Genomic DNA, 230,686 nt, shown 5'->3' on the forward strand with positions numbered 1-230,686 from the left:
CTCAGTCCCAGTGTGGCCGGTCACCCTCTCAGGCCGGCTACCCGTCGTCGCCTTGGTAGGCCATTACCCCACCAACAAGCTGATAGGCCGCGGGTCCATCCCATACCGCCGGAACTTTCCACCCTCCATCATGCGATAGAAGGTCGTATCCGGTATTAGACCCAGTTTCCCGGGCTTATCCCAGAGTACAGGGCAGGTTACCCACGTGTTACTCACCCGTTCGCCGCTCGTGTACCCCGAAGGGCCTTACCGCTCGACTTGCATGTGTTAAGCACGCCGCCAGCGTTCGTCCTGAGCCAGGATCAAACTCTCCAATAAGGACTTAGTTTGATCACACCAGACGGAATAGGTCTGGTTCTAGCAATCATTACTCAAAGGAAACCCCTGACGAGGGGTTTCATATTACTGGCTGTGTTTCGGCACGCTGTTGAGTTCTCAAAGAACACGCGCTCACCGCAGCTCATCTCCCTTAGGAGACTTACTTCCGAGGCTTTGTGTTGCCGCACTCCGTTCCGATTTGTTTCGGCCCGTTCCGCGCTGGCAGAGAGAAACTTACACGAGGGTGTTTCCAGCTCCAAATCGGGGGGTCGGAAACACGTCTACCTGGGCTTTTCCAGTCGAAACACGGGGTGAAACGCGGCTTCGGCGGCGAACAAGTGGTCCGGATCACCATGACGAGCTTCGAAGAAGGGCCGCGTGACCGGTTCGGCGGCGACGTACGCGCGCAACACCGGCCCCGCCTCGAGAGCGGACACCTCCACGACCTGCGCGTTTCGCACATGCCGGCCGTTCCGCAGCGTCACAGCGCCAGCGGCCCGGACGTTGCGCACCCAGTCCCGGACCCCATAAGGAGCGACGAGCCACTCCTCGCCCGCGAACCGCAGCACCCGGATCGGAGTCGTCCGCGGCAGCCCGCTCCTGCGACCGGGCACGGTCAACAGCACGTAGATGGACGGCGCGATCCCCCACGACACCGCCCGGCCGATGACGGCGTTGCCCACCCGGCGAAGCAGTCCGTACCGATATGTCTTGACCACGGGAGCAAGACAATCATGGATGCCGTGACCGATGTGCTGATCGCGGGAAGTGGCCCGGCGGGTCGCGCCCTCGCGCGGGCGTGCGTGACCAGAGGGCTCACCACGGCTGTGGTCGACCCGAACCCGGACCAGGTGTGGACCGCGACGTACGCGGCGTGGGAGGACGAGCTCCCCGAAGACACACCGACGACGTCCCGCAGCACGACCGTCCGAGCCATCGCCATCGAGGAACACCGGATCGACCGCACCTACGTCGTCCTGGACAACACGTCCCTGCGGAAGCTTCCCGACACCATCACCCGATACAGGGGAAAGGTCGCCGAGCACGTGGACGGTCCACACGGCACGACCGTCCAGCTGACCGACGGCCGCCGGCTCGCCACCGCCCTTTTCGTTGACGCCCGCGGCACCCGCACCTCCCCGAGCAACGCCGAACAGACCGCGGTCGGCACCGTCATCACGTCGGACGAGACCGAAACGACACTGATGGACTGGCGCAATGGCGACACGTTCCTCTACACCGTTCCGCTGGGCAACGGCCGGGTACTGAAGGAGGAGACGTCCCTCGCGCGCCGGCCGGGGATGCCGCTGAGCGAGCTCCGCAAACGACTGCACCAGCGGGTCACGCCGGAGAGCACCCTGGAAGAGCGGGTTCGCTTTCCCCTCGACGTCCCCAGAAGCCGACGACTCTCGTTCGGCTCGCGGGCGGGGTTCGTGCACCCGGCGACGGGCTACAGCGTCGCGACGGCGCTCAGCCTCGCCCCGCGCGTTGCGGCCGCGTTCGCCGACGCCCTGCCCGCGAGCCCGCGCGCGGCGCGGATGGCCGCGCAACACCTGCTGTGGCCGCCCTCCGCCAAACTGGTGCACCAGCTCAGGCGAAAAGGTCTGGAGGCGTTGCTGAGAATGGACGCCGCCGAGACCCGGGAGTTCTTCGAGCTTTTCTTCCGTCTGCCGCCGGACCTGCAGCTGGCCTACCTGAGCGGCCGGGACGACGTCAAAGGCACCACGACGGCGATGTACGAACTGTTCCGCGCCGCCCCGTGGCGGCTGCGCGCCAAACTCATGAACACCTGGTGAACGCCCTAAACAAAACTCGTTCGGGACGGCACCATCTGAGACCGTGCCCGCATTGCTGGATGACGTTCGCTTCGCCTTCCAGCCGCTGTTCAACCTCAACACCGGGGGCGTCGTCGCGGTCGAGGCACTGGCCCGCCCGCACGACGGCAGCGTGCAGGATCTACTGCGAACCGCCCACCGGGCGGGATTTCTGGCGAACACCGACGTAGGACTCGCCTGCCGCGCACTGCGCCAGGCCGCGGACTTCGACATCCTCCTCCCGCTGCACCTCAACCTGCTGGCGCTGACGATCGCGGACAAGCCCGAACTGATGGGCCCGCTCTACGGGGCGCTGCGCGACACCCGGCGCGACCCGTCGTCGGTGGTCATCGAGGTCAACGCCCCGTACACGCGGGTCGGCAGGCGGAGGCTGTTGCAGGGCCTGCAAACGTTGCGCAACAACGGGTTCCGCATCGCGCTCGACGAGATCGGCGAGGGTGACGTGCCGTTGTCGCTGCTGGCGGAGTCTCACCCGGACTTCGTGAAGCTCGATCGGGACGTCGTCACCACGCTCGCCGACGATCCGGCGCGCTGTGCCCTGGTGCGCTCGCTGGTGCACCTCGGGGAGCACACCGGCGGCCTCGTGGTGGCCGAGGGTGTGGAGACCGAGACGCAGCTCAGCAGCCTGCGCCGGCTCGGGGTCGGGCTGGCGCAGGGCAACATGCTCGCGCCCGCGTCGCGCCGGCCCGCGATCAACGCGCGGATCGCGCCGGAGGCGGTGACGAACACCGGCGAGATCCGGCGTAACCGGGGACCACGCATCACTGACTTCCTGCACCCCGCCACGACGCTGCCCGAGCATGCGACGTCCGACGAGGTGCGCGAGGTGCTCGCGTCGCAGCCGGGGATCACCGGCGTGGTGCTGGTGGACGAGGAGGGCCGGCCGCGCTGGTCGGTGGACCGCAACCGGTTCCTGCTCGCCGTCACCGGGCCGTACGGGCACGCGTTGCACGCCAAACGGGAGGCCGCACGGCTCGCGGACAAGCCGCACCTGATCGGGCCCGACGCGAGCGCGCTGGAGCTGCTGGACGTCGTCGCGCACGCCAACCGCGAGCGCACGACGGACGACCTCATCGTGGTGGACAACGCGGACCGGTGCATGGGCATCGTGCGTGTCGCGGACGTCGTTCGCGGTGTGGCGGAGCTGAAGGTCGAGCAGGCCGCCGCGTTGAGTCCCCTCACCCGGTTGCCCGGCAGCGAGTCGCTGGCGGGTGAGGTGGAGGGGCGGATCGCCCGGCAGGAGATCTTCGCCGTGTCGTGGCTCGACGTGGACGGCTTCAAGAAGGTCAACGACACCGTCGGGTTCGCGGCGGGTGACGACCTGATCCGCGCCATCGGGCGAGACCTGTCGGACGTCGCGGCGCGGTTCCCCGGCGTGCAGGTGGGTCACGTGGGCGGCGACGACTTCCTCATCGTTGCGGGGCTTGACGAAACGGTGCCGCTGTCGGCCCGGTTGCTCGACAAGCCATACACGGCAGAGGGGATGGCGGTGACGGTTTCGCTGGCTACGCTGATCTGTGCGGCAGGCTCGGTCGGGTCGTACCACGAGCTGTCCCGTCTACTCGCTCCGGTGAAGGAGCACGCGAAGTCCCTCGCCGGCTCGAGCTGGGTGATGGGCCGTCCGGGTACGGAACGACGCGATGTCCTGCGAGGAGTGGCGCAGCGCGCGGTGAGTTAACAAGTTCAACCCAATCGCCTCCTGTCCGCTCCTGCTGCTCACTCATAGCATCGAGCTGGCTACTCAGCGCACAGGAGGCTCGCGTGAAGGTCAGCAGCCCAACCCAATCCGTCCCGGCCCAGCGGACGAGCGTCGACGGCGTGCTCTCCGTTGGCGTCGAGGAGGAGTTCGTCCTGGTCGACTCGGCGACCGGGCACCTGGTGAACCGCGCGGCGGACGTGCTGGAGGACGCCGACCAGTGCCTGCAGCCGGAGATCGCGCAGTTCCAGGTCGAGTCGGTGAGCGGCGTGTGCATGGGGATGACCGAGCTGCACGACGAGCTGACGGCCGCGCGCCGGACGCTGTCCGAGCGGGCGGCCCGGTATGGCGCCGCGCTCGTCGCGGCGGGCACACCGGTGCTCGGCATGACGACGCCGACGCCGTTGACGAGCTCCGCGCGTTATCACCGGATGTCGCAGGAGATGGGCGCCCTCACCAACGACATGGCCATCTGCGGCTGCCATGTGCACGTCGGGCTGCCGGACGACGAGTCGAAGGTCGTGGTCAGCAACCACATGCGCCCGTGGCTGCCGGCGTTGCTGGCGTTGACGGCGAACTCGCCTTACTGGACCGATGGCGACACCGGCTATGCGAGCTGGCGGTACATGGTGTGGAGCCGCTGGCCCTCGGCCGGCCCGCCGCCGCTGTTCGAGTCCGCCGCCGAGTACTTCGCGGCGCGCGACGAGATCGTCGCGAGCGGCGCGGCCATGGACCGCGGGATGTTGTACTGGGACGCCAGGTTGTCCGCGCGGCACCCGACGCTGGAGCTGCGGGTGTGCGACGTGGCGGCGACGGTCGAGGAGGCCGTGCTGATCGCCGCGCTGGTCCGGGGGATCGCTTCCACCGCGCTGACCTCACCGGTCGACGCGATACCGGTGCCGCAGCACCTGTTGCGGGTCGCGATGTGGCGGGCCGCGCGCGACGGTCTGGAGGGTTTCGGCCTGGACCCGATGACCGGTGCGCCGACTCCGGCACCCACAGTTGTGGCGTCACTGGTGCGCGCGATCCGGCCGGCGCTGGAGCTCGCCGGCGACTACGAGCTGGTCAGCGACGGCGTGGACCGGTTGCTGCTGCACGGTTCCGGTGCCGCGCGGCAACGCCGGGTGTTCGCTCGGAGGGGCCGATTGGATGACGTGGTGAAATTCTTGGCGGCCCAAACGATCGAGTGAAGTGTCACCCGATCGTGTGTACTTGCCTGTGCGCCGTCGAGGTCGCCCGGCCACTGGTGTACTTACTCCACCGTGGCCACTCCCATCTGGGCTCCCGGCGTGAACGGTCCGGAGCGACCGAACACCGCCCGAGTGCGTGATTACTGGCTCGGTGGTTCGCACAACACCGAGGCGGACCAGGCACTCGCCGACCACTTCGTCGCCGTCGCACCCAATCTGCCTTACCTGGTGCGGACACACCGGTCGTTCCTGCGCCGGGTGGTCACCAAGCTCACCCAGGCCGGTGTGCGGCAGTTCCTGGACCTCGGTTCGGGCCTGCCGACCGCGGGCTACGTGCACGAGATCGCGCCGGAGGCGAACGTCGCGTACGTGGAGATCGATCCCGCGGTGGTGATGGAGGGCCGCGAGGTCGTTGCGGACAATCCGCGGGCCGAGGTTCTGTGCGCCGACCTCTGCGACGTGGAGAACGTGCTCGCCTCCACGACGGTCCTCGACCTGTCGCAGCCGGTCGCGCTGCTGCTGATCGACGTGCTGCACTTCGTCCCGGACTCCGCGGACCCGGCCGGGGTGATCTCGAGGTACCTCGACGCGTTCGTGCCCGAGAGCTACCTCGCGATCTCGCACTCGTGCCAGGACCCGTTCCTGCTGTCCGCGCCGACGTTGTACACGGCGATGTACCCGGAATCCGTGCCGCAGTTCACCTTCCGCTTCCGCAAGCAGGTCGAGGTGTTCTTCGCCGGCCTGGACGTGCTGACGCCCGGTGTCGTGCCGATCCCGATGTGGCACCCGGACCTCTCCGAGGACCAGGACCGCAACCCGGAGAACTTCGAGGGCTTCGGCGGGGTCGGCCGCAAGTTCTAGTGGCGTGACACGCAACGTTGGCGGTGAATTCACGCTCAGCGGGACACCTCGCGGCACCGGCCCCACGCCCACAGCCAACCAGGATGAGGACGCGGGGCCGGCACCCCGATGCGTCCACCTGACCGCGAATTCCCACGGCAACGTTGCGTGCCACGCCACTAGGCCAGCATGGGAATCGACGCGACGACCACGGTCGAGCAGATGACCAGCGTCATGCCGTAGCGGCGCATCAGGCTTGTTGTCGGGAGTTCCGTCGCGAGCAGGAAAGTCGCGCTGGCGACGACGCCGGCCACCGCCCACGCGCCGCCGTATCGCAACCACAGGCCGCCGCCGAGCAGCAGCAGGCCCGCGACGGTGATGCGGGCCGTGACCATCAGCGCGTGCCGCCTGCCGTGCAGCACCACCGGTGTCAGCGCGCCGACCCGCGCGTCGGCCGTGCGGTCCGGAACGGCCCACCACACCGCGCGGGCCGACGCGAGGATGCACGCACCGGCGAACACCAGCCACACGGCGGGGTCCGGTTGTCCCCCGGCGGCGCCGTAGGCGATCACGGAGGGCAACAGCCAGTTCGTGATGCTCATCGACACGGGACCGAGGTAGCCGCGGCGTTTGAGGCGCAGGGGTTCGACGTTGTACGCCAGGTACACCAGGATGATCAGGGCGATTCCGGTCGCGGCCTTCCAGCTCACGACGGTCGCGATGGCCAGCGCGATGATCATTTCCAGCGCGACGAGCACGCCCAGCCGGTACGTGCCGATCTCCCGGACGGCGTCGGCGATGTGGCGCTTGTCGTGCGTGGCACGGTCGTTGCGGACGTCGGCCAGTGCGTTGAGCGGGTTGCCGGAGACGATCACGATGAAGTTCGCGACGATCGCCAGCACGACGATCAGGTCGAACCGGAGCCCGTAGCACGCGCCCCACGTCGCGCACACGATGTAGTGCAGGCCGAACGGGTGCTCCAGCCGGTGCACTCTGATCAGGGGCGGCATGTGGTCACCATCGAGAGTCCCGGCGGCGGGGCCATCGCTGCTCCTCTCAGTTGCGGCTCACAGCTGCGGGGCGGCGGCACGCAGACGACACGTCTTCGGGCCAGCAGCGCGGTGACGATGAGCCGGATCTCCAGCAGGGCGAGGTCCATGCCGGGGCAGTGCCGCACTCCCCCGCCGAACGGGAAGAACCGGTTGTTCGGCGGCTTCCCTTTAAGGAACCTCTTGGGATTGAACGACTTCGGATCGTCGAACTCCGGGCGGCGGTGCGCGAGGTAGATGCTCGGCGAGAGCACGACGCCGTCTGAGGTGACGCGGTTGCCCGCGAGCGTCGCGGGCGGGCAGAGCCGCAGCGACTCCATGATCGTGGCGGTGAGAAGTTCCTCCTCGCCGGCCTGGATCTGCTCGACCAGCTCGGGATTGCGGTCGAGCCAGTAGACGGTCCACGCCGTGGCGCTCGCGGTGGTCTCGTGTCCGGCGAAGAGCAGCGACACGAGCTGGTCGCGCAGACCTTCTTCGGGCAGCAGGGCGGCGAGCGCGGGTGGTTCGGCGGTTCTGGCCCGCTGCAACAACATCCGGTCGAGCTCGTCGTCGAACCGTGGCGCTCCCCCGCCGAGGAACCGGTGTGCGAGCGTGCGCATCCGGTTGCCCAGTCTGCGGTCGAGCCAGTTGGTGAACGCGGTCAGCAGCACCTCGTCGTCGGTGCCGAGCAGGATGCGCCCGACGACCCGCAGGGTCAGCTTGCGGGTCCACGCGGCGAGGCCGACGCGATCGCCGGGTCTCAGCTCGGCGACGGTGCGGTCGACGAGCTCGCGAATCGTGGCCTCGTGCAGCCGGCCGCGCAGCGCGGGCACGATGATCCTGCGGTACGCGGCGTGCGATGGTCCGTCCATCCAGAGCAGGGATCCGTTGCCCAGCAACGGACTCAGCGTGCGGCTCTTGGGATGACCGAGCTCGCGGTCGCGACGCCACAGCCACGAGATCACGTCCGGGTGCCACACGAGCCACCGGTCGTCGCGGAGCCGCAGCACGCCGTCGGTGTTCCCGTCCTGCTCGTCGAGGAACGGGATCATCCGGAGGGCGAGCCGCAGCTCCTGACGGTTCATCCCGCCACCCCGCAACAGGATTCGTGCAGCGCGGCCATGCCTTCCGCGTGCACGATCCGGGTCGGTGTGTAGAGATCCTTGTCGTGCCACAGCGGCGGATGCTCGCGGTCGCCCCACTCGGTGAGGAACCGGCAGCCGAGCGCGATGGCGGGGCTGAACCTGTTGGAGCGCACCAGGATCTGGATCGCGTACGCGGTCTCCTCGTACGTGCCCTCCCAGCGGCCCCACGAGCCGTCGGGCCGCTGCGTGCGTTCGACCCAGTCCGCGGCACGGTCGTCACCGTGCAGCGCCGTGACGCAGCAAACCGTTGCGTAGTAAGGCGAAGCGTGCCACTTGTCGACCCAGAAGCCCTCCGGGCTCTGCGTGTCCCTGATCCACTCCTCGAGCAGCGGATCGTGTTTCAACGCCTGCAGCACGTGCGCGTTGGTGCTCGTCGACGGCGTGCGTTCGTCCGGGAAGCAACCGAAGTGCCGGCCCGTGCGGTACCGGTCGAGCACCGCGGTGTCGGTCCGGTCGAGCGCGAACAGCGCGGTGGCCGTGTCGTCGGCGTCCGGCGGCAGCCCCGGTCCGGCGCAGGCCCCCTCGTCGGTGATGAGCAGATCGAGCGCGGGCGCCGGGATCCCGGCGTTCTTCAACGCGGTGAGCACCCAGGCGCGCTCGAACAACGGCACCGGCACGCCGACCGGCACGGGTCCGCCGTACTTCGCCTGCACGGCGTTCAGGTAGTCGAGGCTCGGACTTGGTCGAGGTTGTCGCAACCAGGTTGCCGTAGCGGCCGGTGAACACGCCACGGCACCGTCCACGGGCACGACCTCGGGCCGGTCACCACCGAAGATCTCCAGTGTGTGCCACAGCTTCGCGGGCAACGGCCGGCTCGCGATGTGGTCGAGCACCGTCGTGTCCGCCGGGATCCCGAGCTCGCGGCACAGCGCGGGCACGATGAGCTCGACCGCCACGGTGTCCGGCAACGGCAGGCCGAGGAGCCGGTCGAGCGCTCTTCGTCCCTTCTCGTTGTGCGGCAACGCCGCCACCGCGCTCAACGTCGGGACCAGCGCGTACTCCCCCGGCCCACCCCAGGTGCCGTCGGCGTGCTGTGCCCGTTCGAGGTACCGGATCCGCTCGGCGTGTCCCGCCAGCCAGGGTGCTTTCGCGACGACACGCGCCGTCTCGTACACAGACGGCGTGACGTCGCCCCACGGATCGGCCACCATGTCTGATAACAGCTCGTTGATCTCCATGAGCTGGCCCCCTATATCAGCTGAGTAACCGCTACACCACTGAGAGTAGCATTTCCCAGCAGACGGTCTAGAGGCTTTAGCCCTTTCAGTCCATCAGACGGCGCGGCGCTCTGACCGGGAGCATGCTGAAACGCGGCAAGCGGAAAGGAGGCCAGCTGTGACCAAAGCGCGCGAAATCATGCATCCCGGTGTTCAGTGCATCGGCGAGGACATGAGCCTGCTGGAGGCCGCGCGAATGATGCGCGACCTGGGCGTCGGCTCGCTGCCGATCTGCGGCAACGACGACCGCCTGAAGGGCATCATCACCGACCGCGACATCGTCATCCGCTGCGTGGCGGAGGGACTCGACTGCTCCCGGACGAAGGCCGGTGAGCTGGGCGGTCACGTGCACTGGGTCGACGCCGACGACGACGTGAACCACGTGCTGCAGACCATGGAGTCGCACCAGATCCGGCGCCTGCCGGTGATCGAGAACCACCGCCTGGTCGGGATGGTGTCCGAGGCCGACCTGGCCAAGCACCTCACCGAGGACCAGCTGGCGGAGTTCGTGGAACGGGTCTACGCCTGAACCGTTGAAGTGCCATGAGGGGACCTTTGCGAGCGCTGACCGCCGTGAAGGGTCCCCTCATCGCACTTGCGCGAGCTCTTAGGGTCATTCGGCCGTAGGAAGGACGGGCGGACGGACCTACGATTCCATCGGGTCGGGGCAGGCACCGGGAGATTGCCATGCGCCGCACCCGAATCCTCGTCCTGGCCGCCGCCCTTCCGCTGGCGGTCGTGTCCCCACCGGTCACCGCCACGGCCGCTCCGGTGGCCGGAGCGGCCACGCGGGCGGTGTTCTTCGCATCCGACGGGATGCGGCCGGACCTCGTCGACCAGTACGCGGCGGCGGGCGCGATGCCCACGTACGCGAAGCTGATGCGTGATGGCACCAAGGGTGTCAACGGCATGGTCCAGGCGTTCCCGCCGAACACGGGCGTCGGCTGGTACACCATGGCGACCGGCACCTACCCCGGTGAGCACGGGTCGACGAACAACACCTTCCACCGCGTCGGCGAGTCGAACTTCAACAACCGCACGTCGTTCTCCGGCGCCGGGGTGCTGCAGGCGGACACGCTGGCCGCCAGCGCCGAGCGGGCGGGCAAGAAGGTCGCGCAGGTCGACTGGGTGGGCGGCGTGGCCGCGAAGATCGCGGGCCCGACCGTGGACTTCGCCAACTTCTTCTCCACCCGTGGCGTGCTGACCGCGCCGACCGTGCCGGACGAGCAGGCGGGTGCCGCCGCGTTCGGCCTGTCGTACCAGGTGGCGGCGTTCGCCCCGGCGAGCGGCTGGACGAACGTTCCCACCGGTGACCCCGCCGCGCCACCGCAACAGACGAGCCTGACCATCAACACGACGTTCGCCGCCCAGAACCCGACCCGCACCTACGACGTGTACGTCTTCGACTCGAACGCCGACGGCACGGCGGCCTACGACCGGGTGCTGCTGACTCCGGCGAGCGCTGGCAAGGACGGCGCGCAGGCGGTGTCGTTGACGCAGGGCGACTTCAAGGAGATCAAGCTGCGCGGCGCGAACGGCCTGATCGGCGCGCGGGCGGGCCAGGCGGCGGGCTTCTACACCAAGCTGATCACCCTCGCGCCGGACCTGTCGTCGTTCAAGCTGTACTTCACCTCGGTCGAGCGCCTGATCGCCACGTGCTCGACGGCGGCGTGCAACGCGTTGCCCGCCGGTGGCGCCGGGGAGGACCGCCTGGAGAAGTACCTCGCGGAGAACGTGCCGACCGCGGTCGCCGCGGACTTCGCCCCGCTCGAGGCGCGGATCATCGACGAGGACACCTACGTCCAGCAGGGCCTTGATCTGGAGAAGGCCTACGGCGACGCGACGCTCGACTACATCCTCGGCACGCTGCAGCCGGACACGCAGCTGGCGCAGGTCGGCTACCCGGTGACCGACGAGTTCTCGCACCAGTTCCTCGGGCTGACCGTTCCGACCGACATGGACGGCGTCGCGAACCCGTACTACGACGACGTCAACGGCGACGGCGTCAAGGACAACCGCGTCGCGGCCCGCGAGGGCTACATCCGCTCGGCCTACCACGAGGCCGACGCGAAACTCGCGCGCGCCCGCGCGTTGATGGGCGGCAACCCGACCACGTTCGCCGGCAGCGACCACGGTTTCGCGCCCCAGTGGTACGCGCTCAACGCGGGCAAGGTCCTTCTTGACGCGGGCTTGCAGGGCGTCGAGCAGTCGGGCAACTGCCGCGTCGGCTCGTCCGGCGTGACGAAGGCCAAGGCCTGCTATGCCGGTGGCACAGCGCAGATCTACATCTCAGTGGCAGGCCGAGATCCCGGCGGCGTGGTGCCCGCGGCGGACTACGAGGCCGTGCGCACGCAGATCATCAACGCCTTCAACGGGTTGACACACAACGGCAAGCAGGTCGTGCTGAAGGTGATGAAGAAGGAGGAGCTGCGCAACGTCGACGGCTCCGACTCGCTGCACCCGTCGCGGTCCGGTGACGTGGTCGTCGTGACGCGGCCGCCGTACCAGTTCGACGGGGCGACACCCGGTCAGGTGGTCGCGTTCAGCCAGTTCTTCGGCCAGCACGGTTACCTGCCGGACCTCGTCGACCTGGCGCACAGCGTGAACATGCACGCGACGTTCGTCGCGGCCGGACCGGGCATCCGCAAGCAGAACCCGCTGGCCGGCGTTCGCGCGATCGACCTCGCACCGACCATGGCGCTGCTGCTCGGCGTCCCCGCCCCGCAGAACGCGCGCGGCCGCATCCTGTACTCGCTGCTGCCACAGCCCGGCGCGCTGAAAGAGCTGACGCTGTTGAACATCAGCGACTACCACGGCCAGCTCGTGCCGCTGTCCGAGGCGGCCGACACAGTGCCGGGCGGCACGGACCCGCAGTTCGGCACCGGCGGCGCGGCGTTCCTCAAGACGTGGTTCGACGTCTACCGCGCCGAGTCCACGAACGGCTCGATCACCGTCGCCGGCGGCGACTCGGTGGGTGCCACGCCGCCGATCTCCGCGTTCTTCGGTGACAAACCGACCATCGAGCTGATGAACGCCATGGGCTTCACCTTCGACGGACTGGGCAACCACAACTTCGACAAGGGTCAGACGTACCTGCGGCAGACCCTCGTCCCGTTGGCACAGTTCAAGTACCTGTCCGCCAACATCGTGGACGCGAACGGAAAGACGCCACCCGAGTGGGCGCCGTCGGCCGTCGTGGACATCTTCGGCGGTGTGAAGCTCGGCGTCATCGGGTTCTCCAACGACGACCTGCTCGAGCTCACCAGCCCCGGCGCCATCGCCCCGTTCCAGCTGACCAACTCCACGGCGGCGGTCAACGCCGAGGCCGCGCGCCTGAAGGCCCGTGGTGTCAACGCGATCGTGGCGCTCGGCCACCTCGGCGCCACGGCCGGGACGCTGACCAACCCGACCGGCCCCGTGGTGAACCTCGCCGACAACGTGTCCAATGTGGACGCCGTGCTCGGTGACCACACGGACTTCCAGGTCGTCTCCACGAGGTCGAACGGCGTACTCGTGACGGAGAACCGCAGCAAGGGCCTCCGGTTCACGCGCGTGCGGCTCGTCGTCGACACGAACGCCAAGAAGGTCGTCTACAAGACCGCCGACTTCCACAAGCCGTGGGACATCGGCGTCACGCCCGACGCGGCGATCCAGGCCCGCATCAACGACCTGAACGCCCAGCTGGCCCCGATCCTCGGCACGGTGATCGGCAACTCGACGCGCGTGATCCCGCGCGCGGACGCGTGCGGCAACGCCCAGGGCCGCACCTGCGAGTCGCTGGTGGGCAACCTCGTCACCGACGCCATGCGGGTCAAGTACGGCACGGACTTCGCCGTCACGAACTCCGGCGGCCTGCGCGCCGACCTGACGTGCCCGACGACGGACAACCCGAGCGACTTCTGCCCGGCGTTCGTCCCGCCGCCGTACCCGATCACCCGCGGCCAGGTGCTCGGCGTGCTGCCGTTCGGCAACGTCGTGGCGACGCTGACCCTGAACGGGGCCGAGCTGAAGACCATGCTGGAGAACGGGGTCTCGCAGATGCCGGCCGTCGCCGGGCGCTTCCCCGAGGTGTCCGGGCTCTGCTTCACCTACGACATCTCGGCGCCCGCCGGTTCACGCGTGGTGTCCGCGGTGCGCTCGGCCGCCGACGGTTCGTGCACCGGTGCGCCGGTCGATCTCACGGCGGGTTCCACGTACACGTTGGCGGAGAACGACTTCATGTCGACGGGTGGCGACGGCTACCCGAACTTCGCCAGCCGCGTGACCACGCGGGAGATCATGGACCAGGTGCTGGCCGACCATGTCGCCGCGACCACGCCGGTGTCCCCGGCGATCACCGGCCGCATCACGTGCACAACGAGCGGCGCGACCCCCTGCCCGGTGGTGGTGCCATGACAGGTGCCGACTAACGCCGCTTGATCCACATGCCGGGCCGGCGCTGGTGCAGGGTGAGATACCCGAGCCCGCGCGGCCCGGCGTGCAGCGAGCGGCGAGTCCCCCGAGGCAGCCACACCAAAGCACCTGGCTCCAACGAGTGTTCGACGTCGTCGGCGTGTGCAGTGCCATCCCCCTCGACGACCACGATCAGCACGTCAAGGTCCGGCTCGACGTGCGGCTCGATCCGGTGTTCCGGCGACAGGCGCACGAGGTTGGCGTCCAACTGCCTGCCGGGCTCCGTCAGCCGCCAGTCCACCATGGCTCCCATACCCCGCATTCTAACTATTTCCACGAGTGAGATTCGTGTAATACTGCTCGCATGGGCCGAAGGGACGAGGTGCTGGCTGTACTGCGCGACGGTCCGCGCACTCTGGCTGAGATCGCGTCCGCCATCGGCATCCACCCGAACACCGCAAGGTTCCACCTGGACGCGCTGATGTCCGAGGAGTTGATCTCCGCTGTGCCGGGCACGTCGTCCGGACGCGGCAGGCCTCCCACGACGTATGCGCTGCGCCCGGTGATGGCACGCGGCGGCCTGCGCGAGTACCGGCTACTGGCGGAGATGCTGCTGGGCACAGTGACTCCACGACGCGCCGAGAAAATCGGTGAGTCGTGGGGGCACCACCTGGTCGAGCGGCCGGCGCCAGGACAGCAGGTGGATGCGACCGGCCGCGTGGTCGAACTGCTGGACCGCATCGGTTTCGCGCCCGAACCCGTAGTGGACGGAATCCGCCTGCGGCACTGCCCGTTCCTGGAACTGGCGGAGCACAACCGAGAGGTGGTGTGCCCGATGCACCTCGGGCTGATCCGAGGCGCGCTGGCCGAGCTCGGCTCGCCCGTCACGGCGGAGCGGCTGGTGCCGTTCGCCGAGGGCAACGCGTGCAGGGCGTACCTGAGGTGATCGCTGCGTTGGCGTTCGTCTGGCTGGGGATGGTGCTGGCGATCTCGTTCGTCGAGGCGCCACTGAAGTTCCGCGCGTCCGGCGTGACCGTCCAAATCGGACTGGGCATCGGGCGGATCGTGTTCCGCGCGTTGAACATCATCGAGGCGGTGCTGGCGGCCGCGCTGATCATGACGGCCATCGTGACGCGCCCGCCCACGACCGGATGGGTTATCGCGGTGGTGGCACTGTTCGTCGTGCAGGTCGGCGGCGTGAAGACGTGGCTGGGCCGCCGGTCGAACGCGGTGCTCGCCGGAAACGGCGAAGGCCGGCGATCTCGAGCTCACCTGGCGTATGTCGCCATGGAAGTGCTCAAGGTCGCCGGCCTCGTCACGCTCGGCGTGCTGGCTACACCGTGAAGCCGAGGGCGCGCAGCTGGTCGCGCCCGTCATCAGTGATCTTGTCCGGACCCCACGGCGGCATCCAGACCCAGTTGATCCGGAAGTCAGACACGATCCCACCGCCGGGCCCGCCCGTCAGAGCGGCACGCGTCTGGTCCTCGATCACATCGGTCAGCGGGCACGCCGCGGACGTCAGCGTCATGTCGATCGTGGCCACGTTGTCGTTGTCGACGCGGATGTCGTAGACGAGACCGAGGTCAACGACGTTGATGCCGAGCTCGGGGTCCACGACGTCGCGCATGGCCTCTTCGACGTCGTCCAGCGCGGCGACGTCGGCCTTGGGCTCGACATCGGGCATGCCCTCGACGCCGCGCACAACCTCTTCAGAAGTACTCATGCCGCGCTCCTAGAAACCGCGTCCTTGAACGCCATCCACCCCAGCAGCGCGCACTTCACGCGAGCCGGATACTTGGCGACACCGGCGAACGCGATGCCGTCCTCCAGCACGTCCTCGTCGGGCTCGATCTGGCCGCGGCCTTGCATGAGCTCGACGAAGGCGTCCATCTTGGCGAAAGCCTCATCCACCGGCTTACCCACGACGAGGTCGGTCAACACGGACGTCGAGGCCTGGCTGATCGAGCAGCCCTGGCCCTCGTACGACACGTCCTCGACCACGCCGTCCACGACGTGCACGCGCAACGTCACCTCATCGCCACAGGTCGGGTTGACCTGAAACGACTCGGCATCGAAAGGCGCCCGCAGGCCGCGGCCGTGGGGATTCTTGTAGTGGTCCAGGATGATCTCCTGGTACATCTGCTGCAACTGCATCACGCGACTCCGAAGAACTTCTGCGCCTCACGCACACCGGCGACCAGCGCGTCCACCTCGTCCAAAGTGTTGTAGAGGTAGAACGACGCACGCACCGAAGCCGGAACGCCCAACGCCCGATGCAACGGCCAAGCGCAGTGGTGACCGACACGCACGGCGATGCCCAGGCTGTCCAGCACCTGGCCGGCGTCGTGCGGGTGCACGCCGTCGATCACGAACGACACCGCGCCGCCACGGTCCACCAGATCGGCGGGACCGATGATGCGAACACCGGAGATCCCAGCCAGACCGGACAAAGCCGCGGCGGTCAGGGCGTGCTCGTGCGCGGCGATCCGCTCCATGCCGACGACCCGCAGGTAGTCCACGGCGGCGCCGAGGCCGATGGCCTGCGACGTCATCGGGACACCGGCCTCGAACCGCTGCGGCGGCGGGGCGAACGTCGAGCCCTCCATCTTCACCAGCTCGATCATCGAGCCGCCGGTGAGGAACGGGGGCAGCGTCTCCAGCAGCTCACGCCGTCCATAAAGGACGCCGATGCCGGACGGGCCGAGCATCTTGTGGCCGCTGAACACCGCGAAGTCCACGCCCAGCGCGTGGAAGTCCACCGGGAAGTGCGGTACGGACTGGCACGCGTCCAGCACCGTCAACGCACCCACCCGCTGAGCCGCCGAAACGAGCGAGGCAACCGGGTTGATGGTGCCGAGCACGTTGGACTGGTGCGTGAACGCGACGACCTTGGTCTTCGAGTTGATCAGCGTGTCAACGTCGGACAGGTCGAGCCTGCCCTCCGGAGTCACGCCGAACCAACGAAGAGTGGCGCCGGTGCGCTGCGCGAGCTGCTGCCACGGCACGAGGTTCGCGTGGTGCTCCATCTCGGTGATGACGATCTCGTCACCGGGACCGAGCGCGAACCTGGAAGCCGACGGGCCGAACGTGGCCGCGTTGCCCATGGCGTAGGCGACCAGGTTGATGCCCTCGGTCGCGTTCTTGGTGAACACGACCTCGTCGAACGACACGCCGATGAAGTCCGCGATCCGCGCGCGGGCGGACTCGTACGCGTCCGTGGCCTCCTCGGCCAGCTGGTGCGCACCGCGGTGCACGGCCGCGTTGTGCTGCTCGAGGAACGTGCGTTCCGCGTCGAGCACCTGCGCCGGGCGTTGCGAGGTGGCGCCGGAGTCCAAGTACACCAAGTGCTTCCCGTCGCGCACGGTGCGCGACAGGATCGGGAAGTCAGCCCGCAGTGCGGCGACGTCCAGTGGAGCTGCGGTGGTCGTCACAGCGCCTCCTCTCCTCACACTCGATGCAACGTCAGGACAGCGAAGCTGCTTCCTGCTTGCCGGTGTACTTCACGTAACCCTCGGCCTCAAGCTGGTCGGCCAGCTCCTTGCCACCGGACTCGACGATGCGGCCGCCCGCGAAGACGTGCACGAAGTCCGGGGTGATGTGGCGCAGGATCCGGGTGTAGTGCGTGATCAGCATGACGCCGACGTCGCCGGACTCCTTGTAGCGGTTGACGCCCTCGGACACGACGCGCAGCGCGTCGACGTCCAGACCGGAGTCGGTCTCGTCCAGGATCGCGATCTTCGGCTTGAGCAGCGCCAGCTGCAGGATCTCGTGGCGCTTCTTCTCACCGCCGGAGAAGCCCTCGTTCACCGAACGCTCGGCGAACGCCGGGTCGATGTCGAGGTCGGCCATCGCGCCCTTGACCTCCTTGACCCAGTGGCGCAGGGCCGGGGCCTCGCCGCGCACGGCGGTCGCGGCGGTGCGCAGGAAGTTCGACATCGAGACGCCGGGCACCTCGACCGGGTACTGCATGGCGAGGAACAGGCCGGCGCGAGCGCGCTCGTCCACGCTCATCTCCAGCACGTCCTCACCGTCGAGGGTGACGGAGCCGGAGGTGATCTCGTACTTCGGGTGACCCGCGATGGCGTAGGACAGCGTGGACTTGCCGGAGCCGTTGGGGCCCATGATGGCGTGCGTCTCGCCGGCCTTGATCGTCAGGTCGACGCCCTTGAGGATCTCCTTCTGGGCATCCTCGGCGTTGACCGAGACGTGCAGGTCCTTGATCTCGAGCGTGGCCATGACTACCTGTATCTCCTGGTGCTTGCGAAAAGTCAGTTCGTGGTGACGGTGACGTCGACGAACACGTCGCCGTCACGGATGTCGACGGCGTAGACGTCGACGGGTTCGGTCGCGGGGAACGACGAAGGCTTGCCGGTCTCCAGGTCGAAGCACGACCCGTGCAGGTAGCACTCGATCCCCTTGCGGGAGACCTCGCCCTCGCTGAGCGAGATCGCCGCGTGTGAGCATTCGTCCGCCAGTGCGTGCACCCGCTCACCGACCCGGACGAGGACGACGGCGGTGTCGTCGACCTCGGCCAGGAACGGCTTGCTGTCGTCCAGGTCAGACACTGCACACACCCTCGTCAAAGGCACGGTCACGCCCCGACCGCCTCGAGCTCCGCCTCGATCGCGGCCTCCAGGCGTTCGCGCACCTCGGGCACGGAGATCTTCGCGATCAGCTCCTGGAAGAAGCCGCGGACGACCAGACGGCGTGCCTGGTCCTCCGGGATGCCGCGAGCCTGCAGGTAGAACAGCTGCTCGTCGTCGAACCGGCCGGTGGCGCTGGCGTGGCCCGCGCCCTCGATCTCGCCGGTCTCGATCTCCAGGTTCGGCACCGAGTCGGCGCGCGCGCCGTCGGTGAGCACCAGGTTGCGGTTGAGCTCGAACGTCTCGGTGCCCTCGGCCGCCGCCCGGATCAGCACGTCGCCGATCCACACGGTGTGCGCGCCCTCGCCCTGCAGCGCGCCCTTGTAGACGACGTTGCTGCGGCAGTTCGGCACGGCGTGGTCGATGAACGGCCGGTGCTCGAAGTGCTGGCCGGCGTCGGCGAAGTACAGGCCGACGAGCTCGGCGTCGCCGCCGCGGCCCGCGTAGGTCACGACCGGCGTCACGCGGACGACGTCGCCGCCCAGGGTGACCACGGTGTGCCGGAACGTCGCGTCGCGGCCGAGCTTCGCGTGGTGGTGCGTCACGTGCACCGCGTCGTCGGCCCAGTCGTGGATCGCGACGACGGTGAGGTGCGCGCCGTCCGCGACGACGAACTCGATGTTGTCCGCGTACGCGCCGGAACCGCGGTGGTCGATCACCACGACGCCCTCGGCGAACTGCTGCGCGTGCACCTGCAGGTGGCCGTACGCGACCTTGCCCTCGCCGGGCCCGGTGATCGTGACGGTCGTCGGCTCGACGCGCGCGTCCTTCGGCAGCGTCACGACGGTAGCGTCCACGAAGGACGCGTACGCCTGCGCCGCGATCCGGTCGCCCGGAACACCGGCCTTGCCGATGCGCTCGTCGCTCTTCGCGACCGTCTCGACGGTCACGCCCTCCGCGGCGGAGACCTCAACGGTGGCCGAACCCGTTGCGGCGGCACCCTTGTGCAGGTCCGCGAGGCGCTTCATCGGCGTGAAGCGCCAGATCTCCTCGCGGCCGCCGGGGACCTCGAAGGCCTCGACGTCGTACGAGGTGAAGTGAGCCGCCCGGGAGGCCACAGGCACACCGGCGCCGTGCGAGTGGGCGGTCAAACCGTGTTGCTGGGTGTCGGTCGCCATGTCAGCCGACGGCCCCTTCCATCTGCAGCTCGATCAGGCGGTTCAGTTCGAGGGCGTACTCCATGGGGAGCTCGCGCGCGATGGGCTCGACGAACCCGCGCACGATCATCGCCATGGCCTCGTCCTCGTTGAGGCCGCGCGACATCAGGTAGAACAGCTGGTCCTCGGAGACCTTCGAGACCGTGGCCTCGTGACCCATCGAGACGTCGTCCTCGCGGACGTCGACGTACGGGTAGGTGTCCGAGCGGCTGATGGTGTCGACCAGCAGCGCGTCGCACTTCACCGTGGACTTCGAGTGGTGCGCCCGCTTGTTCACCTGAACGAGACCGCGGTACGAGGTGCGACCGCCACCGCGGGCCACCGACTTGGAGATGATCGTCGACGACGTGTGCGGCGCGAGGTGCACCATCTTGGCGCCCGCGTCCTGGTGCTGGCCCTCGCCCGCGAACGCGATCGAGAGGACCTCGCCCTTGGCGTGCTCGCCCATCAGGAAGACGGCCGGGTACTTCATGGTCACCTTGGAACCGATGTTGCCGTCGATCCACTCCATGGTCGCGCCCTCTTCGGCCTTGGCGCGCTTGGTGACCAGGTTGTAGACGTTGTTCGACCAGTTCTGGATGGTCGTGTAGCGGCAGCGGCCGCCCTTCTTCACGATGATCTCGACGACCGCGGAGTGCAGCGAGTCCGACGAGTAGATCGGCGCGGTGCAGCCCTCGACGTAGTGCACGTAGGCACCCTCGTCGACGATGATCAGCGTGCGCTCGAACTGGCCCATGTTCTCGGTGTTGATCCGGAAGTAGGCCTGCAGCGGGATCTCGACGTGCACGCCCTTCGGCACGTAGATGAACGAGCCGCCGGACCACACGGCCGAGTTCAGCGCGGAGAACTTGTTGTCACCGGCGGGGATGACGGAGCCGAAGTACTCCTTGAAGAGCTCCGGGTGCTCCTTCAGACCGGTGTCGGTGTCGAGGAAGATGACGCCCTGTTCCTCGAGGTCCTCACGGATCTTGTGGTAGACGACCTCGGACTCGTACTGGGCCGCGACACCCGCGACGAGGCGCTGCTTCTCCGCCTCGGGGATGCCGAGCTTGTCGTACGTGTTCTTGATGTCCTCGGGCAGGTCTTCCCAGCTCTGGGCCTGCTTCTCCGTCGACCGCACGAAGTACTTGATCGAGTCGAAGTTGATCCCGGAGAGGTCGGCACCCCAGTTCGGCATCGGCTTCAGGTCGAAGAGCTTCAGCGCCTTCAGCCGGTAGTCGAGCATCCACTCGGGCTCGCTCTTCTTCGCCGAGATGTCGCGGACGACATCCTCGTTGAGGCCTCGGCGAGCGCTCGCGCCGGCGACGTCCGAGTCGGCCCAGCCGAACTCGTAATTGCCAAGACTGGCAATCGTCTCTTCCTGCGTGAGCGGAGACTGCACCGTGGTGGGCGTGCGCTGCTCGGCAGCGGCAGTCATGCGGGCTCCCCTCCATCATTCGGGATCCGTGGTGCTTTGTTCGGGATGTGCGTCGTGCACACGGCGTGGCCCTGTGCGATCGTCGCGAGGCGCTGGACGTGAGTACCGAACAGGTCCGCGAAGGCCTTGGTCTCGGTCTCACACAGCTGAGGGAACTCGGCCGCCACGTGAGCGACCGGGCAGTGGTGCTGGCAGAGCTGCTCGCCGGCCCCTACGTGGCGTGCCGACGCAGCGTAGCCCTCCCTGGTCAGAGCGGTCGCAAGGGCCTTCGCCCGGTCGGCGGGAGTGGCCTGCGCCACGATCGCCGCCCGGTGCCGGTCGACCAGCGAGTCGACGCGGCGCTGTGCGAACGCCGTGATCGCCTCGTCCCCGCCCTGTTCGGCGAGGAACCTGAGGGCTGCTACCGCGAGGTCGTCGTACGCGTGCCCGAAGCGGGCCCGACCGGCGTCGGTGAGCAGGAAGAGCTTCGCGGGACGGCCGCGGCCGCGCTGCATGCGCGCCGACGCCTCCCGGAACTCCGCCTCACCGTCCGCGACCAGCGCGTCGATGTGCCTGCGCACGGCCGTGGGGCTGATGCCCAGCTCCTCGGCCACCGCCGCCGCGGTCACCGGCCCCTGCTCCAGCAGCAGCCGTGCGACGGCATGCCGGGTCCTGCCGTCGTGCGTCTGCACGGCGTCATAGGGTGCCCCGGCGTTTTTCACAACACCAGTGTTGCTTATTTAGGCGTGCGTCGCAAAGATCCACGTCACAGGGGTGACCTGACTCATAGTTCCGGCCCGCCGCTACCCTCCTGGACGTGGCTGACACGGATGGCGGAGCGGTGACTTCGGAAAGCGACAGCTTGAACGGTTCCGAACGCCGCCAGCTCGACATCGTCCGCCGCTGGGGCACGATCGGCGCACTCCTGCTGGCCGTGGGCTCGCTGGGCGGCGGAGCCACCCCCATCTACAACCCGCTGAACGGCGTGCCCGTGCTCGGCCTGCTCGGGCGGATGCCCAGCGTGGCGATGGGCATCGTGTGGACCGGCATCTTCATGATCGTCTCGGCGTGGCTGGTCCTGGGCCGGTTCGTCCGTCCCGGTCGCGTGCGACTTGCCTCTCGGTCACAGCTCGACCGCACGCTGTTGATGTGGACCGTGCCGCTGGTCTTCTGCGTGCCGATGTTCAGCCGGGACGTCTACAGCTACCTCGCACAGAGCGAGATCGCCGCCCGCGGCCTCGATCCCTATGAGCTGGGACCCGCCTCCGCTTTGGGCGTCGACCACATCCTGACGCGCGGTGTGCCGAACATCTGGCGCGAGACGCCCGCGCCGTACGGTCCGCTGTTCCTGGCGTTCGGCCGGATCACGTCGATGATCACCGGCGACCACGTGCTGCCGGGCGTGTTCGTGCACCGCCTGCTGGTGCTGGTCGGTCTCGCGATGATCGTGTGGGCACTGCCGCGACTCGCCGCCCGGTTCGGGGTGCCGCCGGTCGGTGCGCTGTGGCTCGGCGCGCTGAACCCGTTGGTGCTGTTCCACATCGTCATCGGTGTGCACAACGACGGGCTCGCGCTCGGCCTGATGCTGGTGGGCCTGGAGCTGGCGCTGCGTGGCGTGGACCGGTTGCAGTGGACGCGGATCCTGTTCGGCGCCACGGTGATCGTGCTCGGCGCGATGGTGAAGATTCCCGCGATGGCCGCCCTGGGGTTCCTCGGCGTGCTGCTGGCCCGGCGGCTCGGCGGAACTATTCGTGATCTCCTGAAATCCGCTGCGTTGATGGCTTTTGTGGGTGGGGTTGTCGTCACGGCGGTGTGCCTGGGGACCGGGTTCGGGTTCGGCTGGGTCGAGACGCTGAACGTCGCGTCGACCGTGAAGTCGTGGATGTCGCCGCCGACCGCGCTCGGGTTCCTCGGTGGCGGGACCGGAATTCTGCTCGGGCTCGGGAACCACACCGAGGCCATGATCGGGATCACCCGTGTGCTCGGGCAGGCGGTGTCCGTGGTGATCATGGTTGTGCTGTTGTGGAAGTCGTTCCGCGGGCGGATCAAGGCGATGAACGGCCTCGGCGCGGGACTCGGGGCGGTGCTCGTCCTCGGACCCGTGTTGCAGCCCTGGTACGTGTTGTGGGCGATGCTGCCGCTGGCCACCGCCGTGGTCGGGCCGCGGTTCCGGCTGTTCGCGACCGTGGTGTCCGCGATCATCGCGATCATCCTGCCGCCGACCGGGTCGGCGTTCGACGGGCGCGCCTACACGGTTCCGCAGGCCGTCGCGGGTGCCGTGATCACGTTCGGCGTGGTCGTGCTGCTGTCGAAGAAGAGAATCGCCCCCCTGCTCAGACGCGACGAGGCCTGAGCACCACCGTTCGGCGGAACCGTGCGTAACCACGTCCGTTCGGCGGACGACTAATCGGCAAGGGGGTGCCGAGAGATGACTGACGGAATGCCGCGGGAAGAGATCCGCTTCGCCGTGGTGCTCAACGGAGGGGTCAGCCTCGCCGTCTGGATGGGCGGCGTGGTGCTGGAGCTCGACCGCCTGACCAGGCCCGGCGGCGCGTACGCCGACCTGCTGGACCTGGTGGGGTGCACAGCGCGTGCGGACGTGATCGCCGGGACGTCCGCGGGCGGGATCAACGGGGCGGCGCTGGCGTTGTCCCAGGTGAACAAGAACGCGGACCTGTCGCGGCTGCGCGACCTGTGGGCCGAGCAGGGCCGCATGGAACAGCTGTTGCGCACGCCGTTCCAGGGGCAGCCGGTGTCGCTGCTCAAGGGCGACGAGTTCTTCCTGCCACGCCTGCAGGAGGCGTTGCAGAGACTGACGACCGACTTCGACCCGACCGAGCCGCACGAGCGGCCGATCGACCTGCGCATCACGACCACGCTGCTCGGCGGCGTGCCGACCGTGACGTACGACGACCTGGGCCAGCCGCTGACGCAGTCGGTGCACCAGGGCAGCTTCTCGTTCCGCCGCGACCCCTACGAGTGGGCGCGGCCGGCGAACGAGACCGAGAGCCGCGACGACTTCGTCGCGAAGAACCTCGACCTGCGGACCCGTCAGCTGGCGCTGGCCGCGCGTTCGTCGGCGAGCTTCCCGTTCGCGTTCGAGCCGTCGTTCATCCCGGTGGGCGGGCAGTCGACGCCGGACCGGCCGGACATGCACGACGTGGCGTCGTGGGCGAACGGCGACGACCGGTCGCGGTTCGCGGTGGACGGCGGCGTGCTGGTGAACACGCCGACGCGCGAGGCGCTGGAGGCGATCGACCGGATGCCCGCCGAGGCGCCGGTGCGACGGGTGATGCTGCTGGTGTTCCCGCACGCCGAGCCGCCCGGCAGTGAACCGCTCGCGGCCACGCAGGACAAGGGCCCCAAGACGTTGAGCACCGGCGCGCGGCTGCTCGCGGCGATGTCGAGCCAGGCGAACCGGACGTACGTCGAAAAGATCGAGGAGCACAACCGGCAGGCCGCGTCCTCGCGCGGTGGCCGGACGGCGTTGCTGGACCGGCTGGCCGAGGAGCAGCCGTATCCGATCTCGGTGGCCGAGGAGCTGTACGCGTTGGCGGACAAGCTTTACGGCCACTACGAGGAGATGCGGATCCGGCAGGTCGCGCGGGACGTCGCGACGCGCAAGTTCACCGTGGCCGCGGGGTTGTCGTTCGAACGGGTGCGGCGCGCGGCGGAGGCGGCGCAGCGGGCGTGGAAGCGCGAGCACAAGTCGTTGCCCTATGTGCCGTCCTTCCGGCCACCCGCGCTGCTCGCGGACGTGGCCCGCCCGGACGCCGGCTGGGGCTGGGGCATCGCGATGGCCGAACGGCTGGGCGCGGCCGCGCTGGACCTGTTGAAGCGGCTCGTCTGGGTCGCGGGTGACGGGGCGGCGGAGCGGATCGGCGGCATGCGCAAGCAGCTGCACGAGGTGCGCGCGGACCTGCGGCGGTTGCGCGAGGAGCTCGACGAGGCGCCGGACGGCGAGCTCGACGAGAACTACTGGACCAAGCAGCTCACGACGTACAGCGACCAGATGCTCGGGCCGTCGGAGCGGTTCATCGGGCGTGAGGTTCGCAAGCAGGTCAACGAGATCGGCCGCATCGTGGCCGAGTCGCAGGTCGTGCTGCGTTCTTTGGACGACCGGCTGTTGCGGATGGGCGGGCTGCGGTCGTGGCGCGCGCTGCTCACCGAGGACTACACCGACCAGGAGATCGCCGCCGGGCTCGCCGACACGCAGCTGAACTGGTACCTGTTGCGCGGCACGGAGATCTGGCAGCAGGTGTGGCTGTCGCGGTTGCTGGCGCTGGAGATCGCGGGCACGTGCCTGTCGGAGGACCCGTCAACCGGGTTCGACCAGCCGGTCGAGCTGGTGCAGGTGTCGCTGCAGACGCGCAACGCGTTCGCCGAGCAGTCGATCACCGCGGACGACAAGGCCGGTGGAGCCTCGCTGAGTCGTTTCTCCGGGTTCCTGAAGCGGTCGTGGCGGGTCAACGACTGGATCTGGGGCCGGCTGGACGGCGCGACCATGTTGTGCCGCCTGGTGTTCGACCCGCGCCGGCTGCAGCGGATGGACCTGCTGTGCCGCCCGGACGACGACCCGCGCTCCCCCGCCGAACGCGCCAAGGACACCGTCGACGACCTGGTTTCCCGCCTGTTCGGCTCTTCGGTGCCCGCGGAGGTGTCTCGTTGTCGCGAGGACGCCGTCGCGGAGCTGACCGCCATCTACTCCTCTGACGGAGAACTCGAGCCGTCCTCGCTGAAGCTGGCCGAGCTGGCGGCGTGGGGCCTGCACGCGCGGATCATCTGCGACGAGCTGCCCCGGTTGCGGCAGGCGATCATCGCCGACCGCGGCGACGGCTCCGACGCCCGGTCGCGCGGCGAGCTGTTCCTCGACGAGCACGCACACCTGTTGCGGGAGCTGGAGTTCCCGGAGAAGCACACGGTCGCGCTCGGGATGGCCGCGCTGCGCGCGTTCGACCGGGCGGGCATCGGGCGTGAGCCGCTGTCGCAGGAGTCCAGCAGCGACCAGATGATCCGCACGGCCGCGACCGCCGCCGCGGTGGCCGTGACCGTCGCGGACAGCGACCAGTCCGGGCTGGCGGCGATGAAACCCGTGACGCGTGCGGTGCGCGGGGCCGCGTTGTTGCCGTACTGGATGATCACCGGGCTGACGCGGGGCGGGAAGCTCGCGCAGTTCCTGGGGTTGCTGGGGTTCGCGATCGGCGGCGCGCTGATCGTGATGTCGCTGTTCGGGCTGCTGCCGTCGTTCGCGACCGGGCCTGCAGCGGCTCTCGGTGGCGCCACCCTGCTGGCGGCTTTCGGTTATGCCGCACTGCGTTCGGGCACAATCCTGCACGGGCTCGTGCTGCTGTCGCCGGTGATTCCGTTGAGTGTCGTCGCGGCGGAACGGATAGCGCACACCGGGCAGGCCCGGACCGGTGCGGTGACGATCGGGGCGATCGCCCTGGTGGTGGTCGGGCTGATCGTCATCGGCAGCCTGCCCGCGCCGATCCGCACGCCGCTGGCGGTGGTCGCGGACTTCCGGCCGGGCCGGCTGATCCGGCGGGTGTGGCGACCTTTCCTCGTGCTGGCTTCGGTGGGTGCGCTGGTGTGGGCGTCGTTGGCGTTCCGGCTGCACGAGAACCGGTGGCTGGTGCTCGGCATGACGGCGGGCGCGATCGCGTTCGGCGCGTGGGCGGCGTTGCGGGGCGGGAAGTCGTTGCAGCGCTGGCGGCGTGAGGACGGGGACTGGGCGACCGAGCGGGCCGAGCCGCCCGCCGCCGCGACCGCCGGGTGGGCCGTGATCTACGGCATCGGGTTCCTGGTGGCTGCGGCCGCGATGCTGATGTTCCGGCCGGTTGGCTGGGGCTGGTTCGCCGCGATCGGGACGGCGGTGTCGTTCGGGCTGGTGCTGTTGCTGGTGACGAGCTGGCTGGTGCCGCGGCGGGAGCGGCGGCGGATCATGCGGCAGCTGGTGACCGAGGCGATCCCGGCCGTGTACTGCTCCGCTGAGACTTGTGAGGACGTGTTCAAGGCGCGGCTGGAAGGGCACGCGTTGCTGTACCGGTTCCTCGTGACCGGTGAGGGTGAGCACCCCTCAGAGCTCACCCTCACCAAGCATGGCCGCGACGTGGTCCGCCGCATCTCGGTCAAGCTCTTCTAGTGCCGTTAAGGCCACCTTTGCTGCGTTGAACGCAGTGATGGTGGCCTTAACGGCACCCCCTAGGCGGCGAGGGCTGGGGTTAGTGGTTCGTGGCCCATTGCCATCGAGTACAGCTCCTCGAAGGTGTCGAGGGTCTTCGCGATGGCGTGGCGGGCGATGAGGTCCTCGCTCGCCGCGCCCATCCGGGCCCTCGTCGGCTCGTCGTGCACCAGGGCGTGCAGGCGCTCGGCGAGGGCAGTGACATCACCGGGCGGGTAGAGCCAGCCGTTGCGTCCGGGCTGCACGAGGTGCGGCAACGCCATGGCGTCGGCCGCGATCACCGGCTTGCCCGCGGCCATGGCCTCCATGGTGGCGAGCGACTGCAGCTCCGCGATCCCCGGCATCACGAAGAGATCGCACCGCACGTAGGCGTCGAGCAGCGTCTCCTCGTCGACGAACCCGTGGAACCGCACGCGGTTGGTGATCCCGAGGTCACGCGCCATCAGCTCCCACTCGTCGCGGCACGTGCCGTCCCCGACGATCTCCGCGGCCGCACCGGGCACCCGCGCCAGGGCGCGCAGCAGTTCGTCGACGCGCTTCTCCTCGTCGAGCCGGCCGACGAACAGGGCGGTCGGCATGTCCGTCAACCGGCGGGCACTGCGATCCCGGTAGCGGGAGATGTCGATGCCGCACGACACGGGGATGGCGCGCTCCGGGAAACCGTTGTCGTGCAACAGCTGCACGGCGCGCGGCGTGGGCGCGGTGACGATGTCCGCGGCGCCGAACACGTTCGCCAGGTCGCGGTACGCCCAGCGGGACGCGGCCTCCTGGAGGACCCGCGGCACGTGGGCGAGGCCGAACAGGTTCTCCGGCATGAAGTGGTTGGTCGCCACCGTCGGGATGCCCAGCGCCTTGGCCTGCCGCAACGCCAGCCGTCCGACGACGAAGTGGGCCTGCGAGTGCAGGACGTCCGGCTGCAGTTCCGACAGCAGTGCCCGGATCTCCGCGCGCGTCTGCCACGGCAGGCAGACCCGGAAGTCGCGGTAGAACGGTGTGCCGTGTGATCGCAACCGGTGCACCGTGATGCCCGGCAACGGTTCCGCGCGCGGGGTGTCGGGGCACAGGACGTGCACGTCGTGGCCACGGCTCGCCAGGCCGGCCGCCAGGCGGTGCGCGAACCGCGCGGCGCCGTTGACGTCCGGCGGGAACGTGTCGGCCGCGATGACGATTCGCGTGGCGGCGGCAGGGTTCTTCACAACGAGCTCCGATCGGGTTGAAGGCTTGGCCAGGGCGAGTACTCCGCCGATGGCGACGAGTGCGCAGGTGATCTCCGCGACGGCGGTCCACCCGGAGGTCCGGGACGCCTCGCCGAGCAGCAGTGCGCCGATGCCGACCGCGACGAGCGGGTCGACGACGGTGAGGCAGGCGACCGCGACGTGCGGCGGTCCGCCCGCGTAGGCGTGCTGGACGAGCCAGCCGCCGACGATCAGTGCGATGACGATGCCCGTCACCGTGAGCACGGTGGACAGTCCGAACGGTCCTTGCTGGACCGCTCGCATGAGGACGGACACGAAGCCGTACGCCACGCCCCCGGCGGTGGCGAACGCGACGGCGCTCGTGCGGGGACGGTTCGTCAGTACCGCGACCAGTCCGGGCACGGCGATGAGGCCGAGCACGATCAGCGCCGCGGTCAGTTCCGCGTCCGGAGCGATCTGGGTGGCCGTGGCGCTGCCCGACGCGAGCAGCACGAACCCGCCGACGCCGAGCGTGGTGACGGCCACCGCGGGCAGCTCGCGGGTGCGCCCGTCGAGCAACGCGGTGATGCCGATGGCCAGCACGCCGATCGGCTGGATCACGGTGAGCGGTGCCATGCCGAGCGCGACGGCATGCACGCCCGCGCCCGTGACCAGCAGCGCGAGCCCGGCGAGCCAGCGTTTGTTCTTCAACGTGGCGAGGCGGGGTGCGCCGTCGACGGCCTGGTGCTGCAGGCGGGCCGCGAAGGCGAAACAGAACGCGCCGAGCACGGCGAGCAGGATCGCGATCATGACGTCGGCCCCGTCCCCCGAGGCGCCACATCACGCCTGGTCCCTTCCACCCCGGCGCCCGTGACCAGCAGCGCGGCGCCGCCCGGCAGGATCGCGATCATGATGTTCGCCTCATTCCGGCGAGCGCGAACAGCAGTCCGTAGAGGACGGCGAACAGCACCCGCTCCGCGAGCCCGCGCGCGCTGAACCCGTGAATCGAAACGTGGCTGAGCAGAAATGCGGCGCTCGCCGCTCCGCTCACCACGGCGAGGGCGCGCAGTTTCGGATAACTACGGGAAATGAGCAGTCCGGCGAGCGGCAGGCTGACGAACATGACCGCCCCCGCGTACCGGTGCACGAGTCCCGAAAACGACGTCGGCACGCCTTCCGGGTCGGTCGGGAAGATCGTCGCGACGGTCAGTCCCGCCGACCACAATCCCATCAACCAGGCCGCCGGCCTGCGCAGATCCTTGATCAGCAACGCCGACGCGGCGGCCAGCGTCAACGCCGTGGCCGCCAGCAGCCCGGTTCCCCCGCTGACGAACACGTAGTCGCTGATCGTGTACCTGATCGGGCTCAACCCACCGGACACGAAGTGCAGATAAACCACCGGGAACAGCGACAGCGCCAGTCCCCCGACCACGAATATCCGTCTTTTCGCCCCCGTTGCGATCACGCGCTCAGTCTCTTGCGGACTTCTTTCCGCAGGAATGGGGAACTCCCCCGACACAACCCTGAAGCCACCCCGAGGTGAGGGGTGGGGCTGCCCCCACCACCGCTGGCACTAGGCTTGCCGTCCGTGAGCCCGAATTCCCAGCCCCTTGCGGTCGAAGTGTCGGGGCTGGTCAAGCGATACGGCTCGAAGACCGCCGTGGACGGCCTCGATCTGGTGCAGGAACGCGGCACCGTCCTCGCCCTGCTCGGCCCGAACGGCGCAGGCAAGACGTCGACCGTCGAGATCTGCGAGGGATTCCGCGGATACGACGCGGGATCCGTGCGCGTGCTCGGCCTGCCCGCCGGTTCCCCGGCGCTGCGGCCGCGCATCGGCGTGATGCCGCAGGGCGGTGGCGGCTACCCCGGTGTCCGCGCCGACGAGATGCTGAACCTGGTCGCGTCGTGCGCCGCCAACCCCCTCGATGTCGGCTGGCTGCTGGACGTTCTCGGCCTGGGCGGCGTGCTGCGCACGCCCTACAAGCGGTTGTCCGGCGGCCAGCAGCAACGGCTGTCCCTGGCGTGTGCGCTGGTCGGACGCCCGGAGCTGGTCTTCCTCGACGAGCCGACCGCGGGCATGGACCCGCAGGCGCGCCGCCTGGTGTGGGACCTCGTCGAGGCGTTGAAGTCCGACGGCGTGACCGTGTTGCTGACGACGCATCTCATGGACGAGGCCGAGGCGCTCGCCGACCACGTGGTGATCATCGACCAGGGCCAGGTCGTCGCGTCCGGCTCGCCGGTCGAACTGACCACGCACGGGCCGGACGACCAGCAGCTGCGCTTCCGCGCCCGCGCCGGGCTCGATACCTCTCTGCTGACCGCCGCGTTGCCCGAGGGCCTGCGCGTGCGTGAGGCGTCGCGCGGCACGTACCTCGTCGAGGGCCTGATCGACCCGCAGGTCGTGTCGACCGTGACGGCGTGGTGCGCGCAGCAGGGCGTGCTGGCCGAGGAGCTGCACGTGGCGAAGCGCAGCCTGGAGGACGTCTTCCTCGAACTCACCGGCAGGGAGCTGCGGTCATGACTTTCGCGCCGGGAACGTTCACGCCCGCGCCGGGCCGCGGCCGGTTGGGTCGCATGCTGTTCGTGCACGCCCGCACCGAGGCGATGCTGACATTGCGTAACGGCGAACAGATTCTGCTGACAGTACTGATCCCGCTGGCGCTGCTCGTGGCGTTGTCGTTGATGACGGTCATTCCGCTGCCGGCCCCGCGGGTCGGCTCGGCCGCCGCGCGGATCTTCGCGCTGGCGATCATCTCGTCGGCGTTCACCGGTCAGGCGATCGCGTTGGGCTTCGACCGGCGCTACGGGGTGTTGAAACGGCTGGCGGCGTCCGCGATGCCGCGGTGGCTGCTGGTGGCCGGGCGGGTTTCCGGCGCGCTCGCGGTCGTGGTGGTGCAGCTGGTGATCCTCGGCGTGACCGCGCTGGTGCTGGGGTGGCGGTTGCCGCTGTCCGGGCTGCCGTGGCTCCTGGTGCTGTCGGTGCTGGGCACGCTGTCGTTCGGCGCACTCGGGGTGCTGCTCGGCGGATCGCTGCGCGCGGAGATCGTGCTGGCGCTGGCGAACATCGTGTGGTTCCTGCTGCTGATGGTCGGCGGTGTCGCGTTGACGATGCCGGTCGGGTTCGTCGACCTGCTGCCGTCCGCGGCGCTGGCCAAGGCGATGGAGGCCGCGGTCGTGCATGGCACCGCCCCCGGTCTCGGGCCGGTGCTGGTGCTGATCGGGTGGGGTGTGGCGGCCGGTGTGCTGGCCACGCGCACGACGAAGCTGACCTGACAGGCTGTTAATAAGTTATCGTTCCAGGTCGCCGTTTTACCGGCGACCATTCCTCCACCCTGCTTATTTGGAGGAAGAACCATGTTCCCTGCATGGAAACGCCGGACGGTTTTCGCCGTCGGGACCCTCGTGGTCGGTGCCTTCGCCCTGCCGGGCGCCGCTCCAGTCTCGATCGCCACGACCTCGGCGGACTGCTCGTCGGCACGCGTGGCGCCGGGCGCCCACGTCAAGGAGCGCAACGAGATCTCGCAGGCCGAGGCCAACCTGCGGGAGGCCGACCTGCGCACGAAGCTGGCCAAGGCCCCCATCTCGGCCCAGGCCGGTGGCACGGTCCAGGTCGTCTTCCACGTCGTCACCGGCAACAACGGCCTCGGTGCGATCTCGGACGCCACGATCGCCAAGCAGATCCAGGTGCTCAACGACGGCTTCGCCGGCGCCGAGGCGCCCGGCACGGCGGCGAACACGGGCTTCAAGTTCGTGCTGCAGGCGACCAAGCGCTGGTCGAACAACACCTGGTTCAACAACGTCGACGACCCCACCACCGAGCGGCAGATGAAGTCCGCGACGCGGGTCGGCGGCGCGGCCACGTTGAACGTGTGGTCGACCAACACGAGCTACCTCGGGTTCGCGACGTTCCCGAGCAGCTCCAGCGCGACCTCGAAGACCGACGGTGTCGTCATCAGCTTCACCAGCGTGCCGGGCGGCAGCGCGACGAACTTCAACCTCGGCAAGACCCTCACGCACGAGACCGGCCACTGGATGGGCCTGTACCACACGTTCCAGGGCGGCTGCACGACGACGAACGACCGGGTGTCGGACACGCCCGCGCAGTCCAGCTCCACCTCGGGCTGCCCGGCGGGCCGCGACTCGTGCAACCTGCCGGGTCTCGACCCGATCCACAACTACATGGACTACAGCTACGACAGTTGCTACAACCAGTTCACTCCGGGGCAGAACGCGCGCATCCAGAGTGCGTGGACGGCTTACCGCGCCGGTAAGTGAGTTCTTCCGGCCGCGGGCGGGGTTTCCCGCCCGCGGCTACCTTCGTTCCATGGAGTTCAGGGGTGAGCGGTTCGAGAACGTCGACCTGACCGGCGCGTTCTTTTCCAACGTCGACCTCACCGGCGTGCGCTTCCGCGGTGCCCTGGTCGCCGACGTGACGATCGACGGCTGGATCAAGAGCCTTCGCGTCAACGACGTGGACGTCGGCCCGTTGATCGAGGCCGAGCTCGACCGCCGTTACCCCGACCGGGCCAAGATGCGGCCCGTCGACGCCGACGGATTCCGCACCGCATGGGCCATTCTCGAACGACTGTGGGCCGAGACCGTGGCCAAGGCGTCTTCGCTGGATCCCGCGCTGTTGCACATGCGGGTCGACGGCGAGTGGTCGTTCATCGAAACGTTGCGGCACCTGGTGTTCGCGACCGACGCGTGGATCCGGCGGGTGGTGCTGGGCGATCCGTCGCCGTGGGACCCGCTGGACCTGCCGCACGACGAGATGCCCGATATCCCTGGGGTTCCACGCGACCTCACCGCGCGGCCTTCGCTCGACGAGGTGCTCGCGTTGCGGGCCGACCGGATGGCCACCGTGCGTTCGCTGATCGACGACCTGACCGACGAGCAGCTCTCGGCGCCCACCACGCCGGTGCTCACGCCGGGGTATCCGGAGTCCGTCAGCTTCACCGTTGGGCGGTGCCTGTCGACGATCCTGAACGAGGAATGGGAGCACCGGCTGTTCGCCGAGCGCGATCTGCTTGACCTCCAGTAATGTCGAGGTTGCACGCTGGTCTCATGTTCACGGACACCGAGATCGCCTACCTCGCCACCCAGCGGCTGGGCCGGCTCGCGACCCAGCAGCCGAACGGAACGCTGCAGGCCAACCCCGTCGGGTTCCGCTACAACCCCGACACGAAGACGATCGACATCGCCGGGCACAACATGGCGGCGAGCCGGAAGTTCCGCAACGTGGCCGCCAACGGCCGGGTCGCGTTCGTGGTCGACGACATCGCCTCCGTGCAGCCCTGGCGCGTGCGGTGTGTCGAGATCCGGGGGACGGCCGAGGCGCTCACCGACCCGGCGGACTCGAACGCGCCGTTCCCCGGACCGATCATCCGGATCCACCCGGACCGCGTGATCAGCTTCGGCCTGTCCAGCAGCTGATCTCCATACCGTCCCCCGTCGGGAACGAGGCGTTGACATAGCCGTTGGCCGGTTCGCGCACGTAGTCCAGGTAGCCGGCCACCGTGGCGAACGAGGTGTTGTCGGCCACGACCAGCGCGCCCGGCGCGAGCCGGGGTTCCAGCCCCCGCAACACCGGCACGTACAGATCCTTCCACCCGTCCAGCAGCACGAACCCGATCGGGCCCGGCAGCTCGGCCAGGGTCTGTGTCGCGTCACCCTCCAGGATCGTCACCACCTCACCGACGCCGGCCTCGTCTACATTGGACCGCGCGGCGGCGATCTTCGCGGCACTCATCTCGGTGCCGTACACGTGGCCCGTGCCGTTGTCCGTGACCGCCGCGGCCAGGAACAGCGTGGAGACGCCGAACGATGTCCCGAACTCCACCACGGTCTCGGGCTTTCCGTTGCGCACCAACGCGTAGAGCAGATCGCCGCCTTGCGGGGAGATCGGCAGGTAGACCTCCGCCATGGCGTCGGCGCGCTGTTGCGCCGTGGCGTTCTCGGGCACCGACGGGCGCCTGCTGTCGTCGAGCTCGGCGTCGGCGTACAACCGGTCGAGGACCTTCATCACCTGTGGGCTGCGCATGGTCGCAACAATAGACATCGAGGAAGCCCACCTGCCCAGATATGACGATTCTCTGACGTGACCGGCCGATCGGCAGCCACGGCCGGTGATCGTCTCTAGCGTCTGAGGGGTGCGAACACTCGTAACCGGCGGGGCCGGCTTCGTCGGCTCCCATGTCGCCGATCTGCTGTCCGACGAGGGGCACGAAGTCGTGGTCCTCGACAACCTCCTGCCCACCGCGCACGGCTCGCCACACCCGCCCGCTTACACCGCCCGCCACCGGTTCCTACGTGGCGACGTCACCGACCTGGTCGCCGAACTGCTGGACGGCGTCGACGCGGTCTGCCACCAGGCGGCCGTCGTCGGGCACGGCATCGACCCGTCCGACGCGCCGGCGTACGCGCTGAACAACGACTATGGCACCGCCGTGCTGCTGGCCGCGATGCACCGGGCCGGCGTCCGGAAACTGGTGCTCGCGTCGTCGATGGTGGTCTACGGCGAAGGGCGTTACGAGTGCCCAGAACACGGGATCGTCCCTCCGGAGCCGCGGAAGCGGTCCGATGTGGATGCCGGACGCTTCGAGCCCACCTGCGCCTGCGGCTCCGAGCTCGGCTGGCGGCTGGTGCCCGAGGACGCGCCGCTGCAACCGCGAAGCACTTATGCCGCAACGAAACTCGCTCAGGAACATCTGGCGGCGGCGTGGGCCCGTCAGACCGGCGGGACGGTCTGGGCGTTGCGCTACCACAACGTCTACGGTCCCCGGATGCCGCAGAACACCCCGTACGCCGGGGTGGCGTCGCTGTTCCGCTCGGCCTTGCTGCGGGGCGAGGAGCCCACGGTGCTGGAGGACGGCGGACAGCAGCGCGACTTCGTCCACGTGCACGACGTCGCGCGGGCGAACGTCCTGGCGCTGCGCACCGACGGGCCCGAAGGCGACCTCGTCCCGTTGAACATCTGTTCCGGTCAGCCGCACACCGTCGGCGAACTGGCCGAAGAGCTCGCGAAGGCCTGCGGAGGGCCGGCCCCACGGATCGTCGGCGGCGCCAGGCCCGCCGACGTCCGGCATGTCGTCGCCGATCCCGGCAAAGCCGAACGGGTGCTCGGCTTCGTCGCGCAGACCGGCTTCGCCGACGGCATTGCGGGATTCGCCACCGCCGAACTGCGGGAACCGGTGTGAGATCAGGGCATGGCGAGGGGCAGGCGGACCTCGAAGCGGCAGCCGGGGCCGTGGTTGCGCACGCCAATCCGGCCCCGGTGTGCTTCGACGAGTCCCTTCGCGATCGCCAGCCCGAGCCCACCACCGCTCGCGACGCCGCCGCGTTCGGGGGTGCGCGCCTGCGTTCCCCGGAAGGCGACGTCGAAGACCCGCCCGATCTCGTCGTCCGGGATGCCGCCGCAGCCGTCGTCCACGGCCAGCAGCGCCTCGCCGCCTTCGATGCCCAGCTGGACCGCGACCGTCCCGTCCGGCGGCGTGTGCCGGATGGCGTTGGAGACCAGGTTGCGCACGATCCGCGCCAGCTCGGGGTCGCTGCCGGAGACCACCGGCCACGCCTGGGCGTTCGCGACCATCCGCACGCGTTTCTGCCCGGCGAGCGGGGCCTGTGCGGCGACGGCGTCGCTCACGACGTCGCGCAGCGGCACGGACGCCATGGTCAGGTCCAGTGCGCCGGCGGTGATCCTGGACAGCTCGAACAGATCGCCCACCATGCCGGACAGTCGGGTGGTCTCGGCGCTGATCCGCCCGGCGTAGTCCGTGACCTCGGCGGGATCGACCACGATGCCGTCCGCGAGGGCCTCGGCCATCGCCTGGATCGCGGCCAGCGGGCTGCGCAGGTCGTGGCTGATCCAGGCGACCAGTTCCCGCCGGGACGCCTCGGCCGCGCGCTCGCGGTCCCGCGCCTCCCGTTCCCACACGCTGCGGCGCGCGATCGCGCGGCCGAGAACGAGCGCGGCCGGCACGGTCACCAGCGCGACCAGCAGGCAGACCAGCGTCATCGTGGTCAGTGCGGGGGTGAACATGAAGCCGCTGATCCCGAGCACCGCGGTCAGCGTCGCGAGCACCGGGATCAGCACCAGGATCGTCATGGTGCTGGCCAGCGAACCGCGTCTGAGCAGGTACAACACCAAGCTGCCGAGCAGCACCACGGGCAGGGCGAACAGCAGCGCGAACGGCAGGATGTGCCAGGCGTGCGCCAGCATCTCGCCGAACGACTCCCCGGAGCCGATCATGACCGCACCGGGTCGTACCGGTAGCCGACGCCCCACACGGTGGCGATGCGGACGGGTTTGGCGGGGTTCTGCTCGATCTTCTCCCGCAACCGTCGCACGTGGACGGTCACGGTGGACTGGTCGCCGAAGTCCCAGCCCCAGACCTTCTCCAGCAGGTCGGCCCGGGAGAACGCCACCCCCGGATGGGCGAGGAAGAACGCGAGGAGCTCGAACTCACGGCTCGTCAGGGGAAGTTCGACCTCGTCGAGGCTCGCCTGCCGCGCGACCATCTGCAGCCGGAGGTTCCCGTCGACGAGCTCGCGCGCGGCCGGTTCCGGCCGGGGCATCCTGGCCCGCCGCAGCACCGACGCCACGCGCAGCGTGAGTTCCTTGGGACTGAAGGGTTTCGTGACGTAGTCGTCCGCGCCCAGCTGGAGCCCGGCGATCCGGTTCTCCTCCTCGCCGAGCGCGGTCAGCATCACGACCGGGACCTGGCTCACCTGCCGCAGTCGGCGGCACACCTCGAGCCCGTTGAGCCTGGGCATCATGACGTCGAGCACGACGAGGTCCGGCCCGGTCGCGGAGAACAGCCGCAGCCCTTCGGCGCCGTCCCCCGCGACGTCGACGTCGAAGCCCGCGACCTCCAGATACCGCCGGACCACGTCCCGGACGGTCTCGTCGTCGTCGACCACGAGCACCCGGCCCTGCTCACCCATCACGTCCACCTCACCAACCTGTCAGCACCAGATGGTTCACCATCAGTGCCGTGACCGCCTGCGCGGCGAGCCACCACCGGCGTCCGGGGGACGGCAGCAGCGACACGGCGGGCAGCAGCCACACCTCGAACGGTAGCCAGATGCGTTCGACCTCGGCCTTCGACAGGCCCGACAGATCGGCGAAGACGATCGCGAGGGTCGCCGCGAGCACGATCATCGTGACCGGATCGCCGAACGACCGCGCCGAGCCGGTCCGCCGCATCCCGGCGATCACGGCCGGGCCGAGCGCGACCATTACCGCCGCGAGGTTGGCCCACACCCAGTAGGAGTACGGACGCTGCGCGGCTATTCCCTGGTAGTAGCGCTCGACCACCAGGTGGTAGCCGTCGAGCCACCAGAAACCGCTGAGGGCGAACGCCACGACAACAGCGGCCACACCGAGCGCGGCGAGGAGCAGGATCCGCCACTGGCGCGTCAACACCACGACGGCCAGCGCGATCAGGCCCAGCAGCACGAGACCGTAGGAGAGGAAGAGCCCGAACCCGAGCAGCAGACCGGCCGGCAGCGCCAGGATCCGGCGCCGCGTGGCGAGCGCCAGGAGCATGACCCCGGTCGCCGTGACACCGGCGAACAGCCCGTCCGCCGAGACCCCGAGCCAGATCGCACCCGGTGTCAGGACGGCGAACGGCAGCACCGTGCGGGCGGCATCTTCTTTGCCCAACGTGGAAAGCGTCACGGGGACGGCGACGACGACCAGGCAGCCGGTCAGGACGACCAGGGTCGAGGCCCAGGCGCCGCCGTGGAGTCCGAGGCGGTCCAGCCAGACGAAGACCAGCGTGGCGCCCGGTGGATGACCGGAGACGTGCGTCGTCCACGAGTCCGGCTGAAAATCGAGGATGCGCGACGAGAACCCGCGCACCATGCTCGGGATGTCGGTGATCCCGGGAACCTCGTGCAGGTACTCGTCGTCGCTGGTGAGCCTGCCGGCGAACCCGCGCGCCCAGCCGTCGATCATGGCCAGCGAGAACGTCCACGCCACCGCGGTCGCGTAACCGAGCGCGAGCAGTGGCCGCCAGCGCAGCCGGGCGGCGAGATCCGCTCCCCTGGTGACGACCAGGATCGCGATCACCACGGCGGCGATCGACCCTGGGCCGACGTGCGGCAGCCACCGTCCGAACAGCGGTGGCGCGCCGGCGTAGATCGAGACGCCCGACCCCGGACGGTTGAGGTGGAGTCCGACGGCGATCGCCGAACCGGCCACGGTCGCCGCGATCGCGACGGCGATCAGGTCGGCGCGACGGCCCTTCGATGCGGTAACGGGCTCGGCGAGCCGGACAGTGGACATCACCGGCACGATAACCGCGTCCCCGCCGCCCGGCGGCACGGGAAGGCAGTTCGTCAGAACTCGGTAAGAACTTCCCCGACGTCATGATTCGGTAAGCACGCCAAGGGTTCTGGTCAGTCCAACCCGGACCTAGCGTGTTTTGGTGTGAACGATGTTGACGTCGTACTTCCCTGTCTCGACGAGGCGGCTGCCCTCCCCCAGGTCCTCGCGGCGCTGCCCGCACGTTATCGGGCGATCGTGGTCGACAACGGCTCCACCGACGGTTCGGCCGAGGTGGCGGCGGCGCTCGGGGCGAAGGTCGTCCACGAACCACGGCGCGGCTACGGCGCCGCGGTGCACACCGGGCTGGAGGCGGCCACGGCGGACGTCGTCTGTTTCGCCGACGCCGACGGCTCCCTCGACCTCGCCGAACTACCGATGCTGGTCGACGGGCTCGGCGGAGCCGATCTGACGGTTGGACGACGGGTGCCGAGCCGCCCCGGTGTCTGGCCATGGCACGCGAGAGCCGGCAACGCGCTGATCTCGTCCCTGTTGCGGCGCAAGGGTTTGCCGGTCCGCGACATCGCGCCGCTGCGAGCCGCCCAACGACAGGCGCTGCTCGACCTCGGCGTCACCGACCGCGCGTTCGGCTACCCGCTCGAACTGCTGATCAGGGCACAGCGCGCGGGCTGGCGGGTCGCGGAGTTCGACGTCTCCTACCGCGAACGCGCGAAGGGCACGAAGTCGAAGGTGTCCGGTTCGCTGAAGGGGACACTGCGGGCTGCCCGTGACTTCGGGCGGGTGCTGAGCCGATGACGTGCCTGTTGATCGTCGCCAAGGCGCCCGTGCCCGGATACGCGAAGACCCGGCTCTGCCCGCCCGCAACTGCGGACCAGGCGGCCGGAATCGCCGCCGCGGCACTGCTCGACACCCTCGAAGCCGCACTCCTGACTCCTGATGCCCACGTCGTCGTCGCCATGACCGGGGACCTCACGGCCGCGGTCTGTGGCCCGGAGTTGAGCGCCACCCTCGACCAGGTGGACGTGATCCTTCAGCGCGGCAGCGGTTTCGACGTCCGGCTCGCGAACGCCCACGCCGACACGGCCGCTCTCCACCCGGACCGGCCGGTGCTGCAGATCGGGATGGACACGCCGCAGGTCACCCCGGACTCCCTCGCCTCGGCGGCGGATCTCCTCGGCAACGGCCGGGACTGCGTGCTCGGGTTTGCGGAGGACGGCGGCTGGTGGGCGCTCGGTCTGACCGATCCGTTGCACGCCAAGGCACTCGTCGGCGTCCCGATGTCCCAGGACGACACCGGACGGGAGACCCTGCGTGCCCTGACCGAGGTCGGGCTGTGCCCCGGAATCCTGCCCACGCTGTCCGATGTGGACACCATGGCCGACGCGCGCCGCGTCGCGGCGGCGATTCCGCGCAGCCGGTTCGCCCGAGCGGTCGCGGCCGTCCGATGACCGCCTTCGACCGCGGCCTGCTGGGCCATCGTTGCTGGCTGGAGCTGGCAACCGGGGAACGGGTCGACCTGCCGGTGGAACGCTGGACCGCGATCCCGAGCGACGGCGACGACGTCCTCCTCGACGCCTGCGCCGGTCCGACGATCGACATCGGCTGCGGCCCCGGCCGGCTCACCGCCGCGCTGACCGAACGCGGGGTCGCCTCCCTCGGTGTCGACATCTCGGCAACGGCCGTGCGGCTCACGCACGCGAGAGGAGCCGTCGCCATGCGGCGGGACATCTTCGACCGCGTCCCCGGCGAAGGCCGCTGGCGGCACGCCCTGCTCGCCGACGGGAACATCGGCATCGGCGGCGATCCGCTGCGCCTCCTGACCCGCGCGGCCGAACTGGTCGCCGACCGCGGAACGGTGCTCGTCGAGCTCGATCCACCGGGCCGGGGCATCCGCCGGGACCGGGTCCGGTTGCGTCCCGGCGAAGGCGGCGCCTGGTTCACGTGGGCGTGGGTCGGTGTCGAAGCGATCGCCGAACTCGCGGCCCGCAGCGCGTTGCGGGTCGCCTGGTCCGCGTGCCGCGGTCACCGCTGGTTCGCCTGTCTGGAGAAGGCATGAAGTTCAGCTCGCCCGCGCACGCGGAACGGGTGACGTCCAGGATCGGGCTCGCCCTCGCCGTCACGTTCACCCTGTGCTTCGTCACCGGCCTGATCAGCCATCTCATCCAGCACCCGCCGCCGTGGTTCGGCTGGCCGAGCCGCCCGGTGTGGCTGTACCGGGTCACGCAGGGCACGCACGTCCTGTCCGGGATCGCGTCGATTCCCCTGCTGCTGGCCAAACTCTGGAGCGTCTACCCGAAACTGTTCGAGCGTCCCGTGATCCGTTCGGTCGCGCACGCCCTCGAACGGCTGTCGATCCTGGTGCTCTCCGCGGCCGCGTTCTTCGAGCTCGTCACCGGTCTGTTCAACATCGCGCAGAACTACCCGTGGACGTTCTACTTCCCGCAGCTGCACTACGCCGTCGCGTGGGTCGCGATCGGGTCGATCCTGGTGCACATCGCGGTGAAGCTGCCAAAGGTCAGGCTCACCAAGGAACCCGACCCCTCCCGCCGAGCCTTCCTCCGGACCACCTGGCTCGCCGCCGGAGTCGCCGTCGTCGCCACGGCGGGGGCGACGGTTCCGTTGCTGCGCAACGTCTCCGGTCTGTCGTGGCGCAGCGGCAAGGGGCCGCAGGGTCTCCCGGTGAACCGGACGGCCGCGGCCGCCGGTGTCCTGGACACCGCTCGCGACCCGAACTGGCGGCTTTCGGTGGTGACGCCGAAAGGCACGAAGACCTACTCACTGGACGAACTCCGCGCGTTGCCTCAGAGCTCGGCCGAACTGCCGATCGCCTGCGTGGAGGGGTGGAGCCAGTCCGCTCACTGGAGCGGGGTCTCGCTGCCGGAGTTGTTGCGGGACGCGGAAAGCGCTCCGGGCACGCCTGTTCGCGTGATCTCGCTCGACAAAGGGATCTACGGAAGCAGCGACCTCCCGGGCGAGCACACCGCGGACGAACTCACCCTGCTGGCGCTGGAACTCAACGGCGAGATCCTCGACATCGACCACGGCTTCCCGTGCCGGATCATCGCGCCGAACCGGCCCGGCGTCCTGCAGACCAAATGGGTGACCCGCTTGGAGACGCTGTGAAAACGTTGCGGCTGCTGCTGTTCCTGCCGGGGCTGGGCGCGATCGCCTGGGGCGCCGTACTGTTCGCCGACTACGCGTTCCCGTTGCGCCCGGACGTCTTCGGGACGCTCGGCTGGCTCGTCGGCGGCCCGCTGGTGCACGACCTGCTGGTCGCGCCAGTGGTCGGCGCCGCCGGGCTCGTGCTGAGCAGGTTCCTTCCCTCGTGCTGGCGAACTCCGGTCCGGACGGGCGCGGTACTGACCGGTGTGTTGACGCTCCTCGCGATTCCGTTGCTGTGGCGAGTGGGTGACGGCCCGCGCAACCCCGGCCTGCACGACGCCGACACCCTCACCGGCCTGCTCGTCAGCCTCGCCGTCGTCTGGCTCGGTGTGCTCGTGGCGGCAGGCCTGGATCAGGCCCGCGTCCTGCGCGAGGATCGCCGTCAGTCCGCCAGCGCGGCCACCACCGGACACTGCTCCTGAACGCCGTCGCGGGCGAGTTCCAGCAGCGCGTGACGCACCCGCCCCAGGTCGTGGATCCGCTGCTCGATCTCGGTGACCTTCTCGGCGATCACCCCGCCGAAGTCGTCGGTGGTCTCGGGCAGCTCGAGGATCTGCTCAACCTCGGCGAGGGTGAACCCGAGGCGCTGCGCGCGGCGGATGAACTTCAGCCGCCGCAGCGCCTCGTCGTCGTAGTGGCGGTAACCGCTGTGGGTGCGAGCGGTGGGCGTCACCAGGCCGCGGCGCTCGTAGAACCGCACCGTGCTGATGCCCACGCCGGCGGCGCGGGCCAGGTCGGAGATGCGCACCACCGGAAACTACCCGGCGCGCCGGCCGACGAGCAGCGCGCGCAGCTGGGCCGCACCCCAGAACAGCTCCAGGCCCAGGTACAGCGCCAGGATCTTCGGCTGGCCGTGGGTCAGCGCCCAGACGAACCAGATGCTGAACAGCGCGCGGCCGACGGTGTCGATGGCGATCAGCAACGGCTCGGGGCGGTACCAGCGGGCGATCGACCACATCACCACCACCGTGCCGAACAGGGTGGCCAGCAGCAGGGACATCCCGTCCACGGGCGAGCCGAACAGGTCCAGGATCCACGCGGCGCTCCAGGGCGTGAGGAACGCCGCGCTCGCCACCAGGTCGTACAACGCGCCGGCCCGGCCCCAGCGGGCAATGATCATCATGGTGACCACCATCGCCCCTGCACCTTGGTGCAGAGTCAAGCGACTTCCTGGTTCACCGCCACGAAGGTGCGCACGGTCCGGTACCCGAGGGCTTCGTTGACGCGCCGCATGGGCACGTTGTGCGCGCTCGTGGCGGTCTGGAAGCGATCGACGTCCGGACGATCGGCCAGCCGGTGAAAGCCCCGCAGATCATCTTCAGACGCCTTCACGGCGTCGAACGGTTCAACCCCCATGCCCCCGAGCGTAGTAGCCGTGCCACCCGGCCGGCGCGTCTTCGAGATCGTCCCACCGCGGCAGGTAGTGCTGCAGGAACACCTGCCCGACGAGCTCGCCGCGGCTGCGCACCCCGGTCTTGTCGAAGATCGACTTGAGGTGGTCCTGCACGGTGTACGCGGAGACCGACAACTGCTGAGCCATCTCCTTGGTGGACCGGCCCTCGATGCACAACCTGGTCACCGCACACTCGCGGACGGACAGGCCGTAGGCGAGCGCGACCAGCGGAGCCACCTCGCCCGCCGGGGCGGGCTGGATGACAACGACGGTGCGGCCCGGCGGTGAGCCGGACAGGACGCTGCCGTACAGCAGCAGCCAGCCGCCGGTGTGGGTCTGCGCACGGGTGCGGGCCGCGAGGCGCAGCGGGTCGCCGCCGGCACGGGCGCGGGCGGCCACCGCCTGCACGATGCGCGACTCGGCGGGGGTGGGTGGAGGTGGGTGTTCGACCAGCTGGTCGATCCAATGCGAAGCGGCCGGGGTGAGGGACTCGGCCTGGCCGTGCTCGTCGAACACGATCACGCCGGGGCCGTCGTTGGACGGGACGAGATCGGCGACCGTGGCGCTGACCAGCGCGCGGCGGGCACCGGCGGCGATGTGCCGCGACAGTGAGGCCAGCAGGCGCACCTCGTCCTCGGTGTACCACGGCCGGTCGGCCTCGCGCAGGAACCCGGCGGCCGCCCAGTAGTTGCCGTCGACCACGAAGGAACCGCGCAGCTCGTCGCCGATGCCGTACTCGGAGTGACTGCGGTTGCGGGCGCTGCGCATCAGGTCACCGTGGGTGGCGATGCTGGTGGCTCCGGCGAACCGGCCGCTCTGCGCCAGGAACGCCCACTTGTTGACGTCCTCGATGACGAACTCGTGCTCGGCCAGCCAGAAGCCGGAACAGCCGACGTTGCGGTTGACGCTGCCGGTCAGCAGCACGGTGCCGGGATCGACGGAGTGCCAGCAGCTGCCGTCGAACGGGATCACGCGGCGCAGCGCGTCGTCGACCGCGGTCGCGAAGCTCACCCAGTCCAGTCCGTCGGAGGCGAGCCCGCGTACCTGGTCGGTCAGGCGGCGAACGTCCACTCCCGAATGGTAGGTACCGCGGCCGGACCACGTGAGCCCCAGATTTCTGGGGGGACGGCCGCCGAAAACCCCACACAGATGGGATCGTGCCCGCAAGCCTCAGAACCCCACGATCCAACGTATGACAACCACCGTTTCCCCGGAACCGATCATGCGGATCGCCGCCGGGTTCATGGCCGCCAAGCACCTGTTCGCAGCGAGCGAGCTGGGCATCTTCGAGGCGCTCGGCGACGCGCCCGCCACCCTCGAGGCGCTGGCCGCCCGCACCGGGCTGACCCGGCGCTCCACCCGGATCAGCGCCGACGCGATGGTCGCGCTCGGCCTGCTGGAACGCGACGACGACCACTACCGCAACTCGCCGGCCGCCACGGCGTACCTCGCGGGCGGCGACAGCGACCTCCGGCCGCTGCTGACGTTCTGGGACCAGATCAGCTACCCGTCGTGGTGCACCCTGACGCAAGCCCTGACCACCGGCGTCGTGCGCGAGATCGTCCTGGAAGACGCCGAGCACCAGCGGATCGCGTGCGCGGGCATCGAGGCGGTCCTGGCCGGGCCTGCACATGCGCTCACCGAAATGCTCGACGGGCACCACCGGCTGTTGGACATCGGTGGCGGGACGGGCTCCTGGTCGATCGCCGCCGTCAACCGGCACCCGCAGCTCGAGGCCACCGTGGTCGACCTGCCCGTGGTGACCGAATTCGCCCGGAAGCGGATCGCCGAAGCCGGGTGTGCCGACCGGATCCAGGTCGTCGCCGCCAACGCGCTGGAGGATCCGTTGCCCGGCGACCACGACGTGCTCCTCGTCGCCAACGTGATCCACTACTACTCCCCCGAGACCAACCTCGAACTGCTGCGGCGCATCCGGAAAGCCGCCCCGCCGAACGCGCGGCTGCTGCTCGCCGACTTCTGGACCGACCCCACCCACACCCAGCCCCTGCACGCGGCGTTGATGGCGGGCGAGTTCGCGGTGCACGTGCGCGAGGGCGACGTCTACAGCGTCGACGAGGTGGCCGGCTGGCTCGGCGAGACCGGGTGGGACTTCCAGGGGCACCAGCCGCTGGTGGGGCCGCAGAGCCTGATCACCGCCACTGCGAGGGGCTGACCGGCGGCTCTCAGCGGGCGCGACCTACCATCGGTGCGTGTCCCGTTTGACCGCTCTGCTCGTGTCCATCCAGCGCGCCCTGGCCATCGCCGCCGTCATCGCCCAGGGCGGGATCGCGGTCACCGGTTCGATCGTGCGGGTCACCGGCTCCGGGCTCGGCTGCCCGACGTGGCCGGAGTGCGTGCGCGGCAGCGTGGTGCCGGTGGAACACCCGGACCTCGCCGCGGTGCACCAGTGGATCGAGTTCGGCAACCGCACGCTCACCGGTGTGGTCGGCGTCATCACCGGGCTGTGCCTCCTCGCCGCCTGGTTGAACGAGCCGCGCCGCAGGCGCGTGGTCGTGCTCGCCGCGATTCAGCTGGGTGGCGTGGCGTTGCAGGCGGTCCTCGGCGGCATCACGGTGCTGACCGGGCTGGTGTGGTGGAGCGTGTCCGTCCACTTCCTGGTGTCGATGGGCTTGGTGTGGTTCGCGGTGCTGCTGGTGAAGGCGATCGGCGAGGGCGACGGTCCCGCGCGGCCGCTCGTGCAGCCGGGCCTGGTGAAGCTGCAGGTCGCGCAGGCGGTGGCGTTGTTCGCACTGCTGCTCGCGGGCACGTTCGTCACGGCCGCCGGGCCGCACGCCGGGGACTCGACCACGCCGCGGCTCGCCGTGCCGGTCGCGACCCTGGCGCAGCTGCACGCGGACCTGCTGTTCCTGTTCCTGGGCATGCTGGTCGCGATGGGCTTCCTGCACCGGTCGCGGCCCTACTGGATCCTCGTCGCGACCGTGGTCGCGCAGGGTGCGCTGGGCATGATCCAGTACTGGACGGGCGTGCCCGAGGTGCTCGTGTCGCTGCACGTGCTCGGGGCCGGCGCGGTCGTGGTCGCGACCGCCGCGTTGTGGGTGTCGACGCGCGAACGTGCTAACACCGAGTCCACTGTGGACGAACGCGAGCTAGTGGCCGCCCAGTAGTTCTTCGGCTTCGGTCTGGTTGTTGTGCCGCGCCCAGTTCTGGGGCGTTGAGTCGAAGCTGGCGTCCTTCAACGAACGGTCGGCGCCGCCGTCAAGCAGCGCCGTGATGACCTCGAGGTGCCCCTGCTCGGCCGCCAGGTGCAACGCGGTGACGCCCTCACCGTGCATGGGGCCGCCGAACGTCGCCTGCCGGTTCGGGTCCGCGCCGAGCTTCAGCAGGGTTTCCACTGCGTGCCGCCGGTTGCACCACGAAGCCCACGCCAGGGCCGTGCCGCGGTAAACGTCCGCGTCGATCCGCGCACCACGCTTGAGCAGCGGCTCGAACACCTCGGTCCGGTCGTTGCGAGCGGCCCAGCTCAACGCCTCGTCGACCACTTCCTGCGAGTCGTCGGTGGGCCACCAGCGCGGAAACCCGCTGTGCGGCCGGTAGAACTGCCTGCCGGCACCGGGATCCACGGCCAGGTCGAGGTTGCCCAGACCGGCGGCGACGCGCAGGTTAGGCGGGTGAACCCCGTGCTGTGCCAGGAGATCAGCGGTCTCCGTGTGTCCCCAGAAAAGCGCGACAGCCAGGGGTGTGCCGCCGTCGCCGCGTGCGGACACGTCGGTGGGCGCACCGGCGTCGAGAAGTAGCTGCGACATCGCCGGCAGGCCCCGGTAGGCGGCCTGGTGCAGAGCGGTCCACCCGTGCACGTTCTGGTGCGCGACGTTCGCACCGGCCTTCAGCAGCACCTTGACGAGCCGCTCGTCGCACGTCGCCGCCGCCATCCCGAGCAGGTCGTTGCCGTTGGTACCACTGGCTTTGGCGAGCTCCGGGTAGTTGGACAGGATGGCCTGCAACTCACCGGGGTTGTACGTCTCGATCGCCTGGTACGCGCGGGCGAACGGCCGCGGCTTGCGAATGTGCTTGGCGAGCTCGCGCCAGTCCGCGCACCCGTGCTCACGCGCCACGACCTCACGCGCACCCTCCTCGGTCAGGGGCACGTCGCCGAAGATCCCCAACGCCGTCGGCGTCGCATCCCACGCGGACGCGAGCAGCCCACGGGCGCGCTCTTCGTAGTAGTCGATGTCATCCCTGAACGGGTGCCACATGCCACCACGCTACTTGGGCGCGGCAGGCCTGCGCTCCCACAACGGCGGAAGCTCGTCCGCCAGCCACGTGTACAGCTGGTCGACGGTCCGCAGCCGCATCGCCCGCTCGGGATCGCCGCTGAGCAACCGCATCCCGGACTCGGTCAGGTCCCGCACGCTGACCAGCGCGTCCAGCTTGCGTTGCACGAGATCCGCCCACCGCTTCTCGTCGATGCGGTACTGGGCCGCCTGCCGGCCGCGCCGGGTCCGCTTCGTCACCAGGCCCGCGCTCACCAGGAACTTGAGGTTCGTGCTGATCGAGCCGCTGCTCGCTTCCAGCTCCTGCGAGAGTTCGGCGGCGGTGCGTTCGCTTGGCTGGCAGATCAGGAGGTAGCCGAGGATGCGTCCGCCGATCAACGGGATGCCCTCTTCGGCGAAGTGGGCGGCGAAGCGCTCGATCCAGGCCGACAGCCGGGTTTCCCGTCCGATGCTCACGACACCTCCGGTCAGGCTTCGGTCAACACTGAAACCATAGTATGGATCTTCGACGCGCGGTGCAACGACACGCGGTTGGGCCGTTAGGGGAATCGTCTGAGATTCGCCGACGAGCGATACTGGGATGTTCCTCGGAGGGGGTGGCGTCATGGCAATTCTCCGCTGGCTCGTTCCCTCGATGACTCTGCAGATGGAGCTCCCCGGCCACAAGGCGGTTGCGCCGCACACCAACCACACCTACGCACCACAGTGCACCTTCGAACCCTGCTCGATGATCTTCCCGTCGCGGCGGACCAAGAACGACCTGCCCGTTTGCCGGGGGAGCGGAAAACTCGAAGCGAGTGTCAGGCCGAGGCCCGAACACGACCCCGCGATCACCGTCATGCGGAAGCTGCACGTCTGCAAGGTGTGCGGGCTGGAGCTTCTACTCGTTCCTAAGCACGCCAACAGCCGGAGCGTCGACGTAGGCGAGGAGAACCAACACCTGAACAGCCCGAACGTGCTCTCGCAGCGAAAACGAGGCTTCGCCAGCTACCCCAAGAGCCGCTGATGTGGATCGCAGGCCTCCTCACGTCCGGAACGGCATCACTCGGACGCCTCGTCATGGTCGGGCTACTCCCGAACACGCTGCTGGTGTCGACCGTGCTGGTGCTGTTGCGCGCGAACAGCTTCGGAGGGCGTAGCCAGTGGAGCCGCGTCCTGCCGTCGGACGTCGCGGGTGGTGTAGTCGGAGGACTGGCACTGCTGGTCGCGGTCGTGCTGCTGACCGTTCTGCTGCAACCGTTCCAGATTCGCGTCGTGCGGGTCGTCGAGGGGTATTGGGAGGGCTGGTCGATAACCGCACGCCTGGCTCCCCTGTTCACCGAACTCCAGTACCGCAAGGTCAAACGGCTACGTGACCTGGACAACCAGCTGCAAGCGCACACTGAGGAACTCGAGGATCGAGGTCGCCTCGTGGGCACTCTCGTGGAGCGCAGCCGCAACTCTCGCGACTATGCACGCAAGTTGTCCGACTCTCGACGGATACAACGCAAGCTCCAGCGTTATCCGAGTCATGACCCGGATGAATCTCGGCCGCATGAATCCCTGCTGCCGACAGCCCTCGGCAACGCTTTGCGCACAACCGAACTCACCGCGGGCGAGCGGTACGGACTGCACACCTTGGCATCGTTCCCCCGGTTGTACTCCGTACTCCCCGACCAGTTCAGACAGATGTACGACGCCGTCCGGAACTCCGTAGACGCCGCGGTCAACCTGTCACTCGGCTTCTTCCTCATCGCCGTCATCACAACGGTCGCCCTGCTCGATGAACCGGCAACGTATTGGATCCCCGCAAGCGCATTGGCGCTCTGCGTGTTCGCGTACGTGGGCGCCATCGCTTCAGCTTCGAGCCACGACCTGCACGTCCGCACCGCATACGACTTGTACCGCTTCGATCTGCTCAAGGCGGCACATCTCGAACTGCCGAAGACAACGGACGAGGAGGCCCAGACATTCGAAGAGCTCTCGGGTTTCTACGCCACGGAAATGCCCCAGGAACTGACAACAGAGTCGCGTCCCGACTGGACGTACGTGCATCACGAGAAAGACGAGGACACACCTAAACCCACGTGACCTTCACCAGGCCCGCGACTCCCAGCACCCGTAGATCAACCTTCTGGGGCGCGTTGGAGTCGTGGTATGTCGGCATCGGCTCCTCGGACAGGTGCACTAGTAGTCCACCTTCGGTGCGTACCTGACCCACCGACCAGTTGCGCGGCAGAACCAAGCGGACACAGCCCAGGAACACGGTCGCATGCACGATCAGCGCACCTGACGACTCTCCCCGGAGGTCGACGACGTCGATCACGCGCGTGAAGTCGACCTGCAACTCTCCCAAGAACACCCGAGGCCGTACGACACCAACCACCTGCGCGGGTGCTCGCACGAAACCGGTGACCGCGAACCTCGTCCACATCGGCTTTCGGCGTCCCCACAAGGACACCAGTAGCAACAGTGCGCCGACGATCACGACCACGGCAGGCAGCAGGACGTTCAATACGGTCGACGTGGCGACACCGCGTCGCAACGCCAAAGCCACCAGCGCGACCATCGCCAGCAGGCCGGGCGCGAGCACCGACTCCAAGCGGAACACCGAGCGGGCGACGTTGACACCCGCGAGCACGAGGAGCAGGACAGGCCACTCGCGGGCGAAGAATTCCCACGCCGCGGAGAGGCGGTTGAGGGTGTCGCCGGCGGCGAACGCACCGAGCGCGATCAGGACCAGGCCGAAGCCGACCCACGCGTGCGGCCTGGCGACCGGTTGGTCGTCGGTCAGCACTGGTTCGGGGGCCACAGAAGCAGGGTAAACCCGCGACCGATCTTCGGGGACTGCTCCGGTTGGCTGTCAGCAGCTGTCAACGTGTGGCACTTTGTTGACATCCGTCGATTCTTGTGAAGACTTAGCGTGCCGCCGCGATCGGAATACCACCTGTCCATCGAAGGGGCTGGGACATGGCGGCAAGTGGGAGCGCTCTCAGATCGAGCGTGTTATTGGTATCTCTTATCGCTGCGCTGGTCACGGCGCCCGCGAGCGCCCAGGCGGAAACCCGCTACGAGGCCGAAAGTGCGGCGATAAACCGAGGAGTCGTCGAATCCAATCACGCCGGGTATACCGGATCCGGATTCGTGAACTACGACAACGTAACCGGAAGCTACGTCGAGTTCACGGTCACGAGCGACACCGCGCAGCCGGTGCCGCTGACCTTCCGCTACGCCAACGGGACCAGCACCAACCGGCCGCTGGACATCACCGTCAACGGCACCCTCACCACCGACGAGCTGGCATTCACAAGCACCGGCGCGTGGACGACCTGGCGCACCCAACAAGTCACGGTCGACCTGCCACAGGGCACCAGCAAGATCAGGGCGACCGCGACGACCGCCAACGGTGGGCCGAACCTCGACTCACTGACGCTAGGCAGCACCACAACACAGGACTGGTCCGTAGCAGTCGTCGAGTCGACGATGGCCACCAAGACGCCGAGTCAACTGGGCGGCTGGGGCTACCAGACGGGCCTCTACCTCTACGGCCAGTACCTCGTCTACCAGCGCACCAAGGACCCGCGGTACCTGAACTACATCAAGGCCTGGGTCGACCGCTTCGTCGACAGCAGCGGCAACATCTCCAACAGCTTCAACAACCTCGACAGCATGCTGTCCGGCCGCCTGCTGGTGATCCTGCACCGGGAAACCGGGCAGAAGAAGTACGAGACGGCCGCCCGGAAGATCCGCAACCGCCTCAACACCTACCCGCGCACCAGCGACGGCGGCTTCTGGCACTCCACCAGCGAGTCGCGGGCCAACCAGCTGTGGGCCGACGGCGTGTTCATGGTCAACCCGTTCCTCATCGAGTTCGGTAAGGAGTTCGGCGACGCGACCTACGCCAACGACGAGGCGTCGAAGCAGATGAACGTCTACGCGAGCCATCTGCAGCAGGCCAACGGGATCCTCAAGCACGCCTGGGACGAGAGCAAAGTCCAGTCGTGGGCGGACAAGACCACGGGGCTGGCGCCGGAGTACTGGTGCCGCGCCATCGGCTGGTACGGCATGGCGACGATCGACATTCTCGAGCTCCTGCCGGCGACCCACCCGCGGCGCGCGCAGATGATCACGGACCTCCGGGAGTACGTCGCCGGACTGAGGAACTACCAGGATCCCGCTACGGGACGGTGGTTCCAGGTCGTCGACAAGGGCAGCCGCACCGACAACTGGACCGAGACCAGTTGTTCGATGATGTTCAGTTTCACGATGTCGCGTGGAGTTGAACGGGGTTACATCGACCCGAGCTACAAGGACACAGCGAAGAAGGGCTACGAAGGCGTCCTCGCCAAGACCAGCCTGAACAGCGCCGGCCGCACCGAGATCCGCGACATCTCGATCGGCACGAACGTCGGCGACTACGCGTACTACATCGCGCGCACCAGGGCCACCAACGACTTCCACGGCCTCGGCGCGTTCTTGATCATGAACGAGCAGTTCATCAGGGTAGGTGCCTAATGAGAATCGCAGTCGTAGCAGCACTTGTAGCCACCAGTATCACGATCACGGCACCGCAGGTCGAGGCGTTGGAGAACGGCCTCGCGCGCACTCCCCCGATGGGCTTCAACAACTGGAACACCACGGGCTGCCGCGCCGAGTTCAACGAGGCGATGGTCAAGGGCATCGCGGACATCTTCGTCAACAAGGGGCTCAAGGACGTCGGCTACCAGTACGTCAACCTCGACGACTGCTGGGCCAAGACGACCCGCGACAGCAACGGAAACCTCGTCCCGGACCCGGTCCGGTTCCCCAACGGCATCAAGGCCCTCGCCGACTACGTGCACTCCAAGGGTCTGAAGATCGGCATCTACACCAGTGCCGGCACCAAGACCTGCAACACCGCGGGCTTCCCCGGCGCGCTCGGGCATGAGCAGCAGGACGCGAACCTGTTCGCGTCTTGGGGAATCGACTACCTGAAGTACGACAACTGCAACAACCAGGGCGTCGACGCCGTCCAGCGGTACACCAAGATGCGCGACGCGCTCAAGAACACCGGACGCCCGATCGTCTACTCGATCTGCGAGTGGGGCCGGAGTGAGCCGAAGGTGTGGACGTGGGGCCCGGACACCGGAAACCTGTGGCGCACCACGGGTGACATCTCCGACAACTGGACGAGCATGATCGGCAAGGCCAAGGCGAACCGCGTGCTCGCGCAGTACGCCAAGCCCGGCGCGTGGAATGACCCCGACATGCTCGAGGTCGGCAACGGCGGCATGACGGCCACCGAGTACCGCACGCACTTCAGCCTGTGGGCGATCATGGCCGCTCCCCTGCTGATCGGCTCCGACCTGCGCAAGGTCAACGACGACACGTTCACGATCCTCAAGAACACCGACGTGATCGCGGTCGACCAGGACCCGCTCGGCAAGCAGGGCACGGTCATCAGCAACTCGAACGGCCTCGTCGTCTACAGCAAGGTGCTGGCCAACGGCGATCGCGCGGTCGCACTGTCCAATGAGAACACTTCGACCGCGACGATCAGCACCTCGGCGAGCGCCATCGGGATCGGTGGAAGCAGCAGCTACACGTTGAAAGACCTGTGGTCCAAGCAAACCCGCACGACCACGGGTTCCATCAGCGCCAGCGTGCCCGCCCACGGCACGGTCATGTACCGCGTCTCGCGCAGTGGCAACGTGAACCGGATCGAGGCCGAGAACGCCACGATCAGCCAGGGCGTCGTCGAGTCCAACCACGCCGGCTTCTCCGGCACCGGGTTCGTCAACGGCACCAACGCGGTCGGCCCGTACGTCGAGTGGACCATCAACGCCACGCAGGCGGGGACGGTCACGCTGACGTTCGGCTACGCCAACGGCACCACGGCGAACCGGCCGGTCGACCTCACGGTCAACGGCACGCTCGTCCGCGACGAGCTCGCGTTCAACGGGACGGGGGCGTGGACGAACTACAGCAGTGTTACCACAACGGTCACCCTCGTCGCGGGTGAAAACAAGATCCGCGTAACCGCGACCACTGCTAACGGAGCGGCGAACCTCGACTACCTCGACATCACCTGAACAGGGCTCGTGAGTGGTCAGGAGGGTTACAGGCCTCCTGGCCACTCACGAGGTCGTACACCCTCGGAGATATGTTCTACTGGCTGTACGACCTGCCGAACTGGCTCGTGTTCGTCCTCTTCACGGTCGCCGCTGTCGCGATCGGGTGGATGTTCATCTTCGCGCTGCGGCGGGTCAACGCGAGACTCTTCGGCGAGGACCGGGAGGAACGCAACGGCCTCGTCGAGCTCGTGCTCACCGGCACGGGCCTGTTCTACGGCCTGCTGCTCGGCCTGATCGCGGCCGCGACCTACACGACTTACTCCGACACCGAGAACTCGGTGAACTCCGAGGCGACCTCGGTGTCAGCGCTGTATCGCGACGTCTCCAACTACCCGGAGCCGACGCGTGCCCAGTTGCGCAAGGACATCGAGGACTACGTCCGGTACGTCATCGATGAGGCGTGGCCGGAGCAGCAGAAGGGCGAGGTTCCGCTGGGGGGCCGGGACCGGGTGACCGTACTGCAGAACCACCTCGTCGCCTTCGAGCCCGTGACCGAGGGCGACAAGATCCTGCACGCCGAGGCGTTGAGCCAGTTCAACAGCTTCCTGGTGCTGCGTCAGCAGCGCATCAACGCGGTGACCACGAGCCTGCCCGCCGCGCTGTGGTGGGTGCTCATCCTCGGCGCGCTGATCAACCTCGCGCTGATCTCCATGCTCGCGGTCCGGAAACTGGCCGCGCACCTGGTGATCTCCGGGCTGTTCGCGGTCTTCGTCGCGATGATGATCTTCCTGATCGTCTCGATGGACAACCCGTTCCGCGGCGAGTTCAGCGTCCAGCCGGACGCGTTCGTCAAGCTGCAGACACGCCTTTTCGGGACTTGATCCCGGCCAGGAACGCCGACCAGGCGGGCGCGGTGATCTGCAGATGGACGGCAGGAGACTTGCTGTCCCGGATACCGACGCCGCGCCCCACCTCGACGCAGTCGCTCGCGGTCGCGCTGTAGCTGCTCTTACGCCACTCAACCATCGGCGTGGCCCCCTCAGCTCAGGATGTCGGTGATCAGCCTCCTCGATTGTTCCTCATCCATCGCCGTCCGATCGAGTGACTCCAACACCTCTGTGTAGATCGCCAGCGTGCCCTTGTCCTCCAGGAAGAGGCCCGCGTTCTGGCTCTCCACGAAGACGACCGGCTCATACTTTTCGTACGACAGCTGGATGAACGAACCCGCGAGCCCGGCGTGCGCGCCGAAGCTGGTGGGCACGATCCGAATCGTCACGTAGGGCCGAACCCGCATCTGCAGCAGATCGTGCAGTTGGGCTGACATCACGTCGGGTCCGCCGACCGGAAGACGCAGGGCCTGCTCGTGGATGTAGAAGGTGAATTCGCGGGTCGGGTGGAAAATCACGCGCCGGGCGACGCGCGCGGCTACCAGCTGCTCGGTGTCCTTCGGGGCGACCGTGGAGCGTTGGACGACCGCTCGGGTGTACTCGGGGATCTGCAGCAGGCCTGGGACCAGGTTCAGCGCCCAGACCTTGATCCCGGTCGCGAGCCGTTCCTGCTCGATGAGGGTGCGAACCTGTTCGGCGGCGCCAGAGTCGGTGATCTGGAGCCAACCCTTGTCGCGTGACTCCGTGAAGAGCTCCATGAGGTGCTGACGCTCGGCGGCGGGCACCTGGCAGAAACCGAGCAGCACAGCCAAGTCCTCCGACGAACAGCCGCCCTTGCCGTTGACGAGGTCGGACAGCTTCGCGGGATCCCAGCCCAGCTGCTCGCTGATCTTGCGGTTGCTCAGCCCGGTCCGCTTCAGCGCGGCTTGTACGCCCGCGCCGAACTCGCGTCCGGACACCGTCGACATTCTCCGTGGCACACCAGGGAAGCTAGGGGGCGATTTCCCCCTAGCTCCACCATTTCGTGCCAAATCGACCTGAAAGGATGTCCTGTTGGAAGGGCTCCAACAGCGCTAGCAAACAGGAGCCAGCGGCGTGGTGTCGCCAGGGCCGGGCTCGCGGCGCCAGCGGTCGAGCTTCGCGTGCTCCGCCAACGCGATCAGGGTCTGCCGCACGAGGTGGCGGTAGCGCGGGTCGCAGTTGACGATCGGCACGATCGGGTCGATCCCCATGGCGTGCAACACACCCGCGACGTCACCGCGCGGGTGGGCGTGCAGGTTGTTGAGCGCGATCACGTACGGGATCTTGTGGTCCTCGAAGTACCGGATGGCATCGACCGAGTCCGCGGGCCGCATGATGTCCAGCAGCACCACGGCACCCACGGCGCCGCGCACGACGTCGTTCCAGCCCGCCTGCGGCGTCTGCCACTGCGGCGCCACGAACAAGTGCAGCGCGAGGCCCGGATCGAGCCACAGACGGCCGAACTCGATGCGGACGAGCTTCGTCACGGCCCCCGCGCGTTCGGGCGGCAGCGCGGCACACGTCAGCAGGTCGCCTTCCACTATCGACCTGATGAACGTGCTCTTCCCGACACCGAATCCGCCGGCCACCACAACCTTGGCCGACGTGAGGTCACGACCAGGAGGGCCGTAGTCGGGAAATCTAGAGCCGACGTAGTCCACTCAGCACTCTCTCCATCAACCCGAGGTCCGGCATGTCGCCACCCGCGGAGGTCGCGGTCAGGTGGACGTCCACCAGGCCGCGTTCCGCCAGATCACCGAGCAGCACCTTCGCGACTCCCAGCGGGATCCGCATCAGTGCGGCCACCTCCGCGACGGATCGCGGCGCGCGGCACAACTCGATGATCTGTTGGTGCTCAGCCTGCAACATACCTGCCGACTGGTGCGCCTGATCATTCGCGGACACCAGTGTCTCGATCTCGAGATTGACGTTGGACCGAGTGCGCCCACCGGTATAGGCATATGCACGAACGATCGACGCAGCCGGAGGAATCGGCGCGGCGGGCGCGAGTGGCTCGTCGGCGATCGTCGGCCAGTCCTCGTGCGCGACGGAGGGTGACTCCTCGCGAGGGTTGGTGCGCGGCGGCGGCGCGACACGACGTACCTTGCGCCGACCACTGTCCAGGCTGAACCCGTTCATGAGGTCGGCGAACGTCTGCTCGGCGGGCGCCTCCGCGTGCCTGCGGCGGCGGTGTCCGTCAGGGGCGGGAGTCATGATCACCTCACACTGTGCAGCTGAGCTCGCAGTTCGGGGGTGAGGATCTGGCCGACCTGGTCGACGACGACCGTCATCTCGTAGGCGACCTGGCCGACGTCGCTGTCGGGGGCGGCCAGAACCGCCAAACAAGACCCGTCTCGAATGGACATGAGGAGCATGATCCCGTAATCCATCTCGACTACCGTGCGCAACACACCGCCACCTTCGAAGCAACGCGAAGCGCTCGTCGTCAAACTGGCGACGCCGGCGGCGATCGCCGCGAGCTGCTCCGCGCGGTCCGGTGGCAGGGCGGTGGACTTGGTCAGCAGCAGGCCGTCGACCGAGATCACCACGGCGTGCGCCACTCCGGGCACGCGTTCGGTGAAGTTGGTGATCAACCACCCGAACTGGTGCACCTGGCGCGACTGAGGTGTGCTCATGCCTTACTCCTGACCGTTCCGCTGGCCGTTCCCACTGCCGTTCCCGTTCCCACCCAGGGGCGCCTGCCGCAGACCCGACTGGTAGCTGCTGAGGAACCCTCGGGCGCGTTCCGGGTCACGCCTCGGAAGCTGCGAGCCCCGCGCTTCCGGGCGTTCGGCGAGATTGGGGGTCAGGTTCTTACGCGGAGCCCGTTTCGGCAACCCGGCACCTGTCTCACCGTCGTCCTCGGCAGCGGTTTGCGCCTCGTCGAAAACCGATCCGCCCGCGTTCTTGCCGAACCAGGATCCGGTGACGGACGGTGACGGCGCTGGTGAGGGGGTCGACGAACGTTGCGGCGCCACGTCGGCCGGCGCGTCATCGAGCGCGGCGCCGGACGCGAACCACGAGGAAGAAGAAGTTTCCTCCTGCGTCTCATATGGCGGCTCGACCGGCGTGTCGTGGGCCGGCAAGTCGATCGTCACACCGCGGAAGGAGGACCAGCCGTTGGCGGTCGGCGTCGGCGTCTCCTCCTGCGCGGGAGGCGGCTTGGGAGCGGGAACGACCGGCGGTGGCGCCAGGTTCGGGGTCTTCACCACGACCCGAGGGGTCGCCTCGGGCAGGGGCTGCTTGGGCTGGGCCTGCGTCGGCTGGGCCTGTTTTGGTTGGGGCAGGGCCGCGTGCTTCGGCGGGACCGGCAGCTCGTCGTTGTTCTTGCGGATCAGGTCGGACGGCACGAGCACGAACGCGCGCAGGCCGTCGCGGCCCTCGGCGGCGCGCAGCCGCACGGTGATGTTGTGCCGCTTGCCGAGCCGGCCGACGACGAACAGGCCCATCTGCCGCGACACGGGGACCTCATCCTCGGTCTGCGAGCTGAGGCGGTCGTTGGCCTCGGCCAGTTCCGCCGGGCCCATGCCGATGCCCTGGTCCGCGACCTCGACGAGGACGCCGCCGTCGCGGTCGGCGCGGGCGCCGATCATGACCTGGGTGTCCGGCGCCGAGAACGCCGTCGCGTTGTCCAGCAGCTCCGCGACGAGGCGCACGAGGTCGCTCGCGGCGTAGCCGACGACCTCGACCGTCGGTGTGGACTTCACCACAACCCGTTGGTAGTGCTCGATCTCCGACGCCGCGGCGCGCAGCACGTCCGCCAGCGGAACCGGCTGGGTGAACCGGCGGGCGACGTCGGTGCCGGACAGCACCATCAGGTTCTCGTTGTTGCGGCGCATGCGCGTCGCGAGGTGGTCGAGCTTGAAGAGGTTCGCGAGCTGCTCGGGGTTCTCCTCGTGCCGCTCCAGCTCCTCCATCAGCTTCAGCTGCCGCTCCACGAGACCCTGCGAGCGGCGGGAGAGGTTGACGAAGATGTTCTTCATGCCGCCGCGCATCGTGGCCTGCTCGACGGCCGAGCGGATGGCCTGCTCGTGCACCGCGTCGAACGCGCGCGCCAGCTGGCCGAACTCCTCCACGGTGTGCACGGGCACCGGTTCGATCTCGGTGTCCGGTTTGCGGTCCGCGCGGATCGCGGCGACCACCTCGGGCAGGTGGTGGTGCGCCACGTCGAGCGCCGAACGCCGCAGCTCCTCCAGCGAGCGCAGCAGGTAGCGGCCGATGACGAAGCCCAGTGCCACGGCCAGGATGAGCATCGCGAGCAGGACGACGGCGGCGCCACCGGCCTTGTCGGACGTCTCGTCCTGCAGCCGCGCCGCGGTGCCGGCGAGCTCGTCCTGCAGCTGCTTGCCGACCTGTTCCATGGCGTGCACGGTGACCTGCGACGTCTTGTTCCAGTCGTCGACGCCGATGCCGAGCGTCGGCTCCGGCGGCGGAGCCTGGCGGTTGTTGCCGGCCTTGTTGGTCGCGGGCGCCTGCTCGGGCTGCGTCAGGGCCTTCTCGACCATCTTGGCGCGGGCGGCGACGTCCGGGCCGGTGACGGTCTGCTCGTAGGTGCGGCGCTGCGCCGGGGTCGCGATCGCCTGGAAGTCGTTGAACCGGTCCTGCAGGCGGATGTCGGTCTGTTCCAGGGCGCGGACCTCGGTGCCGACGAGCTTGCCGCGGCCGATGCCCGACAGCACGATCGCCTGCTGCTGGGAGACCTGTTCCTGGGCGATCATCACGTTGTGCACGGCGATCGCGGTGCCGGAGATCGCCGGGTCGCCGAACTGGCTGATCAGCGCCTGTTCGAAGTCCAGCAACGACTTCACGACGCCGGTGTAGCCGGTCGTGACCGCGGACGGGTCGCCGGTGCCGGACGTGGTCTGCTCGCGCAGTCCCTTCAACGTGCCCAGCTGGTCGCCCAGCTCGCGGAACCGCGAGGTCGCCACGTCGGTCAAGCCCTTGGTGCGGTCGAACCGGCGGCGCACGGTCGCGGCGGCGTTGTCCGTGGCGGTGATCTGGTTCTGGAAGCTGGAGCTGCCGGAGCCGCTGGTCTGGCTCTGCGCGGCGAGCGTGCGTTCCTGCTGGACGCTGGACACCAGCGGCGCGATGTCCGCGCGCAGCCGCACGAGCTGCTGCATCTGCACGTAGGCGTTCGACCGGTCCACGTAGCCCGCGATCTGCAGAACACCGGCGCCGATCGCCACCGCTACCGGGACGAGCAGCACCACGCCGAGCTTGACGGGCAGGCGCCAGTTGCGCCAGTCACTGATCTTTCTCCACCCGAGTGCATTCACGAAATGATCCCCATGGCGCGCTCGAAGTGCCCCACTATCGGCTACCTCCTGGCCCGGCGAATCACTGCAAGCGTTGGTGGAGCGAGCGATTTCGCAAGTGACGGAACGTGTTGCTGCGGGATAGTAGGCCAGGGAGCTTGCGGCTACAACGGTGGGCGGTCCCCGTCCGGGTGGCGCTCATCGCGCGGGCATTGACTCGTGGCGTTCCGTGGTTACGCTGTGGCCCTCCCCTGCGTACCGGACCCGCCGACGTCACCCTCCGTGATCGTCTCAGCAGGGTTTCCCCCGCCCACGAATGCGAGTTGTAGATGACGAAGGCGCTGCCCTCGCCCGGATTCGCGACGTTCGAGGACTCCGATCACGCATTGCTGTTGAGCGGTGACGGAGAGCCCGATTTCCGCGCCATCCAGCAGAGCGAGGATTTCCAGCTGCTCCGCCGCCGGATCGCCCGTTTCGTAATCCCGGCGACGATCCTGTTCCTCAGCTGGTACGTCACCTTCGTGTTGTTGTCGGCCTACGCGGACGATTTCATGAGCACCCCCGTGTTCGGTGTCATCAACGTCGGTCTCGTGTGCGGGTTCCTGCAGTTCGTCACCACGATCCTGATCACGCTGGCGTACGCCCGGTACGCGCGGAAGAAGCTGGATCCCCAGGTCGAGGCGGTCCGCGGGCTCGTGGCCGACGAGGAGATGCTGTGAACGGCGCCAACACCTTCGTCAACCTCGGCGTCTTCGGCGCGTTCGTGCTGCTGACGCTGTTCATCGTCTACAGAGCCAGCAGCCGCAACCAGTCCGCCTCGGACTACTACGCGGCCGGCTCCTCGTTCACCGGCGCCCAAAACGGCGTTGCCCTTTCGGGTGACTTCCTCTCGGCCGCGTCGTTCCTCGGCATCTCGGGCGCGATCGCGGTCAACGGCTACGACGGCTTCCTCTACTCGATCGGCTGGGTCGTCGCGTGGCTGATCGGTCTCATGCTGATCGCGGAACGGCTGCGCAACACCGGCCGGTTCACGATGGGCGACGTCATGGCGTTCCGCATGCGCCAGCGCCCGGTGCGCGCGGCGGCGGCGAACGCCACGCTGGTCATCTCGATCTTCTACATGATCGCCCAGATGGCGGGCGCCGGCGGTCTGATGGCGCTGCTGCTCGACGTCCACTCCAAGGTCGGGCAGGCGATCATCATCGCGATCGTCGGCGTCGTCATGGTGCTGTACGTGCTGGTCGGCGGGATGAAGGGCACCACGTGGGTGCAGATCATCAAGGCGGGCTTCCTGATCCTGTCGGTGTCGCTGCTGACGATCTTCCTGATCGGCAAGTTCGGGTTCGACCTGTCGGCGATGCTCGAGCGCGCCACGCAGAAGTCGCCGCTCGGTGACGCCGTGCTCTCCCCCGGCGTGAAGTACGGCGCCACCTCGACGTCGAAGATCGACTTCCTCTCGCTGGCACTGGCCCTGGTGCTCGGCACCGCGTCGCTGCCGCACGTGCTGATGCGCTTCTACACCGTGCCCAACGCGCGCGAGGCCCGTCGTTCCGTGGTGTGGGCGACGTGGATGATGGTCATCTTCTACCTGTGCACGATGGTGATCGGCTTCGGCTCGATGGCCCTGGTGGGCACCGACGCGATCACGTCCGCGCCCGGTGGTGAGAACTCCGCGGCGCCGCTGCTGGCCTTCAAGGTCGGTGGCGCCGTGCTGCTGGGTGTCGTGTGCGCGGTGGCGTTCGCGACGATCCTCGCCGTGGTGGCCGGACTTACTTTGACGGCGTCGGCTTCGTTCGCGCACGACGTGTACGCCAACGTGATCAAGCACGGTGAGGCGGACCCGCGGCAGGAGGTCCGGGTCGCGCGGTTCACCGCGATCATCGTCGGAATCCTGGCGATCCTCGGTGGTATCGCGGCCAACGGTCAGAACGTCGCGTTCCTGGTGGCGCTGGCGTTCGCCCTGGCGGCTTCGGCGAACCTGCCCACGCTGCTGTACTCGTTGTTCTGGAAGCGGTTCAACACCCGTGGCACGCTGTGGTCGATCTACGGTGGCCTCTTCTCCTGCATCGTGCTGATCGTCTTCTCCCCCGCCATGTCGGGGACGAAGTCGTCGGTGTTCCCGCACGCGCACTTCGACTGGTTCCCGCTGAGCAACCCCGGCATCGTGTCGATCCCGCTGTCGTTCCTGGCGGGTTTCCTGGGCACGATCCTGTCGAAGCAGCCGGCCGATGCGGACAAGCAGTCCGAAATGGAGGTCCGGGCGTTGACCGGTATCGGCTCCGGGCTGCGCTAGATGTGCGATGAGGGGACCCTTCATGGCGGTCAGCGCTTGGAAAGCTCCCCTCATGTCACTCCGTTAGGCCGAGCACAGCAACGCCGGGTCGTCGGTGATGATCTGATGGCGCAGCCGGCGTAGTTCGAGACCGGGGTCCAGTCCCAGTTCGTCGGCGAGCACCCGGCGCGCCCGCTCATAGGCGGCGAGCGCATCGGCCCGGCGTCCGGCGCGGTGCAGGGCGAGCATCAGCAACGCCCACAAGGGTTCTCGCAACGGATGCTCGATGACCAGCCCGGTGAGCTCGCCGGCCACGTCTTTCGCACCGCAGGCGAGGCCGGACCGTGCCCATTCCTCGACGACCGTCATCCGGGCCTCACCGAGTCGCGCGGCCGCGGCCCGGGTTGTTCCGCGCAGCTCGACGTTCGCCAGCGCGGGCCCGCGCCAAAGTTCGAGCGCGCGGCCGAACAGCCCCGCGGCCGCGGCGTGCCGGTGTCTTCGCGCCATGCGTCTGCCCTGCCGCACCATGTCCTCGAACACCTCCAGGTCCAGCTCGCCCGGCCCCACCTGCAGCGAGTAGCCGCCGGGGCACGTGACCACCCGCGCCCCCAGCCGCCGGATCACGACGACCTGGTTGCGCAGGTTGGCCACGGCCGACTCGGGCGGGTCGTCACCCCACACCGCGCCGACGAGGTGGTCGACGGTCACCACCTTGTTGGCCGACAACAACAACGCGGCCAGCAGCGAACGTGCCTTCACCGGCACGACCTCGCCCCGGTCGCGGACTTCCAACGGGCCCAGCACGCGAAACTCGACCATGTCGCCCCTCCCCGGCCGACCACGGTGCCAGCGAGCGAGTCCACGCCGCAAAGGTTGTTCCACATCGGCCCGACCAGGGCACATATGTGAATCATGCGGACCTCGTATGTCCGCCGGGCACGGTGTCGCCGTCAACCGGAATCGAGGGGGCTGCACGGATGAAATCGTTGAGGAGCGTTGTCGCGGCGGGGATCGGTGTCGCCGCACTGGTGGCGGTCGCCGCGTCCGGCACCATGGCGCAGGCGGAGCCGGCCAACTCGGGTGTCCCGCGACAGGAACCCCTGAAGTCGGAGAAGGTCGAGTCCACCAAGCAGGTCACGAGCGCGATGGGCAGCGTCTGGGGCGGGCGGACGTGGTGGTGTGGCGTCCACGGCACGCGCGACCTCTGGCTGTCCATTCCCGAGACCGGAATCCAGTCCAGCAGCGCGATCACGATGTCGTTCACCGAGCGCGGCGGCGGGGGCGTCGACTTCAACGGCGACGCCACGATCACCGTCCAGAACGTGGCAATCCATGCGAACGGGTCGGTGTACGTGAGGGTGAACATCGCCTGGGGCTCGGATCTGTGCATCAACGGCAAATGGGTCGCCGTCATCTGAGTCGAAGACACACCGGGGCTGGGTTGAGGACTCGCGCGAGTCCTCAACTCGGCCCCCGCGAGTTCTTACTTCGCGACCTGCCAGGTGATCTTCACGACGCCGTCGTCCACGTCGGCGATCTTGGCGAAGGCGGCCTTGTCCAGGTTCAGGTCACCCTTCTTGGGCCCGGCCGCACGGTCGACGACCGGCACCTTGATCTTGCCCTTCGGACCGGTCACCTCGATGATGACGCCGCAGTTCTCGTTCTTCTTCCCCTGGTCGAACTGAACGGCGTTGAGGCCGGTGATGAACTCCTTCGGCAATGACTTCAGGTGGTCCGACTTGGGGCAGGCCACGATGTTGAAGTCCGGCTTGTAGTCCTCGGTGAACGTCGCTTTGCCCTGGAACGAGCCCGTTCCCAGGTTTCCGGCGTACGGTGCGGGTGCGACCAGGCCGGCGACAGCCAGTGCCACGGCCCCGACCGCGGTGGCAGCAGACAACACAATTCCTCCAGCAGGAGAAGGGAAATTTGGGGACGCCACCGAAGTTAGCGATCTCCATTCCCGGGTTGCCAGCCACCGAGTGTGCGATAGACGAAAGCTATCTCAAAATGATCCTTAAGCTACTTTTCTGTCAGTTTGCCAACGCGCGAACCGCGGAGGCGAACCGCAGCGGCGCTCCGACATCTGCCTGACGGAAACCGAGCGACGGTTCGGTCAGCTCCAGCTCCAGCAGCAACGGCCGGCCGTCGGCGCCGGTCACCAGATCCACCCGCGCGTACAGCAGGTCGGATCGCTTGAGGCGCAACAGATCCGCGGCGGCATCGAGGACGTCCTCGGCGAGCGCGCGCTTCGCGGGTGAGGGCCTCGCGGGCGCGAGCTTCTCCTCGACGTACAGGCCGGAAGCGTCCTTTGTGGCGTCCGGCGACAGCATCGCGCCCTTGGTGAACGCGTGCGAGTAGACACCGCCGAAGAACACCAGAGCCGTCTCACCCTCACCATCCACTCGGGACTGATAGGGCTGCACCAAGGCGTTGGCGCCCAACGAGTCCAGGTGCGCCTGCGCCTCGTCGAACTGTCCGGCGGCGAACCGGCTCGCACCGCGTGACCCCGCGCCGATCGCGGGCTTCACGACGAACTCGCCGTCCGGCCACACCGGACGCTCCCCCGGTTCCACGACCGTGGTCGGCACCACCGGGACGCCGAGGTCCAGCAGAGACACCAAATAGGACTTGTCGGTGTTCCACTTGACGACCTCGGGCGAGTTCACCAGCCGCGGCACCGAGGCGCACCAGTCGAGGAACTCCGGCAGCCGCTCGGTGTAGTCCCAGGTCGCGCGCAGCACGACGAGGTCGGCGGCCACCGGGTCGCCCCAGACCGCCCACTCCGCGGCGATGCCCAGGTCCGACAACGCGGTCAGCGCCGCGTCGTCGTCGCCATCACCGTGTGGCAGGGCGGCACAGGCCGCGAACGCGACCTTCACCGTTGCATCGTCGCCATCTTCTTGCGGTGCGCCGAACCGATCTTGGTCGCGGCGATGGTCTCGCGATCCCACTCGGCCGGCTCGAGACCCGGCACGGCCGCGACGACCTGCTCGGCCACCTCGACCGACTCGACGATCACGTCGCCCATCGCACCGTCCTCGCCGACGAGCACGATCCGCGCACCCGCACGGCCGATGTTCTCGACCACCGCGCGCGCCGTCTTGCCGTGCGCCTGCAGGAAGTCCTGCGCAATCTTGACAGCTTTCTTTTCGGCCACGGCTCCCTACCTTAGAACCAGGCGGTAACTTCCGTGACGTGACCGCTGACACCCATGTAGTCGATGAGTTCCTCGACTGGTACTTCGACCGGCATCCGGCGCGCGCCGCGTCACTCGGATCGCTGAACCACGACCACACGCTCGGTGACTTCAGCGCCGCGGCGTTCGAGACGACCGAGCGCGAGACGGACACGTGGCTGGCGCGGCTCACCGCCGCGCCCGCGGCCACGCTCGACGAGGAGGTCGACCGCGACCTGCTGATCTCGGTGCTCAGGGGCGACCAGCTGCTCGCGGCGTGGCCGGGCTGGCGGCGTGACCCGTCCGAGTACACCTCGATCGCGCTGTACACGCTGCACGCCGCGTTCACCTACGGGCTGCGGCCGGAGCCGGAGCTCGTGGAGACGGTCATCGCGCGGCTCGCCGAGATCCCGTCGATCCTCGCCGCGTGCCGGGCGAACCTCGACCCGTCGCTCGCGTCGCCGGTGATCGTCCAGCGCGGCATCGATCAGGCGCGCACCGGCCGGGCGTTCCTCACGCGTGCGCTGCCGGTGTCGGTGCAGGACGAACGGCTGCGCGCCCGGCTCGTCGAGGCGGCGGAACCGGCGGCGGAGGCGTTCGACGCGCTGGTCGTCTTCCTGGAATCGTTCCTCGACCGTGCGCACGGCGACTGGCGGATGGGCGAGAAGCTCTACTCCGGACTGCTGCTGGAGCACGAGCTGCTCGGGTACGGCGCCGGCGAGCTGCACGAGCGCGGCAAGGCCGCGTACGCCTCTTTGGAGGCGGAGATCGTTTCGCTGGCGGGGACGTCCGACTGGCGGTCCGTGCTGACGGCGTTGCAGGACGACCACCCGCCGACGCTGGAGGCGATGCGGCAGGAATATGAGGACGAGACCGAGCGCGCGCGTCAGTTCCTCATCGAACACGGGCTCGTGACGTTGCCCGACGGCGAGGAATGCCGGGTGGTGCCGTCGCCGATGTTCCATCGGCCGGTCGTGGCGGTCGCGTCCTACATGCAGCCGCCGCCGCTGACGTCCGGCCGGGTCGGCCACTTCTTCGTGCCGTACACGCCGGACGGGTTCACGCAGGAGCAGATCACGCAGCGGTTGCGCACCAACGCACGATTCCAGCTCGCGACGATCTCGGTGCACGAGGCGTACCCCGGTCACCACTGGCACCTGTCGTGGCTCGCCGCGCAGGACCGGCCGGTGCGGCAGGTGTTCCGCACTCCTTACTTCTCCGAGGGGTGGGCGCTGTACGCGGAGAAGCTGCTGCGCGAGCACGGCTACTTCACGTCGGTCGCGCAGGAGCTCGGGCACGTCGAGGCGCGCCTGTTCCGGGCCGCCCGGATGGTCGTCGACACCGCGTTGCACTGCGGGGACATGACCGTCGAGCAGGCTCAGTCGCATCTGGTGGCCAACACGGCACTGACGCCGGGGACCGCGGCGGGCGAGGTGTCGCGGTACTGCGCGTGGCCGACGCAGGCGCCGTCCTACCTGACGGGCGCGCTGGAGATCGAGCGCATCCGCGACGATTACACCGGTGGCCTGCGGGAATTCCACGACACGATCGCCGGGTCCGGGGCGTTGCCGCTCGGACTCGCACGCAGGGTCGTTCTCGGCAGGTGAGACCGGGAACATCATCTTCTGTCGATTGGTTGTGCCGGACATGACGAAGGCAGTGGTTGCACGGGCCGCGGGCGGTCCGGAGGTCCTGGAGTACACCGACGTCTCGCCGCGTTCGCTCGAATCGGGTGAGCTGCGCGTACGGGTGAGCGCGGCCGGGGTGAACTTCATCGACACCTATCAGCGGTCCGGGCTGTACTCCGTGCCGCTGCCCGCGGTGCTGGGGCTGGAGGGTGCGGGCGAGGTCGTCGAGTCCGCTTCTCCCGACTTCGCCGTCGGCGACCGGGTCGCGTGGATGTCCTCGCTCGGCAGCTACGCGGCCGAGGCGATCGTGTCCGCGTCCGTCGCGGTTCCGGTGCCGTCCGGGGTCGACGACGAGACCGCGGCCGCCGCGCTGCTGCAGGGCGTCACGGCGCACTACCTGCTGCACTCGACGTTCTCGGTGTCGTCCGGTCAGACGGTTCTCGTGCACGCCGCCGCCGGTGGCATGGGGTTGCTGCTGACGCAGTGGGCGACCGCGCTCGGCGCACGCGTGATCGGTACGGCTTCGACCGACGAGAAGGCCGACTTGGCTCGTGCCGCCGGTGCTACCGACGTGTTCAAGTACGGCGACTTCGCCGGTGCTGTTCGATCGGTGACCGACGGGCGTGGCGTGGACGTCGTGTACGACGGGGTCGGCAAGGACACGTTCGACGGGTCACTCGCGTCGCTGCGGCCGCGCGGGCTGCTGGCGTTGTACGGCGCGGCTTCCGGGCCGGTGCCGCCGTTCGACCTGCAGCGGCTCAACCAGTCCGGTGGCCTGTTCGTCACGCGGCCGAGCACCGTCTGGTACACGCAGACGCGCGACGAGCTGGAGTGGCGGGCGCGGGACGTGTACGCCGCGATCGCGGACGGCACGCTCTCGATCCGGGTCGGTGGCCGCTACAAGCTGGAGGAGGCGCGGCAGGCACACGAGGACCTGGAGGGCCGCCGCACGACGGGCAAGCTCCTCCTAGTCCCCTGAGACCGTTAAGGCCACCTTCACTGCGCTGAACGCAGTAAAGGTGGCCTTAACGGCACTCACTCAGCTGCCGGACTTGACCTCGATGGCGTCGACGACGAAGACGAGCGTCTCGCCGGGCTGGATGTCGCCCTGGCCGGCGTCGCCGTAGCCCTTCTCCGGCGGCACGACCAGCAGGCGGCGACCGCCCTGCTTGAGACCGATCAGGCCCTCGTTCCAGCCCTTGATGACGGTGCCCTTGCCGACGTTCTGCACCGCGAACGGCCGGCCGGAGTCCCAGGACGCCTGGTTCTCCGCCTTCGTGGAGAAGGTGTAGAGCACGTAGTGGACGGAGGCGGTGTCGCCTTCCTTCACAGCCGCGCCGGTGCCGGGGATGACGTCCTTGGTGAGGAGCTCCTTCGGCGCGGAGCAGGTGGCCGGAACGGTGACCGACGGCTTCTTGCCGGGCTCGGTGGTCACCTTGAAGTCGTCGGCCGTGCAGGCCGGACCGGAGGGCGCCGTGCTCGAAGACGGAGCCTTGGACGACGACTTCGGAGCGGTCGCCGTCGGGTTGTTCCCGAGCGTCTGCGTGGACGGGCGGTCGCTGGCGGTGCAGCCGACGGTCGCCGCGGCCACGAGCGTCAAGGACGCGATGAGCAGGACGTTGCGCATGCCGGGGAGCTTATGAGCACGGGTGCGGCTGCCCGTCGGCGGGCCCTTCCGTGATCAATTATTGCGCGCCGAAATACATCATGAATTATGGCTTCCCTATCTTTTGACCGGCGCGTACAGTAACTCCGCGCACTCGGTCGGACACCGAGAGCATTCGTCCGTTCGTGTGCGGACCAAGGAGGTGACATCGTGTCAGCGGAGCCAAGGGGCGTCCGCAGCAACCTGCTCCAGGAACTTTTCTGGACCCGCACAGGTTTGCTCCTTCTGGTACTCGTGGTCACTTCGGGTATCTGCTTGACCATATCCAGTCAAATGGAGCCGGGAACGCTGCGGAACTTCGTGACGTCGGTCGGCACCGGCACGTTGATTTCCGCGGTGGTGAGCTTCACGCAAACGCTCATCACCAGTTCGGCGGCGCAACGGGCATTGGTGGCGCCGGTAGTCGAGGAAAGCCGCAAGGCATTGCAGGACCTGACCGCCGAGTACCGCGCGCTCGACCGCGAGTTCTTCCCCAGCCACGTGTTCGAGCCGACCGCAAAGCCGGACCCGCAGTTCAACCAGCTGATGATGCAGGACCTCGAGCGCACCCGCCTGTACTGCTTCCGCGGGTTCGCGGGCCGGTACGCGGCGTGCCGGGTGCTGCTGTCACAGTCGGAGTGCGAGCTGCGAACGGTGCTGGCGGACCCGCGCGACGGCAACGCGATCAGCGGCCGGGCCAGGTACATGCTGCGTCACGAGGGCGCCGAGGGCGACTACGACGTGATCGCCGCGCAGCTGCGCGAGCAGATCTCCATCGGGCTCGTCGGGCTGTTCCTCGCGCGCGGCCGATGCAGCCGCATCGACGGCACGATCGTGTCCGACCCGCCCGTCGACCGGCTCGAGCTGTTCGACGACAGCGCGTGGCTCACGCTGTACAGCAACACCGCCGGAGTGATCCGGCCCTATCCGCGGACCCTGCGTTTCACCGAAAGCTCTTTCCTGTACGGGATGGAGCGCGCAGAGTTCCTGCGGATCAGCAATTCCCGCGCCGGCTATCACTTCACGATCACGCCGTCGACATCCCGCACCGATTTTCAGGCTTTGTTCGAGAAGATCACCGGCACTCCCCTGTCCTCGGATGAGTTCGTCTCATTGGAAGACAAGTTCCACGAATTCCGCCGAGAGTTCTTCGCCTCCGCACAGCTGAGGAGCTGATCGTTTTGCTAGCCGAGTTCACCGGGCTGACCGCACTCGCCGAACTCGCGTCCCGCCTCACTAGAGTCGATTCCCCTGTCATCGACAACTGGTCAGACGTGGCCACCTGCTTTCGTTCGTGGGCGGGACGGCCTTCGCTGCGCAATGAACTGCGCGACCACCTCAACACGCTGTCACCACGGGAAGCCATGTGGGTGATCGCGCACTCACGCGAAACGACCACCCACTTCTCCTGGTGCCTGCGCGACGAACCGGACGAGCCGTTCACGTTCTGGCTGCACGAGTACAAACCGTGGCGCGACTGGCGTCCCGGCTACGCGGACTCCGTCCACAACCACCGCTACCACTTCTGCACCACCCTGCTACGCGGCTCCTACCTGCACGAACGCTACGACGTCCGGCTGGGCCTCGGCGGCCGTTCGGTCGTCTGGGCCAAGATGGAATCCCGCGCCCAGTGCGCCGCCGGCGCGGTCGGCACCCTGTTCGCCGACGACTTCCACCGCATCCCGCGCGCGGCGGACGGCACCATGACGTTCCTGGTGAAGTCGCGTGCCGTGTCCGCGTTCAGCCTGTCCTACGACCCGGAATCGGGCATTTCGCACCGGCACGTACCGGTCGAGGAGCGACTGGAGGACCTCACCAAGAACCTCTGAAAGCCTCTAACTGAAGGGCCGCCGCACACTTACGATCGGGGGCTGTGCCCACCCGGACAGCGATCCCACGATCCGCGATCACGGCCGTCGAGCGGCAGGTCTTCGAGCTCTGCCAGGAGCTCGCCCCTCGGCTGCAGTTCCACGGCTGGCACCACGTGAGCTTCGTGCGCGACAAATCCGTGCACTTCGCTTCTCGGAACGGCGCCTCCTCGGACGTGGTCGAGGTGGCCGCACTCGTGCACGACCTCAACTACATGGTGCGGCGCAACTCGCTGCCCGTGGAGGGGTCCGAACTGCGGGCCTCCGTGCTGTCCTCCGCGGGTGTCGCCGAGGTGGCGTGGATCGAGGACATCGTGCTCGAGGCCGAGATGCGCACGCGGCACCGCGACATCTCGCTGGAGGCGCAGGCGTTGTCGGACGCCGACACGCTGTTCAAGGCGCTGCCCGTGACGCCCGTGGTGCTGGCGCACAAGTACCTGCAGGAGAACGGGATCACGCTGCGGGAGCTGGCGCAGAAGATCGTGGGCGAGCAGGTCGGGAAGCACGACTCGGGGTTCTACTTCTACGACGCCGAGGCGGCCGCCACCTACTCGAAGTGGGCTTCGGCGAACCTGAAGCTGTGGCAGTGCATCGTGGAGTCGCTGGACGACCCCTGCGTGGAGGACCTGCTGACCGCGGTCGCTTCCTGAAAAACGCGTGGTCGGCGGTCCCGTCTGGAAGGCCTGGCGACCCTGCCTTCCCGAGCAGCCGATCTTCTACCCGGTGCTAACGAGGAACACGCGGGCAAGATCGCGCGCGGAGTGGAACGTGCCGCACCACGGCATCAGCTGCGTCACCCGGTTCCGGGTCGCGTCAGGGTTCCCGGAGCGCTACCCGGTCGTGCACGAGTTCCGCTGACCGAAAACGGGCAAGAACCGGGCACCCTGTGATCTGAACCGCACCAGGCCAGTGCCCGTACCCCGTGAGGTGCAGGAGGAACTAGAACGGCCAGCCAAGCACCGGAAGCCCGACCACGGCGTCGACCGCCAGCCCGCAGAAGACGAGCATCAGATAGAGGTTCGACATGTGGAAGAACTTCATGGTGTTGGTCGACCCGCCCCGCCGGACGACGTTGTGCAGCTTGTGCGCGAACACCGCGAACCACACGCCCGAGACGAGAGCCACGCCGACGTAGATCCAGGACGTCACCGGCGCGAGAGCCAGGGTGCAGGCGACGGTGATCCAGGAGTAGATGACTATCTGCCGCGTCACCTGCGTGGCGGTGGCGACAACGGGAAGCATCGGTACCCCAGCGCGCGCGTAGTCCTCCTTGAACTTCATCGCGAGCGCCCACGTGTGCGGCGGCGTCCAGAAGAAGATGACGCCGAACATGACGATGGCCGGCCACTCGACCGTGCCCGTCACCGCCGACCACCCGATGATGACGGGCATGCACCCCGCCATGCCGCCCCAGATGATGTTCTGCGACGTCCGGCGCTTCAGGACCAGCGTGTAGACGAAGATGTAGAACAAGATCGTCGCGACGGCGAACACCGCGGACAGCAGGTTGGTGAAAGTCCAGAGGAACGCGAAGGACACCACGCCCAGCAGCACGCCGAAGATCAGGGCGTTGCGGGGTGGGATGGCGTTCTGCGCCAGCGGACGGGCCGTGGTCCGCTTCATCACCGAGTCGATGTCGGCGTCGACGAAGCAGTTGAGGGCGTTCGCCGAGCCGGCGGCGAGGGTGCCGCCCGTCAGGGTGCAGGCGATCAGCCACAGGGGTGGGAGGCCCCGCTGAGCCAGCAGCATCGCCGGGATGGTCGTGATGAGGAGCAGTTCGATCACGCGTGGCTTGGTCAACGCCACGTACGCGCCAACGACCTGACGAGGTGACCGCGCTGGGGCCTCGAGGACGGCACTCATCGCGATGGGCTCCTCGAATCAATACGGGGTGAAAACCGACGACCGATAGTAACGAGCGCCGGTCTGCGAGGCCCGTTCGGGTAGTGGTGTGCCTGGGCACACAACGAGGTAACCGAGTTCCAAGCGGATTCGTCGGTCCCCAGGACTAGGCTGGCGGCCGGACGAGGAGAATCGCGGGTCAGGTCATCGGGATCGATTCACCGGCCCGCCCAATCGAAGAGAGTGGAGCGACAGTCCGTGTCCGACGACATCACCCGGCTGACCGAGCCCCATCTGCCCGAAGACTGGACCGAGCTCGACAGGCGTGCTGTCGACACGGTTCGGGTGCTCGCGGCCGACGCGGTGCAGAAGGTCGGCAACGGTCACCCCGGCACCGCCATGAGCCTCGCCCCCGTCGCGTACGCGCTGTTCCAGCGCGTCATGCGGCACGACCCGGCCGACCCGGACTGGCCCGGACGCGACCGCTTCGTGCTGTCCGCGGGGCACTCCAGCCTGACGCTCTACATCCAGCTCTTCCTGAGCGGCTACGGCCTCGAGCTCGACGACCTCAAGGCGCTGCGCACGTGGGGCTCCAAGACCCCCGGCCACCCCGAGCACGGCCACACCGCGGGTGTCGAGACGACGACCGGACCGCTGGGCCAGGGCCTCGCGAACGCCGTCGGCATGGCGATGGGCGCGCGTCGCGAGCGCGGCCTGTTCGACCCAGACGCTCCCGAGGGTGAGAGCCCGTTCGACCACCAGATCTACGTGATCGCGTCCGACGGTGACATCGAGGAGGGCATCACCTCCGAGGCGTCGTCGATCGCCAGCACGCAGAAGCTCGGCAACCTCACGGTCATCTACGACGACAACAAGATCTCGATCGAGGACGACACGACGATCGCGTTGTCCGAGGACACCGCGAAGCGCTACGAGGCCTACGGCTGGCACGTGCAGGTCGTCGAGGGCGGCGAGAACGTCACCGGCATCCTCGAGGCGCTGGAGAACGCGAAGAACGAGACGTCGCGGCCGTCGTTCATCGTGCTGCGCACGGTCATCGGCTTCCCGGCGCCGAACAAGCAGAACACGGGTGCCGCGCACGGCGCCGCGCTGGGCAACGACGAGGTCGCCGAGGTCAAGCGGATTCTCGGCTTCGACCCGGAGCAGACCTTCGAGGTCGCCGACGAGGTGCTGGCGCACGCCCGCGAGGTCGTGAAGCGCGGCGAGCACGCCAAGGCCGAGTGGCAGAAGTCGTTCGACGCCTGGGCCGAGAAGAACCCGGAGCGCAAGGCGCTGTTCGACCGGCTCGTGGCGCGGGAGCTGCCCGAGGGCTGGGCGGACGAGCTGCCGGTGTACCCGGTCGACGCCAAGGGTGTCGCGACGCGCAAGGCGTCCGGTGAGGTGATCAACGCGCTGGCCAAGCGGCTGCCCGAGCTGTGGGGCGGTTCCGCGGACCTCGCCGAGTCGAACCTGACCACGATCAAGGGCGAGCCGTCGTTCGGTCCGGAGGAGATCTCCACCGGCATGTGGAAGGCGCACCCGTACGGCCGCACGCTGCACTTCGGTGTCCGCGAGCACGCCATGGGCGCGATCCTCAACGGCATCCGGCTGCACGGCCCGACCCGCCCGTTCGGTGGCACGTTCCTCGTGTTCTCCGACTACATGCGCCCGGCGGTGCGGCTCGCGGCGATCATGCAGGCCGCGGTGACCTACGTGTGGACGCACGACTCCATCGGCCTCGGTGAGGACGGCCCGACGCACCAGCCGATCGAGCACCTCGCCGCGCTGCGCGCCATCCCGGGCCTGAGCGTCGTCCGCCCCGGTGACGCCAACGAGACCGCATACGCGTGGAAGGCGACGATCGAGCAGTTCGGCCCGGTCGGCCTCGCGCTGACCCGCCAGAACGTACCGACGCTGGAGGGCACGTCCGAGGAGGGCGTGAAGAAGGGCGGCTACGTCCTGGCCGAGGCGTCGAACGGCGCGCCGGAGCTGATCCTCATCGGCACGGGTTCCGAGCTGCAGATCGCGGTCGAGGCGGCGAAGGTCTTCGAGGCCGAGGGCGTTCCCACGCGCGTGGTCTCCATGCCGTGTGTCGAGTGGTTCGACGCGCAGGACCCGGAATACCGCGAGTCGGTGCTGCCGTCCGCCGTCAAGGCCCGAGTGGCAGTCGAGGCGGGCATCGCCCAGCCGTGGTACCGCTACGTCGGCGACGCGGGCGAGATCGTCTCGATCGAGCACTTCGGCGCCTCGGCGGACTACCAGACCTTGTTCAAGGAGTTCGGCTTCACCACTGAGAACGTTGTCGCGGCGGCGAAGAAGTCGCTGCAGAAGGTGAGGGGAGACAAGTGAGCAACGCAAACCTGACGGCGCTGTCCCAGGCGGGCGTCTCGATCTGGCTGGACGACCTGTCACGGGAACGGCTCACGACCGGCAACCTCGCCGAGCTGATCGCCGACTGGAACGTCGTCGGCGTGACGACCAACCCGACGATCTTCGCCAACGCCCTGTCGAAGGGCGAGTCGTACGACGAGCAGGTCCGTGAGCTCGCCAACCGCGGCGCGGACACCGACGCCACGATCCGCGAGGTCACCACGACCGACGTGCGCAACGCGTGCGACGTGTTCCGCGAGATCTACAACGCCACGGACGGCGTGGACGGCCGCGTGTCGATCGAGGTCGACCCGCGCCTGGCGTTCGACACCGAGAAGACCGTCGCCGAGGCGCTCGACCTCTGGAAGACCGTCGACCGGCCGAACCTGCTGGTCAAGATCCCGGCGACCAAGGAGGGCCTGCCGGCGATCACCCGCACGCTCGCCGAGGGCGTCAGCGTCAACGTCACGCTGATCTTCTCCGTCGAGCGCTACCAGGGCGTCATGGACGCGTTCGTCGAGGGCCTGGAGCAGGCCAAGGCCAACGGCCACGACCTGCGCACGATCCACTCGGTCGCGTCGTTCTTCGTGTCGCGCGTCGACACCGAGATCGACAAGCGGCTCGACAAGATCGGCACCGACGAGGCGAAGGCGTTGCGCGGCAAGGCCGCCATCGCGAACGCGATCGCCGCGTTCGCCGCGTACGAGCGGACCTTCACGGGTGCGCGCTGGGAGGCGCTGGTCGCCGACGGTGCCCGCGCGCAGCGGCCGCTGTGGGCCTCGACCGGCGTGAAGGACCCGGCGTACAAGGACACGCTGTATGTCGACGAGCTGGTCGTCGCGAACACGGTGAACACGATGCCGGAGAAGACCCTGCACGCGGTCGCCGACCACGGCAATATCGAGGGCGACCAGGTCACCGGACGCGAGCAGGAGGCGCGTGAGGTGTTCGCGAAGCTCAGCGCCGTCGGCATCGACCTCGAGGACGTCTTCCAGGTGCTCGAGACCGAGGGCGTCGACAAGTTCGAGAAGTCCTGGGAAGAGCTGCTCCAGACCGTGACGAACCAGCTGGCACAACTGAAGGGCTGAGTTTCAGCTATGAGCGACGTGATCTCCGTGGAGATCGTCCGTTCGCCGAACGCCGACCAGGTCAGCACGATCGTCGCTGACCTGGTCGCGGGTTCGGTGGCGAGCAAGCTGACCGCGCAGGACCCGACGCTGTGGGGTCCCGAGGCCGAGTCCGAGGCGAGCATCCGCCTGTCGTGGACAACGCTGCACGAGACCTCCCGTCCGCTGCTCGCGGAGATCGCGAAGCTGCGTGAGGAGCTGCACGCCGAGGGCGTCGACCGCGTCGTCCTCGCCGGTATGGGCGGTTCGTCCCTCGCGCCCGAGGTGATCACCCAGACCGCCGGTGTTCCGCTGACCGTGCTGGACACGACCGACCCGGCCCAGGTCGCGGACGCGCTGGAGGGCGACCTGCAGCGCACGGTCATCGTCGTGTCGTCCAAGTCGGGCGGCACGGTCGAGACCGACAGCCACCGGCGGATCTTCGAGAAGGCGTTCACCGAGGCCGGCATCGACACGGCGTCCCGCATCGTCGTCGTCACCGACCCCGGTTCGCCGTTCGCCGAGCTGTCCGAGAAGCTGGGCTACCGCAAGACCTTCCTCGCCGACCCGAACGTCGGCGGCCGCTACTCGGCGCTCACCGCCTTCGGTCTCGTCCCGTCCTACCTCGCCGGTGCGGACGTCGAGTCGCTGCTCGACGACGCGGCCGCGGCGGCGGAGATCCTGTCGCAGGACTCCCCCGACAACCCGGCGATCCTGCTGGCCGGCATCTTCGGCGCCGCGCACGCGCACGGTGCCGAGAAGATCGTCTTCGCCGATTCCGGTTCGGGCATCAAGGGTTTCGGCGACTGGGCCGAGCAGCTGATCGCCGAGTCGACCGGCAAGAACGGCACGGGCCTGCTGCCGGTCGTCGTCGAAGGACCGGGCGCGCCGGGCTTCGTGGACGCGCGGTCGGACGCCACGACCGTCGCGATCGGACCGGCCACCGGCTCGTCCGCGGTCGCCGTCGAGGGCACGCTCGGCGCGCAGTTCCTGTTGTGGGAGTACGCGACCGCGCTCGTCGGCCGGGTGCTCGGCATCGACCCGTTCAACCAGCCGGACGTCGAGGCCGCCAAGAAGGCCGCCCGCGCACTGCTGGACAACCCCGTGTCCGACTTCGCCGATCCGTCCTTCGTGGAGGGTGACGTCGAGGTGCACGTGAGCGGCGAGTGGCCGGCCGGCACCAGCTTCGGCACGGTCGCCGAGGCGTTGCAGGCGCTCGTCGCGGCCGCGCCGGACCACGGCTACGTCAGTGTCCAGGCCTACCTCGACCGCATCGACGACGCCTCGTTCGCCTTGCTGCGCCCCGAGATCGCGAAGCGCTCGCACCTGCAGACCACGTTCGGCTGGGGCCCGCGCTTCCTGCACTCGACCGGCCAGTACCACAAGGGCGGTCACCAGAACGGCGTCTTCCTGCAGATCACCGGTGCGTCCGAAGTGGACCTGGACGTGCCGGACCGGCCGTACGACCTCGCGACGCTGCAGCTGGCGCAGGCGCTGGGCGACGGACAGGTTCTGGCCGGGCACGGCCGTCCGGTGCTGCGACTGCACCTGACGGACCGCGTCGCCGGCCTCGCACAACTCGTCGAAGCAGTCCAGGAGGACGGCTCTTGAGCGCACCATCCAAGCAGTGGCGGAACCCACTGCGTGACCCACGGGACAAGCGGCTGCCGCGCATCGCCGGTCCCAGCGCGCTGGTCATCTTCGGTGTCACCGGTGACCTGTCGCGCAAGAAGCTGATGCCCGCGATCTACGACCTCGCGAACCGGGGTCTGCTGCCGCCGGGCTTCGGTCTGGTCGGGTTCGCCCGCCGCGACTGGGCGGACCAGGACTTCATGCAGGTCGTGCACGACGCGGTGAAGGAGCACGCGCGCACGCCGTTCCGCGAGGCCGTGTGGAACCAGCTCGCCGAGGGCATCCGGTTCGTGCAGGGCACGTTCGACGACGACGCGTCGTTCGACAACCTCAAGGCGTGCCTGGAGAAGCTCGACGCCGACCGCGGAACGGGCGGCAACCACGCGTTCTACCTGTCGATCCCGCCGGGCGCGTTCCCGACGGTGGTCAACCAGCTCAAGCGCGCCGGGCTCGCCCAGAACACCGACCACCCGGACCAGTGGCGCCGGGTTGTCATCGAGAAGCCGTTCGGCCACGACCTGAAGAGCGCCCAGGAGCTCAACCACACGGTCAACGAGGTCTTCCCCGAGGAGTCGGTGTTCCGCATCGACCACTACCTCGGCAAGGAGACCGTGCAGAACATCCTGGCGCTGCGGTTCGCGAACCAGCTGTACGAACCCATCTGGAACGCGAACTACGTGGACCACGTGCAGATCACGATGGCCGAGGACATCGGTCTCGGCGGCCGTGCCGGGTACTACGACGGCATCGGCGCGACGCGCGACGTGATCCAGAACCACCTGCTGCAGCTGCTCGCGCTGATCGCCATGGAGGAGCCGGTCTCCTTCAAGCCCAGCGACCTGCGGGCGGAGAAGGTGAAGATCCTCTCGGCGACGCGGCCGCTGGAGCCGTTCGAGCAGACCACCGCGCGCGGTCAGTACACCGGCGGCTGGCAGGGCGGCCAGAAGGTGCCCGGCCTGCACGAGGAGGGCGGCTTCTCGCCCGAGTCGAAGACCGAGACGTTCGGCGCGATCACGTGTGAGATCAACACGCGGCGCTGGGCCGGTGTGCCGTTCTACCTGCGCACCGGCAAGCGGCTCGGCCGCCGGGTCACCGAGGTCGCGGTCGTGTTCAAGCGCGCGCCGCACCTGCCGTTCGACCACACCGCGACCGAGGAGCTCGGCCAGAACGCCCTGGTGGTCCGGGTTCAGCCGGACGAGGGCGTGACCATCCGGTTCGGCTCGAAGGTGCCGGGCAACACGATGGAGGTCCGCGACGTCACGATGGACTTCGGCTACGGCCACTCGTTCACCGAGTCGTCGCCGGAGGCCTACGAGCGGCTGCTGCTCGACGTGCTGCTGGGCGAGCCGTCGCTGTTCCCGAAGAACGACGAGGTCGAGCTCTCGTGGGAGATCCTCGACCCGATCCTCGAGTTCTGGGCGAAGAAGGACCTGCCCGAACTGGAGAAGTACAAGGCCGGTACGTGGGGGCCGCCGTCGGCGGACGCGATGACCAACCGCACCGGAAGGCACTGGAGGCGTCCGTGATCATCGATCTGCCATCGACCACCACGTCGCAGATCAACTCCCGGTTGGTGCGGCTGCGCGACGAGGGCGGCGCCACGACGCTGGGCCGCGTGCTCACGCTCGTGATCGTCACCGAGGACGGCCAGCGCACCGACGCCGCCATCGACGCCGCGAACGACGCGTCGCGCGAGCACCCATGCCGCGTGATCGTCGTCGCCCGCGGTGCCCGGCAGGCGGCGCCGCGGCTGGACGCGCAGATCCGCGTCGGCGGTGACGCGGGTGCGTCCGAGGTCGTGGTGCTGCGGTTGTACGGCCCGCTGGCCAACGAGGGCGCGTCCTGCGTGATGCCGCTCTTGTTGCCCGACACCCCTGTTGTGGCGTGGTGGCCGTTCGACGCACCTGCTGCACCGTCGAAGGACCCGATCGGCCAGCTCGCGCAACGCCGGATCACGGATGCGGCGGCGGAGAAGAACCCGATCAAGGCGCTGGAGAACCGCAAGGCTTCGTACGCGCCGGGTGACACCGACCTGGCGTGGACCCGGCTGACCCTGTGGCGCGGCATGCTCGCCGCGGCACTGGACCTGCCGCCGTACGAGAAGATCACCGACATCGAGGTGACGGGCGAGGCGGACTCGCCGTCGTCGGAGCTGCTCGCGTCGTGGCTCGCCGCGTACTGCAAGGTGCCGGCGAAGCGGTTCAAGGCGACCAGCGGCGAGGGCATCGTCACCGTTCGCCTGGAGCGCGAGTCGGGTCCGGTCGAGCTGCACCGGCCCGACGGCAAGGTCGGGACGCTGTCGCAGCCCGGTCAGCCGGAGCGGCGGATCGCGTTGCAGCGCCGGTCGATCCGCGACTGCCTGGCCGAGGAGCTGCGCCGGCTCGACCCCGACGAGGTGTACGAGGTGGCGCTGAAGTCGCTCGGCAAGGCGACCAAGGCCAAGGCCGCGACGCCGAAACCGGCGGCCAACGGTGAGGCCGAGAAGAAGCCGAAGGTCCGTGCCAAGGCGAAGGCTTCGTCGTGAGTCGTCCGGAAGTTGTGGTCCATCGCGACGGCGGCCTGCTGGCCGCCGCCGCGGCGGCCCGCCTGGTGACCCGGATCGTCGACGCGCAGACGGCTCGGGGGTATGCCTCGGTCGTGCTGACCGGTGGCCGGACGGGTACCGCGGTGCTGGAGCAGCTGAACCGGAACGCGGCGCGGGATGCCGTGGACTGGGGCCGGGTCGACCTGTACTGGGGTGACGAGCGGTTCCTGCCGTCCGGTGATCCGGAGCGCAACGAGACTCAGGCGCGGGCGGCGTTGCTGGATCACGTGCCGCTGGATCCGGCGCGGGTGCACGTGATGGCGCCTTCGGACGGCGCTTACGGGGACTCGCCGGAGGCCGCCGCCGAGGCATATGCCGAGGTGCTGGCGCGGCACGCCCGGCCCGAGGACCACGGGGACGTGCCGACGTTCGACGTGTGCCTGCTCGGCGTGGGCGAGGAGGGGCACTGCGCCTCGATCTTCCCGGACTCGCCCGCGGTGTACGAGAAGGAACGGACGGTCGTGGCGGTGCGCAACTGCCCGAAGCCGCCACCGACTCGGGTCTCGCTGACGTTGCCGGCGATCCGGCACGCGCAGGAGGTGTGGCTGATGACGACGGGCGAGGCCAAGGCGCCCGCGGTCGCGATGGCGCTGAACGGGGCGGGCGAGATGCAGATCCCGGCGGCGGGCGCGCGTGGCCGGCGCCGGACGTTGTGGCTGCTGGACTCGGCGGCGGCCTCCAAGGTCCCGGATCTCTTCCAGCCACCCCTGGCGTAATGGCAGCAGGTACCACCGCCCCGCACGTTGGCGTGACGCCAGCGCTTACGCCATGTGTTGCACCCGCCATTAGCCTGATTCCACGCGCTATGTGTTACCCAGGCCACAACCGGGTGCGTATCATCTGGCGTCGGTTCAGATCACGCGGGGAGACGGCCTACTAGTGCGACCCACCATCGGCATGGTCACCGCAGGACCGCTCATCGAGCTCGCGGGTGAGCAGTGGCGCGGCGCCAGCGACGGAGCGGCCGCGAACGACTGCGACTTCGTGTGCTTCGTCGGCACCGAACTGGAGCACCCGAACCCGCACAAGCGGCGCGCGAACGCCGTCTACGACCTGATCTCGCCCCACCGGCTGGACGCGTTGATCATGTGGACGACGCGGGTCGGGCAGCTCGTGGGTGAGCAGTCGATGCGGGACTTCGCCACGCGGTTCGCGCCGATGCCGATCATCAGTGTCGAGACGACGCTGGCGGACTGGCCGACGATCCTGATGGACAACCGCGGCGGCATGGAGAAGGCCGTCACGCACCTCATCGAGGTGCACGGGCACCGCCGCATCGCGTTCGTGCGCGGGCCGCAGACGCACGCCGGCGCGCAGGAGCGCTACCAGGGATACGTCGACGCGCTGAAGAAGCACGGCATCGAGGTGGATCCGCGGCTGGTGACGATGCCCGGCTCGTTCTCGTGGGACCCGTCGGGCGCGGCGGACGCGGTGGCGAAGCTGCTGGAGGTCGTCGACGGGCCGCCGGACTCGATCGCCGCGGCGAACGACGACTACGCGCTGGGCGTGATCGCGGCGCTGGACGACGCCGGGCTGCGCGTGCCCGAGGACGTCGCGGTCGTCGGGTACGACAACCACACCAACATCCGCACGCACGACCTCGGGTACGTCACGCCGCCCGAGGGCGACGGGGCGACGTCGACCGTGCAGCGGCGGGTGAACATCGACGCGGGCACGCCATCGTTCACGACCGTGCGGGCGCCGTTCTTCGACATGGGCCGCCGAGCGGCGGACCTCGCGGTCGCGCTGATCAACGGGGAGAAGACGCCGCAGGTCGAGACCATGCCGACTGAGCTGGTCGTGCGCCGGTCGTGTGGCTGCCTGCCGTCGGGCTACAAGAGATCCGGGCCCGCGCACGGCGGGCTCTCGATGCCGAAACGCCACACCGCCGACTCGGTGGCGACGAACCTGCGCCTCGCGCTCGGCCCCAAGTCCGACCTGCTGCCCGAGGGGTGGGCCGAGAACCTGCCCCGCGCGTTCCTCGTCGCCGGACGCACCGGCGACGGCAGCGAGTTCCTGCACCTGCTCGCGGAGTGCCTGCGGGCCAGCGCGCGGGCCGGGTTCGAGCCCGAGCAGTGGTGGCCGCCGCTGTTCGACATGCACCGGTTCGTCTCCGCGCGGATCCCGGACGCGCTGGCGCTGGGCGACATGTGGCTGCGCGTGCAGCTGATGGTCGCGGAGGCCTTCGCCAGCGCCAGCACGTTCCAGTACCTGCTGCACGAACGGCGCGACCAGACCGTGCGCGAGGCCGGTCAGCGCCTGATCGCGTCGCGGGACGTGGCGGAGCTGACCGACGCGCTGGTCGAGGAACTGCCGCGGCTGGGCATCCCCGGCTGCCACGTCATGGCGTACGAGCCGGATGCCGGTACCGAGCTGGCCCGGCCGGTGGTGTCGTACGAGCTGGGCAAGCTGCGGCCCGACGTGGACGACGAGCTGTTCCCGTCGGTGCAGCTGACGCCGTACCCGCTGGAGCGCGACACGCCGTACAGCATCCTCGCCGCGCCGCTGCACGGTGTGGAGGAGCAGCTGGGGTTCGTGCTGTTCGAGGTCGGCCCGCAGATCGGCTGGATCTACGAGGCGGTGCAGCAGCAGCTCAGCAGCGCGTTGCGCGGCATCCGGATGATCCAGCGGGAACGCCAGGCCGTCGCCGAGGCACAGGACGCGCGCCGCAAGCTCGAGCTCGCGCACGGCGAGCTGGAGGACCGCGTCAAGGAACGCACGCGGCACCTGCGCGCGGAGATCGCCGAGCGCGAGCGGCTGGAGACGCAGCTGCGGCACGCGCAGAAGATGGAGGCGATCGGCCGGCTCACCGGCGGCATCGCCCACGACTTCAACAACATCCTGACCGTGATCAGCGGCAACAGCGAGGCACTGCTGCGCCGCACGCAGCCCGACGACCCGCGCCGCCCGGAGATCGAGGACATCCGGCACGCGGGCGAGCGCGCCACGAACCTGACGCACCAGTTGCTCGCGTTCACCCGCCAGCAGGTGCTGCACCCGACGCGGGTCGACCTGAACCGGACGATCACGAAGGTGCGCGCCATGTTGTCGACGCTGGTCGGCGAGGACGTGGAGCTGACGCTGCACCTGCCGGCGCAGGTGTCGCCGGTGTGGGCGGACGCCGGTCAGCTGGAGCAGATCCTGTTCAACCTGGCCGCGAACGCCCGCGACGCGATGCCCGACGGCGGCGTGCTGCGCATCGAGACCAGCAACCACGACGAGAAGTTCGTGTCGTTGCGGGTAATCGACACCGGCACCGGCATGGACGAGGCCGTGCTCGCGCGTGTGTACGAGCCGTACTTCACGACCAAGCCGGTCGGCAAGGGCACCGGTCTCGGCATGGCGACCGTGTTCGGCATCGTGCAGCAGAGCGACGGCCAGATCGACATCACCAGTGCCGTCGGCGTCGGCACGACGGTCGAGATCCGGCTGCCGCGCGGCACCACGTCCGGCTCCAGCTCCTCATCGGCGTCGCGCGGCGTGGCCGCGCACCAGGGGTCCGAGACGATCCTGCTGGTCGAGGACGACGACCAGGTGCGCACGCTGACCAAGCGGTTCCTGCAGCGCGCCGGGTATCTCGTGATCGAGGCGCGCAACGGCAAGGCGGCGTTGAAGGTCGCCTCCGACCAGGAGATCGACCTCGTGGTGACCGACGTGGTGATGCCCAAGATGGGCGGCCCCGAGCTGGTGGCCGAACTGCGGCGGATCCGGCCGGGCACGCGGGTGCTCTACATGTCCGGCTACACCACGGAGGAGAAGCTCGGCGACACGGCGGTGCTGCTCACCAAGCCGTACACCGAGCACGACCTGCTGGACCAGGTACGGGCGCTACTCGATCAGGACTGATCGATCGCCTGACGAACCGTCTCGTCAAGCGTCTCGATGCGAAACGGCTTCTGCAGGAACCCCGCCACCGGATACCCGTCGAACCGCCGCCGCAGCGCCGCCTCGTCGTGCCCACTGGTCAGCACAACCGGAATCTTGACCCCGTCACGCTCGAGCGCGGCCAGCACGTCCTCGCCGCTCATCCCCGGCATGCTGTGGTCGAGCAACATCGCGCGCAGCTCGCCGCCGCGTTCGCGGACGATCTCGATGGCCTGTGCGCCGTCGGCCGCCTGCACGACTGTGAATCCGAGTTCCACGAGCAGACCGACGGTGTACCTGCGCACCGGATCCTCATCCTCGACCACGAGAACGAGCCCGCTCGTTGGTTGCATGCAGTAAGTATGCGATACGGCCTCGGCGGTCACAGAGCGGGGCCCTCGTTCCTTTAACCTGACGATTGTCGGACATTTTCGCCGTCAAGCTGGGCCGAAGGTGTGAAAAGACGCGTGTAACCCGTTCGGACCACACTCGTGAAGAATCTTTACGATACCCTCCCCTTCAACGCCGCCGCCACCGCTCTGAAAGGTTCCAGGAAAGGCCACTCATGCGTATAGCGACGGCTTCCGCCGGATTGGCTCTCTTATTGTTGGCATCGTCCGCTCCCGCGTATGCGTCATCCATTCCGTCGGAACGCGTCACTGTGGACGTGGTGACGGTCAACGGATCCGGCTGCAAACCGGGCACCGCTTCGGTGTACGTGTCGCCGGACAACACGTGGTTCAAGGTGACCTACCGCGACTACTACGTGGTGGCGGGCAACGAGGCCCCACCGACCGACTTCCGCAAGAACTGCCAGATCGTGCTGCGGGTCAACACCCCGCAGGGCTTCAGCTACGGCATCTCGCGGGCGGACTACAAGGGCTTCCTGTACATCCCCGAGAAGGCGTCGGCGCTCCAGCGCGCCAACTACTACTTCCAGGGCAGCCCGGCGAACAACATCCGTGACCACCGGTTCAGCGGACCGTACGGCGACTACTGGCACACCACCGATGAGACGGAATTCGCGAAAATCGTCTACTCGCCCTGTGGCGAGCAGCGGAACCTGAACATCAACACCGAGTTGCGCGTGACGCGCGGTGATGAGGGATCCACGAGTTTCATGACGATGGACTCCTCACGCGGCGAAGAGGAAACCCTTTACCACTTCTCCTGGAAGTCCTGCGAATAATTCTCTTCGCTCCGCCGCCGCACCTTCAAGTTTGGTCCGGAAAGGTGTCTCATGCTCAACACGGTGACTGCCGCTCTCATGGCCGCGTCCATCATCATCCCGCCGGGTGCCCCTGGCACCACCCCGCCGCCTGATCACATCACGATCGACATCGTGACCATCAACGGCTCCGGCTGCCCGGCGGGCACGGCCGCCGTCGCGATCTCCGAGGACAACAAGGCGTTCACGGTCACCTACAGCGACTTCCTAGCCCAGGTCGGCGTCGGTGCCAAGCCGACCGACTTCCGCAAGAACTGCCAGCTGAACCTGAGAGTGAACGTCCCACAGGGCTTCACCTATGGAATCGCGTCAGCCGACTACCGCGGCTTCGCGTCACTCGAGGCCGGGGCTTCCGGGCTCGAGAAGGCCAACTACTACTTCCAGGGCATGTCGCCGACGGCGTACTCGACGCACAGCTACGCCGGCCCGCTGACCGACAACTGGCAGGCGACCGACACCACCGAGGTGGCCGCGATCGTCTACCACCCGTGCGGTGAGCTGCGGAACTTCAACATCAACACCGAGCTGCGGGTCAACGCCGGCTCGTCCGACACGACCAAGACGACGAGCTTCATGTCGATGGACTCGACCGACGGGAACATCGAGACCACCTACCACTTCGCCTGGAAGACCTGCCCGCAGCACCCGTAATCCCCTGGTCGGTGCCGCCTCGGTGAATCGCTTCGCCGGGGCGGCATCGCCGTCCGCGGGCAAAACGCGTTGCCGAGCCGCCACCAACACGTACGCTCACCTGCGTGAACGCTCGGGTGGCGTGTGCGCTAGCACATTTCTTCCGGGCGACACGTCCCGATCGAGGTGTTGAGTCGTCTCGGAAGGTGACGGGGCAGGTCGGGGCGAAGGGGCGGTCATGTCAACCGCAACATACGCGCAGTACGGTGAGGACCGGACAGACACGGGAGGTCGCGCGCTGACCACCAAGGCGGCGAGGGAGCTGCCGTCCGGACGCACCGAGGCGCCGGCCGGGAGGCGCTGGTCGCTGACCGGAAGATTCCTCCAGGTGAAGCGGCGCGACCTGCTCATCGACGTGGCCGCGATCGCGGGCGCGACGCTCGACGTGTGGCTGGGCGCGTTCCGCGAGTACCTGGTGCCGCTCGAGGGCTATTCGTACTGGCTGACCGGGGTCGCCGCGGGCGCGATGCTGCTGCGGCGCAAGTTCCCGTTCCTCACGTTGCTGCTGACCATTCCCGGCTTCATCGCGGGCTGGGCGCAGATGGCGGCGATGATCGCGCTCGGCACGGTGGCGTGGCGCAACCAGCTGGGCTGGAAGACGCTGGTCGGGACCATTCTGGTGTGGGTGGGGCGGTTCATCTCGTGGCCGCCCAGCTTCTTCTTCGACCAGAAGTGGCAGGCGATGGTGCACGACGCCATCTGGGCGGTCGTCGTGGTCGGGCTGCCGCTCACCATCGCGTTCCTCGCGCGCGCCCGGCAGGACCTCGCCGACCGCATCGCCGAGCTGGCCGCGTCGCGTGAACGAGAACGGGTGCTGCACGCCCACGCGGTGCGCGCGGATGAACGGGCACGGCTCGCCCGCGAGATGCACGACGTGGTGTCGCACCAGGTCAGCCTCATCGCGATGCAGGCGGGGGCGCTGCGCATGGCGGTCGCGGACGCCGAGCACAAGCAGGTCGCGGGCACGATCCGCACGCTGTCCACGCGCACGCTGGACGAGCTGCGGCAGCTGGTGTCCGTGCTGCGCACGACCAACGGTGACGAGGCGCGCCAGCCCGGCGTGGACCAGTTGCCCGAGCTGGTCGCCGACGCGGGCATCGAGGCGTCACTGAGCATCGAGGGGCCGACGCTGGAGCTGCCGCCGCCGATCTCCGGTGCGATCTACCGGACGGTGCAGGAAGCGCTCACCAACATTCGCAAGCACGCGCCTGGCGCGCACGCCGAGGTGCTGGTCGTGGCCGACGAGCACGAGGTGCGGGCCGAGGTGCGCAACACGCACACCGACGCGTGCGACGCGCAGCTGCCCAGTGGCGGGCACGGGCTGATCGGGCTCAAGGAACGGGCGAAGCTGCTGGACGGCGAGTTCGACGCGGGTCCGACGGAGGACGGCGGGTTCCGCGTCACGGCCACGTTCCCGATCACGCGCAAACTGACCGACTGACAGGTTTGCTATGGGGGGAGCTTTCCAAGCGGTCAGCGCTTGGAAAGCTCCCCCCATAGCAATCAGTCGCCGCGGATGAGTTTTCGCAGCTTGGGGAGACGCTCGGAGACGGCACGCTCGGCGCCGCGGGGCGTCGGGTGGTAGTAGTCGCGGCCGACCAGGTCGTCCGGCGGGTACTGCTGGGTGAGCACGCCCTCGGGCACGTCGTGCGGGTAGCGGTAGCCCTGAGCGTTCCCGAGCCGGGCGGCCCCCGCGTAGTGGCCGTCGCGCAGGTGCGCGGGCACGGTGCCGACCATGCCCTTGCGGACGTCCTCCATCGCGGCGTAGATCGCGGTGGTCACGGCGTTCGACTTGGGCGCGGTGGCGAGGTGGATGGTGGCCTGCGCGAGGTTCAGCGCGCACTCGGGCAGACCGATCAGCTGCACGGCCTGCGCGGCGGCGACGCACGTCTGCAACGCGGTGGGGTCGGCCATCCCGACGTCCTCGGACGCGTGGATCACCAGCCGGCGCGCGATGAACCGGGGGTCCTCCCCCGCCTCGATCATCCGGGCCAGGTAGTGCAGGGCGGCGTCGACGTCCGAGCCGCGGATCGACTTGATGAACGCCGACGTGACGTCGTAGTGCTGGTCGCCCTGGCGGTCGTAGCGCACCGCCGCCTTGTCCACCGTGGACTCCAGCACCGCCAGCGTGACCACGGAATCATTCGACGCCACAGCGGAATCCGCCGCCGCCTCCAAGGCGGTCAGCGCCCGCCGCGCGTCCCCACCGGCCAACCGGATCAGGTGGTCCAACGCCTCGGGTTCCACGACGACCGAGCCGCCCAGGCCCCGCGGATCCGCGATCGCGCGGGAGACCACGGCCAGCACCCCGTCATCGGAGAGCGGGCGCAGCTGCAGCACGAGGGACCGGGACAGTAGCGGTGACACCACGGAGAAGAACGGGTTCTCGGTCGTCGCGGCGACCAGCAGCACGATCCGGTCCTCGACCGCGCCGAGCAGGGCGTCCTGCTGCGTCTTGGAGAACCGGTGCACCTCGTCGATGAACAGGACCGTGGACTCGCCGGAGCGCACCAGGCGGCGGCGCGCCTCGTCGATGACCGCGCGCACCTCCTTCACGCCCGCCGACAGCGCCGACAGCGCGACGAACCGGCGGCCGGTGGCGCGGGACACCAGGGTCGCCAGCGTCGTCTTGCCGGTGCCGGGCGGGCCGTAGAGCATCACCGACGCGGGTGTGGCGCCCTCGACCAGCCTGCGCAGCGGCGCGCCTGGGCCGAGCAGGTGATCCTGACCGACGACCTCGTCCAGCGTCGCGGGCCGCATCCGCACGGCCAGCGGCGCGTTCGCGGCCAGACGCTCGGCTTTCTCCTCGTCGGTGGCGCCGAACAGGCCTTCGTCGAACAGACCTTCGCTCATGCGTTCGAGCGTAACGTGTGCGAAAATCGCCGCTCGTGGAACCGCGTGCCGTCCTTCTCGCCGGCCCCTCCGGGTCGGGCAAGTCCACCCTCGCCGCCAAGCTCGGCTGGCCCGTGCTGCGGCTGGACGACTTCTACCGCGACGGCGACGACCCGCTCCTGCCCCGCGACGAGCACGGCCGGGCGGACTGGGACGCCGAAGGCTCCTGGAACACCGGCGCGGCCCTCCAGGCGGTGATCACCCTCGCGCGCGAGGGCACGATCGAGGCGCCGGTGTACTCGATCGGCGAGGACCGCAAGGTCGGTACGCAGACCGTGTCCCTCAACGGCGCCAACGGGTTCATCGCCGAGGGCCTGTTCGCGGACCTGCTCGTCGACGGGGCCCGGCAGGCCGGTGTGCTCAAGGACGCGATCGTGCTCGCGCCCAGCGCGCCGGTGACGTTCGCCCGCCGCTTCCTGCGCGACGTGGCGGAGGCGCGTAAGCCGATTCCGGTGCTGCTGCGCCGGGGCTGGCGGCTGATGCGCGAACAGCCGGGCGTGGTGCGCCGGTGCGAACGCCAGGGCATGCGCCGCCTGACTCCCAACCAGGCACGCGACGAGCTCGCCGAATCCGGCCGTCCGGCCGATAGCGCGGCCGTGTAGACGCGGTCACGCCGGGTATCCCTTGGCCGTGGCGCCACAGCCGAGGGACCTGGTGGTCGTAGGCGCTTCCGCCGGAGGGGTGGAAGCGTTGCGCGGCTTCGCTTCGAGCCTGCCCGAGGACTTCCCCGCCGCGGTCGCCGTGGTGCTGCACATCCCGGCCAGAGGATCAAGCGCGCTGCCGGGCATCCTCGAACGCAGCGGGCCGCTGCCGGCTTCGTTCGTGACCGACCGGCAACGGCTCCAGCACGGCTGCATCCACGTCGCTCCGCCCGACCACCACGTGCTGGTCGAGGACGGCGCGCTACGCCTGTCGCGCGGCCTCACCGAGAACGGCCACCGGCCGTCGGTGGACGTGCTGTTCCGGTCGGCCGCGGTGTCGTGGGGACCGCGCACGATCGGGGTCGTGCTGTCGGGCGCGCTCCACGACGGGAACGCGGGCATGATCGCGATCAAGTCGCGCGGCGGCGTCGCCGTCGTGCAGGACCCGGACGAGGCGAAGTACGCGGGCATGCCGAGCAGCGTGCTGCGCGACGTCGACGTGGACCACGTGCTGCGGCTCGCCGCGATGGGCCCAGTGCTGGCGCGCCGGGTGCGCGAGCAGGTGGAGGCCGTGACGGCGTTCCGGCCGCCGCACCGCGGGGCGCACGCCGCCGACGGCAGCGAGGTGGAACGCGCGCTGTGGGTGGCGGTGCGCACGCTGGAGGGCCAGGCCGACATGGCCATCCGGATGCGGAAGACCTCGCTGGAGCGGGGCCGGTCGTTGCTCGCCGACCGGTTCGGCAACACGGCGAAGGAGTGCTCCCACGCGGCCGGTGTGCTCAGGAGCCACCTCACGCGCGCGGGTGACCACCGATGATCGCCAACCTGCTCAGTCTGGACGTCTCGCCGTTCGGCCGCGTCACCGTCGTCCGCCCGGTCGGCACGCTCGACCTGGCCGGCTATCCCGTACTGCGCGACGAGCTGCTCAAACTGACGACCGAGGAACCGGCGGCACTCGTCGTCCGGCTGGACGAGGAGTTCTTCGCACCTCAACAGCGGATGCTCGCGGTGTTCACCACGGTGTGGCTGAAGGTGTCGGAGTGGCCGGGCGTGCCGATCGTGATCGTCGCCGAGACGAACCGGCACCGCAAGGCGCTGCACGCGAGCGCCGTCGACCGGTTCGTGCCCGTGCACGCGACGTTGAGCAGCGCGGTCGCGTCGCTCGCCCGGCCCTCGCCGCACCGGGTCGACCGGGTCCGGCTGCCCCGCTCCCCCGCGGCGCCGCTCTACGCCCGCACGTTCGTCCGGGACGCCTGCAAGCGGTGGCGGGTGTCACTGATCGCCGACGACGTGGTCGTCATCGCGAGCGAGCTCGTGGAGAACGCCGTACAGCACGCGGAGTCGGAGATGGTGCTGCGGCTGGAGCTACGCCCGGACGGGCTGTCGGTCGCGGTGCGCGACGAGGACCCGCGTCCGCCGACCCGCCTGGGGCTGGGGCACGGAACGGACCTCGTGGCCCGGCTGAGCCGCACTTCCGGGTGGTCACCGGCGTTCGACGGGGGCAAGGTCGTGTGGGCCGTGCTCGCGCACCCGTGAGGCGAGTAGTTTCTGTGTGTGACCGACCGCCAGGCCCCGGCCCCGTCGCCCGATGACGCGTTCGAGGAAGTGCTGCTGTATCTGAAGGAGTCGAGAGGGTTCGACTTCACCGGCTACAAGCGCACCAGCCTCATGCGCCGCGTCCGGCACCGCATGGGCCAGGTCGGCATCGAGGGGTACGGCGACTACATCGATCATCTGCAGGTCAACGCCGACGAGTTCGACGCGCTGTTCAACACTATCCTGATCAACGTCACGGGCTTTTTCCGCGACCAGGAGGCGTGGGAGGTGCTGCGCGACGAGGTCGTGCCCGCGTTGATCGCCGAGCGCGGACCGGACGACCCGCTGCGGGTGTGGAGCGCGGGGTGCGCGTCCGGCGAGGAGGCGTACAGCCTGGCGATGGCGCTGTGCGAGGCGATGGGGCCGGAGCGGTTCCGCCAGCAGGTGAAGATCTACGCCACGGACGTCGACGACGAGGCGCTCGCGCAGGCCCGGCACGCCAGCTACACCGACCGCGAGCTGCAGAACGTGCCGCCCGACATGCTCACGCGGTACTTCGAGCCGCAGAACCACCGGTACAGCTTCCGCAAGGACCTGCGCCGGTCGGTCATCTTCGGCCGCAACGACCTGGTGCAGGACGCGCCGATCTCGCGGATCGACCTGCTGGTGTGCCGCAACACCCTGATGTACTTCAACCAGGAGACGCAGGCGAAGATCCTCGGCCGGTTCCACTTCGCGCTAGTCCCGCGCGGGGTGCTGTTCCTCGGCAAGGCCGAGATGCTGCTCTCGCACAGCCGCATCTTCGACCCGATCGACCTCAAGCGGCGCATCTTCCGCAAGATCCCGAACGGCAGCGGCGGCCCGCAGCCGTTCATTCCGCATTCGTTCGTCCACGACCGGCGCGCCGACGTGGGCGGGCTCGACGAGCTGCGCGAGCACGCCTTCTCGGCGAGCCCGGTCGCGCAGGTCGTGGTGTCGGCCGACGACGTGGTCGCGCTGGTGAACCAGCAGGCGGAGAGCACGTTCGGCGTGTCGGCGAAGGACATCGGCCGGCCGTTGCGCGACCTCGACCTGTCCTACCGCCCGGTGGAGCTGCGCGGCTACGTCGAGCAGGCCAAGGTGGAGCGCAAGTCGTTGCGCGTCAAGGAGGTCGAGTGGACGCGGGGCCCCGGCGAGAAGCTGTGGTTCGAGATCCACGTGAACCCGCTCGTCGGTCAGGACAACATGATCCTCGGCGTGTCCGTGGTGTTCCACGACGTCACCTCCGCGCGGCAGCTGCTCGACGACCTCGAGTACGCCAACCGGCAGCTGGAGTCGGCGTACGAGGAACTGCAGTCGACCAACGAGGAGCTGGAGACCACGAACGAGGAACTGCAGTCCACGGTGGAGGAACTGGAGACCACCAACGAGGAGCTCCAGTCCACCAACGAGGAACTGGAGACGATGAACGAGGAGCTCCAGTCCACCAACGACGAGCTGCAGACGATCAACGACACGCTGCGCGACCGCAGCACGGAGCTCGACCAGGTCAACGAGTTCCTCGAGTCGATCCTCACCTCGCTGCGCTCCGGGGTGGTCGTGCTCGACCTGCAGATGCGGGTGCTGGCGTGGAACCGCGGCGCCGAGGAACTGTGGGGCGTGCGCGGCCACGAGGCCGAGGGCGAGCACCTGCTGAACCTCGACATCGGGCTGCCGATGCCGGAGCTGCGGCCGATCGTGCGGCAGGCGCTGGCGGACCCGGCGTTCTCGGCCGAGGTGCAGGTGCCCGCGGTGAACCGGCGCGGGCGCGAGGTCATGATCCGGGTCGTGTGCTCGTCGTTGCACGCCAACAGCGGCCAGCCCAGCGGCGCGATCCTGGTGATGGAGCAGCAGCAGCTCTGACCGTCTGACAGGATGTGGGCTCATTCCAACGACCGGGGGTTACTCGCCATCATGAGCGACACACCAGAGTGGTCCTCGCCCGACGCGCGGCCCGAGCGCGAGACTCCGCCTCCCGCGCCGCCGCCGCAGCAGTACTACGGGCAGTACCAGCCGCCGCGACAGGCGTTCAAGCCGGGCATCATCCCGCTGCGGCCGCTCGGGGTCGGCGAGATCCTGGACGGCGCGATCACCACGATGCGGCGCTACCCGAAGGCGGTGCTGGGCGTCTCGGCGATCGTCGTGGCGGTGACGCAGCTGCTCTCGCTGGTCATCATCTGGCCGATGATCGACGACCTGAACCGGTTCGCGGCGATCGACCCGAACACGGCCACGCCGCAGCAGCAACAGGACATGGCCCTCGACGTCCTGTCCAGCGGGTTGATCAGCGGCACGGTCGGGCTGGTCGTCACGCTCATCGGGCAGGTGTTCCTCTCCGGGTACATCACGGTCATCGTGGGCCGTGCGGTGCTGGGCCAGCCGATCACCTTCGGCGAGGCGTGGGCCGAGTTCCGGCCGCGGCTGCTGCGGCTGCTCGGCGCGACCATCCTCTATGGCCTGATCATCGCGGCGGGCGTCCTGCTGGCCGTGGTGCTGGGTGTCTTCGCGTCGTTCTTCCTCTCGTTCCTGGTGATCCCGCTGATCGTCTGGCTGGCCGTCATGTTCAGCCTGGTCACCCCGGCGCTGGTGCTCGAACGCGGCACGGTCGGCGAGTCGTTCGGCCGCTCCCGGCTCCTGGTGGACGGCGTGTGGTGGCGGACGTTCGGCATCCTGCTGCTCGCCGCGTTCCTGGCGTCGGTCATCGGCAACATCATCGGCATCCCGTTCAACCTGGGCACCCTCGACATCAACGCGCTGCTCGAGGGCCGGCCGCAGGTCATGACGTTCGGAGCGCTGCTGCTGGCCACGATCGGCGGGGCGATCGCGGGCACGATCACCCAGCCGTTCCGCGCGGCGGTGACCGTGCTGCTGTACGTCGACCGCCGGATGCGCCGCGAGGGCATGGACATCGAGCTCGCTCGGGCCGCCGGTGGCCAGGTCTGACGTTCCCGTCGACATCGGCCCGGACGAGGCGCGCGATGCCGCGGTTCGCGAGCTCGCCGATCCGATCTACGCGCAGGCGCGGCCGGGCTGGTTGCGGCAGGGGCTGGAGTGGCTGCTCGACCGGCTCAACGAGCTGCTCGGCGCCGCGAGCGGTTCCGGTGGCATCGCGCTGCTGATCGTGGTGCTCGCGATCGTGCTCGTCGTCGTGATTCGGCTGGCGGGTGGGCGGATCGGGTGGGCGGCGCGTTCGTCCGGTTCGGTGTTCGGCTCCACCGTTCTGTCGGCCGCCGAGCACCGTTCTGCCGCCGAGGCGGCGTTCGCCTCCGGGGACTTCGCGGGGGCTGTGCGGGAACGGTTCCGGGCGCTGGTGCGGGAACTGGAGCAGCGCGGGGTGCTGGACGTGCGGGCCGGGCGCACGGTGGACGAGGTCGCTTCGGACGCTGGGCGTGAGCTGCCTGCGCTGGCCGGGGAGTTGCGGGCGGCCGCCGTGCTGTTCGACGACATCTGGTACGGCGGGCGGGCCGCGTCCGCGGAGAGTTATCAGCGGGTGGCCGCGGTGGACGACCGGGTGCGCGGATGACCGCGACCGCTTGGCGGGCACAAAGGTCCCCCCGAAGCCCACAGTACCGATGGGGTCCGACAATTCCGCGAGTCCTCCCATGACCGCCACCTCGCCCGACGCGCGCCGCATCTGGTCGGTCGCCAAAGGCCCAACCCTCGTCGCGCTGGTCATCCTCGCCTCCAGCCTGATCGTCGCCCTCCTCAGCGCACCGGGTGAGGGCGGCGAGCTGGACCCGCGATCGGCCACCGAACAGGGCACCCGAGCGCTGGCGAAGCTCCTGGAACGCCAGGGCGTCACGGTCGAGTTCACCGAGACCACCCCGTCCACAGTGGACGACGCGACGCTGCTCGTGACCCGGCCCGACCTCCTGGCCCCCGAACACCTGGCGGCCCTGAGACCAGCCGACCTCGTGCTCGTCGCACCCACCCAGTGGCTCCCGCCAGGGGCACAGGTAGCCGGCGGCTCGGATGTGCAGGACCAGCAGCCGGGATGCGCCTGGGCGGCACGGTTCGGCGAGGCGACGACCGGTGGCGTCGAATACACCGGCGGCGACTCGTGCTACGGCGGCTCCGTGGTGCGGCTCGGGTCCGTGACGCTGCTCGGCACGGGTGCGCCGATGATGAACAAGTCGTTGGCGGACAAGGGGAACGCGGCGCTGGCGATGACGGTGCTGGGCAGGCACCAGAAGCTGGTCTGGTACTCCCCCGCGGTCGCCGACCCCGGTCAGCAGCGGTCGCTCATCGCGCTGCTGCCCGACGGCTGGAAGTTCGGGTTGCTCCAGCTGATCGTGGCGATCGTTCTGCTGGGGCTGTGGCGGGCGCGGCGGCTGGGGCCGGTGGTCGCCGAACCGCTGCCCGTCGTGGTGCGCGCGGCGGAGACGGTCGAGGGGCGGGCCCGGCTCTACCGGCGGTCGCGAGCGCGGGGCCACGCGGCGGCGTTGCTGCGGCAGGCCTCGCGGGACCGGATCGTGGCCGCATTGGGACTGCCGGTCGACGCTCCCCCGGCCGCGGTGGCGGACGAGATCACGACTCGTTCCCGCGACGAAGTGCTTGCCCTGCTTTACGGACCGGAACCTGGGGACGACCGCGCGCTGGTCCGGCTCGCCGACGACTTGGACGCTCTGGAGAACGAGGTGTGTTCGTGACTACGACCGTGGGGGTGGACGAGGCGCGCGGAGCGTTGCTGGCGCTGCGGGCCGAGGTCGGGAAGGCCGTCGTCGGCAACGACGCCACGGTGACCAGCCTGATCCTCGCCCTGTTGTGCCGCGGCCACGTGTTGCTCGAAGGCGTGCCTGGCGTGGCGAAGACGCTGCTGGTGCGGGCGTTGGCGCAGACCCTGGACCTGACGTACAAGCGGGTGCAGTTCACGCCGGACCTGATGCCCGGCGACCTGACCGGCTCGCTGGTGTACGACGCGCACTCCGCGGAGTTCTCGTTCCGCGAGGGCCCGGTATTCACACATCTGCTGCTCGCCGACGAGATCAACCGCACGCCGCCGAAGACGCAGTCCGCGCTGCTGGAGGCGATGGAGGAACGGCAGGTCTCGGTCGACGGCCGGGCGCGGCCGTTGCCGGCGCCGTTCATCGTGGTGGCGACGCAGAACCCCGTTGAATACGAGGGCACCTACCCGTTGCCCGAGGCGCAGCTGGACCGGTTCCTGCTCAAGCTCACCATGCCGGTGCCGCCGCGCGAGCAGGAGATCGACGTGCTGACGCGGCACGCGTCCGGGTTCGATCCGCGGGACCTGTCCGGTTTGAAACCCGTTGCGGGAGCGGCACACCTGGACGCCGCCGCGGCCGCCGTGCGCACGGTTACCGTGGCGCCGGAGGTGATCGGGTACGTCGTGGACGTGTGCCGCGCGACCCGCCAGTCGCCGTCGGTGCGGCTCGGTGTCTCACCGCGTGGTGCGACGGCACTGCTGGCCGCGGCACGCGCGTGGGCGTGGCTGTCGGGCCGCGAGTACGTGACGCCGGACGACGTGAAGGCGTTGGCGCGCCCCGCGTTGCGGCACCGGCTCGACCTGCGGCCCGAGGCCGCGCTGGAGGGCGCGACCGCCGACGGGATCCTGGACGGCGTGCTCGCCGCGGTCCAGGTTCCGCGCTGACGTGGCGCTGACCGGCCGGGCCGGCCTGCTGGCGCTGCTCGGTGTGGTGTTCGTCGGTGTCGCGATGCCGTCGTGGACCGGGATTCTCCTGGTGCTGCTGGTGGTTCTGGTGTGCGTGGGGATCGATCTCGCGCTCGCGGGCAGGGTGCGTTCCTTGACGTTCACCCGGTCCGGTGCCACGCAGGTTCGGCTCGGTGAAACGGTTTCCGTGTCGCTGACCGTGCGCAACCCCGGCCGCCGCCGCGTGCGGGGTGTGCTGCGCGACGCGTGGCCGCCGTCGGCCGGGGTGGTCTCCGACCGGTTCTCCGTCGACGTACCCGCTGGCGCATCGCGGACGGTTTCCGTTGAGCTGCAACCGGTCCGGCGCGGTGACCGGATCGCGTCACGGGTGACCGTGCGCTCACTGGGGCCGCTGGGCGTCGCGGCGCGGCAGGGCTCGCACGCGGTGCCGTGGACGGTGCGCGCGCTGCCGCCGTTCCACAGCCGCAAGCATCTGCCGCCGTTGCTGGAACGGCTGCGGGAGCTGGATGGCCGCCGCGCGTCGCTGGTCCGCGGCCAGGGCACGGAGTTCGACTCGTTGCGCGAGTACGTGATCGGCGACGACGTGCGGTCGATCGACTGGCGCGCCACCGCCCGCACCACCGACGTGATGGTGCGAACCTGGCGTCCCGAACGCGACCGGCAGGTCGTGATCGTCCTCGACACCGCGCGCACCGCCGCCGGACGCGTCGCGGGTGAGCTGGGCGGCCTGCCGCGGCTGGACACGGCGATGGACGCCGCCCTGTTGCTGTCCGCGCTGGCGATCCACGCCGGTGACCGCGTCGATCTGATCGCCTACAGCCGCCAGGTCCGTGCCTCGGTGAGCCGGGCTTCGCTACCCGAACTGGTCTCCGCGATGGCGCCGCTGGACGCCGAACTGGTCGAGTTCGACGCGCGCGGCATGGTCGCCGAGGTGCTGCGCCGAGCCCGGCAGCGGTCACTGGTGGTGCTGCTGACCGGCCTCGACCCCGCCGCGCTGGAGGAGGGCCTGGTCCCGATGCTGCCCGCGCTGGCGTCCCGGCACCGGCTGCTGGTCGCGTCGGTGACGGACCCCGCCGTGACCACGATGGCGCGCGGCCGCGGTGACGCTGCGGAGGTCTATGGTGCCGCCGCGGCGGAACGGACGCTGGCGGAACGCAGGCACGCCAAGGCATTGCTGACGCGCCTCGGCGTTGACGTGGTGGACGCCGTGCCCGCCGAGCTACCGCCCTCGCTGGCGGACCGGTACCTCGCGTTGAAAGCTCAGGGCAAGCTCTAGTCGTGAGTGGTTTCCGTTGCTATAGCGACGGAAACCACTCACGAGCTCACGGGTGCGGTGTCGCCCGCGTACTGCTCGTCGAGGTCGCCGGTCACGCCTGCCTTCGCCGCCTTGCGCCCCAACCAGAAGACGTAGACGAGGAACGCCGCCTCAGCCGCGATGCCGATGCCGATCCGCGCCTCGGTCGGCAGTTTGCTCGGCGTCACGTACGCCTCGATCAACCCGGACACGAACAGCACACACGTCAGCCCGAGCGCCATCAGCACGACCGTTCGCCCTTGCCGCGCAAGGGCTTGCGCGCGCGGCAGCCCTCCCGGGTCGATCACCGTCCACCCGAGCTTGAGCCCGGTGCCCGCGGCGACGAACAACGCCGTCAGCTCCAGCAACCCGTGCGGCGCGATGAGCCCGAGGAACGCGTCACCCCGCCCGGCGGCGAACATGAGGCCGCCGCTCACCCCGACGTTGACCGCGTTGACGGCGAGCATCAGCACCACCGGCACACCGCCCAGCACGCCGAGCATGAGGCAGCCCGCGGCCACCCACGCGTTGTTCGTCCACACGCGAGCGGCGAACGAACTCGCCGGTGAGCTGGAGTAGTAGGTCTCGAAGTCACCGCCGGCCTTCGTGAGCTGGCGGACCTCCTCCGGGGCGGCGATCGACGCCTGCACGGTCGGGTCGTTCGCCACCCAGGCCGCCAGGCCCGCCGTGACCAGCAGGAACACCGCTGCCGTTGGAACCCACCACGGCCACGCCCGATACATCGCGGCCGGCAGGCGTTGCGTGAAGAACAGGCCGACCTCGCGCCACGCCGGGGCGTGTGATCCGGTGACCGCACCCCGAGCCGAGGCCGTGAGGGCGGAGAGGCGTTCTACCAGTGCCGGGTCCGGGGCCTGGCTGCGGACCATCGACAGGTGGGTCGCCACGCGCTGGTAGAGGGTGATCAGCTCGTCGGTTTCCGGGCCGCGCAAGGAGTTCTGGCGGCGGACCAGGGCCGACAGGCGATCCCACTCGGCGCGGTGCGCGGCGATGAACACGTCCAGGTCCACGGCATGCACAGTAGTCAGAATGTGGCGATCGGGTTGACCGGACTGCCGGATGTGCCTGCGAAGCGGACCGGCGCGACCGCGAGCTGGAAGTCCCACTGGCCGAGCTCGCCGGCCGTCGCCGCGCACGCCTCCAGGTCGCAGTTGTCGAGCAGCCACAAACCCATCGCGACGAGCCCCACGGCGTGAACCGGCATCAGGATGTCGTCGTACCCCGACGGCTGAACGTCCTGGGGAGTGTCGGCGCCGATCAGCGCGACCTCACGTTCGTGCAGCCACGGCAGGCAGGACGCGTGCCAGCCCGCCTGGGTGAAACCGCCGGACGCACCGGACTCGTGCCGGGAGCGGCCATAGCCGGTCCGCAGGAGTACCGCATCACCGGAGCGCACCCGCACGCCCTGGCGACGCTCGGCCTCCTCGAGATCCTCGGGGAACACACCCTGCCCCGGTTCCAGCCACGGCACATCGCGAACCGCCGCGATGTCGAGCAGGACACCACGCGTGACGATCCCGTTCGCCGCCGCCGTGACGGCCGCCCACGCCGATCCCGTCTCGGCGTCGACCACCGAGTGCGACCGCCCGTTGTACGTCCTGCCGTCCCAGAAGATGTGGCACGGCGAGTCGACGTGGGTGACGGTGTTGCCGTGGAACATGATGCCGAGCCGCTCGTTCGAGAAGCCCCAGCGCCGGTCGTTGTGGAACGCGGCCGGCATGTTCTCGGCACCCGGCATGTCGGCGGCGCACGGGCAACTGTTGGTCGACCGCTCCATGTCCTCCGGTACGGCGACCTCCCACGCACACGACACGCTCCGGCCGTGGCGCACGGCCCGCGCCGCCGCCAGCCGCACGTCGTCGGTGATGTGGTTCAGAGTGCCGAGCTCGTCGTCATCGCCCCACCGTCCCCAGTTCGACAGGGTGTCGAAGTACCCGAGCACGTCGTCCTGTGTGGGCATGGTCAGCCACACTACGACAAAGCCGCCCGGCAACCCCGGCCATTCACATTAGGCTGAAAGGCGTGGGAGATCTGGTCACCGGGGAAGCCGTAGTCGTCTCGCTGCGCACCGCCCGCCTGGCGAGCCGCGCCCTGGCGTTCGGCCTGGACGTGGCGATCCAGGCGGCGACCCTCTACGTCCTGTACCTGATCCTCCCGACCCCGCAGGACGCGGCACTCCTGCGCGCCGCGGCCCTGGTGGCGGCGATCTCGGTCCTGATCGGCTACCCGGTCCTCACGGAGACGCTCACCCGAGGCCGCACCGTGGGCAAGCTCGTGTTCGGCCTGCGCGTGGTGCGCGACGACGGCGGCCCGATCCGGTTCCGGCACGCGCTGGTGCGCGGGCTGGCCGGGTTCTTCGTGGACTTCTGGGCGCTGGGCCTGGGCGGGGTGGTGGCGCTGCTGGTGTCGCTGGCGTCCACGCAGGGCAAGCGCGTCGGCGACTACCTCGCGGGCACGGTCGTCATCCGCGTGCGGGTGCCGAAGGAGAAGGCGCCGCAGATCCTGATGCCGCCGGAGCTCGCCGCGTGGGCCGCCGGGCTGGACCTCACCGCCCTGCCCGACGACCTCGCCCTCGCCGCGCGCAGTTACCTGGCGCGGTTCGCCAACCTGTCCACCGAGGCGCAGTGGACCCTCGGCACCGCGCTGGCGGACGACGTGGCACAACGCATCGCGGCGCCGAGGCACAACCTGCCCCCGTACGCATACCTGAGCGCGGTGCTGGCCGAACGCCGGGAGCGGGCGCTACGCGCGCAGTCCGTCCATCACAACGGCCAGTAGCCGCTCCGGCCGCGACGTCTCGGCCAGCCCGGCCAGCAGGCCCTTCAGCAACGCAAGCAGGTCGGGGAACTCGAGGTCACGACGCACCGCACCCGCCGCCTGCGCCCGCACCAGCAGCGCGTTGAACGCCTCGTGCAGCCGTGCCTGCAGATCCGACGGCACGACGAAGGCGTCGGACAGGTCGCGTTTCAACGCGGCCTCCTCCCCGATCCGGCCGAGGAACGCGAAGAACGCCGCGCCGGGATCGGCCGACGACGAGGAAGCGAAGTCGATCAAGGAAGCGATCCGTTCCTCCATCACGGCCTGGAAGAGGGCCTCCTTCGTCGGGAAGTGCCGGTAGACGGTGCCGGGGCCGACACCGGCCAGCGCGGCGATCTCGTCGAGCGGCACGCCGAACCCGCCGGACGCGAAGGCGGACGCGGCGGCGGACAGGACTTTGGCGCGGTTGCGCTGGGCGTCAGCACGCATGGTTGCAAACCGGGGCGTGCGTTCCGTATCGTCGAAACGGGGTCACCGTTCCGATTCTAGGGAGTCCTGATGACACGCACACCACGAGACGTCGCGGAGGAGACCCGGCGCATGGTCGCCGGCGAGAGCACGATCCCCTTCGCGGACCTGTTCGCCGAGGACGGCGTGATGGAGTATCGGTTCGCGCCACCGGGATTTCCGACCGAGCTCGTCGGCCGCGAGGCGATCCGCGCGCACTTCGCGAAGGCGGGCCGGCACCGCGAGGTGCTGGAGATCGAGCAGGTCGATCTCATCGTCCGGCAGACCGACGATCCCGAGGTGATCGTCACCGAGATCACGCACAAGGGCTGGTCCAAGGCCGCGAAGGATCACTACACGTTCACCGCGCTCGGTGTCGTCCGGGTGCGCGACGGCATGATCGTCCACTATGACGACTACATGAACCCGATCGCCATGGCCCGTTTGCTCGGGCGCACCGACGAGCTGGTCGCCGCACTGTCGACACAGTAGGAACAGGCCTCTGGCACGTCACCGGCAAACCGGGTACGTGTGGAGGCATGGACCTGCTGACCAGGCACGAGGGTGACACCGTCCTGGTCTCTCCGACCGGACGGCTCGACCTGTCAACGTATGCCGAACTACGCGACGGACTGCTCAAACAGGTCGCCGAACAACCCGCCGTTCTCGTCGTCGAGCTGACCGAGCGGTTCGAGATCGGCAGCGACACGCTCGCGGCCGTGTTCGCCACCGTACGGGTGCGGATCGCGCCGTGGTCCGGGGTCCGGCTCGTGCTGGTACCGACCACCACTGAACACCGGAAACTGTTGGAGCGCACCGGTGTCGGGCGGTTCGTGCACACCTACGCGACGGTGCGCGACGCCCGGTCGCACACGCCGGCCCGCCGCCGCGAGGAGATCCAGCTGCCCCGCGGCGACGGGGTCGCCGACGCGGCCCGGCGGTTCGTGCTGCGCGTGTGCGACCGCTGGCACGCCGGGCCCGCCACCGTCAGCGCCGTGCTGATGGCCGGCGAGATGGTCGAGAACACGTTGCGGCACACCACCGGGGCGCCCACGGTGCGGGTCGAGCACTTCCACACGAACCTCGTCGTGACGGTCCGGGACAACGAGCCATGGCACGACGGCCCGCACGGTCGCGGGATCGCGTCGTTCGAACGGCTCGCGACCGCATGGGGGAAAACCACCACGCTCGACGGCGGGAAGATCGTGTGGGTCAGTGTGTCGCTTTAGTCCAAAACGAAACCGAACGGCAATTCCAGCCGGTGCCGCGCCAGCAGTTCGGTGTCGCGCAGGATCTCCCGCGTCGGTCCGTCCGCGACGACCACGCCGTCGTCCACCAGCACACTGCGCGGGCACAGCTGCAGCGCGTACGGCAGATCGTGGGTGACCATCAGCATCGTGCGGTCCAGCCCGAGCAGCACCTCGGCCAGCTCGCGGCGCGCCACCGGTTCGAGGTTCGCCGAAGGTTCGTCCAGCACCAGGATCTCCGGATCGCACGCGAGCACCGACGCGAGCGCGACCCGGCGGCGCTGACCGCCGGACAGGTGCATCGGCGAGCGATCCGCGAACGACTCCATGCCCACCGCCCGCAACGCCCGCTGCACGCGTCCGTCCACATCGGACAGCCCGAAGTTGGCCGGCCCGAACGCGACGTCCTCGCCGACCGTCGACATGAACAGCTGGTCGTCCGGGTCCTGGAAGACCAGCCCGACGCGGCGGCGGATCTCCCGCAGGTTCGCCTTGGTGACGGGCAGCCCGGCGACGGTCACCTCACCCGACCCGCCGGAGAGGACTCCGTTGAGGTGCAACGCGAGCGTCGTCTTGCCCGCGCCGTTGGGACCGAGCAGCGCGACCCGCTCCCCCTGCTCGATCGTGAGGTTGACGCCGTACAACGCCTGATGCCCGTTGGGATACGCGTACGCGAGCCGCGAGACCGTCAACGCCGGAGCGGCCGGCCGTTCCGGCGTGAAGGTCGAACCCGCGACGGCGGAGCCGGACCAGCCGCGCGAGACCATCGCGAGGTGCACGCGCTCACCGCGTTCGTAGGCGCGGATGAACAACGTCCCCACGCCGCGCGCGGTCGCGCCCAGCTGCCAGAGGAACCGCGGGTTGTGGCCGCGCGAGACACGGGCGACGCTCATCCGCCGCGCCTCCCCCGCGATCACCTCGACGTAGCGCAGCATCAGCGTCGCGATGGTGATCATCACGCCCGGAACGCGCAGCTTCCGCAGCCCCAGCAACAGATCCTTCGGCGCCGTGGTGGCGGCGAGCGTCAACGACACCAGCACGCCGAGCGTGCCCTTGGCGAGGATGTTCCACCCCGCCAGCGCGCCGTCGACGGAAACCGAGAGCCCGTGGAAGTCGGTGCGCGGGCCGGCGCCGACGAACGGCAGCAGCACCGCCAGCACCACGAACGGCAGCTCGATCAGCGACCGCGCGAGGAACCAGCGCACCGGCACGCGCGCGACGAACCACACGGACACGACGAGCACCAGGTAGGCACCGAACGCCCAGTACTGCTCTCTCGGGGTGGCCACCACGCACAGCACCGCGACCAGCGCCGCGAGGATCTTGGTCTGCGGGGCGAGCCGGTGGACGGCGGAGTCCCCCGGCCGGTGTAAGGCGCCGTGCGCGTGCCCGGCGCTCATCGCACGGACTTCTTGCGCAGCACCATGAACAGTCCGAAGGAGAGCGCCAGCACGACGACCACGCCGAGCACGCCGGCCAGGCCGGTGAACCGGGAGTCGCCGCCGAGCGCGTAGTCGGCGAACGTGCCACCGCTGAACGGGTGTTCCTGGGCGTGCTGGGCGATACCGGTGTCCTCGGTGACCTTGTCCAGACCGTCCGGATCGGACGACGCGAAGTACGACAGCACGCCGGCGATCAGCAGGGACACGACGGCGAACCCGACGAAGAACTTCTTCACGCCCGCACCTCCAGCTCGGGCCGCGTACCCCGCAGCAGGTGGACCAGGTCGGGCCGGACGGACGCCACGGCCGTGACGGTGGCGGCCGTGATCAGCCCCTCACCGATGCCGATCAGGACGTGCAGGCCGATCATCGCCAGCGCGACCGTGCCGATCTCGACACCGCCCACTCCGCCGATCGCGTACTCGGCCACGAAGCCGGCCGAGGCGAGCACGGTGTTGACCAGAGCGGACACGAACGCGACGAGCGCGAGGCCGCCCTTCTTGCGCACCAACGACTTCATCGACATCGCGACGAAGAACCCGACCGCGGTGCCGATCAACGCCATGTTGGTGACGTTGGTGCCGATCGCGGTGAGACCGCCGTCGGCGAACAGCAGCGCCTGCACCACGAGCACGATCGTCACGCACAGCGCGCCGACCCATGGTCCGACCAGGATCGCGGCGAGCGCTCCGCCGAGCAGGTGGCCGCTGGCGCCGGGCAGGATCGGAAAGTTGATCATCTGCACGGCGAAGATGAACGCGGCGACCAGACCGGCCATGGGAGCGGTCTTGTCGTCGAGGTCGGCGCGCGCTCTCACCAGAGCGAACCCGACCCCGATCGCGGCGATCAGCAGGAACGCCACGGACGTCGGCGCGTTCAGCAGGCCGTCGCTCATGTGCATGGCTACCGGGGACATGGTCGACACGCTAGTTGCCACCTCCACGTTATGGCCAGCTTTATGCAACAACGAGTCACTGGCTTCACCGCGGACGTACGTGCGAAACCCGCTTTTCGGTTCACCAACGCACCTAGTCATCGGATGAATGTTGGCTATGATCCGACCCGCCGCCGTACCACACGGAGGGACACGCATGACAGAGTTGTCCAGAAGGACCTTCCTGTACGGGACTGGCGCCGCGGCGGCCGTATCTGCGCTACCGAGCACGCCCGCGTTCGCCGAACCGCAGACATCGGGTCATCGCGTGCACCAGAGCGTCGTCGAAGACGCCAGGATGGAATGGCGCACACTGCCGAAGAACTGGGGCGACAGCCCGTTCCTCGCGAACGGCTTCCTCGGCGTGCAGATCTACGCGGGCCGCACCGCCAACGAGCTCAAGCTGATGCTCAGCCACTCCGAGGTGCAGGACCAGCGCGTGCAGTGGGAGGCCGCGATCGGCCTGTCCCGCCTGCCGATCGGCTACCTGACCATGACCTACGCGGGCGCGATCACCGCCGTGAACTGGACGCTCGACCTGTGGAACGCCGAACTGCGCGGGACCGTGACCACGGCGCAGGGCAGCTCCGAGTTCGCCCTGCTGGTGCACAACGACCGCAGCACGCTGATCGCCCGGCAGCAGGGTTCCGACCAGGCGAAGTGGGGCTTCCAGCCACTGGAGAGCGCGACCACCCGCACGATCCGCAAGCCGCCGGAGTACACCGCGAACCCGCCGGCCACGCTCGGCACCGCCAACGGCGTCTCCTACGCCGCGCAGCCGTTGCACGCGGGCGGCGGCTACACCACGGCGTGGCGCGCGGACGACAACGGCAGGTTCGCCGCACACGTCGGCTACAGCCACCCGCAGGACACGCACACCTCCGACGCGATCCGCGAGGTGCGCCAGGCGCTGGCGATCCCGCACCCGGTGCTGACCGCACAACACCGCCGCTGGTGGCACAACTACTACGAGCGCAGCCTGGTGTCCGTTCCGGACAAGCTGGTGCAGCGCTACTACTGGATCCAGCTGTACAAGATGGCGTCCGCGACCCGTGCCGGCGGACCGGTGATCTCCGAGTGGGGCCCGTGGTTCCCGGAGCAGGGCGCGAGCTGGACCGCCGTGTGGTGGAACCTCAACGTCCAGGTCTCGTATCCGATCGTCAACGGCTCCAACCACCACGAGCTCGACGCCGTCACCGCGACGCTGCGCAAGTACGAGTCGAACCTCGAGTCCAACATCCGGCCGGAGTTCCGCGACGGCAACTCCTACGCGATCTGCCACCCCGGCGACCGCACGCTGCGCCCCGGTCCCCGCTACTGCGGCGTGCCCGGTGTCGCGCCCAACGACCACACCGGCAACCTGTTGTGGGCCATGCACAACGTGTGGCTCGGCTACCGGCACACCATGGACCGCCGGGTGCGCGACGAGGTGCTGCTGCCGATCCTCACCAAGGCCGTCAACTACTACGCCCGGTTCCTCGTCGAGGGCACCGACGGCAAGCTGCACCTGCCCGAGACGCGCTCGCCGGAGTACGCCAACGCCACCGACACGACCTACGACCTGTCGCTGATCCGCTGGGGCGTCAGGACGTTGCTCGAACTGGGCGGCGAGAACCCGCGGTGGCGCGACATCCTCACCCGGCTCGTGCCGTACCACCGGGGCGACAACGGGGTGCTGATCGGCGCGAACGTGCCGTTGAACGACTCGCACCGGCACTTCTCGCACATGCTGTGGTTCTACCCGCTGCACGAGCTGACGTGGGACTCGCCGGAACACCGCGACCTGATCACGAAGACGTTCAACCACTGGACGAGCCGCACCAACCTCTGGGCGGGCTACAGCTACGGCGCCGCGTCGTCCATGGCGTCCAACATGAACCGGCCCGAGGACGCCCTGTCGTTCCTGCGGTACTTCCTCGACCGCAAGCCGGTCGGCGCGAACGCGGTGCTCACCGAGAACACCTTCTACCGGGAGGGCGGCAACCTCGCGATCGAGAGCCCGCTGGTGTCCGCGCAGGCCGTGCTGGAGATGCTGGTCCAGTCACACAGCGGGGTCGTGCGCGTGTTCCCGTCGGTGTCCTCGACGTGGCGGGACGCCTCCATCGCGTCACTGCGCACGCAGGGCGCGTTCCTGGTCGACGCGTCGCGGTCGAACGGGGCGACGGACTGGGTCCGCGTGCACAGCGAGGCCGGCGAGCCGCTGGTGCTGCGGCACGGCATCGTCGGCGACATCGACGTGCGCGACCAGTTCGGCCGCCGGCTCGAACACAAGCAGCAGGCCAACGGCACCGCGATCCGCCTGCGCAAGGGCCAGACCGCGATCGTCAGCCGCCGCGGCACCCGCCCCGACCTCTGCCCGCGGGATGTCCCCGCCAACGGCTCCGCCCCGCGCTGGGGCCTCCCGTAACCGCCGTCAAGGGCACCCTCACGGCGTCTCATGTCGCGAGGGTGCCCTTAACGGCACCCACGTTCGCAGCTATCGTTCAGTTTTGAACGGTTTCCCCGTATGGACGAGTGAGGCTGCTGTGGATCTCCGGTACTGGATCGACAAGGCTTTGACCGCCCACGAGAAGTGGGCCGCGGAGTTCGGTGCCTTCACCCCTCACTCGTCCATGCGGGTGGACGACGCGTCGCTCGGGACCGCCCTGGAGCGGCTGCAGGACCGGTTGCGCGACAACTATCCGTTCTTCCACCCGCGCTACGCGGGCCAGATGCTCAAGCCGCCGCACCCCGTGGCGATCGTGGGCTACCTGTCCGCGATGCTGATCAACCCGAACAACCACGCCCTCGACGGGGGCCCGGCGACCGCGAAGATGGAACGCGAGGTCGTCGCCCAGCTCGCCGCCATGTTCGGCTATCCCGCCGAGCACCTCGGGCACCTCACGTCGAGCGGCACCATCGCGAACCTGGAGGCATTGTTCGTCGCCCGCGAGCTGCACCCCGGCCGCGGCGTGGCGTACAGCGCGGAGGCGCACTACACACATTCGCGCATGTGCGGCGTGCTCGGCATGCGCGGCTACAGCGTGCCCGCCGACGGCCGTGGGCGGATGGACCTCGACGCGCTGGAGGACCTGCTGAGGACCGGCGAGGTCGGCACGGTCGTGCTCACCCCCGGCACCACCGCGCTGGGCGCCATCGAACCCGTGCACGAGGCGCTCCAGCTGCGGGAACGCTACGGCGTGCGGATCCACATCGATGGCGCGTACGGCGGGTTCTTCACGCTGCTGGCCGGTACCGAGCTCGATCCCGAACCGTGGCGCGCGATCGCTGAGGCCGACTCGATCGTCGTCGACCCGCACAAGCACGGGCTGCAGCCCTACGGGTGCGGCGCGGTGCTGTTCCGCGACCCGTCCGTCGGCCGGTACTACCTGCACGACTCGCCGTACACGTACTTCACGTCCGACGAGCTGCACCTCGGCGAGATCAGCCTGGAGTGCTCACGGGCGGGCGCGGCGGCGGCCGGGCTGTGGCTGACGTTCCAGATGCTGCCGCCGACCCGCGAAGGGCTCGGCGAGGTGCTGGCCGCGGGCCGGCGCGCAGCCGTCCGGTGGGCGTCGATGATCTCGGCGTCGGACGATCTGGAGCTCTACCAGGAGCCCGAGCTCGACATCGTCTCGTACTTCCCGCGCACGTCGCCGCTCGCGCTGTCCGCGATCGACGAGGCGTCGAACCGGATCATGCACGACGGCATGACCGCGGCCGACCCGGTGTTCCTCAGCGTCGCGCGGGCCTCGGCCGCGGCGTTCGAGTCGCGCCACCCGTCGGTGGTCGCGGACGCGGACGGCGCACGCGTGCTGCGCAGCGTGCTGATGAAGCCCGAGTCCGAGGACTTCCTCGACACCCTGCATCAGCGCGTGCTGGAGCTGACCAGGGGCAGGTAGACGTCGTCGACGATCTCGACGATCACCTCGTCGGCGACCTCGGTCACCCCGCGCGTCACGTACTCGTTGCGCAGCAGCACGACCGCCACGGTCGCGACGCGCGGGTTCAACGCCTCCGGCCGCGCCTGGCCGCGCTCGACGGCGCGCCGCAGGATGGTCAGCCACAGCTCGGAGCCTCCGTCGGCCATGCGTTCGTGCAGCTCGGTGAGCAGCTCGGGTTCGGTGTGCAGGCTCGCGAGCAGCCCGCGCAGGATGTCGCCGTTCGGCGAGGACAGGTGCCGGTTGGCGTTGCGCAGCGTCTCCAGCACGTCGGTGCGCAGGTCGCCGGTGTCCGGGATGACGGTGCGGTCCTGCATGAGCTGCCGGTACGCGGCGATGCCGAGCGCCGCCCGGTTCGGCCATCGGCGGTAGATCGCGTTCTTGTTGGTGCCCGCCCGCTTCGCGACGCGGTCCATGGTCAGCCCCGGATACCCGGACTCGGCCAGCTCGTCGGCGGCCGCGCGCAGGATCGCGTCCTCCAGCACCGCTCCTCGCCGCCTCATGGCTTGATCCTACATAAGGTACTTGGTGTACCTTATTTTCATGAGAGCGAGAGGCATCAGCTACGACACAGGCTTCTTCGACCACGGCTTCAGCACCCACGAGCCGTGGGATCCCGAGGTGGTGGCGCGCGAGCTGCGCGTCATCCGCGACGACCTGCACTGCAACGCCGTCCGACTGATCGGGTCCTCCCCCGACCGTCTGATGACCGCGGCGTCGCTGGCCGCGGACCTGGGGCTGGAGGTGTGGCTCTGCCCGTGGACCTCGGACTTCACCCAGTCGGAGCTGCACTCGTTGCTCGTGGACCTCGCGGCGCGGGCCGAGCCATTACGGGCGCGCACCGAGGTGGTGATGGTGCTGGGCGCCGAGCTGTGCCTGCTGACCAGCGGGTTCCTGCCGGGCGACACCATCCACGAGCGGATCGAGGGGCTATCGGCTCATCGTGCCGAGCTGCCGAAGCTGCCGACGAAGATCAACGCGTTCCTGGGGCGGGCGGTCGCGGCCGTGCGCGAGGTGTTCGACGGAAAGGTCACCTACGCGTCGATCCCGTTCGAAGGGGTCGACTGGACGCCGTTCGACATCGTCGGCGTGGACGCGCACCGCACCGCGGAGGTCGCCGATATCTACCCGGAGGCGATCCGGAAGCTGGTCGCGCAGGGCAAGCCGGTCGCGATCACCGAGTTCGGGTGCGCCACGTTCAAGGGCGCCGGGGCCATGGGGGCGCGGGCGGCGATGATCGTCGAGTACGACGGCTACCGCCCCGCCCGGCTCAAAGGCCAGTACGAACGCGACGAGCAGGAGCAGGCCGAGCAGCTGCGCGAGCTCATCGGGATCTACGAGGACACCGGCGTGGACGCGGCGTTCGTGTTCACCTTCGCGAACTTTCCACTCACCGGACCGCTCGATCTCGCCAGCTATGGCGTCGTCGAGGCGCGCGAGGACCGCACGTGGACCCCCAAGGCGGCGTTCGCCGCAGTCGCAGAGTCCTACGCGAAGTCGCGCCGGCGTCTGGACTGAGTCATTTCGTGTGCGATCGGCGCCCTAGCGCCGGGCGCGCACGAAATCACGAGGGAAGACGGCGGCATCCGGCGACTTCGCCGCGCGAGCGGGCGAGCGCCATCAGCACAGCTAGCTCGTCTTCGCGCGGCGTCCCGATCGGCGCGGCGGCAGCGGGGTGTCGCCGCGCAGGTCGAGCCGGCGCTGCTCGCCGTTGGCCTCCAGGTGCGTGACCATGCGGCGGAGCATGTCGGCGAGCGACTGCGCCTCCTCGCGCTCGAGCGGGTCGGAGACGAAGACCTCTTCCTCGTTGAACCGCGGGAAGAGCTCTCCCATCAACTCCTCGCCCTCGGGCGTGAGGCGCAGGACCGCGAGCCGGCCGTCCGTCGGGTGGCCGAGGCGTTCCAGCAGGCCACGTGACTGCAGCGTCTTCGCGACGCCCGTCAGCGTGCCCTTGGAGATACCCGCCTCCTCCGCGACGTACCTGGTCTCCATCTCGCCCCAGATCCACACGACCCAGAGCACGACGAAGCCGGTCCAGGTCAGGTCGCTGCTGCGCAGCACGGAGTTCTCGAGGTGCTGACGGATGGCGGTCGCCGCCCGGTGGATGTTCGACACAGCCGCCATCTGCTCACGATGCAGCGGAACCGCGCCGAGCTTCGCCTGTACGGCCTTCTCGGTCTCGGCGATCGTGTGGTGACCAGACAACTGACGTTCTCCCGTGCTCGGACGTGGTAGTTCCCGGCACAATACTTGCGCTAACAAACTATGTCTTGGAGATGTTGCGAGTCTCCTCGCAGTTTGATCACGATCGAACACTGCACATGATCTCGTGACGGTGGTCACCCGTCCAGTTACGGAGGGTTGCCCGATGCTGGACGATGAGTGTGGAGTGCCCACTGAGACCGATCATGGTCTTTAGCTCCACGGCCGGGTAGATAGCGTTTGTCTCCTTACGTTATCCCCTCCGAGCCTGCAAGACACGTTGCCGGAAAGGTAGTTCGGCGTGGTCGGTGAACACGTGACACGAGAACTCGCGGCGAAGCTCGGCGAGGACGGGATAGACGTGGTGCGGGTGGTCTTCCCCGACCTGCTCGGCACCGATCGGGGCCGTGACGTGCTCGTTGAGCACCTGGAGACGGTCACCCAGCGGGGGCTGTCGTTCTGCCGCGCCGTCTACAACGCGACCGCCACGGGTAAGACCACGCAGACCGGTGGTGTTCTCGACGCGGGCCTGCCGGACATCATCGTTGTACCCGATCTGACCACCATGCTTCCCATTCCTTGGGAACCGGGGGTCGCCTGGTGTATCGGCGACGCCGTCAGCCCGGCCGACGAGAGACCCGTGGACGAGGCGCCGCGGCAGGTGCTGCGCCGAGTCCTCGAGATCTTCGACTCCACCGGACTGACCCCTGTCGTCGGTCCGGAGCTGGAGTACTACCTGTGCGTGCCGGACGAAGATCGCCCGAATGGGTGGCGTCCGTATAGCGACGAGCCCGGGAGTGTCTACGCGACCGGGCGGCGGGGCGATGGCGACGGGCACCTCCTGCAGACGTTGCGCACGCTCAGCTCGGCGGGGCTGCAGGCGACCGGCGGCAACCACGAGTACTGCGGCGGCCAGTTCGAGATCAACCTGATGCACTCGCGGGCCATGGACGCGGCCGACCGGGCGTTCCGGTTCAAGACCTCGGTCAAGGAACTGGCGCGGCGCGAGGGCCGGCTGGCGACGTTCATGGCGAAGCCGTTCAACGAGGGCGGCGGCTCCGGGTTCCACCTGCACCTGTCGCTGCACGAGGCGGACGGGCGCAACGCCTTCCAGTCCCCCGACACCACCTACGGGCTGTCCGACCAGGCTCGCTGGGCGATCGGCGGGATCCTCTCGCACGCCCCGGCGCTGGCGGCGCTGCTCAACCCGACGGTCAACTCCTACAAACGGTTCGGGCCGGACTCGCTGGCGCCGTGGCTGATCGACTGGGGGCTGGACAACCGCAGCGCGATGGTCCGCGTGCCCGCCGAGCGCGGCGAGACGACCCGGCTGGAGCTGCGGCTCGGGGACGCCTCGGCGAACCCGTACCTCGCGATCGCCGGCCTCGTGGCGGCCGTGCACCTGGGCATGCGGGATCGGATCGACCCGCCGCGCCCGTCCGCGGGCTACGGCTACGACCCGGCGAAGGCGCCGACGCTGCCCGCCACGCTGCCGGACGCCCTGGCCTATCTGGAGGAGGACACGGCGCTCGTCGACGTGCTCGGCAAGGACTTCGTGCGGTCCTATGTGGACTTCAAATGGGAGGAGGTCGCTCGCTTCCAGCGGTTCGTCACCGACTGGGAGTTCACCGAGTACGCCTACCACATATGATTCAGCGGCGATGACGAAACTCACCGACCGGCTGCTGACCATTGCCGACGAAGACGAACTCTACGACGCCTTCTCCGCCTGGGCGGGTGAACGCGGCCTGGAGCTGTACCCGGCGCAGCAGGAGGCGTTGATCGAGCTCGTCTCCGGGTCGAACGTCATCCTCAGCACACCCACCGGCTCCGGCAAGAGCCTCGTGGCCATGGGCGCCCACTTCGCCGCGATGGCCGGCAACCAGCGCACCTTCTACACCGCGCCGATCAAGGCGCTGGTCTCGGAGAAGTTCTTCGCACTTTGTGAGGTGTTCGGTCCCGAGAACGTCGGCATGATGACCGGCGACGCGTCGGTCAACGACGGCGCGCCGATCATCTGCTGCACCGCCGAGATCCTGGCGAACATCGCGCTGCGCGACGGCGCCTCGGCCGACGTCGGCCAGGTCGTCATGGACGAGTTCCACTTCTACTCCGAGCCGGACCGCGGCTGGGCGTGGCAGGTGCCGATCGTGGAGCTGCCGCAGGCGCAGTTCCTGCTGATGTCCGCGACGCTCGGCGACGTCACGTTCTTCGAGAAGGACCTGACCCGCCGCACCGGCCGCCCGACCGCCGTGGTCCGCTCGGCGCAGCGGCCCGTGCCGCTGAACTTCCAGTACGTGCTGACGCCGTTGCACGAGACGATCGAGGACCTGCTGCACGGCCGCGAGGCGCCGATCTACGTCGTGCACTTCACCCAGGCGTCCGCGCTGGAGCGCGCGCAGTCGCTCATGAGCGTGAACGTCTGCACGAAGGCCGAGAAGGACGCGATCGCGGCGATGATCGGGAACTTCCGGTTCACCTCCGGGTTCGGCAAGACGCTGTCGCGGCTCGTCCGGCACGGCATCGGCGTGCACCACGCGGGCATGCTGCCCAAGTACCGGCGGCTGGTGGAGACGCTGGCGCAGGCGGGCCTGCTGAAGGTCATCTGCGGCACCGACACCCTGGGTGTGGGGATCAACGTCCCGATCCGGACCGTGGTCTTCACGGCGTTGTCGAAGTACGACGGCGTGCGCACCCGGATCCTGAAGGCGCGCGAGTTCCACCAGATCGCCGGCCGGGCGGGCCGCGCCGGGTACGACACCGTCGGCACGGTCGTCGTGCAGGCGCCCGAGCACGTGGTCGAGAACGAGAAGGCGCTCGCCAAGGCGGGTGACGACCCGAAGAAGCGGCGCAAGGTCGTGCGCAAGAAGCCGCCGGAGGGCTTCGTGTCCTGGGGTGACGCGACGTTCGAGCGCCTGGTCGCCGCCGAGCCGGAGCCGCTGACGTCGTCGTTCGCCGTCTCGCACGCGATGCTGCTGAACGTGATCGGCCGTCAGGGCGACGCGTTCGCCGCCATGCGGCACCTGCTGGAGGACAACCACGAGGACCGGCCCAAGCAGCTCAAGCACATCCGCCGGGCGTTCATGATCTACCGCGCGCTGGCCGCCGCGGGCGTGGTCGAGCGCGTGGACGGCGACTTCCGGCTCACCGTCGACCTGCAGGCGAACTTCGCGCTGAACCAGCCGCTGTCGCCGTTCGCCCTCGCGGCCATCTCGCTGCTGGATTCCTCGGCGCCCGGCTACGAGCTGGACGTGCTCTCGGTGATCGAGTCCACTTTGGATGATCCGCGCCAGATCCTCGGCGCCCAGGAGCACAAGGCGCGCGGCGAGGCCATTGGGGCGATGAAGGCCGAGGGCCTGGAGTACGAGCAGCGGATGGAGCTGCTCGAGGACGTGACGTACCCGAAGCCGTTGGAGGAGCTGCTCTTCGCGGCGTTCGAGACCTACCGGCGCGGTCACCCGTGGGTCGCCGACCATCACCTGTCGCCCAAGGCCGTCGTGCGCGACATGTACGAGCGCGCGATGACGTTCAGCGAGTACGTCTCTTTCTACGGGCTGGCCCGCTCCGAGGGCCTCGTGCTGCGTTACCTCGCGGACGCCTACAAGGCGATGTCTCAGACCGTGCCCGAAGAGGCGAAGACCGAGGAGCTGCACGACCTCATCTCGTGGCTGGGCGAGCTGGTGCGTCAGGTCGACTCGTCGTTGATCGACGAGTGGGAGAAGCTGACCAACCCGACCGATGCCTCGCCGGAGGTCCGCGTCGACGACGGGCCGCCCGCGGTCACGCGGAATGTGCGGGCCTTCCGGGTGCTGGTGCGCAACGCGTTGTTCCGCCGGGTCGAGCTGGCCGCGCGCCGCGACTGGTACTCGCTGGGCGAGCTGGACCACGAGTCCGGCTGGACGGCCAAGGAGTGGATGGACGCCCTGGAGCCGTACTTCGAGGAGCACTCGGACATCGGCATCGGCGCCAACGCCCGCGGTCCGGCCCTACTGATCATCAACGAGGAGCCCGATCGCTGGGTGGTGCGGCAGATCTTCGACGACCCCGCGGGCGACCACGACTGGGGCATCAACGCGGAGATCAACCTCGCGGAGTCCGACGAGCTGGGCGCCGCGGCCGTCACGATCACCGATGTCGGTCAGCTCTGACTTCCCTCAGGTCGTGGGCAAGTCCCGCGTCCTGCTGGAAGCGTTGCTGGACGGCGAGAAGTCCACCGCGGAGCTCGCTTCCCTGCTCGGCACCAGGCACGTCGCGACCTACGTGCTGCGGCTGCGCAAGGCACTCGGTTCGCCGGAGCTGGTGCACACGACGTTCACCGGGTACCGGCTGGAGCTGCCGGCCCGGCCCACGCCGGTGTTCCAGCTCCCCGCCCCGGTCGGCAGTTTCGTGGGCCGCTTGGGTGAACTCTCCCGGATCCTGTCGGCCACTGGACCGGTCGTGATCAGCGGCCCGCCCGGCATCGGCAAGACCGCGCTCGCCATCACCGCCGGGCACGCGCTGGCTTCCGACTACCCCGACGGCCAGCTCTACGCCGACCTGCGCGGCTACTCCCCCGAACCACCGCTAGCGCCTTCCGTTGTGCTGTCCCGGTTCCTGCGCGCGCTCGGCGTGCACCCCGACCGCATGCCGATGACCGAGGAGGCGCTCGCACGCGAGTTTCGCGCGTTGGTCCGCGACACGCGAATGCTCGTCGTGCTGGACAACGCCGCCTCCGACGACCAGGTGCGCCCGCTGCTGCCGGGCGGCCGGTGCGGGGTGCTGATCACGAGCCGCGCGGACCTGCCGTCGTTCACCGGCGTCCGGCTCGGCACGCTGCACCCGGACGAGGCCGCATCCCTGGTGCACGGCGACACCGAGCTGGCCGAGTGGTGCGGCTACTACCCCTTGGCACTGCGCATCGCACTGGGCAACCTGATCGGCCGCCCGGACGTGGAATCCTATGTAGACGAGCTCCGCACCGACCGGCTCGACGCGCTCGCCGTCGATGGAGACGCGGGCGTACGGCGGGCGTTCGACCTCTCGTACGCGACACTCGGACCGGACGAGGCGAGGTTGTTCGGCCTGTTGAGCGTCGTACCGGGAGACTTCAGCGTTCACGCCGCCATGGCACTGCTTGAGGTCGATCACCCGGCCGCGTCGGCGTCGCTCGACCGGCTCGTGTCGGCGAACCTGGTGCACCGTTCGGGCGACCGGTTCGTCCTGCACGACCTGCTGCGCGACTACGCCGCCGAGAAGGCCTCCGCGGAGGCGGCCGGCGCGAGGTTGCTCCGCTGGTACATGGCCGCCACGCAGACAGCGGCCAGGATCGTTTACCCCGAGCTGAGCACCAGCCCGGTCCCGCCCTCCGCCGCCGTGCCCGACCTGCCGGACACCGACGCCGCACTCGCCTGGCTCACCGCCGAGCGGCAGAACATCATCGCCGCCATCCACCGGTTCACGGCCGACGGCCCGGCCGAGCTGACGCCGCACCTGGTCGACACAGTCGGCGGCCTGTTCGGCGCATACGGCCACACCGCCGAGTACTTCGCGGCCGCCGACGCCGCACTGCGGGCCGCCCACGCGTCCGGGAACACCGAGGCGGAAGGCGCGATGCTCGTCATGCTCGGCGGCGCCCACCACAACCGAGGCGAGCTGCGCCGGGCGCTGGAGCTCTTCCGCGCGGCCGACGACCTCGGCGCCACAGCGCGCAGCCCGTGGCTGCTCGGGTTCCGCTGCGTGCTGGAACTCGAGCTGGGTGACCTCGCGGCCGCGCGGGCTACCAACGAACACGGACACGAGGTCGCCGCGGCATGGCCGGACGTGCCGTTCCTCGAAGCCGGTCCGCTGCTGGGCGAGGGCACGCTGGCGCGGCTGACCGGCGACGTCGCGACCGCCGTCGCTCAGCTGCGCGCGGCACTGCGCCGCGTCGAGTCGCACGGCCTGGACAACATGAGAACCGCCGTGCTGCTCGAACTCGGCCGCTGCCTGCCACCCGCCGAGGCGATCCCGGTGCTGCGGGACGCCGTGGCCACGGCGACCAGCCTCGAGGTGACGAGGTTCCACGCCGAGGCCCTCGCCGAGCTCGCCGTCGCGGAATGCGCGGCAGGGGACATCGCGACCGCACGGGACACGGTGACACGCGCGCTCGACCTCGTGGCCGCGATGGGCGACACCCCTCGCGTGGAGTCGACCGTGCACCACGCCCACGGCGCAGTGCTGACCGCCATGGCCGCCCACGACGAGGCGCACGCGGCGTTCACGCTCGCCCTCGACCGCGCGCTGACCGCCGAGTCCCCGTACGACGCGATGCGCGCCCACATCGGACTGGGCGACGCGGACTCCGCCCGCACCCTGGCCGACCGACACGGTTTCGCGCTCGCATGAACGCGTACCCGACGGTCACCGGCAAGTCGCGCCTCCTGCTCGACGCACTGCTCGACGGCGAGAAGACGACGGCCGAACTGGCCGCACTGCTCGACACCAGGCACGTGGCGACCTACGTGCTGCGCCTGCGCAGAGCCCTCGGTTCCCCGGAGCTGGTGCAGACGACCTTCACCGGCTACCGCCTGGACCTGCCGCCGCGCCCCGCACCCGTCTTCCAGCTGCCCGCGCCGGTCAGCGGGTTCGTGGGCCGCACTCGCGAGCTGGACCGCATCACGGCGACCACTGTGCCCGATGCGCCTGGGTCGGGTGCGATTGGGTCAGACGCGCCTGGATCTGGTGCGATTGGACCGGTCGTGATCAGCGGCCCGCCCGGCATCGGCAAGACGGCACTCGCCATCACCGCCGGCCACGCCCTCGCGTCCCACTACCCCGACGGCCAGCTCTACGTAGACCTGCGCGGCTACGCACCCGAGCCACCGCTAGCGCCTTCCGTTGTGCTGTCCCGGTTCCTGCGCGCGCTCGGCGTCGAACAGGTGCCCACCGACCCGGAGGCCTTGGGCCGCCGGTTCCGCGCCCTGGTACGTGACGCGCGGCTGCTGGTGGTGCTCGACAACGCCCGCTCGGCCGATCAGGTACGGCCGCTGTTGCCCGGCACGCCGACCTGCGGCGTTCTCATCACGAGTCGATCCGATCTCCCTTCGTTCCCCGCCATCCGCCTAGGCACGCTGCACCCCGACGAGGCCGCGTCCGTGGTCCACGGCAACGCCGAGCTGGCCGAGTGGTGCGGCTACTACCCCCTGGCTCTGCGCATCGCCCTGGGCAACCTGGTCGACCGTCCGGACGTGGAGTCCTATGTAGACGAACTCCGCGCCGACCGCCTGACCGCCCTGTCGGTCGACGGCGACACCGAGGTGCGCCGCACCTTCCACCTGTCGTTCGCCGCACTCGACCCGGCCGACGCCGAGCTGTTCGGACTGCTCGGCACCGTTCCCGGTCCCGACTTCAGCGCCGCCGGCGCCACCGCATTGGCCGGCACCCCGGTTTCACTGGACCGGCTCGTCCAGGCGAACCTCGTGCAACAGACCGGCGATCGCTTCGCCCTGCACGACCTCCTGCGCGAGTACGCCCTGGAGCGCGCCCCGCACTCCCCCGCCGCCGCGCACCGCCTGTTCCAGTGGTACCTGGACAACGCGCGGTCCGCGAGCGCGGCTCTGTTCCCTGAAATCACCTCCGATGCCGTTGCTCTTCCGGTCGACGCCGCCCTCGCGTGGATCACCGCGGAGCGCTCCAACGTGCTGGCGGCGGCCGCACATTGCGCCCGCAACGGACCCGTGGCCCTGTCGTGGCAACTGGTCGACGCGGTCGGCGGTTTCCTTGGCGCGCAGGGCAACGAGGTCGAGTACACCCAGGCCGTCGTCACGGCCCTGGACGCCGCCCGCCGCGCCGGCGACCGCCCCGCCGAAGCCGCGATGCTGATCCGCCTCGCCAGCGCCTACCGCAATCGCGGCGACCTGCGCGCGGCCTACGAACTGTTCAACGGTCTCTCCTTCCCCGACGTCGAGAATCCCTGGCTGCCCAGCGTCCGCGGCACGGTGGAGCTGGAGTGTGGTGACCTCACGGCCGCCGCGGCCTCCTTCCGTGAGGTACTCGGCTACTCGACTCCTTCCGCCCAGGTCAGCGGACTGTTCGGCCTGGGCACCATCTCCGTGCTGACCGGCGACTTCGCCGCCGCGGCCCCGACGCTCCGCTCGGCCGCAGACCTGGCCGCGGCCCACGGCCTGGCGAACCACGAGGCGGCATGCCGCACGTTCCTCGCCTTGTGCCTCGCCGAGTCGGCCGAGTTCGACGAGGCGATCTCGTTGCTGCACAACGCTTTGGCCTTGCGCGGTTCACGGGGTGCGTCCCACCTGCACGCCAGCACTCTGGCGCACCTGACCCTGGTGCTGTGCCGGGCTGGGCGTCTCGCGGAGGCGCGCACCACCGTCACGTCGGCTCTCGAGATGCTCACGTCACTGGGCGGCTCCACGCGGATCGAGGCGCAGGTGCATCACGCGCACGGGACCGTGCTGGCGGCGCTGGGCCTGGATGCCACTCCCGCCTTCTCACTGTCACTGGAACTGTCGGTGGCAGCCGCCTCTCCGTACGACGAGATGCGAGCCCGGCTCGGGCTGGGCGACGTGGCCGGGGCGCGGGCATTGGCTGCCAGGCACGGATTCCACCTGGCATAGCCGGGGACACCACGCGGTGGTGTGGGCGCGGAGCGCAGGTGCATCACGCGCACGGGACCGTGCTGGCGGCCCTGGGCCTGGATGCCACTCCCGCCTTCTCACTGTCACTGGAACTGTCGGTGGCAGCCGCCTCTCCGTACGACGAGATGCGAGCCCGGCTCGGGCTGGGCGATGCGGCCGGGGCACGGGCATTGGCTGCCAGGCACGGATTCCACTTGGCATAGCCGGGACACGCGCCGGCGTGCGGAACGGCTCGCCGGGCTTGCCCCGGCCTAGGCCGCCGGGCACGGATTCCACCTGACATAAGGAAAAAGCCCGCCGACTGGTCGATCAGAGACCAGGTCGCCGAGTTGCTCTGCAAGCAGAAGTGTTCGCTCATGCGTTCGAGCATGCCACAAGATCACGACCGAACAAGCCGCTCACCTGGGTTTTTGACCAAACACGATCGGGTGAACCTTCTGGCGCGCGGAACAAACCCGCGTGACGCGAACGGAAACCCTTTCACCCCAGCGAAAACCTCCAGAACCCCTTGCAGCGGACTTGCAGCCGCCTTGAAGAGGAGCGGGCGAATCTTTCGGTGTCCACGACGGAAGAGGGAGACACCGTGAACATCAAGACCGCACTCGCCGCCACCACCCTGGCCATCATCGCCGCCACCACCGCCCAGGGAATGGCGCAGGCACAGGACATGACCATCCAGTACAACTGCGGGACCTACGCCGGCAACCAGCAGACCTCGCGCGGCGCGGCGCTCACCAAGTCGCTCACCTGGATCCAGGAGAGAGTGCCCTACAGCCAGAGCGCGTGCCACCAGAACCAGTACGGCAACTACCGGACGGACTGCTCGGGCTACGTCTCGATGATCTGGGGGCTCCGGCAGTCGTACACGACCTCCACGATGCACGAGGTCTCACACACTATCGCCCGAGGGGACCTGCGACCAGGTGACGCGTTGAACCGGCCGGGCGAGCACGTGGCGCTGTTCATCGGCTGGGCGGACGCCGCGCACACCCAGGCGCGAGTCCGCGAGCAGGCCGGGCCGAACGGCTCCCCCACCGTCGAGCGGACCTGGAGCGCCGCCACCACCAACAGCTACACCCCCATCCGCTACAACAACATCGTCGACGACCAGGCGCCGCCGACCGGCGGGTCCTCGCTAAGCGGTGACGGCAAGGCGGACATCGCAGCCGTACTACAAGACGGCCAGGTGAAGGCTTGGCGCAACGGCGCCGGTTTCAAAGACATGCCCTGGGACGCCGACGCGATCATCGCCAGTGGCTTCACCAACGAGTCGCTCCACTTCGCCGACCTGGACGGTGACGGCGACAAAGAGATCATCACGGTCCTGGCGGACGGCCAGGTCAAAGCGTGGCGCAACGGCGGCACGTTCAAGGACATGCCGTGGGACGCCGACGCCATCATCGGCACCGGGTTCACCAACGAGTCGCTCCACTTCGCGGACCTCGACGGCGACCGCAAAGCCGAGATCATCACCGTACTCCCCGACGGCCAGGTCAAGGCCTGGCACAACGGCGCCGGCTTCGCCAACAGCCCCTGGGACAACGACGCCATCATCGGCACCGGCTTCACCAACGAGTCACTGCACCTCGCCGACCTCGACGGCGACCGCAAGGCAGAGATCATCACCGTTCTCCCGGACGGCCAGGTCAAGGCCTGGCACAACGGCGCCGGCTTCGCCAACAGCCCGTGGGACAACGACGCGATCATCGCGAGCGGCTTCACCAACGAGAGTGCACACTTCGCGGACCTGGACGGTGACGGCAAGGCGGACATCGCGACCGCCCTCGCCGACGGTCAAGTGAAGGCCTGGCACAACGGCGCCGGGTTCCACGACATGCCGTGGGACGCCGACGCCATCATCGCCAGCGGCTTCACCAACAACGGCCTGCACCTCATCTGACCCGAGCGCGACGATCCGGAAAGGACTGATCATGAAGACCGCAGCAGCAGCTCTGTTCATCGCGCTCGCCGTCACCGGCACCGCGCACGCCGCGCCCACCGACATCAACCAGCAGGAGACCCGCGAGATGGCGATCGCCGGGTACCAGGACGACTTCATCGCCCAGGCCGGACCGAACGCCCAGGCCGTGCAGGCCGAGTACCGGGTCCCCGCGTCCGTCGCCGCCGCCCAGTCGATCCTCGAGTCCAACTGGGGCCGCAGCAAGCTGAGTGTCAACGACCGCAACTACTTCGGCTTCAAGTGCACCAGCGCCGGCAACCCCGGCCCGATCGCGACCGGCTGCCACCAGTACTCGACGCAGGAATGCACGCCCGAGTGCCACACCACGACCGCCTACTTCCGCGTGTACGCCAGCATGCGGGACTCGTTCCGCGACTACGGCCGGCTGCTCTCCACGAACCCGGTCTACGCCCCGGCGTTCGAGTACACCAACGACCCCGACGAGTTCGCCCGCAAGATCGGGTCGAAGTACGCGACCGACCCGGACTACGCGAACAAGGTCATCACGCTGATGCGCAACTGGAACCTCTACCGGTTCAACAGCGGCGGAGGCACCGGGGGCTCTTCGCTCAGCGGTGACGGCAAGGCGGACATCGCCGTGGTTCTCGCGGACGGTCAGGTCAAGGCGTGGCGCAACGGTGCCGGGTTCGCCGCGATGCCGTGGGACGCCGACGCGATGATCGCCAGCGGCTTCACCAACGAGAACCTCCACTTCGCCGACCTCGACGGTGACGGCGACAAGGAGATCATCACCGTGCTCGCCGATGGCCAGGTCAAAGCGTGGCGCAACGGCGGCACGTTCAAGGACATGCCGTGGGACGCCGACGCGATCATCGCCAGTGGCTTCACCAACGAGTCGCTCCACTTCGCCGACCTGGACGGCGACCGCAAAGCCGAGATCATCACCGTACTCGCGGACGGCCAGGTCAAGGCCTGGCACAACGGCGCCGGCTTCGCCAACAGCCCCTGGGACAACGACGCCATCATCGGCACCGGGTTCACCAACGAGTCACTGCACTTCGCCGACCTCGACGGCGACCGCAAAGCCGACATCCTCACCGTCCTCCCGGACGGCCAGGTCAAGGCCTGGCACAACGGCGCCGGCTTCGCCAACAGCCCCTGGGACAACGACGCGATCATCGCCAGCGGCTTCACCAACCAGAGCCTGCACCTGGCCGACCTCGACGGTGACGGCAAGGCCGACATCGCGACCGCTCTCGCCGACGGTCAGGTGAAGGCCTGGCACAACGGCGCCGGGTTCCACGACATGCCGTGGGACGCCGACGCCATCATCGCCAGCGGCTTCACCAACGAAGGCCTGCACCTCATCTAGACGCTCAGCACCAACGACTCCAGGCCGCGCAGCGCCGGGTCGGGCCGGAACACCGGCTCCGGCCCGGCCAGTCGCAGTTCCGGGAACTTCCGCGCCAGCATGGGGAACAGGATCTGCCCCTCCATGCGGCCCAGCGCGGCGCCGATGCAGAAGTGGATGCCCGAGCCGAACGTCAGGTGCGTGACCGCGGACGAGCGCCGCAGGTCCAGCCGGTCCGGGTCCTCGTACTGCGCCGGGTCGCGGTTCGCGGCACCGAGCACCGGGAAGATCAGCTCGCCCGCCCGGATCACCCGGCCGGCGACCTCGATGTCCTCGGTCGCCATCTGCGGCGTGATGATCGGCGCCGGGCTGTCGTACCGCAGCAGCTCCTCCGCCGCCGTCACGGCGATCGAGGGATCCACTCGCAGCAGGGCGTACTGGGAAGGGTTGCGCAGCAACGCCAAAGTCCCGTTGCCGATGTAGTTGGCCGTCGTCTCCAGCCCCGCGTTGATCAACGCGATGACGTTGACGATCAGCTCCTCGTCGGACTCCCAGTGCCCGCGGTCCCCGAAGAGGTCACCGTCGTCGTCCGCCACGCGCAGCTGCTCGGACAGCAGGTCGTTCCCGGGAGAACGACGCTTGTCCGCGATCAACGCGTGCAGGTACTCGACGAGGGAATCCATGGCCGCGCTCGACAGGTGAGCGATCGCGATCGGGTCCTCGCCGAACTGCGCCTCACCGAGCGTCTTCATGACGTCGGTGCCCCACTTCATCAGCTGCGGCTGGTCCGCACGCGGGATGCCCACCAGGTCCATCACGACGCGCGACGGGAACGGGTAGGCGACCGATGTCATGAAATCGCCGCCGTCAAAGGAATCCAGCAGCTCCGCACAGGTCTGCTCGATGACGCCGAACCGTTCCTGCATGGCCCGTGGCGTGAACGACCGGTTCATCAGCTTGCGCAGCCGCGTGTGCGACGGCCGGTTGCTGAACGGCAGCGACGAGTCCAGGCGCCGGATGAACGGGTTCATCGACTCGAGGACCTCAAGAGGCAACCGCGTCAGCAGCGTCGCCGTCGACGGCCGCACCACGGTCGGCCGCCGCAGCACGTCGGTCACCTCGGCGTACCGGGTGAGCACCCAGCCGTCCAGCGCCTCGTCCCGGTACACCGGCGCGAGGTCGCGCAGCAGGTGGTAGAAGGGGTACGGGTCGGCGAGGAAGTCCGGGTTCATCGGGTTGATGTGGATGGACGACTCGACGTTCAACGCACGCGGCGGCGGGGGCGGCGGGATCTTCGCGATCGCCGTCATCACCGCGTCCGCCAGCGACTTCAGGCACGGCGGCACCAGCGCGTTGAAGTGGTCGCCCGCGACGTGCACGACCTCGAGCGAGCCCGTCTTGACGCGTTCCCAGCCGTTGGCCGCGTCGTCGAGGAACAGCTCGATGTGCCGGTCGTCCTTGAGCACCTGCGGGAAGCCGCCGTCGGCCTTGATCAGCGTGATGTCCAGATCGGACGGTGCGGGCTCGTACCGCGTGATCGCCTCCACCTGCGCCTGGTAGACGCGCATGATGTTGGCGATGTGTTCCTCGACCGGCAGGTTGCCGGACGCGCCGAGGAACCGGCCGAGCTGCTCCCGTTGTTCCGCGGGCGACAACGACTGGTCGACGCGGCGCCGCGGGGCGTCCTTGTCGCGGAACGCGTACTGCCGGATCGTCCACAGCTCGTCGATGATCGCGGCCTCGTCCCACGGCGGGTCGAGCTGGCCGGGCACCGCCGGGTAGGAGTCGATCATGATCACGCGGGAGACCTGCTCACCGCGGGCGCGCAGCTGCCGGCCCACCTCGTAGGCGACGATGCCGCCGAACGAGTGGCCGCCGATGACGTACGGGCCGTACGGCTGGATCAGCTTGATCTCGTCGATGTACCGCGCCGCGAGGATCTCGACCTCGTCGATCGGCTCCTCGGTGCCGTCGAAACCGGGGCCCTGCAGGCCGATGAACGGCTGCCCCTGCCCCATCGCCCGCGCGAGCGGCAGCAGGTAGTAGGCCGCGCCGACCGCGCCCCCGATGCAGAAGAACGGCCGCTGCGGCGTGAGCGACAACGCGAGCTTCGGCTGCCGCTGCTCGACGACCTCGGGTTCGGCAACCGAGACCTGTTGCGCGGCAAGGTGTGCGGCGACCGCGTCGACGGTCGGCAGTTCGAGGAACAACGTGTGCGGCACGCGGAACCCGAGCCAGTCCGACAGCGCGGACTGCAGGGTCGCCACCGACAGCGACTCCAGGCCCAGCGAGCTCAGCGGGGTGTCGGCGCTGATCGACCGCGGGGACACCCGCAGCTCCAGCGCGATGTGCTCCAGCAGCCAGGCGCGGATGGTGTCCGCGGTGATCGCGCTCTTGGGCACGACGCCCTCGCGGAAGAACCGGTCCACCACGTCGTGCGCGTACGCCATGTTGCACTCGACGAGCTCGAACGCCTGCAGGCTGCCGACGTGGTACGTGTGCCGCTGTCCCTGCAGCAGCTCGATGCGGTCGAGCACGCCGTCCGCGAGCTGGTCGGTGGTGAAGTGCGGCATGAACTGCCAGCCGCGCTGCGCGTGCGGCGTGCGCATGGCGCCGCCCATGTCCGCGAGGTCGCGCCGCAGCTCCTCGGACACGTCGAGGCCCTCGTGGCCGTCGACGCCGTCCAGTTCCGAGGCGCCGTAGGAGTAGCACGCGTAGACGTCGGTGTCGGCGTAGCGGTGGTGGAACGACACGCAGTGCCCGGCGCGGTCGGAGTGCACCGTGTTGCGTTCCACGAGTGAGAAGGCGTTGTGCGGCAGGCCTTCCGCGGAGCACATCGTGGTGTAGTAGTCGAGGTAGCGGACCTGCCGGGCGAGGTCGCGTTCCTCGTCGCACGCGTCGAGCGCGGGCAGCACCTGGTCGATCGGCACGGTGAGCACGAGCGCGTCGGCCTCGATGACCTCGTGGTCGACGCGGATGCGCACGCCGTCCTCGTGCCGTTCGATGCTCTCGACACGCACGCCACAGCGCACGTCCCCCAGCTCGGCGGCGACGCGCTGCCACAACGAGCCGAAGCCGCCCTTGATGGTGAAGCTGCCCGCGTGGCCCAGCAGGTCGCGCGTCGACGACAGCAGGCCGGTCATCTCGGCGTACTTCACGAAGTACAACGCCGGGATGTCGCGGTCGAGGTAGCCGTACCCGGCGGCGGTGTAGCCGGTGCCGAGCGACTCGGCCATCTCCTCCAGCCGGTGCTCGCGCAGCCACTCACCGATCGGCGTGCTCAACGCCTTGGCGGAGTGGGCGAGACCGGGGTCGCCGATGCGCGGGAATTCCTCCGCGCGCAGCTTCGTGTAGCGCTGGAACACCTCGCGGGTGAAGAAAGCCGAGCTCTGCGGCCGTGACTCGGTGCCGTCGAACACCCGGTGCGGCGTGGTGTCCTCGGTCTCCATGCCGAGCTCGGTGACCAGCTCGGCGAGCCGTTCGTACTTGGTGGTGCAGACGTGGCCGCCGAGGTCGTAGGCGTGGCCGTCGATCTCGATGGACGCGCACTTGCCCGCGATGGTCTTGGCCTGTTCGAGCACGATGACGCGGTGGCCGGCCTTCTCCAGCTCGCGCGCGGTGGTCAGACCGCTGACGCCGGCTCCGATGACGCAGATGGTCTTCATCCGGCGGTTCCTTCCAAGTAGGCCTGGCGGCACGCGCGGCGGCGGATCTTGCCGCTGGTGGTCTTGAGCACCAGTCCCTGCCGGCCGACGACGACCTCGGCCACGAGCTGATGGGTGGCGAAGAGGCGTTGCCGGACGGCGTCGGCGATGTCGGCTCGATGTTCGTCGGAGGGCTTCTTCTCCTTCGACTCCACGAAGATGACGAGCTTCTCGCTGTCCTCGCCGGGGACGCTGAACGAGGCGAGGCCGCCGGGCCGGATCTCCGGGTGGCTGTCGCGGACCGCGTCCTCGATGTCCTCGGGGTAGAAGTTGCGGCCGTTGATGATGATGACGTCCTTGTGCCGTCCGGTGATGTAGAGCTCGTCCTCGTGCAGGAAGCCGAGGTCGCCGGTGCGCAGGTACTCGACGTCGTCGCCGGGCAGGGTGGCGTGGAACACCCGCCGGGTCTCGGCCTCCAGGCCGTAGTAGCCGAGCGCCGTGGTGGCGGCGTGGACCCAGACCTCGCCGACACGGCCGGGTTCGCACGGCAGCAGCGTCTCCGGGTCGACGATGCGGACGCGGCCGCCGGGCTTGGTCATCCGGCCGCAGCCCATGAACCGGGTGCCGCCGGGTGCGATCTTGACCTCACCCCGCTGCAGCGCGTGCTTGTCGAGCGTGAGCTCCCGCTTGCCGCCCATGGTCACGCTGACCGTGGCCTCGGCCAGGCCGTACGCGGGATAGAAGGTGTAGCGCTGCAGGCCGCTGGGCCCGAACGCGCGGTAGAACGAGTCCACAGTGGAGGGCCGGATCGGCTCCGCGGCGGACATGACGACCCGCAGCGAGCTCAGGTCCCACGCGGCGCGCTGCGCCGGTGTCGTCTTGCGGACGGCGAGCTCGAACGCGAAGTTCGGCGCGGCTGTGTGGGTCGCCTTGACGCGCGACATCACGTCGAACCAGACCGACGGGCGCTGCAGGAACGTCAGCGGCGACAGGAGGTGGGTGTGCGAGTTGCCCGCGATCGTGCTGATGATGCAGCTGATCAGCCCGAGGTCGTGGTACTGCGGCACCCAGAAGACACCGCGCGTGCCGTCACCGAGCTCCAGGTCGCGCGCGTTGGAGCGGACCTCCTCGCTCAGGTTGCCGTGTGTGATGATCACGCCCTTGGGCGCCGCGGTGGAGCCCGAGGTGTACTGCAGCAGCGCCGGTTCGTCGGCGTGCGCCGGCTCGTGCCACTCGAACGCCCCGCCGGCCGGTCGGCACTTGTCCGTGCGGTGCCAGCGGATCCGGGGCCAGCTGGGCTTGGTCTTGTCGAACAGGCCCGTGACCGCGCCGACCGTCCGCGCGCGTTCATAGGTGGAGTTGGTCAGGACCGCTTGTGGCTTGCAGCTCTCCACGATGCGGTTGAACCCGACGAGATCCTGCTTGAGCCGCATGGGGTTCGGCGGGTACACCGGCACCGGCACGACGCCGGCCGCCATGCAACCCAGCAACGCTCGCACGAAGTCGGGGCCTGGCGGGTAGACCAGCACGGCGCGATCACCGGGCAGGAACCCCCAGGCGCGCAACGAGGAGGCGATCATCTCCGCCGAGTCCGCCAACCCGGCGACGGTGATCGTCTCCTCGTCGCGCCCACGTTCGTCGACGAACGTGAACAGCGGCCGCTCTGGCTCGCGATTGCGCAACGAACAGAAAGCGGAGAGCAGGGAATGCTCGGTGCTTGTTTTCATCTGGAGCCCGATCCGTCAGAACCGTAGAACAACGAGACACAGACGAAAGCAACGTCTGAAGCTTTTGACCGGGACCGTAGCAACCGAGACGGCCCGGTCAAAGCCCGAGATACCCGATTGGCTGATCGCCGTTACGGTTGCACCGCTCACCGCAAACGAAACAGCGCGTCAAGGTGAGACAAGGTTCTTGACTTCCGGACAACCGAGTACTTTTGGATACCGTTGTCCTGTCGATCGAAACCGACAGACTGTCGATTCCATGTCACACGTCTGACCAGCGGATACATAACATTGAGTACTCCATTTGACGTACCAAAGATTGTTCGTTTGGGCACGAAGAGTGCAGCTGGCGGACGCTGTTGCGGCCATTGGCAGGCATCCAGTTGAGACGTAGCAGGTCCGCTCGACCGCTCGTCGCAAATCTGGTGCCAATTGAGACGAGATGTGGCCGTTGGATACCTATTGAGACAACGGCTCCCCCCTTCGTGTGATTGCACAGAAAAGCATCGGGAAGTCAATATTTCTGCGGTAGCTTCGGCCCCGACTAGAGATACATTTGTCTCCATTGGGTTCGAATGGACCCAAATAAAGTGAAGTCGAGCAGGCATGTTCCCACTCCGCCAGGGACTGACCCGCACCTACTTGTCTGGAGTGACGGAAGTGCTGGCCTATTCTCCCGACGCACGAGCGGTTTTGCCGTCGATCTCCGAGTGGAGTGCGGGCACCCCACGGTTCAGCCCGGACGCCATCGCGGCGGCACTGCAACGCTGCCGGGACCCCCTGCACATCATCGCGGGCGACGAGGGCGTGGGCGTCGCGGTCGACGGTGTGGCCGCCGGTCCGGGTGAAGGCACTCACCGGCTGTTGGGCGTGCTGCCCCCGCTCTACCCCGAATGGCTGGGAGACCGCTCGTTCTGCACCACTCACAGTGTGCGTTTCCCTTATGTCGCAGGCGAGATGGCCAACGGCATCGCGACGACGCGCATGGTGATCGCGATGGCGCGCGCGGAGATGCTCGGCTTCTTCGGCGCCGGCGGTCTGGGGTTCGAGGCCGTGGAGCGCGCGGTCGACGAGCTGGTGTCAGAGCTCGGGTCCCAGGAGCAGAACTGGGGCGTGAACCTGATTCACTCGCCCAACGAGCCCGAACTGGAGGAGCGCGTCGCCGATCTGTTGCTGCGCCGCGGGGTGCCCAAGATCTGCGCGTCGGCGTTCATGGGCCTCACGCCCGCGGTCGTGCGGTGTGCGGCGGCGGGCCTGCGGCTCGCGGCGGACGGCACGGTGGTGCGCCGCACCTCGGTGTTCGCCAAGGTGTCCCGGCCGGAGGTGGCCGAGAAGTTCATGTCCCCGGCGCCGCAGGAGCTGCTGAACGTCCTGGTGGCGCGGGGACAGCTGACCGCCGACGAGGCCGCCTTGGCGGCTCGCGTGCCGGTGGCCGAGGACGTGACCGTCGAGGGCGACAGCGGTGGTCACACGGACAACCGGCCGCTGGTGTCGTTGCTGCCTGCGGTACTCGGGTTGCGCGACGAGTGCGTGCGGAAGTTCGGTTATGCCCGGCAGATCCGCGTCGGCGCGGCCGGCGGGCTCGGCACGCCTTCGTCGGTGGCCGCCGCGTTCGCGCTGGGTGCGGCCTATGTCGTGACCGGTTCGGTGAACCAGGTCGCGGACGAGTCCGGACTGTCGGCGGACGCGAAGTCGATGCTCGCTGAGGCCGACGTGGCGGACGTCGTGATGGCGCCGGCGGCCGACATGTTCGAGCTCGGCGTGAAGCTGCAGGTGTTGCGGCGCGGCACGATGTTCGCCGGCCGCGCGCAGCAGCTGTACGACGTGTACCGCTCGTGTGCCGGGCTGGAGGAGATCCCGGCCGCCACGCGGGCCCGGCTGGAGCGCGACGTGTTCCGCGCGCCGCTTTCGTCGGTGTGGGCCGAGACCGAACGGTTCTGGCTCTCGCGTGATCCCGGTGAGGTGGAGAAGGCCTCCCGTGATCCAAAGCACCGGATGGCGCTGGTGTTTCGTTGGTATCTCGGGAAGTCCTCCCGGTGGGCCATCGAAGGCGACACCTCGCGCCGGACGGACTACCAGATCTGGTGCGGCCCCGCGCTGGGCGCGTTCAACCGCTGGACGCGCGGCAGCTTCCTCGCGGCCGACCGGCCGGTCGTGCAGATCGCACTGAACCTTCTGGAGGGCGCCGCGGTCCTGACCCGCGCCCACCAGGCCCGTTCCTACGGCGTCGCGGTGCCGGCGCTGTCGTTCACCCCTCGCCCTCTTTCCTAGGAACCACCATGAACTCCACCGTTCCCGTCGCCGTGGTGGGACTCGGCGCGTTCACGCCGGGCGCTTCCGACGTCGCCGGTTTCTGGCGCACCGTGCTCTCGGGCCGCGACATGATCACCGACGTACCCGCGTCGCACTGGCTGATCTCGGACTACTACGACCCCGATCCCAGCGCCCCGGACAAGACCTATGGCCGGCGTGGCGCGTTCCTCTCGCCGGTCGACTTCGACCCGCTTTCCTATGGCGTGCCACCGAAGTCCGTGCAGGCGACCGACACGACGCAGCTGCTGTCGCTGATGGTCGCCGACGCCGTGCTGCGGGACTACTCGGGTGAAGTGGACCGCGACCGCACGTCCGTCATCCTCGGCTCCGCGCCGCTGGAGCTGCTGTACAACATGGCGTCGCGACTGCAACGTCCCGTGTGGCTGAAGTCGTTGCGCGAGGCCGGTGTCGCCGAGTCCCTGGCGGTGGAGGTGTGCGACCGGATCGCCGCGCACTACGTGCCGTGGCAGGAGGCGTCGTTCCCCGGCATGCTGTCCAATGTGGTCGCCGGCCGCATCGCCAACCGCTTCGACCTGCACGGCACCAACTGCACGACGGACGCCGCCTGTGCCTCCTCGCTGGCGGCGGTGTCGGGCGCGGTGAACGAGCTGTCGCTCGGGGTGAGCGACATGGTGATCACCGGTGGCGTCGACACCCTCAACGACATCTTGATGTACATGTGTTTCTCCAAGACACCCGCGCTGTCTCCCACCGGCGACTGCCGCCCGTTCTCCGACTCGGCCGACGGCACGATGCTGGGCGAGGGCCTGGTCATGTTCGCGCTGAAGCGGCTGGCTGATGCGGAGGCCGCGGGTGACCGGATCTACGCGGTGATCCGCGGCATCGGCACCGCGTCCGACGGGAAGAGCACGGCGATCTACGCGCCGCTGCCTTCGGGGCAGGAGCGCGCGCTTTCGCGTGCGTATGTTTCGGCCGGCTACGGGCCCGACACCGTGGAGCTGGTCGAGGCGCACGGTACCGGGACCGTGGCCGGTGACGCGGCGGAGTTCGCCGCCCTGCGTTCGGTGTTCTCGGCTTCCGGACGCTCGGATACCCAGTGGTGCGCTTTGGGATCCGTGAAGTCGCAGATCGGTCACACGAAGGCCGCGGCGGGTGCGGCCGGGATGTTGAAGGCCGTGTTGTCGTTGCAGCACAAGGTGTTGCCGCCGACGATCAAGGTGGATACGCCGAACCCCGCTTTGGACCTGGAGTCGTCGCCGCTGTACCTGAACACCGCCGCCCGCCCGTGGGTACGCTCGGCCGACCACCCGCGGCGCGCGTCGGTGTCGTCGTTCGGGTTCGGCGGCAGCAACTTCCACCTGGCGCTGGAGGAGTACACCGGGCCGACGCCCGCCTATCGTTCGCGGTCGATGCCGTGCGAGCTCGTCCTGTTCAGCGGCACTTCGGTGGACTCACTGGTGCCTTCGTCGTTCACCGGCTCGCTGGCGAGCATCGCTCGTTCGTCGCAGCTGTCGTTCGACGCCTCTGCTCCTTGCCGCTTGGCCATTATCGCCACCTCGGTTGAGGATCTTTCTTCGAAGGCTTCACAGTTCGCTTCCCGGCGAACCTCTCTGCCCGGTGTCTGGTACAGCTCGGGTCCGGCCGCGGGTCCGGTCGCGTTCCTGTTCCCCGGCCAGGGCAGCCAGTACGTCGGCATGGGCGCTGACGTGGCGATGCACTTCCCCAGCGCCGGTGCGGTGTGGGACGACGCTGCCTCTCTCGGTCTGCACAATGTCGTGTTTCCGATTCCGGCGTTCTCTGAATCTGAACTGGCGGCGCAGCAGGATCGTTTGACGGCAACGGAATGCGCCCAGCCCGCCCTGGCTCTGACAAGCCTGTCCCTGTTGTCTGTTTTGGACTCTCTTGGGTTGCGAGCTTCGTTCGCCGGCGGGCACAGCTTCGGCGAGCTCGTGGCTTTGCACTACGCCGGGGCACTGTCTGTTTCATCTTTGCTCGCTTTGGCGCGCCGGCGCGGCGAGCTGATGCGCGATGCCGCCTCGACGCCCGGCGCGATGCTGGCGGTGACGGCGTCGCGTTCGTCCGTCGAGTCGGCGTTGTCCGGTGTCTCGGACTGGTGGATCGCCAACCACAACGCGCCTTCGCAGGTGATCATCTCCGGTTCGCTCGAGGCGATCTCTTCGGCTTCGTCGCTGCTGGCGTCGTTCAACCCGCAACGCCTCAACACCGCGACGGCGTTCCACAGCCCGATCGTGTCGTCGGCCAGCGCTCCCCTGCTGGAATTTTTGTCTACTATGGATGTCAGCGCTTGTTCTCTTCCCGTGTACGGCAACGCTGATGCGGCCGTGTATCCGTCGTCGGCCGACGAGATCCGGTCGCGGGTGGCGTCGCACCTCGCCACGCCGGTCGACTTCGTGGCGCAGATCGAGGCCATGTATGCCGCTGGGGCGCGCACGTTCGTCGAGGTCGGCGCCGGTTCTACCGTGTCGCGCCTGACTTCGCGCATTCTCGCCGACCAGCCCCACGTCGCGGTGAGCCTGGACCGCAAGGGGCGTGACGGCGTGACGAGCCTGTTCGACGCCCTGGGGCAACTCGCCGTTGCGGGTGTCGCCATGGATTTCGCGGCCCTGTGGGCCGATTACGCGCCCGAACCGGAGGTTGGCGCCAAGCCGAGGATGACGTTGGCGATCTCCGGCGCCAACTACGACCGCCCGTACCCGCCGGTGAACGGCGAGGCCGAGCTCCCGCCGCCGAACCCGGTCGCAACTGCTCGCGCCGATGCTGCCGCATTCGGGCTCACGGCAGGGTTGTCCGGGGCCGCCGCAGGAGTGTCCGCGCTCGCCACCAACCCTGCCGGGCTCGACGCCGCATCCGGCATCCCCGCCGCATCCGGGCCTGCGGCGGGCGGCCCTGGGCTCGCGGCGACCAACAGTTCCCGCGCAGCGGCCGCCACCCCAGCGCTCGTCACTTCCGGTTCCCCCGCCGCCGCACCGCAAACGACCCCACAGCCCGCAACTGTGCCGCCAGCCCGACTGGCCGAAGGAGCACCGGTGACGCTGCCCACCGCCCGCCTCGGCGCCGCACCCCTCGCCGCCACCACGACGTCGCCGACCATCGCGGCCCCGGCCGCATCACCGACGACCGCTGCGTCGCCGGCCGTCTCCGCACCGCCCGTCGCGTCGCCGGCCACCGCAGCACCTGGCGCGTCGCCGATCCTCGCCCCCGCCGCACCGCCGGCCGTGTCCCCCACCGCCGCGCCGACGGCCCTCACCTCATCTTCCCCAGCCGACTCCGGCTGGCTCGCCGCCTACCAGGACCTGCAGCGCCAGACGGCCGAGGTACACGCCGCCTACCAGCAGGCGATGACCGAGACCCACCTCAGCTACCTGCGCGCCACCGAGGCGGCCCTGCGCAACCTCGCCGGCTCCGACCTCCCGCCCACGGGTCCCGTACTCCCGACAGCCGACTCCTTCCTCCCCGCCGCCCCGCCCGCGCTTCCTCTTTCGCGGAACGAACCGATCGCGGCACCGGTTCCCGCGCCGGCGGGTCAACGGCCCGTTGACGAACCCGACTTCCCGACGGCCCTCGCAACCCCGCCTGCCACGCCGCCGCCACTCCCCCTGCCGACGGCGCCGCCCGCTCCGACGAACGATCTCCGCACCACTCTCCTAGAGGTCGTCGCGGACAAGACCGGTTACCCGGCCGACCTGCTCACCCCGGACATGCAGCTGGAGACCGACCTCGGCATCGACTCCATCAAGCGCGTCGAGATCCTCTCCGCGCTGCGCGAACAGGCCCCGCACCTGCCCGAGGTGGACGCCGCCGAACTCGGCAAACTCCAGACCCTCGGCCAGATCGCCGCCGCCTTCGGCACCACTTCGGCGCCCCCACCGGCACCCGACCTCACCACCACAGCAGCCTCGGCACCCGACCTCAACACCACCCTGCTCGCCGTGGTGGCCGACAAGACCGGCTACCCGGCCGACCTGCTCACCCCGGACATGCAGCTGGAGACCGACCTCGGCATCGACTCCATCAAGCGCGTCGAGATCCTCTCCGCGCTGCGCGAACAGGCCCCGCACCTGCCCGAGGTGGACGCCGCCGACCTCGGCAAACTGCAGACCCTGGGCGAAATCGCCGCCGCCTTCGGCGCTACGCCCGCACCGGCAGCCAACGTCACTACCACCGCGGCCCCAGCCGCCCTCACCATCCCCGCCCCGACCACCCCGGACCTCAACACCATCCTGCTGGCGGTGGTCGCGGACAAGACCGGCTACCCGGCCGACCTGCTCACCCCGGACATGCAGCTGGAGACCGACCTCGGCATCGACTCCATCAAACGGGTCGAGATCCTCTCCGCGCTGCGCGAACAGGCCCCGCACCTGCCCGAGGTGGACGCCGCCGACCTCGGCAAACTGCAGACCCTGGGCGAAATCGCCGCAGCCTTCGGCACCACCCAGGCGCCGGCACCAGCCGCATCGGACCCCACCACCACGATCCCGGCCGCACCCGACCCGACCACGCCGGACCTCAACACCATCCTGCTCGCGGTGGTCGCGGACAAGACCGGCTACCCGGCCGACCTGCTCACCCCGGACATGCAGCTGGAGACCGACCTGGGCATCGACTCCATCAAACGGGTCGAGATCCTCTCCGCGCTGCGCGAACAGGCCCCGCACCTCCCCGAAGTCAACGTGGCAGACCTGGGCAAACTCCACACGCTCGGCGAAATCGCCCAAGCCCTCGACACATCCCCGACAACCACACTGAGCCGACAGGTGGTCCGGATGGTGCCGGCCCAGGCCCCAGGCCTGAGCGTCGCCGGGCTCACCGGCCGCCTCGTCGTCACCGACGACGGCCACGGCACGGCCGAGCAGGTCGTCAGTCTCCTGGCGGACCTGGACGTCAAGGCCGAAGTGGTGACCGAAGTGCCGCAGGACGCCGACGGCGTCATCTTCCTCGGCGGCCTCAAGGACGGCGACGTCATCCACGAAGCGTTCGAAGCCGCGCGCAGGGCGGCCGGCAAGAAGCTGTTCGTCACCGTGCAGGACACCGGCGGCGACTTCGGGTTGAGCGGCAGCGCGCCGGACCGGGTCCGCCACGGCGGCATCGCCGGGCTCGCCCGGTGCGCGGCGCGCGAGTGGCCGGACACCGCGGTGAAGGTGATCGACGTGCGACGCGACGAGCACACCGCGAAGCACATCGTCGACGAGTTGTGGCGCGGCGGCGACACGCTCGACGTCGGCATTCGCGACGGGGCGCGGTACACGGTCGCGACGGTCGAGGAGCCCGTCGGGGACACCGCACCGATCAGCGGCGTGATCGTCGCGACCGGCGGGGCGCGGGGCGTGACCGCGGAAGCGCTCATCGAGCTGAGCAAGCAGGACGTCAAGCTCGTCCTCATTGGACGGACGCCGCTGGAGCCGGACGAGTTCGCCCACATCACCGACGAGAACGAGCTCAAGCGCGCGGTGATCACGGGCGGCGGCTCGCACGCCACGACGCAAAAGATCCTGGCGGCACGGGAGATCCGGCGCACGCTTGAACGGATGCGGTGCGAGGTCCGTTATGAGGCGGTCGACGTCACGGACGCGACGGCGCTCAACGAGAGGCTCGACCGCGTCCGCGCGGAGTGGGGTCCGATCACGGGCATCGTGCACGGCGCGGGCATCCTCGCGGACCGGCGCATCACCGATCTGAGCGTCGAGGAGTTCGACCGCGTCATCGACACGAAGGTCAAGGGGCTCCAGGCGTTGCTCGACGCCACGCACGACGACCCCATCACGCACCTGTGCCTGTTCTCCAGCATCGCGGCGCGCGCGGGCAACGCCGGGCAGAGCGCGTACGCGATCGCCAACGAGGTGCTCAACCAGGTCGCCGGCGCCGAACAGGCGAAGAACCCGGACCGCAAGGTCGTCTCCATCGCCTGGGGCGCCTGGGCGGGCGGCATGGTCACGCCCAGCCTGGCGCAACACTTCCACAGCATCGGGGTTCCGTTGATTCCGCTCCGCGAAGGCGCCGAGCAGTTCGTGAAAGAGCTCACCGGCCAGGGACGTGCCGCGCAGGTCGTCATCGCACCGCACGGCACGGCCTCACTGACCGACGAGGTGCGCACGGTCAAGGCCGACGTCCGGCTGGAGCACTTCCCGGTTCTCGCCGACCACGTCATCGAGGGCACGCCGGTCGTGCCGATCGCGCTGGCCGTCGAGTGGTTCGCCGCGGCCACCGGGCACGACACGCTGCTCGACCTCACCGTGCTGCGCAGGATCACCGCCGAGGACGGCGTGATCACGTTGCGCGGCAAGGGGAACACGGTCGAGCTGAGCACGGGCGTGCCGCACTATCGCGCCGTGCTGGGCACGCCGTCGGACAAGTCGCGACAGTGGAATGCGAAGACTCCCAACGAGAAGACGTCCTACGACGGCTTCCCGTTGTTCCACGGCCCGCGGTTCCAGGCGATCACCGATCACGTCGTAACCAACAACGACGCGACGGCGAACGTTGTCGGGGCGCGGCGGCTCGGGTGGGATGGCGACCACTGGCGCACGGACCCGGCGGCGGTCGACGCGTGCCTGCAGCTCGCTCTGTTGTGGGGCAAGGAGGTCTTCGGCGGCAACAGCCTGCCGATGGGCGTCCGCGAGTTCCGGCTGCACCGGCCGGGCCTGCTCGACGGCGGCGCGCGATGCGTGCTCAACGGCGGCGTCGTGCACGACGGCCGCGCCGAGTGCGACGTCGCCATCGTCGACGCCGACGGCGAGGTCCGCGCCGAGCTGTTCGGCATCTCCATCGTCCGCCGGCCCCAGTGAGTGTGTGACGTGTTCGAACCGATCGCGATCGTCGGGCGCGGCTGCGTGCTGCCCGACGCGGTGACGCCAGAAGCGTTCTGGCACAACGTGTCCACCGGCCGGATGAGCCTCACCGCCGTGCCCGACGGCCGGTGGCGGCTGCCGCACTGGTGGGCCATCGGCACCCCGGAGGACAGCGCCGACCGCACGTGGAGCGACATCGGCGGCTACGTGCACGGCGTCGAGTTCGCCGGCCTCGGCGACCTCGACCCGCTGTTCCAGTGGACCCTGCACAGCGCGCGCGAGGCGTTGCGTGAGGCCGGCACGACCGGCCGCACCGGGCTCGTGCTGGGCAACCTGTCGTTCCCGTCAGCGGGGCTCTCGCGGTTCGCCGAGAGCGTCTGGCTCGACCAGGAGCGGCCGGACGCGCGGAACCGGTTCTCCAGCGGCCTGCCCGCGTTGCTCACGGCGGAGATGCTGGGACTCGACGGGGCGTTCGCGCTCGACGCCGCGTGCGCGTCGAGCCTCTACGCGATCAAGCTGGCCTGCGACCGGCTGCACGACCGCACCGCGGACGTCATGCTCGCCGGTGGCGTGAGCTGCGCGGACGACCTGTTCATCCACACCGGTTTCTGCGCGCTGTCGGCGCTCAGCCCGAGCGGCCGCAGCCGTCCGCTGCACCGGCTCGCCGACGGGCTCGTGCCCGCGGAGGGCGCGGCGATGCTGACGCTGATGCGGCTGGACGACGCCGTCGCGCAGGACCGGAAGATCTTCGGTGTCATCCGCGGCATCGGCCTGTCCAACGACGGCCGCAGCGGCGGCCTGCTCGCTCCCGCCGAGGACGGGCAGGAACGCGCGATGCGGGCCGCCTACGCCGCCGCGGGCGTCGCGCCGGAGTCGGTGTCCCTTGTGGAGTGTCACGCGACCGGCACGCCGGTCGGTGACGCCATCGAAATGCACAGCATGGCAAGGGTTTTCGCGAACGCCACCGATCTGCCGATCGGGTCGGTGAAGTCGAACGTCGGCCACCTGATCACCGCGGCGGGCGCCGCGGGCGTGCTGAAGGTGCTCGGCGCGATGGCGTCGGGCATGCGGCCGGCGACGCTGTCGGCCGACGACCCGCTGCGCGCGCTGCACGGCACGCCCATGCGGGTGTTGCACGAGGCCGAGGAGTGGACCGGACCGCGGCGCGCCGGCGTGAGCGCGTTCGGGTTCGGCGGCAACAACGCGCACCTGATCATCGACGAATGGACCGGTGACAGGTGCTATGAGGGGACCCTTCATAGCGGTCAGCGCTTGGAAAGCTCCCCCCATAGCACGCGCAGCGAGGTGGCCATCGTGGCGATCGCGGCCCGTGTGGGTGACGGACGCGGAACGCACGAGTTCGAGCACGCCGTGTTGCAGGGCAGCACGGTGAACCCGCGCCGGGAGAACGTCGAGGTCGCGCTGGAGGGCCTGCGGTTCCCGCCGAAGGACCTGGAGCACGCGCTCCCGCAGCAGCTGCTGATCATGCAGGCCGCACGCGAGGTCGTGCACGGCCTGAGCCTGCCGCGCGACCGCACGATGATCCTGGCCGGCATGGGCTGCGACGCCGAGGTCGCCCGCTACGGCGCCCGGTGGCGGGTGGCGTCGTGGCTGCAGGACGAGAACCACGACGTCGCCGACAATCCCGAGGAGCTGGCACGGTTCCGCGACGCGTTCATCCCGTCGCTCACCGCGCCGGGTGTGCTCGGCACGATGCCGAACATCGTCGCGAACCGGCTCAACGCGCAACTCGACCTCGCGGGCCCGAGCTTCGCGGTGTCGGCGGAAGAGGCGTCGGGCATCGAGGCCCTGCGCGTGGCCACGCGTGCGGTCGCGACCGGCGAGGTCGACGCTGCCGTAGTCGGCGCGGTCGACCTCTCGTGTGAACCCGTGCATGCCGAGGCGTTGCGCGCACTCGGCGTCGACAAACCCGCGGGCGACGCTGCCGTCGTGCTGGTGCTCAAGCGGGTCTCCGAAGCCGAGCAGGTGCTCGCGATCATCGACGACACCACGCCGGACCTGGTCCTGAGTTCGTCCGACGTGGTCAAGCGCTTCGGCTCCGCGCACGCGGCCGAGGGGCTGCTCGGGGTCGCGACGGCCGCGGTCGCGTTGAGCCGCCGCGCCGAACTCCGAGCCGGCGAACCCGCCGGCCCGGCTCTGGCGCCGCAGTCGGCCGAGGTCGTCGTCTCGCAGCTAGGCGGTGAGCCTCACCGCGTCGGCCTTCGTGCCGGCTCTCGAAAGCCTTGGCTGGCAACGGTTCCCCCGCGCCCTTATGTCTACTCTGGACCAGATGTCGAGGGCGTGCTGGCCGCTCTGGAGGCTTCACGGGAGTCCGACACCGGACCCGCCAGGCTGGTGATCCTCGCTTCGTCGGCGGCCGAACACGCGACGCGAGCCCAGGCCGCGCGCCAGTGGCTGACGGGCCGCGGAATCCGTCCGGAGGGCGTGGCGTTCCGCGCCCGGCCGATCGGCGGCGAGCTGGGTTTCGTCTACACCAACGGATCCGCGTGCTACCCGGACATGGGCCGCGAGCTGATGCTGGCGTTCCCCGACCTGCTGGACGAGATCGCCGCGCGGTGCGGTGACCTGCCTTCGCTGGTCGGCTGGGCGTACCGCGGGGCGGCGCCGGCCACCGTGCTCGACCAGATCTGGGGCGCGTCCGTGCTCGGCCAGCTGCACACCGGGATCACGCGCGACCTGCTGGGCCTCTCGCCGTCAGCCGTGCTCGCGTACTCCTCGGGTGAGTCGACGTCGCTGGTGTCCATGGGCGTGTGGCGTGACGTGCGCTCGCTGGTCGCCGACGCGTCGGCTTCGCCGTTGTTCACCACGGAGCTCGCGGGCCCGATCACCGCGGTGCGCCGCGTGTGGGAACGGCTCGGCGTGCCCGGTTCGGCGTGGCGGAGCTACATGGTGAGCGCGCCGGTGGAGGCAGTCCGCGCGGCGCTGGCCGACGAGCCGGCCGTGCACCTGATGGCGATCAACTCGCCCGACTCGTGCGTCGTCGGCGGCGAATCCACGGCGTGCCAGCGGGTTCTGGCGGCGTTCGAGCACACGATTCCGATCGACTACGACATCGCCGTGCACGCGCCGGAGGTCGCCGAGGTGCGCTCCTCGTGGTGGGAGCTGCACCGGCGGGAGATCTTCGACGTGCCGGGGGTGCGTTTCTACTCCGGCGCTTCTGGTGTCGCTTACACGCCGTCGCCTTCGGCCTGCGCCGACGCGATCACTTCGCAGGCGCTGGACACGATCGACTTCGTCCGGGTCGTCGAGAACGCCTGGAACGACGGCGTGCGCGTGTTCGTCGAGCACGGTCCGCGCGGGCTGTGTACCGGTTGGATTCAGCGCATTCTCGGCGATCGCGAGCATGTCGCGGTCGCTCTGGACGCCACGGATGGTCTCCGTCAGCTTCTGCGGTCGGTTGCTGACCTGATGGCGGCCGGGGTGCCGGTCGACTCGTCGCGGTTCTTCGGGCATCTGGCGTCGATCGGTCCGCGGGTTGTCGACGATGGGCCGCACATGCTGTTTCCGGCGCATCGACCGCCGGTGCGGCTGCCGGAGCGGGGGCCGCGGGTGCAGGAGATGCCTCGCGCGCCTTGGTTGCCGCCGGTGCCGGCGCTCGCCGCGCCTGTTGCTCCGGCTCCGGCTCCGGCTCCGGCTCCGGTTTCGGTTCCGGTTCCGGTTCCGCAGTTCGTGGATGCCTCGCGGGCCGCGGTGATCATGGAGCAGCAGCGGGTTTTGAACGCGGCGCATGCGGAGTTCATCGCGACTCAGGCCGCGGTGCACGAGCAGTTCCTGCGGGGGCGGGAGCTCGCGGCGGCAGTGCTGCTGCGGCGGGTGGGCATCGCGCCGGCAGGCACTGCGCTGCCAGGCACCGCGCCAGCAGGCACCGCGCCAGCAGGCACCGCGCCAACAGACATCGCGCAGGCAGACATCGCGCCGGCAGGTGCCCCGCCTGCGGGTGCCGCGCCTGCGGGTGCCGACATGCTGACGCAGGCGTCCCCGTCGCTTGGGGGTCCTCCGATTTCAATTATCCCAGCTGACACCGACAGTTCCGGGGCCTCGCAGCGATCTGTGGACAACTCCCGGTCAGTCGCTCCGAAGCACGTGGACAACCGGAAGCCGGGCCCGAAGTTCGACCGCGCCCAGCTGGAACACCTGGCCGAACACCGCATCTCCGACCTGTTCGGCAAGCAGTTCGAACCCCAGGACCAGTACGCCCGCCAAACCCGCATGCCGATGTCCCCGATGCTGCTGGCCGACCGCGTCACCGGCATAGCCGCGGAACCGGCGAGAATGGGCACGGGCACCATCTGGACCGAGACCGACGTAACGAACACCGCCTGGTACCTGGACCCGACCGGCCGCATGCCCGCCGGCATCATGATCGAAGCCGGGCAGGCCGACCTGCTGCTCATCAGCTGGCTCGGCGCCGACCTCCTGAACCGGGGCGAACGGATCTACCGCCTCCTCGGCTGCGAGCTCACCTACCACGGCGAACTCCCCAAGCCCGGCGAGACGCTCGAGTACGAGATCACGATCGACGGCCACGGCGAGCATGACGGCATCAGGCTGTTCTTCTTCCACTACGACTGCTACGTCGACGGAGAACTGCGGCTCAGCGTCCGCAACGGACAGGCCGGCTTCTTCACCGACGAGGAGCTCGCGAACACCGGCGGCGTGATCTGGGACGAACCACAGATCCAAACCACAGATGTAGAACCACACACCCCGCCCGCCTGGCACACCCGCACCCCCACGCCGGGCAACATCAAGCTGTTCGACAAGGTCACCGACCTGAAGCCCAAATACATCCGCACCGAACTGCCGATCCACGAGGACGACTGGTTCTTCGAAGGGCACTTCAAGAACGACCCGTGCATGCCGGGCACGCTGATGTTCGAGGGCTGCCTGCAGTCCATGGCGCAGTACCTGATCGCCACCGGCCGCACGCACGACAAGGACGGCTGGCGCTTCGAACCCGCGCCGGGCAACACGATCCCGATGCGCTGCCGCGGTCAGGTGACACCGCAGAGCCAGAACCTGATCTACGAGGTGTTCGTCAAAGAGGAGACCGACACGTCGCTCAAGGCCGACGTGCTCTGCACGGTCGACGGCGTCAAGGCCTTCCTCGCCGAGAACGTCCAGCTCAACCTGAAACCAGACTGGCCTCTGAAGGGCCGCACCACGCCGTTCAAGTTCGACGAAGAGTCCCTCATGGCGTGCGCGTGGGGTAAGCCGAGCGACGCGTTCGGGCCGTCCTACGCGGTGTTCGACGGCGAACGGAAGTGCGCGCGCCTGCCCGGACCGCCGTACCACTTCATGACGCGCATCAAGGAAACGCGCGGCCCGCAGAACGGCATGCAGCTCAACAGCGAAGTCACCGCCGAGTACGACGTCCCCGACGAGGCCTGGTACTTCGAGGACGGGACGATGCCGTTCGGCGTGCTGATGGAGGTCGTCCTGCAGCCGTGCGGCTGGCTCGCCAGCTACGTCGGCAGCTCGCTCACCACCGAGCAGGACCTGTTGTTCCGCAACCTCGACGGCACCGGCACGGTCCACAAGACGGTGACGCCGAAGACCAGGTTCCTCACCACGAAGAGCACGATCACCCAGATCTCGCGGTCCGCCGGGATGATCATCGAGAGCTTCACCGTCGAGTGCCACGACGACCAAGGGGACCTCGTCTTCGACCTCAAGACGGTCTTCGGTTACTTCCCGCCGGAGGCGTTCGACAACCAGGTCGGGTTGCCGACCGACGAGGAACAGCTCGAGGACAACGTCCGGCACGAGATCCCGCAGACGATGCTCACGATGATCGACCGGGTCACCGGCTACTGGCCGGACGACGGCAAGGCCGGGCTCGGGCGCATTCGCAGTGAGAAGGACGTCGACCCCGACGACTGGTTCTTCAAGGCGCACTTCTTCTCCGACCCCGTGCAGCCCGGCTCGCTCGGCGTCGAGGCGATGCTGCAGCTGCTCGGGTTCCACCAGAAGCAGAGCCCGTGCATCCGCACCGGCAAGGAGATCACCTGGAAGTACCGCGGGCAGGTCACCCCCAAGAACAAGGTCATCCGCATCGAGTTGGAGCTGACCGGCGACGGCGAGGCCGAGGCGTGGCTCTGGGCCGACGACAAGCGGATCTACCACGCCACGAACCTCGCGCTCGGCAAGGTCTTCGACGCCCAGAAACAGACGTGGCTGCAGGACCACCGCCCGACCTGGACGGTGCCCGCGCTGCCGATGATGTCGACCATCGACCTGATTGCCGGTGACGCCACGGCACTGCGGGACGTCACGCTGCACCGCTGGGTCCCGCTCGACGGACCCGTCGAGATCACCACGACCCACGACAACGACCAGGTCACCCTGTTCGCCAGCGGCAAGAAGGTGGCCACGGCGCACAAGGCACCTATCGGCGAGCGGCCCGAGCCGTTCCCGAAGATCAGGGTCAGGAAGCAGCCCGACCCGTACGAGGCCGGCATCCTGTTCCACGGACCGGCGTTCCGGTATCTCACCGACCTGCGCACCGGTCCGCGCGGCGCCAGCGCCACGCTCGACGCGGGCAAAGGCTCCGTGCCGCCCGGCAGGCTCGGCCAGGGCGTCCTCGACGCGGCCACGCACGTCATTCCGCACGACGCCCACCCCGATCGAGTCGGCTTCCCGCACCGGATCACCTCGCTCGAGGTCTTCGAACCGCTGCCGGAGAGCGGCCTGCTGCAGGTCGAGGCCCGCTGGAGCGGCGACGAGCCCGTGTTCGACGTGCAGATCCAGCGCGACGGGCGCGTGCTCGCGGCGTTCCGGCTCGTCGACGTCCTGCTGCCCAAGGGGCGCCTCGGCAGCGCCCAGCCGCGTGAGCGGCGCGCTTTCCTCGAGGAACGGAAATACGCCGGCGGGCTGGGCCTTTCCACCACGGAGAACGGCCGGACCACGGTCACCGCGCAGGACGTCGAGATGTGCGACTGGCTGCCCGGAACGGTCGCCGCGGTGTACGGACTACCGCCCGGCGCGCGGGGCGTGGATCATCTCGATGAGATCGCGGTGCGGGATCATCTGGCGCGGGCGCTGAAGGTTCACCCGTGTGAAATCATGTATGAACCCGAACGAATGATGTTCGAACGTGAACAGGGGCGAGTGACTACGTACGCGAAGACCTGACGGTTCAAAAGAGGGACGACGACAGTTCTTTCGGTTACTCATAGGGCAATACATTCGGGATGCGATCTGCGACACACCGGATCGGCCCAATCTGACCGATCAGTCGTTCCACCAGGCGGTCCATTGCTGGCAGGAACCGACAAGGCGTTGGGTAAAACCGACGCTTCGTCGGTTCCGCCTATTTCCCGGACGTGCACATATCAAACCTTCCAATTGAGACACGAACCTATTGAGACGAATTGCTCCGGCGATTGACCGCCCCGCCCGGCGTCAGGCAACATCATTGCGCTGGACCGATGCGGCCGACCGCTGCCCGTTCCGCCGACAATGGTGTGTTTCACGTAGTGGAGAGAGAATTCCGCCTTTGTCCTCACCAGCCGCAGCGGTCCACCTGGTGCAGCACGATCGGGAGGCAACCGTGGACCAGGCCCTGGACGCCCTGCGTGACCGCCTGGCGGAGATCGTGGCGTCGCCGCCGGAGAACACCGAGGACCTGGTGGAGACCCTGGCCACGCTCGCCAAGCTGTCGAACCAGTGGTCCGAAGCGATCCAAGCCCTGCGCGCCCCCACCAGACGCCTCGTCGGCCCCGCGGCCGCCGCGTCGGTGAGCGTCGCCGCGCGCCGCGCCGAAGAGTCGTTCATCGAGCTCGAAATCACTCTCGGTGACGCGTTGGCCGCACAGCCACGCGTGATCCGCCAGCCCTGAGCAGGCCTCTGCACTCTGCGTAGTGCTTTCCCGATCGATCCTGTCCCTAGACACACCCGATCGGAGGTTCCCGGACGTCCTCCGGCTGGCGGATGATGCGCCCGATCAAGGTCGTCGAGATGGGGTGGAGGTGGCGACGTTGCGTGGGCACACCCCCGCTCACAGTCACCCTCCGTGACGGTACATGATCGCGTATCCATCGCTGCCGACTCACCGGGCGCGAGCGGGCCTCCCGTGGTCTAATCGCCGCCACGTGAGGGTCGGCCGTAAACAGTTTGGACTCGATCTCGAATGACCTCAGGTCTGCCCTGCCCCGTGTGCGAGGGGCCAGATCGACGTGGCAGCCTCGAGCGCTCCCTGCGGGTGCTCGCAGTTGACGACGAGGCACCCGCGTTGGAAGACCTCGTGTACCTGTTGCGCTCCGACCCGCGCATCGCCCACGTGGAAGCCGTGACCGACGCGACCAAGGCCCTGCGCGTGCTGCACCGCGCGATGGACGCCGGCCAGCCGCTCGACGCGGTCTTCCTGGACATCCGCATGCCCGGACTCGACGGCCTGGACCTGGCGCGCGTGCTCTCCCGGTTCGCGCAGCCGCCGCCCGTCGTGTTCGTGACCGCCCACCAGCAGCCCGCGGTCGAGGCGTTCGAGCTCAAGGCGCTCGACTACCTCCTCAAGCCCGTGCGGGCCGAGCGGCTCGCCGAGTCGGTGCACCGCATCGTGCACGAGGTGTGGGACAGCAAGGCCCCGGCCGAGTCGGCGCCCGCCGCGCAGCAGCAACAGCAGGGCGCGCCGCCCGAGGTCGGCGACGAGGTCATCCCGGTCGAGCTCGGCGGCGTCACGCGGTTCATCCGGCTCGCCGACATCCGGTACGTCGAGGCGCACGGCGACTACGCCCGGCTGCACACGGCGACCGGTAGCGGCCTGGTACGCGCCGCGCTCAACGGGCTCGAAGAGCGTTGGCGCTCCGCGGGTTTCGTCCGGATCCACCGCAGCCACCTGGTCTCGCTCGGGCACATCGACGAGCTGCGCCTGGAGGACGGCCACCTGAGCGTCACGATCGGCGGCGCCGTGCTGCCGGTGAGCCGCAGGCACGCCCGGCACCTGCGTCAGCTGCTCGTGCGCCGGGCCCGGCCGATCGTGCCGCCCGCCGGTCAGGGCCAGAGCGTGCCCACAGCGCCGCAGCCCCGGAACGGACTCGGTTCGTGACGAACCCGCCGTCGTCGCCGAACAGACCGGCCGAGAACAGACCAGTCCAGAGCAAACCGGTTCAGCGCGTGACGGTGACGAGTCCCCGCACCCGTGCGCCTCGCGCGCGCCGCCCGTACTCGGGCACGCGGGAGATCAACGAGCAGAGCGAGCTCGGCGCGGTGTACATGCGCACGCTGATCCGCGCGCAGCGCCGGCTCGGTCTGTTCGTCTGTCTCATCGCGTGCGGCAGCCTGATGACGCTGCCGTTGCTGTTCACGTTCACCGACGTCGGCCGGGTCAAGGTGATGGGGCTCGGCCTGCCGTGGTTCCTGCTGTGCGTCCTCGTCTTCCCGATGCTGCTGCTCGCGGGCTGGTTCTACGTGCGGCAGGCCGAGCGCAGTGAACGCGAGTTCGCGGAGCTGGTCGAACGTCCATGACGCACACCTCCGCGATCGTCGCCGTGATCACCGTCGCGCTGGGCACGATCCTGGTCGGGACCTACGGCCTGCGGGTCTCCCGGACCACTTCGGACTTCTATGTCGCGTCGCGGACGGTGTCGCCGTGGTGGAACGCCTCGGCGATCGGCGGTGAGTACCTGTCGGCGGCGTCGTTCGTCGGCATCGCGGGCCTGATCTTCGCCTACGGGCCGGACATGCTGTGGTTCCCGGTCGGCTACACGGCCGGGTATCTGGTGCTGCTGACGATGGTCGCGGCGCCGCTGCGCCGGTCCGGCGCCTACACGCTGCCGGACTTCGCCGAGGCGCGGTTCCGTTCACGTGTCGTACGCGCGGTGGCGAGCGTGCTGGCGCTGATGATCGGCTGGCTGTACCTGTTGCCGCAGTTCGAGGGCGCGGGCCTGACACTGCACACGGTCACGGGCGCGCCGGACTGGGTGGGCGCGCTGATCGTGGCGGTGGTCGTCACGGTGAACGTGATCTCCGGCGGGATGCGCAGCATCACGTTCGTGCAGGCGTTCCAGTACTGGCTCAAGCTGACCGCGATCACCGTGCCGATCGTCTTCCTGATCGGCGCGTGGCAGTCGCAGGGCGCGGAGAGCCTGACGAAGCCGGAGTTCCCCGTGTTCCGCGAGGACACCACGGTGACGTTCCCGAAGACGACCGGCGTGCACGCCGAGAAACCGGTCTTCATCAACGGTTCCGGGGTCGTCGACGGGCTGCGGATCGAGAACGCGGGGCACTTCCTGACCACGGGCGACCACGTGATCGGGGAGAACTCGCGGTTCGAGTTCCCCGCGGGCGCCGTCGTGCCGCACGTGCACGGCACGGGCCACAACACCAACGAGTCGTGGTCACTGCCGCTGTCGAGCAACTCGCCGTTCCCGCTCTACGCGGCCTACTCGCTGATCATCGCGACGTTCCTCGGCACCATGGGGCTGCCGCACGTCATCGTTCGCTTCTACACCAACCCGAACGGCCACGCGGCACGCCGCACGACGCTGATCGTGCTGGGGCTGCTGAGCGTCTTCTACCTCATGCCGCCGATGTACGGCGCGCTCGGCCGGCTCTACACCCCCGAGCTGCTGATGACCGGGCAGACCGACGCGGTGGTCCTGGTGTTGCCCAGCAAGATGATCGCCGGTTTCGGCGGCGAACTGCTGGGCGCGCTGGTCGCGGGTGGCGCGTTCGCGGCGTTCCTGTCGACGTCGTCCGGGCTGATGGTGTCGCTCGCGGGCGTGCTGTCGCAGGACGTGCTGCGGCTCGGCGGCGTGCGCGGCTTCCGGGTGTCCACCGTGCTCGCCGGGCTCGTGCCGCTGTCGATGACGTTCCTGTCGACCGGGATGCCGGTGGCGGACATGGTGGGCCTGGCGTTCGCGGTGGCGGCGTCGTCGCTGTGCCCGTTGCTGCTGCTGGGAATCTGGAGCAGTCGCATCACGACGGTCGGGGCCGTCGCGGGGATGCTCGCGGGTGGTCTGCCCGCGTTGACGGCCGGGCTGGTGACCATGTTCACCGAGACCGGCAACGCGTGGTACCAGGTCCTGCTGTCGCGCCCGGCGGCGTGGACCGTACCGCTCGGTTTCACCGTCATGTACGTCGTCTCGCTGCTGACCCCGCGCAGGGTGCCCGCCGGCGTGAACCGTGCGATGGTCAAGCTCCACGCCCCGGAGAACCTCGGACTCGAGGCGGGCGAGGACCGGAGTTGAGGTGTCAGCAATGCAGGACTTCCTGACCGCCGGGGCGATCCTGATCGTCGGCGGCGCCGCCGTACTGGTGTTGTGGCGCGGGACGCGCAACAAGCAGTCGCTGTCGACCGAGGCGCAACGCGTCACGTACGAGACGCTGCACACCGCGTGGTCCGCCGCGCCGCCGCTGCGCGCCGGTCTGGTGCCCGACGCCGCGAAGAAGTCCGCGCGGCACCTGCGCACCCTGCTGGACACGCCCGCGCTGGCGCTGACCGACGAGACCGAGGTCGTCGCGTGGGAGGGCGTGTCCGAGCACCACGCACAGGACGCCATGGCGCAGGCGGAGGACGTGTTCCTGACCGGCCGCACGCAGGCGTTCGACATCGGCTGCACCGAGCCGAACTGCCCGATCAACTGCTGCGTGGTCGCGCCGCTGACCGTCGAGGGCCGGGTCGTCGGGACGCTGGCGGCCTACTCGCGTGAGGCGTCGGCGGGCCTGGTGCGCGCGACGAACCAGGTGGCGCGCTGGGCGGCCGGTCAGCTGGAGCTGGCCGAGCTTGACCGCTCGCGCACGCGCCTGGTGGAGGCCGAGGTGCGCGCGCTGCGGGCGCAGATCTCGCCGCACTTCATCTACAACTCGTTGTCCGCCATCGCTTCTTACGTGCGGACGAACCCCGAGCGGGCGCGGACTCTGTTGCTGGACTTCGCGGACTTCACCCGCTACTCGTTCAGGCGACACGGCGACTTCACGACGTTGGCGGAAGAACTGAAGTCGATCGACCAGTACCTGGCTTTGGAACGCGCCCGGTTCGGCGAGCGGTTGAAGGTCACTTTGCAGGTGGCGCCCGAGGTGCTGCCGGTGACCGTGCCGTTCCTTTGCTTGCAGCCGTTGGTGGAAAACGCTGTCCGGCACGGCATGGAGGGCAAGGTCGAGCCGGGGCACATCCAGATCCACGCGGCGGACGGCGGCGCCGAGGCCGAGATCACCATCGAGGACGACGGCATCGGGATGGACCCCGAAAAACTTCGGCGCACCTTGGCCGGTCAGGTCGACGAGTCGGCCGGAATCGGGCTGGGCAATATCGACGAACGGCTGCGCCGCGTCTACGGCGACGAGTACGGACTCGTTGTCGAGACGGCGTGCGGCTTGGGCACGAAGATCACGGTCCGCGTGCCCAAGTACCACGCGGGCATCAACGGCATGTGATCTCCGCTAGAGGAAGCTCCAGGTGACTTTGACCCGGCCTTCGCGCGTACCGCCGATCTTGTTGAACGCGGCCGGACTGAGGTCGATGTCGCCCTTCTTGCATCCATCACACTTCTGCGTCACCGTGGCCTGCCCAGTGCCTTCGGGACCGGTGACGGTGATCTTGCTGCCGCACCCGTGTGCTTCGTAGAGCTCGTCGGGGATCGCGGCCGTGTCGTCGAGGAGGCCGGGCAGTCCCGCGCACGTGGACGGCACGAGGACGTTGAGGCCCGCGGTCCCGTCGATCGCGAAGGCAGGGGTGGCGGTCGATAACAGCAGGAGAAGCACGGCGCATAACGCGGTAGTTGTTCGTCTCATGACTAACGAGTCTGCGCTCCCGTGCAGCCCAGGTCGCCTGGCATCACCCGTTCGCGTCGCCGAGCGGTCAGGCGGCCAGCGCGTGCATCCCCGCGGGAGTCAGCTGGGCGGGCACCCACGTGCCGACCGGCCCCTCGCACTTCGGCGCGACGAGGCCCAGCGCCACCAGCAGCCGGGTCACGCTCTGGTCGCAGCAGCAGAGGTGGTCGACCCGCAGGTCGGGCTCGCAGCTACGGGTGAGTTCGGCGCGGCCGGCGGCGACAGCGCGGAGCATCGCGATGGCGCGATGGGACAGGGTTTCCATGACGACTCCCTTCCATGCGGAGAAGACGCCATCGACGATGTCCCATGACGGTTATATTCCGGCGATGTTTTCGGGTGCTCGTTCGTTGCGGCTGAGCGCCCGGATCACGTTGGTCGCACCGTGCCGCTGTATCGCGATTCGGGAGAGCAGGTCGACCACGGCCTCCACGGCGCCCGGCGGGAACTCGGGCGTCTCGACGCCGACGCTGAACGCCAGATCGTCGGCGTGCACGACAAGTTCCATCATGCGGGTGATCAGCAGGTCGTCGGTCGTCAATGAGTACGGCCCCCAGAACGGCAGCCTGGCGGGGCCGTCGCGGAACTCCAGCTCGCCGATGGCCGCCTCGACCTTTGCCGCCAGGTCCTCGGGACCGTTCGCGGCTATGCGTTCGCCGCCTTCGCGGATGCCGGTGTTGAACTGTGAGTCGAGCGGTTCGCCGATCCACTGCGCTCGGTTGTAGTGCTCGAGCAGCGGGATCGTCTCTTCGGCGGGGACGGTTTTCAGGGCGTCCGGGAGTACGAGGACCTGAAACGCCAGGTGACCGGCGAGCCCGCTGACCCGGAACTCGGGCAGTGCGCTGGGTTTGTGCCAGTTCGCTTTCACAGCCGGGTTACGAAGGAGAGCTGCGGCGCCGCGGGCCACGGAAACGAAGTCGTCTCTGATCACTTGTTCAGTGTGCCAAGTGAAATCGGCCCGGCCGGCATGACTCCACCGACCGGGCCGAAGACTCGGGTAAATCAGCTGGCAGCCTTGGCCGCCCGACGGTCAGCAGCGTCCAGCACAGCGCGAATCCAGTCGACCTCGTCGGCACCGGTGGCGCCCTCCATGGCAGCGCGACGCAGCCGCACCCACAGCCCGAGGTCGGTCCACTCCTGGAACCGCCGGTGCACGGTCGGCACAGTCACCCCGAAGGACGCGGGCAAGTGCCGCCACGCACAACCGGACGAGAGCACGAAGACGATCGCGGTGAAGACGGCGCGGTTGCACACACGGCCGCGGCCGCCGCCCTGGCGGCGGACCTTGGCCGGCGGGATGAGCGGCTCGACGACCGCCCACAGCGACGGCGGCACCAGGCGGGCCGACAGCTGCTCGATCACGTCACCACGGCCACCGTCGCAGCTGTGCTCGGGCCACGCACCGGGGCGCATCCACGAGTCCTGGCGCGGCGTGCTGCAGTCGGCGTTCCGTGTGTCCTGGCGGGCGGACTCGGCACGCTGACGCGAACGCAGCAGGGTGGCCAGTGCGGTGTCCTCGGCCGTGGTGCGGCGCTGCGGGACGCCGGCGTACGCGGACTGCTGCTGCGCGTGCCGGGCGATCTCGGCGCCGACGGTCCGGCGGAACGAGGGGGAACCCGCGAGGCGCGGGTCGACGGGGGCGCCGTAGCGCTGGGGGACCTGACCGGATGCGTGCGGCCCGGCCGGCACATGCCTCGGGGGAAGCGGCCGTTGCGGCGCTTGGCGTGGCGGTACCTGCCGCGCGAGGCGTGGGTCGGGGGTGCGAGCTGCGAACTGTGACTCGGTCATTTGGGGTCCTCCGCCAGGACTTCTACCGTTCAGGTGACTGCGATCACAGTAGGAAGCGTCCGGAGAAACAGGTAAGTAGGTAGGCCATCCCCGGCGACGAGCGGGGCGGGTATCGCGGCACGTGGTAAGACGTACTGAGACGAGCGGACGCGCACCTGCGACGAACGGATAGACGGTCGTTTCCCGTCAAACGCCACTGGTCGGTGAGATATGGTCCGAAGCGTGAAGCTCTTGGCCACCAGCGACCTCCACGTCTCCTACCAGGACAACCGTCATGTTGTGGAGACGATGCGTCCGTCGTCCGACGACGACTGGCTGATCATCGCTGGCGACATCGGCGAACGGTTCACCGACATCGAGTGGACCCTCACGACGCTGCAGAAGCATTTCGCGAAGCTGGTCTGGTCGCCGGGCAACCACGAGCTGTGGACCACGAAGGACGACGCGGTCCAGTCGCGCGGCGAGGTTCGCTACAAGCAACTCGTCGAGCTGTGCCGCGGCCTGGGCGTCGTCACGCCGGAGGATCCGTACGAGGTCTTCGACGGCGAGGGCGGGCCGGTCACCGTGTGCCCGCTGTTCATCGGCTACGACTACACGTGGCGCCCGAAGGGCACGCACGACACGACGAGCGCGCTGAAGGCCGCCCACGACGCGGGCGTGGTGTGCACGGACGAGTACTTCCTGCACCACGAGCCGTACGCCTCACGCGCCGAGTGGTGCGCCGCACGCGTCGAGGAGACCGCGCAACGACTGTCCGCGGTCGAGGGACCGACGGTGCTGATCAACCACTACCCGCTCGTGCGCGACCCCACGTTCGTCCTGCGCTACCCCGAGTTCGCGCTGTGGTGCGGAACGGATGCGACCGCCGACTGGCACCTGCGGTTCAACTGCAGGGAGATGGTCTACGGGCACCTGCACATTCCGCGCACCACCTGGTACGACGGCGTACGGTTCGACGAGGTCTCGCTGGGCTACCCGCGCGAGTGGCAGCCGCGCGGCGACCGGCAGGTCCTTCTCCACGACGTGCTGCGGGAGTCCTAGTGCTGAAGGAGTTGCTGCCGCCGCCGATCGCGGCGGTGGAGCGGTTCGACGACGCCGAGATCACCCTCTTCCCCGAGGAGGAGGCCGTGCTGGGCAAGGCCGTCGAGAAGCGCCGCCGCGAGTTCAGCACCGCTCGCTGGTGCGCGCGCGAGGCGTTGAACGTCCTGGGCCTCCCGCCGTCGCCGATCCTGCCCGGTCCCAAGCGTGAGCCGCTGTGGCCGACCGGCATCGTCGGCGCCATCACGCACTGCACCGGGTATCGGGCCGTCGCACTGGCCCGCGGCACGGACTTCGCGACGATCGGCATCGACGCCGAGCCGCACGCGCCCGCGCCGGACGGCGTGCTGAAGGCGATCGCCGTGCAGACCGAGCTCGACCGGATGCCGAAGCTCGAGGCCATCGATCCCACCGTGTGCTGGGACCGGTTGCTGTTCAGCGCCAAGGAGTCCGTCTACAAGGCGTGGTACCCGGTGGCGAAGCGCTGGCTCGGGTTCGAGGACGCCGACATCACGCTCGACCCCGGCGGCACGTTCGAGGCGCGCATCCTGCTGCCCGACGCACCCGTGAGCGGGTACAGCGGCCGGTGGATCGTTCGCGACGGCATCCTGCTGACCGCTATCGCCGTGCCGGCCTGACCTGAGTCCCAACACCCTCAGGTCGCTCGCCGCAGCCCATTGACAAAAAGTTTTTTGACGTAAAGACTGGTTTTCGCCATGAGAGATGTCGTCTACCTCGATCAGATCGAGCAGGCCGAGGCCCTGCTCAAGCCGCAGCGGATCGAAGTGCTGCGGCACCTCGCCGAGCCCCGGTCGTGCACCGAGGTGGCGGTGGAGCTCGACCAGACCCCGCAGCGGGTCTACTACCACGTGAAACGCCTGCTCGAGGCCGGTCTCGTCCGGCTGGTGGCCGAGCGCCGGGTGCGCGGGATCAACGAGGGCATCTACCAGGCGGCCGGCCGGTCGTACTGGCTGTCCCCGAGCCTCGTGGGCCGGATCGGGCTGCGGCAGACCCGCGACCAGCTCAGCCTGGGCTACCTGGTCGACCTGATGGAGGACGTGCAGGCGGACGTCGCCGCGCTCGACCTCACCCGGCCGGACCTGCCGTCGATCGGCGTGTCCGGCGAGATCCGGGTGCGCCCGGAGCAACGCAAGGCGTTCCTCGACGAGTTGCAGCAGTCGTTGCAGGACCTGTTCACCCGCTACGGCGGCGCCGAAGGCGACGCGTTCCGCCTGGCCGTCGCCTGCTATCCCAAGGGAGATCCCGATGACCGAACCTGACATGCGTCTGACCGCCGTCGTCGCGGCGCCGCTGAAGCTCACGTACGAGGCGCTGACCGATCCGGCCGCGCTGCGCGTCTGGCTGGCCGAGCACGCCGAGGTCGACCTGCCCGGCAAGTACGAGTTCTGGGGCCGCTTCACACCGGACGGTGCCGAGCCGCACCAGCGCGTGCTGCACGTGGACGACCACACCATCCGGTTCGGCTGGACCGTGGAGGGCGTGGAGGCCACGGTGGAGTTCGCGTTGGCCGAGGACGAGGAAGGCACGCTGGTCACGCTGAGCCACAGCGACCTGCCCAGCTTCGAGGACATCATTCACGACCGGGCCGGTGCCCGTGGCGCGCTGCAGACGTTCTGGTCGCTGGCGATCGCCAACCTGGCCGACTATGTGGCCGGGCGCGAGCTGACCCCGATGGTCGACTTCACGTCGAGGGAACTGAGCACGTCGGTCGTCATCGACGCGGCACCGGAGCAGGTGTTCGACTCGATGATCCAGCCGGAGGTGTTCGAGAAGTGGTTTGGTGCCAAGGTGGACATCGAGCCCTATCTGGGCGGCCGCTTCGCGATGGGCGGGTTCGAGGTGGACCCCGGCGGGGCCAAGTTCGTCGAGTTCGAACCGGGCCGCAAGGCGGCGCTGCGGTTCGTCGACAACGAGACCACCACCTGGGAGCTGGAAGGCTCGGAGGGCAAGACCCGGCTCACCCTGGTGCACAGCGGGTTCGACCCCGACAACCCGCCTTATGCCGCGTGGGGCGGCTGGCTGAGCGGCGTCGCCGGGCTGCGGCGCTACCACGAGCTGCCGGGCACGCGTCAGATCTGGCGCCAGGTCGACGTCGCCGGCATTCCCGAGGGCATCCTGGTGACCGACTGACGAGATCGCGCTGACGAGATCGCGCCCCGGAACCCGTTCCGGGGCGCTCCCGCGCCGTTTTGAGGACTGCACACGGCTGTCGGATTGATCAACCATGGTGCACAGTGGTGGGGTGAAGCCTCGACCGCGAGGAGGCAGCCATGGGTGAGGACGTCGCCAAGCACGAGTTCACCCGAGAGGACCGGACGCGGTATCGCACGAAGGTGCGCCGATGCCTCGACGTGTTCGCCCGGATGCTGCGCGACTCCCGGTTCGAGTTCGAACGGCCGATGACTGGCCTGGAGATCGAGCTCAACCTCATCGACGAGCACGGCGACCCGGCCATGAAGAACCACGAGGCCCTCGAGGTCATCGACGACCCGGACTTCGTCACCGAGCTCGGCCAGTGGAACCTCGAGATCAACGTGGCGCCGCGCCGGCTCGCCGGCGGCGGCATCACGGCGTTCGAGGAGACCGTGCGGCGCAGCCTCAACGACGCCGAGAAGAAGGCCCGCGGGGTCGGCGCGCACATGGTGGTCAACGGGATCCTGCCGACGCTGCGGGCCAGGCACCTCAACCCGGAGCAGCTGTCCAGCAACCCGCGGTACGCGTTGCTCAACGAGCAGGTGCTGGCGCAGCGGGGCGAGGACCTGCAGATCGCGATCGACGGCGTGGAACGGCTGCACCTCACCGCGAACTCGATCGTGCCCGAGGCCGCGTGCACCAGCACCCAGTTCCACCTTCAGGTCAGCCCCGAGCAGTTCCCCGCCTACTGGAATGCGGCGCAGGCCATCGCGGGCGTGCAGGTGGCGCTCGGCGCGAACTCGCCGTTCTTCCTCGGCAAGGAGCTGTGGCGCGAGACGCGCATCGCGTTGTTCCAGCAGGCCACGGACACGCGTGGCGACGAGCTGAAGGCGCAGGGCGTCCGCCCGCGCGTGTGGTTCGGCGAACGGTGGATCAACTCGATCTTCGACCTGTTCGAGGAGAACGTCCGGTACTTCCCCGCGCTGCTGCCGATCTGCGAGGACGAGGATCCGGTCGACGTGCTCGACCGCGGCGACGTGCCGAAGCTGTCCGAGCTGCGGCTGCACAACGGCACGATCTACCGGTGGAACCGGCCAGTGTACGACGTGGTTCGCGACAAGCCGCACCTGCGCGTCGAGAACCGCACGCTGCCGGCGGGCCCGACCGTTGTGGACACCCTGGCGAACGGCGCGCTCTACTTCGGACTCGTCCGCGCGCTCGCCGAGGACGAGCGTCCACTGTGGTCACAGATGAGCTTCAGCGCCGCCGAGGAGAACTTCTACGCGGGCGCCCGCAACGGCATGGACGCGCAGATGTACTGGCCGGGCGTCGGCACCGTCCCGGTCGTCGAACTCGTGCTGCGCAGGCTTCTTCCGTTGGCACACGAGGGACTGATCCGGTGGGGTGTGGACAGCACGGAACGGGACCGGCTCCTCGGCGTGATCGAGCAGCGCGCCCTCGCGGGTGTCAACGGGGCGACGTGGCAGGCCCGTGAGTTCCACAAGCTTTACGACCACAGCCACCTCGACCGGGCCGACGCGTTGCGCACGATGCTGCGCACCTACGTGGAACTCATGCACGCCAACGAACCGGTCCACACCTGGCCGCTATGACAGTCGTGAGTGGTTTCCGTCGCTATGGCAACGGAAACCACTCACGACCGGTTGTCAGCTCGTCGGGAAGTCGTCCGGCGTGCGCATGCGGTCGCGCACCCAGACACCGGCGGGCTTCAGCACCGTGGTGCCGGTGAAGTTGCTGCCCGAGCAGGTGCCCGTCTTGAACACCGCGCCGGACCGTTCGTCGTCGGAGAAGTTCCAGTTGGCCCAGCTGATCTTCTTCTGTGCCATCAGGTCGATGTACTTCTGCGACGTGGTGAAGTCGTTGCCGCCGTCACCGGACGAGGTCTGCGTGCCGAACTCGGTCACGAACACCGGCACGGCGTCCGCCACCTGCGACAGCGCGTTGATGTACTCGGTCTTGTGCGACGCGGCGTAGAAGTGGAACGAGTACATGAAGTTCGTCGCGTTGACCTTGTTGTTCAGCACCGACGACACGTCCTGGCCGTCGGAGATGCCGAACGTCGACCAGCCGTGCGTGCCGGACACGATCAGGCTGTCCGCGTCGATCGCGCGGATCACCGGGACCATCTGCTCGGCGTAGGACTTGACCTTCGCCCACGAGACGTTGTTCGGCTCGTTCGCGATGTCGTAGATGATGTTCGTCTTGTCCTTGTGCCGCTGGGCGATCTCGGTGAAGAACGTCTTGGCGCGCGACAGGTTGTAGTTCGGGTCGCCGGGCGTCAGCTGGTGCCAGTCGACGAGCGCGTAGATGCCGCGCTGCGTGGCCTGCTCGATGATGCTGTGCACCAGGTCGGTGAACTTGCGCGGGTTGGTCTCGTAGCCGCCCTCCTGGATGTACATGGAGATGCGGATGAAGTCACCGCCCCAGTCGTTCACCAGCGCGTCGAGCGACGCGGGCTTGATGCACTGCGCGTACCACTGCAGGCCGTGCGTGCTCATGCCGCGCAACTGGATCGGCTTGTTGTACTGGTTGCACAGCTTCACGCCACAGACGTGCAGCTGACCGTTGACCTCGGCCGGTCGCCCGCCGCTGGACGGCGGCGACGTCGTCACGGTCACCGGCGCGGAGGCGTCGGACAGGTTGCCCGCGGCGTCGCGTGCCTGGACGGTGAACGTGTAGGTCGAGCTGGGCTGCAGACCGGTGACGGTCGTCGTCGTCCCGGTCGCGGTCTGACCGCTGGAGAGCACGTAGCCGGTGACGCCGACGTTGTCCGTCGAGGCGTCCCACGCGAGCGTCACGCTGGTCGAGGTCTTCGACGGCGAGCGCAGGTTCTGCGGCTGGCTCGGTTTCTCGGTGTCCGGCGGTCCGGACGGCGGCTCGACGTCGAGGCGGTCGAGGTTCGGCCCGCCGTTCGCGGTGGTCGCGACGGCCTTGACCTTGTTGGTGCCCGCCGCCAGCGGCACCGTGACGGTGCGGGTCTGCCACGTCGTCCACGCGCCCGTGCCGGGGAACGACAGCTCGTCGGACGCGAGCGCGCCCGCGACGAAGATGTCCATCGGCCGGTTCGCCGTGGTGCCGTTGGCGTACCGGAACGTGAGCGTCGCGAGGCCGGACGCCGGCGAGCTGACCGTGAACTCGACGGCGCTGCCGACCATGTTGTTGTAGTTGACGAAGCCGCTGCCGGTGAAGCCGGCGTGGTTCGACTCGACCACGCCCTGCGTGATCACCGTGCCGGTCTCTGCCTGGTACTGCGTCGGAGCGGCGACCGCCGGCGCGGGGAGAGCGAACGCGAGCGCGGCTGCCGGGACTATGGCTAGCAGGGATCTGGCCACAGGGTGCCTCCCACTTTCCGTTCTGGATGAGCAGGTGCGGCGGCGGGTTTCGGTAAAGAAAGTTTCCTATCTGTGCGATGGATCACAGCACTAAAGGGCTAGACCTGTCAACGTTTCGCGAACGTCCCGGCACAAGGCGTGAGCACCTCTCAAATGCGGTCGCGGGACCGGCGCCGGGTCGGGCACCCTGCTCCGCGTGCGACCAGCGTTCATTCCCGGTGTGGAGCTGTCCGGCCGCCTCTACCACGAGGCGGTCCGTCCCCTGCTGTCGCGGCACTTTCCCGGACTGGCCCATACCGCGGCGTTGATCGGTCGTGGCTCCGAGATCCTCGGGTTCGACACCCAGCGCTCCACCGACCACGACTGGGGACCACGCATTCAACTGTTCCTGCACCCCGGCGAACCGTGCGCCGAGGTGTCCCGCATGCTCACGGAACACCTGCCCGCCACGTTCGCCGGCTACCCGATGCTGCCGAACGGAATCGTGGTCACCGAGCTCGGCGCCTGGTTCGAAGGCCACCTCGGTTTCGATCCCCGCACCGAGATCACCACGCTCGACTGGCTGGCGACGCCCACCCAGACGTTCGCCGAGGTCACCGGCGGGGAGGTCTTCCACGACGACCTCGGGCTGCACCGGATTCGGCGGGACCTGTCCTGGTACCCCGACGACGTGTGGCGCTACCTGCTGGCGTGCCAATGGCAACGCGTCTGCGAGGAAGAACCCTTCGTCGGGCGGTGCGGCGACGTCGGCGACGACCTCGGATCGGCGGTGGTCACCGCTCGCCTGGTCCGCGACCTGATGCGGCTGTGCCTGCTGCTGGAGCGGGTCTACCCGCCCTACAGCAAGTGGCTCGGCAGCGCGTTCGCCCGGCTACGGTTCGCGGCACGACTGACCCCGATGCTGACCGCCGCGCTCGCGGCCACCGACTGGCACGACCGCGAGCGGTGCCTGACCGCCGCATACGAAGCCGTTGGGACGCTGCACAACGAGGCCGGACTCACCGAACCGGTCGATCCCGCCACGCGTCCGTTCTTCGACCGGCCTTACCGCGTGCTGGCCGCCGGGCGGTTCTCTCTCGCCCTGATCGCGGCCATCGACGACCCGGCTTTGCGCGACCTGCCGTTGACCGGCGCCATCGACCAGTTCGTCGACAACACCGTTGCCCTCGAGAGTCGCACGTTCAGCCGAGCGCTCTTCGGCCTGCGATGATCGAGATCGCGTGCGACGAGTCCGGCTCCGAGGGCACCAACCTCGTCGGCGGGGTCACGGACGTCTTCGCCCACGCGAGCGTCGGGATATCCCGGTCGGTCGCCGAGGACTGCGTGCGGCGGATCCGCGACTGGATCCGCTCCCCCGCCGTCGAGTACAAGGCGAACCACCTGTTGCGGGAGAAGAACCGCGCGGTGCTCGAATGGTTCCTCGGCCCGCGCAGTCCCATCCACGGCAACGCTTTCGTGCACCTGGTGGACAAGGCGCTGTTCCTCGAACGGCACGGCGCCTCGGATCCCTTGTACCCGGCCATTCTCCGGGCGGTCGAGCTGTGGCCCGGTCAGGTGTCGATCATCCACGACCGGCAGCGTGCGCTCACCGACGAACGCATCGCCGCGTTGCGTTCGCGGTCACCGCGGCTGGCAGGCATCACGCTCGTCGCCGCGCGGGCCGACGCCCGCATCCAGGTCGCCGACTTCCTCGCGGGCGTCGCGCGCCGCATCGCTTCCGATGCGTTGAACGGCCGCCCGGATCCCGTACTGACGGAACTACTGCTACCTCACGTGGACAAGAGCTCCATCTGGCACGCGGTCGGGTTCGCCTGACCGGCCAACAGGTCCGAGGTCGTACATCAGTACCCGTCGCCGCCCCAGAACTGTTCCTCGAGCGTGTCCGCGGTGCCGGCGAGCAGGGCCAGCGGCTCGGTGAACTCCTCGATGTCGAGGTTCGCCAGCGGCAGCGAGTGGCGCAGCACCACGTGGTCGCCCATGATCGCGACACCCGCGGCGACGGTGGACTTGCCGACCTCCTCCAGCAGCGCGTGCAGGTTGACCGTGGACGCGAGGCCGCACGGAGAGGCGATCTGCACCCACTCGTGCTGCTTGTCGAGCACCTCGCGGCAGATGAGCACCACCTGGGTGCGCGGGTCGTCGTCCTCCTCCACGTCGCCGAAACCGACGAGAATGCGGATCTCGTCCGGCTCTTCGCTGATGACTTCGTAGGACTGGCGGACGTACTCCGCGAGGTGACCCCAAGTTGCCATGGCAATAACCCTACGGGCGGACGACCGACCACACGGCGTCGATCACGAAAGATCGCGCTTCTCCCAACGGAAAAGCACCCATCAGGGCGCGGCGCACGGTCTCGTGTGCGGGGCCCATCACGACGGGATCCAGGGCCCAGTCCGGCAGTCGGCGCAGGTCGCCCGACTCCATTCGGCTGCCGAACCACGTCAGCACCGGTTCGAACAGGGCGCGCTTCGCCTCGACGTCGGCCGTCGCCGGGGCGGTGTAAAGGAAACGGGCACGCGACGGGTTCGCCACGACCCAGTCGAGGTAGCGGCCCACCAGGTCTCGCACGACGAGAGCGGCCGGCCGGTCGTCGAGTGCGGGTCTCATCGCGGCCACCGCGCTGGCGTAGCTGTCGACGTAGAGCGCGGCGAAGACCCCGGCCCGGCTGCCGAAGTGGTGGTAGATGCTCCCGTTCGACACGCCGGAACGGTCGGTGAGCGCGGTGATCGTGACGGCGTCCAGGCCGCCCGAGTCGACGAGCGCGAGCGCGGCGTCCAGCACAGACTTCCTTGGGTCGGCCATAGGCGCTAGAGTACCGCTCTAGAGCGACGCTCCAGAGGAGACCTGCAATGGCGCAATCGATCCCGGACCTGCTGCGCGAGCGCGTCGGCGTGACACCCGGCGCGGAAGCGATGCGATACCGCGACGGCGACGGCTGGACCAGCCTGTCGTGGGCGCGGCTGCAGGACCGGGTGCGGCGCCAGGCGTTCGGCCTCAAGGAGCTCGGTCTCAAGCCCGGCGACCGGGTGGCGCTCATGGGCGCCACCAGCATCGACTGGGTGATCACCGACCTCGCGGTGCTCGCGGCGGGCGGCGCCACGACGACGATCTACCCGAACAGCACGCCGGGCGAGGTCGCGCACATCCTCACCGACTCGGGCAGCACGATCGCCGTCGTCGACACCGACGAGCAGGCTGCCATGGCCGACGTCGAGCACGTGCTCAAGTTCGGCGCCGTGCCCGAAGCCGACGGCGACTACGACGCGTTGATCTCCGCGATCGGCCCCCAGGACCTCGCCACGCTGATCTACACCTCCGGCACTACGGGCACGCCGAAGGGCGTCGAGCTGACGCACGACAACTGGTTGCGCACCTCGGAGGCCGTGGCGTCGCTGGGCATCCTGCGCCCCGACGACCTGCACTTCCTGTGGCTGCCGCTGTCGCACGCGTTCGGCAAGGTGCTGACGATGGCGATGATCGCGGCGGGCGTGCCGACCGCGGTCGACGGTTCGGTGGACCGGATCGTCGACAACCTCGGCGAGCTCAAGCCCACCATCGTGGCCGCCGCGCCGCGCATCTTCGAGAAGATCCACGGCCGCATCGTGGCCGGCGCGCGGGCCAAGGGCGGTCTCGCGCTGAAGATCTTCGAGTGGGCCGACCGCGATCATCCACAGTGGACGCACTGGCTGGCCGATCGCCTGGTGTACTCCAAGCTGCGCGAGCGGGTCGGCGGCCGGATCCGGTATTTCGTGTCCGGCTCGGCGCCGCTGTCGGAGGAGATCGGCCGCTTCTTCGAACGGGCGGGCATCACGATCCTCGAGGGCTACGGCCTGACCGAGTCGTCGGCGGCGACGTTCCTCAACCGGCCGGGCGACCACGCGTTCGGCACGGTCGGCCCGCCCATCCCGGGCATGGAGGTCCGCATCGCCAAAGACGGCGAGGTGCTGGTGGCGGGCCCCGGCGTGATGCGCGGCTACCACAACCGGGCCGCCGACACGTCCGCCACGCTCATCGACGGCTGGCTGCACACCGGGGACATCGGCGAACTGGACGAAGCGGGCCGGCTGCGCATCACCGACCGCAAGAAGGAACTGATCAAGACCTCCGGCGGCAAGTACGTGGCGCCGACGCCCATCGAGTCGAAGCTGAAGGCGGCGTCGCCGTACATCAGCAACGTGCTGGTGCACGGCGACCGCCGCCAGTACTGCGTGGCGCTGGTGACCATGGACCCCGACACCGTCGCGTCCGACCTGGACATCGACCAGGAGGTCCAGCGCGCGGTGGCCGCCGTCAACTCCGACCTCCCCCGCCACGCGACGATCAAGAAGTTCGCGGTGATCCCGTGGGACTTCAGCGTCGAGGACGGCCTGCTGACCGCGAGCCTCAAGCCACGGCGGCGGGAGATCGAGAAGCGCTACGCGGACGTGCTGGACTCGCTGTACTAGCCAGCGCCCACACCCCGAGGATGAGCAGGGCCGCCACCTCGGTGGCCACGAGCAACCTTTCCGTGTAGCCCAACGGGAACACGCGCCACCAGGCCGTGCCCACGGCGACGTTCACGCCGACCGCGTACAGGATCGGCGCGAACGCCAGTACGGACAGCACGCCCGCCCCGAGCGTCCACCGGGCGTGTGAGGCCCAGCGCGCGTGCCGCAACCACGGCCGGGCCAGCAGGACCAGCGCCACCGGCAGGCTCACGAACGCCAGCAGGCTCGCGAACCGGTGGATGCTGCCGCTCATGCTGGGCCCGACCGCCCAGTTGTGCTTCGGGAACGCCACGACGAGGGCCAGCCCCACCGCCCACAGTTGCAGAAAAATCGCCCCACCCGACCGCCAGCTGGTAAGCCCTCTATGCACCAGCACGCCGAGGATCGCCAGCGAGCCCGCGGCCAGCAACAGCACCGCGCTGTCGAACACCCAGCGGTACGGGCCGAGCGCGTAGACGCTGATCGTGCGACTCACGGCGCCGACCGTCAGGTCGAGCGCGCCGATCATCGCCACGGTCACGAGCACGGCCAGCGATCCGCCGGCGGCGGTCAGTCGGGGTAGCAGCACGCCCGACCAACGGATGGGCGTTTCGCCCGGTTCCGGGCTTCAGCGAACCGACAGGCTCACCTCAGGTGCCGGTCGAAGAACCGGTTCCCGTCGTCTCCCTCGAACCACGGGACGCCGGTGTGCCCGCCCATGTTGGCGTGCAGCGTCTTCTCCTTGGAGCCGAAGGCGTCGAACAGGTCGAGGGCCTGCTGCCGGTCGTTGCCCTCGTCGTCCCACTGCAGCAGAACCAGCAGCGGAATGGTGACCTGCCGGGCCTCCTCGACAATGCTGCGGGGCACGAAGCTCCCGGCGAACAGCAGGGCAGCCGAGATGCGCGGCTCGACCACCGCCAGCCGGGTGCCGACGGCGATCACCCCGCCCGAGTACCCGACCGGGCCGCAGATCTCGGGCAGCGCAAGGAGGGCGTCCAGGGCGGCCTGCCATTCCGGGACCGCCTGGTCGACCAGCGGGAGGACGAGCCGGTCGACGATGTCGTCGCCGACCGGTTCGCCTGCCTGCACCGCCCGGCGCAGGTCGGCGCGGGCCTCCTCCGCGGCAGCGGAACGAGGCCGGTCACCGCATCCAGGCAGCTCAATGGTGGCCACGGCGTAGCCCTGCGCGACGGAGTGCCGGGCCCTGGCCGACAGGCGGGGGTACATCTTCTGAAGTCCGCCGGGATGGCCGGCCAGGATCAGCGGGGCCGGTGCGGATGCGGGCGTCCAGAGGATGCCGGGGATGTCGCCGAGGGTGAACTCGCGCTCGAGGACGCCGTCGTCGAAGCGCTGTTCGGAGGTGAATTTCATGGTCGTGCCTTTCGGGAGCTCGTAAAACGGCGCTCCCGGACGACCTATCGCCCGACCGTGACCCCTGAGGGGAGCACCCATGTCGAAACGTTCACGGGTACCACCTCCTCGGTCTCTCGCACGGCTGCCGGCAAGGTAACAGGGGCCTCCGTGGTCCGCCAACGGTTTTAATCATCGCGTGAGGAACCTCTGGATCGTCCACGACGACCCGATGATCACGTGGGTCGCCGAGGGAGCGCACCCCGATGACTTCCGGGAAGCGGCCCAGCGCCACGACCTGAACCGCATGGCGTTCTACGACGCGACGGGCCGGATCGTCGAGCAGGAGATCGACAACCTGGGCGCGCTGCTGCGCGAACTCAGGCCCGAGGACGCGCGGCACGACGACATCCTGATGAAGGACCGGCCACCGCTGGAGATCTCCGCGGGGAAGGACCAGGTCCGGTTCCACGTGTACAGCGATATCTGGTTTCCGCACGTCACGGGCGTCCTGGACGGGTTCACGGACTTCCCGCCCACCCACGACAACCCGCTCGCGAAGTACCACACACCGCGCCTCAACGCGTTCCTCGAAGAGGCGAAGGCGATCACCAAGGGCGCCTGGTACCTGGACGAGGAGATCTACTACATCAGAAAAGAATTGGTCACCGACACGAGAATCATCGTGTGAAGATCCGCGAGTTCACCGAGTCCGACTGGGACCAGACGTGGCCGATCCTGCGCGACGTGATCCGCGCCGGCGACACGTTCACCTACGAACCCGGCATGTCCGAACGGGAAGCGCACGACATCTGGGTCGAGCGCCCGCCGGGCCTGACCGTGGTGGCGACCCGGAACGACCGCGTACAGGGCACGGCCAAGATGGGCCCGAACCGGGCGGGCCCCGGCGCGCACGTCGCGACGGCCAGCTTCATGGTCGCCGCAGACGCGCGCGGCCTGGGTGTGGGAACGAAGCTGTGCGCGTTCGCACTTGATTGGGCGAGAACACAAGGGTTCGCGGGCATGCAGTTCAACGCCGTCGCCGAGTCCAACACCACGGCGACCGCGATCTACCAGAGGCTGGGCTTCGAGATCGTCGGCACGGTGCCCGGAGCGTTCGCGCATCCGCAAAAGGGCCGAACCGGCCTGTACGTCATGTACCGCGCCCTAGAATCGCGATCATGAACGCAGGCTGCCGCGAGTTCGAGATCGACGACATCCGCGGGCACTTCATGTATCCCACCGAATCCGCGGAACGGACCGAGAACTTCGGCCCTTACCAGGTCGACGTCGCGCTCGACGCACCCGTTGCGGGAACGGGGTTCCCGCTGATCGCGATCTCGCACGGCACGGGCGGCACGCACCTGATGCACCGCGAGCTCGCCGCGCACCTGGCGCGCAACGGGTTCGTCGTCGCCATGCCGGACCATCCGGGCAACAACCACCGGGACGACTCGCTCGCCCACACCGTGGAGATCCTGCTCAACCGGCCGCTGCACATCAGCAAGGTCATCGACCACGCACACGAGGCCTTCGGCATCACGACCGTGGGCTTCATCGGCCACTCACTGGGTGGCTACACGGGCCTGGCGCTCGCGGGCGGCAACCCGGTCGCACCACCCGAGCAGGAGGGCGGCGAGCCGAGGCCGTTCGAGGTCCACCACGACGACCGGATCAAGGCCTTCGTGCTGCTCGCACCCGCCGCGCCGTGGTTCCCGGGGGACGCGCTCAAGGACGTCACCGCGCCGATCCTCGTGCGCAGCGCGGAGAAGGACCCGTACACGCCGCCGTGGCACGGCGAGGTCATCGCGAACGGCGCGAGCGGGCCGGTCGAGCACCTCGTGGTGCCCGGCGCGGGCCACTTCTCGTTCCAGGACCCGCTGCCGGCTGAGCTGGTCCGGCTGGACTTCGAGCCGTCAATCGACCCCGAAGGGTTCGACCGCGAGAGCTACCACGAGACGCTGAAGGACGACGTGCTCTCGTTCCTGCGCAAGGAACTTCAGTCGTAGGCACGGATCCAGTCGACGGCGAACTCCTGCGGGTACGTGGCGGGTTCGGCGCCGGGGAACTCGTACATGCCGAGCATGAACTGCATCGGATAATCCGGCGCCTGGTCGACGACCTTGACCTGCTCGCCGTCCACGAAGAACCGCACGTTCCCGGGCCGCCACTCGGCCGCGTAGACGTGGAACTCGCGAGCGTCGATCGGGACGTCGACGACCTCGAACTCGTCGCGGATCCCCGGATCGTTGAACGGATGCAGCCCCATACCGATCCCGGCGCTGTCGCCACGCACGTTCTTGCCGAAGATCTCCGCGACGCAGATCTCGCCGGACCGGTGCGGCTCGTCCTCGTAGCCGATCATCCACAACGCCACCATGAACCTCGGGTGGTCGAGGGCTTTGGCGCGCATCTCGAAGCGGCCGTACGTCGGCGTGAACAGCCGCCGGTTCTCCTGCGCCTCGCGCACGACGAGGTCCTCGCGGAAGTGGCATTGGCCGAGACCGCTGCCCACCGGGCCGGAGAACACGCCGGTCTGCAGCACGGTGGCCTTGATGTCGCCGTCGAACTCCGGGCACCACGGCGCCTGGCCGGCGTCGATGCGCAGCTTCAACCCGTCGCCGACGGTGTACCGGGTGGCGGTGGCCGCCCTCGAGCTCCACTGCGGCAGGTAGTACGGCAGCCAGCGGGCCTCGTCGAGCGTGTCGAACCTGTCCTCGAAGAGCAGGGTCATTCCAGCAGCCCCTTCTCGTGCAGGTGGGCGAAGATGATGCGGTCCACCGGCGAGACGCGGTCGCGGTCGGCGAGTGTCAACCAGGCCAGTTCCTCGATCTCGTTGGCGGCCGCGAGGTTACCGCTGAACGACGCGGTGTAGCACGACATCCGCACGATCGTTCCACTCGCGTGGCCATGCGCCTGCGCCTCGAACACACCGACGGGAACGGCCGACTCGCGATCCACGAGCACGGACAGCTCCTCGGCGATCTCGCGCACGAGAGTGTCCACATCGGACTCCCCCGGCTCGCGTTTGCCGCCGGGCAGATAGAACGTGTCCTTGCCCTTCGACCGGGTGCCCAGCACGCGCTTGTCCCGCAGCAGAATCCACGCCACCTTGTCGATCACGAGGGTCAGCATAGGCCGTGCCTGACGGATGCCGTTCGATGAGAGTCACGGGCGAGCGGTCCGGAGGCGGTGCCGCCGAAGTGGCCTCATACCGGGCGTATTCGGTCGCCTCGGCGGTGCCGCCTCCGGGCCCCTCGGCCGCGACTATCGCGGGCGAGCGTCCGTCAGGCGCGGCCTAGCCCGCGCCGATGCAGACGAACCCCGCCGCGGCGGCCAGGTCGGCGGGGCCGCGCGACGCCACCTGTTGCTGTGCCAGCGCCAACGCCAGCGCGGGCGGTTCGCCGAGCGCGAGCCGCTGGTGCATCGCGATCATCAACGACCGGGTCTCCGCGTCCGGAATGGGCACCACGGAGGCGATGAGCCGGGCGCTGCCGCGTTCGATGAACGTGGCGCCCAGGCCGAGCAGTTCGTCGCCCGCGCAGACGACCGGCCGGCCGATGTCGCACGCGGCGAGCACGACGGTGTGCGGGACTCGGTCCAGGCGTTGGACGTCGTGCACGATCAGCGAGCCGTCGTGCAGGCGCAGCGCGGAGAACAACGGGTTGTCGGCGACCAGTTTGCCGTGGGCGGCGAGGTGCACGGTGGCGGCCGACGACAGGCCGCGCAACACGTCGTCTACAGAGGCGGTGACCGCGGCCGTGGTGCGGTGGATCGCGGCGACGGCGACGGCTTCCTCGTGGGCGCCGGGCAGGCCGGGGCCGCTGGCGACGAAGACGCCGTCCGACGACGGCGCGCGCGTCGCGGCCTCGTGCCAGAGCGTCGCGGACGGGCAGACGGTGACCGCACGGCCCACACAGGACGGCAGGATCGACCACGGCACGCTGTGCAGTACGCCGGTCGGCACCACGACGAGCGGGCGCGCGTCCAGGCCGAGCGGGGCGAGCAGGGCGGCGTCGAGCTGGGCGGCCGTGGCGCGCAACAGGCCTTCGGCGCGGGTGCGCGGTGACCGCGCGAGTTGCAGCAACGCGAACGGCACGCGGTCCAGCAGGCTCGCCACGGCCTGCGCGGGGCCGAGGTTCCACAGGCGCAGCCTGCCGTCGACCGAGGTCAGTGCGCGCAAGTCCGGGCCCACCTGGATGAACTCGACCAGCACGCGGTCGCCCAGCGCGCGGCTCAGGTCCCTCGGCGACACCGGGTCCGGCGGCCGGCCCGGCACGCCGGGCAGCTGCCTGCTGCGGTCGCGGATGCGGCGTTCGAGGTCGACCTGGCGGGAGAACAGCTTGGCGGCCGGCAACCCGTTGGCGCGCGCCCGTTCCAGCTCACCGCTGGTCGCGCGCAGCTGCGGCAGCAACTCGGCCAGCTCCGGGTCGTCGGACGGCCGGGCCGGGCGGTGCAGCAACCGGCTGGCGCGGCCGCGTTCGGCCCACTCGAACACGCCAGCCGGGCGGCCGTCGCGCAACGCGATCCGCAGGCCCAGCTCGACCAGGTCCGCGCGGTGTGCCGCGGAGTACGCGCGGAGGTCGCTCGCGCCGAGCGCGGCGTGGTGCTCGTCGAGGATTCGCAAGCCGATCCGGGCCGCGCTCGCCGCACCTCGGGGGTTGGACTGCTCCCGCAGCAACGCCTCGGCGTACCAGCCGCGGGCGCGCACCGTGGCGGGTCCGCGCCGCCGGGCCACCCGGCTGGCCTCGACGAGGTGTGCGGCGCCGGACCGGCCGCGTTGCTCGGCGAGCCGGGCCGCGTCGAGCCGGGCCTGCAGGACCGCCAGCGGACGGCCGTTCGCCGCCAGCGTCGCCACCAGCTCGTCGACCTGCCGTGCGCTCATCCGGCTGCGCTCGCCCGCGCCCAGTTCGGCGCGCAGCCCCGCGAGCCGGGCGAGCGCCGCCCACCGGTCGCGGCCCTGGCGGGTGAACTGGCGCAGCGCGGCGCCCGACTGCTCGGCCGCGGCCGCCCAGTCGCCGCTGAACAACGCGGTCAGCGCGAGCAGCAGCCGCAGCTCCGGCACCTTCAGCTGACGCCCGCTCGCCTCGAACGCGGCGACCGCGCGTTGCGCCGCGAGCCGGGCCTCGGTCACCAGGCCGACCGACAGCAGCAGTTCCGCCCGGTCCTGCAGGACGGACGCGACCTGCCCGCCGTGCGTCACGATGATCTGCTCGGCGCGTTCGAGGTACTCCAGCGCCACCGGCACGTCGCCGCGCTGGCTCGCCACGAACCCGAGGTTCTGCGCGATGATCCCGACTACCAGGTCGTTGCCCAGCTGCCGGGCGAGCCGGTCGGCCTCCATCAGGTCGCGGGTCGCGGCCTCGAACTCCAGCCGTTCCGCCTGCAGCACACCGCGGTTCAGGATCGCGCGCTGCAGCTCGAGCGGGTCGTTGCCGCGGCGCAGCACGTGCACCGCGGCCTGGTAGTCGACGAGCGACTCGTCGAACCGCCCGACGTGGTACAGGATGACGGCCCGTTGCGACAGTGCGCGCGCCTGGCCGGGCATGGCGTGCACCGCGAAGTCGATCTCCCGCAACGCCGTCCGCGAGCTGCCGCGTTGCACGAGCACGAACGCCAGCTTCATCCGGCTCTCCGCCACGAGCTCGGTGAACCCGGCCCGTTGCGCGAGCCGGATCGCCCGGCGCAGGTGCCGGATCGCGGACGCCACCTCACCCCGTTGCACGAGGGCGCGCGCCCACGCCTGCTCGGCCACGACCTCACCCTCGAAGTCCCGGTCCCCCGAGGCCAGGCGCACCGCCCGCTCGGCAACCGGGATCGCGAGGTCTGGATCGACGTCGGCGAGCCTCATCGCCTCCCGCGCCACCAGCGCGGCGCTGTCCGGCGGCATTCGCCCATGTTCACCCGAAGAGCGCTACTACGCCAAGTAAGTATCTGGCGGCATCCGGGCGACATCTCAGTTAGGCAGCGAACCAAGCTTGCTGGGAGGCAACCGCCATGCCTGACCAACCGCCCCTGAACTACGTACCCGACCAGCTGGTCATCGACAGCACCGAAGAGGCCGTCGTGCTGCCGGAGCTGGACGATCTCCAGATCAAGTACAGCGCCGTGGAGACGATCCCCGAGTTCGATCTGAAGCTGTTGCAGCTCGAATACCGGGCCGATCTCGAGAAGAAGATCGACGCCACCCCCGTCCTCGAACTCGACCCCATCCTCTTCGAACTGCGAAGACGGTTCGAGAACTCCAACCAGATGCCGTTCCTCGCCAAGAACCGCACAATCTCCAGCCGGTTCGGCGCAACTCCCGAGACGCAGTCGCACACCGACTTCGATCCCGCCTTCATCGCTCCTCCGGCCACACCGCTCTTCGCGCCGAGCGGCGGCCGGGGCGTACGGATCGGCGTGCTCGACACCAAGATCGCCAAGCACGACAAACTGCTCGACCACATCGAGACGCGCAGCCCGGACCCTTACCTCCCGTACCTGCCTGCGGATTCCTATGTGCAGTTGTGGGAGGAAGGCCATGCGACGTTCGTCGTCGGGCGCATCCTGGCCGCCGCGCCGGAGGCGACCGTCGTCGTGCGGCATGTGCTCGACCGCAAAGGCGAGGCGCCGGCGTGGGACACGGTCAAGGCACTGGCCGGGTTCCTCGCCGACGACGTCAAGATCCTCGTGCTGGCCATGGGGTGCTACACCGACGACGGGAAGGCACCGAAGATCGTCGCGCGGGCCGTCGAGCGGCTCAAGTCCAAGATGCTCATCGTCGCGGCGGCGGGCAACCACGGCGCCGTCAAAGGCATGAAGAACGGCATCACCAAGGACTCACCGACGTGGCCCGCCGCACTGGACGACGTCACCGCGGTCGGCGCGCACACCCAGACGGGGGCGCTGACGGAGTTCAGTCCGCGCCCGCTCTGGGTCAACTGCACGGCGCTCGGCGAGCACGTGGACAGCACATACCTGACCGGCGATGTCCGGCTACGCGAAGGCGGCGTCGTCACCTTCCAGGGGTACGCGCGCTGGGAGGGCACCTCGTTCTCGGCCGCGACCGTGGCCGGGGCGATCGCCGTGGTGATGGCACGCGACAACGTCGACGCGCACGAGGCGCTGAAGAAGGCGATCGCCGAGAACGGCGCCGTCCACAAGTACCCGTAGCGGCGCCTAACGGGCGGCCGGGGGCAGGTCCTCGGGGCTTGCCACCGGCCACTTGAGGGGGTCCGGGCCGAGCTCCACCAGCTCAGCCACCTGCAGGCGGCACCACGGGGAGATGTCGCGCGACCCGTCCAGCACGGACGAGGCGAACTCGGCCCACGGCATGCGTTCCGTGGAGTCGACCTCGTCCGGGTTGGGTACCGGCAGTGCGTCGGTGACGACGCGGAACACCGGGCACATCTCGTTCTCGACGATCCCGTCGGGCATGACGGCCCGGTAGCGGAACCGCGGCAGCACGAGCTCGGGCACCAGACCGGACATGCCGAGCTCGTCGGAGAGGCGGCGCACGACGGCGGACGTGACGTCCTCGGCGGGCAGCGGGTGACCGCAGCAGGTGTTGGTCCAGATGCCCGGCCACGTCTTCTTGTGCAGCGCGCGGCGGGTCAGCCAGAAGCCGCCCGAGGCGTCGAAGACGTAGCTGGAGAACGCCAGGTGCAGGGGCGTGTCGGCGTGGTGCACCACGGCCTTGTCCTCGACGCCGATCGCGGTGCCGTTCTCGGCCAGCAGGACGACCTGTTCCACAGTCACGGAACGAACGTACCGAGCGACCAGGCCGAACGGCCAATCCCGGTCTCGGTACGACCGTTATGGCCACCTTCGCGGACCTGAGGTCCGCGAAGGTGGCCATAACGGCACTCCCGGTCTCGGTACGGTCGGGATCATGCTGGTGGACGTCCTGCGGATCGGGCTCGGCGTGCTGTTCCTGGTGGCGGGCCTGGTGGGGCGGCGGTTCCAGCCGGGCAACCCGATCGGACTGCTGTTCGTCCTCGCCGGATGCAGCTGGCTGATCGACCGCGTCGTGAGCGACACCTCGTTCTGGTGGCTGCTCCCGCAGAACGTGTGGGCACCGCTGCTCGGGCACCTCGTCGTGGCGTTCCCGACCGGACGGTTGCACACGGTGCCGCGGCTGGTGGTGGTGGGCGCGGCGTACCTGGAGACCGCGGTGCTGGCGGCGGCGCGGGCGTGGGGGAACCGAGCCCTGCTGGACACCGAGTTCGCGATGACCGCGGTCGTCGGGAGCGGGATGCTCGTGCTGCTGGTGCGGCAGTGGATGTGCAGCAGCCCGGCGCAGCGCCGCACGCTGAGCATGATGGTGGGCGCGTCGCTGCTGGCGGTCGGCGTGGTCACGGCGTGGGCGCCCGCGTACCGGGCCGGGATGCAGCCGCCGTACGTCGCGCTGGTGCTGTCGCTCAGCGGCATCCCGCTCGCCTACCTCGTGGGACTGCTGCGAAGGCGGATGGACCGCGGTGCCGTCGCGGACCTCGTCGTGCGGCTCAGCGCCGGGCACCCTCGTGCGAGCGTGCGGGACGCGCTGGCCACCACGCTCCATGATCCTGAGTTGCGCGTCGGGTACTGGCTCGCCGAGCAGCAGCGGTACGTCGACGCCGACGGCAGTCCGATGGCGCCCGAACCGTCGAACGTGCTCACCCAGGTCAACCGCGGTGAACACCGCGTCGCGCTGCTCGCGCACGATCCCGTGCTGCTGGACAACCCGGAGCTGGTCGACGCGGCGTGCGCGGCCGTCGCGCTGGCGCTGGACAACGAACGGCTCACCGCGGAGCTGCGGGCCCGGCTGCGGCAGCTCGCCGAGTCGCGCGACCGGGTGCTCCAGGCCTCGGAGGCCGAACGCCGGCGCATCGAACGGGACCTGCACGACGGTGTGCAGCAACGACTTCTGTCGGTCGCGATGACGCTCGGGCTCGCCGAGGCGACGGCGCCGCACCAGCTGACATCCGAGGCGAAGGCGGCGGTGCTGGCCACGATCGACGAGCTGCGCGCGCTGTGCCACGGCATCCACCCGCCGGTGCTGACCGAACGTGGGCTGCACGGCGCGGTGCGCGAGCTGACCGCCGTCACCGCGGGCGTCGACCTGACGTGGGAGCTGACCGATCCGTTGCCGCCGCAGGTGGAGACGACCGCGTACTACGTCGTCGCCGAGGCGCTCGCGAACGTCGTCAAGCACGCGCACGCCACCCGGACGGTCGTAGCCGTCACGGGCGGGGCCGGCTCGCTGCTGGTGCGGATCGAGGACGATGGACGCGGTGGGGTCGACCCGGAGCGGGGTTCCGGGCTGCGTGGCCTCACCGATCGGGTCGAGGCGAACGGGGGGACCTTGCGGGTGCACAGCTCCAGCCGAGGCACCAGGGTGCACGTGGAACTGCCGTGCGCGTAGCGATCGCCGAGGACTCGATCCTGTTGCGGGAAGGGCTGACGCGGCTGCTCGCCGAGGCCGGGTTCGAGGTGACGGCGGCGGTCGAGGACGCGGCCGGGCTCCTCGACGCCGTCGCGGACGACCCGCCGGACGTCGCACTCCTGGACATCCGGCTGCCGCCGACGCACACCGACGAGGGGCTGCGGGCGGCGATCACGTTGCGCACCGACCATCCCGGCATCGGCGTGCTCGTGCTGTCGCAGTACGTCCGCGTCAGCTACGTCGCGGAGCTGCTGGAGTCCGGCGCGGACGGTGTCGGGTACCTGCTGAAGGACCGCGTGTCGGACCTCGCCGAGTTCGCGGCGGCGATCCGGCGCGTCGGCCGCGGCGGGTCGGCGTTCGACCCGACCGTGATCAGCCAGCTGATCGGCCGGCGCGCGCACAACCAGGGCCAGGACGAGCTGACCGACCGGGAACGCGCGGTGCTCGCGCTGATGGCCGAGGGCCGGTCCAACCAGGCGATCGCGCAGCGGCTGTCCATCGCCGAACGCACGGTCGAGAAGCACTGCACCAACATCTTCGTCAAACTGGACCTGTCGGCGAGCCCGCACGACCACCGGAGGGTGCTCGCCGTGCTGCGTCATCTGAACGAGTAACTTTCGGTGGTGCGGTTATCCGCACCGGTTTCCGGGTGGCAGCACGCTGGTGGCGCGCTTCGCTGATCACCAGGCTGGTCGACATGTTGCGACAAGGGCGCGCGATCGCCGGCGCACGCGCGGATTTCGTCACGGTACTGCTCGGAACGTGGTTCGCCGCCGGGCTTTTCCTGGACGCGTGGGCGCATTCGAACCTGACCGACCTGGAGTCGTTCTTCACGCCGTGGCACGCGGTCTTCTACTCCGGGTTCTCCGCGACAGGTGCGTGGATCTGCTGGCTCATCTACCGCAACTACCAGCGCGGCCGCCGGGGGCTGCAGGCCGTTCCCGTCGGGTACGGGCCCGCGGTGGTGGCCCTGCCGGTGTTCGCGGTGATGGGCGCGCTCGACTTCACGTGGCACTCGACGATCGGCATCGAGACCGACATCGAGATCGTGTTCAGCCCCACGCACCTCGGCCTGGTCTCGGCGATGATGGTGATCATGGCGACGCCGCTGCGCACCGCGTGGCTGAACCGCGCGACGGACCGGCCGACGTTCCCCGCCCTGCTGTCGCTGGCGCTGTGCGCGTCGCTCGTGCTGCTGTTCCTGCCGTACGCCAGTGCGGCGACGTACAACTCCGAGCTGATCGTCCGGATCTACACGTTCATCAAGGGCCAGTCGACGAACGTGGTCGGCAAGCTGAGCGCATCGATCCTCATCACCAACCTGGTGATGCTGGCACCGCTGCTGTACGCCGCGCGCCGGTGGCGGCTGCCGTTCGGCACGGCCACGCTCCTGCAGGTCGTGCTGATGTCGCTCACCACGGCGGTCACGGAGTACACGACGATGAGCACGGCCGCCGCGTTCGTGGTGGCCGGTGTGGTCACCGATGTGCTGCTGCTGAAGCTGCGGCCGTCCGAGGAGCGGGTGACCCAGTTCCGGCTCTTCGGGTTCCTCACGCCGCTCGTGACTTGGTACCTGTACTTCGCGTCGGCGATCATCGCGACCGGCCGGTTCCCGAGTGTCACCGAGATGTGGACCGGCGCGCCCCTCGTCGCCGCGTTCGCCGGGCTGCTGCTGGCCGTCGTGATGGTGCCGGGCCGCCGGTGATCGTGCTCGTTCTGGTGCTGTTGCTGGCTTTTCCGCCACCAGCACACGCGCACGCCGGCGGGCTGACGCCGCGCGACCAGCTGACCGAGGTGGTGTCCGTCGACCCGCCGCTGCCCGGTGTCGGGGTGCGGATGGTGAACCACGGCACGCAGCTGGAGATCCGCAACGACGGGACGGCCGCGCTGCCGATCGGCGGCCGGACGGTGAAACCCGGTGAGACGTCCCGGTTCCGCGACGACCGCACCACCGCGGACCGCTGGGACATCGCCCTCGGTACGTCCGTGGTGCACGGCAGGACCACGACGTTCCCGCCGCCGAACACCGTGCTGTGGCTGCTGATCACCGTGCTGGTGGCCGGTTCCGCCGTGGTGCTCAGCCGTGGTCTCGTCCTGCTCGGGGTCGGCACGGTCGTGGTGGCGGGCGCGAACGTGGCGCACGCGTTCGGCTCGGTGTTCGCGGTCACCGGCGGGGAGTTCCTGCCGTTGTTCTTCGGCGCGAGCGGCGTCGGGCTGGTGTGCTGGCCGCTGGCCGTGCTGTGCCTGGTCGCCGGGGTACGGCGCAGGCCCGCGACCGCGTTCGTCGCCGCGATCGTCGGCGCGATGCTCGTCGTGGCAGGCGTTCCGGACTTCGACAGCTTCCGGTTCTCGCAGCTGCCGTTCGCGTGGAGCGCGACGCTGGACCGGGCTCTGGTCGCCGCCACGCTCGGCGGCGGCCTCGCCCTCGCGATCGGCGGGTTCGCCCGGATGAGAAGGGATACCGCACAGTGAACCTGGCGCACGGCGTCGGCGAACGCCACGGCCTGCCGCTGCCGCTGGACCTCGTCCTGCAGGCCGCCGCGATCGCCCTGCTGGTGTCGTTCCTCGGGCTCGGCCTGCTGTGGAAGCGGCCGCGGTTCACGGAGACGGTCGACGACGAGGGCCGTGACCGGTGGCCGGTTCGGTTGATCGTCCTCATCGGACTGCTGCTCGTGCCCGCGCATCACTGGCCGCACCTGGTGTTCGTGGCGCTGTGGGTGGGCGTGGCGGTGCTGTCGATGCTGCTCGGCCCGGTCTGGCGGGTGCTGAACCCGTTGCGGCTCGCGGCGCGGTTCTCGTTCAACCGGGCCTACCCGGAACGCCTCGGACACTGGCCGGCCGCGGTCACGCTGCTCGCCTTCGCGTGGGTCGAGCACGTGGAACCCCATGCGCTGCCGTGGTTCCTCCTCGGCTATGTGATCGTCAACGTCGCGGGCGGTGTCGTGTACGGGCCCACGTGGTTCGCCCGCGCGGACGGCTTCGAGGTCTACTCGACGTTGCTCGGACGCCTGTCCCCCATGCACGGCAACCCGTTCCGGCGGCTGATGAGCACGCCGGTGCGGCCGGGACTGGTCGCGGTGATCGCGGTGCAGCTCGGTGCGACCGCGTTCGACGCCATCGGCGGTGGCGGCACGGCCGGGCTGCTGCTGGCGGTCGTGATCGTGGCGGGCAGCTACCTGCTGTGCACGCAGTTGCTCGGCGGACCGCTGGCGCACTCGCTGATCCCGATCGTGGCCGGGTACGTGGTGGCGCACTACTACTCGCTGCTGGTCGTCGAGGGCCAGCGGATGTTCGGCGTACATCACCCGGACGAGACGCTGGTGGCGCCCGGAACCGTGGCCGCCGTGCAGATCGTCGCGGTGCTCACCGGGCACGTTCTGGCCGTGATCGCCGCGCACGACCGGACCATCGCGCTGCTGCCGAAGCAGCGGCACCTGACGGGCCAGGTGCCGCTGCTTCTGCTGATGGTCGGCTACACCGCGGGCGGACTCGCGCTGCTATTCGCAGGTTAGCCGCGCGTCACCCCAGGTGGCGTGGTCGAGGCTCGTCCCGTCACCGCCGTCGGACACCTTGAGCGTCAACGACTTCACGCCGGTGACGTCCGCGGTGATCGGCAGTGCCTGGTCCGTCGACTTCAGCACCGGGCTCTCGTAGAGCACCCTGCCGTCGCCGATGACGGTGAAGACGACCGTGCCGCCCTGACCCGCGGCGCGGTCGACGCGGCCGTCGACCTCGTCGTCCACGCCGACCGTGGCCTGGAAGGACTTGCAGGTGCCCAGTGCGAGCGTCACCTCGTTCGGCGAGGCGACCCCGAGGCCCTTGCCGAACCGCCGGCCACCGGTCGTCAGGGTGTTGCCCTCGATCGACAGGTCGGTGCCCTGGACGTAGGACTGCCCGGCGGGCAACGGTTTCCACACGTGCGTCCGCACGGCCCGCTCGGACTGGTAGCGGGCGAGCCAGTGCAGCTCGGGCCGGAACTCCGCGATCACCGGCACGTCCGTCAGGCCCACCACCGGGTCCGGGCCGACGGTGACCGTCCAGGTGCCGTTGATCGAAGCGCCGGGCAGCAACCGGGGCGTGCGCACCGGGCCTTGGGCGGCGCGCCAGCCCGCAGGCAGCTTCGGCGCGAACTCCACGTCCCACAACGCCTTCGGGCCGGTGTTGGTGAACGTGCCGGCGACCTGGAACGACTGTCCGGGTTGGACGGACGCCTGCTCCGGGGTCGTGGTCACCGTCGTCGGCGGGACGCCATGCGTCGGCCGTGCACAGGTGTCCGCGACCGGCCGGCACACCAGCGCGACGAACCCGCCGTCCTTCGCCACCGGAACGGTGATCTTTTCCGACGTCACCTGGGTTTCCTTGACCAGACCGGCGTCGCCGTCCCTGATCACCTCGACGAGCCACTTGCCCGGACCGAGCGCCGGCACGTCGAGCGTGCGTGCGGCACCGGAGACGGCGCCGCCGACGAACCACCGGTCACCGCTGCGCCGCGCGAGCACCGCGCTCTCGGTCGGGCGCCCGGAGATGAGCTTGGTGTCGTCCCAAGCGGTCGGCGTCTGCTCCAGGAACCAGCGGGCCAGCGGCCGCGCGTCGTAGGAGTCGGGGCGCCCGGCCAGGTTCTGCACACCGGACTCGAACAGCACCGAGAGCGCCAGCTCGCCGCCGTCGGTGTTGCTGCGGTTGGTGCGGTGGAACGCGCCGGGCGTGTAGTCCATGCCGCCCACCACGTTGCGGGTGAACGGCAACGCCGTGAGATGCGAGGTGGTGACGCCGGTGGACTTCTCGGCGCCGTGCACGGCCTCGACGGTCATCACGTGCGGCCACGTCCGGTGGTAGCCGTGCGGAATGACCGCGCCGTGGAAGTTGAGCAGGAAGTGCAGCTTCGCGGTCTCCGGCAGGATCTCGTCGTACCAGCGGTAGCGCTCCTGGCCGTCGGAGTCCATGAAGTCGATCTTCAACCCCTGCACGCCCCAATCGTGCAGCAACGGCAGGAAGTTCGCGCGCTTCTCGACGGTGTCGACGCTGCTGAACCGCACCCACGTGTGGATGCCGACGCCACGGCCCTTCGCGTACCGGACGAGCTCGGGCATCCAGCTCGTGGTGCGCCAGTTCGGATCGTCGTACCAGCCCGCGTCCACCACGACGTACGGCCAGCCGCGCGCCGCCGCGTAGTCCACGAACCCCTTCTGCTGCACGAGGTTCTGCTGCGTGGACCGGCCACCCGCGATCCACGTCCACACCGCCGGTCCGGGCTTGATCCACGACGTGTCGCTCACTTTGGACTTCGGCGCCAGGTCGTCGATCAGCGTGCTCTCGGTCACGGTGGCCAGGCTGCCGACGATCATCGCGCGCCACGGTGTGCTGAGCGGCTTGTCGACCAGGACCTTGTCGTCCCACAGCTTGATCTGAAAGTTCCCGTTGCCGGTGTGCACCAAGTGCCCGCCGGAGTATCGTCCGTCCACATCGGACTCGCTGAGGAACAGGTAGTTCCCGCCGACGTCGAACAGCGCGGGGTGCATGAACTCCGCGAGCTCCACTCCCCCGGCCTGGTACTGGATGAACGGGTTCTCGTAGTCGCGCCTGAACTTCGCGAGCCACGCCGTGGCGTCCGCGGGCACCTTGAACGCCGAGCTCTCCTTCAGCACGTTGCCCGTGTGCTGCGGCAGCACATAGCGGTATGCGACGCCGTCCCGTGACGTGCGCACGACGAGGTCGAGCCGCGCGCCCTGCGGGTTCTCGTACTGGTAGGTGGTCTCGGTGGCGTTGACGAACCGGTCCAGTCGCTTGCCGACCGTCGCCCGGTACCTCTCGACGACCTTGCGCTGCGTACGGCCCACCCTGGTGAGGCCCTGCGACAGGTCGGCGCGTTCGGTGACGATGCCGACCGGCGACGGTTCCAGCACCGTCTTGCCGTTGTTCGTCACCGACAGCGTGACCGCGCCGCCGGTATCGCTCACGATCGCTTGTGGCCCAGCGGGTTCGGCTTGCGCGGGCACGACAACGAACCCGGCCAGCAGGATCCCCAGGGCCAGCGTTCTCACCGCCACGGACGGCTCCCCTCGTGGTCCGGGGCGGCGGCCACCCGGAGACATCCAATGAATCCGGAACCTATGTCGGCGATTTCGCTCAGGTCAAGGGCATGTAACAAGCCTGAGCGAGGTGCTTCACGAAGAAGTGCTCCGCATAGAGCTTGTCGTGGTACGGGTCAACCTCCAGGTACCCGTGTCGCGCATACAGCGCGCGGGCTTCCACGAGGTCATTACGGGTGTCGAGGCGAATCTTCGTGATCCCCAGCCCCACCGCCGCGGTCTCGACCGCGTTCAGCAGCACGCCCCCGCCGCCCAGGCCGCGGTGCGACTCCCGGACGTACATCCGGGTCAGCTCCCCCACGCCCGGTTCGACGATCCGCATGCCCAGACATCCGACGGGCTCGCCGTCCCACGACGCCTCGACGTACACGGGCAGCACCTCGTCGTCCATCTCCTGCTCGACCTCGGCGATCGTCGCCGGGCGCCCGTAGTAGCGGCCGATGATGTCCGTCAGGTACTCGCGGGTGAGCGCGGGACGAAAGGAGTCGGCGGGGGCAACAGTCCAAGTCACCGCGCCACCCTCCCCGAGCCCCGTCCCTTCGCGCGACCGAATAACGGCAGCGACTGCTATGGGGGGAGCTTTCCAAGCGCCCAGCGCTTGGAAAGCTCCCCCCATAGCACTCAGCGGGGGTCGTAGGAGCGAGGCAAATACCAGGCCAGCGCGGCCCGCAGCTCCGCCACGTCACGCTCCCGCCTGCGCCTGGACCGTTCGTGCGCCACGGGATACACGCGCACGCCGCCGTGGTGCGCGCGGAAGAACCGGCGCTGCACCGGTTCCTTCAGCCACACCACGAGCCACGGGCGGCGCCGGTGCGGCACCACCCGTACGCGCGCGAGCTCGTACCACCAGTACTGCTTGAACGCTCCCGCACGGGTGATCGCGACACCCTCGCGGCTGACCTCTAACGACACCTTGCGCCGCACCGCGATGCTGAAAAACCGCGCGGCGCGGATCATCAGCACGACGAACGCGGCGATCGCGAGCAGCTGCGTGGCGCCGTTCGCACGAGCGGCCGGGTCGGCGATCGCGGCGGCGAGCAGGGCCGCGAACAGGTTCACGCCACCCCAGAACACCGGCACGAGGCGCGACGTCGTGAACCGCGCGCCCGGCGGGGTGTCCGCCGGCTTCACCAGCACCTTGGTGGCGGGCTTGAGCAGCTTGGTGAGCTCGGCGGGCTCCGGTCGGCGCGCCGGGTCGCGCTGCAGGCAGCGGGACACGAGCGGGCGCAGGGACGCCGGCACGCCGTCGAGGTCCGGCGAACCGTGCACCGCGCGGTACAGCATCGAGGCGGTGGCGCCCTCGCCGAACGGGCCGCGGCCGGTGCAGGCGTAGACGAGCACCGCGCCGAGCGAGAACACGTCCGACGCCGGGCCGATCTCGTGGCCGGTGATCTGCTCCGGGGACAGGAATCCCGGCGTGCCGAACACCATGCCCGTCTCGGTCAGCGCGGAGTGCTCGAGTGCGCGCGAGATGCCGAAGTCGATCACGCGCGGGCCGTCGGCGCCGAGCAGGACGTTGGAGGGCTTGAGGTCCCGGTGCACCAGGCCGGCGCGGTGGATCGCGGTCAACGCGTCGGCGAGTCCGAGTGCAAGGCGGCGGACGTCGGCCTCCGGCAGCGGGCCGTTCGACTCGACGGCCTCCTGCAGGTTCGGGCCCGGCACGTACTGCGTGGCCATCCACGGGCGCGGGGCGCGGGTGTCGAAGTCGACGACGGCCGCGGTCGCGACACCGCCGACGGCCCGCGCCATCTCCACCTCACGGCGGAACCGTTCGCGGAACCGGGGGTCGTCGGCCAGCTCGGCGCGGGCGACCTTGACGGCCACGTGCCTGCCGTCCGGGGTCTGGCCGAGGTAGACCGTGCCCATGGCGCCCCGACCCAGCCTGCTGACGAGCAGGTACTGGCCGATGTGCTGGGGCTGATCCACCTTCACCGGTTCGAGGGTAGCGAACGGCGGGGTGCGTAGTTCTACGTATCTTTGTCGGTCATGGCCCGGTCTCGGCTTTACCGCAACGGCGAACTCGTCGAAGAGGACTTCCCGCTGGAACGCGTCGCATCGTTGTCGCGGGCGCCGGAAAACGTCGTCTGGTACGACCTCTGCCAGCCCTCCGACGACGAGATCGAACTGATCAGCGCAGAGCTGGGCCTGCACGAACTCGCCGTCGAGGACGCGTTCGGCGATCACCAGCGGCCCAAGCTCGACCGCTATCCGTCACACCTGTTCCTGACCGTATACGCGGTGCGCTACGACGAGTCCGGCATCGCCAAGACCGAGATCGACGTGTTCCTCACCGATCGGGCGATGATCACCGTTCGGGGGAACCCCGATTTCGAGTTCACCGGAGTGTTGCGGAACTGGGATCGGGGCGCGTCACTCGCGCGCAGCGGCGTGGGATTCCTGTTGCACGGCCTGCTCGACAACGTCGTCGACACCCACTACGCGGCCGCGCAGCAGCTCGACGACGACCTCGAGGAGCTGGAAGACCTGGTGTTCGAGGAACGGCCGCACCTCGGCCGGCGGGCGCTGCGGCTGCGGCGCAACCTCACGCTGCTGCGCCGGGTCGCGTTGCCGATGCGCGAGGTGCTCGGGTCGCTGATGCACCGCGACCACCAGGTCGTCGACGAGCAGATGATGCCGTACTACCAGGACGTCAAGGACCACGCGCTGTTCACGTTCGAGCTGACGGAGTCCATGCGCGAGCTGGTCTCGTCGCTGCGCGAGTCCGAGCTGAACGTGCAGTCCAACCGGCTGAACCTGATCATGAAGAAGGTGACGAGCTGGGCGGCGATCATCGCCGTGCCCACCGCGATCAGCGGCTACTACGGCATGAACGTGCCGTATCCGGGGTTCGGCCAGCCCTGGGGTTTCTGGGGATCGACCGTCGCGATCATTCTGCTTTCGGTCTATCTGTATGCGATGTTCAAACGACGTGATTGGCTGTGAGCATGATCGAGGTCGCTCCAGATCCAAACTTCGGCGGGCTCGCCGTGATCACCATCTCGGCACCGCCGCTCAACCTGTACACGCCCGAGCTGGATGCCGCTTTCCACACCGCGCTGGACTCCCTCGGCGACGCGCGGGCGTTGCTGATCCGCGCTTCCGGACGTGTGGTCAGCGGCGGCGTCGACGTGTCCGTGTTCGCGGCCCAGGAGTCCGCGATCGCGGCCCGCGACCTGTTCGACCGGATGCTGGTGCTGCCCAAGCGCATCGCGGCGCTGGAGATCCCGACCGTGTTCGCCGCGCACGCCCTGTGCCTGACGTGGGCGTTCGAGGTCGCAGTGGCGTGCGACATCATCCTGGCCGCCGAGTCGGCCTCGTTCGGTCTCGTCGAGAAGGTCATCGGCCTGACGCCGACGATGGGCGGCACCCAGCGCCTCGCCGCGCGGGCGGGCGTCGGGCGCGCGGCGGAGTTCGTGATGACCGGCGACCGGTACTCCGCTGCGACTTTGGAGCGGTGGAACGTGGTGAACCGCGTGCTGCCCGACGAGGGATTCGACGACGCCGCCCGCTCGTACGCCCAGAGCCTCGCCTCGGGACCTACGCGCGCGCACGCCGCGACCAAGCAGGTGCTGCGGCACTTCGAACACGGCGGCGTCGCCGAGGCCGACGCACACGTCACGTCGATCGCGGGGGCCCTGTTCGACACCGAGGACCTGCGCGGTGCCGTCCAGTCGTTCCTGACCGACGGGCCGGGCAAGGCTTCCTTCAGCGGTCGGTGAGCTCGCGGAACCGCATCCACCGGGTGCTCAGGTTGGTCCAGATCTCCTGGTACTCGTCGAAGGCCGCCCGGATCCTCGCGGCGTCGAGTTCCTCCGCCGGAACCGACGCGATGTAGTACGTGAGCTCATCGTGCAGCAGGTGGAAGCGGGACGTCGCCTCCTCCATCAGCACCCACAGCGAGCGCCACGCGAAGAACGGTTCCAGGGCGCCGAGCACCGTCGCGACCGCGACCAGAGAGAAGGCGGTTCCGGTCCACGGGTTCAGGTTCTGCAGCCCGAGGATGATCGTGGACGCGGCGGTCATCCCCAGCGTCGTGACGCGGACCGCCACGGACTTCCAGCGGAAGCCGTGCTTGCGACTTCGCGTGTAGCCGGTCGCGCTCTCGATTCGGGTCTGGACATGTCTGGCGAGTTCCAACGGGGTCAGCCCGCTCGGAAGATCGTTCACGCGCCGTAGGTTAGCCAGACGCGGGCGACGGTCAGCTCGGCGCGCCCTGCCACTCGAACCGGGTGTCCACTCCAGTAGACGTTCGCATGCGGACAACGTTAGCACCGACCGTCAACCCCAGTGGACAGCCAGTAGACGCACGCGGACGTCACGCGGGAGCCCCGCGATGCATGACATGCATCGCGGGGCTCCCGCGTGACCGAAAAGTGGACGGTCAGTGGACGCGCATCGCCCGGTCCAGCGCCAGCAGGTACCGCATCTCGGCGTGCATCGTGGACTGATCGGCCTTGAGCTCCGGCAACAGGTCGTGCCCGACCCCGCTGTGCCGCTGCGGCGCCCCGTCCAGCGCCGCGCGCCGGGTGACCTCGAGCCAGTGCGCGACGGGATGCTCGGCGGTCCGCGCCTCGTGCAGCAGCTGGGGCCACGCCCACGTGTCGTGCAGGTAGAACGCGCTGTCACGGATCTCGACGACCCGGCGGTGCAGGCGTTCCCACGAGTTGCCGAACGTCAGCAGGTCCCGCCAGCGCGCCGGCGGCGGTTCCAGCGCCAGCTCTTCCGTCGCGTCGCGCAGCCGCCGCCACAGGCCGTAGAGCCGGACGCGCCGGTAGTAGAACAGCGCCGCCTGCCGGACGGGTTCGAGCGCCGCGATGCAGCAGCCCAGCGGCACCAGGATGAACCGGACGACGCCCAGCACGAACGCGAGGTCCGGCAGCCACGGCGGGATGCCGGGCAGCAGCCGCTGCCACGTGCGGATCAGCATGAACGGCACCTGGGTCGAGTGGCCGACGGCCACCATCAGCAGGCCTGCCCACAGGGTCCGGCCGCGGATCAGCGGCAGCTCGCGGAACAGCAGGAACGACGCGTACCCGGCCGCACCGACCATGTACACCAGGGCGATCAGCGCGTACACGGTGAACCACGGGTGACCCGGCTTGAACCGCAGCGGGCCCGGCGTCAGGAAGAACGCCACGGTCATGCCGAGAGCGGCGGCGAGCGCGTACGGCCACCGGCGGTGGGTGACGCCGACGAGGTAGGCGACGAACTCCAGCACCACGGCCGCGTTCAGGATCCCGGACAGGCCCTGCACCAGGTTGTTGAACTGCGCGACGCCGGTGACCTCGTTGACGAACCGGCCGAACCACGACTGGATGGTGATCGAGCCGAGCGCGAACACGGCGAGCACCAGCCACAGCCGCCGCTGGCGCCGGTCGCGCAGCATCGCCGGGGTGCGCAGCACGAGCACCGTCCACACGACCGCGAGCACGACGGTGCGGGAGATCTCCTCGAACATCAGACCGTGCCGAACACTTCCCGCGCGCGTTGCTCGACCTCACCGACCGGCGCGGGCCGGCGGGCGCTCTTCAGCACACGCGAGGCGAACATCTCGGCCAGTTCCTCCTGCCGGGTGTCGAACCGGTTGCGCGCGGCGTTCTCCACGAGGTCCTCGAACGTGAACGCCCGCGTGGTGTTGTGCCGGGCGAGCAGGTGGCAGATCTCGTGCAGCACGACGTGGTCGCGGTGGTAGCCGGTGACGCCCGATCTGTACAGCACGTGATCGCGCTCCCCGTCGTCGTACCAGAGCCCGAACGGCAGCGCGGGCAGGTCGATCGGGTGCAGCAGGAGCGGCCGTTTGCGCTGGTCGGCGAGCCTACGGCACAGCTCGGCCACATCCCACGGCTCCGGCAGCGGCGGCAGCATCGCGACCAGCTCGTCGAGCTCGTCGTGGGTGCGGCGCCAGCCCATCGCACGCTCCAGTCCACCCGTGTTCGGGCAGCGTCGAGACATCCAAGCCCCCAGGATAGCGATCTTCAGTGACCGCGCGTGACGATCTCGATGGCCTGCTTGATCGCCGCGACCTGCTTCTCGTCGAGCGTGGCGAACCGCGCGGCCAGCGCCTGAACGGTGTCGTCGGTCTGTTCCGGTGGCAGGAACGCCGTGAGCGGCTTGTCGAAGAATCTCGCGAGCAACGCCCTGGTGCGGTCGGTCAGGTTGTCCGCTTCGCCGGACAGGATGTTGTGGATGTGCCCGTGCGAGATCGTCTCACCGTCGCACGCGGCCTTGATGTCCGCCGAGACGCGGCGGACGCCGGGCACCTTCCCGCCGTACTTCTCGTCGAGAAAACCCCGGATGGTCGTGGCGAGCCACGTGTCCATCGGCCACCCCCAGAAGCCCGTCCATCAACCATCCACTGTACTGGACACCATGACCCGAACGCTGCTGGCCGTGCACGCCCATCCCGACGACGAGTCCACGTCGACCGGCGGAATCCTCGCCCACTACGCCTCGCTCGGAGTGCGCGTCGTGCTCGTGACCTGCACGAACGGCGAGCTCGGCGACGCACCGGATGGCGCGAAGCCGTTCACGCCCGGTCACTCCCCCGCGGCCGTCGCGCGGCACCGGCTCGGTGAGCTGCAGGCGGCGTGCCGGCACCTCGGGGTCACTGACGTGGAACTGCTGGGCTACCACGACTCGGGCATCGCGGCCTGGGAGAAGCCGGTCGGCGCGTTCGTCGACGTGCCGGTCGCCGAGGCCGCCGACCGCGTCGCCGCGCTGATCGAGCACTACGAACCGCAGGTCGTCGTCACCTACGACTACGAGAACCCCGCGCAGCACCGCGACCACCTGCACGCCGCGCGGGTCGCCCAGGCCGCCTGCGAGCGGGCGCCGGTGCCGAAGCTGTACCTGAAGGCGCACGGCCGGGCGTACTGGGAACGCATCGTCCGGATCGCCGCCTCGGTCGGGATCCACCGCGAGGTGCCCGCCGGCCTCGACGAGGTGGACCGCCGCATCACGACGACGATCGACGCCCGGCACGTCGTGGACCGCAAGCGGGCCGCGCTGCACGCCCACGCGAGCCAGATCGCGTCCTCGCTGGCCGGCAAACTCCCACCCGCCGAGTTCGCCGAGGCCTTCGGCATCGAGGACTACATCCTCACCCACCCGACCAGTGCCGTGAAGGGCACCCTCACGGCACCAGACGCCCTGAGGGTGCCCTTCACGGCACCCCCGACCGCCGAGCGGGAAACCGACATGTTCGACGGGATTGACTAACGGGTGGGGGGTGTTCGTCGACTAACGGGGCATGCGAGTGCTCGTGACGGGCGGAAGCGGTTTCATCGGCGCGCACCTCATCCGGCGGTTGAAGGACGTCGAGGTGCACGCCGTCAGCAGGCATGACCAGGTGCCGGAGCACGGGGAGCGGTGGCACGCCGCCGACCTCACCGACGCCGTCGCGGTGCGCGAGCTGGTCGAGCGGGTCCAGCCCGAGGCGGTGCTGCACCTCGCCAGCGAGGTGACCGGGGTACGCGACGTGCACCAGGTGCGCCCGGTCCTCGACGCCAACCTGCTCAGCGTCATCAACCTGCTGACCGTGTGCGCCGACCGCGGGACGCGCGTGATCCTCGCGGGCAGCGTGGAGGAGCCACAGCACGGCGAGGTCCCGTCATCGCCCTACGCGGCGGCGAAGTCGGCGGCCACGAACTACGCGCGCATGTTCCACGCGCTCTACCAGGTCCCGGTCACCGTCCTGCGGCTCGCGATGGTCTACGGGCCGGGCCAGAAGGACACGGGGAAACTGCTGCCGTACGTCACGTTGTCGTTGCTCCGCAAGGAGGAACCGCGGCTGACGAACGGCACGCGGCTGATCGACTGGATCTACGTCGAGGACGTCGTCGAGGCGTTCGTCGCCGCGATGTGCTCCGACCGCGCGGCGGGCGCGGTGCTCGACGTCGGTTCCGGCGAGCAGGTCTCCATCCGCGACACCGTCGAGCTGCTGATCCGGGTGGCGGGCAGCGACATCACGCCGCAGTTCGGCGCGGTCGCGGCGCGGCCGCTGGACAGCGCGCAGGTCATGCGCATCGGGCCCACCGCGGACACGATCGGCTGGAAACCGCAGGTCGACCTGGAGGAAGGGCTGCGGCGCACCCTGTACTACTACGCGAACACCCTGTAACCCCAAGCATTCGGGAACCGATACCGAGGGCATGGCACCCAGAGTCGTCAACCTCACCGTCCACGGCGTAGGGCCGACGTCGCGCGCGCTCGAACCCGGAGAGGACCGCACCTGGGTGACCGTCGAACAGTTCGAGCAGGTGCTCGACGCCGTTGTCGGCCGTCCGGACGTGCGGATCACGTTCGACGACGGCAACGCCTCCGACATCGAGATCGGGTTGCCGCGCCTGCTGGAACGGGGACTGTCCGCCGAGTTCTTCGTGCTGGCCGGGAAACTCGGTGAACCGGGCCGCCTCACGCGCCAGGACGTCAAGGAGCTCGTCGCCGCGGGCATGCGGATCGGGTCGCACGGCTGGGCGCATCGCGACTGGCGGCGGATCGACGAACGGCAGGCCGCCGAGGAGATGGGCGACTCGCCCCGCGTGCTGGAGGACGTGAGCGGTCAGCCGATCACCACGGTCGCGATCCCGTTCGGCTCCTACGACCGGCACGTGCTCAGCAGGTTGCGCAAGGCGGAGGTCACGCGCGTCTACACCAGCGACGGCGGCCGCGCGAACCCGGACTCGTGGCTGCAGGCCCGCAACAGCCTCCACCACGACCTCGGGCCGGACTGGATCCACCAGGTGCTCGACGGGTCCGATTCGCCCAAGTTGCGTGCTCGGAGGCTCGCCGCGCGAGTGGTGAAACGCCTTCGCGGGTAACGACTTCACGGCTGCGCACGATGTCGCAGACATGATGCCCGGTACCCCGCGGACCGCCGTCGTGATCGTCACCTACAACAGCGCGGCCGTGCTGGGCGGCTGCCTGCTGTCCCTTGCGGACGGCGCCAAGGGCACGCACCTGCGGTCCGTCGTGGTGGCCGACAACGACTCCGCCGACGAGACGCTGGAGATCGCGCTGTCGGCCGAAGCATTGCCGGTGCGCACGGTCCAACTGGGACGCAACGCCGGCTACGCGGCCGCCATCAACGCGGGCATCGCCACCCTGGACCTCGCCGAGCTCGACGCCGTGCTGGTGCTCAACCCCGACTGCCGGCTGCGGCCGGGATCGTTGCTGCTGCTGGCGAACGCGCTGGAGGACCGCCGGGGCATCACCGTCCCGTTGCTGCTGAACGACGACGGCTCGTTGCAGCCGTCGCTGCGGCGCATGCCCACGGTGTGGCGCGCGGCCATCGAGGCCGTCATCGGCGGCGACGTCGCCGGGCGCGTCGGGAAACTGGGCGAGCTGGTCACGAACCCGCGCGAGTACGAGGTTCCCGGCGCGTTCGCGTGGGCGACCGGCGCCGCGATGCTCATCTCCACCGACCTGATCCGTGAGGTCGGGCAGTGGGACGAGTCGTTCTTCCTGTACAGCGAGGAGACCGAGTACACGCTGCGCGCGGCCGATCACGGGTGGTCGCTGTGGTACGAGCCGCGGTCGGAGTTCGAGCACATCGGGGGCGACTCGGGAGTGAACCCGAGGCTCGCGGCCATGCTGATCGTCAACAAGGTCCGGCTGTTCCGCATGCGCCGGGGCGCGATCGCCGGCGCCGCCTACTACGCGGCCGTGACGCTCGGCGAGGCCGTGCGGGCGCTCACCGGGCGCGCCACGTCGAAGGCCTCCGTCCGGGCGCTCACGAGCTCCAGACGAAGAGCGGAGCTCTTCGCATGAGAATTCCCTTCAACGAACTCACCTCCGAACAGCTCGACACGTGGCACTCGTTGCGGGACAACGACTCCGCACTCGACAGCCCGTACTTCCACCCGGCCTTCGCCGCCGCCGTGCACGACTCCGGGACACCCGTCGAGGTCGTCACCAACGGCACCGCCTTCTTCCCCGTCCACCGCACGGGCCGCGTGCTGCGCCCGGTCGGCTGGCCCGGCGCCGACTTCCAGGCCCCGATCGGAAGTCCTTTCCTCCCAACGGATCTGCTCACCGGTGGCATCCGGAGCTTCGAGTTCGACCATCTGCTCGATCTGCCGGAGTTCGCGCCGTTCGTCACGTCCCGGCGCGCCTCGCCGTTCCTCGACGTCACCGGCGGCCTGGAGGGCTACCTCGGCCGCGCGTCCAAGAGCGGCAAGGAGAACATGGGCCAGGCCCGCCGCCGCACGGCCAAGGCGGAACGGGAGATCGGACCCATCCGGTTCGTCGCGGAGTCGCTGTCCGGGGACGACCTCGCGCGCGTCATCGGGCTGAAGCGGGCGCAGTACGCGGTGACCGGTGCCGTGGACTACTTCGCCGCGCCCGGACGGCGCGAGCTGCTCACCCGGTTGCTGCACACGCGCAAGGGGTCGTTCGGCGGAGTGCTGTCCACTTTGCACGCCGGCGACCGGTTGGTCGCGGCACATTTCGGGCTGCGCTCGGGGAAGGTGCTGCACTGGTGGTTTCCCGTGTACGACCCGGAGTTCTCCAGCTATGCGCCGGGCTGGATGCTGCTGCGCGAGCTGGTGCTGGCGTCGGGCGACATGGGGTTCACGCGCATCGACCTCGGCCGCGGCGACGACGAGTACAAGCGGCGCGCCAAGACGGGTGAAACCACCGTGTGTCAAGGAATGGTGACTCGCAGTTCGGCGCTCCTGCGGTTGCGCCGGACGCGGGAGTCCGCGCTCGCCAAGGTCAAGTCGTCCCCGCTGGCGCCGGCGCTGCGCGGGATTGTCCGAAAGTTCCGGTAACGAATGCCGCACGCCGGCCGACGAACGAGTGACCCTCCTGGAGGTTCGATGAAGATCAGCGTGTTCGGGCTCGGCTACGTCGGCTGCGTGTCGGCCGCCTGCCTGGCGGCGCGGGGACATCAGGTCGTCGGCGTCGACGTCAACCCGCTGAAGGTCGAACTCGTCCGGAGCGGCCGAGCGCCCGTCGTCGAGGAGCGCATCGGCGAGCTGACCGAGGAGGTCGTGCGGTCGGGGGCGTTGCGCGCCACCACGGACGTCACGGACGCGATCCTGGACAGCGACGTGTCCCTGGTGTGCGTGGGCACGCCGTCCGCGCCGAACGGCAGCCTGTCGACGGCGTTCCTGGAGCGGGTCGCCGAGCAGATCGGCGAGGCGCTCGCGCAACATCCACGAAGACACACCGTCGTGTTCCGCTCGACCATGCTGCCCGGCACGTGCCTGGACCTGCTGGTGCCGATCCTGGAGAAGTCATCCGGCCGCACCGCGGGCATCGACTTCGGCGTCGCGGTGAACCCGGAGTTCCTGCGCGAGGGCACCAGTGTCCGGGACTTCTTCGACCCGCCCAAGACCGTGATCGGCGAGTACGACCCGGCGTCCGGCGACGTGGTGGCCGAGCTCTACGAGGGTCTGCCCGGCGAGGTGTTCCGGGTCGGCATCCCGGTCGCCGAGATGACCAAGTACGCGGACAACTCCTTCCACGGCCTGAAGATCGCGTTCGCCAACGAGCTCGGCTCGATCTGCCACGCGCTCGGCCTGGACTCGCACGACGTGATCGACGTCTTCCTCGCCGACACCAAGCTGAACATCTCCCCCGCCTATCTCAAGCCGGGCTTCGCGTTCGGCGGCTCGTGCCTGCCCAAGGACCTGCGCGGCCTGGTGTACGCGGCGCGGCGCGCGGACGTGTCCGTGCCGCTGCTGTCGCATGTGCTGCCGTCCAACGAGGAACACCTCAAGCGGGCGTTCGAGCTGATCGCGCAGACGGGCAAGCGCCGGATCGGCCTGTTCGGACTGTCGTTCAAGCCGGGCACCGACGACCTGCGCGAGTCGCCGCTCGTGGAGCTAGCGGAACGCCTGCACGGCAAGGGTTTCGACCTGCGGATCTACGACGCGAACGTGTGCCTGTCGCGCATCATGGGCGCGAACCGCGAGTACATCGAGGCGCGGCTGCCGCACCTGGGTGACCTGCTCAGCGACTCCGTCGAGGACGTGCTCTCGCACTCCGAAGTCTGTGTGGTCGGCACCAAGGACCCGACCGTTCTTCAGGCGTTGCAAGGAACCGACCGCACGATCGTCGACCTCGTCCGCATGCCCGACGCCACGGAGCGCCGGCACGAGCAGGGATACGTGGGCCTTGGCTGGTAGAGCACTCATCCTCGTCGAGAACCTGTCCGTTCCGTTCGACCGCCGGGTGTGGCAGGAGAGCAAGGCGCTGCGCGACGCCGGGTGGGAGGTGCACGTCATCTGTCCACAGGGGACGAAGCGCGACACCGAGCCGTACGCCGAGATCGACGGTGTGCACATCCACCGCTATCCCCTCACCGCGGCCACGGGTGGCCCGAAGGGGTACGTGAAGGAGTACGGCCTCGCGTTGTGGCACACGTACCGCCTCGCGCGGCGCGTCGGCAAGGTCGACGTGATCCACGCGTGCAACCCGCCGGACCTGCTGTACCTGGTCGCGAAGCTGGTGCGCCGCAAGGGGACCAAGTTCATCTTCGACCAGCACGACCTGTGCCCGGAGCTGTACGAGTCGCGGTTCAACCGCGGCCGTGACCTGCTCTACCGGGCCGTGTGCCGGTTGGAGAAGTCCACCTACCAGGCCGCGGACATCGTGATCTCGACGAACGAGAGCTACCGCCAGGTCGCGTTGACGCGTGGTGGCAAACGGCCCGAGGACGTGTTCGTGGTCCGCAGCGCGCCCGCCGTCGAACGGTTCCGCGAGGTGCCGCCGGATCCCGCGTTGAAGCACGGCAAGCAACACCTGCTGTGCTACCTCGGGGTGATGGGCCCGCAGGACGGCGTGGACTACGCGCTGCGGGCGATCGCCGCGCTGCGCGACGAACTGGACCGCACCGACTGGCACGCGGTGTTCGTCGGCGGCGGCGACACCTTCGACGAGATGGTCGAGCTGTCGCGGCAGCTGGACCTGAGCGACCTCGTCACGTTCACCGGCCGCATCCCGGACGAGGAACTGCTGACCGTGCTGTCGAGCGCGGACGTCTGCCTGGCGCCCGACCCGCTGAACCCGCTCAACGACGTGTCGACCATGAACAAGATCATGGAGTACATGGCGATGGCCAAACCGATCGTCTCCTTCGACCTCGTCGAGGCGAAGGTCTCCGCGGGCGAGGCGGCGCTCTACGCGCGGCCGAACGACACCTCGGAGTTCGCGAAGCTCATCGCCGGGCTGCTCGACGACCCGGCCGAGCGGACCCGGATGGGCCGGCTCGGGCAGGAACGCGTGCGCGGGCCGCTGTCGTGGGAGAACTCCCGCAAGGCGCTGATCGCGGCGTACGAGGCGGCGATCAGATCATGAGCGTGCTGGGGTCCGCCCGCCGGCTGGTCGGTCAGCTGCTGTTCGAACGCCGCTACGGCGTCCGGACCGCCGAGCTCGTCAAGCTGGAGCGGTTCGGGCTCGCCGGCAACGAACGCGTCTACTACGTGCCGGCGAACTGGACGACACTGCGCAAGACGCTCAAGCGCGGCGAGGTCGGGCCGGACGACGTGTTCATCGACTTCGGCGCGGGCATGGGCCGCATGGTGCTGGAGGCGACGCGGCTGCCGTTCAAACGGGTCATCGGCGTGGAGCTCTCCGCCGAGCTGCACCAGATCTCCCGCGAGAACCTCATCAAGACCACCGTGCGGCGGCGGTGTGGTGACGTGGAGCTGGTCTGCTCGGACGTGCTCGACTACGACATCCCCGACGACGTCTCCGTCGTGTTCTTCAACAACCCGTTCCGCGGCAGCGTGTTCGAGTCGGTGATCAAGCGGCTGCTCGAGTCGGTCGACGCCGCGCCGCGGCTGGTGCGCGTCATCTACTACAACCCCGCCGAGGCGCCGTTCCTGGAGTCGACCGGCCGGTTCCGGCTCGTCGGCACGTACCGGCAGTCGTGGCGCAGCCGCGGCGAGGGCCCGTTCGGCATCACCCACGTCTACGAGATCACGCCGTGATCGCGAGCGTCGTGGTCCCCGCCCACAACGAGGAGGCAGTGCTCGGGCGCTGCCTCGCCTCGTTGCGGGATCCCGGCCTCGACGTCGTCGTGATCGCCAACGCGTGCACCGACGGGACCGCCGCCATCGCGCGTGAGGCGGGCGTGCGCGTGATCGAGACCCCCACGCCCGGCAAGGCGCACGCGATCCGGCTCGGCGACGAGTCCTGCACGACGTTCCCCCGCATATATATGGACGCCGACGTCGAGGTGTCCGCTTCGTCGGTCCGCGCGCTGGCCGCCGCGCTGGCGCGGCCGGGGATCCTCGCGGCGGCGCCGGTGCCGTCGTGGGAGCTTTCCGGGGTCGGCTGGGCGGCGCGGCGGGTGCATCGCGTGCACGACGCGTTGCTCGCGCCGACCCGCGCGCTGGCCGGGGTCGGTGTCTACGCGCTGACCGCCGAAGGACACGCGCGGGTGTTCCCGCTGCCCGACGTCATCTCCGACGACGGGTGGGTGCACCGGGCGTTCACCGCCGAGGAACGGGTCGTGGTGCGCGAGGCGACGTCGGTCGTGCGGCCGGCCCGGACGTTGCGCGCCGAACTGCGGCGTCGCGCGCGGGTCCGCCGGGGAAACCGTGAACTGTCAAATCTCGGCCGCCCCGCCCCGGAAGGCGGGCTGCGGCTCGGCTCGCTGCGCGGGCTGGTCCTTGATCGCACGGTGTCACCGATTGACGCGTTGGTTTATTTGACGGTCGTCGCGCTCACGCGGGTGCGGGCGCTGAACGGCCGCTCGGGCTGGGGACGGGACGGAAGCAGCAGATGAGGGTCGAGACGACGAAGCTGGACGGCGTCCTGCTGTTCGTGCCGGAACCGCACCGCGACAGCCGGGGTCTGTTCACCCGGACATTTGATGCGGCTATAGCGGCCGACTATGGCTTGATCGCGTCTTTCATTCAAGACAGCCAATCACGATCATGGCAGGGCACCATCCGCGGAATGCACGGCCGGGGCGGCCGGGGCGAGGCTAAATTGGTGCGCTGCGCACACGGCGCCGTACGGGACGTGATTGTCGACGCGCGTGCGGAGTCGCCTACTTTCGGTGACAATCTGAGCGTTGTTCTGGACGACGAAACTTTCGTGACCCTGTACGTCCCACCAGGCTTCCTGCACGGATTCCAGGCCCTCACGAAAGTTGCCGACGTGTGTTACCGCATAGATCGGGAACATGATCCCGCCGAGGACCTGGCGGTCCGCTATGACGACCCTGACCTGGGCATTCAATGGCCACTACCGGTTGGAGCGATCAGCTCCAGAGATCAGTCCGCCGGCAGCTGGGCCGAGTTGTGCGCGCGGCTCGGCCGCTGAGGGTGGTTGTGTTCTTGAAATCCCATCGTTATCGTTCCGCGGGTCCGCCGGGGGGTGTCGAAATGACATCTATCTGAAAACGATGGAGTAACAGCTGATGCGACGGGTCCTCCTGTCCGCGGCCCTTGCAGGAGTCGCGGCAGTGTCCCTGGCAGCGTGCGACAAGGGTAGTGCCGCACCTGTTCAACCAACAGAGAGCTCGTCGGTTTCCTCGTCGGCCGCGACGACGACCACGACGGCTCCCAGCTCCTCGAGCGCAACGTCCTCGAGCAGCAGACCGGCCACGACCACGACCACCGCGAAGCCGGTGGCCCAGCCGCCGACCAGTGGCGGCAAGTGCGCGGCGTACCCGACGCCCGCCTGCACCGGTGTCCCCGCGGGCACCGCGCTCACGCAGGTGGCGCTGAACTCCGGTGGCGCGTACCGCGTCACGCAGGCAGGCGCCGTCATCGAGGGCAAGCACATCACCGGTGACCTGCTCATCACCGCGAACAACGTGATCGTGCGCAACAGCCAGATCGACGGCAGCGTGATCAACGAGTACGGCCCGAACCACTACTCGTTCACCATCTCCGACTCGACGGTCGGCCCGGCCAGCGGCTGCCTGACGGCGCCCGGTGTGGGCGAGTCCGAGTTCACCGCGACCCGCGTGCACGTCCGCGGCCACGGCGACGGCTTCCGCGCGTCCGGCAACAACATCAAGATCGACGAGTCGTACGTCAAGCTCTGCTCGAACCCCGGAGACCACTCCGACGGCATCCAGACGTACATGATGGGCACCGGCCTGGTGCTCAACCACACGACGATCGACCAGCGCTCGGCCACGTCCGTCACCGCGCCGATCTTCATCGTCGACAGCGGGACCAGGGACGTCTCGGTCACCAACAACCTGGTCATGGGCGGCACCTACAGCATCCAGCTGAAGAACGCCTCCGGCACGCAGGTCGTGCAGAACAACCGCCTGGTCGACAAGTCCTGGATCTACGGACCGGTCGAGGCCGACTGCGCCGAGATCAACTGGTCCGGCAACACGCTCGTGAACATCGACGCCAACTACAACGTGACGTCGACCGTCGGCCCCCTGAACTGCAAGTAGTCCCCGACTCCCCGTTAGTAGGACAGACACAGTGGCGAACATTCGCATTCGCAACGGCGTGCTGGCCGTGGCGGGCCTGGCCGCGCTGACCGCCTGCGGCCCCCAGCAGGTGATCGGCGGCCCGTCCGCCGCACCCAGCACGAGTTTGACCACGGAAACGACGACGTCCTCGTCCCCCGCGCCGTCGTCGTCTTCCGTCGCTCCCACCACGACCACGGCGTCATCGACCGTGAAGCCGCCTACGTCGACGGCCCCGCCGCCGATGACCGGCTTCCCGAACGCCACCAACACCGGTGTCCCCGCGGGCACCAGGCTCGAGGTGGTCAACGGCGACAAGACGTTCGACGTGGACAACCAGGTCATCACCGGCCAGGAGTTCCGCGGCTTCGTCCGCGTGACGGCCCGCAACGTCACGTTCCGCAACAGCATCTTCCGCGGCGGCGTCGCCCGCGGGAACAACGCGCTGCTGGACACCGAGCGCGGCTCGGGCACCGTCATCGAGAACTCGGAGTTCGTGCCGTCGAACCCCGCGGCGACGATCGACGGGCTGTGGACCAAGAACACCAGTATCTTCCGCAGCAACATCCACGGCGCGGTGGACGGCGTGAAGGCCAACAGCAACACGCTGATCCAGGACTCCTACATCCACGACATGTCGTGGTTCGCCTCCGACCCGAACCAGGGTGGCGGCGAGACGCACAACGATGGCGTCCAGTCGTTCGGCGGCGAGTCGAACGTGACGCTGCGGCACAACACGATCGACATGTCCACGACGAAGAACGCCAACGCGGCGCTGCAGTCCTCCGCGGCCAACACGCGCGTGGAGAACAACCTGCTCGACGGCGGCGGCTGCATCCTCAACTTCAACCACAACGTGCTGCCCGGCCCGTTGACCGGCATCGTCATCGTGAACAACAGGTTCGGCCGGAACTCGGTCTTCAAGTGCCCGATCCTGCTGAGCACCCAGACGCAGGTCGCGCAGAACAGCGGCAACGTCTGGAACGACACCGGCGAGCCGATCCCCGCGCCCCAAAGGCACGACTAGTTCAGGCGATAGCTCACCCAGGTCCGTGCGGCCTGGGTGAGCTTTTCCCTGTGTCGCAACGGATCGTCTCGCTGTTTGAACTTCCCGCGCAGTGTCAGCGAAACCTCAGGAGCGATGCGATCGGGACGCTGCTCGAAGCAGAACAACTCGCACCGGAACAGGTTCGGGTGCACTTTCTCACCGGGCGGTTGGTCCGGAGCCTGGTTCGTACTGAACGCGGTCGCCCGAGCAGCGAACTGGCCGCGTTCGCGACCCGCGTGCGAGCGCTGATCTGAGTCTGGTTGGGTGGCCGCATGGCGGCTGACCACGCATCAAGCTCCAGCCGGGCGGTTTCCGCGTCCGGAGCGCTGTTCGTCGACGAGCAGAACCGAATCCTGCTGCTGGAACCGACCTACAAGGACCACTGGGAGATTCCGGGTGGGTACATCGAACCCGGCGAAACCCCGAGCGAGGCTTGTGCGCGAGAAGTCGAGGAGGAGCTCGGACTGGTCATGAAGCCGGGCAGGCTGCTGGCCGTTGACTGGGCTCCCAACGACCGAGATGGCGACAAGATCCTGTTCGTGTTCGACGGCGGGCTCCTCGGCACCGAGGAGCTCGCGGCGATCCGGCTCCCCGGCGACGAGATCGCGTCTTACGAGTTCGTGACCGTGGACGCCGCCGCAGATCGCCTGATTCCCCGACTCGCACGCCGCGTCGTGGCCGCGATGCGGGCACGGCAGGCGGGCGCGACCCTCTACCTCGAACATGGCGCGCCTCATGAGTGATCGCCCGTACGTGCTGCTCAGTTGTGCGATGTCGCTCGACGGCTACATCGACGACGCCTCCGACACGCTCCTGGTCCTGTCCAACGACGAGGACTGGGAGCGTGTCGACGCGGTCCGGGCGTCGTGCGACGCGATCCTGGTCGGCGCCAACACCATCCGCCGCGACAACCCGCGGCTCCTGGTCCGTTCGGCCGCTCTTCGTGCTGATCGCGTGGCGCGCGGACTTCCCGAGAATCCCGTCAAGGTCACCGTGACGTCCTCCGGTGGCCTTTCGCCGTCCGCCAACTTCTTCGCCCTGGGTTCGGGCTTGAAACTCGTCTACACGCCACCCGCCCTGGTTCCGTCCGTTTCGGACGACCTGGGCGCGTGCGCGACCGTCGTCGGCGCCGCGGATCTGCCCGCGGTGCTGGCGGATCTGTCGTCGCGTGGGGTGCGGCGGTTGATGGTCGAGGGCGGGACGACCATGCACACCCAGCTGCTCACCCTGGGCCTGGTGGACGAACTGCACCTCGTGGTGGCGCCGATGTTCGTGGGCGACTCGAAGGCGCCCCGGTTCGTCACCGACGGTCCGAACGCGACACTGAAGCTGGTCGAGGTTCGGCAGCTGGGTGAGGTCGTGCTGCTGCGCTACCAGGCCGCGCGCACCTGATCGAGCGTGGCCACGGCCCGCGCCACGTCGGTCGCCAGCAGGTGCGGCACCGTGGCGAGCAGGTCGAAGTCGCACTCCAGATCGGCCTCGAACACGCACAGCACCGTCTCCGCGAACCGTGCGTGCGCCCGGAACTCCTCGCGCAGCCTGCCCAGCTTGGTGCCGTCACCGGCGGCGAGCCCGGAGGCGTCCGACGCGTCGAGTGCAGCCTTCAAAGCGGCGACATCCGGACCGAGGCCCAGCTTCAGCACCGCCTCACGGATGTGCGCGGTCCGGTCGCGCAGCTCGTCGTGGACCAGTCGCCGGACCACCTGGCCCTCGTCGAGCTCCTTCGCCTTGCGCCCCAAGCGGATCAGCGCGTGCGGGGTGCCGCCGGACAGGCAGTGGCACAACGGCCGCAGGTGCTCGGGCAGCTCGCGGACGCGTTCGGCGAGCAGTCGTTCGGAGGCGTCGAGCTTGAACTCCGGCGGGCCGGTGTCCTCGTCGAGCCGCCAGGCCCGGCGGAACTCGTCGAGCGTGACGGCCGCGAGCATCGGGTGCGCGGCGAGCCGTTGCGGCACGGTGGTCAGTGAGTCGAACGAGCCGGGGTCGTCCGGCACCGCGCCGGCCACCTTGAGCCTCGGCCGGTCCAGCCGGTTGTCGAACACCTGCAGCAAGGTCGCCACGTACCGCAGGTAGACGCGTGACTCCAGCCGCAGCCGCGCCAGCGGTGTGTCGCCCTCCTGCGCGGCGGGTGCGTTGCGCAGCAACATGACCGGCGTCGGGTTGGCCACGCAGGCGTGGATCGTGCGGACGAACTCGGCGACGTCGGGACCGGTCCCGAGCTGCGCGGCGACCTCCTGGATGGACGTGGCCCGGCGCCGCAGCTCGTCGACGACGATCCGCTCGGCCACCTCGCCGAGCGACGGCATGACGTCCGGCCCGGCGAGCGCGGCCATGGTGCGCGCCACCCGGATCAGCTCGCGCGGCAGTCCACCCGACAGGGCGTGGCACAGGTACCGGAACGGCTCCGACATGCCGATCACGCGGACCTGCAGCAGCTCGTGCGCGTCGCGCAGGCTCAGGTATCCGACCCGGACGATCTCGTCGAACGCGCTGTCGAAGGCGTCGCGCAGGGCGAGGCCCCGGCGTTCGAACACCGTCAGCGCCTCCTCGGACACCGACACCAGGAACTGGCAGCCGGGCACGCCGAAGACGCCCTTGATCTCGTTGACGAACCGGTGCGCGTCCTCGGCGGCCTCGACCTTGTCGAGCTCGTCGATCGCGATCACCACGGCGGGCCGGTCGTCTTTGGGTTGCAGCGTCGCCACGACCCGGTCCAGGAACCGGCGCAGCCGGTCGACGAGCTCGGGATGCGTCAGTGGCCGCTGGGCGAGCTGGGTCGATCGGGTGACCGTCAGGTCGGCCTTCACCGGGACCGTCAGCTTCCCGGACCATCCCGTCGTGTGCGTCTGCAGGAAGCGGATCTGCTTCAGATCCTGCTCGGCCAGCCGTACTAGCAGCTCTTCGTCGGTCTTGGGCCGCGGCCACTTCAACCGTTCACCGAACGCCCCCAACGCCGCCCCGACCCGCTGCCACGGCACGGTCCAGCCGGTCCACCGCAGCACCCACAGGCCGATATTGGCGGCGCCGGCCACCGCCAGGGCGAGACCGGGCAGGAACCACCACGTTCCGATCAGGTTCCTCAGCGCGGTCATCGGACCGGAGAACCCGAGCGCGACGCCCACCCCGACGTAGGCCACGCCGAGCACCGCCGCCGTGACGAGCAGGACCCAGCACAGCTGGGCGAGGCGAAGGTTCCTGGCGCGGCGGGCGACCAGCCCCGGCCAGTCCGGGTGGTCCCTCGCGCCCTGCCCGCCGAGCACCCGGATGACCTCCAGGCACAGTTCGCCGTACAGGTGCAGCACGAAGTCCCTCGGCTCGTACCGCACCGGTGCGGACACCAGGCACGCGATCCGGTTCGGAGCGTCGCGCGTATGCCGCAACAGCAGTGCGCTCTTGCCGGATCCACGCGGCCCGGCGAGCCCGATCGCGCCCTCGCGAACCCGTTTCTCCGCCTCGGCGAACCGAAGCAGCGACTCGGTGTCCACTGTGTACTTGTCGTCCTGCGCGTGGACGAGGCCCGGGGTGTCCGTGACGACGAGGCTCAGCCACTCCAGCGGCTCCAGCCTGAGGTTGATCGCCGCGCGCATCGCGGGCATCACGCCGTCGGCGAGCACGGCACGTTCCCACTCGAAGGTGAGGCCGTCGAGCTCGCTGTCGACGTCGGGTGGTGTCAGGCGGTCGAGCAGCTCCACGAGGCCCTCGGCCAGCAGGGCCACCGCGCCGCCCACGAGATTGCCCGCGAGGAGGGTGCTCGCGGAGATTCCCATGTTGAACAGCCTGCGGTCCAGCCGCTGCCACCAGCGCCTGCGGCGGGGCCGGCTGTCCGGCAACGCGAGCAGGGCGGTGTGCAGGCGCTCGGACTCGCGTTTCACGTTCTCGCGCACCAGCGCGGAGGCGGCGAGCTCGGCGGCCAGGACCGAGCGGTCAAGCTCGGCCCGCCTGATCGCGCGCTTGGCCTCCGCGGTGTCCAGCGCCTCCCCGATCAGCTGCGGCAACCGTTCGCGCTCCAGCAGCTCGACGACGGGGTGCCGCCGTTCGGCGACCGGTGGCTCCACAACGGCAACGGGCTCCGGCCGAGTCACCGGGGACCCCTCCGGCAGGTCGAGCGGCCACAGTCCCCAGGCGGCGCGGAAGGCGGCGATGTCTCCCGCGGCGCGGCTCGGGTCGCTCTCCAGCGTGCGGCGCGCGCCGGCCAACCGGTCGAACGCGTGCGCCAGGTCGTTGTCCCACTCCCGGCTCGCCGCCTCGAGCACGGTTCGCTCGAACGCCACCACCAACGGGCTGTCGACACCGAGGAGTGCCTCCCGCACGCGCCGCTCGAGAGGCACGTCGAGATCACGCAGCGCGCGCATCATGGCCCTGGGCACGCCGCCCGTGATCGCGTACAGGATCGCGATCTGCTGCTCCGGCACGCCAACGATCACGTTGTGCACCAGGCGCGACGTCTCCGCCAGGGTGGGCTCCGCGAGCTCGACGGGCCGCACCCGGCCCGCGAGCGCGGCCCGCACGTCCGGCCGTCGCGTGACCTCGGTCCCGATCGCCAGCACCGCTCGGCAGCCCGGTGCGCTCAGCACGGGCAGCACGTCGTTCAGGAACCGCACGACGTGCTCTTCCGGCGCGATGCGCGTGACGTCGTCGACCGCGATCCTGATCGCCGTCGTCCGGCCCACGCGCAGGATGAGCTTGTACAGGTCGTGGGTCACCCGCGTCAGCGAGCGCGTGTCCGGCAGCGCGGGGATCTTCTTCACCCGCCCGGCGGCGGCGTCGGCCAGCAGCGCGTACAACCCGCTCAGGAAAGCCAGCGGCTCGTATCGCACCTCGACCTCGATCAGCACGGCGATGGCGTCGCCGTCGTCCTTCTGCAGCCACCGGCGCAGCTCCGTGGACTTGCCGCTCCCCCACGGGCCGACGAGCGCCACCGGACCGCGGTGGTCGTCCAATGCGGACTCGATCCGCCCGACCACATCGGTCATCGGACGCGGGTGTCCAATGTGGATATGGTGATCCGCAGCAGTGCGCCGATGCACCCGATCAGCATGAACATCAGGCCCGTGACGGTGTGGAACGACATCAGGTCGAACGTGGCCGACCCGATCAGCGGCACCACCAGTGTGGCGGCCAGCGTGAGCCCGAGGTTCTGGGTGGACTGGTCGGCGCTCAGGTAGCGGGCCCGCAGCGCGCAGTAGAACCCGGTGAGGATCAGGACGGCGAAGGCGATGGTGCCGATGAGGCCGGCCTCGACCATCGTGAGGATGTACTGGTTGTCGAACACCTGGTGCTTGGGCGCGTACCAGGTGCCGATGCCGCGGCCGAACCACAGGTTCTTGCTGACCTCCGCGGCCGCCGTGGCGTAGTCGTGGGTGCGGTACTTGACGCTGTCGTCGCGCCCGGCGTTGGCGAAGAGGTTGTAGAACGTGCCGAGCAGGCCGGGCACGGTGACCTTGACGACGGCCAGGAACACGACGCCGATGCCGAGCACCTGCAGGCGGCGGCGGGCCGGCCAGCCGAGGAACAGCACGATGCCGACGCCGAGCAGTCCCAGCACGGCCGAGCGGGACACCGAGAACATCAGGCCCATCGCGATCAGGCCCGTGCAGATCCACCACCGCGCGGCGGGTTCGTTCCGCAGCTTCGCCTGCAGGCCGTAGTGGGCGGCGATCGGCAGGACCATCGAGCACAGCACGCCGAACTCGATGGGGTGGCCGGTGGTGCCCGCGACGCGGCGCATAGCCGAACGTTCGGTGATGAAGCCGTCGGAGGCCGTGTAGCGCAGGCCCGGAAGGGCGAGGTACTGGGTCAGGTCGACGGAGAAAATGAACTGGAACGCGCCGACGACGGCGACCACGGCGCCGCACACGACGATCGTCTTCAGCACGAAGTCCAGGCGGTCACGGGTGCGCACGCCATCGCAGATGCCGAGCCCGACACCGACGGTCGCGACGACGAGGACGGCCGCGTGGTCCATCAGCTTCAGCTCGTCGGGCGGCAGATAGCGGTACGCGGCATAGCCGTAGGTCGCGAAAAGCGCGACGCCGTAGCAGAACAACGCCGTGCGCACCGGGCTGCGGCCCTTCGCCATGCCGAGCGTCGTCGTCATCTGCGCGCACAGCCACGCCATGGCGATGACAAGGCTGACGAGGTCGGCCGGCGTGAGCGAGAGCGGGATGCCGCGGAACACCAGGCGGGCCGGGATGATCAGCAGTGCGACGGCCAGGATCGCGGTGAGGGTGGCACCGTCGGCGCGCCGCTGGACCGGCAGGAAGTCCGTGGTCATCTAGACCCCGATGGGTTCGGCGGCCTTGGGCTTGCGCGCCACCGGTGTTTTGCGGTGGGGGCGCTTCCTCCGGTGCGCGGCAAAACTCTCGGCGCCGAACGCGGAGGCGAGCGCGGCGACGCACCCGAGGCCCAGTGCCGCGGCCGCGGCGCGGGTGCGGCTGCCGCCCTGCGCCTCGGGTGTGGTGGGCGGGACGACGTCCCCCACGGTGATGAAGGTCGGCGACGGCGCGTTCAGCTCGGTCTGGCGCTTCTGCAGCTCGACGCGGGCGCGGTCGGCGACGTGCTTGACGATGTCCCGCGCGGCGCCGGCGTCCTCGCTCTCCCCCGCGATGAACACGAACGGACCACTGGTGAGCAACTCCGGGTTGCTCGAGCCGTTGGTTACTTGGTAGGTCGTGCCGCTGCCGGGCGCGGCGCCGAGCTCGGCGGCCATCTCGGGCGTGCTGAGCGCCTGGATGAGGAGCGAGGCCGACGTGCTGAGTCCCTTGTCGAAGTTCAGGAAGGGGTTGGTCAGCTTGTCCGGGCTGGGCTTCTCGACGTTCTCGGTCGCGCCGGTGAGCGGTGTGGTGAGCACGAGGACCGACGTGGAGATGTACACGACCGGAACCGACGCGTACACGGCCGCGGAGGCGCCGATGGCGAGCAGGAACGCCGGAAGCACGACGTACCACCGCCGGAACACGACGAGCACCGTCCGCCAGAAGTCCACGCGGGTCCCTCTCCGTCAGCGGTCAACTAATCAAGGAATCGCATTTGCCACGGTTGGTCGTTACGCCAACAGGGTCACCGCTGATTCGGAGCTGATTCGGACGTAACGGACACCGATCGGAGACCGATATCGGTTCAGGCGAGGAGCCCCCGATCCAACCTCACTTGGAGGCCGTTGGCCATGACCGAGCTGGCCGTCATCACGCCGAGTTTCGCCCCCGACGCCGAACTCTTCGCGGAGCTGCACCGCTCGGTCCTCGAGCACACCTCGGACGACACGATCCATCACGTCGTCGTGCCCGCGGCTCACCGGTCGATCTTCGAGAAGTACGCCAACCGCAGGCTCCGTATCTGGACTCATCCGCAACTCGTCCCGCGGCGTTACGTCCGCCTGCCCGCGCCGGGCGGCGTGTGGATCAACCGCATGCGCCCGTGGCCCCCGATCCGCGGCTGGGTGATGCAGCAGGCGGTCAAGATCGCCGCCGCCGCCATGGTCGAGGCCGACGCCGTGATGATCGCCGACTCGGACGTGGTCCTGGTGCGCCCCACCGGTTTGCGCAACTTCAGCTCGGACGGCCGGCTGTGCCTGTACCGCGACGAGAACGCGGTGCACGAGGGCCTCGACCGGCACATTTTGTGGCACCAGGTGGCCCGCGAACTGCTCGGCCTGCCCGACGCGCCGCCTCCCCCGCTGCCGGACTACGTGTCGCCGCTGAACTTCTGGGACCCCTCGGTGGTGCGCAAGATGCAGGAACGCATCGCCGACGTCACCGGCATGCACTGGATGGACGCCTTCAACCGGCGGCTGCACGTCTCCGAGTTCATCATCTACGGCGTTTTCGTGGACGAGGTGCTCGACGCTTCGGCGCGGCCGCCTTCGAACACCACGATCTGCCACAACAGCTGGGAACGCGTGCCCATGTCGCGCGACGAGGCGGTCGCTTTCGGTGACCGCATCCACTCCGACGCGATCGCCATGATGATCTCCAGCCACTCGGGCACGCCGATGGATGTCCGCCTGACGGCGGAACAACACTGCATCGGCGCCTGACACGTCCTGGGTCGCCCGGTCGGCTTAGCCGACCGGGCCCGCCGAGTTGAGGGGCCGTGCGGCCCGCGGCCTGCGTGAGCAGCCCCCGAATCGAGCCTAGCCAGGCACCCTGACAGTTCCGCGAGTCCTCAGTTCAGTCCCGGCGAGTCCTCACTTCGGCCCCTGGGCTTCAATTCGCGCCCGCGGGTTGGCCTCCTGGGAGCAGGGCGACTCGGGGGGCTGGAAGGGCGACTCGCGCGTCAGTTCTTGGGTTTCGTCTTCGCGGGCGCGCCGTTGCCGTTCGACGCCACGGGAGTGATCTTCACCGTGGGCGGGTCGAACTGGGTGCGTGGGCGAGCGGGCGGCGTGGCGGCGCCGTGGTCGGCGTCCTCGGCCGGCCACTTCTTGCGCCGCGACCGCGCCACCACGGTGCGTTCCCACCCGTAGGCGCCGGCGAACCCGAGCAGCACGGTCAGCACGAAAGCCACGGCCGCCGCCTGGAACTTGTCCATCAGCAGCGCCTCGGGCTCGGACGCGGACACGACGTCGACCACGGAGATGAACGTCGACTCGGGGGCGCCGAGCTCCTTCTGGCGCGTGACGAGCTCGTCGCGGATCTTCTTCTGGCCGCGTACGACCACGCCGCGGGCTTCCTCGTACGACGTGCTGTCGCCCTCGACGTACACGAACGGGCCGTTGGTGCCCAGCAGGTCGGGGTTGGTGCTGCCGTCGTTGATGAGGACCTTCGTGGGGCCGTGTTCGACCACGCCCAGCGAGGCGAACGCCTCGGGGGTGTTCATCGACTGGATCAGGATGGCGGCCGTCGTGCGCAGTCCGTCGTTGAACTGCAACAGCGGGTTGGTGAGACCCGTGTTCTTGGACGGGTCCTGGGTGCCGCCCGCTGCGGGCGTCGTCAGCACCATGAAGGCGCTGGACTGGTAGTGGGTCGGCAGCAGGAAGAAGACCAGCGCACCGACCAGCAGGCCCGTCGCGATGACCGGCGGGCCGATGAACTTCCTCCGCACGAGGCCGAGGACGGTCTTCCAGAAGTCCATGTCTCCCCTTGTGGCCTCGGCACCTATCTGTCTCGCAAATCGTGAAAAAACACAACCCTGTTACACCGGTCAGCCCATCTTCCCCAGGACGACGTTACGCAGGCGGGCGCGGGAACGATGTGAAGTACGTGTCGTCCTCTTCGGACCAAACTTCTCCGGCACGAAGCCGGTTGGCCGGGCTCGACGGAATCCGCGGCCTCGCGGCCCTCTTCGTGGTGCTGCACCACAGCTGGCTGATGTCGTTCCCCGGATTCCCCGCCCCGGTGGGCCCTTGGTGGGCCGCCTGGCTGGCCTACGGGCACTTCGCGGTCGTCATCTTCATCGTGCTGTCCGGCTTTTCCCTGGCCGTCTCACCGGCCCGCAACGAGTGGCGGATCAACAGCCTGCGGCGGTTCGCCTTCCGGCGCGCCTGGCGGATTCTGCCGCCCTACTGGCCCGCGCTGCTCTACAGCTGCATCGTCGCCTGGACGCTCGTGCCGCAGCCTGGTGAGGGCGCGCCCACGCTCAAGTCGATCGTGGTGCACGGGCTGTTGCTGCAGGACGTCTTCGGCTCGCCCAGCCCTAACGGGGCCTTCTGGTCCATCGCCGTCGAGGCGCAGCTCTACCTCGTGTTCCCCCTGATGCTGCTGATCATCCGCCGTTGGGGCGCATCGGTGATGCTCTCCGCGGTCACCCTGACGGTCGTGCTCGTGGGCGCACTGGCCCCGATCGTCCGGCCGGTCGGCGAGCTCATGCGGTTCACGCCGCAGTTCGCCGCGCTGTTCGCGCTCGGCGCGGTCGCCGCAGGCATCGTGGTCGCCGCCGACCGGTGGCGCGCCCTGCCGTGGCACTGGTTCTCGCTCGCCGCGGCGGTCCCGGTGGCGCTGTTCATCGCGATCATTGGTCCGGAGTGGACGGTCAAGCACTTCTTCTGGGTGGACCTGTCGCTGGGCCCGGCGTTCGGGTTCCTGCTCGCCGCGGTCGCGACCGGACGCCCGAGGAGTTTCGTGTGGCTGCTGGACACGCGGCCCGTGCGCAGCCTGGGGTCGTTCTCCTACAGCCTGTACCTGATCCACGCGCCGATCGTCGTTTCGGTGCACACGCTGCTGATCGCGCCCAACACGGAACCCGGCGTCGGTCAGTTCCTGATCACGCTCGCCGTGTGCGTTCCGCTCAGCGTGGTCGCCGCGCGGCTGTTCGCCGGGGTGTTCGAGCTGCCGTTCACGCGCAACCGGTCGGTGGAGGCGCTCAAGCAGGCCCTGCTACGCCGGAACAACCAGCCGGAACAGCTTGCGGCCGCGGTGCCCGACAGTCCGGCCGTGACGCCTTAGGTACATCCGCAGCACGGCTGCCCGAGCCGCCCGCACCTGCTCAGGAGACAGGCCGGCCGACGGCAGCCACGACAGGATCTCGCGCAGCTGCAACGAGTTCGCGAACCGCGTCTGCCACACCGGCACACCGAGCCGGCGCGCCACGATGGGCATCTTCTCGGCCTTCCAGTGGCGGTGCGCCAGCACCTCGGGGATGTGCCCCCACGGCCCGGCCAGCGCGAGCTTGCACGCGAAGACCTCGTCCTCCTTCAACATGTTGCGCCGTGCCAGTGCGACCACCGGTTCACGGCGCATCATGCTGTACAGGGGGTCCAGCGCGAGATACGACTCGTTGAGCATGCGCAGCATCTCGCGCAGGCGCACCACCGGATCGTCCGAGGACAACCCGGTTCCGGAGTAAGGCGCGGTCTCCGTGACACCGTCAGCACCCGTGTAGGCGACCTGTGAGGACACGAGCAACAACCGGGGATCGACAAGAAACTCCTTGACGCCACGGGAAACGCAGTGCGGCTCCAGCGTGTCGTCGTCACCCATCCACCGGAACAGCTCGCCACGGGCGTGGCGGGCGGCGAAGATGAAGTTGTTCAACAGTCCGACGTTCTCGGCGTGCCGGTGGTAGACGATCCGGGAGTCCGAAGCGGCCAAAGACCGGCACAGCTCTTCGGTGCCGTCGGTCGAGGCGTTGTCCGAGATGACCAGCTCGATGTCCGTGTGGTCCTGCGCGAGAACGGTCCGCACGGCCTTCTCGACGCGATGCTCGCCGTTGCGGGTCGGCAGGCAGATGGAGACCAGGGTCATGCCGTTTTCTCCTTACGGGCCGCGAGGATCTGCGGCAGCACGATGACCGCGTACACCAGCGAACCGGCACCGCCCGCCACCACCAAGGGCAGCAGCACGCCCGGTCCCAGGAGCCGGGCCACCACCAGGATCACCAATCCGGACAACACACCACCGAGCACCGGGCGCACGAGCCGCGGCCACATCGGCCACAGGCGCACCCCGGCCCGGTGCAGCACCAGCACGGCCAGCGGCAACGCCACCACGGTCACCACGACCGCGTGCCCGATGGACGCGCCACGGATGCCGTCGGTGGAAGTCGCGTAGTACAGCACGGGCACCAGGACGACCGCCCACGCCAGGTTCAGCCACACCGTCGCGCGGGTGTTGCCGGTCGACGTCAGGATGTCGAACGCCAGCGACGTCAGCATCCGGCCGACCATCAGCACCGCGAGGAACCGCAGCACGCCCGCGGCCTGGTCCCACTGCGCGCCGTAGAGCAGCGCGATCATCGGGTGTGCGAGCGTGGCCATCAGCACGGCCAGCGGCAGCACCACGGCGATCAGCAGCGGCACGGACCGTTGCACACCAACGGAAAGCGTGTCCGTCTCGTCGTTCTCGGCGAGCCGGGAGAACGACGGGATCGACACCCAGCGCACGGCCGTGCCGATCAGGCCGGGCACCCAGCTGGAGACGTTGAACGCCAGCAGGTAGTAGCCGAGCGCCTCCGGGCCGAGCAGGTCGCCGACGATCACGTAGTCGGCGTTGAGCAGCACCGACTCGACGCCCAGTGACGCGGCCAGCGGGATGCCGAACTTGAGCAGTCTGCGCACGACCGGGCGGTCCCACCCGAAGTGGACCGGGATGGCCGCGCGGAACCACACGATCACGCCCGTCACGACCGACGCTGACAGCTGGCCGATCGCGAAGCTGTACGGTCCGGCGCCGTTGGCGGCCAGCGTGATCGCGAGCGTGGCGTTCACGACGAAACCCGCGGCGTTGGCCATCATGATCTTGTCCTGCTCGAACCGCCGCAGCAGCGTGCCGGAACGCACCGCCGTGATGCCGTCGATCAGGATGACGGCGGTCAGCAGCCGGACCACGCCGGTGGCCTCGGGGCTGCCCGACAAGGACGCGAACGCGGGTGCCAGGAACCAGAAGATCGCGTACACACCCGTGGAGAAGACGATCGCCATCGTGGTCGCGGTGGCGGCCATCTCCTCCAGCCGGCCGCGCCACTGCACGGTCGCGGCGATGATGCCCACGTCGTTGACGTGCATGACGAACTGGGTCGCCGCGAGCGCGACCGCGTACATGCCGAAGTCCGACGGGGTGAGCAGGCGGGCCAGCACCAGGCCCATCGCGAACGAGCCGGCCTTGGTGGCGAGCGTGCCGAGCAGGCTCCAGCGCAGGCCCCGACCGGCCTTGCGGCCGATCGTGCCGACCTCGCTGTGGGCCTCGCGCTCGTCCAGCGTCATCAGTCGGCCACCCGCTCCAGCCAGATCTCCCGCCAGAACGGGACGAACTCCCGCGGGCAGTTGCCGTTGTAGAAGCCGGCGCAGATGTTGTCCTCGAGGATGATGCACGGGGACTTCATCTTCAGCATCCGGCCGGTCGGCTCGTCGATGCACCGGTCCACGCGCGCCTTGACCACCGCGGTCTGGCCGCAGTAGCGCGCCATCTCCTCCTCGAAGCCCAGGCCACGGTTCAGCCGGTCCTCATTGAGCGTGGACATGATGAACTCCTTGGACTTCACCCTGACCACCTCACCGGGCTGCAGGTCGAGCGTGCCGGTCGGCGTGCGGCCGGACAGCATGCCCTTCACGAACCCCCAGTGCATGCCCTCCCTGATCCACAGCCTGCGCGGCAGGACCTTCTTGCTCAGGCCCTGGTACTTGTTGAACAGCTGGATCAGGAAGCCGCGGATCGTCGCGAACACACCGGCGTTGCCCGTCCGCACGTCCTCGACGTACTGGCGGACGTCCTTGAACGGCAGGCACACCGGCGCCGCGCGCAGCAACTCCGTGGCCTGGCACGAGAACAGCTCCTCGCCGTCGTCCGACGGCGGCTTGCGCGTGTTGACCTCCAGCAGCGGCAACAGGATCCGGCCGTCGGAGACCACCGGAGAAGGTTCGTCGCCGGGCTCGACCTTGCGCAGCCAGGCTTCCTTGAAGTACAGCGAACACGCGGTCTGGCAGCCACCGTGCGCCTCGCCGTCGCAGCGCGCACCGGTCAGGTGCACGGCGTTGGTCATCCTGCGCATGCCCGTGTGGCCGATCGTGTCGCACAGCTTGTGCGCCACCTTGTGCACCTTGAGCCGCTTCCCGCAGAACGCGAGCATCTCCGGCATGAAGGGCAGGTTCTCGAGCTCCCCCCGCTCGTCCAGCGTCGCGGCGATCTCCTCGGCGCTGAGGACCTCCACCAGGTCTCCCACCCGCAAACCCATACGAGTCACTCCTTCACCAGTCCCGCGTCGTGCAGGGCACGGGCCGCGTCCGCGACGGCTGAGAACGGCAACCCCGACTTCCCCGCGATGTCGAGGAGGCTGTGCTCTCCGTCCGAGAGGTTCAGTACCCAGAGCATCGCCAGCTGGGCCTGTTTCGTGTCACTGCGACCGCCGAGCGAGTCGTAGAGCCCACGCCGGCCGAGCTGCGGCTCGCCGTACGGGCTCTGGTTGACGTACGTCCGGTTGCGGTCGAGCACGCCGACGACCTCCCACAGGGTCTCCAGCGTGTCCGTCATGGCGCCCGGTGACACGAAGTCCGGGTTGTCGCCCGACGTGTGGTACTCGGGATAGCCCGCGTACGGCGTGCGGGTCAGCGACCCGACACCGAGGTTGAAGCCCGGCGAGCAGTACTGACGCTCGTCGTAGCCGTACGGCGAGAAGTCGACGATCGTGTGGTCCCGGCCGGAGGTCTCCAGCACGTAGCGGACCACGCGGTCGATCTCCGCGTCACCGCGGCGGCTCTTCTTGTAGGTCAACGCACCCTCATCGCCCGCGCAGGCCAGCACCACGCCGTGCTTGACCCGCTCGATCGTGTCGAAGTTGCGCGCCAGCCACGTGATCGCGCCGATCGTGCCGGGCGCGAAGACGAACCGGTAGGTGTACCAGGGGTTCTTCAACCGCTGAGCCAGCTCCACCGCCACCGCGATCCCGGCCAGGTTGTCGTTGGCCAGCGACGGATGGCAGGTGTGACACGTGATGATCACCTCGTCGGACACCTGACCCGGCACCACGTGCTCGGCATAGGTCAGGTGGCCGTCGGCCAGCGTGGAGTCGATCATCACCTCGTACGGCCCCGAGGGCAACGCCAGCAGGTCGTTCTCGCTCAGGCAGAAACCCCACGCGGGCGAGTAGTACGACGTCCGGTACGGCACCAGCGAGGGCTGTTCGGGAATGGTGTGCAGGTGCGGCCGCAGGTCGTCGAACGACATCCACTCGTGCACCGGCACGCTGTACCCGACGACGTGCAGGTTCAGCTTCCGGAAGTCGATCAGGCGGTTGCCGGCGGCATCCGCGACATAGGCGTCCCGGATGTTCCACTCCTGCGGCACGGTCCAGTCGAGGACCTGGGTCCCCGTCGGAACCTCGTGCACGTCCAGGTCGAGCGACTCCCCCACGACCGCCAGCGTCTGCCGGACACCATCTCCGGTGATGCTGCGGCACAACGGGTACAGCCGCTCGACCAGGTCGTGCATGCGCCTGCCTGGCGTCACCGAACCACCCGCAAGGTGGCGTCGATGTCACCTATCAGCTGGCGGTCCGACAGCCACGCGAGCCGGGTGAACCGGTGCGTGAAGTCGTTCTCCCGCAGGTCGAACCGCTGGTAGGCCTCGATCAGCTCGAGGGCACCGGCCTTGACCGTCCATCGCGCCACGTAGTCCGGCAGCGCCGCCCGGATCCGCGAGAAGTCCACGCGGTAGGACCGCGGGTCGCCCGCCGTCTCACCGGTGATCACCAGCTTCGAACCGGGCACCGCCTCGACCACCTCGCCGGCGATCTCGGCGACGGTCAGGTTGTTCTGCTCGCTGCCGACGTTGAACGCCTTGGCGTGCACGGCCTCCCGTGGCGCCTCCAGCGCCATGAGGAACGCGTCCGCGATGTCCAGCGCGTGCACCAGCGGCCGCCACGGCGTGCCGTCGGAAAGCACCCGCACCTCGCCGGTGAGGTGGGCACGCCCGACCAGGTTGTTCAGCACGATGTCCGCGCGCAGCCGCGGCGAGAAGCCGAACGCCGTGGCGTTGCGCAGCGACACCGGGGTGAACTCGTCGTCGGCGAGGGCGATCAGGTCGTCCTCGACGCGGACCTTGGAGACCGCGTACGGGGTGACGGGACGCAGCGGCGCGTCCTCGTTGACCAGGTCGTCGCCGCCGGACGCGCCGTAGACCGAACATGTCGACGCGTACAGGAATCTTCGCACGCCGGCGTCCTTGGCCAGCTTCGCGAGCGTCACGGACGCGTGGTGGTTGATGTCGTAGGTGAGCTCCGGAGCCAGCGACCCCATCGGGTCGTTGGACAGTGCCGCGAGGTGGATCACAGCGTCCACATCGGACAGAACGTCGCCGGTGACGTCCCTGAGGTCGACCGCGTGTCCACGCGGGTCGACGGGCACCGTGCCCAGGACGCAGTCCGCGAAGAGACCGGAGTCGAGTCCGATCACCTCGTGTCCCGCGTCGGCGAGCACAGGCGCCATCACGGTGCCCAGATAGCCCTGGTGCCCGGTGAGCAGCACGCGCATCTCGGTTCAGCCTCCAGCCAGATCGAGGACCAACTTGTTGACGTAGAACGCTTCCGCGTAGTGCGCTTTGCACTCGATGCCGCGGATTCGGGCAAGACCCAAGAACGCTTCCCTGTCGTACCAGGGCCGGCCTCGCTGCGAGGCGTAGTGCTGTTGCAGCAGCGCCACCTTCGCCTCCGCGAGGTCCATCGTCAGCGGTTGGTACACCGAGGGACGACCGAGGTCGCCGTCCCATTTCACGATCTCGTACCCCAACGCGAGGTGGTCGCGGAACGCCTGTGGCACGAGCTCCGCGAGCCCTCGGTGGTCCTGGTGGGCGTCCTGGACGTTGGGCGCGATCACCAACTGTGGATCGGTGCGCGACGCCAGGTCGTGGACGCTGTTCTTCACCTCGTCCCAGTGCGCGGGCAGCCGGCCGTCCGGCATCTTGCCCACGGACAGATGCAGGTCCGCGCCCGGACAGAACGCGGTGAGCGCGGCGAACTCCTCGTCCTCACGCTCGGTGCCGCCGCCGGACAGCACCAGCGCGTCGACCCGGATCCCCGGCCGGGACCGGCAGATCGCCAGCAGGGTGCCGCCCGCGCCGATCGCGATGTCGTCGCAGTGCGCCCCGAGGGCGACGATCCGGTCCAGGCCGGTGAGCTGGGGAGCGATCATGCGGTCCGCTCCCCACTGGAAGGGGCCGTTATGGCCACCTTCACGGACTTGAGGTCCGTGAAGGTGGCCATAACGGTCAACCTGGGGGCGGTCATGCGGATCTCTCCCCCTGCTTTTGCTCCCACAGTGCCCAGGGGCGGTCGCCCTTCGAGTAGGCCTCGTCCAGCGCCATGCGTTCGCGCACGGTGTCGGTGGGCTTCCAGTAGCCGCGGTGCGGATAGGCGAGCAGCCGGCCCCGCTTGGCCATCTCGACGCACCCGTCGGCGACGAGGTCGCCGCCCTCGGGGATGTGCTCGAAGATCTCCTGCGACAGCACGAAGTACCCGCCGTTGACCCACAGCGGCATGTCGGTGACCGGGGCGATGCCGCCGACCAGGTTTCCATCGCCGACGTCGATGCAATGGAACGTTCCGGGCGGCGGCACCACCATCATCGACGCGCCCGCACCCGAGGCGGTGAACCGGTCGACGATCTCGGGCAGCGGCGCGTCGGTCAGCACGTCCGCGTAGTTGGCCAGGAAGACCTCGTCGCCGTCGAGGTGGTCGCGCACGCGGCGCAGCCGTTCCCCGATGGGCGAGTCGATCCCGGTCTGCACGAACGAGATCGACCAGTCGGAGATGTCCGTCGACAGCAGCTCCACGTGACCGTTCTTGAGCACGAAGTCGTTGGACGTCGTTTCCTGGTAGTTGAGGAAGAACTCCTTGATGTGGTGCGCGCCGTAGCCGAGGCAGAGGATGAAGTCCGTGTGCCCGAAGTGCGCGTAGTACCGCATCACGTGCCAGATCAGCGGCCGCGGGCCGACGAGCTGCATCGGCTTCGGGACGTCGCCGGGTGTCCCGGATCGCATCCGGGTTCCGTAGCCACCGCAGAACAGGACGACCTTCACGGTCTCACCACTTCCAGAGCAGGGATCGGGAAGACCAGCTGTCCGCCCCAATCGGCCACATAGGACAGTTGCTCGACCAGTTCGTCGCGCAGGTTCCACGGCAGCACGAGCACGTAGTCCGGTTCGTCCTCGGCGATGCGGTCGGGGTGCAGCACCGGGATGTGCATGCCGGGCGTGTACTTGCCGTGCTTGTAGGGGTTGCGGTCGACGGTGTAGGCCAGCAGGTCCGTGCGGATGCCGCAGTGGTTCAGCAGCGTGTTGCCCTTGCCGGGCGCGCCGTAGCCGACGACCGTCTTGCCCTCCGAAGCCGCGGTGACGAGGAACGCCAGCAGGTCGCGGCGGACCTTGGCGATCCGCGCGGAGAACTCGGCGTACCCGGAGAGCTCGTGCAGGCCGGCGGCCTTCTCCCGCGCCAGCACGTCGAGCACCGCCTTCGACGGTTCGCCCGCGACCTCCGAAGGCCTGGCCCACAACCGGATCGAGCCGCCGTGCGTCGGCACCAGCTCGACGTCGACTAGCGTCAGGCCGCCGGTCGCCAGGGCCCGCTGCGCGGACGCGACCGTGTAGTACTGGAAGTGCTCGTGGTAGATCGTGTCGTACTGGTTGAGCTCGATCAGCGTGAGCAGGTGCTGCACCTCGATGCTCACCCAGCCGTCGTCGGCGACGAGCGCGCGCAGGCCCTGCGTGAACCCGATGACGTCGGGGATGTGCGCGTAGACGTTGTTGGCCACCACCAGGTCCGCCGCACCGTGCTGCTCGCGCACCGCGGCGCCGGTCTGCGGCGTGAGGAAGTCGGTGACGGTCGGGACGCCCTTGTCCCGCGCGGCCTTGCCGACGTTGACCGAGGGTTCGATGCCCAGGCAACGGATCCAGCGCGCGACCACGTGCTGCAGCAGGTACCCGTCGTTCGAGGCGACCTCCACGACGAACGAGTCGGCGTTGAGCCCGAGCCGCTCGACCGCGCCGTCGACGAACCGCTTGGCGTGCTCGACCCAGGACGTGGAGTAGGACGAGAAGTAGGCGTACTCGGTGAACGTCTCCTCGGGCGTGATCAGCGGCGGGATCTGCGCGAGCCAACACTCCGTGCACACGCGCAGGTGCAGCGGGTAGGTGACCTCCGGCTCCTCCAGCTGTTCGGCGGTGAGGATCAATTCGCAGGGTGGCGTCGCGCCGAGGTCGGCGACGCTCGCCATGCTGGTCGAACCGCAAAGCCTGCAGGTGGTCATCAGTACGCTCCCTCACCGCTGAGCACGGCTCTCACCGTCTTCCACAAGATCACCGCGTCCAGCGCGAGTGACCAGTCCTCGACATAGCGCAGATCCAGGCGAACCGACTCCTCCCACGAGAGATCGCTGCGGCCGCTCACCTGCCACAGGCCGGTCAGGCCGGGCTTCACGAGCAACCGGCGGCGCACCACGGGCCCGTACTTCGCGCTCTCCTCCGGCAACGGCGGCCGCGGGCCCACCAGGGACATGTCGCCGGTCACCACGTTGAACAGCTGGGGCAGCTCGTCGATCGAGTAGCGCCGCAGCAGCTGGCCGACCTTGGTGACGCGCGGGTCCTTGCGCATCTTGAACAACAGACCGGCGCCCTCGTTGGCCGAGGCGAGCTGGGCGCGCAACGCGTCGGCGTTGGTCACCATCGTGCGGAACTTGACCATGGTGAACTGGCGGCCGCCCTTGCCGGTCCGCTTCTGCGTGTAGAACACCGGGCCGCGGCTGTCGACGACGATCGCGATCGCGACGGCGGCGATCAACGGCGCGAGCAGCAGGAGCAGCAGCGCCGCGCCGGCGCGGTCGACACCGCCCTTCACCATGCGGCGGAAGCCGGTGAACGTCGGCTCGCTCAGGCGCAGCAACGGCATGCCGAGCACACCGCTCACGTGCAGCCGCGGCCCGGCGACGTCCATGATTCCGGGCGCGACGACCATCTCGGTGCCGGTGCCCTCGAGGTCCCACGCGAGCTGCTGCAGCCGGCGCGGCGTCCAGTAGGCGTCCGGGGTGATCGCGACGATCCGGTACCCGCCGCGCTGCACGTGGTCGGCGAGGTCGGGGTACTGCCCGACGACCGGCACGTCGTCGATGTCGGTGCCCATCAGGCCGCGGCCGTCGGGCGTGCAGACCGCCTCGACGTTCCAGCCGACGTGGGAGGCGAGGCGCGACCGGGCGATCAGGTCGGCGACCATCGCGGGGTTTCCGGCGGCGAGCACCGGCAGCAGGCAGCGGCCCTCGCTGCGGCGGTGGTGCAGCACGCGGCGCAGCACGTACCGCTGCGGGAAGGCCAGGAGGCCGATGGCGGGCACCACGACGAACACCCAGAGCCGGGCGCCGGGGATGGCCATGGCCAGCGCTCCGAGCCCCAGGACGACGACGGCGCCGAACAAGCCCCGGCCCAGCCGGGTGAACTCGTCGGCGCCCTGTCCCAGTACTGCGATGTTCCAGACGCGTCCCACGGCCAGCGAGGCCATGACGACAGCCACGGTGATCGACTCGAGTGCCAGCAGCTCGAGGGAGGAGACCTCGGCGTGGCGGGAGACGAGGATGCTCCCGACCGTGAGCACCACGAGGAGTGTGGCGACGAGGTCGCTGAGTATGACTGATCTTCGGTACTTGGGTTCCCACCCGGTCAGCAGCGAACGTCCGGACGTCCCGTAGCCGGCCACCCCCAGAACGGGCCTGCCGTTGACGGTCCTTCCGGTGCCAGGTCTGCGTCGGGTCGGGCGGACCTGTTCACTCATCGCGTGATCTCCCCGGTTCAGCGGCGGTTGGCGGGCGTGCTGTCACACCAGGGCATCCCCGAGGACCCTGTCGAGCAAAGCATTTCGTTGGCGCGCACCGCTTCGCTCTTCGGTGCTCGCATCCCGTGATTCGCCGGACTCGGCGCGGGCGTTACACGCGCTCCAGACGTGGGAAGAAAAAGTTCTTGTGAGTACTCTGCGATCGTGGTTCTCACCTCAGAGTGACCACCCGTTGGGCGTAGTGAATGGTAAGGAAAAGCCTTTCCGCATACCGATTTCACATAGTCCAATGAGGACAGCCAGTGATCGCACGATCACTATCGATCGCCAGGTCAGCGGCGTTACATCCGGCCCGTTCGTCTTAACCGGACGACGTCAAAATGGACCAAACAGGGCCTTATGCCCCTGGCGCGCCGCCGTTCCGGACGATCTCATTACCGCCGACCGGAGTAATCGACTACCAGCAAGATCGACACGTGATCGAGGCCGCACGGAGGTCAGCCCCGCCGAAGCCGCACGGACAAAACCGTGCAAATTGGTAATTCCAGTTCACACCGTCAGCCAGACGGCGGCGTCGGGCGGTACCGTCCCAGAGATCGGGACGCTGCTCAACAACACGCCCCGATGATCGGGAATCGGGAAGTTGTCCGCCGACAGGTTGACCACGCAGATCACACCCGGATCACGGGCGAACACCAGCACGCCCTCGGGCGAGTCGAGCCAGGTCATCGTCCCGTCGCCGAACGCCTCGTGGGCGCGCCGGATCCGCAGCGCCTCCCGGTACAGGTTCAGCATCGAGCCCGGATCGTCCTTTTGGGACTGGGCGGTGAGCATCGCCCACTCGGCGGGCTGGGGCAGCCACGCGCCGCCGCCACCGAAGCCGAAGGGCGGCTCGTCCCCCGACCACGGCAACGGCACGCGGCAGCCGTCACGCCCACGCACGGTGTGTCCGGACCGCTGCCAGGTCGGATCTTGTAGCACGGACACCGGAAGGTCTTCGACCTCCCAGAGCCCCAGCTCCTCGCCCTGGTAGAGGTAGGCGCTGCCGGGCAGCGCCAGCATGAGCAGCACCGCCGCCCGCGCGCGCCGCAGCCCGACGGCGAGGTCGACCGGCTCGTCCGGGTCGTGCCGCGGCCCGGTGTGCTGCGCGCGGCCGTAGCGGGTGACGTGGCGGACGACATCGTGGTTGGAAAGCACCCAGGTGGCGGGCGCACCGACCGCGCCCAGGGCGTGCAGGCTGGAGTCGATCACCGCGCGCAGCCGGCCCGCGTGCCACGAGCAGCGCAGGAAGTCGAAGTTGAACGCCGTGTGCAGCTCGCCGGGCCGCACGTAGTTCGCCAGCCGCTCGGGCTTGGCGACCCACGCCTCGGCGACGAATACCCGTTCCCCCGCATAGGAATCGGAAATGGCGCGCCACGACCGATATACCTCGTGCACGCCCTCACGGTCCCAGTGCGGGTGATCGGCCCGGCGCGGCGGCTCGGCGATGTCCTCGCGGTCGGCGCCGAGATCCGGCAGCGCCGGGTCCTTCACGAGCCCGTGCGCCACGTCGATGCGGAAGCCGTCCACGCCGCGGTCGAGCCACCAGCGGATGATCGACTCGAACTCGGCGCGGACCTCGGGGTGGTCCCAGTTCAGGTCCGGCTGCTCAGGTGCGAAGAGGTGCAGGTACCACGTGCCGTCGTCGACGCGCGTCCACGCCGGCCCGCCGAAGACGCTGCGCCAGTCGTTGGGCGGCCCGCCGTCGCGGCCCTCGCGGAAGACGTAGCGGTCGCGCCGATGGCCGCTCAGCGCGTCCTTGAACCACGGGTGCTGGTCCGAGGTGTGGTTGGGCACCAGGTCGATGATCACGCGCAGGCCCGCGTCGTGGGCCTCCTCGATGAGCCGCTGCGCGTCGTCGAGGCTGCCGAAGAGGGGGTCGATGTCCCGGTAGTCCGCGACGTCGTACCCGCCGTCGGCCATCGGTGACGGGTACCAGGGCGTGATCCACAGCGCGTCGACGCCGAGATCGGCGAAGTGCGGCAGGCGCGATCGGATGCCGGCGATGTCGCCGACCCCGTCGCCGCTCCCGTCGGCGAGGCTGCGGATGTAGACCTGGTAGATGACGGCGTCGCGCCACCAGTTCGTGGTCAACCGAACCTCCTCATCGGCCGATGGAGACCGTCACTTCCTCGTCGCCCACGACAACGACGTCGCCGTCGCGCAGCTGTGCGCCCCGGCGGTTCTCGACGCGGCCGTTGACGTGCACCTCGCCGTCCTCGATCAACTCCTTGGCGTGCACGCCGTCCTCGGCCAGCATGGCCAGCTTGAGGAACTGGCCGAGCCTGATCGGCTCCTCCCGGATCTCCACGGTGCGCATGGGTCCGATCATCCCAGTATGGACAGCCCCACCGCGCGTCCGGGTGCGGACACCAGCGCTTTCCGATCTCCGCGCTGGCAGCGTTGCCAGATATGACGACACTCGCCGCCGCGCCACCGCAACGCCCCGCCGTGCGCCGGCCATCTCGCTTATACCTGGTCTGGCTCGTCCTCGCCGGACTCGTATGCGTCGCCATCGCGGCCTTCGCCGCCGGCGCGTACGTCACGCTCGACATCTCCCAGAGCAGACCGCCGGTGCGCGGGGCCTGGCACTACGGCCTGCTGGTCACCCACATCTTCACCGGTTTCATCGCCGTGGTGACCGGCATCGCACAGTTCGTGCCGTGGCTGCGCGACCGGCATCCCCGCGTGCACCGCTGGACCGGCCGCGTGTACTTCGCCGCCGTGTTCCCGTCCGCGGTCTTCGCCTTCGTCGTCGCGTGGCTGTCGCTGGCCGGCCTCGCGTCCCTGGCGCCGCTGTCGCTGCTGGCCGTGCTGTGGTTCGTCTCCGCGGTGCAGGGCCTGCGTTACGCCCGCGCCCGGAACTTCCGCGCCCACCGCGTCTGGATGATCCGCAACTACGCGATCACCGCGGCGGCCGTCACCGGGCGGCTGTGGGCGCTGGCGCTGATGGCCGTCTTCCCCAACGACCTGGTCAGCTTCACCACCGCGAACTGGCTCGGGCTCGCGATCAACATGCTCGTCGCCGAGTGGTGGATCCAGCGCCGGTACCACCGCCTGTAGTACCCGATCGGGCACTGTCTTTCGATTCTTTCGATGCGACCTTGGGGCCGTCCGGGCGACGACCCCTGTTCGCGTACTTGCGAAGCTGGGACCGTCGGAAACCATGACGGCGACGCTTCCCTCGCAGACTCCGGTTCGCCCTCCTGCCAAGCGGAAGTCTGGGGCCGGATTCCTGGCGTGGCTCGCCTTCGCGGGCGTCGTGTCGCTCGTCGTCACCCTCGTGACCGTCAGCACCTACGTCTCGCTCGACATGTCGCAGAGCCGCCCCGCCATGCGCGGTCCGGTGCACTACGCGTTGCTCATCGGCCACATCGCGACCGGGTTCGTCGCCTTGCTGGCCGGGTTCGCCCAGTTCGTGCCGCAGCTGCGCAACCGCCATCCCGTGCTGCACCGCTGGGTCGGCCGGGGATACATGGCGTGCGTGTTCTCGTCGTCGGCGTTCGGCGTCGTCGTCGCGAACCTGTCGCTCGCCGGACTCTCCGCAGCGGCACCGCTGACGCTGCTCGCGGTCATGTGGTTCAGCACCGCGTTGTGCGGCCTGAACGCCGCGCGGCAACGCGACTTCCGCGCGCACCGAGTGTGGTTGATTCGCAACTTTGCGTTGACCACCGCGGCGGTGACCGCCCGGCTGTGGGCCGCGTTGTTCTTCAGCACCGTGGCGGACGGCGGCGAGGAGATCGTCGCCGCCGCCAACTGGCTGGGTTTCGTCGTGAACGCGATCGTCGCCGAGTGGTGGTTGCAGCGACGCGTGCTGACCGTCCGCTAAACGCCCGCGCGCTCGGCGGACTTGCCGTCGTGGGCGGTCAGGCCCAGCATCTCCAGGAGTTCAGCGCAGTCCTGCGCGTCCCAGGAGTGGCACGCGACCGTGCGCGCGGCCTTGCCGTTCTGGATCTCGTTCTGGACCTTCTCGATCGCACGTGCCTCGGCGAACCTGCCGGTTTCCGCCTCGGGGGACGAGGCGGTTCGTGCCCAGGTCATGTCCTACCTGCTTCCGCTCGGGGGCTGCGGTGGTGCTCGGTACTGCTCGGGGGATGAGGTCATCATTACAGCGGGCACACCCTGAACACCAGCACCGATGCCAACCGTAGTCAGTCGTCCACACAGCGTGCGGTGCGTTGTTCGCCTTACGGCGACACTGCCAGGTGCGTCCGATGTGGACGGTCGGCTCCAAAGAAACCTTTACTCTCAACGGCTTCATAACGCTGGGATCTCAGACAAGGGCCGGAATCGGCTACCGAACGACAACTCACGGTGACAATGGGAACACAGAGTAACGCCCGCGCTTTCTCCTGAGATGCACAGGCATCCACCGCCGCTGCGTGCTCTGGAGGACCGAGCCAGTGAGAACCCCGTCCAGGTTGATCTCCGCATTGGCCGTGATCGTGCTCGCCTTCGCGCTCGCGGTGTCGGCACAGCCGAGCTCCGCGGCCCCGCCGAGCGACTTCCAGACCTCACTGATAGTCGGCGAGGGCCTGGACGGGCCGTCCGGCTTCGAGATCGCGCCCGACGGACGGATCTTCATCCTGGAGCGCGCGGGCAAGATCAAGATCGTGAAGAACGGCGCACTGCTGCCGACGCCGTTCGCGGACCTGCCGTCGGAGGCCACCGGCGACCGCGGCCTGATCGGCATCGCGTTCGACCCCGGGTTCGGCGTCGCCAACCACTTCGTCTACTTCTACTACACCGGCCACGACCTGCTGAACCACCTCGTGCGCTTCGACGCGTCCGAGGACGTCGGCCAGGACGGCCCGTTCCAGCTCTTCCAGACGTCGTCGCCGTCGCAGCTGCTGCACGTGGGCGGCAGCATCCGGTTCGGCCCGGACGGCAAGCTGTACTTCGCGGTCGGCGACAACGGGCAGCCGGAGAAGTCGCAGCAACTCGACAACCCGCACGGGAAGTTGTTGCGTATCAACCCGGACGGCTCGATCCCGCCGGACAACCCGTTCGCCGGACAGCCCGGCAAGCTCGGGGCGATCTGGGCGTACGGTTTCCGCAACCCGTGGCGGTTCCAGTTCGACAGCGCGACCGGTGAGCTCTTCGGCGGCGACGTGGGCGACTTCAGCTGGGAGGAGCTCAACCACATCGTCAAGGGCGGCAACTACGGCTGGCCGCTCAAGGAAGGCATGTGCACGTCGTCGTGCACCGGGTTCATCAACCCGATCCACACCTACCCGCACAACGGCAACTCGGCGGCGGTCACCGGTGGGCCGGTCTACCGCGGCGACATGTTCCCGGCGGAGTACCAGGGTTCGTTCTTCTTCGGTGACTACGCGCAGGGGTGGATCAAGCGGGCCAAGCTCGACGGCAGCGGCAACGTGACGTCGGTGCAGGACTTCGACACGCAGGCGGGCAGCGTCGTCGACCTGAAGGTGGCGCCGGACGGGTCGCTGTACTACATCACCTACTACCCCGGCGCGTTGTACCGCGTGGGATACAACACGACCTCGCACGACCCGATCGCGGTGTCCACTTCGGACGTCACGAAAGGCGACGAGCCGCTGACCGTCCACTTCTCCAGCGCGGGCAGCAACGACCCGGACGGCGACCCGATCACGTACCTGTGGACGTTCGGCGACGGAACCACCTCCACGGACCCGAACCCGACGCACACCTACATCGCGAAGGGTGTCTACACCGCACGGCTCACGGTGTCCGACGGCACCGGTCAGACCTCCGCGACACCGATCGTCCTGCAGGCCGGCATACCGCCGGCACTGACCGTCGCAACCCCGGCCGAGGGAGCGCTCTACCGGGCGGGCGACACGATCACGTACAACGCGTTCGCCAGCGACGCGGCCGGGTTCGACCTCAACGACGCGGACATCAAGACCTCGGTGCGGCTGCACCACGGCACGCACTACCACCCGTTCGTCGGCCCGCTGACCGGCCGCGTCGGTTCGTTCACGATCCCCGCTACCGGTGAGGCATCGGCCGACACGTCCTACGAGATCACCGTGACGGCAACGGACTCCAGTGGCCTGTCGACGTCCAAAGTGGTCAACGTCCGGCCGCGCACGACGCAGCTGACCTTGGCGTCCGACCCACCCGGTATCGGCGTGACGCTCGACGGCATCCCGGTCGCGACGCCGCACGCCGTCGAGGGCGTCGTCGGGTTCGAGCGCGAGCTCGCCGCGCCGTCGAGCGCGGTGGCCGCGGACGGCACGCAGCTGCAGTTCGCCGGGTGGTCCGACGGCCGCAACATCCGGCACGGCATCACCACTCCGTCCTCGGACACGACCTACACCGCGCGCTATGTGCCGACGGCGCCGTTCAACGCCCAGTACTTCGCGAACATGGACCTGTCCGGCACGCCCGCCGTGACGCGGCAGGACCCGAAGATCGACTTCGTGTGGGGTGACGGGTCACCCGATCCAGCGTTGCCCAGCAACGGTTTCTCCGCGCGCTGGACGAAGACGCAGTGGTTCGGCGCGGGCCGCTACAAGTTCAGCGCGGTCGTCGACGACGGCATGCGGCTGTACATCGACAACCGCAAGGTGATCGACGAGTGGTTCGGCGCCAATGTGGAGCACACGTATGAGGCCGACCTCGGCGAGGGCAACCACACCATCACCATGGAGTACTACGAGGCCGGTGGCGGCGCGCTGGCGACGTTGCGCTGGGACAGCACGCTCGAGCAGTCCAGCGAGGCGTTCCACGCGTCGTACTGGAACCTCGCGTCCGGCGCCGACCCGGCGATCCCCGGCGCGGGCACGATCCCGGACCTGGCACGCGACGAACTGAAGGTGCAGCACGACTGGGGTTCCGGCTCGCCCGGCCAGCCGATCGGCACGGACCGGTTCGTGGCGCAGTGGAAACGGACGCTGTCGCTGGCACCCGGTGAGTACGACTTCACCGTCACGGCCGACGACGGCGTGCGGTTGATCATCGACGGCGTGCGCGTGATCGACAAGTGGCTGTACCAGGCGCCGACCACGTACACCGCGCGTGTGCCGATGGACGGTGGCCCGCACACGGTCGTCATGGAGTACTTCGAGAACGGCGGCGGCGCGGTCGCGTGGCTGTCCTACGCGCAGGTCGGCGACCTGCCGCAACCGCCCGCGTGGGACGCCTCCTACTGGAACGACCCGACGCTGTCGTGGACGCCGACGATCCCGGCGACCGCACCGGACCTGGTGCGCACCGACAACGTGATCGACTTCGACTGGGACTCGGGCTCACCGGGCGCGCCGATCGGCAGCAACAACTTCATGGCGCGGTGGACCCGCACCGACGTGCTGTCGGCGGGCGTCTACCGGTTCAGCGGCCGCAGCGACGACGGCATCCGCGTGTTCGTCGACAACGTGCCGGTCGTGGACCTGTGGCAGCCGCAGAACGCGACGTACTCGGTCGACAAGGTGGTGCTGTCCGGTCAGCACACCATCCGGGTCGAGTACTTCGAGCTCGGCGGCGGCGCCAAGGCGTCGTTCACCTACGACCGGATCAGCGACGTCGTGCCGGCCGATCCCGGCTACGCGGCCGACTACTTCGCGAACCGCGACCTGACCGGTGCACCGGCGGTGTCACGGCAGGACGAGAAGATCGACTTCGACTGGGGCGGCGGCTCGCCGGCGAGCGGTGTGCCGGCGGACAACTTCTCCGCCCGCTGGACGAAGTCCGTGGCGCTGACCGCGGGCACCTACAAGTTCACCTCCACCACCGACGACGGCGTGCGCGTGTACGTCGACGGTGTCGCGGTGATCGACAAGTGGGTGAACCAGGGGCCGACGACCCACACGGGTTCCCGTGCGCTGGCCGAGGGCACGCACCAGATCGTCGTCGAGTACTACGAGGGCGGCGGCGGTGCTGTGGCCCGGTTCGGCTTCGAGAAGACCGACGATCCGCCGCCTGTTCTGGACGTTCCGTTCGCCGCCTCGTACTGGGCGAACACGGACCTGTCCGGTGACCCCGTGGTGACGCGGACCGACGAGACGGTCAACTTCGACTGGGGTCCGGGCTCACCGCACCCGTCGTTGCCGGACAACGGGTTCTCGGCGCGGTGGACGCGCACGAAGACCTACGAGGCGGGCACGTACCGGCTCAGCGTCACCGGTGACGACGGCATCCGGGTTCTGGTCGACGGCACCCAGGTGATCGACGGCTACCACGACCAGGCGCCGACCACCTACACGGCCGACGTCCCGCTGACGGCGGGCGACCACACCGTGGTGATCGAGTACTACGAACGCAACGGCGGCGCAGTCGCCAAGTACTCGGAAACGAAGCTGTAGGTTGCCGTTAAGGCCACCTTTGCTGCGTCCAGCGCAGTGAAGGTGGCCTTAACGGCGGAAGCTAGCGGCCGTAGCGGAAGACCGACTCGACCTCGGTGACGAAGGAGACGAGCTGTTCGTCGTCCACGTCGTCCGGGGTCGGGCCGTCCACCTCCAGGCGCTGCAACGCCGTCACGGTCGTCGAGTACTCCCGGGCCAGGCGGCGGAAGCCGAACGTGGACTCGTACGCCGAGACCGCCGTGGCCAGCGCCGCGAAGGCGGTCGCGAGGAACGCCCACAGTGGACGGCGCGGGCCGTCGGCCATGCCGACCGCGCCGAGTGCCGCGGCGGTGATGAAGAACGTGGCCGCGAAGGCCACCGTCCACGTGCGGGCCGCGGCGTAGCGGGCCTTGCCTCGTTCGAAGTGCGTGAGCCGGTCGTGGAAGCGGTGCCGCAGGTACGCCTGGACGAACTGCGACTGACGCTGCTTGTCCGTGTCCGTCATGGCCGCACCACCTCGTGCCTGCGGTCGGAGACCGCGCTCTCCAGGTCGCGCACGCGATCCTGCCGCTCCTCGTCGTTACCGGGCGCCGGCGCCGCGAGGTGCGCGAAGTACAGGGCGCGCAGGCGTTCCGCCCGCGACCGCGCCGTGAGGTAGCGGTCGAGCGACTCGCGCTTGCGGGCCACGATCGTGATGACCGCGGCGAACGCACCGCCCGCGACGACGAGCACGCCGGGCCACGGCGTGTCGCGCAGCCACGTCTGCAGCGCGCCGAACGTGGTGGTCGCGAGCCCGCCGGTGATGGCGAGCACGGTGAGCAGCCGGTAGCGGTTCTGCTCGCGGGACGCCTCGTTGTCCAGCTCGTGGAACGCGGGCGCGACAACCTGGTTGGCATCGTGGATCGCGTCGGCCAGCAGCGGGTACGCGACGACGAAACCGGGGTCCACCAACGGTTTGGGCTCCGGGTCGCGATACCGCAGGCGCGGCCACACCGACGGTGCGGGCGTGCGTGGGGAATCCTTGCCCAGCAGGCGTTCCAGCGCGTTGACGACCTTGCCGGGACCTTCGTCCACGTGCACCACATGGACCTTGCCGCTGCGGACCAGCACGGCCAGGTCGCCGGTGATGTCACCGGACGCGATGCGGTCGGCGAGACCTTCCGTGCCGGCGATCACCAGCAACGGGTTGTCCCCGCTGAGATGGTCGACGACCGGGGCCTCCGCGGCGTCACCGATGAGCAATCCGATGACGGGCCGCTTGCGGCGGATGGCGTCCACCACGCGGAAGTAGACCGGCGTGGCGTCCGTCCACTCCGAACCCGGTACCACGACGGCGGAGTCGTGATTGGACTCGAGCTTCACCTCACCGTCGGCCAGCTCGCCGCCGTCGGTGTTCACCTTGCTGGACGGGAAAACACCGACGCTGAACGGCCAGCGCTCCTCGCACGCCTCCAGCGCCATGCCGAAGAGGTGCACGACGCCGCGGTCGGCGCCTTCGGTGACGAACACGGCGTCGTGCCGTGAAGCGCTTACCACGACCGATCTCAGCACGGGTAACAGATTCGCCGCTAGATCAGTCCCAATGTCCTCTGTGGTACCGAACAACGCGACCACCGTGCGTCCTCGGGGAAGTCCGAGGGAGCGGGGCCGGATGCCGGCGTCCGGCTGGGCAAGCCGGTTGACCGTCGGGCCGCCTGCTTTGGGCATGGGGCGCACCATAACGGCCAGAATGGTGCGAAACCAGAGGCCGTTCAGACTCCGTCCTCTTCATCAACTGAGACGATTCGGTTCGCGTCCTCGGTGACTTCTTCGTCAGGCTCCGGGAGGACTTCCTGGAGCTGCTCGGCGGTGTCGGCTTCGGGCTTTTCAGGACTCATGCCTCCACCATGGCCCGACGTCCGGGCGGCCGCATCACAGCCCGTAAAATCGGCCCATGACCTCGATCGACCCGGAGCAGATGGACATCTGCCTGCGCGTGCTGGCGGAGGTCGAGGAGCTGCCCGCGGAGCACCCCGACGCCGTCCGCGTACGGCGCGCCACCGCCCGCATCTTCAAGGCGGCGAAGAAGTTCCGGAAGTCCGAGCGCCGGGCCGCCATCACCGAGGCGGACCGCGCTGTGACAGCTCTCACGGCCACCGGCTCGCCCGACCGCATCGACGACGAGACCCAGGGCCTGCCCCTCGTGTCGAACGCCCGTGGCGCCACCGCGGGCACCCTGCTGCGCGCCCGCTCCTGCTACACGTGCCGCCAGCGCTACACCGAGGTCGACGCGTTCTACCACCAGCTGTGCCCGTCGTGCGCGGCGTTCAACCACGCCAAACGAGACGCGCGCACGGACCTGACGGGCCGGCGCGCCCTGCTCACCGGCGGCCGTGCCAAGATCGGCATGTACATCGCCCTGCGCCTGCTGCGTGACGGCGCCCACACCACCATCACCACGCGTTTCCCGAAGGACGCGGCCCGGCGCTTCGCCTCGATGCCGGACGCCGCCGACTGGATCGACCGGCTGCGCATCGTCGGCATCGACCTGCGCGACCCGGCCCAGGTCCTGGCCCTCGCGGACTCCGTCGCCGCCGCGGGACCACTGGACATCCTGATCAACAACGCGGCCCAGACCGTGCGCCGCTCCCCCGGCGCCTACGCGCCCCTGGCGGCCGCCGAGTCCGCGCCCCTGCCGTCCGGGCCGATGCCGGAGCTCATCACGTTCGGCGAGCACGGCCAGCTCGCCCTGCCCGGCACGGCGGTGCCCACCGCGCACGCGGTCACCGCGCTGGCCCTCACGGCGGGGTCCAGCGAGATCGACGCGGGCGGCCTGGTGCCCGACACCGCTCCGATCAACAGCTGGACGCAGCTGGTGCACGAGGTCGACCCCGTGGAGCTGCTCGAAGTGCAGCTGTGCAACATGACCACCCCGTTCCTGCTGGTCTCGAAGCTGCGCCCGGCCATGGCGGCGGCGCAGGCCCGCCGCAAGTACGTGGTGAACGTCTCCGCCATGGAGGGCCAGTTCGGCCGGGTCTACAAGGGCGCCGGGCACCCGCACACGAACATGGCGAAGGCCGCCCTGAACATGCTGACGCGCACCAGCGCGGAGGAGATGCTGTCCGACGGCATCCTGATGACGGCCGTCGACACCGGGTGGATCACCGACGAGCGGCCGCATCCGTTGAAGATGCGGCTCGCCGACGAGGGATTCCACGCGCCGCTCGACCTGGTGGACGGCGCGGCCCGCGTCTACGACCCGATCGTGCGCGGCGAGCTCGGCGAGGACCTGTACGGGTGCTTCCTCAAGGACTACGCGCCCTCCGCCTGGTAACCGCGAGTCCCACCTTCCCGCACCCCGAGTCCCACGCTCGGGTCCGCACGAAGGTGGGACTCACCCTGCGGGAAGGTGGGACTCGCGCGGGTGCGCACGTGCGTCGGACACTCGGACGGGTGCGTCCGTTTGTGTCGTTTCGTCACGGATGAGTGCGCTGCTGACCTGCGGCGCGTACGAAGATTGTCATGAAGACTGTGTGGCGGGGGGCGCTGTGGCTGGGCGTCGCGAGAATCGCGGTCCGGATGGTCACGGCGACGGAGGACCACCGGGTCCGGTTCCATCTCATCCATCGCGCCGACGGCGGCCGCGTGCGGCACCCGCAGGTGTGCGGCACCTGCGGTGAGCAGCTCGCCCCGGACGACATCGGCCGCGGCTACCCGCTCGAGGACGGCCGCATGGTCGTGATGGAGGACGAGGACTTCCCGGTCCCGCAGGCCGACCACGCCATCGAGGTGCAGCAGTTCGTCCCCGACGGCGAGATCGACCCGATGTACCTGAAGCGCAGCTACTACCTGGAACCGGACGCGACGGCGACCCGGCCGTACGTCGTGCTGCGCGAGGTGCTGGAGCGGGAGAACGCCGTGGCCATCGTGAAGGTCGCGCTGCGCAGCCGGGCGACGCTCGCCGCGATCCGGGCGCGCGACGGGCTGCTCGTGTTGCAGACGATGCTGTGGCCGGACGAGATCCGGCCACCCGAGTTCCCGTTCCTCGACCGCGACACCTCGATCAGCACCTCCGACCTCGCGTCGGCGTCCGCGCTGGTCAAGTCGATGACCCGGCCGTTCGAGCCGGACGAGTACCGCGACGACTACCGCGAGGCGCTGCTGCGGACGATCGAGGAGCGAACCGCGCTGGACATCCCGTCGCAGGCCACCGCGCGCGACCCGATCATCACCAGTTAGCGGGTTCCGCCAGCGCGTACGACGAGGCGATGCGGTGGTGGTCGTGGTAGATCGACAGCACCGACTGCCCCGCCGGCTTGCCGTTGCGCCACGCCGTGGCGTAAATGCCGGACGACCAGCGCATCGTCTTGGACGTCTTCGGCAGCACGGTCTGGGTGCGCGACACCTTGCGCTCGCCGTTGAGCCACACCTCGAACTTGCCGGTGTCCTTCTCCAGCTTGAACCGCGTGACGACGCGGATCCACTGGCCGCGCGCGATCTTGCCGACGGTGCCGGAGATGCCACCCGAGCCGCCGTAGCGGATCTCGTCGTTCTGCACGAACATCAGCAGCCACGGGCCTTCCGGGTCCTCCGGTGACCACTGCTGGAACGTCACGTTCTGGTTGTGGAACTGCCAGTTCGCGGGCAGGTAGATCGCCTGGCCGTAGTACTTGTCCTGGCCGACGGACTGGGCGCCGCGGTCGATCGTCTCGGAGTGGTAGCCGCCGGTCTCGCCGATGTAGGTCTGCTTCGCCTCGATCGACGTGGTGCCCTTGTACTTCACCGACGTGACGTCGCGGATCACGCCCTGCTTCTGCGTGTAGTGGTAGTCCCAGCCCGACAGCGTGCCCTCGTTCTGGAAGTAGACGCCGGGCGGAGCGGGAGCCAGAGCGGCTACCAGGGCTAGCGAGAGCGCAAACATCAAGCCTCCACTGTGGTCTCTACAGCGGCGGCTGGTCTATACCATATACCAGGCGGCGACATTCCGAGGCAGGGGCAATGCCGGGCATCGACGCGCTGATCGTGTATGCACCTGTGCATGCTGATGAGCGAGGACGGCGTCGTCATCTCCCCGACCGACCTCGTGGACCTGCTCGAATGCGAGCACCGCAGCACGCTGACGCACGCGCTGGCCGCGAAGGTCCCCGGCGCGCCCGAGCCCGGCTCCAAGCCGGACGCCGTCGTCGTCAAGCACGGCGTGCAGCACGAGCTGAACGCCCTCGAACGCTTCAAGGCCCGCTACGACGTCGTCGAGATCGGAACGCCCGCGCCGCACCCGGCCGCGCTCCGCGAAGCCGCCCGGCAGACGCAAGAGGCGATGGACGGCGGCGCGCAGGCGATCTACCAGGGCGTCTTCTTCGACGGACGGTTCTACGGCCGCGCCGACTTCCTGATCGCCAAAGACGGGAACTACGAGCCGCACGACACGAAGCTCGCACGCAAGGCAAGCCCGTCGGCCGTGCTGCAGCTGACGGCGTACGCCGCCGCGCTCGGCGAGCTGGCCGGGCCCGAGATGCACCTGCTGCTCGGCGACGGCACGCGGCAGACGTATCGCGTCCACGACTTCAAGCCGCTGCTCACGCGGTTGCGC

General features: G+C 69.1%; 207 protein-coding genes, 1 rRNA gene and 2 pseudogenes (1 of these 210 cut by a window edge). 117 read left to right on the plus strand and 93 right to left on the minus strand.

Annotation, left to right across the window (positions count from 1 at the left end; translation table 11 throughout):
• Positions 1-318: ribosomal RNA gene (locus QSK35_RS04330) — 16S ribosomal RNA — on the minus strand; the annotation flags it as partial.
• A gap of 281 nt (positions 319-599) precedes the next feature.
• Entirely contained in the window at positions 600-1,037 is a 438-nt protein-coding gene (locus QSK35_RS04335; protein ID WP_285742534.1) for a nitroreductase family deazaflavin-dependent oxidoreductase, read from the minus strand.
• A gap of 24 nt (positions 1,038-1,061) precedes the next feature.
• Between QSK35_RS04335 and QSK35_RS04340 the strand changes: the two genes are divergently transcribed.
• The 4 genes from QSK35_RS04340 to QSK35_RS04355 all read left to right on the plus strand — a co-directional run bounded on the left by QSK35_RS04340 (position 1,062) and on the right by QSK35_RS04355 (position 5,900).
• On the plus strand, positions 1,062-2,114 hold the full coding sequence (locus QSK35_RS04340) for a lycopene cyclase family protein (protein WP_285742536.1): 1,053 nt from the start codon (positions 1,062-1,064) through the stop codon (positions 2,112-2,114).
• A gap of 43 nt (positions 2,115-2,157) precedes the next feature.
• Positions 2,158-3,831 (plus strand): GGDEF domain-containing protein, encoded by a 1,674-nt coding sequence (locus QSK35_RS04345; RefSeq protein WP_285742538.1) that lies wholly within the window; start codon positions 2,158-2,160, stop codon positions 3,829-3,831.
• An 83-nt stretch (positions 3,832-3,914) separates the two neighbouring features.
• Complete coding sequence (locus QSK35_RS04350; RefSeq protein WP_285742539.1) at positions 3,915-5,039, plus strand: carboxylate-amine ligase; 1,125 nt, start codon at positions 3,915-3,917, stop codon at positions 5,037-5,039.
• A gap of 72 nt (positions 5,040-5,111) precedes the next feature.
• Positions 5,112-5,900 (plus strand): SAM-dependent methyltransferase, encoded by a 789-nt coding sequence (locus QSK35_RS04355; protein ID WP_285742540.1) that lies wholly within the window; start codon positions 5,112-5,114, stop codon positions 5,898-5,900.
• A gap of 158 nt (positions 5,901-6,058) precedes the next feature.
• Here QSK35_RS04355 and QSK35_RS04360 read toward each other — a convergent pair whose 3' ends face one another.
• Genes QSK35_RS04360 through QSK35_RS04370 form a run of 3 tightly spaced genes read right to left on the minus strand, consistent with a single transcriptional unit; the run spans position 6,059 to position 9,230 of the window.
• Positions 6,059-6,889, minus strand: coding sequence for a UbiA prenyltransferase family protein (locus QSK35_RS04360; RefSeq protein ID WP_285742542.1), 831 nt, complete (start codon positions 6,887-6,889; stop codon positions 6,059-6,061).
• Positions 6,877-7,992, minus strand: coding sequence for a cytochrome P450 (locus QSK35_RS04365; RefSeq protein ID WP_285742543.1), 1,116 nt, complete (start codon positions 7,990-7,992; stop codon positions 6,877-6,879). The genes QSK35_RS04360 and QSK35_RS04365 overlap by 13 nt, the downstream gene beginning before the upstream one ends.
• The gene (locus tag QSK35_RS04370; RefSeq protein WP_285742545.1) at positions 7,989-9,230 is read right to left on the minus strand and encodes a prenyltransferase/squalene oxidase repeat-containing protein; all 1,242 of its coding nucleotides are present in this window, start codon (positions 9,228-9,230) and stop codon (positions 7,989-7,991) included. Before QSK35_RS04370 ends, QSK35_RS04365 begins: the two co-directional genes overlap by 4 nt.
• Before the next feature lie 157 nt (positions 9,231-9,387).
• Between QSK35_RS04370 and QSK35_RS04375 the strand changes: the two genes are divergently transcribed.
• On the plus strand, positions 9,388-9,798 hold the full coding sequence (locus tag QSK35_RS04375) for a CBS domain-containing protein (RefSeq protein WP_285742547.1): 411 nt from the start codon (positions 9,388-9,390) through the stop codon (positions 9,796-9,798).
• Positions 9,799-9,956: 158 nt separating this feature from the next.
• Positions 9,957-13,664: a 5'-nucleotidase C-terminal domain-containing protein gene (locus tag QSK35_RS04380; RefSeq protein ID WP_285742548.1), complete on the plus strand. Its 3,708-nt coding sequence runs from the start codon at positions 9,957-9,959 to the stop codon at positions 13,662-13,664.
• Positions 13,665-13,674: 10 nt separating this feature from the next.
• Here the strand turns inward: QSK35_RS04380 and QSK35_RS04385 are convergent, their stop codons facing one another.
• Positions 13,675-13,974, minus strand: a complete 300-nt coding sequence (locus QSK35_RS04385; protein ID WP_285742550.1) for a cupin domain-containing protein — start codon at positions 13,972-13,974, stop codon at positions 13,675-13,677.
• A gap of 51 nt (positions 13,975-14,025) precedes the next feature.
• Between QSK35_RS04385 and QSK35_RS04390 the strand changes: the two genes are divergently transcribed.
• Positions 14,026-14,607, plus strand: a complete 582-nt coding sequence (locus tag QSK35_RS04390; RefSeq protein WP_285742552.1) for a helix-turn-helix transcriptional regulator — start codon at positions 14,026-14,028, stop codon at positions 14,605-14,607.
• Positions 14,604-15,005, plus strand: a complete 402-nt coding sequence (locus QSK35_RS04395; protein WP_352243216.1) for a hypothetical protein — start codon at positions 14,604-14,606, stop codon at positions 15,003-15,005. The genes QSK35_RS04390 and QSK35_RS04395 overlap by 4 nt, the downstream gene beginning before the upstream one ends.
• Here the strand turns inward: QSK35_RS04395 and QSK35_RS04400 are convergent.
• Genes QSK35_RS04400 through QSK35_RS04435 form a run of 8 tightly spaced genes read right to left on the minus strand, consistent with a single transcriptional unit; the run spans position 14,995 to position 21,579 of the window.
• Positions 14,995-15,384 carry a metal-sulfur cluster assembly factor gene (locus QSK35_RS04400; RefSeq protein ID WP_285742554.1) on the minus strand — a complete coding sequence of 130 codons (390 nt, stop codon included), beginning with the start codon at positions 15,382-15,384 and terminating at the stop codon, positions 14,995-14,997. The two genes, QSK35_RS04395 and QSK35_RS04400, sit on opposite strands and share 11 nt — an antisense overlap.
• A complete protein-coding gene (sufU, locus tag QSK35_RS04405; protein WP_285742556.1) occupies positions 15,381-15,815 on the minus strand; it encodes a Fe-S cluster assembly sulfur transfer protein SufU in 435 nt (144 codons plus the stop codon). The genes QSK35_RS04400 and sufU overlap by 4 nt, the downstream gene beginning before the upstream one ends.
• A complete protein-coding gene (locus QSK35_RS04410; protein ID WP_285742558.1) occupies positions 15,815-17,092 on the minus strand; it encodes a cysteine desulfurase in 1,278 nt (425 codons plus the stop codon). Before QSK35_RS04410 ends, sufU begins: the two co-directional genes overlap by 1 nt.
• 31 nt (positions 17,093-17,123) lie before the next feature.
• Complete coding sequence (gene sufC / locus QSK35_RS04415) at positions 17,124-17,897, minus strand: Fe-S cluster assembly ATPase SufC (protein WP_285742560.1); 774 nt, start codon at positions 17,895-17,897, stop codon at positions 17,124-17,126.
• A 32-nt stretch (positions 17,898-17,929) separates the two neighbouring features.
• Positions 17,930-18,256 carry a non-heme iron oxygenase ferredoxin subunit gene (locus tag QSK35_RS04420; protein ID WP_352243219.1) on the minus strand — a complete coding sequence of 109 codons (327 nt, stop codon included), beginning with the start codon at positions 18,254-18,256 and terminating at the stop codon, positions 17,930-17,932.
• Entirely contained in the window at positions 18,253-19,422 is a 1,170-nt protein-coding gene (sufD, locus tag QSK35_RS04425) for a Fe-S cluster assembly protein SufD (RefSeq protein ID WP_285742561.1), read from the minus strand. Before sufD ends, QSK35_RS04420 begins: the two co-directional genes overlap by 4 nt.
• 1 nt (position 19,423) lies before the next feature.
• The gene (gene sufB / locus QSK35_RS04430) at positions 19,424-20,878 is read right to left on the minus strand and encodes a Fe-S cluster assembly protein SufB (RefSeq protein ID WP_285742564.1); all 1,455 of its coding nucleotides are present in this window, start codon (positions 20,876-20,878) and stop codon (positions 19,424-19,426) included.
• On the minus strand, positions 20,875-21,579 hold the full coding sequence (locus QSK35_RS04435; protein ID WP_502881623.1) for a helix-turn-helix transcriptional regulator: 705 nt from the start codon (positions 21,577-21,579) through the stop codon (positions 20,875-20,877). Before QSK35_RS04435 ends, sufB begins: the two co-directional genes overlap by 4 nt.
• A gap of 95 nt (positions 21,580-21,674) precedes the next feature.
• Here QSK35_RS04435 and mptB point away from each other — a divergent pair, with 95 nt between their 5' ends.
• Both mptB and QSK35_RS04445 read left to right on the plus strand, forming a co-directional pair.
• Positions 21,675-23,210 carry a polyprenol phosphomannose-dependent alpha 1,6 mannosyltransferase MptB gene (gene mptB, locus QSK35_RS04440; protein ID WP_285742568.1) on the plus strand — a complete coding sequence of 512 codons (1,536 nt, stop codon included), beginning with the start codon at positions 21,675-21,677 and terminating at the stop codon, positions 23,208-23,210.
• Between the two features lie 75 nt (positions 23,211-23,285).
• Complete coding sequence (locus QSK35_RS04445) at positions 23,286-26,999, plus strand: patatin-like protein (RefSeq protein WP_285742570.1); 3,714 nt, start codon at positions 23,286-23,288, stop codon at positions 26,997-26,999.
• Between the two features lie 59 nt (positions 27,000-27,058).
• Here QSK35_RS04445 and QSK35_RS04450 read toward each other — a convergent pair whose 3' ends face one another.
• Together QSK35_RS04450 and QSK35_RS04455 are read right to left on the minus strand one after the other, a co-directional pair.
• Positions 27,059-29,023, minus strand: a complete 1,965-nt coding sequence (locus QSK35_RS04450; protein WP_285742572.1) for a glycosyltransferase — start codon at positions 29,021-29,023, stop codon at positions 27,059-27,061.
• A gap of 97 nt (positions 29,024-29,120) precedes the next feature.
• Positions 29,121-29,678: a DUF998 domain-containing protein gene (locus QSK35_RS04455; RefSeq protein WP_285742574.1), complete on the minus strand. Its 558-nt coding sequence runs from the start codon at positions 29,676-29,678 to the stop codon at positions 29,121-29,123.
• A gap of 123 nt (positions 29,679-29,801) precedes the next feature.
• On the opposite strand from QSK35_RS04455, the gene QSK35_RS04460 reads away from it, so the two are divergent.
• The 5 genes from QSK35_RS04460 to QSK35_RS04480 all read left to right on the plus strand — a co-directional run bounded on the left by QSK35_RS04460 (position 29,802) and on the right by QSK35_RS04480 (position 33,646).
• Positions 29,802-30,734, plus strand: a complete 933-nt coding sequence (locus QSK35_RS04460; protein WP_285742577.1) for an ABC transporter ATP-binding protein — start codon at positions 29,802-29,804, stop codon at positions 30,732-30,734.
• A complete protein-coding gene (locus QSK35_RS04465) occupies positions 30,731-31,486 on the plus strand; it encodes an ABC transporter permease (RefSeq protein ID WP_285742579.1) in 756 nt (251 codons plus the stop codon). The genes QSK35_RS04460 and QSK35_RS04465 overlap by 4 nt, the downstream gene beginning before the upstream one ends.
• 81 nt (positions 31,487-31,567) lie before the next feature.
• Positions 31,568-32,488, plus strand: a complete 921-nt coding sequence (locus tag QSK35_RS04470; RefSeq protein ID WP_285742581.1) for a zinc metalloprotease — start codon at positions 31,568-31,570, stop codon at positions 32,486-32,488.
• A gap of 49 nt (positions 32,489-32,537) precedes the next feature.
• Complete coding sequence (locus tag QSK35_RS04475; RefSeq protein WP_285742583.1) at positions 32,538-33,254, plus strand: DinB family protein; 717 nt, start codon at positions 32,538-32,540, stop codon at positions 33,252-33,254.
• Between the two features lie 23 nt (positions 33,255-33,277).
• Positions 33,278-33,646 carry a PPOX class F420-dependent oxidoreductase gene (locus tag QSK35_RS04480; protein ID WP_285742584.1) on the plus strand — a complete coding sequence of 123 codons (369 nt, stop codon included), beginning with the start codon at positions 33,278-33,280 and terminating at the stop codon, positions 33,644-33,646.
• On the opposite strand, the gene QSK35_RS04485 is transcribed toward QSK35_RS04480, so the two are convergent.
• Positions 33,621-34,253 carry an O-methyltransferase gene (locus QSK35_RS04485; RefSeq protein ID WP_285742586.1) on the minus strand — a complete coding sequence of 211 codons (633 nt, stop codon included), beginning with the start codon at positions 34,251-34,253 and terminating at the stop codon, positions 33,621-33,623. The two genes, QSK35_RS04480 and QSK35_RS04485, sit on opposite strands and share 26 nt — an antisense overlap.
• Before the next feature lie 109 nt (positions 34,254-34,362).
• Between QSK35_RS04485 and QSK35_RS04490 the strand changes: the two genes are divergently transcribed.
• A complete protein-coding gene (locus QSK35_RS04490; RefSeq protein ID WP_285742588.1) occupies positions 34,363-35,409 on the plus strand; it encodes an NAD-dependent epimerase/dehydratase family protein in 1,047 nt (348 codons plus the stop codon).
• Positions 35,410-35,411: 2 nt separating this feature from the next.
• Here QSK35_RS04490 and QSK35_RS04495 read toward each other — a convergent pair whose 3' ends face one another.
• From QSK35_RS04495 to QSK35_RS04505, 3 genes are read right to left on the minus strand one after another with little or no spacing between them, the layout of a single operon-like run.
• Positions 35,412-36,461, minus strand: coding sequence for a sensor histidine kinase (locus QSK35_RS04495; RefSeq protein ID WP_285742590.1), 1,050 nt, complete (start codon positions 36,459-36,461; stop codon positions 35,412-35,414).
• Positions 36,458-37,156 (minus strand): response regulator transcription factor, encoded by a 699-nt coding sequence (locus QSK35_RS04500; RefSeq protein WP_285742592.1) that lies wholly within the window; start codon positions 37,154-37,156, stop codon positions 36,458-36,460. Before QSK35_RS04500 ends, QSK35_RS04495 begins: the two co-directional genes overlap by 4 nt.
• A 10-nt stretch (positions 37,157-37,166) precedes the next feature.
• Positions 37,167-38,501: a hypothetical protein gene (locus tag QSK35_RS04505; RefSeq protein ID WP_285742594.1), complete on the minus strand. Its 1,335-nt coding sequence runs from the start codon at positions 38,499-38,501 to the stop codon at positions 37,167-37,169.
• Between the two features lie 144 nt (positions 38,502-38,645).
• Between QSK35_RS04505 and QSK35_RS04510 the strand changes: the two genes are divergently transcribed.
• The 5 genes from QSK35_RS04510 to QSK35_RS04530 are packed head-to-tail and all read left to right on the plus strand — an operon-like array spanning position 38,646 to position 42,085.
• On the plus strand, positions 38,646-39,296 hold the full coding sequence (locus QSK35_RS04510; RefSeq protein WP_285742596.1) for a glycosyltransferase family 2 protein: 651 nt from the start codon (positions 38,646-38,648) through the stop codon (positions 39,294-39,296).
• Entirely contained in the window at positions 39,293-39,949 is a 657-nt protein-coding gene (locus QSK35_RS04515; protein ID WP_285742598.1) for a TIGR04282 family arsenosugar biosynthesis glycosyltransferase, read from the plus strand. Before QSK35_RS04510 ends, QSK35_RS04515 begins: the two co-directional genes overlap by 4 nt.
• The gene (locus tag QSK35_RS04520; RefSeq protein WP_285742600.1) at positions 39,946-40,557 is read left to right on the plus strand and encodes a methyltransferase domain-containing protein; all 612 of its coding nucleotides are present in this window, start codon (positions 39,946-39,948) and stop codon (positions 40,555-40,557) included. Before QSK35_RS04515 ends, QSK35_RS04520 begins: the two co-directional genes overlap by 4 nt.
• Positions 40,554-41,624, plus strand: a complete 1,071-nt coding sequence (locus QSK35_RS04525; protein ID WP_285742602.1) for a molybdopterin-dependent oxidoreductase — start codon at positions 40,554-40,556, stop codon at positions 41,622-41,624. Before QSK35_RS04520 ends, QSK35_RS04525 begins: the two co-directional genes overlap by 4 nt.
• Positions 41,621-42,085: a hypothetical protein gene (locus QSK35_RS04530; protein ID WP_285742604.1), complete on the plus strand. Its 465-nt coding sequence runs from the start codon at positions 41,621-41,623 to the stop codon at positions 42,083-42,085. The genes QSK35_RS04525 and QSK35_RS04530 overlap by 4 nt, the downstream gene beginning before the upstream one ends.
• Here QSK35_RS04530 and QSK35_RS04535 read toward each other — a convergent pair.
• From QSK35_RS04535 to QSK35_RS04550, 4 genes are read right to left on the minus strand one after another with little or no spacing between them, the layout of a single operon-like run.
• Positions 42,046-42,411: a MerR family transcriptional regulator gene (locus QSK35_RS04535; RefSeq protein WP_285742606.1), complete on the minus strand. Its 366-nt coding sequence runs from the start codon at positions 42,409-42,411 to the stop codon at positions 42,046-42,048. The genes QSK35_RS04530 and QSK35_RS04535 overlap by 40 nt on opposite strands.
• A 9-nt stretch (positions 42,412-42,420) precedes the next feature.
• Complete coding sequence (locus QSK35_RS04540; RefSeq protein WP_285742608.1) at positions 42,421-42,786, minus strand: hypothetical protein; 366 nt, start codon at positions 42,784-42,786, stop codon at positions 42,421-42,423.
• A 35-nt stretch (positions 42,787-42,821) separates the two neighbouring features.
• On the minus strand, positions 42,822-43,019 hold the full coding sequence (locus QSK35_RS04545) for a hypothetical protein (protein ID WP_285742609.1): 198 nt from the start codon (positions 43,017-43,019) through the stop codon (positions 42,822-42,824).
• Complete coding sequence (locus tag QSK35_RS04550) at positions 43,009-44,127, minus strand: helix-turn-helix domain-containing protein (RefSeq protein ID WP_285742610.1); 1,119 nt, start codon at positions 44,125-44,127, stop codon at positions 43,009-43,011. The genes QSK35_RS04545 and QSK35_RS04550 overlap by 11 nt, the downstream gene beginning before the upstream one ends.
• A gap of 121 nt (positions 44,128-44,248) precedes the next feature.
• Between QSK35_RS04550 and QSK35_RS04555 the strand changes: the two genes are divergently transcribed.
• A complete protein-coding gene (locus QSK35_RS04555; protein ID WP_285742612.1) occupies positions 44,249-45,229 on the plus strand; it encodes a methyltransferase in 981 nt (326 codons plus the stop codon).
• A 37-nt stretch (positions 45,230-45,266) separates the two neighbouring features.
• Positions 45,267-46,181, plus strand: coding sequence for a COX15/CtaA family protein (locus QSK35_RS04560; RefSeq protein WP_285742614.1), 915 nt, complete (start codon positions 45,267-45,269; stop codon positions 46,179-46,181).
• Here QSK35_RS04560 and QSK35_RS04565 read toward each other — a convergent pair.
• Together QSK35_RS04565 and QSK35_RS04570 are read right to left on the minus strand one after the other, a co-directional pair.
• Positions 46,164-47,270 carry an ankyrin repeat domain-containing protein gene (locus QSK35_RS04565; RefSeq protein WP_285742616.1) on the minus strand — a complete coding sequence of 369 codons (1,107 nt, stop codon included), beginning with the start codon at positions 47,268-47,270 and terminating at the stop codon, positions 46,164-46,166. The two genes, QSK35_RS04560 and QSK35_RS04565, sit on opposite strands and share 18 nt — an antisense overlap.
• A gap of 9 nt (positions 47,271-47,279) precedes the next feature.
• Positions 47,280-47,744 carry a GbsR/MarR family transcriptional regulator gene (locus QSK35_RS04570; protein ID WP_285742618.1) on the minus strand — a complete coding sequence of 155 codons (465 nt, stop codon included), beginning with the start codon at positions 47,742-47,744 and terminating at the stop codon, positions 47,280-47,282.
• A 148-nt stretch (positions 47,745-47,892) separates the two neighbouring features.
• Between QSK35_RS04570 and QSK35_RS04575 the strand changes: the two genes are divergently transcribed.
• Entirely contained in the window at positions 47,893-48,294 is a 402-nt protein-coding gene (locus QSK35_RS04575; RefSeq protein WP_285742620.1) for a hypothetical protein, read from the plus strand.
• Positions 48,294-49,358, plus strand: a complete 1,065-nt coding sequence (locus tag QSK35_RS04580) for a hypothetical protein (protein ID WP_285742622.1) — start codon at positions 48,294-48,296, stop codon at positions 49,356-49,358. The genes QSK35_RS04575 and QSK35_RS04580 overlap by 1 nt, the downstream gene beginning before the upstream one ends.
• On the opposite strand, the gene QSK35_RS04585 is transcribed toward QSK35_RS04580, so the two are convergent.
• The gene (locus tag QSK35_RS04585) at positions 49,345-50,079 is read right to left on the minus strand and encodes a hypothetical protein (RefSeq protein ID WP_285742624.1); all 735 of its coding nucleotides are present in this window, start codon (positions 50,077-50,079) and stop codon (positions 49,345-49,347) included. The genes QSK35_RS04580 and QSK35_RS04585 overlap by 14 nt on opposite strands.
• 158 nt (positions 50,080-50,237) lie before the next feature.
• Here QSK35_RS04585 and QSK35_RS04590 point away from each other — a divergent pair, with 158 nt between their 5' ends.
• The 3 genes from QSK35_RS04590 (at position 50,238) to QSK35_RS04600 (ending at position 54,201) form a co-directional block, all read left to right on the plus strand.
• Positions 50,238-51,782, plus strand: a complete 1,545-nt coding sequence (locus tag QSK35_RS04590; protein ID WP_285742626.1) for a glycoside hydrolase family 88 protein — start codon at positions 50,238-50,240, stop codon at positions 51,780-51,782.
• Positions 51,782-53,338 carry a carbohydrate-binding protein gene (locus tag QSK35_RS04595; RefSeq protein ID WP_285742628.1) on the plus strand — a complete coding sequence of 519 codons (1,557 nt, stop codon included), beginning with the start codon at positions 51,782-51,784 and terminating at the stop codon, positions 53,336-53,338. Before QSK35_RS04590 ends, QSK35_RS04595 begins: the two co-directional genes overlap by 1 nt.
• 71 nt (positions 53,339-53,409) lie before the next feature.
• Entirely contained in the window at positions 53,410-54,201 is a 792-nt protein-coding gene (locus tag QSK35_RS04600) for a bestrophin-like domain (protein ID WP_285742630.1), read from the plus strand.
• On the opposite strand, the gene QSK35_RS04605 is transcribed toward QSK35_RS04600, so the two are convergent.
• From QSK35_RS04605 to QSK35_RS04630, 6 genes are all read right to left on the minus strand, one after another.
• A complete protein-coding gene (locus QSK35_RS04605) occupies positions 54,170-54,346 on the minus strand; it encodes a DUF397 domain-containing protein (protein WP_285742632.1) in 177 nt (58 codons plus the stop codon). The two genes, QSK35_RS04600 and QSK35_RS04605, sit on opposite strands and share 32 nt — an antisense overlap.
• 13 nt (positions 54,347-54,359) lie before the next feature.
• Positions 54,360-55,187 (minus strand): helix-turn-helix domain-containing protein, encoded by an 828-nt coding sequence (locus tag QSK35_RS04610; RefSeq protein WP_285742634.1) that lies wholly within the window; start codon positions 55,185-55,187, stop codon positions 54,360-54,362.
• 93 nt (positions 55,188-55,280) lie between these two features.
• Positions 55,281-55,889 (minus strand): ATP-binding protein, encoded by a 609-nt coding sequence (locus tag QSK35_RS04615; protein ID WP_285742636.1) that lies wholly within the window; start codon positions 55,887-55,889, stop codon positions 55,281-55,283.
• A complete protein-coding gene (locus tag QSK35_RS04620; RefSeq protein WP_285742638.1) occupies positions 55,870-56,442 on the minus strand; it encodes a DUF742 domain-containing protein in 573 nt (190 codons plus the stop codon). Before QSK35_RS04620 ends, QSK35_RS04615 begins: the two co-directional genes overlap by 20 nt.
• 2 nt (positions 56,443-56,444) lie before the next feature.
• A complete protein-coding gene (locus QSK35_RS04625) occupies positions 56,445-56,864 on the minus strand; it encodes a roadblock/LC7 domain-containing protein (RefSeq protein ID WP_285742640.1) in 420 nt (139 codons plus the stop codon).
• Positions 56,865-56,867: 3 nt separating this feature from the next.
• Complete coding sequence (locus QSK35_RS04630) at positions 56,868-59,504, minus strand: sensor histidine kinase (RefSeq protein ID WP_285742641.1); 2,637 nt, start codon at positions 59,502-59,504, stop codon at positions 56,868-56,870.
• Positions 59,505-59,812: 308 nt separating this feature from the next.
• Here QSK35_RS04630 and QSK35_RS04635 point away from each other — a divergent pair, with 308 nt between their 5' ends.
• Positions 59,813-60,202, plus strand: a complete 390-nt coding sequence (locus tag QSK35_RS04635) for a DUF485 domain-containing protein (protein WP_285742643.1) — start codon at positions 59,813-59,815, stop codon at positions 60,200-60,202.
• Positions 60,199-61,776, plus strand: a complete 1,578-nt coding sequence (locus tag QSK35_RS04640) for a monocarboxylic acid transporter (protein ID WP_285742644.1) — start codon at positions 60,199-60,201, stop codon at positions 61,774-61,776. Before QSK35_RS04635 ends, QSK35_RS04640 begins: the two co-directional genes overlap by 4 nt.
• Positions 61,777-61,839: 63 nt before the next feature.
• Here the strand turns inward: QSK35_RS04640 and QSK35_RS04645 are convergent, their stop codons facing one another.
• Positions 61,840-62,574 (minus strand): AfsR/SARP family transcriptional regulator, encoded by a 735-nt coding sequence (locus tag QSK35_RS04645; protein ID WP_285742646.1) that lies wholly within the window; start codon positions 62,572-62,574, stop codon positions 61,840-61,842.
• Positions 62,575-62,732: 158 nt separating this feature from the next.
• Between QSK35_RS04645 and QSK35_RS04650 the strand changes: the two genes are divergently transcribed.
• Positions 62,733-63,173: a hypothetical protein gene (locus tag QSK35_RS04650; RefSeq protein ID WP_285742648.1), complete on the plus strand. Its 441-nt coding sequence runs from the start codon at positions 62,733-62,735 to the stop codon at positions 63,171-63,173.
• A 65-nt stretch (positions 63,174-63,238) separates the two neighbouring features.
• Here the strand turns inward: QSK35_RS04650 and QSK35_RS04655 are convergent, their stop codons facing one another.
• The 3 genes from QSK35_RS04655 to QSK35_RS04665 all read right to left on the minus strand — a co-directional run bounded on the left by QSK35_RS04655 (position 63,239) and on the right by QSK35_RS04665 (position 64,912).
• Positions 63,239-63,652 carry an RlpA-like double-psi beta-barrel domain-containing protein gene (locus tag QSK35_RS04655; protein WP_285742650.1) on the minus strand — a complete coding sequence of 138 codons (414 nt, stop codon included), beginning with the start codon at positions 63,650-63,652 and terminating at the stop codon, positions 63,239-63,241.
• 133 nt (positions 63,653-63,785) lie between these two features.
• Entirely contained in the window at positions 63,786-64,634 is an 849-nt protein-coding gene (locus QSK35_RS04660) for a DcsG N-terminal domain-containing protein (RefSeq protein ID WP_285742651.1), read from the minus strand.
• Positions 64,631-64,912, minus strand: a complete 282-nt coding sequence (locus QSK35_RS04665; protein ID WP_285742653.1) for a hypothetical protein — start codon at positions 64,910-64,912, stop codon at positions 64,631-64,633. Before QSK35_RS04665 ends, QSK35_RS04660 begins: the two co-directional genes overlap by 4 nt.
• 38 nt (positions 64,913-64,950) lie before the next feature.
• On the opposite strand from QSK35_RS04665, the gene QSK35_RS04670 reads away from it, so the two are divergent.
• Positions 64,951-66,537, plus strand: coding sequence for a DUF885 domain-containing protein (locus QSK35_RS04670; RefSeq protein ID WP_285742655.1), 1,587 nt, complete (start codon positions 64,951-64,953; stop codon positions 66,535-66,537).
• Positions 66,538-66,577: 40 nt separating this feature from the next.
• Positions 66,578-67,537 carry a quinone oxidoreductase family protein gene (locus QSK35_RS04675; protein WP_285742657.1) on the plus strand — a complete coding sequence of 320 codons (960 nt, stop codon included), beginning with the start codon at positions 66,578-66,580 and terminating at the stop codon, positions 67,535-67,537.
• Between the two features lie 60 nt (positions 67,538-67,597).
• Here the strand turns inward: QSK35_RS04675 and QSK35_RS04680 are convergent, their stop codons facing one another.
• A complete protein-coding gene (locus tag QSK35_RS04680; protein ID WP_285742658.1) occupies positions 67,598-68,185 on the minus strand; it encodes an FKBP-type peptidyl-prolyl cis-trans isomerase in 588 nt (195 codons plus the stop codon).
• A 189-nt stretch (positions 68,186-68,374) separates the two neighbouring features.
• Here QSK35_RS04680 and QSK35_RS04685 point away from each other — a divergent pair, with 189 nt between their 5' ends.
• The 3 genes from QSK35_RS04685 to QSK35_RS04695 are packed head-to-tail and all read left to right on the plus strand — an operon-like array spanning position 68,375 to position 70,721.
• Complete coding sequence (locus QSK35_RS04685) at positions 68,375-69,379, plus strand: hypothetical protein (RefSeq protein ID WP_285742660.1); 1,005 nt, start codon at positions 68,375-68,377, stop codon at positions 69,377-69,379.
• Positions 69,380-69,384: 5 nt separating this feature from the next.
• On the plus strand, positions 69,385-70,032 hold the full coding sequence (locus QSK35_RS04690) for a hypothetical protein (RefSeq protein ID WP_285742662.1): 648 nt from the start codon (positions 69,385-69,387) through the stop codon (positions 70,030-70,032).
• Between the two features lie 44 nt (positions 70,033-70,076).
• Positions 70,077-70,721, plus strand: a complete 645-nt coding sequence (locus tag QSK35_RS04695; RefSeq protein WP_285742664.1) for an HD domain-containing protein — start codon at positions 70,077-70,079, stop codon at positions 70,719-70,721.
• 289 nt (positions 70,722-71,010) lie between these two features.
• On the opposite strand, the gene QSK35_RS04700 is transcribed toward QSK35_RS04695, so the two are convergent.
• Positions 71,011-71,934, minus strand: coding sequence for a heme o synthase (locus QSK35_RS04700; protein ID WP_285742665.1), 924 nt, complete (start codon positions 71,932-71,934; stop codon positions 71,011-71,013).
• Positions 71,935-72,171: 237 nt separating this feature from the next.
• Between QSK35_RS04700 and tkt the strand changes: the two genes are divergently transcribed.
• The 7 genes from tkt (at position 72,172) to QSK35_RS04735 (ending at position 83,451) form a co-directional block, all read left to right on the plus strand.
• Positions 72,172-74,262, plus strand: a complete 2,091-nt coding sequence (tkt, locus tag QSK35_RS04705) for a transketolase (protein ID WP_285742667.1) — start codon at positions 72,172-72,174, stop codon at positions 74,260-74,262.
• Positions 74,259-75,371, plus strand: coding sequence for a transaldolase (gene tal / locus QSK35_RS04710; RefSeq protein ID WP_285742669.1), 1,113 nt, complete (start codon positions 74,259-74,261; stop codon positions 75,369-75,371). The genes tkt and tal overlap by 4 nt, the downstream gene beginning before the upstream one ends.
• Positions 75,372-75,380: 9 nt before the next feature.
• Positions 75,381-77,000 carry a phosphoglucose isomerase-related protein gene (locus tag QSK35_RS04715; protein WP_285742671.1) on the plus strand — a complete coding sequence of 540 codons (1,620 nt, stop codon included), beginning with the start codon at positions 75,381-75,383 and terminating at the stop codon, positions 76,998-77,000.
• Positions 76,997-78,547: a glucose-6-phosphate dehydrogenase gene (gene zwf / locus QSK35_RS04720; RefSeq protein WP_285742673.1), complete on the plus strand. Its 1,551-nt coding sequence runs from the start codon at positions 76,997-76,999 to the stop codon at positions 78,545-78,547. The genes QSK35_RS04715 and zwf overlap by 4 nt, the downstream gene beginning before the upstream one ends.
• Entirely contained in the window at positions 78,544-79,545 is a 1,002-nt protein-coding gene (gene opcA / locus QSK35_RS04725) for a glucose-6-phosphate dehydrogenase assembly protein OpcA (RefSeq protein WP_285742674.1), read from the plus strand. Before zwf ends, opcA begins: the two co-directional genes overlap by 4 nt.
• Entirely contained in the window at positions 79,542-80,321 is a 780-nt protein-coding gene (gene pgl / locus QSK35_RS04730; RefSeq protein WP_285742675.1) for a 6-phosphogluconolactonase, read from the plus strand. The genes opcA and pgl overlap by 4 nt, the downstream gene beginning before the upstream one ends.
• 163 nt (positions 80,322-80,484) lie before the next feature.
• Positions 80,485-83,451, plus strand: a complete 2,967-nt coding sequence (locus QSK35_RS04735) for a substrate-binding domain-containing protein (RefSeq protein WP_285742676.1) — start codon at positions 80,485-80,487, stop codon at positions 83,449-83,451.
• On the opposite strand, the gene QSK35_RS04740 is transcribed toward QSK35_RS04735, so the two are convergent.
• Positions 83,442-83,822: a response regulator gene (locus QSK35_RS04740; RefSeq protein ID WP_285742678.1), complete on the minus strand. Its 381-nt coding sequence runs from the start codon at positions 83,820-83,822 to the stop codon at positions 83,442-83,444. The genes QSK35_RS04735 and QSK35_RS04740 overlap by 10 nt on opposite strands.
• A 212-nt stretch (positions 83,823-84,034) precedes the next feature.
• Between QSK35_RS04740 and QSK35_RS04745 the strand changes: the two genes are divergently transcribed.
• The 3 genes from QSK35_RS04745 to QSK35_RS04755 all read left to right on the plus strand — a co-directional run bounded on the left by QSK35_RS04745 (position 84,035) and on the right by QSK35_RS04755 (position 86,828).
• Positions 84,035-84,658 (plus strand): DUF4360 domain-containing protein, encoded by a 624-nt coding sequence (locus QSK35_RS04745; RefSeq protein WP_285742679.1) that lies wholly within the window; start codon positions 84,035-84,037, stop codon positions 84,656-84,658.
• Positions 84,659-84,709: 51 nt separating this feature from the next.
• Entirely contained in the window at positions 84,710-85,348 is a 639-nt protein-coding gene (locus tag QSK35_RS04750; protein ID WP_285742681.1) for a DUF4360 domain-containing protein, read from the plus strand.
• Positions 85,349-85,565: 217 nt separating this feature from the next.
• Positions 85,566-86,828 carry a sensor histidine kinase gene (locus QSK35_RS04755; protein ID WP_285742683.1) on the plus strand — a complete coding sequence of 421 codons (1,263 nt, stop codon included), beginning with the start codon at positions 85,566-85,568 and terminating at the stop codon, positions 86,826-86,828.
• A gap of 62 nt (positions 86,829-86,890) precedes the next feature.
• On the opposite strand, the gene QSK35_RS04760 is transcribed toward QSK35_RS04755, so the two are convergent.
• A complete protein-coding gene (locus QSK35_RS04760; RefSeq protein WP_285742686.1) occupies positions 86,891-88,240 on the minus strand; it encodes a replication-associated recombination protein A in 1,350 nt (449 codons plus the stop codon).
• Between the two features lie 35 nt (positions 88,241-88,275).
• Between QSK35_RS04760 and QSK35_RS04765 the strand changes: the two genes are divergently transcribed.
• The 9 genes from QSK35_RS04765 (at position 88,276) to QSK35_RS04805 (ending at position 97,379) form a co-directional block, all read left to right on the plus strand.
• A complete protein-coding gene (locus tag QSK35_RS04765) occupies positions 88,276-88,881 on the plus strand; it encodes a uridine kinase family protein (protein WP_285742687.1) in 606 nt (201 codons plus the stop codon).
• 28 nt (positions 88,882-88,909) lie between these two features.
• A complete protein-coding gene (locus tag QSK35_RS04770) occupies positions 88,910-89,737 on the plus strand; it encodes a chemotaxis protein CheB (protein WP_285742688.1) in 828 nt (275 codons plus the stop codon).
• Positions 89,734-90,456, plus strand: a complete 723-nt coding sequence (locus QSK35_RS04775) for an ATP-binding protein (RefSeq protein ID WP_285742690.1) — start codon at positions 89,734-89,736, stop codon at positions 90,454-90,456. The genes QSK35_RS04770 and QSK35_RS04775 overlap by 4 nt, the downstream gene beginning before the upstream one ends.
• Before the next feature lie 18 nt (positions 90,457-90,474).
• On the plus strand, positions 90,475-92,337 hold the full coding sequence (locus QSK35_RS04780; RefSeq protein WP_285742692.1) for a CheR family methyltransferase: 1,863 nt from the start codon (positions 90,475-90,477) through the stop codon (positions 92,335-92,337).
• 51 nt (positions 92,338-92,388) lie between these two features.
• A complete protein-coding gene (locus tag QSK35_RS04785) occupies positions 92,389-93,417 on the plus strand; it encodes a hypothetical protein (RefSeq protein ID WP_285742694.1) in 1,029 nt (342 codons plus the stop codon).
• Entirely contained in the window at positions 93,404-93,997 is a 594-nt protein-coding gene (locus QSK35_RS04790; protein ID WP_285742695.1) for a DUF4129 domain-containing protein, read from the plus strand. Before QSK35_RS04785 ends, QSK35_RS04790 begins: the two co-directional genes overlap by 14 nt.
• Positions 93,998-94,076: 79 nt before the next feature.
• Positions 94,077-95,123: a DUF4350 domain-containing protein gene (locus QSK35_RS04795; protein WP_285742696.1), complete on the plus strand. Its 1,047-nt coding sequence runs from the start codon at positions 94,077-94,079 to the stop codon at positions 95,121-95,123.
• Positions 95,120-96,082 carry an AAA family ATPase gene (locus tag QSK35_RS04800; RefSeq protein WP_285742698.1) on the plus strand — a complete coding sequence of 321 codons (963 nt, stop codon included), beginning with the start codon at positions 95,120-95,122 and terminating at the stop codon, positions 96,080-96,082. Before QSK35_RS04795 ends, QSK35_RS04800 begins: the two co-directional genes overlap by 4 nt.
• A gap of 1 nt (position 96,083) precedes the next feature.
• A complete protein-coding gene (locus tag QSK35_RS04805) occupies positions 96,084-97,379 on the plus strand; it encodes a DUF58 domain-containing protein (protein ID WP_285742700.1) in 1,296 nt (431 codons plus the stop codon).
• Between the two features lie 38 nt (positions 97,380-97,417).
• On the opposite strand, the gene QSK35_RS04810 is transcribed toward QSK35_RS04805, so the two are convergent.
• Positions 97,418-98,425: a stage II sporulation protein M gene (locus QSK35_RS04810; protein WP_285742702.1), complete on the minus strand. Its 1,008-nt coding sequence runs from the start codon at positions 98,423-98,425 to the stop codon at positions 97,418-97,420.
• A 14-nt stretch (positions 98,426-98,439) separates the two neighbouring features.
• Positions 98,440-99,375, minus strand: coding sequence for a cyclase family protein (locus QSK35_RS04815; protein WP_285742704.1), 936 nt, complete (start codon positions 99,373-99,375; stop codon positions 98,440-98,442).
• Positions 99,376-99,437: 62 nt separating this feature from the next.
• Between QSK35_RS04815 and QSK35_RS04820 the strand changes: the two genes are divergently transcribed.
• Positions 99,438-100,193 carry an RDD family protein gene (locus QSK35_RS04820; RefSeq protein ID WP_285742706.1) on the plus strand — a complete coding sequence of 252 codons (756 nt, stop codon included), beginning with the start codon at positions 99,438-99,440 and terminating at the stop codon, positions 100,191-100,193.
• Here the strand turns inward: QSK35_RS04820 and QSK35_RS04825 are convergent.
• Positions 100,158-100,661, minus strand: a complete 504-nt coding sequence (locus QSK35_RS04825; RefSeq protein WP_285742707.1) for a TetR/AcrR family transcriptional regulator — start codon at positions 100,659-100,661, stop codon at positions 100,158-100,160. The genes QSK35_RS04820 and QSK35_RS04825 overlap by 36 nt on opposite strands.
• 69 nt (positions 100,662-100,730) lie before the next feature.
• Between QSK35_RS04825 and QSK35_RS04830 the strand changes: the two genes are divergently transcribed.
• Together QSK35_RS04830 and QSK35_RS04835 are read left to right on the plus strand one after the other, a co-directional pair.
• The gene (locus QSK35_RS04830) at positions 100,731-101,171 is read left to right on the plus strand and encodes a nuclear transport factor 2 family protein (RefSeq protein WP_285742709.1); all 441 of its coding nucleotides are present in this window, start codon (positions 100,731-100,733) and stop codon (positions 101,169-101,171) included.
• Between the two features lie 47 nt (positions 101,172-101,218).
• The gene (locus tag QSK35_RS04835) at positions 101,219-101,908 is read left to right on the plus strand and encodes an STAS domain-containing protein (RefSeq protein WP_285742711.1); all 690 of its coding nucleotides are present in this window, start codon (positions 101,219-101,221) and stop codon (positions 101,906-101,908) included.
• Here the strand turns inward: QSK35_RS04835 and QSK35_RS04840 are convergent.
• The 4 genes and pseudogenes from QSK35_RS04840 to QSK35_RS04855 all read right to left on the minus strand — a co-directional run bounded on the left by QSK35_RS04840 (position 101,905) and on the right by QSK35_RS04855 (position 104,284).
• Complete coding sequence (locus QSK35_RS04840; RefSeq protein ID WP_285743585.1) at positions 101,905-102,693, minus strand: energy-coupling factor ABC transporter ATP-binding protein; 789 nt, start codon at positions 102,691-102,693, stop codon at positions 101,905-101,907. The genes QSK35_RS04835 and QSK35_RS04840 overlap by 4 nt on opposite strands.
• Positions 102,682-103,326, minus strand: a pseudogene (gene cbiQ, locus QSK35_RS04845) (cobalt ECF transporter T component CbiQ); the annotation flags it as partial. The pseudogene cbiQ and the gene QSK35_RS04840, both read right to left, overlap by 12 nt.
• On the minus strand, positions 103,323-103,604 hold the full coding sequence (locus QSK35_RS04850) for a PDGLE domain-containing protein (protein WP_285742712.1): 282 nt from the start codon (positions 103,602-103,604) through the stop codon (positions 103,323-103,325). The gene QSK35_RS04850 and the pseudogene cbiQ, both read right to left, overlap by 4 nt.
• Complete coding sequence (locus QSK35_RS04855) at positions 103,601-104,284, minus strand: energy-coupling factor ABC transporter permease (RefSeq protein ID WP_285742714.1); 684 nt, start codon at positions 104,282-104,284, stop codon at positions 103,601-103,603. Before QSK35_RS04855 ends, QSK35_RS04850 begins: the two co-directional genes overlap by 4 nt.
• Before the next feature lie 175 nt (positions 104,285-104,459).
• On the opposite strand from QSK35_RS04855, the gene QSK35_RS04860 reads away from it, so the two are divergent.
• Together QSK35_RS04860 and QSK35_RS04865 are read left to right on the plus strand one after the other, a co-directional pair.
• Complete coding sequence (locus tag QSK35_RS04860) at positions 104,460-106,709, plus strand: twin-arginine translocation signal domain-containing protein (RefSeq protein WP_285742716.1); 2,250 nt, start codon at positions 104,460-104,462, stop codon at positions 106,707-106,709.
• 118 nt (positions 106,710-106,827) lie between these two features.
• Positions 106,828-108,183 (plus strand): pyridoxal phosphate-dependent decarboxylase family protein, encoded by a 1,356-nt coding sequence (locus QSK35_RS04865; protein WP_285742718.1) that lies wholly within the window; start codon positions 106,828-106,830, stop codon positions 108,181-108,183.
• Here the strand turns inward: QSK35_RS04865 and QSK35_RS04870 are convergent.
• Positions 108,150-108,725, minus strand: a complete 576-nt coding sequence (locus tag QSK35_RS04870) for a TetR/AcrR family transcriptional regulator (protein ID WP_285742720.1) — start codon at positions 108,723-108,725, stop codon at positions 108,150-108,152. The genes QSK35_RS04865 and QSK35_RS04870 overlap by 34 nt on opposite strands.
• Positions 108,726-108,765: 40 nt before the next feature.
• Between QSK35_RS04870 and QSK35_RS04875 the strand changes: the two genes are divergently transcribed.
• Complete coding sequence (locus QSK35_RS04875; RefSeq protein WP_285742721.1) at positions 108,766-109,740, plus strand: glycoside hydrolase family 113 protein; 975 nt, start codon at positions 108,766-108,768, stop codon at positions 109,738-109,740.
• A 111-nt stretch (positions 109,741-109,851) separates the two neighbouring features.
• Here the strand turns inward: QSK35_RS04875 and QSK35_RS04880 are convergent, their stop codons facing one another.
• Entirely contained in the window at positions 109,852-110,427 is a 576-nt protein-coding gene (locus QSK35_RS04880) for a MarR family winged helix-turn-helix transcriptional regulator (protein ID WP_285742722.1), read from the minus strand.
• A 313-nt stretch (positions 110,428-110,740) separates the two neighbouring features.
• On the opposite strand from QSK35_RS04880, the gene QSK35_RS04885 reads away from it, so the two are divergent.
• From QSK35_RS04885 to QSK35_RS04910, 6 genes are all read left to right on the plus strand, one after another.
• Positions 110,741-112,075 (plus strand): glutamine synthetase family protein, encoded by a 1,335-nt coding sequence (locus QSK35_RS04885; RefSeq protein ID WP_285742723.1) that lies wholly within the window; start codon positions 110,741-110,743, stop codon positions 112,073-112,075.
• Positions 112,076-112,085: 10 nt separating this feature from the next.
• The gene (locus tag QSK35_RS04890) at positions 112,086-114,572 is read left to right on the plus strand and encodes a DEAD/DEAH box helicase (RefSeq protein ID WP_285742725.1); all 2,487 of its coding nucleotides are present in this window, start codon (positions 112,086-112,088) and stop codon (positions 114,570-114,572) included.
• Positions 114,556-116,787: a hypothetical protein gene (locus tag QSK35_RS04895; RefSeq protein WP_285742727.1), complete on the plus strand. Its 2,232-nt coding sequence runs from the start codon at positions 114,556-114,558 to the stop codon at positions 116,785-116,787. The genes QSK35_RS04890 and QSK35_RS04895 overlap by 17 nt, the downstream gene beginning before the upstream one ends.
• The gene (locus tag QSK35_RS04900; protein ID WP_285742729.1) at positions 116,784-119,015 is read left to right on the plus strand and encodes a hypothetical protein; all 2,232 of its coding nucleotides are present in this window, start codon (positions 116,784-116,786) and stop codon (positions 119,013-119,015) included. Before QSK35_RS04895 ends, QSK35_RS04900 begins: the two co-directional genes overlap by 4 nt.
• A gap of 604 nt (positions 119,016-119,619) precedes the next feature.
• Positions 119,620-120,936, plus strand: coding sequence for a C40 family peptidase (locus tag QSK35_RS04905; RefSeq protein WP_285742731.1), 1,317 nt, complete (start codon positions 119,620-119,622; stop codon positions 120,934-120,936).
• A gap of 31 nt (positions 120,937-120,967) precedes the next feature.
• Complete coding sequence (locus QSK35_RS04910; protein ID WP_285742733.1) at positions 120,968-122,329, plus strand: glucosaminidase domain-containing protein; 1,362 nt, start codon at positions 120,968-120,970, stop codon at positions 122,327-122,329.
• Here QSK35_RS04910 and QSK35_RS04915 read toward each other — a convergent pair.
• Positions 122,326-125,973: a cytochrome P450 gene (locus QSK35_RS04915; protein WP_285742735.1), complete on the minus strand. Its 3,648-nt coding sequence runs from the start codon at positions 125,971-125,973 to the stop codon at positions 122,326-122,328. The genes QSK35_RS04910 and QSK35_RS04915 overlap by 4 nt on opposite strands.
• On the minus strand, positions 125,970-127,679 hold the full coding sequence (locus tag QSK35_RS04920; RefSeq protein ID WP_285742736.1) for a fatty acyl-AMP ligase: 1,710 nt from the start codon (positions 127,677-127,679) through the stop codon (positions 125,970-125,972). Before QSK35_RS04920 ends, QSK35_RS04915 begins: the two co-directional genes overlap by 4 nt.
• Positions 127,680-128,339: 660 nt before the next feature.
• On the opposite strand from QSK35_RS04920, the gene QSK35_RS04925 reads away from it, so the two are divergent.
• The 8 genes from QSK35_RS04925 (at position 128,340) to QSK35_RS04960 (ending at position 149,155) form a co-directional block, all read left to right on the plus strand.
• The gene (locus tag QSK35_RS04925) at positions 128,340-129,950 is read left to right on the plus strand and encodes a PfaD family polyunsaturated fatty acid/polyketide biosynthesis protein (RefSeq protein WP_285742739.1); all 1,611 of its coding nucleotides are present in this window, start codon (positions 128,340-128,342) and stop codon (positions 129,948-129,950) included.
• 8 nt (positions 129,951-129,958) lie between these two features.
• Entirely contained in the window at positions 129,959-136,756 is a 6,798-nt protein-coding gene (locus QSK35_RS04930) for a type I polyketide synthase (RefSeq protein ID WP_285742741.1), read from the plus strand.
• 9 nt (positions 136,757-136,765) lie between these two features.
• Positions 136,766-143,914, plus strand: coding sequence for a beta-ketoacyl synthase N-terminal-like domain-containing protein (locus QSK35_RS04935; RefSeq protein WP_285742743.1), 7,149 nt, complete (start codon positions 136,766-136,768; stop codon positions 143,912-143,914).
• A gap of 418 nt (positions 143,915-144,332) precedes the next feature.
• Positions 144,333-144,620 (plus strand): hypothetical protein, encoded by a 288-nt coding sequence (locus tag QSK35_RS04940; protein ID WP_285742744.1) that lies wholly within the window; start codon positions 144,333-144,335, stop codon positions 144,618-144,620.
• Positions 144,621-144,911: 291 nt separating this feature from the next.
• A complete protein-coding gene (locus QSK35_RS04945) occupies positions 144,912-145,826 on the plus strand; it encodes a LytR/AlgR family response regulator transcription factor (RefSeq protein ID WP_285742746.1) in 915 nt (304 codons plus the stop codon).
• A 68-nt stretch (positions 145,827-145,894) separates the two neighbouring features.
• Positions 145,895-146,245 carry a DUF485 domain-containing protein gene (locus QSK35_RS04950; RefSeq protein ID WP_285742748.1) on the plus strand — a complete coding sequence of 117 codons (351 nt, stop codon included), beginning with the start codon at positions 145,895-145,897 and terminating at the stop codon, positions 146,243-146,245.
• A complete protein-coding gene (locus QSK35_RS04955; RefSeq protein ID WP_285742749.1) occupies positions 146,242-147,969 on the plus strand; it encodes a sodium/solute symporter in 1,728 nt (575 codons plus the stop codon). The genes QSK35_RS04950 and QSK35_RS04955 overlap by 4 nt, the downstream gene beginning before the upstream one ends.
• A gap of 10 nt (positions 147,970-147,979) precedes the next feature.
• Positions 147,980-149,155 (plus strand): sensor histidine kinase, encoded by a 1,176-nt coding sequence (locus QSK35_RS04960; protein ID WP_285742751.1) that lies wholly within the window; start codon positions 147,980-147,982, stop codon positions 149,153-149,155.
• Positions 149,156-149,161: 6 nt separating this feature from the next.
• On the opposite strand, the gene QSK35_RS04965 is transcribed toward QSK35_RS04960, so the two are convergent.
• From QSK35_RS04965 to QSK35_RS04980, 4 genes and pseudogenes are all read right to left on the minus strand, one after another.
• Positions 149,162-149,512: an RlpA-like double-psi beta-barrel domain-containing protein gene (locus tag QSK35_RS04965; protein WP_285742753.1), complete on the minus strand. Its 351-nt coding sequence runs from the start codon at positions 149,510-149,512 to the stop codon at positions 149,162-149,164.
• Between the two features lie 67 nt (positions 149,513-149,579).
• On the minus strand, positions 149,580-149,816 hold the full coding sequence (locus tag QSK35_RS04970; RefSeq protein ID WP_285742754.1) for a hypothetical protein: 237 nt from the start codon (positions 149,814-149,816) through the stop codon (positions 149,580-149,582).
• Positions 149,817-149,867: 51 nt separating this feature from the next.
• The gene (locus QSK35_RS04975; RefSeq protein ID WP_285742756.1) at positions 149,868-150,482 is read right to left on the minus strand and encodes a maleylpyruvate isomerase N-terminal domain-containing protein; all 615 of its coding nucleotides are present in this window, start codon (positions 150,480-150,482) and stop codon (positions 149,868-149,870) included.
• 74 nt (positions 150,483-150,556) lie between these two features.
• Positions 150,557-150,913 (minus strand): annotated as a pseudogene (locus QSK35_RS04980) (transposase); the annotation flags it as partial.
• A 636-nt stretch (positions 150,914-151,549) separates the two neighbouring features.
• On the opposite strand from QSK35_RS04980, the gene QSK35_RS04985 reads away from it, so the two are divergent.
• The 5 genes from QSK35_RS04985 to QSK35_RS05005 all read left to right on the plus strand — a co-directional run bounded on the left by QSK35_RS04985 (position 151,550) and on the right by QSK35_RS05005 (position 156,144).
• Positions 151,550-152,380, plus strand: coding sequence for a metallophosphoesterase family protein (locus QSK35_RS04985; protein ID WP_285742758.1), 831 nt, complete (start codon positions 151,550-151,552; stop codon positions 152,378-152,380).
• Positions 152,380-153,015: a 4'-phosphopantetheinyl transferase family protein gene (locus tag QSK35_RS04990; protein WP_285742760.1), complete on the plus strand. Its 636-nt coding sequence runs from the start codon at positions 152,380-152,382 to the stop codon at positions 153,013-153,015. The genes QSK35_RS04985 and QSK35_RS04990 overlap by 1 nt, the downstream gene beginning before the upstream one ends.
• A 78-nt stretch (positions 153,016-153,093) precedes the next feature.
• Positions 153,094-153,657 carry a helix-turn-helix domain-containing protein gene (locus QSK35_RS04995; protein WP_285742762.1) on the plus strand — a complete coding sequence of 188 codons (564 nt, stop codon included), beginning with the start codon at positions 153,094-153,096 and terminating at the stop codon, positions 153,655-153,657.
• Positions 153,644-154,528 (plus strand): SRPBCC family protein, encoded by an 885-nt coding sequence (locus QSK35_RS05000; protein ID WP_285742763.1) that lies wholly within the window; start codon positions 153,644-153,646, stop codon positions 154,526-154,528. Before QSK35_RS04995 ends, QSK35_RS05000 begins: the two co-directional genes overlap by 14 nt.
• A 140-nt stretch (positions 154,529-154,668) precedes the next feature.
• Positions 154,669-156,144 (plus strand): glutamate-cysteine ligase family protein, encoded by a 1,476-nt coding sequence (locus tag QSK35_RS05005; RefSeq protein WP_285742765.1) that lies wholly within the window; start codon positions 154,669-154,671, stop codon positions 156,142-156,144.
• A 54-nt stretch (positions 156,145-156,198) separates the two neighbouring features.
• On the opposite strand, the gene QSK35_RS05010 is transcribed toward QSK35_RS05005, so the two are convergent.
• Positions 156,199-157,884 (minus strand): cellulase family glycosylhydrolase, encoded by a 1,686-nt coding sequence (locus QSK35_RS05010; RefSeq protein WP_285742766.1) that lies wholly within the window; start codon positions 157,882-157,884, stop codon positions 156,199-156,201.
• A gap of 196 nt (positions 157,885-158,080) precedes the next feature.
• On the opposite strand from QSK35_RS05010, the gene QSK35_RS05015 reads away from it, so the two are divergent.
• Positions 158,081-159,094, plus strand: a complete 1,014-nt coding sequence (locus tag QSK35_RS05015; RefSeq protein WP_285742767.1) for a DUF4037 domain-containing protein — start codon at positions 158,081-158,083, stop codon at positions 159,092-159,094.
• Complete coding sequence (locus QSK35_RS05020; protein ID WP_285742769.1) at positions 159,091-159,699, plus strand: NAD-dependent protein deacetylase of SIR2 family; 609 nt, start codon at positions 159,091-159,093, stop codon at positions 159,697-159,699. Before QSK35_RS05015 ends, QSK35_RS05020 begins: the two co-directional genes overlap by 4 nt.
• Positions 159,700-159,725: 26 nt before the next feature.
• Here QSK35_RS05020 and QSK35_RS05025 read toward each other — a convergent pair whose 3' ends face one another.
• Positions 159,726-160,136, minus strand: coding sequence for a type III secretion system chaperone family protein (locus tag QSK35_RS05025; protein ID WP_285742771.1), 411 nt, complete (start codon positions 160,134-160,136; stop codon positions 159,726-159,728).
• 10 nt (positions 160,137-160,146) lie between these two features.
• Entirely contained in the window at positions 160,147-160,686 is a 540-nt protein-coding gene (locus tag QSK35_RS05030) for a TetR/AcrR family transcriptional regulator (RefSeq protein ID WP_285742774.1), read from the minus strand.
• A gap of 47 nt (positions 160,687-160,733) precedes the next feature.
• Here QSK35_RS05030 and QSK35_RS05035 point away from each other — a divergent pair, with 47 nt between their 5' ends.
• Positions 160,734-162,329: an AMP-dependent synthetase/ligase gene (locus QSK35_RS05035; RefSeq protein WP_285742775.1), complete on the plus strand. Its 1,596-nt coding sequence runs from the start codon at positions 160,734-160,736 to the stop codon at positions 162,327-162,329.
• Here QSK35_RS05035 and QSK35_RS05040 read toward each other — a convergent pair.
• The gene (locus QSK35_RS05040) at positions 162,268-162,939 is read right to left on the minus strand and encodes a DUF998 domain-containing protein (RefSeq protein ID WP_285742776.1); all 672 of its coding nucleotides are present in this window, start codon (positions 162,937-162,939) and stop codon (positions 162,268-162,270) included. The genes QSK35_RS05035 and QSK35_RS05040 overlap by 62 nt on opposite strands.
• 56 nt (positions 162,940-162,995) lie before the next feature.
• Positions 162,996-163,721 carry a dienelactone hydrolase family protein gene (locus QSK35_RS05045; RefSeq protein WP_285742778.1) on the minus strand — a complete coding sequence of 242 codons (726 nt, stop codon included), beginning with the start codon at positions 163,719-163,721 and terminating at the stop codon, positions 162,996-162,998.
• Positions 163,722-163,899: 178 nt separating this feature from the next.
• Here QSK35_RS05045 and QSK35_RS05050 point away from each other — a divergent pair, with 178 nt between their 5' ends.
• Genes QSK35_RS05050 through QSK35_RS05060 form a run of 3 tightly spaced genes read left to right on the plus strand, consistent with a single transcriptional unit; the run spans position 163,900 to position 165,709 of the window.
• Positions 163,900-164,391 carry a hypothetical protein gene (locus tag QSK35_RS05050; protein ID WP_285742780.1) on the plus strand — a complete coding sequence of 164 codons (492 nt, stop codon included), beginning with the start codon at positions 163,900-163,902 and terminating at the stop codon, positions 164,389-164,391.
• A complete protein-coding gene (locus tag QSK35_RS05055; protein ID WP_285742782.1) occupies positions 164,388-164,885 on the plus strand; it encodes a GNAT family N-acetyltransferase in 498 nt (165 codons plus the stop codon). The genes QSK35_RS05050 and QSK35_RS05055 overlap by 4 nt, the downstream gene beginning before the upstream one ends.
• A complete protein-coding gene (locus QSK35_RS05060) occupies positions 164,882-165,709 on the plus strand; it encodes an alpha/beta hydrolase family protein (RefSeq protein ID WP_285742783.1) in 828 nt (275 codons plus the stop codon). The genes QSK35_RS05055 and QSK35_RS05060 overlap by 4 nt, the downstream gene beginning before the upstream one ends.
• Here QSK35_RS05060 and QSK35_RS05065 read toward each other — a convergent pair.
• From QSK35_RS05065 to QSK35_RS05075, 3 genes are all read right to left on the minus strand, one after another.
• Complete coding sequence (locus QSK35_RS05065) at positions 165,700-166,434, minus strand: glycoside hydrolase family 16 protein (protein WP_285742784.1); 735 nt, start codon at positions 166,432-166,434, stop codon at positions 165,700-165,702. The two genes, QSK35_RS05060 and QSK35_RS05065, sit on opposite strands and share 10 nt — an antisense overlap.
• Positions 166,431-166,823: an NUDIX hydrolase gene (locus QSK35_RS05070; RefSeq protein WP_285742785.1), complete on the minus strand. Its 393-nt coding sequence runs from the start codon at positions 166,821-166,823 to the stop codon at positions 166,431-166,433. The genes QSK35_RS05065 and QSK35_RS05070 overlap by 4 nt, the downstream gene beginning before the upstream one ends.
• 175 nt (positions 166,824-166,998) lie before the next feature.
• Complete coding sequence (locus QSK35_RS05075) at positions 166,999-169,590, minus strand: CHAT domain-containing protein (RefSeq protein WP_285742787.1); 2,592 nt, start codon at positions 169,588-169,590, stop codon at positions 166,999-167,001.
• A gap of 107 nt (positions 169,591-169,697) precedes the next feature.
• Between QSK35_RS05075 and QSK35_RS05080 the strand changes: the two genes are divergently transcribed.
• On the plus strand, positions 169,698-170,855 hold the full coding sequence (locus QSK35_RS05080; RefSeq protein ID WP_285742788.1) for a S8 family peptidase: 1,158 nt from the start codon (positions 169,698-169,700) through the stop codon (positions 170,853-170,855).
• Between the two features lie 6 nt (positions 170,856-170,861).
• Here the strand turns inward: QSK35_RS05080 and idi are convergent, their stop codons facing one another.
• A complete protein-coding gene (gene idi, locus QSK35_RS05085) occupies positions 170,862-171,434 on the minus strand; it encodes an isopentenyl-diphosphate Delta-isomerase (protein WP_285743587.1) in 573 nt (190 codons plus the stop codon).
• Positions 171,435-171,573: 139 nt separating this feature from the next.
• Between idi and QSK35_RS05090 the strand changes: the two genes are divergently transcribed.
• From QSK35_RS05090 to QSK35_RS05110, 5 genes are read left to right on the plus strand one after another with little or no spacing between them, the layout of a single operon-like run.
• On the plus strand, positions 171,574-173,085 hold the full coding sequence (locus QSK35_RS05090; RefSeq protein ID WP_285742790.1) for a sensor histidine kinase: 1,512 nt from the start codon (positions 171,574-171,576) through the stop codon (positions 173,083-173,085).
• The gene (locus QSK35_RS05095; protein ID WP_285742792.1) at positions 173,076-173,720 is read left to right on the plus strand and encodes a LuxR C-terminal-related transcriptional regulator; all 645 of its coding nucleotides are present in this window, start codon (positions 173,076-173,078) and stop codon (positions 173,718-173,720) included. Before QSK35_RS05090 ends, QSK35_RS05095 begins: the two co-directional genes overlap by 10 nt.
• A 35-nt stretch (positions 173,721-173,755) precedes the next feature.
• The gene (locus tag QSK35_RS05100) at positions 173,756-174,811 is read left to right on the plus strand and encodes a hypothetical protein (protein WP_285742794.1); all 1,056 of its coding nucleotides are present in this window, start codon (positions 173,756-173,758) and stop codon (positions 174,809-174,811) included.
• Positions 174,808-175,578 carry a hypothetical protein gene (locus QSK35_RS05105; protein ID WP_285742795.1) on the plus strand — a complete coding sequence of 257 codons (771 nt, stop codon included), beginning with the start codon at positions 174,808-174,810 and terminating at the stop codon, positions 175,576-175,578. The genes QSK35_RS05100 and QSK35_RS05105 overlap by 4 nt, the downstream gene beginning before the upstream one ends.
• Positions 175,575-176,618: a hypothetical protein gene (locus QSK35_RS05110; protein ID WP_285742797.1), complete on the plus strand. Its 1,044-nt coding sequence runs from the start codon at positions 175,575-175,577 to the stop codon at positions 176,616-176,618. The genes QSK35_RS05105 and QSK35_RS05110 overlap by 4 nt, the downstream gene beginning before the upstream one ends.
• Here QSK35_RS05110 and QSK35_RS05115 read toward each other — a convergent pair.
• From QSK35_RS05115 to QSK35_RS05125, 3 genes are all read right to left on the minus strand, one after another.
• Entirely contained in the window at positions 176,604-179,153 is a 2,550-nt protein-coding gene (locus tag QSK35_RS05115; RefSeq protein WP_285742799.1) for an NPCBM/NEW2 domain-containing protein, read from the minus strand. The two genes, QSK35_RS05110 and QSK35_RS05115, sit on opposite strands and share 15 nt — an antisense overlap.
• 79 nt (positions 179,154-179,232) lie before the next feature.
• Entirely contained in the window at positions 179,233-179,706 is a 474-nt protein-coding gene (locus QSK35_RS05120; protein WP_285742800.1) for a GNAT family N-acetyltransferase, read from the minus strand.
• 110 nt (positions 179,707-179,816) lie between these two features.
• Positions 179,817-181,127, minus strand: a complete 1,311-nt coding sequence (locus QSK35_RS05125; RefSeq protein WP_285742802.1) for a serine/threonine-protein kinase — start codon at positions 181,125-181,127, stop codon at positions 179,817-179,819.
• Positions 181,128-181,181: 54 nt separating this feature from the next.
• Between QSK35_RS05125 and QSK35_RS05130 the strand changes: the two genes are divergently transcribed.
• Positions 181,182-182,138, plus strand: coding sequence for a magnesium transporter CorA family protein (locus QSK35_RS05130; protein ID WP_285742804.1), 957 nt, complete (start codon positions 181,182-181,184; stop codon positions 182,136-182,138).
• A 2-nt stretch (positions 182,139-182,140) separates the two neighbouring features.
• Positions 182,141-182,914 (plus strand): enoyl-CoA hydratase/isomerase family protein, encoded by a 774-nt coding sequence (locus tag QSK35_RS05135; RefSeq protein ID WP_285742805.1) that lies wholly within the window; start codon positions 182,141-182,143, stop codon positions 182,912-182,914.
• Here QSK35_RS05135 and QSK35_RS05140 read toward each other — a convergent pair.
• The 4 genes from QSK35_RS05140 to QSK35_RS05155 all read right to left on the minus strand — a co-directional run bounded on the left by QSK35_RS05140 (position 182,901) and on the right by QSK35_RS05155 (position 185,515).
• The gene (locus QSK35_RS05140; protein ID WP_285742806.1) at positions 182,901-183,362 is read right to left on the minus strand and encodes an SLATT domain-containing protein; all 462 of its coding nucleotides are present in this window, start codon (positions 183,360-183,362) and stop codon (positions 182,901-182,903) included. The genes QSK35_RS05135 and QSK35_RS05140 overlap by 14 nt on opposite strands.
• A 214-nt stretch (positions 183,363-183,576) precedes the next feature.
• On the minus strand, positions 183,577-184,653 hold the full coding sequence (locus QSK35_RS05145) for a DUF6545 domain-containing protein (RefSeq protein ID WP_285742807.1): 1,077 nt from the start codon (positions 184,651-184,653) through the stop codon (positions 183,577-183,579).
• Positions 184,653-185,147 (minus strand): hypothetical protein, encoded by a 495-nt coding sequence (locus QSK35_RS05150; RefSeq protein ID WP_285742809.1) that lies wholly within the window; start codon positions 185,145-185,147, stop codon positions 184,653-184,655. Before QSK35_RS05150 ends, QSK35_RS05145 begins: the two co-directional genes overlap by 1 nt.
• Positions 185,148-185,170: 23 nt before the next feature.
• A complete protein-coding gene (locus QSK35_RS05155; RefSeq protein WP_285742811.1) occupies positions 185,171-185,515 on the minus strand; it encodes a hypothetical protein in 345 nt (114 codons plus the stop codon).
• A 49-nt stretch (positions 185,516-185,564) separates the two neighbouring features.
• On the opposite strand from QSK35_RS05155, the gene QSK35_RS05160 reads away from it, so the two are divergent.
• Genes QSK35_RS05160 through QSK35_RS05205 form a run of 10 tightly spaced genes read left to right on the plus strand, consistent with a single transcriptional unit; the run spans position 185,565 to position 194,474 of the window.
• Complete coding sequence (locus QSK35_RS05160) at positions 185,565-186,413, plus strand: PIG-L deacetylase family protein (protein WP_285742812.1); 849 nt, start codon at positions 185,565-185,567, stop codon at positions 186,411-186,413.
• 31 nt (positions 186,414-186,444) lie between these two features.
• On the plus strand, positions 186,445-187,314 hold the full coding sequence (locus QSK35_RS05165; RefSeq protein ID WP_285742814.1) for an NAD-dependent epimerase/dehydratase family protein: 870 nt from the start codon (positions 186,445-186,447) through the stop codon (positions 187,312-187,314).
• A 31-nt stretch (positions 187,315-187,345) separates the two neighbouring features.
• Positions 187,346-188,014, plus strand: a complete 669-nt coding sequence (locus tag QSK35_RS05170) for a polysaccharide deacetylase family protein (protein WP_285742815.1) — start codon at positions 187,346-187,348, stop codon at positions 188,012-188,014.
• A 31-nt stretch (positions 188,015-188,045) separates the two neighbouring features.
• The gene (locus QSK35_RS05175; RefSeq protein WP_285742816.1) at positions 188,046-188,963 is read left to right on the plus strand and encodes a glycosyltransferase family 2 protein; all 918 of its coding nucleotides are present in this window, start codon (positions 188,046-188,048) and stop codon (positions 188,961-188,963) included.
• Entirely contained in the window at positions 188,960-189,964 is a 1,005-nt protein-coding gene (locus tag QSK35_RS05180; RefSeq protein ID WP_285742817.1) for a GNAT family N-acetyltransferase, read from the plus strand. Before QSK35_RS05175 ends, QSK35_RS05180 begins: the two co-directional genes overlap by 4 nt.
• 48 nt (positions 189,965-190,012) lie before the next feature.
• On the plus strand, positions 190,013-191,326 hold the full coding sequence (locus tag QSK35_RS05185) for a nucleotide sugar dehydrogenase (RefSeq protein WP_285742818.1): 1,314 nt from the start codon (positions 190,013-190,015) through the stop codon (positions 191,324-191,326).
• On the plus strand, positions 191,316-192,497 hold the full coding sequence (locus QSK35_RS05190) for a glycosyltransferase family 4 protein (RefSeq protein WP_285742820.1): 1,182 nt from the start codon (positions 191,316-191,318) through the stop codon (positions 192,495-192,497). Before QSK35_RS05185 ends, QSK35_RS05190 begins: the two co-directional genes overlap by 11 nt.
• Positions 192,494-193,132, plus strand: coding sequence for a methyltransferase domain-containing protein (locus QSK35_RS05195; protein WP_285742822.1), 639 nt, complete (start codon positions 192,494-192,496; stop codon positions 193,130-193,132). Before QSK35_RS05190 ends, QSK35_RS05195 begins: the two co-directional genes overlap by 4 nt.
• Entirely contained in the window at positions 193,129-193,932 is an 804-nt protein-coding gene (locus QSK35_RS05200; protein WP_285742823.1) for a glycosyltransferase, read from the plus strand. Before QSK35_RS05195 ends, QSK35_RS05200 begins: the two co-directional genes overlap by 4 nt.
• A complete protein-coding gene (locus QSK35_RS05205) occupies positions 193,929-194,474 on the plus strand; it encodes a dTDP-4-dehydrorhamnose 3,5-epimerase family protein (RefSeq protein ID WP_285742829.1) in 546 nt (181 codons plus the stop codon). Before QSK35_RS05200 ends, QSK35_RS05205 begins: the two co-directional genes overlap by 4 nt.
• Positions 194,475-194,657: 183 nt before the next feature.
• On the opposite strand, the gene QSK35_RS05210 is transcribed toward QSK35_RS05205, so the two are convergent.
• Positions 194,658-194,867 carry a hypothetical protein gene (locus QSK35_RS05210; RefSeq protein ID WP_285742830.1) on the minus strand — a complete coding sequence of 70 codons (210 nt, stop codon included), beginning with the start codon at positions 194,865-194,867 and terminating at the stop codon, positions 194,658-194,660.
• 4 nt (positions 194,868-194,871) lie between these two features.
• On the opposite strand from QSK35_RS05210, the gene QSK35_RS05215 reads away from it, so the two are divergent.
• From QSK35_RS05215 to QSK35_RS05235, 5 genes are read left to right on the plus strand one after another with little or no spacing between them, the layout of a single operon-like run.
• On the plus strand, positions 194,872-195,570 hold the full coding sequence (locus QSK35_RS05215; RefSeq protein ID WP_285742831.1) for a hypothetical protein: 699 nt from the start codon (positions 194,872-194,874) through the stop codon (positions 195,568-195,570).
• A gap of 31 nt (positions 195,571-195,601) precedes the next feature.
• On the plus strand, positions 195,602-196,615 hold the full coding sequence (locus QSK35_RS05220; RefSeq protein WP_285742832.1) for a hypothetical protein: 1,014 nt from the start codon (positions 195,602-195,604) through the stop codon (positions 196,613-196,615).
• A 50-nt stretch (positions 196,616-196,665) separates the two neighbouring features.
• Positions 196,666-196,890 carry a hypothetical protein gene (locus QSK35_RS05225; protein ID WP_285742833.1) on the plus strand — a complete coding sequence of 75 codons (225 nt, stop codon included), beginning with the start codon at positions 196,666-196,668 and terminating at the stop codon, positions 196,888-196,890.
• Between the two features lie 18 nt (positions 196,891-196,908).
• Positions 196,909-197,379, plus strand: coding sequence for an NUDIX domain-containing protein (locus QSK35_RS05230; RefSeq protein ID WP_285742834.1), 471 nt, complete (start codon positions 196,909-196,911; stop codon positions 197,377-197,379).
• Positions 197,372-198,028: a RibD family protein gene (locus QSK35_RS05235; protein ID WP_285742835.1), complete on the plus strand. Its 657-nt coding sequence runs from the start codon at positions 197,372-197,374 to the stop codon at positions 198,026-198,028. Before QSK35_RS05230 ends, QSK35_RS05235 begins: the two co-directional genes overlap by 8 nt.
• On the opposite strand, the gene QSK35_RS05240 is transcribed toward QSK35_RS05235, so the two are convergent.
• Genes QSK35_RS05240 through QSK35_RS05250 form a run of 3 tightly spaced genes read right to left on the minus strand, consistent with a single transcriptional unit; the run spans position 198,007 to position 203,618 of the window.
• Positions 198,007-201,606: a hypothetical protein gene (locus QSK35_RS05240; protein WP_285742836.1), complete on the minus strand. Its 3,600-nt coding sequence runs from the start codon at positions 201,604-201,606 to the stop codon at positions 198,007-198,009. The genes QSK35_RS05235 and QSK35_RS05240 overlap by 22 nt on opposite strands.
• A complete protein-coding gene (locus tag QSK35_RS05245; RefSeq protein ID WP_285742837.1) occupies positions 201,603-202,907 on the minus strand; it encodes an O-antigen ligase family protein in 1,305 nt (434 codons plus the stop codon). Before QSK35_RS05245 ends, QSK35_RS05240 begins: the two co-directional genes overlap by 4 nt.
• The gene (locus tag QSK35_RS05250; RefSeq protein WP_285742838.1) at positions 202,908-203,618 is read right to left on the minus strand and encodes a hypothetical protein; all 711 of its coding nucleotides are present in this window, start codon (positions 203,616-203,618) and stop codon (positions 202,908-202,910) included. It lies immediately after the preceding gene.
• Positions 203,619-203,798: 180 nt separating this feature from the next.
• Between QSK35_RS05250 and QSK35_RS05255 the strand changes: the two genes are divergently transcribed.
• Positions 203,799-204,668: a DUF6492 family protein gene (locus QSK35_RS05255; protein ID WP_285742839.1), complete on the plus strand. Its 870-nt coding sequence runs from the start codon at positions 203,799-203,801 to the stop codon at positions 204,666-204,668.
• Positions 204,669-204,907: 239 nt separating this feature from the next.
• On the opposite strand, the gene QSK35_RS05260 is transcribed toward QSK35_RS05255, so the two are convergent.
• On the minus strand, positions 204,908-205,702 hold the full coding sequence (locus QSK35_RS05260; protein WP_285742840.1) for a hypothetical protein: 795 nt from the start codon (positions 205,700-205,702) through the stop codon (positions 204,908-204,910).
• A 170-nt stretch (positions 205,703-205,872) separates the two neighbouring features.
• Between QSK35_RS05260 and QSK35_RS05265 the strand changes: the two genes are divergently transcribed.
• Positions 205,873-207,012: an acyltransferase family protein gene (locus QSK35_RS05265; protein WP_285742841.1), complete on the plus strand. Its 1,140-nt coding sequence runs from the start codon at positions 205,873-205,875 to the stop codon at positions 207,010-207,012.
• Here the strand turns inward: QSK35_RS05265 and QSK35_RS05270 are convergent.
• The 11 genes from QSK35_RS05270 to QSK35_RS05320 all read right to left on the minus strand — a co-directional run bounded on the left by QSK35_RS05270 (position 206,944) and on the right by QSK35_RS05320 (position 219,167).
• Positions 206,944-207,810, minus strand: a complete 867-nt coding sequence (locus QSK35_RS05270; RefSeq protein WP_285742842.1) for a glycosyltransferase family 2 protein — start codon at positions 207,808-207,810, stop codon at positions 206,944-206,946. The two genes, QSK35_RS05265 and QSK35_RS05270, sit on opposite strands and share 69 nt — an antisense overlap.
• Entirely contained in the window at positions 207,807-209,267 is a 1,461-nt protein-coding gene (locus QSK35_RS05275) for a lipopolysaccharide biosynthesis protein (RefSeq protein WP_285742843.1), read from the minus strand. Before QSK35_RS05275 ends, QSK35_RS05270 begins: the two co-directional genes overlap by 4 nt.
• Complete coding sequence (locus QSK35_RS05280; RefSeq protein ID WP_285742845.1) at positions 209,267-210,235, minus strand: hypothetical protein; 969 nt, start codon at positions 210,233-210,235, stop codon at positions 209,267-209,269. Before QSK35_RS05280 ends, QSK35_RS05275 begins: the two co-directional genes overlap by 1 nt.
• Before the next feature lie 5 nt (positions 210,236-210,240).
• Positions 210,241-211,488, minus strand: a complete 1,248-nt coding sequence (locus QSK35_RS05285) for a DUF4910 domain-containing protein (protein ID WP_285743589.1) — start codon at positions 211,486-211,488, stop codon at positions 210,241-210,243.
• A 14-nt stretch (positions 211,489-211,502) separates the two neighbouring features.
• Positions 211,503-212,528, minus strand: coding sequence for an NAD-dependent epimerase/dehydratase family protein (locus QSK35_RS05290; RefSeq protein WP_285742847.1), 1,026 nt, complete (start codon positions 212,526-212,528; stop codon positions 211,503-211,505).
• 6 nt (positions 212,529-212,534) lie between these two features.
• Positions 212,535-213,185, minus strand: a complete 651-nt coding sequence (locus QSK35_RS05295; protein WP_285742848.1) for a PIG-L deacetylase family protein — start codon at positions 213,183-213,185, stop codon at positions 212,535-212,537.
• A gap of 91 nt (positions 213,186-213,276) precedes the next feature.
• Positions 213,277-214,071, minus strand: a complete 795-nt coding sequence (locus QSK35_RS05300; RefSeq protein ID WP_285742850.1) for a sugar phosphate nucleotidyltransferase — start codon at positions 214,069-214,071, stop codon at positions 213,277-213,279.
• Complete coding sequence (locus tag QSK35_RS05305; protein ID WP_285742852.1) at positions 214,068-215,297, minus strand: class I SAM-dependent methyltransferase; 1,230 nt, start codon at positions 215,295-215,297, stop codon at positions 214,068-214,070. Before QSK35_RS05305 ends, QSK35_RS05300 begins: the two co-directional genes overlap by 4 nt.
• Positions 215,297-216,808: a sugar transferase gene (locus QSK35_RS05310; protein ID WP_285742853.1), complete on the minus strand. Its 1,512-nt coding sequence runs from the start codon at positions 216,806-216,808 to the stop codon at positions 215,297-215,299. The genes QSK35_RS05305 and QSK35_RS05310 overlap by 1 nt, the downstream gene beginning before the upstream one ends.
• Positions 216,809-217,357: 549 nt before the next feature.
• Positions 217,358-218,941 (minus strand): glycoside hydrolase family 13 protein, encoded by a 1,584-nt coding sequence (locus QSK35_RS05315; protein ID WP_285742855.1) that lies wholly within the window; start codon positions 218,939-218,941, stop codon positions 217,358-217,360.
• Between the two features lie 10 nt (positions 218,942-218,951).
• Positions 218,952-219,167, minus strand: coding sequence for an RNA-binding S4 domain-containing protein (locus QSK35_RS05320; RefSeq protein ID WP_285742857.1), 216 nt, complete (start codon positions 219,165-219,167; stop codon positions 218,952-218,954).
• Between the two features lie 92 nt (positions 219,168-219,259).
• On the opposite strand from QSK35_RS05320, the gene QSK35_RS05325 reads away from it, so the two are divergent.
• Positions 219,260-219,910 (plus strand): DUF2306 domain-containing protein, encoded by a 651-nt coding sequence (locus QSK35_RS05325; RefSeq protein ID WP_285742859.1) that lies wholly within the window; start codon positions 219,260-219,262, stop codon positions 219,908-219,910.
• A gap of 103 nt (positions 219,911-220,013) precedes the next feature.
• On the plus strand, positions 220,014-220,676 hold the full coding sequence (locus QSK35_RS05330; protein WP_285742861.1) for a DUF2306 domain-containing protein: 663 nt from the start codon (positions 220,014-220,016) through the stop codon (positions 220,674-220,676).
• On the opposite strand, the gene QSK35_RS05335 is transcribed toward QSK35_RS05330, so the two are convergent.
• Complete coding sequence (locus QSK35_RS05335) at positions 220,673-220,888, minus strand: hypothetical protein (protein WP_285742862.1); 216 nt, start codon at positions 220,886-220,888, stop codon at positions 220,673-220,675. The genes QSK35_RS05330 and QSK35_RS05335 overlap by 4 nt on opposite strands.
• 362 nt (positions 220,889-221,250) lie before the next feature.
• Between QSK35_RS05335 and QSK35_RS05340 the strand changes: the two genes are divergently transcribed.
• The gene (locus tag QSK35_RS05340) at positions 221,251-225,138 is read left to right on the plus strand and encodes a PA14 domain-containing protein (protein WP_285742863.1); all 3,888 of its coding nucleotides are present in this window, start codon (positions 221,251-221,253) and stop codon (positions 225,136-225,138) included.
• 61 nt (positions 225,139-225,199) lie between these two features.
• On the opposite strand, the gene QSK35_RS05345 is transcribed toward QSK35_RS05340, so the two are convergent.
• From QSK35_RS05345 to QSK35_RS05355, 3 genes are read right to left on the minus strand one after another with little or no spacing between them, the layout of a single operon-like run.
• Entirely contained in the window at positions 225,200-225,622 is a 423-nt protein-coding gene (locus tag QSK35_RS05345) for an SLATT domain-containing protein (RefSeq protein WP_285742864.1), read from the minus strand.
• Positions 225,619-226,836, minus strand: coding sequence for a DUF4231 domain-containing protein (locus tag QSK35_RS05350; RefSeq protein ID WP_352243273.1), 1,218 nt, complete (start codon positions 226,834-226,836; stop codon positions 225,619-225,621). Before QSK35_RS05350 ends, QSK35_RS05345 begins: the two co-directional genes overlap by 4 nt.
• Positions 226,837-226,868: 32 nt before the next feature.
• Complete coding sequence (locus QSK35_RS05355; RefSeq protein WP_285742866.1) at positions 226,869-226,994, minus strand: hypothetical protein; 126 nt, start codon at positions 226,992-226,994, stop codon at positions 226,869-226,871.
• A gap of 56 nt (positions 226,995-227,050) precedes the next feature.
• Here QSK35_RS05355 and QSK35_RS05360 point away from each other — a divergent pair, with 56 nt between their 5' ends.
• Positions 227,051-228,430, plus strand: coding sequence for an SDR family NAD(P)-dependent oxidoreductase (locus QSK35_RS05360; protein WP_285742867.1), 1,380 nt, complete (start codon positions 227,051-227,053; stop codon positions 228,428-228,430).
• A gap of 188 nt (positions 228,431-228,618) precedes the next feature.
• On the plus strand, positions 228,619-229,335 hold the full coding sequence (ku, locus tag QSK35_RS05365) for a non-homologous end joining protein Ku (protein WP_285742868.1): 717 nt from the start codon (positions 228,619-228,621) through the stop codon (positions 229,333-229,335).
• Here ku and QSK35_RS05370 read toward each other — a convergent pair.
• Positions 229,325-230,017: a heparin lyase I family protein gene (locus tag QSK35_RS05370; protein ID WP_285742869.1), complete on the minus strand. Its 693-nt coding sequence runs from the start codon at positions 230,015-230,017 to the stop codon at positions 229,325-229,327. The genes ku and QSK35_RS05370 overlap by 11 nt on opposite strands.
• A 117-nt stretch (positions 230,018-230,134) precedes the next feature.
• Between QSK35_RS05370 and QSK35_RS05375 the strand changes: the two genes are divergently transcribed.
• A protein-coding gene (locus QSK35_RS05375) for a TM0106 family RecB-like putative nuclease (protein WP_285742871.1) crosses the window boundary here: on the plus strand, positions 230,135-230,686 show its 5' end (the start). 2,757 nt of this gene lie beyond the right edge of the window; the window shows 552 of its 3,309 coding nt (coding positions 1-552); its start codon is at positions 230,135-230,137; the stop codon falls past the right edge of the window.

It is taken from the genome of Lentzea sp. NBRC 105346 (genome assembly GCF_030269605.1).
Classification (GTDB): Bacteria; Actinomycetota; Actinomycetes; order Mycobacteriales; family Pseudonocardiaceae; genus Lentzea.

What these genes read in the sequence shown, in the direction of transcription:
- QSK35_RS05310 (WP_285742853.1), bottom strand. Translation starts at nt 216,808, where the DNA reads ATGAGTGAACAGGTCCGCCCGACCCGACGCAGACCTGGCACCGGAAGG.
- QSK35_RS04580 (WP_285742622.1), top strand. Translation starts at nt 48,294, where the DNA reads ATGTGGATCGCAGGCCTCCTCACGTCCGGAACGGCATCACTCGGACGC.
- QSK35_RS04795 (WP_285742696.1), top strand. Translation starts at nt 94,077, where the DNA reads ATGACCGCCACCTCGCCCGACGCGCGCCGCATCTGGTCGGTCGCCAAA.
- QSK35_RS04825 (WP_285742707.1), bottom strand. Translation starts at nt 100,661, where the DNA reads ATGCGTGCTGACGCCCAGCGCAACCGCGCCAAAGTCCTGTCCGCCGCC.
- QSK35_RS05260 (WP_285742840.1), bottom strand. Translation starts at nt 205,702, where the DNA reads ATGGACTTCTGGAAGACCGTCCTCGGCCTCGTGCGGAGGAAGTTCATC.
- QSK35_RS04605 (WP_285742632.1), bottom strand. Translation starts at nt 54,346, where the DNA reads ATGGTTGAGTGGCGTAAGAGCAGCTACAGCGCGACCGCGAGCGACTGC.
- QSK35_RS04445 (WP_285742570.1), top strand. Translation starts at nt 23,286, where the DNA reads ATGACTGACGGAATGCCGCGGGAAGAGATCCGCTTCGCCGTGGTGCTC.
- QSK35_RS04565 (WP_285742616.1), bottom strand. Translation starts at nt 47,270, where the DNA reads ATGTGGCACCCGTTCAGGGATGACATCGACTACTACGAAGAGCGCGCC.
- QSK35_RS05155 (WP_285742811.1), bottom strand. Translation starts at nt 185,515, where the DNA reads ATGGACACGTGGCTCGCCACGACCATCCGGGGTTTTCTCGACGAGAAG.
- QSK35_RS05240 (WP_285742836.1), bottom strand. Translation starts at nt 201,606, where the DNA reads ATGACCGATGTGGTCGGGCGGATCGAGTCCGCATTGGACGACCACCGC.
- QSK35_RS05235 (WP_285742835.1), top strand. Translation starts at nt 197,372, where the DNA reads ATGAGTGATCGCCCGTACGTGCTGCTCAGTTGTGCGATGTCGCTCGAC.
- QSK35_RS04620 (WP_285742638.1), bottom strand. Translation starts at nt 56,442, where the DNA reads ATGACTCCCGCCCCTGACGGACACCGCCGCCGCAGGCACGCGGAGGCG.
- sufD (WP_285742561.1), bottom strand. Translation starts at nt 19,422, where the DNA reads ATGGCGACCGACACCCAGCAACACGGTTTGACCGCCCACTCGCACGGC.
- QSK35_RS05360 (WP_285742867.1), top strand. Translation starts at nt 227,051, where the DNA reads ATGACCTCGATCGACCCGGAGCAGATGGACATCTGCCTGCGCGTGCTG.
- QSK35_RS04930 (WP_285742741.1), top strand. Translation starts at nt 129,959, where the DNA reads ATGAACTCCACCGTTCCCGTCGCCGTGGTGGGACTCGGCGCGTTCACG.
- QSK35_RS05350 (WP_352243273.1), bottom strand. Translation starts at nt 226,836, where the DNA reads ATGGTGCGCCCCATGCCCAAAGCAGGCGGCCCGACGGTCAACCGGCTT.
- QSK35_RS04960 (WP_285742751.1), top strand. Translation starts at nt 147,980, where the DNA reads ATGCAGGACTTCCTGACCGCCGGGGCGATCCTGATCGTCGGCGGCGCC.
- QSK35_RS05205 (WP_285742829.1), top strand. Translation starts at nt 193,929, where the DNA reads ATGAGGGTCGAGACGACGAAGCTGGACGGCGTCCTGCTGTTCGTGCCG.
- QSK35_RS05150 (WP_285742809.1), bottom strand. Translation starts at nt 185,147, where the DNA reads ATGTCTCGACGCTGCCCGAACACGGGTGGACTGGAGCGTGCGATGGGC.
- QSK35_RS04645 (WP_285742646.1), bottom strand. Translation starts at nt 62,574, where the DNA reads ATGGTCGAGTTTCGCGTGCTGGGCCCGTTGGAAGTCCGCGACCGGGGC.
- QSK35_RS04755 (WP_285742683.1), top strand. Translation starts at nt 85,566, where the DNA reads ATGTCAACCGCAACATACGCGCAGTACGGTGAGGACCGGACAGACACG.
- QSK35_RS04500 (WP_285742592.1), bottom strand. Translation starts at nt 37,156, where the DNA reads ATGGGTGAGCAGGGCCGGGTGCTCGTGGTCGACGACGACGAGACCGTC.
- QSK35_RS05090 (WP_285742790.1), top strand. Translation starts at nt 171,574, where the DNA reads ATGCTGGTGGACGTCCTGCGGATCGGGCTCGGCGTGCTGTTCCTGGTG.
- QSK35_RS04775 (WP_285742690.1), top strand. Translation starts at nt 89,734, where the DNA reads ATGATCGCCAACCTGCTCAGTCTGGACGTCTCGCCGTTCGGCCGCGTC.
- QSK35_RS04595 (WP_285742628.1), top strand. Translation starts at nt 51,782, where the DNA reads ATGAGAATCGCAGTCGTAGCAGCACTTGTAGCCACCAGTATCACGATC.
- QSK35_RS04625 (WP_285742640.1), bottom strand. Translation starts at nt 56,864, where the DNA reads ATGAGCACACCTCAGTCGCGCCAGGTGCACCAGTTCGGGTGGTTGATC.
- QSK35_RS05180 (WP_285742817.1), top strand. Translation starts at nt 188,960, where the DNA reads ATGAGAATTCCCTTCAACGAACTCACCTCCGAACAGCTCGACACGTGG.
- QSK35_RS04520 (WP_285742600.1), top strand. Translation starts at nt 39,946, where the DNA reads ATGACCGCCTTCGACCGCGGCCTGCTGGGCCATCGTTGCTGGCTGGAG.
- QSK35_RS04910 (WP_285742733.1), top strand. Translation starts at nt 120,968, where the DNA reads ATGAAGACCGCAGCAGCAGCTCTGTTCATCGCGCTCGCCGTCACCGGC.
- QSK35_RS04955 (WP_285742749.1), top strand. Translation starts at nt 146,242, where the DNA reads ATGACGCACACCTCCGCGATCGTCGCCGTGATCACCGTCGCGCTGGGC.
- QSK35_RS04985 (WP_285742758.1), top strand. Translation starts at nt 151,550, where the DNA reads ATGGTCCGAAGCGTGAAGCTCTTGGCCACCAGCGACCTCCACGTCTCC.
- QSK35_RS04860 (WP_285742716.1), top strand. Translation starts at nt 104,460, where the DNA reads ATGACAGAGTTGTCCAGAAGGACCTTCCTGTACGGGACTGGCGCCGCG.
- QSK35_RS04600 (WP_285742630.1), top strand. Translation starts at nt 53,410, where the DNA reads ATGTTCTACTGGCTGTACGACCTGCCGAACTGGCTCGTGTTCGTCCTC.
- QSK35_RS04870 (WP_285742720.1), bottom strand. Translation starts at nt 108,725, where the DNA reads ATGAGGCGGCGAGGAGCGGTGCTGGAGGACGCGATCCTGCGCGCGGCC.
- QSK35_RS05025 (WP_285742771.1), bottom strand. Translation starts at nt 160,136, where the DNA reads ATGGCAACTTGGGGTCACCTCGCGGAGTACGTCCGCCAGTCCTACGAA.
- QSK35_RS05370 (WP_285742869.1), bottom strand. Translation starts at nt 230,017, where the DNA reads ATGTTTGCGCTCTCGCTAGCCCTGGTAGCCGCTCTGGCTCCCGCTCCG.
- QSK35_RS05145 (WP_285742807.1), bottom strand. Translation starts at nt 184,653, where the DNA reads ATGTTCGAGGAGATCTCCCGCACCGTCGTGCTCGCGGTCGTGTGGACG.
- QSK35_RS05355 (WP_285742866.1), bottom strand. Translation starts at nt 226,994, where the DNA reads ATGAGTCCTGAAAAGCCCGAAGCCGACACCGCCGAGCAGCTCCAGGAA.
- QSK35_RS05035 (WP_285742775.1), top strand. Translation starts at nt 160,734, where the DNA reads ATGGCGCAATCGATCCCGGACCTGCTGCGCGAGCGCGTCGGCGTGACA.
- ku (WP_285742868.1), top strand. Translation starts at nt 228,619, where the DNA reads ATGAAGACTGTGTGGCGGGGGGCGCTGTGGCTGGGCGTCGCGAGAATC.
- QSK35_RS04540 (WP_285742608.1), bottom strand. Translation starts at nt 42,786, where the DNA reads ATGATGATCATTGCCCGCTGGGGCCGGGCCGGCGCGTTGTACGACCTG.
- QSK35_RS05270 (WP_285742842.1), bottom strand. Translation starts at nt 207,810, where the DNA reads ATGACCCTGGTCTCCATCTGCCTGCCGACCCGCAACGGCGAGCATCGC.
- QSK35_RS04915 (WP_285742735.1), bottom strand. Translation starts at nt 125,973, where the DNA reads ATGAAGACCATCTGCGTCATCGGAGCCGGCGTCAGCGGTCTGACCACC.
- QSK35_RS05290 (WP_285742847.1), bottom strand. Translation starts at nt 212,528, where the DNA reads ATGCGCGTGCTGCTCACCGGGCACCAGGGCTATCTGGGCACCGTGATG.
- QSK35_RS05130 (WP_285742804.1), top strand. Translation starts at nt 181,182, where the DNA reads ATGGCCCGGTCTCGGCTTTACCGCAACGGCGAACTCGTCGAAGAGGAC.
- QSK35_RS04675 (WP_285742657.1), top strand. Translation starts at nt 66,578, where the DNA reads ATGACGAAGGCAGTGGTTGCACGGGCCGCGGGCGGTCCGGAGGTCCTG.
- QSK35_RS04760 (WP_285742686.1), bottom strand. Translation starts at nt 88,240, where the DNA reads ATGAGCGAAGGTCTGTTCGACGAAGGCCTGTTCGGCGCCACCGACGAG.
- QSK35_RS04525 (WP_285742602.1), top strand. Translation starts at nt 40,554, where the DNA reads ATGAAGTTCAGCTCGCCCGCGCACGCGGAACGGGTGACGTCCAGGATC.
- QSK35_RS04475 (WP_285742583.1), top strand. Translation starts at nt 32,538, where the DNA reads ATGGAGTTCAGGGGTGAGCGGTTCGAGAACGTCGACCTGACCGGCGCG.
- QSK35_RS04470 (WP_285742581.1), top strand. Translation starts at nt 31,568, where the DNA reads ATGTTCCCTGCATGGAAACGCCGGACGGTTTTCGCCGTCGGGACCCTC.
- QSK35_RS04895 (WP_285742727.1), top strand. Translation starts at nt 114,556, where the DNA reads ATGTCGGTCAGCTCTGACTTCCCTCAGGTCGTGGGCAAGTCCCGCGTC.
- QSK35_RS04450 (WP_285742572.1), bottom strand. Translation starts at nt 29,023, where the DNA reads ATGATCGCGATCCTGCTCGCCGTGCTCGGCGCGTTCTGTTTCGCCTTC.
- QSK35_RS05165 (WP_285742814.1), top strand. Translation starts at nt 186,445, where the DNA reads ATGCGAGTGCTCGTGACGGGCGGAAGCGGTTTCATCGGCGCGCACCTC.
- QSK35_RS05330 (WP_285742861.1), top strand. Translation starts at nt 220,014, where the DNA reads ATGACGGCGACGCTTCCCTCGCAGACTCCGGTTCGCCCTCCTGCCAAG.
- sufB (WP_285742564.1), bottom strand. Translation starts at nt 20,878, where the DNA reads ATGACTGCCGCTGCCGAGCAGCGCACGCCCACCACGGTGCAGTCTCCG.
- QSK35_RS04465 (WP_285742579.1), top strand. Translation starts at nt 30,731, where the DNA reads ATGACTTTCGCGCCGGGAACGTTCACGCCCGCGCCGGGCCGCGGCCGG.
- QSK35_RS05245 (WP_285742837.1), bottom strand. Translation starts at nt 202,907, where the DNA reads ATGACCACGGACTTCCTGCCGGTCCAGCGGCGCGCCGACGGTGCCACC.
- QSK35_RS05280 (WP_285742845.1), bottom strand. Translation starts at nt 210,235, where the DNA reads ATGGGTTTGCGGGTGGGAGACCTGGTGGAGGTCCTCAGCGCCGAGGAG.
- QSK35_RS04840 (WP_285743585.1), bottom strand. Translation starts at nt 102,693, where the DNA reads ATGGTCTCGCGCGGCTGGTCCGGCTCCGCCGTCGCGGGTTCGACCTTC.
- QSK35_RS04370 (WP_285742545.1), bottom strand. Translation starts at nt 9,230, where the DNA reads ATGGAGATCAACGAGCTGTTATCAGACATGGTGGCCGATCCGTGGGGC.
- QSK35_RS04515 (WP_285742598.1), top strand. Translation starts at nt 39,293, where the DNA reads ATGACGTGCCTGTTGATCGTCGCCAAGGCGCCCGTGCCCGGATACGCG.
- QSK35_RS05065 (WP_285742784.1), bottom strand. Translation starts at nt 166,434, where the DNA reads ATGACCCTGCTCTTCGAGGACAGGTTCGACACGCTCGACGAGGCCCGC.
- QSK35_RS05000 (WP_285742763.1), top strand. Translation starts at nt 153,644, where the DNA reads ATGACCGAACCTGACATGCGTCTGACCGCCGTCGTCGCGGCGCCGCTG.
- QSK35_RS04715 (WP_285742671.1), top strand. Translation starts at nt 75,381, where the DNA reads ATGAGCGACGTGATCTCCGTGGAGATCGTCCGTTCGCCGAACGCCGAC.
- QSK35_RS05285 (WP_285743589.1), bottom strand. Translation starts at nt 211,488, where the DNA reads ATGCACGACCTGGTCGAGCGGCTGTACCCGTTGTGCCGCAGCATCACC.
- QSK35_RS04495 (WP_285742590.1), bottom strand. Translation starts at nt 36,461, where the DNA reads ATGATCGGCTCCGGGGAGTCGTTCGGCGAGATGCTGGCGCACGCCTGG.
- QSK35_RS05175 (WP_285742816.1), top strand. Translation starts at nt 188,046, where the DNA reads ATGATGCCCGGTACCCCGCGGACCGCCGTCGTGATCGTCACCTACAAC.
- QSK35_RS05075 (WP_285742787.1), bottom strand. Translation starts at nt 169,590, where the DNA reads ATGCCGCCGGACAGCGCCGCGCTGGTGGCGCGGGAGGCGATGAGGCTC.
- QSK35_RS05060 (WP_285742783.1), top strand. Translation starts at nt 164,882, where the DNA reads ATGAACGCAGGCTGCCGCGAGTTCGAGATCGACGACATCCGCGGGCAC.
- QSK35_RS05185 (WP_285742818.1), top strand. Translation starts at nt 190,013, where the DNA reads ATGAAGATCAGCGTGTTCGGGCTCGGCTACGTCGGCTGCGTGTCGGCC.
- QSK35_RS05275 (WP_285742843.1), bottom strand. Translation starts at nt 209,267, where the DNA reads ATGACGCTGGACGAGCGCGAGGCCCACAGCGAGGTCGGCACGATCGGC.
- QSK35_RS05335 (WP_285742862.1), bottom strand. Translation starts at nt 220,888, where the DNA reads ATGACCTGGGCACGAACCGCCTCGTCCCCCGAGGCGGAAACCGGCAGG.
- QSK35_RS04830 (WP_285742709.1), top strand. Translation starts at nt 100,731, where the DNA reads ATGACACGCACACCACGAGACGTCGCGGAGGAGACCCGGCGCATGGTC.
- QSK35_RS04635 (WP_285742643.1), top strand. Translation starts at nt 59,813, where the DNA reads ATGACGAAGGCGCTGCCCTCGCCCGGATTCGCGACGTTCGAGGACTCC.
- QSK35_RS05345 (WP_285742864.1), bottom strand. Translation starts at nt 225,622, where the DNA reads ATGACGGACACGGACAAGCAGCGTCAGTCGCAGTTCGTCCAGGCGTAC.
- QSK35_RS04480 (WP_285742584.1), top strand. Translation starts at nt 33,278, where the DNA reads ATGTTCACGGACACCGAGATCGCCTACCTCGCCACCCAGCGGCTGGGC.
- QSK35_RS05080 (WP_285742788.1), top strand. Translation starts at nt 169,698, where the DNA reads ATGCCTGACCAACCGCCCCTGAACTACGTACCCGACCAGCTGGTCATC.
- QSK35_RS04680 (WP_285742658.1), bottom strand. Translation starts at nt 68,185, where the DNA reads ATGCGCAACGTCCTGCTCATCGCGTCCTTGACGCTCGTGGCCGCGGCG.
- QSK35_RS04360 (WP_285742542.1), bottom strand. Translation starts at nt 6,889, where the DNA reads ATGCCGCCCCTGATCAGAGTGCACCGGCTGGAGCACCCGTTCGGCCTG.
- QSK35_RS04855 (WP_285742714.1), bottom strand. Translation starts at nt 104,284, where the DNA reads ATGTCCCCGGTAGCCATGCACATGAGCGACGGCCTGCTGAACGCGCCG.
- QSK35_RS04835 (WP_285742711.1), top strand. Translation starts at nt 101,219, where the DNA reads ATGGACCTGCTGACCAGGCACGAGGGTGACACCGTCCTGGTCTCTCCG.
- QSK35_RS04385 (WP_285742550.1), bottom strand. Translation starts at nt 13,974, where the DNA reads ATGGGAGCCATGGTGGACTGGCGGCTGACGGAGCCCGGCAGGCAGTTG.
- QSK35_RS05030 (WP_285742774.1), bottom strand. Translation starts at nt 160,686, where the DNA reads ATGGCCGACCCAAGGAAGTCTGTGCTGGACGCCGCGCTCGCGCTCGTC.
- QSK35_RS04965 (WP_285742753.1), bottom strand. Translation starts at nt 149,512, where the DNA reads ATGAGACGAACAACTACCGCGTTATGCGCCGTGCTTCTCCTGCTGTTA.
- QSK35_RS05135 (WP_285742805.1), top strand. Translation starts at nt 182,141, where the DNA reads ATGATCGAGGTCGCTCCAGATCCAAACTTCGGCGGGCTCGCCGTGATC.
- QSK35_RS04700 (WP_285742665.1), bottom strand. Translation starts at nt 71,934, where the DNA reads ATGAGTGCCGTCCTCGAGGCCCCAGCGCGGTCACCTCGTCAGGTCGTT.
- QSK35_RS04995 (WP_285742762.1), top strand. Translation starts at nt 153,094, where the DNA reads ATGAGAGATGTCGTCTACCTCGATCAGATCGAGCAGGCCGAGGCCCTG.
- QSK35_RS05170 (WP_285742815.1), top strand. Translation starts at nt 187,346, where the DNA reads ATGGCACCCAGAGTCGTCAACCTCACCGTCCACGGCGTAGGGCCGACG.
- QSK35_RS05160 (WP_285742812.1), top strand. Translation starts at nt 185,565, where the DNA reads ATGACCCGAACGCTGCTGGCCGTGCACGCCCATCCCGACGACGAGTCC.
- QSK35_RS04740 (WP_285742678.1), bottom strand. Translation starts at nt 83,822, where the DNA reads ATGCAACCAACGAGCGGGCTCGTTCTCGTGGTCGAGGATGAGGATCCG.
- QSK35_RS05230 (WP_285742834.1), top strand. Translation starts at nt 196,909, where the DNA reads ATGGCGGCTGACCACGCATCAAGCTCCAGCCGGGCGGTTTCCGCGTCC.
- QSK35_RS05045 (WP_285742778.1), bottom strand. Translation starts at nt 163,721, where the DNA reads ATGAAATTCACCTCCGAACAGCGCTTCGACGACGGCGTCCTCGAGCGC.
- QSK35_RS04970 (WP_285742754.1), bottom strand. Translation starts at nt 149,816, where the DNA reads ATGGAAACCCTGTCCCATCGCGCCATCGCGATGCTCCGCGCTGTCGCC.
- QSK35_RS04575 (WP_285742620.1), top strand. Translation starts at nt 47,893, where the DNA reads ATGGCAATTCTCCGCTGGCTCGTTCCCTCGATGACTCTGCAGATGGAG.
- QSK35_RS04945 (WP_285742746.1), top strand. Translation starts at nt 144,912, where the DNA reads ATGACCTCAGGTCTGCCCTGCCCCGTGTGCGAGGGGCCAGATCGACGT.
- QSK35_RS05005 (WP_285742765.1), top strand. Translation starts at nt 154,669, where the DNA reads ATGGGTGAGGACGTCGCCAAGCACGAGTTCACCCGAGAGGACCGGACG.
- QSK35_RS04505 (WP_285742594.1), bottom strand. Translation starts at nt 38,501, where the DNA reads ATGTCCACTGTCCGGCTCGCCGAGCCCGTTACCGCATCGAAGGGCCGT.
- QSK35_RS04545 (WP_285742609.1), bottom strand. Translation starts at nt 43,019, where the DNA reads ATGGGGGTTGAACCGTTCGACGCCGTGAAGGCGTCTGAAGATGATCTG.
- QSK35_RS04875 (WP_285742721.1), top strand. Translation starts at nt 108,766, where the DNA reads ATGAGAGCGAGAGGCATCAGCTACGACACAGGCTTCTTCGACCACGGC.
- QSK35_RS04400 (WP_285742554.1), bottom strand. Translation starts at nt 15,384, where the DNA reads ATGAGTACTTCTGAAGAGGTTGTGCGCGGCGTCGAGGGCATGCCCGAT.
- sufC (WP_285742560.1), bottom strand. Translation starts at nt 17,897, where the DNA reads ATGGCCACGCTCGAGATCAAGGACCTGCACGTCTCGGTCAACGCCGAG.
- QSK35_RS05195 (WP_285742822.1), top strand. Translation starts at nt 192,494, where the DNA reads ATGAGCGTGCTGGGGTCCGCCCGCCGGCTGGTCGGTCAGCTGCTGTTC.
- QSK35_RS04390 (WP_285742552.1), top strand. Translation starts at nt 14,026, where the DNA reads ATGGGCCGAAGGGACGAGGTGCTGGCTGTACTGCGCGACGGTCCGCGC.
- QSK35_RS04365 (WP_285742543.1), bottom strand. Translation starts at nt 7,992, where the DNA reads ATGAACCGTCAGGAGCTGCGGCTCGCCCTCCGGATGATCCCGTTCCTC.
- QSK35_RS04785 (WP_285742694.1), top strand. Translation starts at nt 92,389, where the DNA reads ATGAGCGACACACCAGAGTGGTCCTCGCCCGACGCGCGGCCCGAGCGC.
- sufU (WP_285742556.1), bottom strand. Translation starts at nt 15,815, where the DNA reads ATGCAGTTGCAGCAGATGTACCAGGAGATCATCCTGGACCACTACAAG.
- QSK35_RS04815 (WP_285742704.1), bottom strand. Translation starts at nt 99,375, where the DNA reads ATGCCCACACAGGACGACGTGCTCGGGTACTTCGACACCCTGTCGAAC.
- QSK35_RS05325 (WP_285742859.1), top strand. Translation starts at nt 219,260, where the DNA reads ATGACGACACTCGCCGCCGCGCCACCGCAACGCCCCGCCGTGCGCCGG.
- QSK35_RS05320 (WP_285742857.1), bottom strand. Translation starts at nt 219,167, where the DNA reads ATGCGCACCGTGGAGATCCGGGAGGAGCCGATCAGGCTCGGCCAGTTC.
- QSK35_RS04590 (WP_285742626.1), top strand. Translation starts at nt 50,238, where the DNA reads ATGGCGGCAAGTGGGAGCGCTCTCAGATCGAGCGTGTTATTGGTATCT.
- QSK35_RS04745 (WP_285742679.1), top strand. Translation starts at nt 84,035, where the DNA reads ATGCGTATAGCGACGGCTTCCGCCGGATTGGCTCTCTTATTGTTGGCA.
- QSK35_RS04890 (WP_285742725.1), top strand. Translation starts at nt 112,086, where the DNA reads ATGACGAAACTCACCGACCGGCTGCTGACCATTGCCGACGAAGACGAA.
- QSK35_RS04485 (WP_285742586.1), bottom strand. Translation starts at nt 34,253, where the DNA reads ATGCGCAGCCCACAGGTGATGAAGGTCCTCGACCGGTTGTACGCCGAC.
- QSK35_RS05020 (WP_285742769.1), top strand. Translation starts at nt 159,091, where the DNA reads ATGATCGAGATCGCGTGCGACGAGTCCGGCTCCGAGGGCACCAACCTC.
- QSK35_RS04555 (WP_285742612.1), top strand. Translation starts at nt 44,249, where the DNA reads ATGACAACCACCGTTTCCCCGGAACCGATCATGCGGATCGCCGCCGGG.
- QSK35_RS05295 (WP_285742848.1), bottom strand. Translation starts at nt 213,185, where the DNA reads ATGATCGCTCCCCAGCTCACCGGCCTGGACCGGATCGTCGCCCTCGGG.
- QSK35_RS04920 (WP_285742736.1), bottom strand. Translation starts at nt 127,679, where the DNA reads ATGAAAACAAGCACCGAGCATTCCCTGCTCTCCGCTTTCTGTTCGTTG.
- QSK35_RS04900 (WP_285742729.1), top strand. Translation starts at nt 116,784, where the DNA reads ATGAACGCGTACCCGACGGTCACCGGCAAGTCGCGCCTCCTGCTCGAC.
- QSK35_RS05305 (WP_285742852.1), bottom strand. Translation starts at nt 215,297, where the DNA reads ATGACCACCTGCAGGCTTTGCGGTTCGACCAGCATGGCGAGCGTCGCC.
- QSK35_RS04750 (WP_285742681.1), top strand. Translation starts at nt 84,710, where the DNA reads ATGCTCAACACGGTGACTGCCGCTCTCATGGCCGCGTCCATCATCATC.
- QSK35_RS05255 (WP_285742839.1), top strand. Translation starts at nt 203,799, where the DNA reads ATGACCGAGCTGGCCGTCATCACGCCGAGTTTCGCCCCCGACGCCGAA.
- QSK35_RS04380 (WP_285742548.1), top strand. Translation starts at nt 9,957, where the DNA reads ATGCGCCGCACCCGAATCCTCGTCCTGGCCGCCGCCCTTCCGCTGGCG.
- QSK35_RS04650 (WP_285742648.1), top strand. Translation starts at nt 62,733, where the DNA reads ATGAAATCGTTGAGGAGCGTTGTCGCGGCGGGGATCGGTGTCGCCGCA.